The sequence below is a fragment of the Vreelandella sp. EE27 genome (assembly GCF_968206495.1).
In genome coordinates, this window is record NZ_OZ309109.1 from 2028100 (window position 1) to 2254697 (window position 226598).

The window sequence follows — 226598 nt, forward strand, 5'->3', positions numbered from 1 at the left end:
GGCGGCGGCTGGCCGGTGAAAGCCCGGCGCGAAACGGTCGCCAGTCCGGGCTGGAGCGCGGCGCGCCGGGCCCGACCCAAAAGGATGCGGGCTGCGGGTTTTCCAGAAACGCCTCGAAAGCGCGAAGCGCCTCACGATCCAGCTCATTCAAGCGCCTACCGATGCTGTCGAGCCAGAGCAGCAGCCGCTGTGCCTCGCGCCGGTACGCCTTGAAGGTTTGGGTGCTTTCGCGATATTCGGCAAGCCAAAGCCCCACCGCCTCGGCGTCGCTTGCGGCCTCGATGCGCGCGCCGCTAGCAACGCGCTCGACACCTCCTAAAACTTCTTCTAATTCAATATCTTGACTAACAAGCAGCCCGTCATCGCTCACGCCGCCCTCCTGTTTGTTTACCCCTCACCCCGAATTCTGCCGAGTAAGCTATAAAAACTCAAGATAATACGTGTAATCTTGAATTTCGTAGTCTATTCGTAAATAAAATTACATATTACGTTTTACGTAATTATTGTATTAACCAGCACACTAAGCCAAAATGGCCGCTTCACCGACCATCAGGATCGACACCATGGCGCGTAGCGGCATTCAGTACAGCGACGTTCAGCAGGCAATCGACACGCTGCTGAGCCAGGGCGACAACCCCAGTGTTCAGCGCATTCGCGAGGTGCTGGGTACGGGCAGCTTTACGACCATCAGCGAGCACTTTCGCCAGTGGCGCAGTGAGCGCGAACAAAACCGTGACGTACCGCCGCCCAAGGGCGTGCCGGAAGTCGTCGTGAATACGGCGAGTGAGCTGTGGCGCGAGGCCCAGGACGTCGCCAACCAGGCGCTGGTCCACTACCGCGAAGACGCAAGCCGGCAGGTAGACGAAGCCAAGGAAGCCGCGGAGCGCGCCGAGCAGAACGCCCTGGATGCCCAGCAGCGCGAGAAAGCGCTGGCCGAGCACCTGCGTCATACCGAGGCGCGCCTTGAAGCACTGAGCCGCGAACTCGCCACGCTCGAGTCGAGCCAGGCCCAGCTGATCGAGCAGGCAACGCGCGCCGAGAAGCAGACCGAGCGCGCCCAACACGCCAATGCAGAACTCGAACAGCGTTATCAGGCGTATCAGGAAAGCGCCCAGCAAGAGCGCCAGGCAATGCAAAAAAGTTGGGAGCAGCGCCTGGCTCAGGAAGAGGAGCGCAACGAGGCCTCTGAGGGCAAGCTGATGGCCCTACTGGATACGCTCAGACAAGAGCGCGCTCAGGAAGAGAAAGCGCACCAGAAGCGGCTCGGCCAGCAGGAACAAAAACGCACTACACTCGAAGAGGAGCTTGCGCGCAAGCAGGAAGCCCTTCAGCAACAGAGCCTGGAGGCGCGCAGCGCTAAAGAACACCTGGCGCAGCTTGAAAAGGATAAACGCGCCTTGAGCGAGGACAATGCCGAGCTCGAGCAACGCCTGCAGCAGAGCCAGCAACAGCTGGAGCAGAGCCGCGCCCAGGCAAGCGATGCCAACGCATGGCAGCGCTCGCTCAACGAACAGATCCAGGCGCTTCATCAGCAGCTAAGCACCCTGCCGCAAACGCTCACCGCGGCACAAAAGGAGAGTGATACAAAAAAGCCACCTCGCTAGGAGGTGGCTCTGCTTTCTTATCAGGTCAGCGCGGCGCAGGCCGACTTCTCCCGGCGCCCCGTTTGCTTAGGTCTGGGGCTTGGGGGCCTCGTCCTCCGACTCCTCGGGATGCTCCCAGGAGCCTTCTTCGGTCCAGGGGTCGTTCTCCGGAAACTCTTCGATATTGATCTCCGGGTCGTTGTAATCCGGCTGATAGCGCAAATCGTATTTGGCAGCGCGCACCATCGAGACCATCAACAGCACCGCGATCAATAAAAGCGGCACCCCGCTGACGATACTCGCCGTCTGCAGCGTCTCGAGACCGCCCAGAAACAGCAGCGACATGGGCAAAAACGACAGCGTAAATGCCCAGAACAGGCGATGAAAACGCCCCGGCTCTTCTTCGAGATTCTTCTCCGCCGCCGAGGAGAGAATGTAGGCGATGGAGTCGAAGGTGGTGGCCGTGAAGATCGAAAGCAGTATCACCACCGCCAGCGTCACCAGCCAGGTCAGCGGAAGCTCACCCAGCACCGCGTAGAACGCCGCGTTAGCGGAGCTGTCGTTCATGATCTGAATGACGTCCAGGGTACCGCTTAGCTGTAGGTAGAGGCCGTAATTGCCCAGGATGATGAAAAACAGCGCGCAGCCAAGTGAGCCGAAGAACATGGAACCTGCCACCATGGTCTTGATGCGCCGCCCCTTGGAGATTCGCGCGATGAACAAGCCTACCGTCGGCGCAAAAACGAGCCACCAGGCCCAATAGAACACCGTCCATGTCCGGGTGAAGCCGGTTTCCTCGAAGCCACCTAGTGAGCCAAAGGGCTCGGTCCAGGTCGCCATACGCACCAGGTTACTCAGCATCAAACCAATGGAGTTGAGCCCGGTATCCAGAATGAACACCGTGGGCCCCACGATCAGGATGAACGTCAAGACGCCCAGGCCCAGCCACATGTTGATGTCGGACAAGAGCTCGATTCCGCCCTTGAGCCCGCGCCAGGCACTGATGGCAAAAAGCGCCGTGGTACCGATCAGTACCAGCACCTGACTGGCCGCGTTGGGTGTAAAGTTGAAAAGATTACCCAGCCCTTCGTTGATCAACGGCACCAGAATACCCAGCGAGGTCGCGCCGCCGCCCAGCATGCCGAAGATGAACAGTATATTGATGATATTGCCAAGCCAGCTACGCGCGAGCTTTTCCCCCAGCACCGGGCGAATCGCCTCGCTGATGCGCAGTACCTTGTGCTTGCGCACGTGGAGGAAGTACGCCATGGGCAGCGCCGGCACCAGATAGATCGACCAGGCCACCGGCCCCCAGTGGAACATGCCGTAGGTGGCCGCCCAGGCGGTGGCCTCATCAGAAAATGGCTCGAGTCCGAAGGGCGGATCCTGCAGGTAGTACATCCATTCGACCATGCCCCAGAACACCACCGCCCCGCCGATACCCGCGGCGAACAGCATCGCACCCCAGGAAAGCAAGGAAAACTCTGGCTCGGTATCGATATCGCCGAGCTTGATCTGGCCGATATCGCTGAACACGATATAGAGCATGAACCCGAGCGAGGCGATCCCCATGGTCAAATAGAGCATGCCGAAGGTGCGTGAGACGAACTCCTGGGCCGCCATTACCCAGACCCGGCCCATCTCCGGGAAGATAATGAGCGGAAGCGTCACCAACAGCAAAAGCCCCAAAGAACCGAAAAAGATCGGCTTGTGAATATTGGATAACATCGATGGCGTGTTTATGAGCCTGCCCCCTTGTTTTGGTTTTTCATTACTTGCAGTTACTTATTGGATAATTCATTAACCGCTTTTTTACCAACATTTCGCATCATAAAACGTTGACCAAGTGTTAAAAACGGACGCTAACCGTTTTCTGCTCGATAGTGGAGCCAACCAAAGCGTCTGCGAAACTGGAAGTTTCTTGAGGGGCTTGCTTTATCGAGCATAAAAAATGCAGTACGAGATAGTCATGCTTGGCTAGTGTCAGGACAAATTGGGATGACCCGACCCGACCCGACTCGGCGTGCAGTCAAGTTTGGCTCGTAGCCTGCTGAGCGAAGATCCGTTGCAATGCGACCACAGGTTTAGATGTCACGAGTGTCGCTTTGCAAATCACACCGATATCGAGTGACCAAAGAGGATCGGAAAGGGGGAGTAACTGTAAACCATCCTGTTTTGCGCGTGACAAAATCATCGAACTTACGATGGCATAGTGATCAGTGCTCGCAAGGATCGCGAACATGACCGAAATCGAGGTGGTTTGTAAAACCGCCTCAATCTCATTTGGGTGTGTTGTCAGCGTTGTCTTGGCCCAATCACTGAACTCGAAATCATCGGTAAATCCCACTCGGCCATAGCGGGTCAACGTATTGAGAGAAATTCGCTCTTCATAAGAAAGAGGATGGCCGCACCTGGCTATTGCCACCATCGGTGAGTGAAGCAATGGCTTGAAACTGAGTGATTCGGGCAAGTCACCCTTGGGCCTGGCAGTAACCGCGACATCCAGGCGGTCTTGCTCGAGACGATCGATGAGATACTCTGAGATGCCAGTCTCGATATCAATACGAAGCTTGGTGAACTCCTCTCGAAATAATGCCAGCGCTTGCGGAAAACTGCTGACCGCCAACACCGGCCCCACTCCGATTCGCAGAGTCGAACCAAGGTTGTGATGCAAGTGTGCGAGATTCATCGATGCAAAGCGCGCTTCTTGGTCGATCACCAATGCATGACGATGCAAGGCCTTGCCCGCCAGTGTGGGTTCGATACCCCGATGAGTGCGAACGAAAAGCTCGGCTCCCGCTTCCGCCTCCAGCAACTTTAAACTCTTGGTTAAGGCTGGCTGGCTGATTCTTTTGCGTCGCGCGGCTTCGTGCATGCTTCCCGCATCGTAAAGCACCAGGAAGTTCTCCAGATGCCGCGAAATCAAAATTCGCATGGTGATCACCTTTAGTTATCAATGCTCCACTTTTTTATATTTCCTTTTATCTTTACCAGATGCAACAATGATTTCTACTGGTCATCAAAGCAAAAGCATGAGAGGGATGGATGCGGACAATTTTCATACTCTTCGATTCGCTTAACCGAGCAGCGCTCGGTGCATACGGTGGAACGGTGGTGCAAACGCCAAATTTCGATCGTTTTGCCAAGCGTAGTGTGACCTTCGACGCTCACTACGTCGGATCCATGCCCTGCATGCCGGCGCGACGCGACCTTCATACCGGCCGGTTAAATTTCATGCATCGCTCTTGGGGACCAATGGAGCCTTACGATAACTCGGTTGCCTCGATTTTGTCCCAGAACGGCATTTATACGCATCTGGTCTCGGATCACTTGCACTATTTCGAGGATGGCGGTCACGGTTTCCATACCAAATTCGATAGCTATGATTTCATTCGTGGTCAGGAATACGATCCTTGGGTAGCGCTGGTTGAGACACCAGTGAGTCGAATCAGCGAAAGCTTCGATTCGCGGCACTACGATACTCAAACACCCAACAAACGCCTTCAACACGCTAAAAATCGTCAGCAAATTGTGGCCGAGGAGAATTTTCCTGGTCCTAAATGTTTCCAATCTGCTTTCAGTTTTCTAGATGCCAACCGCGACGCCGATGACTGGTTTTTGATGCTGGAATGTTTTGATCCGCACGAGCCGTTTCACGCGCCGGAACGGTTTAAAGAGGCCTATCAAACAGGCTTTCAGGGAAAAATACTCGATTGGCCACACTATGAGCGTGTCGTCGAAAGCGACGAAGAAATCGCCGAGATTCGGGCCAATTACGCGGCACTGGTCGCCATGTGCGACGACTACTTTGGCCGGCTGCTGGATTACCTGGACGAGCACAACATGTGGGAAGACACCTGCATCGTCCTGTCCACCGATCATGGTTTTCTTCTCTCCGAGCACGGCTGGTGGGGCAAGGCTCGAATGCCCTATTACGAAGAAATTTCCCACATACCCTTGATGATCCATCATCCGGCTCACGCAGATAAGGCTGGCAGCCGGCGCAGCGCTTTGACCCAGACGACCGATCTGATGCCAACCTTCCTCGAGATGCATGGCTGCCCCGTCCCCGACGAAACTCGTAGTAACAGCTTGATCTCGCTTTTAGCATCGAACGAAGAGTATATACGGGATGCGGCGATCTTCGGGGTCTTCTCCGGTCCGATCGGAGCCACCGATGGCCGGTACGTGCTCTATCACTATCCGCCGGATATTTTCGCCGAGGGGCTCGTCGAGTACACACTTGCACCGAACCACATGACGGCGCCTTTCACCCCGCAAGAGCTTAAAACCGCCAAGCTGGTACCCAGTTTTGACTTCACCAAGGAAATTCCGCTGTTGGCGATCGACGCTCAGAGCGATGCCAAACGTCCTCCCAACAACGATGGTATTGGCTACGCTGATCTTGGCACGCGTCTTTACGATCTAACCAATGACCCTTGCCAAGAGCGCCCAATTACGAACACCGATGCGCAGGCCCGGCTTTACGAGAAAATGTATGCGGAGCTGTTGGCGCATGACACGCCAACAGAGTTTTATCAATGGTACGGTCTGGACGCCAATCTAAAACAAGAGGTAAAACGATGAAACATCTGATAAAAATAACATGTGCTGCATCAGCTATTTTCCTCGGTGGAAGCGCTATCGCACAGGATTTCCCCACACGCAATATCGAGAACATCTACCCTTGGGCGCCAGGCGCCACCATGGCCGCAAGTCAGGTTATTGCCGATGCCATGGGCGATGAGCTCGGGGTGAATATTTCGGTCGTCTCGACCCCCGGCGCCGCGGGCACTCGTGCCTTCGAGACCGCACTTTCACGCGCAGCAGACGGTTATACGATCTTCGATGGCTATGTCGCGCCGCTGGTGCTGCAACCGATGCTGGGCAACGTCGAGTGGTCTTACGAGGATTTCACGCCACTGTGGTCCGCCACCTCCAATAGCTTTGCGATCGCTACCCGCGCCGACGAAGAGCGCTTTACCGATCTCCCCTCATTGATTGAGTACGGTAAGGAGAATCCCGGCGATCTTCGCTACTCGCCAGGCGTCGCCAATGGGCTGCCGCATATGGTGATGGCACGCGTGCTACAAAGCCAGGACATGGTCGCGCAACTCGTTCCTTATCCCGAAATCGATGTCGCTATACGCGACCTGCGCGGCGGGATTCTCGACTTCGTGGTCATCAACCCCGGCGTTTTCGAGGTAAACCGCGACCAGGTGAACGTGCTGGCGGTACTCTCCGAGCTTGAAGAAGCCTCTGCAACCTACGACGGCGCGCCGCGGGTGGCCGACTTTGATATCGACCTGGGCATGACGGGGCTTGCGCCAATGGGCTGGAACTGGTGGCTGGTTCACCCGGACACCCCCGAGGAGCGCGTTGAAGTTCTGCGTGATGCCATGGGCGCGGCTCTGGCCCGCGAGGATGTCCAGCAGCGTCTACTCGACATGGGCTACGTCTCACTGATGCACGGCCCCGGCGAGTACGAAGAAGTCGTCGGCTCCGCCGCCGATGAACTTCAAGGTGGCATCGATGCGATCTCTTGGGAGTCTGAGCAACTCGAGGCGCTCGACAACTAGTTCAATTCTTGACCGCTTGACATGCTGCCGGCCATCAGTGGCAGCGTGTCTACAAGGAGGCGACCGATGCGCCCTATCCGAGACTTCGCGTTCGACTGGATCGCATGGGCACTGTTCGCCTGTGTTCCCATCGCGATCTTCTGGAACTCGGCAACCAGCCTGGCAGAACAGGGCGTTGCCAGCGGCGGCCCCATGCAGAATGCCGCCATGTTTCCACGTGGAGTGGCCGTTATAATGACTGTCTTGCTGGTTCTCAACGCGGCTCGCACTGGGCTTGGGCGCGTATCGCACCCTTCGGCGATGACCCGATCCGAAGGCACACTAAAAGCCGTTTCTTGTACTGCGCTGTTTATTGCTTACCTGATTTTTTTGCCCACCCTGGGGTTTCATCTAGCCACACCCGTTCTGACCGCCATTTTGTTCCGTTTATTCGGTATCGGTTTTGTGGGCGCAATAACGGGCGGCGTGGCGCTTTCACTGGCAACCGCTTTTATATTCGAGGGCGTGCTCAACGTGGTGTTACCGGTGGGCATTTTCGAAATTACGATCTTCACCTAGGAACGGGCCATGTTTGAACTGCTACGCGAGGGAGTACCCCTTTTCTTCTCGTTCGACGCACTGATCCTTACGGCGCTTGGTCTCGTGGCCGGTTTGTTCATCGGTGTTCTGCCGGGACTTGGTCCGCTCATGGGTATCATTTTGATGCTACCTGTCGCGTTTCACCTGCCCCCGGTGGCGGCGATGGGCATGCTGATTGCCATTTATGTAGGCGGCTCGGCTGGCGGCTCCATATCGGCTATTCTACTGCGCATACCGGGTACACCACTGGCAGCCGCCACGCTCTTTGACGGCTACCCCATGGCACAAAAGGGCCGGGCTCAGGACGCTGTCGGGTTAGCTGTCAGCTCCTCGGCCTTGGGCGGCCTGATTGGCGGCATCATCCTGCTCTTCTTCTCCCCGCTCATCGCCGACTTTGCACTGCAGTTTGCGCCACCGGAGTATACGGCTCTAGCGATTCTGGGGCTTCTTACCATCTCAATCGTATCCGGTGGTTCGCCCCTGAAAGGTTTGATTGCAGGCGGGCTAGGCTTGGCGCTGGCGATGATGGGAACTGACGAATTCACAAGCGCCTATAGATTCACATTTGGCAGCTTTCACCTTGCCAGCGGGCCGCATCTCGTTGCAGTCGTGGTAGGGCTGTTTGCTCTATCCGAGCTGTTTTTTCAGATCGAAAAGGGAGATTTTCTGGCCCGGACAAAAGTGCAAAAACTGGCGATTTCGTTCCGCGCTCTACATCTGGTCTTGTCCCACAAGATCAATCTGATCCGCTCGGCGCTCATCGGTGCATTCTTCGGTGCGATCCCAGGCGCCGGCGGCGATGTCAGCGCATTCATTTCCTACGCCACTGCCAAACGCATGGCGGCAAAAGAGGAAGGCTATGGGGAAGGAGCAGAAGGAGGAGTCGTCGCAACCGAAGCCGCCAATAATGGCACTTGTGGCGGCGCGCTGATTCCCAGCCTCTCATTGGGTATTCCTGGCGACGCTTCTACCGCAGTACTGCTGGGCGCTCTGTTTCTTCTTGGCTTCTTTCCGGGCCCGGACCTTTTTCAAAACACCCCCGAAATCGCAGGGGGGATCTTTCTGGCCTATATCTTCAGCAACGTCGTACTGGTGGTAATGGGCGTACTGCTGGCGCCCCTGTTTGGCACGGTATTACGTGTACCCAAAGCGTGGCTTTTGCCCACCGTACTCATTCTCTCCACCCTTGGGACCTATTCGCTGCAAAACTCGGTCTTCGATCTCTGGATCATGCTGGTCTTCGGCGTGATCGGCTATGTGCTGCGCCGGGCGAACTATCCTCTCGCCCCGATCATCATCGGCATGATTCTCGGGCCGGTGCTGGAGAACAATTTCCGCCGCGCGCTACTGATTTCACGAGACGGGTATATGATCTTCTTTGATCGCCCCATTAGCGCTACCATTTTCGCCATCAACGCATTGCTTTTGGTGATGATCGTCGTTTCGGTAGTACGTTCGTCACGGCGTTGATGAGTCAGCCTGTAAATGCGTTTTCGCACTTTAACGATCAACCAAAGTATGGAGCCGCTCGATGAGCGGCTCCAGCATAATGCGTTAGGAAAGCGACATTCGTTGCTGCTTCAAAAACCTAGTAATAAGCGTTGGTCGTATCCGTGTGATCGGTCACATCGCGGATGCCGGCAAGCTCGGGGATGCGCTCGACCAGGGTCTTTTCCACCCCGTCTTTCAGGGTCAGATCCACCGCCGCGCAGCCCTGGCAGCCGCCACCGAAGGCAAGTACCGCTACCTTTTGCTCGGTGAGCTCGATTAGCTTGATCTCGCCACCGTGAGCGGCAAGGCCCGGGTTGATCTCGCTGTAGAGCACGTAGTTGATACGGTCTTCCAGGGGGCTGTCCGCATTCACCTTGGGCATCTTGGCGTTGGGCGCCTTGATGGTGAGCTGGCCACCCATGCGGTCGGCGTTGAAATCGACCACCGCTTCTTCCAGAAACGCGAGGCTGTTCTTGTCGAGAAACACATTGATTTTCTCGAGTTCCAGCTTAACATCGCTGGGCTCTTCTTCGCCGGGACGGCAATAGGCCAGGCACGTTTCCGCGTAGGGTGTACCGGGCTGGGTAATGAAGATACGCACCGCAATGCCATCCACGTTTTGCTTTTCCAGCAGTTCCGCGAGATAGCCCTGGGCGCTATCGGTAATATCAATGCCGGGCGCTTCGATAGTCGTGGTCATGAGCGATCTGTTCCTCCTGTGGTAGCGGCGAGGCCGCTTCACATGTCATTTGTGTCCATGGTAAGCAAAACCGCCTGCCGACACAATCCCGACTATTTTAGTAAACTATTCCGTCGAACGCATTTCGTTTTGGCTTATAAGCCGATGAGCACTTCAAAAATGCGGCCAAGCGGCGAGGAAGATTACGCTCTTGACGTTCACGGTGCTGCCCCGCTCTTGACCGTTTGATATGATGAAGCCCCTTTTGCGCTGGTGCTTGCGCCAATCCCCTAGATTGCCCTGCTGGAGACTCCCCCTCGCCATGGCTTTACGTGATATGACTGCGTCGCTGACCCAACGCCTCTCCCAACACATCCTGCTGCTGGACGGGGGGATGGGCACCATGTTGCAAAACGCGGAGCTCAGCGAGGCGGAGTTTCGCGGCGAGCGCTTTCGCGACTGGCCATCGGACCTGAAAGGCAATAACGACCTGCTGGCGCTGACGCAAGCCGAGCTGGTCGCGCGCATTCACCGCGACTATCTCGAGGCCGGCGCAGACATTCTCGAGACCAACACCTTCAACAGCACCCGCCTCTCCCAGGCCGACTACGGCATGGAAGAGTTGGTCGTCGAGCTCAACCGCGAATCCGCGCGGCTTGCGCGTAAGGTCTGTGACGACGTCTTCGATGAGACCGGCGTGCCCCGTTTCGTGGCCGGCGTGCTTGGCCCGACCTCGCGCACCGCCTCGCTCTCGCCGGACGTCAACGACCCGGCCAAGCGTAACGTCACCTTCGATGCGCTGTATGAAAACTATTACGAGGCCGCGGCCGCGCTGATCGACGGCGGTAGTGATCTGATCATGATCGAGACGATCTTCGATACGCTCAACGCCAAGGCGGCGATCTACGCGTTAGAGGTGCTGTTCGAGGATTTGGGGCGGCGCCTGCCGGTGATGATCTCGGGCACGATCACCGATGCCTCGGGCCGCACACTTTCCGGCCAAACCACGGAAGCCTTTTGGAACTCGGTGCGCCACGCCAACCCGTTTTCCGTGGGCCTCAACTGCGCACTCGGCGCGGAAGAGCTCCGCCCCTACGTCGAGGAGCTCTCCAACAAGGCGGATACCTTCATCTCCGCCCACCCCAATGCGGGCCTGCCCAACGAGTTCGGCGAGTACGACCAAACCCCGGAAGAGATGGCCGCCATTGTCGGCGAATTCGCCAAAAGCGGGCTGGTCAATATCATCGGCGGTTGCTGCGGCTCGACGCCTGAGCACATCCGCGCCATTGCTGATGCGGTACGCCCCATGGCGCCGCGCCAGGTGCCCAGCCGCGACAGGGCGTGCCGGCTTTCCGGGCTCGAGCCGTTCAACATCCAGGCGGATTCGCTGTTCGTCAACGTCGGCGAGCGCACCAACGTGACAGGCTCCGCCCGCTTCAAGCGCTTGATCGTCGAGGAGGACTTCACCACCGCGCTGGAAGTAGCGCTGGAGCAGGTCGAAAACGGCGCTCAGGTGATCGACATCAACATGGACGAAGGGATGCTCGAATCCCAGGAGGCCATGGAGCGGTTTTTGAACCTGATCGCCGGCGAGCCGGACATCGCCCGGGTGCCGATCATGATCGACTCCTCCAAGTGGGAGATCATCGAAACCGGGCTCAAGTGCGTGCAGGGCAAGGCGGTGGTCAACTCGATCTCGCTAAAAGAAGGCGAAGCCATCTTTCGCGAGCAGGCCACCAAGTGCATGCGCTATGGCGCGGCGATCGTCGTCATGGCCTTCGATGAAGAGGGCCAGGCGGACACCTTCGCGCGCAAGACCGAAATCTGCGAGCGAGCTTACCGCTTGCTGGTCGACGATATCGGCTTTCCCGCCGAGGACATCATTTTCGACCCCAACATCTTCGCCATCGCCACGGGGATCGAGGAGCACAACAACTACGCGGTGGACTTCATCGAGGCGTGCCGCTTCATTCGCGACCACCTGCCCCACGCCATGATCTCCGGCGGTGTGTCGAACGTGTCGTTCTCGTTTCGCGGCAACAACGCGGTGCGCGAGGCAATCCACTCGGTATTTCTTTATCACGCGATCAAGAACGGTCTTTCGATGGGCATCGTCAACGCTGGCCAGCTCGCGGTCTACGACGACCTACCCGCGGAGCTTCGCGAAGCGGTCGAAGACGTGGTGCTCAACCGCCGCGAAGACGGCACAGAGCGCCTTCTGGATATCGCCGACAAGTACAAGGGCGACGGCAGCGGCGCGGCGAAAAAAGAAGACCTCGAGTGGCGCAGCCTCCCCGTCAATAAGCGTATCGAGCACGCCCTGGTCAAGGGCATCACCGCCCATATCGAGGACGACACCGAAGAGGCCCGCGCCCAGGCCGCGCGCCCCATCGAGGTGATCGAAGGCCCGTTGATGGACGGTATGAATGTGGTGGGTGATCTCTTCGGCGCGGGCAAGATGTTTCTGCCCCAGGTGGTGAAGTCCGCCCGGGTCATGAAACAGGCGGTGGCGTATCTCATTCCGTATATCGAGGCGGAAAAAAGCGGCGACACCCAGGCCAAGGGCAAGATCGTCATGGCCACGGTAAAAGGCGACGTTCACGATATCGGCAAGAACATCGTCGGCGTGGTGCTTCAGTGCAACAACTACGAGGTGATCGACCTAGGCGTGATGGTCCCTGCCGAGAAGATCCTCAAGGCCGCCGAAGAGCACAACGCGGACATCATTGGCCTTTCCGGGCTGATCACGCCGTCCCTCGACGAAATGGTACATGTGGCCAAAGAAATGCAGCGCCGCGGTATGGATCTGCCGCTTTTGATCGGCGGGGCCACTACGTCGAAAGCGCATACCGCGGTGAAGATCGAGCCGCAGTACGCGCACCCGGTGATCTACGTCACCGACGCCTCCCGGGCGGTGGGTGTAGCCGGGCGGCTTTTGACCCCGAGCCTCAAGGGCGACTACGTTCAGAGTATTCGCGATGAGTACGAGGTGGTGCGCGAGCGAAATGCCAAGCGCCGCCCCAAGGCGGCGGATCTCGACTACACTCAGGCGCGCAAGCGCCGCTTCAAGACCGACTGGAACGAGACCGCGCCAGTCGAGCCGTTAAAGCCCGGCATTACCGTGTTCGAGAACTACGACCTTTCGGAGCTGGTCGAGCGCATCGACTGGACGCCGTTTTTCATGAGCTGGCAGCTGGCGGGCAAGTACCCGAAAATTCTCAACGACGAGGTAGTCGGCGAGGCGGCGCGCAGCCTCTTCGAGGACGCCAGAGCGATGCTCGATAAGCTCCTCACCGAGGGACATATTCACGCCCGCGGCGTGATCGGCCTGTGGCCTGCCAACAGCGTCGACGACGACGTGATCGAAGTCTACGCTGATGAGAGCCGCGAGGAAGTGGTCGAGCGCCTTCACCATATTCGCCAGCAAACCACCAAGGGCCGCGACGGCCTCTGCTATAGCCTGGCGGACTTCATCGCCCCGAAGGAGAGCGGCAAGCACGACTGGATCGGCGGCTTTGCGGTGACCACCGGCCACGGCGTCGACGAACTCTCCAAGGCGTATGAGAAAGCCGGCGACGACTACAGCGCGATCATGGTGCAGGCGCTGACCGACCGGCTGGCCGAGGCGTTCGCCGAGCGCCTTCACGAGCGGGTGCGCAAGGAGTTCTGGGGCTACGACAAGGATGAGGCGCTCGACAACGACGCCTTGATTGCCGAGAAGTACCGTGGCATTCGCCCGGCTCCCGGCTACCCGGCCTGCCCGGACCACACCGAAAAGGCGACGCTGTTCAAGCTTTTGAACGCACCTGAAAATACCGGACTGACGCTGACCGAGAACTTCGCCATGTGGCCGGCGGCGGCGGTCTCGGGCTGGTACTTCGCTCATCCGCAGTCGAAGTACTTCTCGACCGGCAAAATCACCCGGGACCAGGTCGAGGCACTCGCCGCACGCAAAGCGATGACCCTCGGTGAGCTCGAGCGTTGGCTATCGCCGGTGCTCTCCTACGAGCCGGGCCAGGAAGAGCAAAAGGCGAGCTAAAAGTAATGCGCCGGTTTTGCATTCCGGCGCCCTTTTAAATAGCCTTTAACGATAAAAAGATAATTATATATTCTTTCATAGAATATACCGATCTGCGTTAAGGTGACGGCAACCTACCGTCCGTCTCGACGTGACCATTTCGCTATGCAGGACCGTGCACATGTACCGTTATGATATTCACGACCAAACGCTCGTCGACGAGCGGGTCGCTCAGTTCCGCGATCAGATGGAGCGTTACCAGGCAGGCCGCTTGGGTGAAGAAGAGTTTCGCCCGCTGCGTCTGCAAAACGGTCTCTATATCCAGCGTCATGCGCCGATGCTGCGCATCGCTATCCCCTACGGCATGCTGGCTGGCAATCAATTGCGGGCGCTTGCCGAGATCACCAGGCGTTATGACCGCGGCTACGGCCACTTCACAACGCGCCAGAACCTGCAGCTCAATTGGCCGGCAATGGAAGACGTGCCGGATATCCTGGGCGAGCTTGCCAAAGTGCAGATGCACGCCATTCAAACCAGCGGCAACTGTATCCGTAACACCACCAGCGACCAGTTCGCCGGTATCGCCAATGACGAAGTCGAAGACCCGCGCCCCTGGTGCGAGCTGATTCGCCAGTGGTCGACGCTACACCCGGAGTTCGCCTACCTTCCGCGCAAGTTCAAGATCGCGGTGAGCGGCGCAAGCCAGGACCGCGCAGCGATCCAGGTCCACGACATCGGCCTGCGCCTGTGGCGCAACGCCGCCGGTGAGCTGCGCGTCAAGGTGCTCGCCGGCGGCGGCCTTGGCCGCACGCCGATGATTGCCGAGGTGGTACGCGAGGACCTGCCTTGGCAGCACCTTTTGACGTATCTCGAGGCCTGCGTACGGGTGTACAACCAGTTCGGCCGCCGCGACAACAAGTTCAAGGCGCGCATCAAGATTCTGGTCAAGGCATTGGGAGTCGAGGAGTATCGCCGCCGCGTGGACGAAGAGTGGGCACACCTGAAAGACGGCCCGCAAACCTTGACTCAGCAAGCCGTGGATGAGGCCAAGCGCCACTTCCCCGAGCCCGAGCGCCGCGAAGTGGCCGAGGGGGCCACCGACGCGTACAACGCGCTGCGCGAAGAGAACCGCGCCTTTGCGCGCTTTGTGACCAACAACGTAAGCGATCACAAGGTGCCGGGCTACAAGGCGGTCACGCTTTCGCTCAAGCGCCGCGAGCACGCACCGGGCGATGTCACCGCCGACCAGATGGAAGCGGTGGCGGATCTCGCCGACCGCTATGGCTTCGGTGAAGTGCGGGTCACCCACGAACAGAACCTGGTGCTTTCGGACGTGCCGGTGGACGATATGCAGGCGCTTTGGGAAGAGCTCGAGGCGCTGGGCATGGCCAACCCCACCGTGGGCACGCTCAACGATATCATCTGCTGCCCTGGCGGCGATTACTGCAGCCTGGCCAACGCGGTCTCCATCCCTATCGCTCAGGCCTTGCAAGAGCGCTTCGAGGATCTCGACTTCCTCTACGACCTGGGGCCGCTGGACTTGAACATCTCGGGTTGCATGAACGCCTGCGGCCATCACCACGTGGGCCATATCGGCATTCTCGGCGTCGATAAAAAGGGCGAGGAGTACTATCAGGTTTCGATCGGCGGCAACTCCACCGACGATGCCTCGCTTGGCAAGATTCTGGGTCCGTCGTTTTTCCGCGAGGACGTGCCGAACGTGGTCGAAAAAGTGCTCGAGGTGTACGTCGCAGAGCGTCACGAAGACGAGCGCTTTCTGGACACCTATCGCCGCATTGGTATGAAACCCTTCAAGGAGCGCGTTTATGCCCACTGATGCACAAGAAACCGCCCCGGCCCTGGTTCACGTCGACCACCTGATCGTGGGGGGCGAGCTGGCATCGGAAAACGCCTGGTGCGTCTCATACGACGTCGAGGCACTGCCCGACCAATTGCCGGCGTTCGTGCCGCTGGCGCTATGGCGCGAGCACGCAGAAGACGCGGAACTCGCCCCGTTGCTATCAAGCGACACCGAGCTAACCCCGGCGCTGGGTGAAGAGCTTAAAAAGAGCGCGGCGGTCGCGATCGACTTCCCCGCCTTTACCGATGGCCGCGGCTATAGCCTGGCGCGGCTTTTGCGCGAACGCTACGGTTTTGAGGGGGAACTTCGCGCGGTGGGCGACGTGCTGATCGACCAGCTCAACTACATGGAGCGCTGCGGCTTCGACGCCATGGCGCTTCGCGAAGACCAGGAGCCGGACGTGGCCCTGCGCGCGCTAAAAGCGTTCAGCGTGCGCTACCAAAGCGATGTCGAGGTGCGCTCGGCGCTGTTCGAGCGCCGCCTGGCTGCCGCCGAGTAGCGGCCACTTTCGATCTCCCATGAAAAGGGCAGCCTAATGGCTGCCCTTTTTAGTTTCAGAAAACTTAGCTTTAGAAAGCTTATTTTCAGAAAAATGTTGCTCTCAGAAAAACCTGCGTGGCGTCCGTTAGCCGCGGCGCTTCTGCTGGCGCTCGCGATTGTTGGATTTGGCACGGTCGCTCTTGCGCAGCATCACCCAAGTGGCGCCCATCCCGCCCTCTGAAGGTTGGGCCGAGACGTAGGCCTGCACTTCCTCGAACTGGCAAAGCCACTTGGCAAGGTAGGAGCGCAGCACGTTGGCGGGGCTGTCGATCTCGCGCCCCCGCCCGTGGATGATCATCACCGAGCGCAGGTCATTGGCGTAGGCATCTTGAATGAACGGAAAGAGCATTCGGCGGCATTCGGCCAACGGGCGCCTTAACAAGTGAAGCTGGGCCTGCATGGCGTAACCGCCGTGGCGCAGCTTATCGACGACGCCCTGCTGAATGCCCTCGCGGCGATACTCGATCGGGTCGATGGGGGGCAGCAAGTCGACGAAGTCGTCGGAAAGAAAGTTAGTGTGCTCGATGGCCTCTTCGGCGCGCTCGCGCCGTGCCAATTGCGCCTCCGAGGGGCGCGAGCGTTTGTCCCCCGTTTCTGCCCGCTTCCCCTTCGCTAGAGGTTTCACATCGCCGACAAAAGAGCGAAAATCCATATCATTACGCGCATCTTCACGGACGTCATCAAGAAAGTCATCACGAAGCGACTGGCTCATGGCGGGCTCCTCCAATAGGGTGCAGTCGATATCCTGGCCGATACCGGGGCGTTTAGCGTCGCTTGCCCCTAACGCGTCAGGCGGCGTTCACTATAAGGATAGAACATGATCGGGATCAAACGAATAGCCGTCGGCGTACTGGTTATGATACTCGCCGCCGCGCTGTGGCTCTGGCTGACCATGCTAAGCCCGTGGTTTTACGAGCGCCCGGAGCAGCTGGGCCCCATCGAGCAGCGCAGCCATCAAGTGTTCGTCTACGGTACGCTGCGACACGCGCCGGTGCGCTGGGTGGTCATGCGCGCCGGCGGCGACCCGGTGCCCGATACGTTGGAGGGCTTCAGCCGCGAAGGCCTCGATATAGCGGCCGGCCCGCAAAGCGAGGTGCCTGGGCTGGTACTTACCGTCACCCCGGAGGAGCTTTCAAGACTCGACCGCTACGAGCGCCTGGGCGTTCGCTACCGCCGTGAAGAGCTGGCCCTGGCCAGCGGCGAACTCGCCTGGGTGTACCGCCGCCTGCCCCAGGCCGACGACGAGAACAATACGGCTCTGCTAAGATATAACCAGCCGGCGGCGAACGACGCTTTTTACACCACCGCCGAGACCCTGCCCTTCAAGGAAACGCTATGAGCGATGAAACCCCCTACATTCTGGTTCTTTACTACTCCCGCTCGGGCGCCACACTCGAAATGGCGCGCCAGGTCGCGGCAGGTATCGAGAGCGTGGCGGGTATAAAAGCGCGACTGCGCACGGTGGCGCCGGTGTCGCCTACCTGCGAGGCGGTGGATAGCGAAGTCCCCGAAGAGGGCGCGGTCTACGCCGATCTGGACGATTTACGCCACTGCTGCGGCTTGGCGCTGGGCAGCCCCACCCGGTTTGGCAATATCGCCGCCCCGCTCAAGTATTTTCTGGATACCACGAGCAATCTTTGGATGAACGGCGCGTTGATCAATAAACCCGCCACCTGCTTTACCGCGTCGTCGAGCATGCACGGTGGCCAGGAGAGTACGCTGCTGACCATGCTGATCCCCCTTTTACACCATGGCATGGTGTATGCGGGTATTCCCTACAATGAAACCGAGCTGATCAGTACTCAAACCGGCGGCACGCCTTACGGAGCCAGCCACGTGGCCGGCGCACGCAGCGAACGCAGGGTCGACGAGCACGAGCGCGCACTCTGTATCGCCCAGGGCAAGCGTTTGGCAAAGCTTTCGCTGGCGCTCAACACGATGCGCGCCGAGGCGACTTCATGAGACAGTGGCTCGACGATCTTGAAAACCAGCATGGCCTGACGGCGTTGACCGACAAAATGCGCCGGCTGGTGCTGATTAGCTTTGTCGTGCTGCTGGGACTGGTCATGCTGCGCGGCTTTCTCGTTCAGGGCGACGAATATAATTGGCGTCCAGTGCTGGCCTTCGTGCTGCCGCTGGTGCTTTTTTTACCCTCGATTATCGGCAAGCGCCCCCGCGGCCATGCCTGGCTCGCTTTCGTCAGCTTGCTTTATGTGGCCCAGGGCGTGATGTTCGCCGCCGCCACCGGGCAGATCCTACGCGGGGTTTTGGAAGTCGCCGCCGCCGTCGCGCTGTTCGTGGGCTCGCTGGGTTACGCCCGGTTCCGCGCCCGCCAGCAGCGCCAATAGTTCAGGGTTTGCACCTGGCTTGAGGTCAAGCACTTCAGGCCAAACGATACTCATAACCGCTTAAGGGAGCAGCCACCATGACCCGTAATATTGCCGATGTCCGGCGTGACTACGAAGGTAATCATCTGGAAGAGGCCAATACGCCGGATAACCCGTTCGAGCTTTTCAACCAGTGGCTGAACGAAGCCCTCGAAAGCGATGGCGAGGACGCCAATGCCATGACGCTGGCCACGGTAGATAGCCAGGGCCGTCCTCACGCCCGGGTCGTGCTGCTCAAGGGGGTCGATGAAGGGCTGGTGTTCTACACCAACTACCACAGCCACAAAGGCAGCGAGCTAAGCAATGTGCCGTTTGCGGCGGCGACCTTCTGGTGGCCTGGCCTTTCGCGTCAGGTGCGCGTAGAAGGGCCGGTCGAGCAGGTGTCGGCCGAGGAGTCCGATGCCTACTTTCAAAGCCGCCCCCGGGGCAGCCAGCTGGGCGCCTGGATTGCGACCCAAAGCGTGGTGATCCCCAACCGCAAGTGGATCGAGGAGCGCCAGGTGCGTTTTGAGCAGGCCTACGACGGCCAGCCGATTTCGCGCCCGGTTCACTGGGGCGGCTACCGCATCCAACCCGAGATGATCGAGTTCTGGCAGGGCCAGCCCAGCCGCCTGCACGACCGGGTCCGTTTCGAGCGCCAAAACGAGGGCCCCTGGAGTCGTTTCCGCCTCGCGCCCTGAGCTGTTTTTCCTGAGCCACTTTTCCGTGAGTCCCTATTCATAGGCAAACACGGCTCATAGGCAAACACGGCTTGAAATGCGACGGCTTTTTTTGGGGGGCTCGCCGTCGCATTCGTCTCCAGGGCACTACCCTTGCCAGCCAGGCGCAACGGCCCGGCGCTCAATCCGGCAGACTCTCCAGGCGGTGGCGCTGCCACTCGCTATCCGGCTCGTTGAGCCGCAGCACCGCATCCACGACCTGCTCCTCCATGTTGTAGCGGCTTTTGAAGCCCAGATGCTTGATCAACGCGCGCATGGGCTGGTTGTCCATCATGATCTTGCCGATCATCTCGATCGTGCCGATACTCTGGCAGTAAGCGATCATTTTCTGCATCAATAGCCGGCCGATTCCCAAACCCTGCAGGTCGTCGCGGATGATGATCGAGAACTCGGTGCGAATATTGTCGGCGTCGTTATAAACCCGCACTACCCCCAGCATTTCCTTGGACCCGTCGTCGTGCTGGTGCTCGGCGATGAACGCCATCTGCCGGTCGTAGTTGATGTGCGAAAGTATCGATAGGTCGCGCTGGGTCAGGTTCGACTTGTTGTGAAAATAGCGAAAGCGGATGCTCTCCTCGGAAAGCCGGGTATGGAAACTGGTGATCAGCGGCGCGTCTTCGGCGCGGATCGGGCGTACCTCGACCTGCCAGCCGTTTTTGAGCGTCACCCATTCGCGCAGCTCCTCCGGGTACGGCATGATCGCAAAGCGGGCTGGTGGGCCCAGATCCATGGCGAAATCCACCGCCAGGATACCATCGCGGTTGAGCAACAATGGGTTGAGCTCCAAACCGCGCAGCTCATTCAAATCCGACGCCATTTGCGAAAGCTTCACTAAAAACTGGCAAAGCCTTTCGATATCGCGCTCGGCTTCAGAGGAGTGCTCGCGGATCAGCGAAGCGACGTGGGTGCGCCCGACCATGTCGGCGGCCAAACTCATGTTAAGCGGCGGCAGCGCGACTTGGCGGTCGGCGAGTACGTTCACCTTGTAACCGCCAATTCCGAAAACGATCAGCGGGCCGAACACCGGGTCGCGGGTGATACCGGCGCAAACCTGCATGGAGTGCTTGCCGCGCTGCATGGGCTGCAGGCAGTACTCCTGAACGGTGTACTCGGGAAATTTTTCGCGCACCTTGTCGCCCAAGCGGCGAACGCCCTCCTCGACCTGCTCCGGCGTTTGCAGATCCTGCAACAGGCCAGCGGAAATTTTATGCGGGTGGCGCCGGTAGCGGTACGGATGACAGTTGCCATCGTGCACCACCTTGAGCGCCTTGGGGCCCTCGAAGTGGCCATCGGCTTCATACGCCTCGCTTGGGTGGCGCAAATAAACGCTCGGCGCGGTGGGAATGCCGTAAGCCTGGAGCACCTGCGCCGTTTCCGAGTGGGTCAATGTGTGGCGGCGCTGCTCTTTTGCCCGGCTGATCAATTCGCGACACGCAAGGCGGTCAGCGGGCCGGGTATTGAAGGTCAAACTGGGCGGAATTTCGTGCAAAAGCGCCTGCACGCGCTGATAGTCCACCATATGCATGAACGCCTTGACGGCTTTTTCCGGCGAAATATAGGTGGGTATGCCCGCCGCGCTGCACGCACTGCGCGCTTTCAAGGCCTCTTTCAATCCCATCCAGCTGGTCAACAGGTTGCGCCGAAAGCGCTTGCGGTTATCGATCAGCGCGCGGGCCGTTTCGACCGACGGCGCCAGGCGCGTCGGCGCGTGCACCACCAGCACCGCGTCGACCCCCGGGTCGGCGGTCACGATCTCGAGCGCCTCGACAAAGCGCGCGGGGGTGGCGTTGCCGCCCAGGTCTACCGGGTTCTCGCCGGGTTTGCTTCTATCCACCTTGCGCTCGGTAAGCTGGGTCTGCGTGGCCTCATTGAACACGGCAAGCTTGCCGCCGCCACTCACCAGCTTGTCGATCGCAAGCATCGCCGGGCCCAGCCCGTTGGAGACGACCGCCAGACGGTCGCCGCGCAGCGGACGCATGCGTGAAAGCGTCTCCAGCGCATCGAAAAGCTCGTCGGAGTCGTTTACCCGGACCACACCGGCCCGAGCGAAGGCAGCGTCGAAGACGACATCGCGATTGGCAATCCCCGGCGTGGGCGCCATACCGGAGATGTCCGATTCCGGCGTGCGCCCGCTTTTGATCGCCACCACCAGTCGGTTACGCGAGGCGTCGCGCACCGAGGTCATGAAGTGCTGAGCGTCCTTGATGCGCTCCAGGTGGAGCAAAATGGCCTGGGCCGGCGAAAACTGGTTTACGTAGTCGATCAAATCCGGCAGCAGCACATCCACGCTATCGCCCACGGTAATCAGGTGGGAAAACCCCACATCGCGCCCCGCTGCCCAGTCGATCATGGCGTTGGCAAGCATCCCGGATTGGCCCAGGTACGCGACCCGCCCGGGTTTGACCGGTTGGCTCGCGTAGGATGCATTGAGCTTTTTGCCCGGTACGATCACCCCCATGCATTCCGGGCCCAGCACACGGATCCCCGAGGCGCGGGCGGCGTGTAGCATCTGCTCGCGGATCGAGCCCTCGCTTCCTCGTTCGCGATCCAGGTACGCCCCACCGGATAGCACCAGCGCCGCCTTCACACCCTTTTGACCCAGCTTCTTGATCAGCTTGGGCGCGCCCTCGACTGGCGAGCAAATCACCGCCAGATCCGGCGCGGCGGGCAAACTGTTGACGTTTGCAAAACACGGCGCGCCGAAGACCTGCTTGTAGCCTTTTAAATTCACCGCCCAGAGCGTACCTTTGAACTCGCCCTGCTGAAGGTTGGCCAGCACTAGACCGCCCAGAGACTCCGGTTTTTCCGATGCGCCGAAGACGGCCAGGGTTTTTGGCTCGAAGAAATGGTGTAGAAAACGGGTACTCACAAGCGTATCTCCCTGACCTGTCACCTCGGTGTACGACTTATTATCACTGTCGTGCGGGCACGCCTACCGATTAAGGTAGCGTTACATAGAACGGAGCGCCTGCATGATCACCGCCTACCTTACCCATCCCGACTGCATCTTGCACTATATGGGGCCCGAACATCCGGAGAACCCCGCACGGCTAGAGGCAATAAGGGCACGCCTGGCGCTTAGCGGCCTATTGCAGCAAACCATGCAGGCCGAGGCCAAAGAGGCCACCCGGGAGGCGCTCGAGCGCGTGCATTCACCGCGCCACCTCGACGCGCTCGAAAAATGCGTGCCAAGCGAGGGCATTACCGCGCTGGATAGCGACACGCTGATGAACCCGGAATCCCTCAAGGCGGCGCGGGTGGCCGCAGGCGCGGTCATCAAAGGGGTCGACCAGGTTTTCAAGCGCCAGGCGGATAACGTCTTTTGCGCCGTACGCCCGCCGGGCCACCACGCCGAAGCGGCCGAAGCCATGGGCTTTTGCTTTTACAACAGTATCGCCGTGGGGGCGGCGCACGCCAGAGCCCGACACGGCGCCCAACGGGTCGCCATACTCGATTTCGACGTTCACCAGTGCAACGGCACGATCGATATCTTCAAGGGTGACCCTGGCGTGCTGATCTGCACAAGCTATCAGTACCCTTTCTACCCCTGGCGCTACCTACGAAGCGAATGGCACAACGTGGTGAATACCCCCCTCGAAGCGGGAATGCAAAGCGCAGCGTTTAGAGACGCCGTCGAGCGTAGCTGGCTACCCGCGCTACACGCCTTCAAGCCCGATATCATACTGGTATCCGCCGGCTTCGATGCCCACCAGGACGATCCCATGGGCGAGGTATGCTTGACCGACGAGGACTACTACTGGGTCACGCATCTGGCCATGGAAATCGCTGGCCTCTACGCCGAAAACCGGCTGGTCTCCGTACTCGAAGGCGGCTACAACCCCAAGTCGCTCGCCAGCGGCTGCGAAGCGCACATCAAAGCACTTCTCGGCCTGCCTTTTGAAAGCACACCGGCTACCGGGTAGCCTGCGGCGGGCTGTGATAGCATAGCGGGTCCTAAAATGCATTTACCGGGTATGACGATCCATGACGGCGACTCATGACGAGAACGCAGCGCTTCGTATTGCATCGGGGCGCAAACCCTTCGTAGAGCCGCTTCGCTTGGGCGCACGGCTCAAAGAGATCCGCTTGGCCAATCAATGGACCCTCGAGGATGTCAGCCAGCGCACCGGTCTTGCCCGCTCGACGCTCTCCAAGATAGAGAACGACCAGCTATCGCCCACGTTTACCGCGGTGCAAAAGCTCATGGCCGGGCTCAACATCGACCTTCCCCAGCTTTTCACCCCGCCCAAGCGCGAGCACTACACCCTGGGGCGGCGGGATTTGACCCGCAGCGGTCAAGGTCAGCACCACCCCACGCCCACCTACGAGCACGAACTTTTGGGCCACCACCTGGCGCAAAAGCGCATGATTCCGTTTAAAACCATGGTGCGGGCGCGCAGCTTCGACGAATTCCAACAGTGGGTGCGCCACGACGGTGAAGAGTTTTTGATGATTCTCGAGGGTGAAATACTGCTGTATAGCGAGTTTTACGCCCCGGTGGCGCTGGGCGAAGGCGACAGCATCTATTTCGATAGTGATATGGGCCACGCACTCGTATCCACTAGCCCACTGGATGCCATGGTGCTCTCGGTGTGCACCCGGGGCGATCTGGACTGAGTCGAAGCGTTTACAAGCAGTTGGTCGGTTTGGGGAGCCCGGCGATACGCGCCGTGCGCCGCGCCGGACTTTCCGGGAACAGCGACATCAGATAAATCGAGGTCCCCTTCTTTTCACCCAGCGTCTGTTTGGTTGCCTTGACGAGCGCACGCATCGCCGGCGCCATCTCAAAGCGCTGGTAAAAATCACGCACCACGTCGATGATTTCCCAATGAGCCTCACTCAGCGAAAGCCCCTCGTCACGGGCCAAAAGCTCGGCCACCTCGACGCTCCAATCACCTTGATCAACGAGATATCCTTCGGGATCCAATTTAATGGTTTCTCTTGAATCAAGATAACGGTATAAATCTTCATTTTTCATATCAATACCAACTTACACACTGTTCGTGACGCTCGGTCAGCGTTACAAAATCCGTCATTGAAATGATCGCCGCGCCAAGGTTCTCGGCGGATTCCAGTAGCCCCGCGGCTTCCAGATCGTCGCTCAACAGGTATAGCCGCCCTCTGCACTGCTCGAAACCGGCCCACTGAGGTAACAGGCTTGCCTGCACGGCCTGCTCGATGAGCAGCACCTCATCCTGGTCCCCCACCACCCGGAGCATATTGGCCGCGCTTAGGCTTTCGGGGCGTTTATTTAAAATGTGTAGCATGGGAAAGCCCCATTAGAAGTGAAGAGTCGTCGTGGAGTCTTGATAAAGCGCCGCGAGCGCCTCATCGGAGATCACCCGCGCCGCCAGCACCAGTTGGCTCGGCGCCAGCCCTAATTGCTCAAGGCTACTCTCCGGTACCAAAAGCTCTTCGATATCGTACATCTCGAGCATATCGATGGTCGGCAGCACCGCCTTTTGCCCCGGTGCGCCGGCCTTTTGGCTTTTCACCAGCGCCAGCGCCCCCTGCCCCAGGAAAACCAGCTTGACGCTTTGGCCAAAGGCCGCGGCGACCAGCGCTACATCAAGGCCTTCGCGCAAGGCATTGGATTGAAACGGCGCTTGGGTCAGCGCGATCAAACGTACGGCGTCTTCGGTCATCGCTTTTCCTCAGGCAAATGTGATGAAACGATCGCAGCGCTTTTGCAGCACCAACAACTGCCCCAACCCCGTGAGTTCGAACGGTGCCTCCAGGCTATGCTGGGTCAAGCCGTGGCGTTTGGCTTCGGCTTCGTCCAACACACCGCGGCGAAGCGCGGCCGCCACGCACACCTCGAGGGCCGTGCCGTGCTCGGTATTGAGCGCCAGCCAGGCATCCTTGAGGTTCAGTTCATCCTGAGGTGGGCTCATCAGCGTCGACGCGTTGAGCACCCCCTCCTGGTAGAAGAACACCCCGACCAGGGTATGCCCCTGGCTTATTAGCGCCTTGGCAAAACGCAGCGCCGAATGGGCCGCGGGGCTTGTGTAAGGGGCACCGGTAACCAGTAGACCGTACTCCATGGCGCTCTCACCTGAGTTATATAAAAGACGCTTACAAAAAAACAGACCCTACCGAAGTAGGGTCTGTTTGGGTAGAGCTTAACGATTAAATCAGTCGCTGCTCATGATGCCAAGAATAGAGAGAAGGCTTACGAACAGGTTGTAGATCGAGACGTAAAGCGTAACCGTCGCCAGAATATAGTTGGTCTCGCCAGCACGGTGCACGATTTCACTGGTTTGATAGAGAATCGCCGCGGATGAGAACAGCACGAAGCCCGCGGACACCATCAGAGAAAGTGCCGGAATCTGGAAGAAGAAACCTGCCACCATGGCAAGGATCAGCACGATAGCGCCCGCCATCAGGAAATTGCTCAGAAAGCTGAAATCCTTTTTGGTGGTAAGCGCAACGGCAGAAAGACCGATGAAGGTCAAACCGGTCATGGCCAGGGCGTTCATGATCAGCGCACCGCCGTTAGGCAGTGTCAAATAGGCGGAGATGATCGGCCCAAGCGTAAAGCCCATGAAACCGGTAAACGCAAACGTAGCCAAAAGGCCCGCAGCAGAATTGGCGGTTTTATGAACCAAAAACATCAGCCCATAAGCGCCGACGAAGAAAACCAGAATGTTGAGCTGCTGAACGCCAAGCGCGACGGAGGCGCCAGCGGTAACGGCTGAAAACAGCAGCGTCATGGCCAAAAGCGCGTAGGTATTACGCAATACCTTATTGGCTTTCGCGCTGCTGACCGCTTGTTCGTTATGTGGCCGTACGGTGTGCGAATCGTTGAACGCCATGGTTTTAAGCTCCCTAGTGGTCGTACTAACAACGGACAAGCATGCCGTTACGTAGTTCCCGACGCAAGCCCCTGTGGTTTAAAAAGATCAGCGCATTGGACGATGATTCAACGCGAAAGGCCTGTACTACCCTTTCAGGTATAACACTCGCCGTTCACAATGCGAGTTAAATCGTCCCTTTCGCTCTTCCTATTTTTACCGCCAACAAACCAACAGGACGCATTACCATGATGACAAGAGCACGTACCCCGCTAACGTTCACCGCTTTGGCCGCCGCTACGCTGATGAGCAGCCAAGCGTTTGGCTTCGAACCCCGCGGCGAAGACATCAGCTATCAGGTCAACGATGAAAACTTTGAAGGCTATTACGTCGAAGCCCAGGGCGAATCCAAAGGCAGCGTGCTGATCGTGCACGACTGGGATGGCGTGGATGATTACGAGCGTGAGCGCGCTGATATGCTCTCCGAGCAGGGCTATGATGCCTTCGCGGTGGATCTTTTCGGTGAAGGCAACCGCCCTCAGCAAACCGAAGCCAAACAGGCTGCCACCAATGCGCTGTACGAAGACCGCGAGCGGATGCGCGAACTGACCCTTGCAGGACTTACCCAGGCGCGGGAACAGGGCGCTGCCAGCACGACCGTCATCATGGGCTACTGCTTTGGCGGCACGGTCGCGCTCGAGATGGCCCGCGCCGGTGAGGCCGACGATATCGCCGCCTACACCAGCTTCCACGGCGGCCTGGAGACCCCGGAAGGCCAGTCCTACCAGGCAGAGACGCCGCCCATCTATATTGCCCACGGCGGCGCGGATGAGATGGTGAGTCTCGAAGATGTCGCTACCCTGGCCGGCGAACTCGAAGAGGCGGGTATAACTTACGAGGTCGGCATCTACTCAGGCGCCCCTCATGCCTTTAGCGTCTTTGGTAGCGAGCGCTACGATGAGCGCGCCGACGAGCGCTCCTGGTCGGCCTTCACGGCGTGGCTTGACGAAATGCTCTAATGCCTGGTCGCTTGCGTCGAGTGCAGGGCTAATCGACGCAAGATGTACTAAGTTGTTTAAACCTCCCGTCGCTTGACGGGGGTTCATCCATGGAGAGGATTAAACATGAGCATTTTTATCGTATACCGGGTGGTAAAAGAGGACGCTGCCATCGACGCCCAGCCGGAGTGGTGGATCGTCGATACGCGAGAAGAAGCCGAACGCGACGGCCCGCTGGTGCGCAAGCGCGTGGCAACCAAGCCTGAAGCCGATGAAGTGGTGAAAAAACTGAACGCCGAGCACGAAAAACCGTAACGTTTATCCAAGGCTCATCCAAAAGCCCGGCCTGCGCCATCGCGCAGACCGGGCTTTTTTAGCTCTCGACCTTACGCAAATCGTCGGTGGTGACACCGTCAGGCAACTCATCCGCATCCGCCGGTAGCCATACCGGATCAAAGTCGCTATCTACTCGGCCATCCTCAAGAGTTTGGCCGGGAATGCGGTACACTATGCACTCGCGTTTTACGTCCCAAGCGTAGATGGGATCCATATGACCTCCGAAGGGCTGCGATTACGGTATGTATGCCGTTTCAAGGCTGATATCATCGAGCTGCATTGTTTTGGTCGAATATTCAGGAGTCAGAGTATGAAATACATGGTTACTTTAGGATTGGTTGCGATGATGCTGGTGAGCGCAGGGTGTAGCTCCAACGGCGCCAGCTCATCGCGCTCTGCGGATTGCCGTAAACAGGCCGAAGCCATGGGCGATACCATGCACTATGGTGATTGCCTTCGCGGCACTCGCACGCAGCAAGGCTTTTAATCACGCCCGCCATAAAAAAACGGTTCAGCTTATGCTGAACCGTTTTTTTTGATTAATCGGTGTCGGCCTTATGAGACGCTTCTCTCAGTGTTTTTTCGAGGCCGTGTTCTCCGCCATCATCTGATTCGGCATCATCGACCAAAAATTCCGAATGGCGGTGCTTGTGTTTGTGTTGGAGCTCCGCTCCGCAATCATCGCAATTTTCAGGCTTGTCGGGCTCGCCTCTCGCTTCCGAGGGGTCATATTCCTGGCCGCACTGGGCGCATTTTTTAAGATGCTGCATTCTACTCTCCTTTCCTGACCACCTGTTCCTGTTGAACACACAAAGTGCCAATAGGTTCCTTTAAAACACGGTTCGAACACTTAGCCAATAGTCTAACATCACGCTTCATCGCCACGTGGAAATGGCGCTATCGCGATATCAACGCAAAACATTTACCACCAGCATAAGTACTGACGACGTTTTGTTAGAGTTTCACCTATCATGGCGAGTGAGTCTATTAAACTATCTTTCTAATTCAACCCTATAGGCAACGGATGTTACGGCGACACCCTGCAGTGCATCATCTTTGGCAAATACGATTGCCGCTGCACCGCTTCTCCAGCACCGGGCTCGTTCTGGGAACGCTATTATTCGCATTGTCACTCACACCGAGCCTGCTTCCCAGGCCCATGATCGCCCAAGGGGTCTTGTCCGGGCTCTGCTTTAGCGCAGGCTATGCGATCGGCGTACTGCTGCGAGGGCTTTGGCACTACCTGCGCCTGCCCGAGCCAGGCTCACGCACCGAGCACTGGGTCAAGACCCTGGCCGCACTTGCTTGTACGCTAACCGCCGCGCTTTTTCTCTGGCAAGCCTCGAGTTGGCAAAACGGCATACGCGAGCTCATGGGTATGCCACCGGCCAGTGGCACCCGAGGCCTTAGTATCGCCGCCATCGCGCTATTGCTGTTCGCTTTTTTCTATTTTATCGCAAAGGTATTCAAACGCACATATCGGCTTCTCTCGCGCAAGGTGTTCTTCTTCTTACCCAGACGCCTGGCGGTCGTGCTGGGGAGCGTGGCCTCGATCGCGCTTTTCTGGCTATTGATCGAGGGCGTGGTGCTCTCGTTTGCGCTGCGCGCGGCGGATCGTTTCTATGCTCAGATCGACGAGCTGGTTCAGGACGACCTGGCAGCCCCCACCGGCGCTCACCGTTCGGGGAGCGCGGCATCGCTGATCAGTTGGGAGGCGCTTGGCAGTCGCGGGCGCCGCTTTGTTACCCAAGGGCCCAGCGGTGATGACATCGGCGCGTTTTTAGGCGACGACGCCCAGGACCCGATCCGCGTCTATGTAGGCCTGAGTGCGCTGGATACCCCCCAAGCACGCGCCGAGCTCGCCCTGGCCGAGCTTATTCGCGCCGGGGCCTTCGAGCGCTCGACCCTGCTGCTGGCCACCCCCACCGGGCGCGGGTGGATAGACCCGGGGGCTCAAAATACCCTGGAGTACTTGATGCGCGGTGATATAGCGACGGTGGCCGCGCAATACTCTTACCTTCCTAGCCACCTGGCGCTGATTGCCGAGGGCGAATACGGCGTGGAAAGCGCCCGGGCGATGTTTGTCGAAGTCTACCGCTACTGGAGTGCACTGCCGGCCGACGAGCGCCCGGCGCTGTATCTGTTCGGTTTGAGCCTGGGCGCGCTCAACTCGGACCGCTCCTTCGATTTCTACGATATTATCGAAGACCCGTTCGATGGCGCGCTCTGGGCGGGGCCGCCCTTTCGAAGCGATACCTGGCGAATCACGACCGCTGACCGTGACCCGGGCTCTCCCGCTTGGCAGCCCACTTTTCGCGGCGGCAGCGTCGTACGCTTTATGAATCAGCAATCCGGCTTCGAAGGGTATTCCCGGAACTGGGGCGATTTTCGTATCGCTTATCTGCAGTACGCCAGTGACCCGATCGTCTTTTTCGACCCCGCGGCTTTCTGGCGCGAACCCGACTGGATGCGTCCGCCGCGCGGCCCGGACGTCTCCCCGGCGCTTCGCTGGTATCCGGTGGTCACCATGCTGCAGCTATTGGCTGATTTGGCCACCGGCGGTGCGCCGCCCGGCTACGGCCACGAAATTGCCGCCGAGCACTATATCAACGCCTGGGTGGCACTCACCGAACCAGCAGGGTGGAGCGACGAGGAGATTGCGCGACTCAAGCGATTTTTTAGCGATGGAAGTAGTTGAAATAGCCGCAGAGCCTGCCTGGCCGGCACTTCACTTTAATTACCGCCAGGAAGGCGTATAATGCGCGCCATTGTGGCGCTTGCGCCGAAACAGAGGGTTCCCTAACCCCTCGTGCTCCTAAAAAGGCCTCTCTCTGATGTTTGCATTGACCGACGCTCAACACCGCCGCTGCCTGACGCTCATGGTGCTTTTCCATATCGCCGTCATTGCGGCCAGCAACTACCTGGTTCAGCTTCCCTTCACCCTGTTCGGCTTTCATACCACCTGGGGCGCCTTCAGCTTTCCGTTCATCTTTCTGGCCACCGACCTGACCGTTCGCCTGTTCGGAAAGGGCCCGGCGCGCTCGATCATTTTGCGGGTCATGTTCCCGGCCCTGGCGATCTCCTACGTGGTATCGGTCATCTTCCCCCAGGGAAGCTTTGCCGGCATCGAAGCGCTGGGCGAGTGGAACGTGTTCGTTGCGCGGATCGCGCTGGCAAGCTTTATGGCTTACTTCCTCGGTCAACTGCTGGATGTGCAGGTGTTCGACCGACTGCGTAAGCTGGCCTGGTGGGTGGCGCCGGTTTTCTCGACGGTGCTTGGCAACCTGGCCGATACCTTCGCGTTTTTCTTCACCGCTTTCTACAATAGCCCGGATCCGTTCATGGCCGCCCACTGGGTCGAAATCGCCGCGGTGGACTATGCCATCAAACTCGCCATTAGCCTGCTGTTTTTCCTGCCGCTTTACGGCCTGCTGCTGGCAGCTCTCACGCGCAAGCTAATGGTCTGGACCGGGCAAACCGACACCGCCCCACGCACCACCTAACGTTGACTACGCCACTACCAAGGAGCCCTCATGAGCCGCGTCCCTACGGTTGACCTTCATTTTATCGATGCCATCGACGAAGGCGCCGATGCAACCAAAACGCCGCTGGTCGTGCTCCATGGCCTGCTGGGCAGCGCGGATAACTGGCGCTCCCACCTGAAGATGTGGCAAAAGACGCGCCGAGTGATCGCGGTGGACCTTCGCAATCACGGCCGCTCCCCCCACGCCGAAGGCATGGACTACGAAACGCTCAGCCGCGACGTGATCGCGCTGCTCGACAAGGAGAACATCGCGCGGGCCCATATACTGGGGCACTCCATGGGCGGCAAGGTGGCGATTAGCCTGGCGCGCCTGGCCCCCGAGCGTACGGCTTCGCTCACCGTGGGCGACATTGCCCCAGTACGCTACGCCCATGGCCACGATGACGTGTTCAGCGCCCTCGAGGCGGTACGCAAGGCCAAGCCAACGGACCGGCACAGCGCCGATGCGGTCATGGCGGAGCACGTCAGCGCCCGCCCTACCCGGCTATTTTTGGCGACCAACCTGGTGCGCAACGACGCGAAAGAGATGGCCCTGCGCGTCGGCCTCGATGAGCTCCGTAGCGGCTACGCTGCCATTATTGAAGCGCCCGCCGGCAGCGAGCCTTTCAATGGCCCCACACTCGTGCTGCGCGGTGGGAATTCGCACTACGTGGCCGATGAGATGCTCCCCGCGCTCAAGGCGATATTACCCAAGGCGCGCCTGGTCACGCTAAAAGAGGCCGGTCACTGGCTGCATGCAGACCAGCCCGAGGCGTTTCAGGAGGCAGTGAACGCCTTCATCAGCGCCCAGGACGAGGTTTAAAGCGGCGTAACGGCCAGGCCGTGCTCCTCGGGGCTGCGCAGAAAGCGGTTCAGAATACGGTAGGTATCCACGTCGAACTGAACCGCCTGATGCCCCAACCGCTTGGCCTTGGCCGGGGTCTCGGCGCTACCCAGGTAGCACCAGTGGTCCACCGCGTGGTAGGCGCAGCGCTTCGTTTGCGCGTTCTTCTCGGCAATCACGATTTTATCCGGCCAGGGCCAGGCACTCACCTTGAACCGCTCGAGCGCGTGCTGGGCGCGCCGGGTATGCGCTTCTAGCGTTTCCTTTTCGCAGCAGGCTCCCGCGCACTTGCCCAACTGGTGCCCAAAGCAGCGCCCCTTACCCTTTTCGAGCCCCAGCACCTGGGGGCAGAGCTTTTGCTCCTCCACCACGCCTCTCAACGCCTCTTTGGCCTCGCGGGCATTGCGAAAAAGCCCGAAACGTTGCCCGGGCTGTGCATTGATCAGTACCGCGCTACCGGCCAGTACCGGGGCGTGTTCGCCCTCGGGCCAGAACCAGGTTTTCAAGGCGCCCTGGCGGCGCAGCTGGCGGTTCATGATCGGCATCAGCTCCTTGATCAGTTGCGCTTCACGCAGCTGGGCGCCCAGGTCGCCGGCGGTTTCCTCCCACTCGACATGCTGAATCTGCTGGAGCATGCGCATCGCCTTGTCGTCCTGATGATCGCGCTGAAAGTGCCCTTTCACCCGGTTTTTAAGGTTGATGCTTTTCCCCACGTAGAGCGGCAGCCGGTTATGGCCATAAAAGAGATACACACCGGGGCTTGCGGGCAGCCCGGCCAACACCCCGCTATCCAGGTGAGCAGGCAGGTTCTTGTGCTGCTTTTCCAGACCGGTCGCGGCCTGCCAGTGATCCACTTCGAAGCGCTGCTGCCAGGTTTGCCACAGTTTCCAAAGCGCCTCGGCGTCGTCCTCGGCGCGGTGCGCCCGGCTCACCTGAATATCGAAACGCGCCAGCAGCGCTTTCAGGTTATGGTGGCGCTCATCGGGCTCGAGGCGGCGCGAGATGCGCAGAGTACACATGATATCGGGGCGATAATCGAGACCGGCGCGCTTGAAGGCGTTGCGTAGAAAGCTGTAATCGAAGCGGGCGTTGTGCGCCACCAGGCAGCTATCGCCCAGCCACTCCCGTAGCGCCTCGGCGACCGTCTCGAAATGCGGGGCATCCGCCACCATATTGTCGTGGATGCCGGTTAGCTGCGAAATAAAAGGGGGAATACCGGTACCCGGATTGATAAGGCTCACCCAGCGGTCGACCACCTGGCCATCGGCTACTTTCAAGGCGGCAATTTCGGTGATGCGGTCGCGGGTAGCGCGGGTGCCGGTGGTTTCGACGTCGATAAATGTAAGGGCGGGCTCGCTCATGACACTCCGTGGTTGGTTTGCCTTACTCCTGCAGCGTATGCGGGTCCACCGCCAGGCGGGAGACCGGTAGCGTCTCTTCGATAAGCCCACGCTGCTTTAAATACGCTTCAAAGGCCTGGTAGCGGCGCGTATTGACCGCCGAAGGACTTAACGAGAGACGGCGAAGAATCCCCTCCCAGCTTGCCTGGTTCACCGTATTATCCAGGATGGGGTGCCGCTCGGCCAAAAGCCCCCAGGCCGCCTCGGGGTTTTCGATCATCCAGTGGGCCGCCTGCTCCACGGCGGTCATAAAGCGCGCCCAGGTAGGGCCTTGCTTGGAAAGCGACTGACTATTGGCCACGATGATCACCCCTTCATGGCGGGGAATATCGAGTTCCTCGTAGCGAATGACCCGGCTTTCGATGCCCTCCGGGGCCAGCTGCTCCGGCAACGCGTAGTAGTAGCCGTCGGCGATCACCTCGGCATCGCCATTGACCACGGCAGCCGCGGCGTCGAAATGGACGTTTTCCGGGGCGGTAAAGCCATCGGTTTGACGAAGCGACTCGGGAATCAACCGCTCGGCCACCACGGCCTCGCCTTCCAGGGTCGAGAAACCATAGTCGAGCCCGGCAAGCGAAGCGATATCGTCGTTATCGGCCCAGGAGCGCGTCACGACCACCGCGTTAAGAGGCGTCTCGATCAACGTGCCCACGCGAATCAGCGGCTCACCGGCGTGCACCCGAAGATGCAAAATCGGCTCGCGGGTCAAGGCCAGGTCGACTTCTTCAGCGGCCAACAGCTTGAGCGGAATCGCCGGATCCGCCGGGCTTTGCAGCTCGACCGCCAGCCCCTGCTCCTTGAAATACTCGCGCGCGTCGGCGATCAACAGCGCGGCGTGCTGAGGGCTCAAGTACCAATCCAGAATGACCGACACCTCTTTGAGCGGCGGCGGGTCGAGCGGCGGCGGCAGCGAAAGCGCCGCCGAGGGCACCGGCTCTAGCGCGGCCGCCTCATGGGTCTCGTCCTTTGGCTCCGAGTCTTCGACCGCGGGCGCCTCGCTCTCTTCTCTTTCTTCGCCTGGGTCGACGACCCAAAGGGCGGGCGGTAGAAACACATCGCTCTCAAGGGTCAGCGCCGTTACTTCCGGCACGGCGTCGCGCGCCTGTTCGTTTGCGCAAACCGCTGAACTTAAAAATACTATACACATCGCACTCGCCAGCAAAAAACGCCTTCGCCGGCGGATAGTCAGGTGCGCCATCACTTCACACTCCCTAGTCGTGAAGGCGGAGTGTAGCGGTTGGCCATCCGCCATGACCAGCCCCTTGCTCGCCATAAGGCCCTTAAACGGCGCAGTAAAATAACGGGCGGCGTGCAATAATAGAGCGGCATTGATGTAGAGACGGAGAGACATGGACGCACTTTATACCTTTTTTTTGATTGGCGGCATTCTCATGACGCTGAGCATTTTGGCGAGCCGGCTTTCATCGATGTTTGGTGTACCGCTTCTGTTGATCTTTCTAGGCCTTGGCATGCTGGCCGGCGAAGAAGGCGTGCTTGGCGTCGTGTTCGACGACTACACCATGGCATTTACCATCGGCCATCTTGCGCTGGCGATGATTTTGCTCGATGGCGGGCTGCGCACCCGGCTCAAGACCTTCCGGGTCGGCTTCAAACCGGCGCTCTCGCTTGCCACCGCCGGGGTGTTCATCACCAGCGCCATCGTCGGCGTCATCGCCATGTGGGTGTTCGACCTTACCCTGATTCAGGGGTTATTGGTCGGAGCGATCGTCGGTTCGACCGACGCGGCGGCGGTTTTCTCGATGCTCAGTGGGCGTGGCGTCAACCTCAACGAGCGGGTCAGCGCTACCCTGGAAATCGAGTCCGGCACCAACGACCCGATGGCGATCTTTCTGACCCTAATGCTGGTCGAGCTTTTGGTCGGCGACATAGGCGGCATCACCGACACCCTCATCTTCTTCGTCTCGCAATTCGGTATCGGCTTGATCGTGGGCCTGGGGGGCGGCTGGCTGGCCGCCAAGCTGCTGCGCTGGCTCGACCTGGCCCCCGGGCTTTACGCCATGTTGGCACTGGCGCTCGGATTTAGCGTATTCGGGCTGACCAGCGTGCTGGGCGGCAGCGGCTTTTTGGCGATCTACCTGGCGGGGTTGATGATCGGCAATCAGCCCGGACGCCATCTTAATTTCATTCTTCCCGTCCACGACGGCTTGGCTTGGCTTAGCCAAATCGGGCTGTTTCTGGTGCTGGGTCTTTTGGTCACCCCCAGCCAACTGGTGGAGGTCATACTGCCCGCCGGCCTGGTGGCGCTGGCACTTATCTTCATCGCCCGGCCGCTGGCGGTGCTCATCACCATCAAGCCCTTTTTCCGCTTTCGCTGGCGCGAGGTCTTCTTTATTGCCTGGGTCGGCCTTCGCGGCGCCGTGCCTATCGTGCTGGCGATCTTCCCGGTGATCGGCGGGGTCGAGAACGCCTCGCTCTACTTCAACGTCGCCTTCGCGGTGGTTTTGATGTCGCTGCTGATTCAGGGCGGCTCGCTCACCCTGGTCGCCCGCTGGCTCAAAATCGAGGTCCCCGCCGGCACCACGCCCAACCGGCGCGGGCCGTTGGGTATTCTGCCGGAGAACGACTTCGAAATGTTCGTTTATGTGGTCGAGAACCAGGACCTCGAAGACGTCCAGATTCGCCTGCTGCGCTTTCCTTCCGGTGCGCTGATCTCGGCGTTGTTTCGTAATCACGTCATGCTTCATCCCAAGGGCAACACACGCCTGAAACTCAACGACGTGATCTGCGTCATCGGCCGCTCGGAAGATCTCGTCTCACTGAACCGGCTGTTCAACGGCGACGCCAAGCTCAAGCAGGAGCGCGCGTTCTTCGGTACCTTTATTTTGGAAGGTGGCGCCTACATGCAGGACATCGCCCAGGCCTACGGCCTCACCCTAAGCCCCGGCGAGCAGGAGATGAGCCTGGCCGAGTTCATCTCGCTGCGCGTAGGCGGCCACCCGGTGGTCGGCGACGATGTGGACTGGCACGGCATTCACTGGGTCGTCAGCGAAATGCAGGGCGGCAACATCACCCGCGTCGGTCTTCGTCTCTACTAATTTGACCAAAGGCGTTGACTTCCAAGGGAAAGGTGGTAATATACGCACCCATCGGAGGGATGGCAGAGCGGTTGAATGCACCGGTCTTGAAAACCGGCATAGGTTAATAGCCTATCCAGGGTTCGAATCCCTGTCCCTCCGCCAAAATATTAAGGGAATCAGCTATTTAGCTGGTTCCCTTTTTTGTTTCCAGCCCTCCAAAAATGGCGAAAGTATAACGAGGGGAACACCTGCCGTTATACAGCTCAGGCTAGACCAGTGCACTTTGGGCCCTCTTTAGACTAAAGCATTAGACTCTTTGCTGCTTTTTCTTCTCTTTGAATTAACTTGCTTCAACGGATAGGCTTCCCAAAAACGGGAGCGCCAATGGAAAGCGATCACGAGAAGTACATCGCCCTTCAATGGCGCAGTCGCTAGAGCGTCGCGGCTGGCACAAAATCCGCCGGACCGTTCCCAATCGGCCATTGATCGAATTTCATATCTTGTACCAAGGCCAACTATATAGCGGGCGCTGCGTAGTGGGTTCGCTAGATCGTGCTAACCTCAATCGTCCCGGCACCCTGACCTTTCTCTTCGCGAATCCTCACATGATCACGCAGGGCGTTTGGCGCTTGGCAAGCCCTGGTGCCGAGATCGGGTGGGTGGTTCGTCCGTTCAGCTTATGAAATAGCTGCTCGTAGGCTTGAGCGCCCTGCACGCCCATCATTGGTGGTTATGCAATTACCCTGCGCTCTGTGAGGCGTTCAATAGCTCGCTTGCCGCTATCATGGCGGGGCTTTCAGGCCAGCTATTTACAGACTGGTCATGTAAGTAAGATATAGATTGTAAAATAGTAGACTGATACTATTTCGCATAACACCTATCGTAGATGGCTGGGGGCATTGCGAAACCCTTGGCGTTTCAACGTTGTCACAACATACACCAATCCCCTTGCGGTTTTGGAAGGAGGTACCATGGCTATCTCCGCTATGCAGGCGGCAAAAGCGGCTTGCCAGCTATCAGGCTGGAGCCTTAGCAATTTAGAGCTTCACAAACTGCTTTACATAGCTCACATGCTTTACTTAGGTTCAAGCAATGGCGAGCCGCTCATATATGATGAAGACTTTCAGGCTTGGGATTATGGACCGGTACTGCCATCGGTTTACAGGCATTGCTCTGCTTTTGGGAGCTCTCAAATAAAAAATGTATTTCATCACATTCCCTTGAGTGATGACACAAATCGTGAGATTGGCTTTATAAGGAGCGTTTTAAACCAGTTTGGCGGATTAGGTCCGTATGCTTTAGTAGAGCTTACTCATGAGGATGACTCTGCATGGGCGCATACATATGTTCCCGGCTACAGGAATTTATCAATTAGTCAATCGGAGATCCTGAATGAGTACCAGAGACGATTCACATCAGCACGATGAAAAAGAGGGCTCCAGCTTCGATCCCAGTGGATCAGAGCTGGATCAGAATCTGCACACTCTGACAAAAAAATTCTCCGTGTCCTACTCGTCAAGCGTTTCTAAAGCTCAGGCCCGTCTTGAAGAGGAGTTAAGCGCTGAAAAAGATGCGCGCAAGGAAGAACGGTTTCTTTTCATTGTTGCTCTGTTTGTAATGTTCAACGTTTGGACACTGAAGGATTCTGGTACTTGGGCACTGCCAGTTATCATTGGCATAATGCAACTCATAGCTTTGCTGATTTTAGCGCGTCGCATGGGAGTCGAAGAAATACATTTGATTTTAAATCAGCTACTTCCTCATCTGCGCCTAAAGGCGAGCGCTCGAAACGAAACTCCATCTGAGCGTGAAAACCAAAAATCCGATTCCAAGTCCTCAGCATCAAACGCGTCGGATTTATCCCAGAAGGACGATAAGTAGCAGGTCCTCGCTCAACAGCCAAGCGCTTGATACCCTGTTTTTGTAACCCTCAAGGAACGGCGCCATGGATACCGAAGCCGTGCTGGGTTTAGCCTTCATCCTCCCCGTGCTGGGTCTGCTAGTCATGATCGGCATGCCGGCAGAATGGCAAAACGTGCAGGGCTGGCTGATGGTCAGCTATTTGGGCATCCCGGGTATTCTGATCGTGATCGCCTTACTGGTGAACGTCCCTGTTCTCCTGTTCGGCGCCCTCTTCCTCATTGACATCCTGGCGGTGAAGCGTTAGCCCGCCTTCATCACCTGCAGCCTCTCGCCCAGCGCGCGCTGGAGCTGATTCTTGACGGCGCTCAGCCGATCAATCCGCTGACGCTTCACCTCGGCATCCGGATTCGAGCGGCGCACCAGGTCGATTCGCTGATTAATCGTGCTCAAACGGCGCTGCGCCCGATTCAGCGGTTGGCGAAGAGCCAACAGCTCGCGCTTGCTGGTAGCAAGCTCGGACGCATCGGCCAGCCGGCCCATTTCTCTGAGCTCCTTGGCATCTGCATACGCCCGGTTGGCTTCACGCAGCCCATCATAGAAGATCGTGCCGTATTTGGTGTAGCGGTCCTCATCGCCCAGGTTGCGGTAGAAGCGGCGCACCGGCTGATACTCGTACCAGCGCCGTGCCGGGTTCTCTTCGCCGCTAGCTACTCGCCAAGCAATGTCGCCGCTCGACGCCGCCCAAGTGCCGACCTGCCCCAGATAGCCGCCAATCAGGTGATCAACTTGCACCGGGGACAACGCGAACGGGTTCTGGTCCGGATTGCCAATGGCGCCCAGCGTCTTGTTGAGGCCGGCCGAGATCCACTCGCCTGCTTTCGAGGTGCTCGACCGCCGGCGCAGCTCAGGTGATAGCCGGTCCATACCCATACCCCCGATAGGCCGTCCGGTGAACGCATCATAGTTCGCGTATATATCGAGCGCTGGCTGCATCATCTGCGGTACCGGCGAGAAGCTGAACGTGTCGGTCATCATGTGCATCAGCCGCTGACGGAACAGCGCGCCCGTGGCCTTATTGTCTGTGAACTGCTCGGTGATTCGCTCCGCCTGGGTGGCAATCGCCCCGACCTCGAACGGCTTCGGAATGAAGAAGGCCTGATTACCTACTCGGAAGAACCAGTAGGTGTCCTTTTGCCATTCCTCGAGCTTCTGGTATTCCTCGTCGTTCTGGTTGTGCAGGTAGAGTGCGATCGTCGCTGCGGTTACTGCGCCGGTAACCGTCCAAAAGCGAGCCGCCGCCTGCTTGTCGGTGACGCTCGCCTCACCCTTACCGAATGCCTTGGCCAGGACGCTGGCCCCGGGCTTCATGCCTGAGCGGTAGATCTTATCGAGGCCCTGAATACGAGCGTTCAGGAACGGTACGATATCGATAAGAATTCGGACTGCCGGCCAAGCGCCGTGCGCACTGAAGTCGATCAAATCCCGCGATTCGAACGCGGCACGTAGTCCGCCCTTATCTTGGTTCTGCTGGTAGATCGCCGCCCGGTTGAGGTTCTCAGTGACATTATTCAAATCGTTCCACTTTGCCCACCCCCCACGCATCAGGTTTGGCACCATGGCCGGCCCGGCCACGATCTTGGCGTCTCGCATGTTGCGAGTAAGCTGCGCGCGAAGTTCGTCCGGATTGTTGCCATAGAGGTGGCCGAAATGGAACGACGCACCGCTGGCCATCATCTGCATCCGCACCCGAGCGTCGCGACACACCATGCCCCCCGCCGATTACATTTTGAACGCGTTCTGGCTGACATCGCTGGCGGCCGAAACCTGCAGGCTGTCGCGAATCAGGTTGGCGACTATGAACTAAGGCGTAGTTGGTGGTTAGGTTGGTGAACACCGGCTTAAAGACCCGCATAGCCTTCATGGCCACGCTGTTCATGCACGGGTATGCCAGTGCGGTCGGCGCCGTGGAAACCAACGAATCGTCGATTTCGTAGAATGTATTCTGGCCATTCTCCCTCACGAACGTAGATCGTTTGGTATCGCGGTTGCTCTCTGGCACAAGCTGAACCGTGCCCATCTCGATCGCTTGGCTCCACGCTTAGTTTCTCAAGCTGCTTTAAGCTTTCTTTTTCCATCCAAGTCAGGCGCAAGTTTTCAGCTAAAGTCATCATTCCCAGACTCGAACGGTGCTAATCTCTGAAAGTCGGCAACGGGCTGACAAAGATGAGGAATCAATAGTGAAAAAAGCCTTGGCAGCACTAATGATGGCTGGGATGTTATTGAGTGTCGGCAGCGTATCTGCAGCAACCACCACAATCAATGGCGATATAATGGAGCATAGCGGGCGTACGGATAGCAAAGGGTGCCACCGCGACACCAAAGCAGGCACGCGACATTGCCATTAGGCACCTAACGCAACTCTGGCTTTTCATTAACAGGAGCTCATAGAGCTCCTGTTAATGCTTGTCTTTTTCACACGTCGATCAATCAACGCAAAACCTACTCCAGCGGCCCGGCCTGCTCAGCACTACCCACGCTTTTATCCAGCATGGCCGCATGAACATCCTCCAGACTCGTTGGATCATCGATGGTCGAGGGAACGGTGAAGGGTTTGCCGTCGGCCATGGTGCGCATGAGTTTGCGAAGGATCTTGCCCGAGCGCGTTTTGGGCAGCCGGTTGACGATGAGCACCTGCTTGAACGAGGCCACGGGACCGATGGCGTCACGCACTCGCTGAATGAGTTCGGCCTCCAGCGCTGCTTCATCGCCGTTGAAGCCATCCTTGGGAATGACCAGGCCGATCGGTAGCTGGCCTTTTAGCTCGTCGTGTATACCGATGACCGCGCACTCGGCGACCGCCGGGTGGCCGCCCAGCACGCCTTCCATTTCACCGGTCGAAAGCCGGTGGCCCGCTACGTTGATGACGTCGTCGGTGCGCCCCATGATGAAAAGATAACCGTCTTCATCCTGGTAACCGCCATCGCCGGTCAGGTAGTAGCCGGGAAACGCTGCCATATAGGCGCTATGAAAGCGCTGCGGGTCTTGCCAAATGCCGGTCAAACAGCCCGGTGGAAGCGGCTGTTTGATGACCACGCTGCCCTCCTGCATCGGCGCAGCAGAAGCGCCTTCACGGTCGATGATCTCGACATTGAAGCCGGGCACCGGGAACGTGGCGGACCCCGCCTTGCAAGGCGCCAGCTCGATTCCCGCCAGGTTCGCGGCTATGGGCCAGCCGGTTTCGGTTTGCCACCAGTGGTCGATGACCGGCACCTGGAGGATGTCGCTGAGCCAGTGAAAGGTGGGTGGGTCGAGGCGCTCGCCGGCAACGAACACGTACTCGAGGCTTTCGAGCGTATAACGGCTTAACGCGAGGGCCTCCGGGTCCTCTTTTTTGATGGCGCGAAAGGCGGTGGGCGCGGTGAAAAAGGTTTTAACGCGGTACTCGTCGATTATACGCCAAAAACTGCCTGCATCCGGTGTTTTCACCGGTTTGCCCTCGTAAAGCACGCTGGTACACCCGCGCAGAAGCGGTGCGTACACGATATAAGAGTGGCCCACTACCCAGCCCACGTCCGAGGCGGTAAAGCACACCTCCCCCGGGGCCAAGTCGTATATGGCGTCCATGGAATAGGCAAGCGCCACGGCGTAGCCGCCGGTGTCGCGTACCACGCCCTTGGGCTTACCGGTGGTGCCCGAGGTATACAGGATATAGAGCGGATGCGTCGCACTAACGGGCACGCACTGGGTAAAGCCGCCGCCCTCCTCGATCGCCTGCCAGTCGTACTCGCCCTGGCTCAACTCGGCGCGTAGCGCTTCGCGCTGAAACACGACCAGCGCATTGGGCTTGAAGCGGCTTTGGGCAAGGGCCCGGTCAACGATGGGCTTGTAGGGCAGTACGCTTTCGACCTCGATACCGCAGGAGGCGGCGATCACCACTTTGGGCTCAGCGTCCTCGATGCGAAGCGCCAGCTCGTGGGAAGCGAAGCCACCGAAAACGACCGAGTGAATGGCTCCCAGTCGCGCGCAGGCCAACATCGCAATCACCGCCTCGGGCACCATGGGCATATAGATCACCACCCGATCGCCCTTGGCCACTCCCAAACGTTCCAGCCCGCCGGCAAAGTGCGCAACGCGGTCACGAAGCGTGCGGTAGGTCAGCGTCTGTTTGCTGCCGGTCACCGGCGAATCCCAGTAAAGCGCAGGCTGCTCGCCGCGACCTTCATCCACATGATGATCGAGGGCAGCATGGCAGATATTGAGCGTGCCATCCTCGAACCAACGGGCGTGACGCTGCTCATCGAAAGAGAGAATGGTGTCCGGGAAGTGATGCCAGGGCACGCGCCTGGCCTGCTCGGCCCAGAACGTCTCGGGGGATTGTACGGAGGACGCGTAGATCGTGGGGTAACGGCGCATGATGGCTTCTCATTATTATGTCGACGAACGAGGCTATGCGGGCACTTTAACCAGAAAAACCGGCGGGAACCGTTACACTATGGGCTAATGCCCAACCGCTACGCATTTAACCAGCGTTATGGTCGGCGCCCGGCGCCGCCCTTACCATTGACTCATCGTTAAACGACCGCTTGGACAAGCTTCGCTAAATTAACCAATATTGATCAACAATATTTCAACGTTAGACCGTTTCAGCCATTAAAAAACCCAGACTGCCGCGATTGAATGATCGAAAAACTATAAAAATGTTACCTATCGTTTCGGCAAGGAGAAAACCATGTCTACTTCCCCAAGCGCCGCGTCTCGTTTACTCGAACATGAAGGTCAGGCATTGGAAGCAGGTACGCTGTTACTCAAAGCGCTCGCTAATGAGAAACGCCTGCAAATACTGTGTCTGCTAACCGAGAAAGAGCTATCGGTCACCCAGATCAATCACCAGCTGGCACTGAGCCAGTCCGCGCTTTCGCAACACCTGGCCATTCTGCGCCGGGATGGCCTGGTGCAAACCCGGCGGGCGTCGCAAACCATTTTTTACTCGCTCAAAAGCGAAAGCGCCAAGGCCGTCCTGTCCGCCCTGGCGCTTCATTACGCGGCCTGAGGCCGCCTCGCGGGTCGATCAGCGGCGGTGCCAGCCAGTCGCTTCGATAGCGCCCAGCGCTTTGGTCACCGCCTGCTCCACCCCGGACGATACCGCCACACCCACGCGCCGCCCGATGGTTTTGGGCGGTTCGAGTTTGACGCTAAATACGTCCCCCAGGGCCATACGCTCGACCAGATACGCTTCACTGGTGCCTACGCTGTCCACCAGTTGCTGCTCGAGCGCTTGGCTGCCGTACCAGATTTCGCCAGTGGCGAGACGCTCGATATCCATACCGGGGCGATGGCGACCCACATACTCCTTGAAGAGCTTATGCGTGCTTTCCAGGTCGTCGATGAACTTGGCCCGGCCCTCTTCGGTGTTTTCACCCAGCACGGTCAATGTACGCTTGTAACGCCCGGCGGTGAGCATCTCGACATCGATATCGTGACGCTTTAGAAGACGGTGAATATTGGGCACCTGGGCGACCACCCCGATCGAGCCGATGACCGCGAAAGGCGCGGCTTTGATGTGATTCGCGGTACACGCCATCATGTAACCACCGCTGGCGGCGACCTTGTCGATACACACCGTGGTCAAAAGGCCAGCCTCGCGCAGCCGGTCGAGCTGTGCCGAGGCCAACCCGTAGGCGTGCACCAGCCCGCCACCGGACTCCAGGCGTACCACCACCTCGTCGTTGGCGCTTGCCACCTCGATGACCGCGGAAACCTCTTGCGCGAACTGTTCCGTACGCGACGCCTTGATATCGCCATTGAAGTCGAGCACCCACACCCGCGCGGCCTGCCCCTCGGCCTTTTTAGCGGACTTCTGGCGCTCTTTCTCCTCACGGCGAAGATGTTTAACGAGTTTTTTACGCGCGCCCTGGGCGGTCGCACTAACCTTGAGACGCCGGTTGCGCGCGCGGCGCTGCTCGTTCAATGACTCCACGTGCAGCGTCATACGGTGCTCGCCGCCGCGTTTACTACGCAAAAGTATAAAGCCGGCCACCAGTAGCAGCAGGGTCAAAATAACGCTCTGCACGAGGAAAGTGCCTATTTCAGTCATCCAATCACTCAACTGCGCTCTCCTTCGATGTTGAATCCCCGAACCCGGCCACCGCCGAGTGAAGATCAGGGAATCGCTTGCTTGATAAAATCCAATGCTTTAAATAGGCTCTTCGCAAGCTTATCGTTGACTCGCATCTTATCGCGCTCACGTAGCGTTTGCCTTTAAATAAACTCGTCATAGGAAACACTCGATGTCCTCTACCACCTTTGAAAAGCTTGAGTCTCGCTTCGACCCGGAAGCGGCCCGAGGTATGGATGAAGTCTTTCAGTTCCATTTCTCCGACGAGCAGAGCCATTATCTGCACGTGCAAGACGGCACCCTGGGCGTTCACGAGGGTGAGCACGACGACCCTTCCGTCACGATTTCCACCAGCACCGATACGCTGCGCGGCATCATGAACGGCGAAGTCAACGGTATGACCGCCTTCATGACCGGCAAGCTCAAGGCCACCGGTAACGTCATGCTGGCCACCAAATTGACCAGCCTGTTCCCCGGTAAATAAGCGCAATGAGCCAGCGCGCTTTGGCCTCTAGCGGAATTTGGCCAGGTGCGTCTCGATCAGCTCCCGAGAGATAGAGTAGGCCGGCGGCAGCGCCGGCGGTTTGCGTGGTGAAAACCAGGCCGCATCGCTGATTTCGACGCCATCGATGTGAATCCGCCGAGTGGTCGCCTCGGCAAAGTAGCCAAGCATCAGCGAATGCGGAAACGGCCACGCCTGGCTCTTGTGGTAGCGAAGATTGTCGATATGCACGCCCACCTCTTCGAACACCTCACGGTGCACCGCCTCCTCGGCGGACTCACCCGGCTCGATAAACCCGGCCAGCGTCGAGTAGCGCCCGGGAGGAAAGCGCGGGCTACGCGCCAGCAGCATCGCCTCGCCCCGAGTGACCAGGGTAATGATGCAGGGCGAGATGCGCGGATAGTTGCGGTGCCCACAGGCATCGCAATGCATGGCGAACTCGGCGCCCAGTCGAGTAGCCTCGGCGCCGCAGCGCCCACAGAAGCGGTGATTCTCAAGCCAGGCACTGACCTGTAGCGCCGTCGAAAGCAGGCTGAACCAGCTCTCGGGCAAATGCTCGAGCCAGTGACGCCCCTCCACCCAGTGCGCCTCGGGCGCATCTTCGATCGAGAGCGCTACCGGCTCGTCCTGCCAATAGCAAAGCGGCTGCATGGCCGGTGTCCAGGGCTGAAAAGGCTGCAGCGGCGTTGGCGCGCCCTCGGGGGTGTTCACGCCCGGCGCCAGTTGCCCGCGGGCGATACGTACGACCCGCCCCGCGGCCTCGTTTTTGGGAATTTCCCGTTTAAGCATCTTGAGCGGTGCCCTCCGACCAGCGCAGATCATGCGCCTGGCACTTAGCGATGTGCGCCGCTTCTTCGTCGTCGCTTGGCTGGATCACCCGAAGCTGGCCCGGCGTCAGGGTCAGCCGCTGGACCGAAAGACCTTCGCTTGCCTCGCTTTTCTCCTCGCGCTCGCTGGAACTCTCCGCATCGAGGGTCAGCGCGGTCTGGCCGCCGGTCATCGCCAGGTAGACATCGGCCAGAATTTCGGCGTCCAGCAAGGCGCCGTGAAGCACCCGGTGGCCGTTGTCGATATCGTAGCGCTTGCAAAGCGCATCCAGGCTGTTGCGCTGGCCCGGGTGCATCTGGCGCGCCATGGTCAGCGTATCCAGCACACGGCAGTGCTCGCTCACCGGGCCCAGCGGTTTTTGACGGCGCTTATTGGCCAGGTTCAGCTCGTGGTCGATAAAGCCCACATCGAAAGGCGCGTTATGAATGACCAGCTCCGCGCCCACAATAAAGTCCCAGAACGCGTCGGCGATGTCGGCAAAGACCGGCTCGTTGGCGACTTTCGCGTTGTCGATGCCGTGAACGGCGACGACCTCGGCATCGATATGCCGTTCCGGGTTGATGTACTGGTGGTAGGTCCGCCCGGTAAAGCGCCGGTTGATCATCTCGACGGCACCGATTTCAACCATGCGGTGACCATCGCGGGTTTCGATGCCCGTCGTCTCCGTATCGAGAATTATTTGGCGCATGGCGTGCTCCTTTGGTGATCATCGATGGCTTCGTTGGCCAGGGCATCGGCTTTTTCGTTGCCGGGGTGGCCGCTGTGCCCTTTGACCCAGTGCCACTCGACCGTGTGGCGCCTGGTTTCCTCGTGCAAGGTTTTCCAAAGCTCGGCGTTTTTGACCGGCTGTTTGGCCGCGGTTTTCCAGCCCCGCTTGACCCAGTTATGGATCCACTGAGTAATGCCCTGGCGCACGTATTGGGAGTCGGTCCAGAGCTCGACCGCACAGGCGGTATTCAGCGCGCGCAGCGCCATGATGGCGGCCATCAGCTCCATACGGTTGTTGGTGGTTTGCGCTTCAAACCCTTTGAGGTTTTTTTCGTGCGGCCCGCTTGCGAGCACTGCCCCCCAGCCCCCGGGGCCTGGATTTCCTCGGCAGGCGCCGTCGGTGTAGACCACGACTCGGGGCTGACTGTCTTGCTCACTCACGCTGATTTTCCTTTGCAATACGAGATGACGATTTGGCCGGTTCTTCTAAATACGCCCGGTTGCGCGAAGCCCCCAGCGGCAGAGACGACGCCTTGGCAGGCAGCTTGAACTTGACCCGCTCGATGGGGGCGCCGCGCTCGCGCCGGCACGCCTGGATCATGTAGCTTTGCCCAAGTGGCAGGTTGTGGCGCCGCCCCCACGCCTCCCAGCGCTCGCCGCAGGGGGCGTTGATACGACCACGAAAACAGCAGTAGTCTACGCGCTTCACCTCGAAGTCGACAAACGCCAGCCAATCGCGCAGGCGGTTGACGCTATGCCAGTCACCACTGAAGGGAAACGCCGAGTGCCCGCCGTGGCGGCGCTTTAAAAGCCCGCTCAGGCTGAGCGGATTGAAGCCAAATAGCACCAGCACGCCATGGTCGTTGGTGACCCGGGCCGCCTCCTTGAGAGTAAAGTGGGGGTCCGGCAACTGTTCGAGCCAATGATGGATGACCACCGTGTCCAGGCAGCGGTCGGGCAGCGAAAGGCTGTCCGGCGGGCAGACCAGGGTCGCGGGGGACTCGGCAAGGGCCAAAGTAGGCGCCCAGCGGATACGATGGGGAATACGGGATAGCGACATCAGCGAGCGCCCCATGCTCATCTCCAGGCAGTGCTGGCCGTGGCGATTTTCTACCACGGGGCCCAGGCAGGCGCGCTGCACATCCCAAAGCGAACGCCCGGCCGGGGTTTCCCAATAGACTTGGCTTTGGGCCAGCCGTTTGGCAAGCTCGGGGGCCATCGAGGAATTTGACATGGAACGCGCTTGCCTCCACAGTAGCGACTTTTTTTCGCGGTGCGCGTATTCTTGCACACGCCGTCGCGTAATTTGAACGTTAAAGGATCTCGCCCATGATGAGCGTGACACCGATTCCTGCCCTTAGCGATAACTATATTTGGTTGCTGCGCCAGGATACTAGCCAAAACGTTTGCGTGGTGGACCCCGGTGAAGCAGCCCCGGTCATCGAGCTTTTGGAGCGCGAAGGCCTTAGCCTGGCCACCATTTTGATTACGCATCATCATCACGACCACACCGGCGGGGTGAAAGAGCTCAAAAGGCGCTACGGCTGCCACGTGATCGGCCCTTCAGGCTCGTCCATTGAAAGCCTCGATGAGACGGTAGGCCACGGCGACGAGCTGCGCGTGATGGGGCGGCTTTTCGAAGTCATCGCGACCCCCGGGCACACCCTGGACCATATCAGCTACTTCGCGGCGGGTATCCCGGCGCTGCTGTTTTGCGGTGATACGCTCTTTTGTGCCGGCTGCGGGCGGCTTTTCGAAGGCGAGCCGGAGCAGATGCTTGCCTCGCTCGAGGCACTGGCAAAGCTTCCCGAAGATACGCTGGTGTTTGCCGGTCACGAATACACCAGGGCCAACCTGATGTTTGCGCGGCAAGCCGACCCGGATAATGACGCGATCCCCCAGGCGCTGGAGGAGTGCGAGAAAGCACGTGCGATGGATCGCCCCACCCTTCCCAGCAACATCGGGCGCGAGTTGACCATCAACCCCTACTTACGCGTGGCCACCGACAGCGTGCGCCAAGCCGCGGGGGCCCAAGGCCCAAATGGTGACGACCTCGCAACGTTTACGACGTTGCGCGAGTGGAAAAACCGTTTCTAAAGCCTTTACCCAGAAAAGACGCTCTATGACTTATCGCACCATTCGCCAGCGCTTTTTACTAAGCGCTGGCAGCACCGTTATTATGGGCCTTTTAATGGCCACGGCGGCCAACTCCGAAGCCTCCGCCAATCGTTCTGGTGTCTTTACCTCTGCACCCGCGCCCAACACACTGCCAGCGTCCGGGGGCCAGCAAGCATCAGCGTCAAATCTCGACGCCTACCACGCCCACTTCTGGGATTCCCTGTCTCTCGAACCCCAAAGCGTATGGAAGACACTACGCGACGCCTTTCAGTGGCAGGACAAAGCGCTTACCCCCGATGCCCAGGCACGCGTCGATCAGTGGATCGAGTACTACCGCGCCCGGCCGGAAAACATCGTCGAAATCACGCGCCGCGCTACCCCCTGGCTTGCCTGGATTACCGAACAGGTCAGCGCACGTGATCTACCCGGCGAAATCGCGCTGATCCCTTTCGTGGAGAGCTCCTTCGACCCTAGCGCCAAAAGCCATATGGGCGCGGCGGGGCTTTGGCAATTCATGCCACGTACCGGCGACGCGCTGGGGCTTGTGCGCAACAGCCGCTACGATGGCCGGCTAGACGTTCTTACCTCCACCCAGGCCGCTCTCGACTACCTGGAATCCCAGGCAGAGCAGTGGTACGCAGGCGACATGATGCTTTCGCTGGCCGCCTATAACGCCGGCGCCGGCACGGTCAACAAGGCGGTACGCCGGGCCCACGGCCAGGGGCTCGAAGGCAGCTACTGGGATCTCAACTTGCCCTCGGAAACCCTGCAGTACGTGCCCAAGCTCAAGGCCATTTCGGCGATCATTCAGGATCCGGAATTTTACGGCGTCGAGCTACCCGAGATTCATGCCTCCCCCGCGTTTGCCAAGGTACAGCTCGCACAGCCGCTCAGTTTGGCCCAGGCTTCGACCCTTCTGGATGTCAGTCAGCAGCGCCTGGCCGAGCTCAACCCAGGGCTGCTCGCCGCCCAGGCAGGGCCGCAAAGCGCACAAACGCTGCTGGTGCCGGAATCGGCGGACAGCGAGCTCATCGCCGAGCTTTCCCAAAATGGCTCGAGCATGCTCGCCACGACCCAGACCCCAGCGGTTCATCGCGTTGAAAGGGGGGATAGCCTATCCGCTATCGCCGCGCGCTATAATGTCGATCAAAGCGACCTGATACGCTGGAATGCCCTCGAGCGGCCGAATGCTCTGGAGACCGGCCAGCTACTGGCGCTCTCTGCGCGGTAGAGGGCGTCGATTTTCGGTCACGGTTCAACGCGACAACAGGACGTCCTCGATGCGAAGCGGTGTGCGATGTGTCAAAGCTCTTTGCGCCCTATTGCTAACGGCGGCCAGCGCCGCCCCTTTGGCGGCGCTGGCCACTGACGAAAGCGCCGCAATGGCGCTTTCCGAGCCGCCTTCGAGTGCGCCGGTCGAAACCGTTCACGGGCTGTCGCTCTACGACACCCCGGCGCTCGATGAAGGCTTTGCTTACTTCCCCCATGTGAACCCTCAGGCGCCCAAGGGCGGCAGTATCATTCATACCGCCGTGGGCTCGAGCTTCGATTCGACCAACCCCTTCATCATTCGCGGCACCCCCGCCACCGGGGTGAGTACGAAGATTTACGACACCCTGATGGCGACCAACCCCAACGAGCCGTTCAGCCTGTACGGCTTATTGGCCGAAGGCGTACGCCTGGACCCGGACCGGGCGTGGATCGAGTTCGACCTTCGCCCGGAGGCGCGCTTTCAAGACGGCGAACCCGTGACCGCCTACGACGTGGTGTTTTCCTTCGACCTGCTACGCGAAGAGGGCAACCCGTTTTTCGCCAGCTACTACGCCGGTGTCTCCCAGGTCATCGCCCAAAGCGAGCACCAGGTGCGTTTCGAGTTCAGCGACACCACCTCGCGAGAACTGCCGTTGATCGTTGCGCAACTGCCGATTCTACCCCGCCACTACTGGGAGCCGCGGGATTTTACTGCGCCGACACTGACCGCCCACCCGGGCTCCGGGCCCTACCGCATCGGTGAGGTGGACCCGGGCCGGCGGATCGTCTTCGAGCGCGACGAAAACTACTGGGGCAAGGACTTGCCGGTTAATATCGGGCGCTACAACATCGACCGGATCGTTTACGACTACTACCGCGACCGGGATATCGCCTGGGAGGCATTCAAGGCGGGGCTCGTCGATTTTCGCGAAGACGCCCGCGCCGCTACCTGGGCGATCGGCTACGACTTCCCCGCCTACCGCGAGGGGTTGATCGAGCGCATCACCGTGCCCGACGTCAACCCGGCGCTCATGCAGGCGTTCGTATTCAACTTGAATAAAGAGAAGTTTCAGGACCCGCGAGTGCGCGAGGCGCTAAGCCTTACCTTCGACTTTGCCTGGCTCAATACCAACATTTTTTACGATAATTACCAGCGTACCGAAAGCTACTTCCAGAACTCGGAAATGGAAGCCGTAGGCCCGCCTTCCGAGGCTGAGCTTGCGCTTTTGGAGCCCCACCGTGAAGAGTTGCTCGCCTCGCATCGCTCCGACCGGCTGTTCACCGAGTCGCTGCCCATGGAACAGCCCGCGGCGCTGCGTGAGCGCCTGCGCCGCGCCCTTGGGCTCTTGCAAGACGCCGGTTACGAAATCGAAGACGGCGAGCTGATTCACAGCGAAACCGGCCAGCCGCTTCGTCTAGAAGTATTGATGTACGACGCGGCGCTCGAACGCATGGTACAGCCAATGCTTAGAAACATGGCGCGCCTGGGCGTCGACACGTCCATGCGTATCGTCGATATCAACCAGTACCTGAACCGGGTGCGTAACTTCGATTACGATATCGTGACCACCCACTACCCCCAGTCGAACAACCCCGGCAACGAGCAGCGCGACTTCTTCACCAGCGCCGCCGCCGAGGCGCCTCAAAGTCGTAACCGTATGGGGCTTGCCCACCCGGCAGTCGACGATCTGGTCGAGCACATCATTAGCGCCGAGAACCGTGAAGAGCTCGATGTGGCCACCCGGGCGCTGGACCGCGTGCTGCGCTGGGGCTTTTACGCCATACCCCACTACCACTCTGGCGAAACCCGCATCGCCGTGTGGGACAAGTTTGGCTACCCGGAGCCGTTCCCCGCTTACGCCATGGACCTCGACGCCTGGTGGGTGGACCCCGATCGGGAAGCCAGCCTTGAAAGGCGCCGTTAGGGCTTTTTCGATCATCCCAGGAGCGCACCTTGGCCCGCTACACTCTACGCCGACTACTTTTGATGATTCCTACCCTGCTGGGGATCATGCTACTCAACTTCATGATCGTTCAGGCCGCCCCCGGCGGGCCCATCGACCAGATGCTAGCGCGCTTCGAAGGCGCCGACGCCATGGCCAGCACGCGCCTGGACATGGGCGGCGCCGATGTCCAGGTCAATGACGACTCGCGAGGGGCGCGCGGTATCGACCCGCGCTTCATCGAGCAACTCGAACAGCAGTTCGGCTTCGACAAGCCGGCTCACGAGCGCTTTCTTACCATGATGACGGACTACCTTCGTCTTGATTTCGGCACCAGCTTCTTTCGCGACCGCCCGGTCATCGACCTGATGGTCGAGCGCCTGCCGGTCTCGATTTCACTGGGCCTTTGGGCGACGCTGCTGGTTTATCTGGTATCGATCCCGCTGGGCATTCGCAAAGCGTTGTATCACGGCTCGCGCTTCGATGTGTGGAGCTCGGGGCTGGTGATCGTCGGCTACGCGATCCCGGGCTTTCTGTTCGCTATCGTGCTGATCGTGATCTTTGCCGGCGGCAGCTACCTGGACTGGTTTCCGCTCAGGGGTCTCACCTCGCCCAACTTCGATGACCTCTCCCTCTGGGGCAAGGTGAAAGATTATTTCTGGCATATCACCCTGCCCGTCGCCGCCGCGGCCATCGGCAGCTTCGCTACGCTCACCATGTTGACCAAAAACAGTTTTTTGGACGAGATTCACAAGCAGTACGTACTCACCGCCCGCGCCAAGGGCGCGGACGAGCGCCGTATTCTCTATGGCCACGTGTTTCGCAACGCCATGCTGATCATCATTGCCGGGCTGCCGTCGGCGGTGATCGGTATCTTCTTTACCGGCGCGCTGCTGATCGAGGTGATTTTCTCCCTCGATGGGCTGGGCCTTTTGGGTTTCGAAGCGGTCATGCAGCGCGACTACCCGGTGATTTTCGGCACGCTTTTTCTGTACACCGTCATCGGGCTGATCCTCAAGCTGGTCTCTGATTTAACCTACATGTGGGTCGACCCCCGCATCGACTTCGCCACGCGGGAGGCGTAACGATGGCCACGCCCTCTTCCCCGCGCTCTTCCCGCCTGTCCCCCATTACCCGGCGTCGCATCGCGGCGTTCAAGGCCAACCGCCGCGCCCGGCTGTCGCTTTGGGTGTTCGGCGTGCTGTTCATTTTGAGCCTGGCCGCCGAGCTAGTCGCCAACGACAAGCCGCTGGTGCTGAAATATGAAGGCCAGTGGTATGCGCCGCTTTTGGTGGACTACCCGGAAACCGAATTCGGCGGCTTTCTGCCCACGCGCACGGACTACCTCGACCCGTTCATTCAAGGACAAATCCAGGCGAACGGCTGGGCGCTATGGCCCGTGATCCCGTTCTCTTACCAAACCCTGGATATGCAGATGACCCGGCCGTCTCCAGCGCCGCCGGATCGCCGCCATTGGCTGGGCACCGACGACCAGGGACGCGACGTACTGGCGCGGGTCATCTACGGCTTCCGCCTCTCTGTGGCCTTTGCGCTGGTACTGACCACCGGCTCAATCGTCATGGGGGTGCTGGCCGGCGGCGTACAGGGCTATTTCGGTGGCAAGATCGATTTGATTGGCCAGCGCCTTACCGAGATATGGTCCGGGCTTCCGGTGCTGTTCTTGCTGATCATTCTCGCCAGTTTCGTGCAGCCGGGTTTTTGGTGGCTGTTGGGCATCATGCTGCTTTTCTCCTGGTTGGGACTGGTCGATATCGTACGCGCCGAGTTTCTGCGCGCGCGAAATTTGGAGTACGTGCGCGCGGCAAAAGCCATGGGGCTGCCTTCCAGGTTGATCATGTGGCGCCACGTATTGCCCAACGCCATGGTCGCCACCCTCACCTTCATCCCGTTTCTGTTTACCGGCGCCATCGGCACGCTCACCGCGCTCGATTTTCTCGGCTTTGGCCTGCCCCCGGGCGCACCGTCGCTTGGCGAACTGGCCGCCCAGGGCAAGAACAATCTGCACGCTCCCTGGCTGGGCATCACCGCGTTCATGACGCTGGCGGTCATGCTCTCGCTGCTCGTGTTCATCGGCGAGGGGCTGCGTGACGCCTTCGACCCCCGCCACGTAAGCCATAGCGCCACGCCCGCATCGGGAGCCCAACATGTCTGACCGCCTTTTTTGCCTCGAAAACTTCACCGTGGCCTTCGATGGCCAGCCGGTGGTGGACGGCCTCTCGCTTAGCGTCGGCCGGGGTGAGACGCTGGCGGTCGTGGGTGAATCCGGCTCGGGTAAGTCGGTGTCGGCGCTGGGCGCGCTTGGCCTGCTGCCCGCAAACGCCAGGGTGAGCGGCGGGCGCTGGCTGGAAACGACGGATTTGGCAAAGCAAGGCTCGCGCCAGTGGAACGCCATCCGCGGCAACCGCATCGGCTTCGTGTTCCAGGAGCCCATGACCTCACTGAACCCGCTGCACCGCATCGGCAAACAGCTTGGCGAAACCCTGCGCCTGCATCAGGGCCTTCGGGGCCAGGCCGCCCGGCGCCGCGCGAAGGCGCTTCTCGAGCAGGTCAAACTGCCCCGGGCCGAAGAGCTTTTGGACGTATGGCCGCATCAGCTCTCCGGCGGGCAGCGCCAGCGGGTGATGATCGCCATGGCGATCGCCAACAACCCGGCGCTATTGATCGCCGACGAACCGACCACCGCGCTGGATGTCACCGTACAGCAGGAGATACTCGCCCTACTAAAGGCGCTGCGCGACGAATACGGTATGGGGATGCTGTTCATCAGCCACGACCTGAACCTGGTACGCCGCTTCGCCGACCGGGTTTGCGTGATGAAGGATGGCCGTATCCAGGAGACCGGCACGGTGGTCGACGTATTTGAGCGCCCGCAAAGCGATTACACCAGGGCACTGATCGACGCCGAACCCGCTGGCCGGCCGGCGGCCATCGCCAACACCACGCCGCTTTTAAGCGCGCGCCAGCTCAAGGTAAGCTTCGACCGCCCCGCTACCGGGCTTTTCCAGCGCAAACGGCCCGCTTTTGAAGCGGTAAAGGCGACAGATCTGAGCATCGCCCCCGGCGAGACGCTGGGCATCGTGGGCGAGTCGGGCTCGGGCAAGACGACGCTCGCCTCGGCCATCCTGCGCCTGGTGCCAAGCCAGGGCGAGATCGCACTGGGCGACACCCGGCTCGACACCCTGAGCGGCAACGCCTTGCGGCGCCAGCGCCGCCGGCTGCAAATGGTGTTTCAGGACCCTTACGGGGCGCTGTCACCGCGCATGCCGGTGTTCGATATCGTCAGCGAAGGGCTGCGCTTTCATCACCCCGAGCTTAGCCCGGCAGAGGTCACCGCGCGCGTTCACCAAACCCTCGAGGAGGTGGGCCTGCCAGAGAGCTGCGCCGCCCGCTACCCCCACGAGTTCTCCGGTGGTCAGCGCCAGCGTATCGCGGTGGCCCGAGCCATCATCCTCGAGCCCGAGCTTTTAGTACTCGACGAGCCCACCTCAGCGCTCGACCGTACGGTGCAAAAGCAGTTGATCACTCTTCTGCGCGAGCTACAGGCCAGGCGCCAGCTAAGCTATCTGTTCATCAGCCACGATCTGGCCGTGGTACGTGCCATGGCCCACCGCGTCATGGTGCTCAAGGAGGGCGAGGTGGTCGAACGAGGCCCCTGCCTCGAGGTGCTCGCCGCGCCACGCCACCCCTACACCCAAGCGCTGATCGAGGCCGCCAAACTCACCCATTTTACTGAATGACCCTTTCACCGTTTGCTTAACGAATAGCACCAAGCCCAAAAATTTGAGCGTTAAAACGAGATAACGGTATAAAATAGTTACCTCTGGAACAGTTTGAGGTGCGAGTACCCGCGTTCATGAAAACCGGCTATAAAAAAAGCGCCCGTCAAGGGCGCTTGCTGGGGCATTGTAACGGTTTAGAACCTGGCGGCTTCTTCGGCGGTGAGTTCGCGCCACTCACCGGGGGCCAGGTCCTCGGGAAGCTCGATAGGACCAATGGCGTGACGGTGAAGCGACACCACCCGGTTGCCAAGCGCGCCGAACATGCGCTTTACCTGATGGTAGCGCCCTTCGGTCATGGTCAGCTTCGCTTGAGTGGGGCTGAGTAGCTCGAGCGTGGCCGGCGCGGTGGGCGTTTCGTCATCGTCCAGCAGGACGCCCTCGGCGATTTTCTCTACGACCCGCTCGGCGGCGGCGCCCTCAAGCGGGTCGGCCAGTTCGGCGATGTACACCTTCGCGCAGCGGTGCTTGGGCGAGGTGACCCGGTGCGACCACTGGCCGTCATCGGTCAGCAGCAAAAGCCCGGTGGTGTCTACGTCCAGACGCCCGACCGGCTGCAGGCGCTCGGCCTTGGGCAGCTCGATCAAATCGACCGCGCGGGGGTAGAGACCACGCCGGGCGGTACACTCGACCTCGGTCGGCTTATGCAGCATTACGTAGCGAAGCCCCACCAAAGCGAGCTTTTCGCCGTTTAACAGCACCTCGTCTTCGCGGGTGTCGAGCTGGGTCGAGGCCTGCTTGACCGGCGAGCCGTTCAAGGTGACCTCGCCGTTTTTAAGCGCGCGTTTGGCCAGACTGCGGGTAAGCGAGCTGGTTTCGCTGAGAAAACGATCAAGGCGCATTACTGGCCTACTCCTGATAAAAGTTCGAAACGGTCGGCGTCCTGCCAGGCGGGAAATTTTTCACGAAACCCGTCGAGCTCCGCTTTGTCGAGGGTTCCGGTTTCGATGAAGGACGCATCCTTGGGCCAGTCGATAAGCGGCTCGCCCTTGTAATCGACCAGCATCGAGTCGCCGCTGTAGGCCATGCCCTTGGCGTCTTCGCCCACCCGGTTCACGCCAATTACGTAAGCCAGGTTCTCGACGGCTCGGGCCTGAAGCAGCGTGCGCCAAGGGTTCCGACGCGGGGCGGGCCAATTGGCCACGCATAAAAGCGCATCGTACTCGAAATGCTCGCCTTCGCCGGGCTGCTGGCGTGACCACACCGGAAAGCGCAAATCGTAACAAACGCTCAAAAGGATTTTGAAACCCTTGAGCTCGACGATCTTGCGAGACGGGCCCATGGCGTAGCGCTCGTGCTCACCGGCCATGCGAAAAAGATGCCGCTTATCGTAGTGGTGAACCACGCCCTCGGGGGTCGCCCAAATCATGCGGTTGTAATACTCACCCTGATCGACGACCGCCACGCTGCCCGTCACGACACAGCCCCGGGCGCTGGCCTGTGCTTTTAGCCAGGCCACACTTTGGCTCTGCTCCATGGGCTGGGCCATTTCGCGGGAGTTCATGGTGAAGCCGGTGGCGAACATTTCCGGCAGGACAATGAGGTCGGTGTCGCGGCTATCGAGCTCGCCCAGCAGCTCTGCCAGATGGGCATGGTTGGCCGCCGGGTCCTCCCAGCGCAGATCGCACTGAACCAGGCTCGTTCTTAGCTCGGTCATGGTGCTTCTCCTTATCGTCCGGTGTATGTGAAGATTGTGTGATAGATTAACATTTTTCAATAATGAGGCTGCTATGCTTTCCCCGCCTGCTCGCGATCCTGAAGCTGTCAAAGGCGTTACCTTCGGCCTCACCGCCTACGTGCTCTGGGGCTGCTTTCCGCTCTACTTTGCGCTGTTCGAGGGCGTGCCTGCCCCGGAAGTCTTGATTCACCGCATTCTGTGGTCCTGCATTTTTCTGGTCGGGGTGATTACGCTGCTCAAGCGCTGGGCGCCGGTGGTGAGTGCTCTGAAAGCGCCGCGACGGCTGGGGCGGGTATTGGTCTGTGCGGTGCTGATCGGAATCAACTGGGGGCTCTATATCTACGCGGTCGAAAGCCGCCAGGTGCTCCAGGCAAGCCTTGGCTATTTCTTGACGCCGCTTGTCAACGTGGCGCTTGGCGTCCTGGTGCTGCGTGAAGTGATGGCACGGCTTCAGGTGGTGGCGGTCGGGCTCGCCAGCATCGCCATTCTGATTCAGTTCTTTATGCTCGGCGAGTTGCCCTGGATCAGCCTGATGCTGGCACTAAGCTTTGGCAGCTACGGGCTTTTTCGCAAGCAGGTGCCGCTCGATGGCCTATCCGGGCTTTTCGTCGAGACATTGGTGCTCTTGCCCCTGGCGCTGTTGGCGCTGACCTGGCTTAGCCTGCAGGGGGAATCGCACTTTCTCGCCGATGCGCCGCTTAGCGTACTGCTCATGACCTGCGGTATAGCCACCACCCTGCCCCTGCTCGCCTTTGCCGGCGCCGCCCGGCGGCTGCGTCTGTCGACGCTGGGCTTTTTGATGTATATCAACCCAAGTATCCAGTTTTTGATCGCGCTCACCATCTTCAACGAGCCACTGGGTACGATTCAGCTCATTACCTTCGTCATCATTTGGCTGGGGCTGGCACTCTACTCATACTCCTCGTGGCAGTCACGCCCGCGTCATGAGGCAAGCTAGTCAGTTCTTCGCTACTCGGGGTGGCGGCGCTCTTTGTGCCGCTGGCCTCCGGGCGCTGTGGCGGGTAGCCCACCCGAAAGCCGCCCCAGTGCTTGCCGTTGATGAAAATAGGCACCGAAAGGTCGTGCATGATTTCGCCCGTGTCGCGCTTGTAGGTTTGCAGCAGCAGTGCCTGGGTATGCGCGCCGCAGCGTTTACCGGTCGGGTCGTCGAAGATGCGTTTGCTGCGACAGTACTTGAGATCGAAGGCGTAGTCGCCGGTCGGGGCGTGGCTCACTGCCGCGTTGTGGGTCGGCACATAGCCCTGGCGGTCGCAGGCAATCGCGTAGCTTACCCCGTGCAAGGCCAGTAACGGCTCTTGTAGCGCCGGTAAGTGTTGGTCGGTAAAGGTATCGAACCCGGTGCGGTAAAGCGCTGGATTGCTCCCCGCCACCTCCTCGTATCGGGTTTGAAAGAGCGCCTCGGCGGTGAGCTCATTTCGAGCGATAGCGCCTTCGAACAGCGCGCCGATTTGATCCGCCGTGTGGCGGGCCAGCGTGAAGACGTCCTGATGGCGCCCTTTCAAGCGCTGCTGGGCGAGTTCGCCGTCCACCTCCTCCGCCGCGGCCATCAAGGCGCGCGCCTGACCGGCCAAATCGTGCATATTGCGGTTACCTTCGTCCGCATCCGCTTCCAACTGGCGCAAACTCTCCGCGACCGTCTGGCTATGTCCTTTGGTACTCGCCATCGATTGGGCGACACCGGTGATTTCCTGCTGCACCTGGTCGAACTGCCGGGTAATCAACGCCATGCTCTCGCCAAGCCGGGTCATCCCTTCAGAGCGGTGGCGAACCCGGGCCATCAGGTGCTGCATCGTGCTTACCACCTGTTGGCCGCTTTGGTGCATATCCTTGACGAGCGTCTCGACGCTTTGGGTCGCTGTGGAGGTTTTGAGCGCCAGGCTGCGCACTTCCCCGGCCACGACGGCAAACCCGCGGCCGTGTTCTCCGGCCCGGGCAGCCTCGATCGAGGCGTTGAGGGAGAGCAAATGGGTCTGCTCGGCGATCTCTTCGATCATCGAGGTCACGCTACGCACCCGTTCTATCTTCGCGTTGAGCGCCGCTAGCATCTCGAGCGCCTCGTCCGAGCGCGCCGCCACATCGCTCATGTCGGTGACGATCTCGGTCAGCTCATCCCGGTTTTGGTGCCCCGCATCCCGCGCGCTTTCGGCTAGTGAAGCGACCTGAGCGGCGCTGGTACTGACCTGAACGATGGCGGCGTTGATCGCGCTGGTGCTGGTGGAGGCCTCCCGCGCCATGCGTTCTTGCTGGGCCAGGCGCTGATCCATCAGATCGGCGTAGTGGGAGACTTCCGCCGAGGCGATTGCCGTACTGCTCGCCCGGCCCATTAGCCGATGCGCCATCGCCTTGAGCGAGGCGTAATCCTTGAGCGGTTTGATTCCCCGGGTACGGGCAAGGCGCTGCTGGTCAGCCAGGTAGACCGTATAAAGCGCCCCGGCGGTCAGCCCCGCTCCGCCAAGCAGTGCGCAAACCAGCGCCAGATACGCCCAAGGCTCGCCTCGAATCACCAGTGGAATGGATAGCCCCAGTAGCAGCAAAGGCGCGAGAAGCCGGCATAGCCACATAAGCGGTACTCTTTTCTAGTGGATGTTATTTTTTTGTTTCTTTTAAGCAGGCTAACCTTGATGAGCGCCAAGTCGATGAGTTTACCCCCTTGCTAGCAGTAAAGGAGTAACACTTTGGGGGAACATATTGGTTATTTTTTTAGGCCATGCCGCCATGATCGCTATAACGCGTTAATATAACCATAGACCTGAACGCTCGACGGTTTAAAAGATACTTTGACGGCACGGAGCTTATGTTCAAGCGCTATTTCCCCATTTTGACGTGGCTACCCCATTATCATCGACGGCTTTTCAGCGCGGACCTGCTGGCCGGGTTGATCGTCACCATCATGGTGATTCCACAGTCGCTCGCCTACGCGCTGCTCGCCGGGCTCCCCGCCGTCGTGGGGCTCTATGCGAGCATCCTCCCCCAGCTTCTTTATGCCCTGATGGGCACCAGCCGCACCCTGGCGGTCGGGCCGGTGGCGATCATCGCCTTGATGACCGGCGCGGCGCTCTCGAGCGTCGCCGCGCCGGGGTCAGAGGCCTACCTGGAGGCGGCGCTAGTGCTCTCGCTGCTCTCTGGGCTGATACTGGTGGCCATGGGCGCGCTGCGCATGGGATTTTTCAGCAACTTCCTGAGCCACCCGGTCATCTCCGGCTTTTTGACCGCCTCGGGCATTTTGATCGCCGCCAGCCAGTTGGGTAGCCTTCTGGGAATCGAAAGCAGCGGGTTCACGCTGGTCGAGCGCATGAGAACGTTGTTCCCCCACCTCCCAACGATCAACCCGTATACCGCGGCCATCGGCGTCGGCACGCTGGTGTTTTTAGTGGCCATGCGCCGCTACGGTAAAAGCGCTTTCACGCGGCTTGGCCTGCCGCTGGGGCTTGCGGATTTGCTAACCAAGGCGGGGCCGGTATTCGCCGTCGTCATCACGACTCTTGCGTGCTGGCATTGGGAGCTGGCATCGAAAGGCGTGGCCGTGGTCGGCGCCATTCCTGGCGGGCTACCCGCGCTGAGCCTGCCGCTTGGCGACGGCGCGCTCTGGAAAGCGCTTTTGATACCGGCGCTGCTGATCAGCCTGGTGGGCTTCGTCGAATCGGTCTCCATGGGCCAGATGCTCGCCGCCAAGCGGCGCCAGCGGATTTCGCCGAATCAGGAATTGATCGGGCTGGGCGCGGCCAACCTGGCCGCAGGGGTCACCAGCGGCATGCCGGTCACCGGCGGGCTTTCGCGTACGGTGATCAATTTCGATGCCGGCGCGCAAACACCGGCCGCCGGGGCCTTTACCGCGCTGGGTATCGCTATCGTCACCCTGGCGTTTACCGGCTGGCTTTTCTATCTGCCCATTGCGACGCTTTCGGCCACCATCACGGTGTCGATTCTGACCCTGGTCGATATCCCGATGCTGCGCCAAACCTGGCGCTATTCGCGAAGCGATTTCGCGGCCATGGCGGTTACGATCTTGCTAACGCTGACCGAAGGTATCGAGGCCGGGATCATTGGCGGCGTGACGCTTTCCATTGCGCTGTTTCTATACCGCACCAGTCGTCCGCACAGCGCGCTGGTGGGCCGGGTACCCGACACCGAGCACTTTCGTAACATCGAGCGCCACGATGTCGAAGCCCCCCAGAATGCCGCCCTGCTACGTATCGATGAAAGCCTCTACTTCGCCAACGCGCGCTACCTCGAAGATACCGTCTACAATCTAGTGGCCAGCCGCCCGGAGATCGAACACGTGGTGCTGATCTGCTCGGCGGTCAACCTGATCGACGCCTCGGCGCTGGAGAGTCTGGACGCCATCAACGCGCGCCTGAAAGATTCCAACGTCAAACTTCATCTATCCGAGGTCAAGGGCCCGGTCATGGACCGGCTCAAACAGAGCGATTTTCTCGAGGCGCTCACCGGTCGCGTTTTTTTGAGTACCTATGCGGCGTGGCGTGAATTTTCCTGAACGTTTTGAATAAACAGACAAAGACACGCCCGGTAGCCTTTCACTAACGCCCGTTTGAATGCATCATAAACGGCAGGATATCGAAGGCGTACGGGAGCAGGAATGCCAACGGAGTGGATTACCCGCGAGGGAGGGACGCTGACGCTGCAGGGTGAATGGACCCTCGAGCACTATAGCGCGCTTAAAGCGCGTCTTGCCTCTTACTCGGTCGAAAGGGAGACCGAGGTAACGCTTGGCGGTTTCGAGCGCCTGGACACCGCCGGGGCGGCGCTTTTGATCAACCTGGTCGGGATCGAGCGCGCCCAATCCATCGATGAGTGGGCAAGCGGGCTTCCCGCCTCGCAGCAGTCACTCATCCAGCGTATCGCCGAGGCGATGGACGTATCGCTCGCCCCGGCTATCGATACCCCCAACCGCTTCACTCGCGCGCTTGAAAGCATTGGCGAGCAGGTCGAGGGCCTTTGGCAGCAGCAGCGCGCCCTGCTCGGGTTTGTCGGCCTGGTGCTGGCGACCCTGCTTCCCGTGCTCATCAACCCCAAACGCTGGCGGATGACCGCCACCGTGGCCCATATTCAACAAAGCGGCCTGAACGCCGTGCCCATCGTGATTCTGCTGACCTTCATGGTCGGCGCGGTGGTGGCTTTTTTGGGGGCGACGGTGCTGCAAGACTTTGGGGCCACCGTTTATACCATCGACCTGGTCGCTTTCTCCTTTCTACGCGAATTCGGCGTATTGCTGGCCGCCATTTTGCTGGCCGGGCGAACCGCGAGCGCCTTTACCGCCCAACTGGGGGCGATGAAGTCCAACGAGGAGATCGACGCGCTCAAGGCGCTGGGCCTCGACCCAGTCGAGCTCCTGGTGCTGCCACGGGTTATGGCGATGCTGGTCAGCATGCCGATTCTGGCGTTTATCGGCATGCTCAGCGGCTTGCTGGGCGGGGCAATGGTCGCCACCTTGTCGCTTGATATCCCGCTTTCGCAGTTCCTGACGACCTTGCAAAAGGATGTCTCGGTCAACCACTTCCTGGTGGGGCTTGCCAAGGCGCCGGTGTTCGCCTTCGTGATTGCGGTGATTGGCTGCCTGGAGGGTTTCAAGGTGGCCGGTAGCGCGCAGTCCGTGGGCGCGCATACGACCTCGAGCGTGGTGCAGTCGATCTTCATGGTGATTCTGATCGACGCCCTGGCGGCGCTCTTTTTCATGGAGATGGGCTGGTGAGCCAGTACGATCGAGCCGAAAACAGCGACGAGCCGGTCATCCATGTACGCGGGCTGGTGAACCGCTTTGGCGAGCACGCCGTCCATGAGGATCTCGACCTGACCCTGAACAAAGGCGAAATTCTGGGTGTGGTCGGCGGCTCGGGCACCGGAAAATCGGTGCTGCTACGTAGCATCGTGGGTCTCAAACACCCGGACGAAGGCACCATCGAAGTGCTGGGTACCGATCTGGACACGCTCAGCAGCGCCGAACGCAGCCAGGTCGAGCGCCGCTTCGGCGTGCTGTTTCAACAAGGGGCGCTGTTTAGCTCGCTCAACCTGCAGGAGAATATCGCCCTGCCGCTGATCGAGCACGTCGGGCTTGCCCGGGAAGACGCCGAGTATCTGGCGCGCATCAAGCTCTCGCTGGTGGGCCTTTCGCCGGAGGCGGCGATGCAGTCGCCGGAATCGCTTTCCGGCGGCATGATCAAACGCGCCGCCCTTGCCCGGGCGCTGGCGATGGACCCGGACATTCTGTTTCTGGACGAACCCACCGCCGGCCTGGACCCTATCGGCGCCGCCGCCTTCGATCAGTTGATCGTGACCCTTCGCGACGCGCTCGGCTTTAGCGTCTTTCTCGTCACCCACGACCTGGACACGCTCTACGCCGCCTGCGACCGGGTCGCAGTGCTGTCGCAAAAACGCGTGCTGGTGGCAGACACCCTGGAAAACGTCGCCAAAACCGACGACGACTGGGTGCAGGAGTACTTCAACGGCCCTCGTGGCCGCGCCGCCGCCGCTTCATTGGATCAAGAGTAACGCTCATGGAAACCCGCGCGCATCACGTTCTAATCGGTCTTTTTACGCTGCTTACCGGGGCCGGGGCGCTCATTTTCGCGCTCTGGATGAGCCAGGTGGCCGGCGAGCAGGATTATCGCCCCTATCGCATTTTGTTCGAGCGCAGCGTCAGCGGCCTGTCGGTAGGCAGTGTCGTGCAGTACAACGGCATCGAAGTGGGCGACGTCACGGAGCTCTCGCTTGACCCGACCGACCCGCGCCAGGTGATTGCCGACATTCGCGTGTATGAAGATACGCCGGTAAAAACCGACACCCGGGCCAAGCTTTCCTTTGCCAGCATTACCGGCAGCATGTCGGTTCAGCTACACGGCGGCGGGCCCAATAGCCCGCGCCTCGACGCCGAATCCGACGACGCCGCCCCGTTCATCCAGGCCGATCCTTCGCCCATCGCCACGCTCATGGAAGAAGGTGAAGAGATGATCGACAACGTCAACGCGATTCTCGAGAACGTGAACCGGCTGTTCAACGACGATAACCGCGAACAGGCGGGCAACATTCTGACCGATATTGCCGAAATTACTCAAATGATCGCCTCCCAGCGCGAGGCGCTGGACGAGAATATGGCGCTGTTCGGCGATGCGACGCGCCAGGCAACGGCCACCCTCGAGAACATCGAAGTGCTCAGCCAGGAAACCACCCAGCTTGTACGCCAGGATGGCCAGCGCGTCTTCGACAGGGCGGCCAGCGCAAGCGACGATGTCGCCCGGGCCGCCCAGCGCATCGAGCAATTGGTCGACGATAACGCCGCGGCACTCGAAAGCACGCTGCGTAGCACTCAGGACGTTGCCCCGGCGCTATCGGCGCTTCGCTCCACGCTCACCACGCTCGACCGTATCACCCGCGACCTGGAAGAGAACCCCACCGACTTCATTCTAGGCCGCGACCGCGTAGAGGAGTTTCGCCCATGAAGGCCCCGATTACCGCTTTGCTGACGCTTGCCCTGTTGACCGGCTGTTCAGTGTTGCCCGATGCCGACCCGGCCACGCTCTACCGCCTGCCCACCCCGGCAAGCCAGGCCCCGGCGAGCAACCCGACGCTTGCAAGCCTGCGCCTCGGCGTCGCCTCGCCGGAAGCCAATCATCTGTTTAGCAGCAACCGTATCGTGGTTTATCCGGACCACAATATCGTCAATGTTTACGAAGGCGCGCGCTGGCACGAAAACGCTCCGGAGCTCGTTCAGACCCGCCTGATCGGCGCGCTACAGCAGAGCACGCTCTTCGAAAGCGTCGGTATCGACCGGCTGCCCTCGGATCTGCTACTGCTAAGCGAGATTCGCCACTTTCAAAGCGAATACGATCAGACCCCGCCGACGGCGCGCATTCAGCTCGATGTGCAGCTCGCCGATCGCCAGCGCCGCCCGCTCGCCAATCAAAGTTTTACCGCCCAGGCGCGGGCGGCAAGCGTCGACATTCCCGACGTCGTGGACGCCTTCGGGTCGGCAAGTGATACGCTCACCGCTGAACTCGTCGAGTGGCTGGGCGGGCTTTCCGCCCGCACCCTGAATGCTGACGAGGACAACCGATAACAAGCGGCGAAGCGCTCGGCGGGCTCTAAAGCGCCCGAGGGTTTTTGGGATAGAAGCGCTCGGGCTGGCGCTCGAGGTGGGAGAAAAACCGCGTATCCTTGTAGGGCATCTTCATAAAACCCGAGACCCCCAGCCCCTCGATCAGGCTGACCGCGTCGAGAATCCGATCGAGCAGTGCGCCAAAGGCGCGCTCTTGGCTCGGGTCCAGCAGCCGGTAGTAGCTGTGAATCTTGAGATGGTGCGGGTGGGCTTCGAAGATGATCATCCCGGTGTGGTGGATCTCGTTGAGCTTTTTGAGTAGCGCCATGATGGTCGCGGGCAGGCTCAAAAGCTCTTCCGGGTCCGGGCCGTCCTCGAAGTAGCTGTGCTGGCGGGTGCGGGCCTCCTCCGGCATGGCACTTAGCTCGAACCGGATGCGGGTATCGGGCTGGCGCACGAACGCATCGCTTTCCCGGGCGCGTTCCAGGTGCAGCGTTTGGCGGGCATTGAACAGGCAGCTTTTGAAGACCCCCTGGCGGTGAATGGCCCGGGCCAGGTGCACCATGTTGTTGACCGCCTGGGTGAAGGCGGGTTTTTGTGCCGGGTCGTGTAAATTGAGCGAGGAGTCGATGTAGATGCCTTGGGCTTCCCAACGAATCGCCAAGCCCCCGACCACCGGGTACTTGCCCAATCGGCTGACCGAGGCCAGAAACGCCTTTTCCGTTTCCCCCATCCCCTGCATGAACTGCTTATAGTAGCGGTCGAGCTGCACGTCGTTGACATCATTGAGCGTTTCTTCAGCGTTCACTTCGCGCAAAAACGCCTTGCGCGAGCTGTACACCACGGTGTCGATCTCGGCGTTGGCCGGGCGCACCCAAATCGGCACCAGCGGCGCCGCGACGTCCTCGGGCAAATCGACCATCACCGCCCGGGCCATGGTGGGCATCGCCTTGAGAAAGTAATCTCCGGCCTGGCGTCGTGTTACCGGGTCCGGGTCCAGCATGGCGTCCAGGGTGCGGGCGAATTCCACGGGAAGCCCGAGCGAGCTTGCCGGAATGGCGCGGTGACCAAAACGACACGACTGCGCCGAGGCGAGCGCATAGAGCGTGCCCGCCACGCCCTGCTCGTCGAAGCACGGCGACGAAAGCGCCCCATTTAGCTGCTCCTCGCCGATGAAGTAGACATCGCCCAGTCTTGCGTTGGTATGCTGCAGATGATTGGACATCAGCTCCATGACGTTGCTGCCCACCGGCTGAAGGTCGGCGCCGAGCTGGGCGAACACCGACGAGCCCCAGTCGATCAGCGCCACGGTTTCACTGTCGCGATCGAACACCAGATTCGACGGCTTGATATCGCCGTGCACCAGCGGGCGGCCGTGAGGGCCGGTTTCCTTGCGAAGCGCGAGGAGTATATCGGCAAGCTGCGCGGCGAGTCGTACGATCAGCCGCGGCGAAAGACGCCCCTGGCCAAGCGATACCGCTTCGAGATTCAGCCCCGGCGCGCGCTCCATCACCAGAATCGACTGGCCGCGAATACGCTGGTAGGAGATCAGCCGAGGAATGCGCGGATGAGTGACCTGGTCGAGCATGAACGCCTCCTCCTCGAGGCGCTCCTGCAGGTGAGCGGGCAGCGTAATACGCGAGAACTTGAATACGTAGTGCGCCGGGCCGTCAGGGGTGTCGGTGCGCCCGGCGAAAACGAAACCGTAGGCGCCCTTGCCGATCAGCTCGATGGCCTCGAATCCCAGTTGGCCAAGCTGCGCCTGGCATAGCGCTACCCAATCCTTGAGCTTGCGCGCATCCTGATGGTTGAGCAGATAAACCGACTGCTCCTCAGGAATATAGAACTGCTGTAGCGCCTGGGGCATCGCGTTATCCGTATAACGACACGTTCAAGGGTTAGCGCAGATGCAAGAGCATCGTCTCCGGCGCCTCGAGAAAGCCCTTCCAGGCGTTGCAAAACCGCGCAATGGTGCCGCCGTCGATAAAGCGATGATCGCCGGCCCAGGTCACCGTCATGAGCGCCCGGCGCTCGAGCCCCCCTTGGGCGTCGAAGCGCGGCAGCCACTGGGTCTTGCCGATGGCCACGATCGCCGCTTCCGGGGCGTTGATGATCGGCGCAGCGTAGGTGCCGCCCAGCGCACCGATATTCGAGATCGTGATGGTGCCGCCCTTTAGATCGGCCTGGTCGACGCGCCCCTCCCGGGCCGCTTCGGTCAACCGGGCGACTTCCTCGGCAAGCGCTACGAGGGTCAAGCCTTCGACCCCCTTGACGTTGGGCACCATCAGCCCCGCCTTGCCGTCTACCGCCATGCCGATGTTGCACGCATCGAAATAGTGAAGCGTGTCGCCGGCCTCGTTCAACTGGGCGTTGACGATCGGCGTCTGCGTCAGGGCCAGCGCCATCGCTTTCATGAAAAACGGCATCAACGTCAGACGCCCGCCGCTCGCTTCTACAACGGGCTTCAAACGCTCGCGCAGCGCCAGCAGCGCGGTGACATCGATCTCCTCGCCGTAGTGAAAGTGCGGAATCGTACTGGCCGCGTGCACCATGCGTTTGGCCATCGCCGCGCGCATCCCGCGAAGCGGCTCGGTTCGGCTGGCGCCGGGCGTAGCAGGTGGGCTTGCCGGGGCCTCTGCGCTCCCCCCTTCAAGATGCGCCAGCACGTCCTCTTTCAACACCCGCCCCGCCTTGCCGCTACCCGTGATCGCCGCAAGTTGAAGATCGTGCTCGCGCACCAGCCGGCGCACCGCGGGGCTTGCCGGCGTTTTTGCCTGAGCGCTCGAGACGTTGCCCACTTGGGCGGCCGAGCGTGGAAGCGGCGTCTCGGTGCTGGCTTTAATATCGACTTCGCCCTCGGGCGCTTTGTCTTCCCGCACCGGCGTTTCGGACTCATCCTCGCCGGGTTGGGAAGCCGTCTCGTCGTCGGCCTGGTAGGCGTAAAGCGGCGCGTGAACCCGGGCGATTTCGCCTTTTTTTACATGAAGTCTGGTGACTACCCCCGCTTCCGCCGCGGTGATTTCGACCAGCGCCTTGTCGGTCATCACCTCGACGATCGGTTGGTCTTCCTCGATACGCTCGCCCTCTTCGACGCGCCACTCGACCACTTCGCACTCAACGATGCCTTCGCCGATATCCGGCAGTACAAAATCGCTCATTGTTATTCCCCCGGCGCTAGAAGTTGACGCTTTCGCGAATCGCTTCAAAAATTTTCAAATGATCCGGCAGGTACTCTTTTTCGAGCACCAGGGGGAACGGTGTATCAAGCCCGGTCACCCGACGGATAGGCGATTCGAGGTACAAAAAGCAGCGCTCGGCGATGGTGGCGGCAATCTCGCCGGCAAAGCCACCGGTCAGCGGCGCCTCGTGGCTAACCACCAGCCGCCCGGTCTTGAGCACCGACTCCACCACGGTGTCGATGTCCCAGGGGGAGAGCGTGCGCAGGTCGATGACCTCGCAAGCGATACCTTGTTCTTCGGCAAGCTCGGCAGCCTTGCTGATCACTTCCATTTGCGCGCCCCAGCCCACCAGGGTGATATCGTTGCCCTCGCGGATGATCTCGGCCTCGCCAATGGGAAGCTGGTAATCCTCCTCGGGCACCTCGCCGGTCGAGGCCCGGTAAAGGCGCTTGGGTTCCAAAAACAGCACCGGGTCCGGGTCGCGAATCGCGGCGAGCAAAAGCCCCTTGGCCTGGTAGGGATTACGCGGCACCACCACCTTGAGCCCAGGCGTGTGGGTGAAGTAGGCTTCCGGCGACTGGGAGTGGTAGAGCCCACCGCTGATGCCACCGCCGTAGGGGGTGCGAATGGTCAGCCCACCCACGTTGAAAAGATCGCCAGAGCGGTAGCGAAACTTGGCGGTTTCGTTGACGATTTGATCGAAGGCCGGAAAGATGTAGTCGGCGAATTGGATCTCGGCCACCGGCACCGAGCCCTGCGCGGCCAGGCCGTTGGCGAACCCGATGATGCCTTGTTCGACCAGCGGCGTATTGAAGCAGCGCGCCTTGCCGTACTTTTCCTGGAGATGGCTGGTGGCGCGGAATACGCCACCGAACACGCCGACGTCTTCCCCAAAGCAGAGAACCTTGTCGTCCTCGGCCATGGCGGTATCGAGGGCGTTATTGATCGCCTGTAGCAGGTTCATTTTAGCCATGTTTCTGCTCCTGCTCTTGAGCGTCCGCCGAGGGTTCGATTTCCAGATCCAGCGATTTGGCGCCTCTGGGGTAGGCCTCGGGGTAGCGGCGAATGTGGCGCTTGAGCTCGTCGAGCTGGCGTTGAAGTTCTGGGGTGACATCGGCGTAGACATCGGTAATCAGCGAATCGAGCGGCTGGGAGCCGCGCTTTTCGGCGCGCTTCATGGTCTCCAGGATCTCCCGGCGCAGGCGCTCCTCTTCACGGGACTGCTCCTCGTCGCTCCACCACTGGTTTTGAATCAACCACTTTTTAAGCCGCAGTACCGGGTCCTTGAGCCGCCAGGTCTCCTCCTCGTTTTTACCGCGATAACCCGACGGGTCGTCCGAGGAGGAGTGCGCCGCCAGGCGATAGGACATGGCTTCGATCAGTACTGGCTTGTTCTGCTCCACCGCAATGCAGCGCGCCTGGCGAGTAGCCTCGAAAACGGCCAGCGCGTCGTTGCCATCGACCCGAATGACGTGCATGCGATAGCCCATCGCCCGAGGCGCGATGCCGTCGGCGGCGAACTGCTCGACCGCCGGGGTAGAAATCGCGTAGCCGTTGTTACGACAAAAAAAGATGACCGGGACCTGATGCACCGAGGCCATGTTGAGCGCGGCGTGAAAGTCCCCTTCCGAGGCCGCGCCTTCGCCGAAAAATGTCAGCGTGCAAAGGCCCTCACCGGCGAGCTTTTGGCCGTAGGCGTAGCCCGTGGCCTGGGGAATTTGGGTCGCAAGCGGCGAGGAGATCGTCATGTAATGAAGCTTGCGCGAGCCGTAGTGCACCGGCATCTGGCGACCCTTGCCGTAATCCAGCTCGTTGCCAAAAAGCTGATTCATGAACTCGTCGATGGTGAAGCCGCGATACAAAAGCGCGCCCTGTTCGCGGTACTGCGCCATGATCATGTCGGTATCATCCAGCGCCGCGGTAGCGCCGACGATAGCGGCCTCCTCGCCGGTACTCTGCATGTAAAAGCTCAGCCGCCCCTGGCGCTGGGCGGCCATCATGCGCTCGTCCAGAAGCCTTGTGCCCAGCATGGCTTTATATAAGCGTCTGGCGTGCTCGCGGCCGAGCGCCGGAGCGCTCGCGCCCGGGTAGAGCTCGCCTTCCGGGCTTAGCAGGCTAAAGGTCGGGATGGAAAATTCGTCGCCGGTCATGAAGGTCGGCTGATGATCAAAGCGTGTCATGATTATTGTCCTTATTGACCCCTTTTGAGGGTAGTGTTGTCGGTACCGGACGTTTCTGCCAGTGGATTTATCTGGCAGCGCTCGACGCAACACAAGGACAGTAACTCAGCAAAGCGACTTTAGGGATACAACTTAAGGCGGGGGTCCGGCGCCCTGGCAGACGCTGAATCAAACGCAGACGCCTTAATGTGGCAAGCGGCGGCTCAGCGTCTGTTGGAAAAGATCGAAAAGGCTATCGACGGTCAGCGCCAGCAGCGCAATCAAAAGCGCGCCCTGCAGCACGTAGGCCATATTGTTATTGACGATACCGGAGATGATCGGGTCGCCCAGGTTGCTCGCGCCCACCGTGGCGCCCAGCGCCGCCGTGGCGATATTGATGGTGATGGAGGTGCGCACGCCGGCCAAAATCACCGGAGCGGCCAGCGGCAGCTCCACGCGCCAAAGGATCTGGCGCGGCGTCATGCCCATGGCGTACGCCGCCTCTTTGGTGTTGGCATCGACATTTTGGAGTCCTGCCAGGGTATTGCGCACAATCGGCAGCAGCCCGTAAAGCATCAGCGCGACGATGATCGCCGGTGTGCCAAAGCCCAGTACCGGTACGGCAAGCGCCAGCACAGCGACCGGCGGAAAGGTCTGGCCCAGGGAAGCCAGCTGCCCGGCCAGGGGAAGAAAATCGCGCCCGCGCGCACGGGTCACGCCGATACCGGCGAGAATACCGATGCACACGGTCACCACGCCCGCTACGCCGACCACCAACAGATGGCGACCGAGCAGGTCCACGAAGCTCGCCCGCGAGTAGATCACCTGACGGGCGCCGGGCTCGACCCAACGGAAAAGAGCCTCGAAATAGGCCATGCCAAACACGCCAAGCGCGAGCAGCAGTGCCCAGCCCAGCGGGATAAGCCAGCGTTTCGACAACGCCAAGCGATGAGCGTCAGACGCGGCGCTATTGACCTGCACGGTAGCCTCCCCCGTCGGCGCGGGCCTCTTTGATCAACCGGCGCAGCGAGAGTTCGCCGATGGGCATGTCATTTGCGTCCACCACGGTGAGCCGGTCACTGTGATCGCGCAGCATCATCGAAAGGCCCTGGCGCAGCGTAAAGTCCGCCGGAATGCGCGAGTGGGCGGGAATCGACGAGCCCAGCGAGGTCATGTGATCCCGTACCCGACTCAAAGCGGCCTGCTTGAGCCCGCGCTCGATGCCGCCTAAAAGTGACTCCACGAACGGGTCATTGGGGTGTTGTAAAAGCGCCAGCGGGCTTCCCTGCTGCACGATGTGGCCGTCGCGCATGACCACCAGGTGGTCGGCGAGCTTGAGCGCTTCGTCCATGTCGTGGGTGACGAACACGACGGTCTTGTGCAGCTTGGCTTGCAGTCTTGCCAGCTCGTCCTGGAGCTTTTCCCGAGTGAGTGGATCCAGCGCCCCGAAGGGCTCGTCCATCAGCAGAATATCCGGGTCGGCGGCAAGCGCCCGGGCAACGCCCACCCGCTGGGCCTGCCCGCCGGAGAGCTGATGGGGGTATTTGTCCGCGAACTCGTCCATGGGCAGGCTAAAAGTGCCCATTAATTCCTCGACCCGAGCGCTCACCTGGTCCGCCGGCCACTTGAGCAGCCGCGGTACCAGGCCGATATTGCGCGCCACGCTCCAGTGGGGAAAAAGCCCGGTGCTCTGAATCACGTAGCCGATACGCCGCCTCAGCTTGACCGCGTCGAAACTCTCGACGGCCTGGCCGTCCAGCAGAATCTCGCCGTCGCTGTGAGGGATCAACCGGTTGATCATACGAAGGGTGGTCGATTTACCGCAACCGGAGGTGCCTACCAGCGCGCACAACTTGCCCGTGGGAATGCTCAAGGAGATGGCGTCGACCGCGGTCGTATCGCCAAAGCGCTTGGAGACGTTTTTAAGCTCGATCATGGCTGTCCTCCGTGACGGGTTATGTCGGCGAGCGCGCCAAGCCCGGCGTCGGCGATCAATGCCATGACGACGATCGGCAGCGCCCCGAGCAGGACCATATCCATGGCCGCCTGCCCCAGGCCCTGAAAGATGAACGTACCAAGCCCCCCGGCGCCGATCAGCGCGGCCACCGCCGTTAGCCCCACCGCCTGCACGGTAGTGATGCGTACGCCTTCCAGCAGCACCGGCAGCGCCAGCGGAAAGCGCACCTGCCAAAACCGCTGGCTCGGGCGCATGCCCATGGCCGTAGCGGCCTCCAGCGTATCCGGGCGCACCGCCCCCAGGGCGATGTAGGTGTTGCGCACGATCGGCAGCAGGCTATAGGCGATCAGCGCGATCAGCGCCGGCGTGTTGCCAATCCCGCTCACCCCCAGGTTGCCCAAAAAGGCCACATTGGCCCCCAGCCAGGCAAGCGGGGCCAGCAGCAGACCAAAAAGCGCCAGACTCGGCACGGTTTGAAAAAAATTGAGCAGCGCGAAGCCGACTTTCTGCGCCCGGGCGAAGCGGCGCATCAATAGCGCAAGCGCCAACCCCAGCACGATACTCACGCCGACCGCGCTTGCCACCAGCACGACATGCTGGGTGAGCGCACTGAAAAACGCCCCCTGGCGCGAGCGAAACTCCTGCACCAGGGCAAGCTCGCCCAGCCAATACCGCGCGCAGAGCCACCAGACCACCGCCACGCCCACCAGCAGCGCAGTGGTGGCAAGGCGCTTGATACCCAGGCGCAGACGAAGCTCCACCAGGCAGAGCAACAAGACGAACAGAAGCGTCCAGTACGCCGCACCGATCCCCAGGCGGGCCTGGGCGATGTCCGGGTCGATCAGAAAATGGCCCGCGACCATCAACCCGAAGGGCAGCAGCAACAGCATCAAAACGACCAGCAGCAGCATCGCCTGATAATTGACGCGGTTAGGCTTGAGCGCCAGGGCCCCCAGCGCTACCAGCAGCAGGGTAATGAGTACTGCCCCGGTCCTGCCCAGCGCTTCAATCAGCCCAAACGAGGTGCCGGGCACGATACGGTTGGGAGCGACGCTGACCACGCCCAGTAGCCACACCGCGGCGAGCATGGCACCGACCAGGGCCACCAGAACGATGTTGGGCGCTAACTGGCTACCACGAATGTCGAGAAAAGCCGCCATCCTCCTCGGCATCGATTAATCGCCCAGGCTATCGAGGTAGTCACTGGCGACCTGGTCCGGCGACAAACCGTTGACCGCTACGTCGGCGTTGAGACGCTGTAACGTCTCGAGATCCAGCGTCTCGAACACCGCGTCCAGGTGCTCTTCCATGGCCGGGTACGTGGCCAGCACGCTTTCACGTACCACCGGCGCGGGCTGATAGATCGGCTGCACGCCCTTGGTGTCCTCGAGCACGACCAGCCCCAGGGCGTTGAGACCGCCGTCGGTGCCGTAGGTCATGGCCGCGTTAACGCCGCTGGTTTGCTGGGCGGCGGCGCGCATGGTCGCCGCGGTGTTACCGCCGGAAAGCACCAGCAGTTGATCGGCTCCCAGCTCGAAACCATACGCCTGCTGGAACGCGGGCAGCGCCTGCTCGGACTCGACGAACTCGGCGCTTCCGGCAAACTTGAAATCGCCGCCCTGCTCCAGGTACTCGGCCAGGTCGTCGAGGGTGACCAGCTCGTTTGCCTCGGCGACATCGCCGCGCACGCTGATCGCCCAGGTATTGTTGGCGCTGGCAGGACGTAGCCAGACAAGCCCCTGCTCGGCGTCGCGCTCCCGCACGGCCTCATAGGCCTTGTCGGCGTCGTTCCAAACGGGGCTATCGGTCATATCGAAAAAGAACGCACCGTTACCGGTATATTCCGGGTAGAGGTCGATCTCGCCGGCGAGAAGGGCGTTGCGCACCACGCTGGTAGCGCCCAACTGTAAACGGCTCTGGGTGGGGATGCCTTCGCGCTCCAGGGTCTGGATGATCAGCTCGCCCAGCACCGCGCCTTCGGTATCGATTTTAGACGACACGATAACGGGGTCGGCGGCGTGGCTATGGCTTGCAGCGAAGGTAAGGGCCAAGCCGGCCAGTGCGGGTTTTACCATGGAGCGCATTGTCATCATCCTTTATTCAAGTGGCTCATCAAAGCGTTAAGTATAGGTGGCGTGCCGTCAAGCGCCACACCCTGACACTTGCGGATCAAGGTGCCTCGACCATCCAGGTGGTGCCTTCACGGGAGTCCTTGAGCACGATACCGCTGGCGGCGAGCTCATCGCGAATAGCGTCGGCCTGGGCGAAGTCCTTGTTGGCCTTGGCCGCCTGGCGCGCAGCGATCTTCTCTTCGATCTCGGCTTCGCTGATCGCGGCCTGAGCGGTGCCCTTGAGAAAGGCCTGGGGCGGCTGTTGCAAAAGCCCCAGCACCCCGCCTAAACGCACGAGCTCAGAGGCCAAGCGCGGTGCCATCGCAGGCGTTTCGGCTTTCGCGCGGTTGAGCTCGCGGGCCAGATCGAACAGCACCGCCAGCGCCTCGGGCGTATTGAAGTCGTCGTCCATGACGCTTTTGAAGCGGGCGTCGAACTCGCTTGCATCCGCCTCTTCGCTTGCCCCCTTTTCGAGCTCGACGCCGTCGAGCGCGGTATAAAAACGGATCAGCGATTTGCGCGCCTCGACCAGGGAACTCACCGAGTAGTTGATTGCGCTGCGGTAGTGGCTGGCGACCAGCAGATAGCGCACCACCTCCGGGTCGTGCTCGGTCAGCACGTCACGAATGGTGAAGAAGTTGCCCAATGACTTGGACATCTTCTCCTGGTCGACCCGGACGGCACCCGCGTGCATCCAGGTGTTGACGTAGGTCTGGCCGGTGGCCGCCTCACTTTGGGCGATCTCGTTTTCGTGATGGGGAAAGGTCAAATCCGGCCCGCCACCGTGAATGTCGAAGGTATTGCCCAAACAGCACGTGGACATCGCCGAGCACTCGATGTGCCAGCCCGGGCGGCCGTTACCCCAGGGCGACGCCCAATGGGCCTCGCTGGGTTTGGCGGCTTTCCAGAGCACGAAATCGAGCGGGTCTTCCTTGTGGGTATCGACCTCGACCCGGCTGCCCGCGCGCATGTCGTCGAGCTGGCGGTTATTGAGCTTGCCGTAGCTTTCGAATTTGCGTACCCGGTAATAGACATCACCGTTATCCGCCCGGTAGGCAAAGCCCTTGTCGATCAGCGTCCCGATCATCGCGATGATGTCATCGATGTGGCCGGTAGCCCGCGGCTCGCGGCTCGGTGGGAGTACCCCCAGGCGCGCCTCGTCCTCGTGCATGGCGTCGATCATGCGCTCGGTGAGCGCGCTGATGGATTCGCCGTTTTCATCGGCGCGCTTTAAAATCTTATCGTCGATGTCGGTGACGTTGCGTACATAGTTGACGTCATACCCGCGCGCGCGCAGGTAGCGGCTGATGACATCGAACGCCACCATCACCCGGGCGTGGCCCAGGTGGCAGTAGTCGTAAACCGTCATACCACAGACGTACATGCTGACCCGCCCGGCCTCGAGGGGCGTGAACGCTTCCTTCTGGCGCGTCAGCGTATTGTAGATATGCATAAACGCCCCTTAGCCTTTCTTCTGAATTTTCGCCCAGGTATCTTTCAGACCCACGGTGCGGTTGAAGACGAGCTTGTCCGGCGTAGAGAGGTGACGGTCGGCGCAGAAATAACCTACCCGCTCGAACTGAAAGCGCGACTCCGGGGTGGCGTCCGCCAAGCTCGGCTCGCCGATCGCCTGGCAAACGATTAGCGACGCCGGGTTCAGGTGATCGAGGAAATCGGCGTCCTTGTCCCGGTCGGGCTGCTCGACCATGAAGAGGTTGTCGTACAAACGCACTTCCATGTTCACGCCGTGGACCGCGCTGACCCAGTGGATCACGCCCTTCACCTTGCGATCTTCCGGGTTCTTGCCCAGGGTGTCGAAATCCACCGAGCAGCGCAGCTCGATCACTTCACCAGCGTCGTCCTTGATCACCTCGTCACAGCGGATGACGTAGCTGTTGCGCAGGCGAACCTCTTTACCCGGCGCCAGGCGGAAGAACTTCTTGGGTGCATCCTCCATGAAGTCGTCCTGGTCGATATAAAGCTCGCGGGTCAGCGGCACTTTACGCACGGCCATGTCGTCGCGGGCGGGGTGGCCCGGCACGTCATAGGTCTCTTCGAAGCCTTCCTCGACGTTGGTCAGCACGACCTTCAGCGGTTTCAGTACGCACATGGCCCGCGGCGCGTTGTCTTCCAGGTCCGAGCGGATCGCATGGGTCAGCATGGCGATATCGACCAGGCCACCGTCGGCGCGGGTCACGCCGATCATTTCGCAGAACTTGCGGATCGATGCCGGCGTATAGCCGCGACGGCGCATACCCGAAATGGTCGGCATACGCGGGTCGTCCCAGCCATCGACGATTTGTTCGTCGACCAACAGCTTCAACTTACGCTTGGAGGTCAAGGTGTAGTTGAGATTGAGCCTGGCGAACTCGATCTGGCGCGGCTTGTTGGGCACCGGCAGGTTGTTCAAGAACCACTCGTAAAGCGGGCGGTGATCCTCGAACTCCAGCGTACAGATCGAGTGGGTCACGCCCTCCAGGGCATCCGACTGACCGTGGGTGAAATCATAGGACGGGTAGATCTTCCAGGCATCGCCGGTTTGGTGGTGGCTTGCATGGCGAATGCGGTAGAGAATCGGGTCGCGCAGGTTGATGTTCGGCGAGGCCATATCGATTTTGGCGCGCAGCACCTTCTCGCTTTCGCCGAACTCGCCCAGGCGCATGCGCTCGAGAAGATCCAGATTCTCTTCGGCGCTGCGTTCCCGGTAAGGGCTCGGCCTTCCCGGTTCGGTCAACGTGCCGCGGTACTCGCGAATCTCGTCCGGGTTCAGGTCATCCACGTAGGCCTTGCCTTCACGAATCAGGTGCTGCGCCCAGGCGTAGAGCTGGTCGAAATAGTCGGACGCATAGCGCACCTCGCCGGCCCACTCGAACCCGAGCCATTCGACGTCTTCCTTGATGGCGTCGATATAGGCCTGCTCTTCCTTGGCCGGGTTGGTGTCGTCGAAACGTAAATGGCAGTCGCCCCCCAGGTCCTGGGCCAGCCCGAAGTTCAGACAAATCGATTTTGCATGGCCAATGTGCAGGAAACCGTTGGGCTCCGGCGGGAAACGGGTCACGATCTTGCTGACCTGCCCGCTGTCGATCTCGTCGCTTACCTGGTTGCGAATGAAGTTCGGCGCTTTGGTGGTCTCGTTGCTCATGGCGGTGTTGATAACCTCACAGTGGATGGCGTGCCGGCCGGCTGACGCCTAAGCTTCTAAAACCCGGATGACTAGACCCTAAGCATCTAGAATCCAAGCTAAAAGCCTTAGCGCTTCGCGGCGCCGGGCAAAACCGCTATTATAACGCGACGCCGATGCACAGCGCCAAGGCGAACGCTTTTATTCAATGGGAATTTATTCATGATCGTATTACAGACGAACTTTGGTGACATCACCGTCACGCTCGATTTCGAGAAAGCGCCCAAAACCGCCGCCAACTTTGAGCAGTACGTGCGCGACGGCTTTTATGACGGCACGCTGTTTCACCGCGTGATCGACGGCTTCATGGTCCAGGGTGGTGGCTTCGATCAGGATTTCGAACAGAAACCGACTCGGGATACGATCGAGAACGAGGCCGATAACGGTCTGGAAAACAAAATCGGAACCCTGGCCATGGCGCGCACCCAGGACCCGCACTCGGCTACCGCACAGTTTTTCATCAACGTGGGTAACAACAGCTTCCTGAACCACAGCGGCAAGAACCTGCAAGGCTGGGGCTATGCGGTATTTGGCGAAGTGACCGATGGTATGGACGTGGTCAACACCATCAAGGGCGTCAGCACCACACGCCGCGGTATGCACGCCGACGTCCCCGCGGAAGACGTGATCATCGAGCGCGCCTACGTTAAAGAAGATTGAGCCCGGGAGTCTTATGCGCACTCTGCTGGTAGCCGACACGCACCTAAGCGGCGATACCCCCGAGATCAATCAGGGGTTTTACCGCTACCTCGAACACACTGCCAGGGGCGCGCAGGCGCTCTATATACTGGGCGATCTGTTCGATGCCTGGATTGGCGACGATGTGTTGGATACGCCCCACCCGACCGCCGAGGTCGCTATTGAGGTCATCAAGCGCCTGCGCGCGCTGAGCGATGCGGGTACCGAGGTCTATTTTCAGCACGGCAACCGCGACTTTCTGCTCGGCGAGCGTTTTGTCAACGCCTGCGGGGCCACGCTCCTGCCCGAGGCATTGGAGACCGAGCTGCAGGGCTTACCGCTGGTGTTGCTGCATGGCGATAGCCTTTGCACCCAGGACGAGAGCTATATGGCGTTTCGCGCCCAGTCGCGAAACCCGCAATGGCAGGCGCAAATTCTCGCCATGCCGTTGCAGGAGCGCCTGGCGCTTGCCAAAAAGCTGCGCCTCGAGTCGGGCAGTGCCAACGCCGGCAAGCATGAAGCCATCATGGATGTCACCCCGGCCGAGGTGACGGCACTGATGAGCCGTTACGGGGTATGCACCATGATTCATGGTCACACCCACCGCCCGATGGTGCACGAGCTCACCGTGGAAGAGGTACCCGCCAAGCGCTTCGTGCTGGGAGACTGGAGCACCGAGCACGGCTGGGACATCGTCATCGAACCCACCGAAGGCGCGCTCGCTGTTCCCGAACTTCGCCAGTTTCCGCTCGCATCACCCCCGCCTGGCGAGTGATCAAGGTATAAAAAAGGTATAAAAAAAGCCGGCCCCAAGGGGTCGGCTTTTGCTTAACGTGCTTTTAATCGGCGCTTAGCGATCGATATCGGCGTCGTCTCTGAGCGAGGCGATCAGACCTTCGACGGCGGCCTGGGCGCGCAGCTGCTCGGAGATACGCGCGACGAAATCACTGGCCTCATCCCGCTCTTCGCTGCCGGCGATGACATCGTCGAGCGCCACGACGCTGACGTTCGAGGGCATCGAAACGCTAGCGTAGCGGCTTTCGCCCTCTGCCGGGCGTGCCATGCGGAATACGCCATCCACCAGCGTTGCCGGTAATGCCGTGGGCCCCTGGCGGGAGACACCCTCTGCCTGCTGCCAGTCAATATCGACTTCTTCGCCGGCTTCGAGCGCGGCAATCAGGCGATCGGCCTCTTCCTGAAGCGCCTGCTGGCGCTGGGAGGCGGCCACGAACCCTTCGATGTCGTCGCGTACCTCTTCGACCGGCAGCAGCGTCGCCTCGCGGTGCTCAGCCACGCGCAGGACCATGCGGCGGTCGTCGTCGAGCTCGATGACCTGGCTGTTGTAGCCGTCTTGCAGCACATCGTCGGTGAACGCTTCGCTCATGACGCCGGGCTCGGAGAGCACGCCGGTGCCGCCGTCTCGGGTAATCCAGTCGGTCTGAAAGAGCGTCAGGCTTAGATCTTCTGCCACGCTTTGCAAATCATCCGCCGCAAAGCTTTCGTCGATCAGGCGCTGCACCTGGCGGTTGAAGTCATCGCTGACCTCGTTGATCGCCGCCGTGTGCATGAGGGTTTCGCGCTGCTCTTCGAAAGACGGCCCCTCGATCTCGGTCACCTGTAGAACGTGGAAAGCGTCGCTCATTTCGACCGGCTCGGAGGTTTCGCCTTCGGCCAGGTTGAACGCGGCGTCGTCGAAGGCTTCGCCCATGATGCCGGGGGCGATGACGCCAAGGTCGCCACCCTGTTCGGCGCTGGCGGTGTCGTCGGAGTATTCCAGCGCCACGTCCTCGAAGGAGTCGCCCGCCTCGATCGCCGCCAGCGCCTGCTCGGCGCGCGTTTGGGCTTCATCGCGGCTGCGCTCGTCGCCGTAGGTAATCATGATGTGCGACAAGCGACGGTCGCTGGACTGACTCTGCGCGCGATAGGCCTCGCGCAGCGCTTCGTCGTCCACCTCGACATCGTCGGCCATCTCCTGGCGGTCGATGAGTACGTACTCGACTTGCACCTGTTCCGGGCGCTCGAAACGCTCCGGGTTGGCGTCGTAGTACGCCTGGACATCGTCGTCGGTGACGTTGGGCGCGAAGTCGATATCGCTTTGGTCGAGCATCACGTAGCGGAAGCTGCGCTGCTGATTTTGCAGCGCCAAAAGGCGTTCGCGCTCGTTGGGCAGCACGAAGTCACTCTGGGCGAGGCCCTGCTGGAGGTAGCGGCGCTTGAGATCGCCCTTCAGCTCTTCGCGAAACGCCACCGGCGTGTAGCCGGCCCGGCCAAGCTGGTTACGGAAAATATCCGCATTGAAACGGCCCTGCCCGTCCTGAAACTCCGGCAGGGTGATAATGATCTGATCCAACTGGTCGTCGGAGAGGTAAAAGCCACCCTCATCGGCATACTGACCCAGCAGTTTTTGCGTGATCAACTGGTCGATCACGTCGTTTCTAAGGGCACGCTCCTGCTCTGGTGGCACCTGACCCGAGCGTAGCGCACGCTGCACTTCAAGCTCTACCTGCTGGCGCATGATGGGCTCGCCGTTAACGCTTGCCACCTGGTTTGGGTCGCGGCCGAAGGCGCTGAATAGCGACTCCACGCCAAAAAGCGCCATGGCGGCCACCATGAGCCCAATAATGATTTTAGCGCCCCAGCTACGGGAGCCATTGCGAATACTTTGCAGCATGCTTGCCTCAGATCGTTACGGCCATTGATCGCGCCCAAAAAAGGGGCCTTAAAATAACATGGGCGCATCGCCGTAGCGATGCGCCCATTACGTTACAGCAAACGCGAGCCAATCAGTTGACGGCGTCTTTCAACGCTTTACCCGCTTTGAAATTGGGTACTTTGGCAGCGCTAATCTGAATCGGCTGGCCCGTTTGCGGGTTACGGCCGGTGCGCGCGGCGCGCTCTTTAATGGCAAACGTACCAAAGCCTACCAGTGAAACGCTATCGCCTTTTTTGAGGCTATCGGTGACAGACTCGACCATGGCATCCAATGCGCGGGTTGCCGCTGCTTTCGGAATATCTGCAGACGCGGCAATAGCTTCAATCAGCTCGGACTTATTCACACTTCACCCCTTAAATGTTTCGAAAAAATGGCTCTGAACGGCGCGGTCACCGGCAGGTACAAGCTCAAAGCATAGCTGCGTTTTATAGCAATGCCTTGAAATACCTGTCAAGCGACCAACTTTCGAGCGCCGGGCCACCGGGCCCGGACGCCCCTTATCACTAAAAGCCTCTTCGGGCTTTGACGCTTAGTGTGTGCTGGCGACAGTACTGCCGTTAAACGACGGGTCGGCATTTTTGAGCGTTGCCGCCCCGCTGTCCGGCTCATCGGCTAGCGCCACTGCCAGCACATCATCTATCCACTGTACCGGACGAATATCAAGTGCGCCCTTGATGTTATCCGGTACTTCCTTGAGATCGCGGCGGTTTTCCTCAGGAATCAGGACGGTCTTTATACCACCCCGGCGCGCCGCCAGCAATTTCTCCTTCAATCCGCCAATGGGCATGACTTCCCCACGCAGATTGACCTCGCCGGTCATGGCGACATCGCAGCGCACCGGTCGATTGGTGTAGGCGGAGATCATGGCCGTCACCATGGCCACCCCGGCACTCGGGCCGTCCTTCGGGGTCGCGCCTTCCGGCACGTGAATGTGCAGGTCCTCGTTCTCGAACCGCTGCGGGTCGATACCGAACGACGCCGCCCGCGCTTTGACGACGGTATGGGCAGCGCTGACCGACTCTTTCATGACATCGCCAAGCGAACCCGTCTTGTTGACACGGCCTTTACCCGGCGTCACCACCGATTCGATGTTGAGAATCTCACCCCCGACGGAGGTCCAGGCAAGCCCGGTGACGCGCCCTACCTGGTCTTCCTTTTCGGCCAAACCGTAGCTGTAGCGGCGAACACCGGCGTAGGTCTCGATATGCTCGGCCTTGAGGGTTTGCGGCGGCTCCTTGGCGTCTTTTTTCTTGCTCACCTCGGCTTCGACCCGCTCGCGCAGCACCTTGCGGCACACCTTGGCGATCTGACGCTCGAGCTCGCGCACGCCCGCTTCGCGGGTGTAGTAGCGCACAAGCTCCAGAAGCGCTTCCTCTTCCAGCGCCAGCTCCTCCGGCTTCAAGCCGTTGGCTTTTAGCTGCTTGGGGAGCAGGTAGCGCTTGGCAATCGCCAGCTTCTCGTCCTCGGTGTAACCGGGTAGTCGAATGATCTCCATACGATCCAACAGCGGACCGGGGATATTCATCGAGTTCGCCGTACAAATGAACAGCGTCTCGGAGAGATCGTAGTCGAGCTCGAGGTAGTGGTCGCTGAAGCTGTTGTTCTGCTCCGGGTCGAGCACTTCCAGAAGCGCCGAGGATGGATCGCCCCGGTGATCCATACCGAGTTTGTCGACTTCGTCGAGCAAAAACAGCGGGTTTTTCACTTCCGCGCGGGTCATACGCTGCATCAGCTTACCCGGTAGCGAGCCGATATAGGTGCGCCGATGGCCACGAATTTCGGACTCGTCGCGCACGCCGCCAAGCGCCAGGCGCACGTACTTACGGTTGGTTGCCCGCGCGATGGACTGGCCAAGCGAGGTTTTACCCACCCCCGGTGGGCCTACCAGGCAAAGCACCGGCCCTTTCATTTTCTTGACGCGCTTTTGTACCGCCAGGTACTCGAGAATACGCGCCTTGACTTCTTCCAGGCCGTAATGGTCTTCGTCGAGCACCTCTTGCGCCTTGACCAGGTCGTGCTTGACCCGGGTGCGCTTTTTCCAGGGCACGGCGATCAGCCAGTCGAGGTAGGAGCGTACCACGGTGGCCTCGGCGGAGTTGGCCGCCATCATCTTAAGCTTGTTGAGCTCCTGAGTGGCTTTCTCAAAGGCCTCCTTGGGCATGCCCGAGTCCTTGATCGCCTGCTCGTACTTCTCGGTCTCGTTGGGCACATCATCGAGCTCACCCATCTCTTTCTGGATGGCCTTCATCTGCTCATTGAGGTAGTACTCGCGCTGGGTCTTCTCCATCTGCTCTTTGACCCGCGAGCGGATACGCTTTTCTACCTGCAGCAGGTCGATTTCGGACTCGATCAGCGCCATCAGGTGCTCGATACGATCGCGCACGCGATCCATCTCAAGAAGCTCCTGCTTGTCGCCGATCTTGAGCGACAAATGCGCGCAAATGGTATCCACGAGCCGGCTCGGGTCCTCGATGCCGGACAGCGAGTTCAAGACCTCGTTGGGCACCTTTTTGGAGAGCTTGACGTACTGCTCGAACTGATTCAGCAGCACGCGAACCAGCGCTTCCTGCTCACGACTGGTCAGCGGTTCGCTATCCCGCGCCACCAGGTGCGCCTGGGTATAGCCGGCCTCGTTCTCTTCGATGCTCACGACATCGGCACGGAAGTTACCTTCGATCAATACCTTGACCGTGCCATCGGGAAGCTTCAAAAGCTGCATGATGTCGGCAACGGTACCCATGGCGTAAAGGTCGTCGTTATCCGGCTCGTCCTGAGAGGCTTCACGCTGAGCCACCAACAGGACGCGCTTATCGGCTTCCATGGCCGCTTCGAGGGCATGGATGGATTTTTCCCGGCCCACAAACAGCGGAATCACCATTTGCGGGTAAACTACCACGTCGCGCAGTGGCAACATGGGTAAACACTGTGTCTGATCGGCGTTCTGCTGCATCGCAGACGTTCCTCAAAATCGGATAAGCGCTCGATAAAGCGTTACCACTTATAAGCGCTTAACAAGATGGAAGACGCGGCCTGGTAACGTCAGCCGCTGGATGGCAAGGACCCGGTCATCGGCCCACGGCGCGGCGCGGGCCAGCAGTGCCTGGACAACAACAAGGGGTCGCCTAGGCGACCCCTTGTATTGGCGCAAGCAGTACCTGGATCGAGCGCGGCCTTGTTAGCCGTCGGTCCCGTCAACGCGCGTCTCTTGCTGGTTGGAGTAGATCAACAGCGGCTGGCTTTCGCCTTCGATCACCGACTGATCGATCACCACCTTGCTGACATCCTCGAGCGAGGGAATCTCATACATGGTGTCCAGCAGTACCGATTCAAGAATCGAGCGAAGACCACGGGCACCGGTTTTACGCTCCATCGCCTTGGCGGCAACGGCGCGTAGTGCCTCCTCGCGGAATTCAAGCGTCACGCCTTCCATTTCGAAGAGTTTGGCGTACTGCTTGATCAGCGAGTTCTTGGGCTCGGTCAAAATCTGAATCAGCGCGTCTTCGGTAAGCTCAGTCAGCGTCGCGATTACCGGCAGGCGCCCTACGAACTCGGGGATTAGGCCAAATTTGACCAGATCTTCCGGCTCGACCTCGGAGAGAAGCTCACCCACGCCTTTAGCGCTTTCCTTGGTCTTCACGCTGGCGTTGAAGCCGATACCGCCCTTCTCGGAGCGGTCGCGAATGACCTTTTCAAGCCCTGCGAAAGCACCACCCACGATGAAGAGCATGTTGGCCGTGTTGACCTGCACGAACTCCTGCTGCGGATGCTTACGACCGCCCTGGGGCGGCACGGAGGCCGTGGTGCCTTCGATCAACTTCAAAAGCGCCTGCTGAACACCCTCGCCGGAAACATCGCGCGTGATCGACGGGTTGTCCGACTTACGCGAGATCTTGTCGATTTCGTCGATGTAGACGATACCGCGCTCGGCTTTCTCGACGTCGTAATCACACTTTTGCAGCAGCTTCTGGATGATGTTTTCGACATCTTCACCCACGTAGCCCGCTTCGGTGAGCGTGGTGGCGTCAGCGATAGTGAACGGTACGTTCAACAGCCGTGCCATGGTTTCGGCCAGCAGCGTCTTACCGCTACCGGTCGGACCAATCAGCAGGATATTGGATTTACCCAGCTCCACATCGCTTTCACGTACTTCGGTCTTGAGACGCTTGTAGTGGTTGTACACCGCGACAGATAGCACCATCTTGGCGCGGTCTTGCCCGATAACGTAGTCATCGAGGGTGTAGCGTATTTCGCGAGGCGTAGGCAGACGCTCCTCATCGCTCTCGGCATCGGCTTCGAGAACTTCCTCGCGAATGATGTCGTTACACAGATCGACACACTCATCGCAAATATATACGGACGGGCCGGCAATCAGCTTACGTACTTCGTTTTGGTTTTTGCCACAAAACGAGCAGTAAAGCAGTTTGCCACCTTCGTCCTTGCCTTTGCCGTCGGCCATTGGCGTACCTCTATCACTGCGGCGGCTCTCGCCGCCGGAAAAGCTCGTTGGAAAAGCGGGTATCCGTTTACGCTATCAGGATGTAGGCCGCTTATCCAGCACTGCGTCAATCAGCCCATACTCTTTGGCCTGATCGGCGCTCATGAAGTTGTCGCGGTCGGTATCGCGCGCCACTTTCTCTAAATCCTGCCCGGTGTGGTGAGCCAGAATCTGATTGAGTTTCTCGCGAATGCCCAGAATTTCACGCGTGTGGATTTCGATATCCGACGCCTGACCCTGGTAGCCACCCAGCGGCTGGTGAATCATGACCCGCGAATTGGGCAGACAAAACCGCTTCTCCGGCGCACCGGCCGTTAGAAGCAGAGCACCCATGCTGGCCGCCTGACCCACGCACACGGTGGAAACGTCGGGCTTGATGAACTGCATGGTGTCATAGATCGACATGCCTGCGGTTACCGACCCACCGGGTGAGTTGATGTAAAGATGGATATCTTTATCGGGATTTTCGGACTCCAGAAAGAGCATTTGCGCCACGATCAGGTTGGCCGAGTAATCCTCGACGGGCCCGACCAGAAAGATGACGCGCTCTTTTAGAAGACGCGAATAGATATCGTAGGATCTTTCCCCTTTGGCGCTTTGCTCAACCACCATGGGTACGAGACCACCGGCGTTTTGAATATCAAACTCACTCATTGGGTGATTCCTTGCGTCCGGTAAGGGAAAGGCGCGCGCAACACGCGCGCCCCAAACGGTTTAAGCGCTGGCGTTTTCCTCTTCTTCGCCACCCTCGCCCTGCTGCTGTGCCGCGGCCAGCGCCTGCTGGTAGGTCATTTCAACGTCGGTGACGTTGGCCTGCTCCAGAAGCTTATCGACCGCTTTCTCTTCAAGGATAGCGGATTTGACCTGGGTCTTGAGCTCGTCGTTACCCATGTAGTACTCGACCACTTCGGACGGGTCCTGGTACTGCTCGGCAAGCTCTTCCACTTTAGCCTTGATGGCCTCATCGTCGGCGTCCAGCTCGTGGGCCTTGATGACTTCGGCCAGCAGCAGACCCACCTGTACACGGCCCTTGGCCTGCTCTTCGAAGAGCTCGTTGGGCAGCTGGCTGACGTCGAAGTCTTCGCCAAGACCGAACTGCTGCGCGGCCTGGCGCTTCATGCCGTCGGTTTCCTGCTGAACCAGCGCGCTCGGCACGGAGATGTCGTTGGCGTTTTTCAAAGCGTCCAGCACCTGTTGCTTGACGCGGTTGTCGACCGCCTGGGCGGCTTCACGGGTCATGTTCTTTTTGATTTCGGCGCGGAACTTGCTCTCGTCGCCGTCTTCGACGCCGAAGCGCTCGAAGAATGCAGAATCGACCGGCGGCAGCTCCTGGCTGCTGACCTTGTGAACCTTGACCTTGAACGTGGCGTCTTTACCGGCCAGATGTTCGGCCTGGTAATCTTCCGGGAAGGTGACCGTCAGCGTCTTGTCGTCGCCGGCCTTGGCGCCGATCAACTGCTCTTCAAAACCCGGGATGAAGCTATTGGAGCCAATCACCAGCGTGTGGTTTTCGGCGCTGCCGCCTTCGAACGGCTCATCGCCCAGGTAGCCCTGGAAGTCGATGGTGACCTGGTCGCCATCTTCGGCGGCCTTGTCGGCTTCCTGGAATTCGGCGTTTTGCTTGCGCAGGGTTTCGATCATTTCATCGACGTCGGCTTCGCTGACGTCAACGACCGGGCGCTCGACCGCGGTGCCTTCGATCGAGTTCAGCTCGACCTGGGGGTAAACTTCCATGACCGCGACGAATTCGAAATCCTTGCCCGCTTCGTTGACCTTTGGCTCGATCTGCGGGTAGCCCGCCGGGTTCAGCCCTTCGTCGGTGATCGCGCGCACGTAACGCTCGCGCATGACTTCGCCAACGATTTCACTACGCACGCTGTCGCCGTAGCGCTGACGTACGACGTCCATGGGAACCCGGCCCTGGCGGAAACCGTTCAAGCGAACGTTTTTCGCGGTGTCTTTCAAGCGAGCGCTGACAGCCTCGTCGATGTCGGCCGCCGGCACCTGGATGGTAATGCGGCGTTCGATGGGGGAGGTCGTCTCGACAGAAACTTGCATGAATTGTCCTCTAGCGGCTGGGCATTATGTTGAGTGCGTATACATGTTCAAAGGGGCAATTCTAGAAACCCCGGCGCATAGTGGCAAGCACCATGCTCGCAAGATGGGGGCGCGCCGCGTAATTACAAGGGAGTTTCCGTTAAATTACCCGCGCCCTTCTCATTCGGTTGTCGTTCGTCGCCATCCAAGGCTTATCGCGTAAAGCAAAAGCCCGCAGGTCGCGGCGTGGGAGATAAACTCTTGCCAACTGAGCCAGTCGGTCATCAGCGCGTGCCAAACACCCATCACGACCGCGCCGGCCACCAACATGACGCCAAGGCGTTTGAGCAGCGCGGGCAGCTGCGCCCGGGCCTGCGCGCTCAGCAACCGCCAGTTGACCACCGCCGCCCCAGCGACCAGCGTCAGGGCGATAAGTAAAAGGGTCTGGCGCGTCTCGAAACCACCGGCCATATAGCGCGGAATGACCGAAAGCATGACGATACAAAGACCAACCGCCACGCTCACCCGCTCTGGAGATCCGCGCTCCATTCAGGCGACCTTTAGCGCTTGGTCATCGATCCACTCTTCCACCCAGGGTAGCGCAGCGTCGTCGGCCATGAAGGTTTCCATGGCGTCCACTTCGAGGCGCTCGCCCAACCGCGTGGCCCCCAGGTCTTCGAGCGTCGCGTCGAGCGCGCGCCCGGCGCCGCAAAAGGTGTCGCCATACGAGCTATCGCCCAAGGCGATGAGGCCATAGCGCAGCGAGGTGAGCGCCGGCGACTGATCTTTCAACGCCCGCACGAAAGGCACGAAGTTACCCGGGTAGTCACCGCTGCCGGTCGTTGAGACACAGAAAAGCGCCAGGCTCTCGCCATTGGCGACATCCTCGACCGAGGGTTCTTCCTTGATGGCAACCGTGTAGCCCGCCGCTTCGAACAGCGGCTTGACCTGCTCGGCCACGTCGAGGGCGCCACCGTACATGGTGCCCACTAAAATATTGAGCTGAGGCATCATCGAACTCCCGACCAATACTTGATGAATTTGCTCAGATATTAACACGACTTGCGCGCTTTGCGCATACGCCCTACCCCGCGCCCTGAACGCTAATGGCGTAGTGGCGCACCGCGCATAAAAAAGCGCCCCTGGGAAGGGGCGCTTTTACGCCTGGCCGGCTTTAACCCCGTTTGGGTGTTAGGCGCTTAAGAGCTGGTGAAGTGCTCGACCTGCTGCTTGAGTTTCTGGCCAGGCCGGAACGTCACCACCCGGCGAGCGGATATCGGGATCTCCTCGCCGGTCTTGGGATTTCGCCCCGGGCGCTCGCGCTTGTCGCGCAGGTCGAAATTGCCAAAGCCCGAGAGCTTTACCTGCTCGTTTTCACGCAGGCAGGCTCGAATCTCTTCGAAAAACGTCTCTACCATCGCTTTTGCTTCCCGCTTGGACAGCGCAAGCTCGGTATGTAGATGTTCCGCAAGCTCCGCTTTGGTCAACGCGCCCATAACGCTTCTCCTTGTCGCAAACCGATTGCCAACAATGTCGGTCGCGGCCGTTTTTACTTAGCCACGAAGCTGTGCATTCAGCATGGCCTTGGCCTGCGCCACGATCGAATCCACCCGCTGATTGATTTCATCATCATTCAGCGTGCGCGATGGATGCTGCCAGGTCAAGCCCAGGGCAATACTCTTCTGCCCCGGCTCCACGCCTTTACCCGTGTAGACGTCGAAAAGCTTGAGGTCTTCGAGGTAATCACCGGCCTCGTGGCTGACACAATCCAGCAGAGCCTGCACCGGGGTTTGCTCGTCCAGGCTAAAGGCCAGGTCGCGGCGCACCTCGGGAAAACGTGACAGGGGCGCGAACGCCGGAATCACACCCTCACTCAGCGCGTCCAGACGCACTTCAAAGAGCACCGCCTCGGCTTTCAGCCCGAGATTGGCGCGCACTTTTGGGTGGAGCGTACCGATCCAGCCGGCGGGCTGGTCGTTATGGAAAAGCTGTGCGCTCTGCCCCGGGTGTAGCGCCGGGTGCGCGGCGGGCTCGAAGCGCCAGGCGCCTTCATTGCCGCCCATGGCCAGCAGGCTCTCCAGATCGCCTTTCAAGTCGAAAAAGTCGATCGGCGTTTTAGCACTGCTCCACCCTTCCACTTCGCGCGGGCCGCTGGCCAACGCGCCAATCATCGGCGTTTGGGTCAACGAATCCAGCTCGCCGTTGAACACAAGCCCGGTCTCGAAGAGCCTCACCCGGCTTTGCTGACGGTTGAGGTTGTGCTCCAACGCGCGAATCAAGCCTGGAAAGAGGCTGACCCGCATGGCGGAAAGGTCCGCTGAAATGGGGTTGGCGAGCACCGGCGACACAGCCTCGGGGAAGATAGCCGCCTGAAGCTCGGGTGCAACGAAACTGTAAGTAATCGCTTCCTGGTAACCCCGGGCCACCAGCTGGTTACGAAGCCTCGCCTGAGTGATTTTGGCCTCGTTGGCCGGACGCAGGGCTAGCCGCGCCGACGGGCGGCGCACCGGTAGGTTGTTATAGCCGTGGATCCTTGCGATCTCCTCGATCAGATCCTCTTCGATGGCAACATCGAAGCGCCAGCCAGGCACCGCCACCTGCCAGCCGTTGCTCGACTGCGTCGTCGCAAGCCCCAACCGATCGAGAATGTCGGTGACGTCATCGTCGGGCAGTTCCTTGGAGAGCGCCTGAGCCAAGCGCGCGCGGCGAAGCTCAATGGTGCGCGGGGCAGGCAGATGTGCTTCGCTTTTCTCTTCGCACACGGGCCCGGGCTGGCCGCCGCAGATATCGATCAACAGTTTGGTGGCGCGCTCGACCGCCTCGATGGTGAGCTGCGGGTCGACACCGCGCTCGAAACGGTGAGAGGCATCGGTATGAAGCCCGTAGGAGCGCGCTTGACCGGCCACCGCCAACTGGGTGAAGTAGGCGCCTTCCAGAAAAATGGTGCGCGTGTTGGCGCTCACGCCGGAGGACTCGCCGCCCATGACGCCGGCCATGGCCAGCGGCCCAGAGGCATCGGCGATCACCAGCGTGTCCGGACGCAGCGCGATATCCTGCCCATCAAGCAAGGTGAGGCGCTCGCCTTCGGCGGCCAGGCGCACTTCGATCCCCTCTTTCAGATTCGCTTGGTCGAAGGCGTGAAGCGGCTGACCGAGTTCGAGCATCACGTAGTTGGTCACGTCGACGGCGGCGTCGATAGAGCGCACGCCGCTGCGGCGCAGCCGCTCGACCATCCAAAGCGGCGTCTCGACGGACAGGTCGACGCCTTCGATAACCCGGGACACGTAGCGCGGGCACTGTTCGCCAGCCTCTACGCGCACCGGGAAACGGGTCTCGATGCTTGGCGCGACCGGGGAGATCTCCGGCGCCTGAACCGGTAGCCGGTTGAGCACCCCGACCTCCCGCGCAAGCCCTTTAACGCTCAGGCAGTCGCCGCGATTTGGCGTCAAGTCTACTTCGATGGTGGCGTCGTCTAGCCCCAGGTACTCACGGATACTAACCCCGACCGGGGCGCTGGCCGGTAGCACGAAGATACCATCGGAGGTCTCTTCCTCCAGGCCAAGTTCCGAGGCGGAGCAGATCATGCCGAAGGACTCGACGCCGCGCAGCTTGGCCTTTTTGATTTTGAAGTCACCGGGTAACAGCCCGCCGACCTGGGCAAACGGCACCCGCTGGCCCACGTCGACATTGCGCGCACCACAGACCACTTGCACCGGCGCGCCGGTGCCATCAATGACCTGGCAAACGTTGAGCTTGTCAGCGTCCGGATGGGGCGACTTGGCCGTCACCTCGGCCACCACCACGCCTTCGAAAGCGGGCGCGACGGGTTCGACGGCGTCGACTTCGAGCCCTGCCATGGTGATCTGGTCGGCAAGCGCCTGGGTCGCAAGCTGCGGTGATACCCATTCACGCAGCCACTGTTCTGAAAATTTCATGCTCGTTCCTGTAGTCTGGCGGCGTGGTTAGGCAAACTGGCGCAAAAAGCGCAGATCGTTTTCGAAGAACAGCCGCAGGTCGTTGACGCCATAGCGCAGCATCGCCAGGCGCTCGGCGCCCATGCCGAAGGCAAAGCCGGTATAGCGCTCGGTGTCGATACCCGAATGGCGAAACACTTCCGGGTGCACCATGCCGCAGCCCATCACTTCGAGCCAGCCGCTTTGCGAGCACACCCTACAGCCGTTTCCGCTGCACATTACGCACTGGATGTCGACCTCGGCGGAGGGCTCGGTGAACGGAAAGTAGGAGGGGCGAAAGCGCACAGAGAGATCATCGCGCTCGAAAAACGCCTGCAGAAAATCCTCGATGGTGCCCTTCAGGTCGGCAAAGCTTACGCCTTCGTCGACCAGCAGGCCTTCGACCTGATGAAACATCGGCGTGTGGGTCAAATCCGAGTCGCTGCGATACACCCGCCCCGGGCAGACGATACGAATCGGCGGCGCACTCTCTTTCATGGTGCGCACCTGTACCGGCGAGGTATGGGTACGCAAAAGCCGTGTGGCGTCGAAGTAAAAGGTATCCGCCATGCCGCGTGCCGGATGGTGCGCCGGAATATTGAGCGCCTCGAAGTTGTGGTAGTCGTCTTCGATTTCCGGGCCCACGGCAACGTCATAGCCAATGCGGGTAAACAGCGCCTCGATACGCTCGAGCGTGCGCGTGACCGGATGCAAACCGCCGCTCTGTTGGCCACGCCCGGGCAGCGTCACGTCGATTTTTTCCGCGGCCAGGCGCGCGTTCAGCGCTTCGCTTTCGAGCGCCTCGCGCCGGGTGTCGATCTCACCGGCCAGGGTTTGTTTGGCCTGGTTGATACGCTCGCCCGCGGCCGGACGCTCCTCGGCGGCGAGCTTACCCAGCCCCTTCAGCAGAGCGGTGACCTCGCCCTTCTTGCCCAGATAGCGAACTCGTAGCTCATCCAGTTCAGACACGCTCTGCGCGGCCTGAATGGCGTCGCGAGCCTCTGATACCAGCGTAGGCAGGTGATCCATCCGTTGTACTCCGAATTAAGCGGTTTTCATCCAATAAGGCGTCGCCAGAACGGGGCCTTACAAGCCATACATTGTCGATGACAAAATGTCGATGGCAAAAAAACAGGGGAAGAGCGGCTGCTCTTCCCCTGTATGGGTCACGCTGTGACCTCGTGATTTCAAACCATATACTGGCTTAAAACCTTATTGGGCAGCCTTGGCTTTTTCCACGATGGCAGCAAATGCCGCTTTTTCGTGAACCGCCAGATCGGCCAATACTTTACGGTCGATTTCGATACCGGCTTTCTTGAGGCCACCTACGAAGCGGCTGTAAGACATACCGTTGATGCGGGCACCGGCGTTGATACGCTGGATCCACAGGGCACGGAACTGACGCTTACGGTTACGGCGGTCGCGGTACGCGTACTGACCGGCCTTGATAACGGCCTGCTTGGCAACACGGAAAACACGCGAACGCGCTCCGTAATAACCTTTCGCTTGCTTCAGTACTTTCTTATGGCGACGACGGGCCACTACGCCACGCTTAACTCGGGTCATAACACACTCCTGACTTTAAAAAATTCTAAAAACGACTTACAGATTCGGCAGCATACGCTGGATCAACGGCTTGTCAGCAGAGTGAATCTGCTTCATGCCGCGCAGCTGACGCTTACGCTTGGTCGATTTTTTGGTCAGAATGTGGCTACGGAAAGACTGCTTGTGCTTGAAGCCGTTAGCGGTCTTTTTAAAGCGCTTGGCAGCGCCGCTGTTGCTTTTGATTTTCGGCATGAGAAAAACTCCGCTCGATGTTTTTTAGAAAACCCAAGGCCGGTCGGCGCCAGGCGCCGACCCGTTAACAACGCCTATGGATCACTTCTTCTTGGGGGCAAGAATCATGATCATCTGGCGGCCTTCCATTTTCGGGAAAGACTCCACCGTTCCGATCTCTTCGAGGTCAGCTGCGACCCGTTCCATCAGCTTGCGACCGATGTCCTGGTGCGCCATTTCGCGACCCCGAAAACGCAAAGTGACCTTGCCTTTGTCACCACTTTCCAAAAAGCGCGTCAGGTTTTTAAGCTTGACCTGATAATCGCCTTCGTCGGTGCCGGGCCGGAATTTAACTTCCTTGACCTGGATTTGCTTTTGCTTTTTCTTCTGAACAGCTTTTTGCTTTTTCGTCTCGAAAACAAATTTGCCGTAATCCATAATCTTACAGACGATGGGGTCGGCATTCGAAATTTGCACGAGATCCAAACCGGCAGCTTCCGCCCGCTCCAATGCTTCGGTGGTGGGCACAACGCCCAACTGCTCACCTTCGGCATCGATCAAACGGACTTCTTCTTCGGTAATTCGCTCGTTCATTGGGGGGCGCTTGTCTGCTGGACGCCCGCGCTGGTTGCTTCGCTTGATTGCTCTGTCTCCTTAGGCAATTGACGATGTCGCCAGGGCTGCTCGCTCGGCTGTCACACGCTCGATGAACTCATCGACCGTCATCGTTCCGAGGTTTTCGCCGCTGCGAGTACGCACGGCCACTGAGTCAGCTTCGACTTCCTTATCTCCAACCACTAGAAGATAGGGAATTTTCTGTAACGTGTGTTCACGGATTTTAAAGCCGATCTTCTCGTTCCTCAAGTCCGCCTTGACGCGAAGACCGATTTTTTGCAGGCGTTTCTCCAATTCGAGCGAATAATCACGCTGTGAATCGGTGATATTCATCACAACTACCTGCTCGGGTGCCAGCCATAATGGCATAGCCCCGGCATAATGTTCAATCAGGATGCCGATGAAGCGCTCCATGGAGCCCACGATGGCCCGGTGCAACATGACCGGCGGCTTGCGCTCGCCCTCTTCGGTCACGTACTGCGCGCCCAGGCGCTCGGGCATCATGAAGTCGACCTGCATGGTACCAACCTGCCACTCGCGGCCCAGGCAATCCTTCATGTGGTATTCGATCTTGGGACCGTAGAAGGCGCCTTCGCCGGGGAGCTCCTGCCACTCGACATCGCAGGCCTTCAAGGCGCCACGCAGCGCGTCTTCCGCGCGATCCCAGACCTCGTCGCTGCCGATACGCTTTTCCGGACGCAGCGCGATCTTGATCGCGATATCCTCGAAACCGAAGTCCTGGTACACCTTGAGCGCCTGGCGGTGGAAGCTGGTCACCTCCGGCTCGACCTGGGCTTCGGTACAAAAGACGTGGCCGTCGTCCTGGGTAAAGGCGCGTACACGCATGATGCCATGCAGCGCACCGGAGGGCTCGTTCCGGTGACAGCCGCCGAACTCGCCAAAGCGTACCGGAAGCTCACGGTAGCTTCTAAGCCCGGAGTTGAATACCTGCACGTGGCCCGGGCAGTTCATCGGTTTCAAGGCGTATTCGCGCTTCTCGGACTCGGTGAAGAACATGCCGTCGGCGTAGTTGTCCCAATGCCCGGATTTTTTCCAGAGCGAGACGTCCATGATCTGGGGGCAGCGAATTTCCTGGTAGCCACCTTCTTGATAAACCCGGCGCATGTACTGCTCGACCTGCTGCCAAAGCGCCCAGCCGTTGGGGTGCCAGAACACCATACCGGGGGCCTCTTCCTGCATATGGAAGAGATCGAGACGGCGCGCAAGCTTACGGTGGTCGCGCTTCTCCGCTTCCTCGAGCCGCTTGAGATACGCCTTGAGCTGCTTCTTGTCACCCCAGGCCGTGCCGTAGATACGCGTCAGCATGGCGTTGGAGGCGTCCGCGCGCCAGTAGGCACCGGCCAGCTTGGTCAGCTTGAAGGCCTTTAGATGGCGCGTATTGGGCACGTGGGGCCCACGGCACATGTCCGTGTACTCTTCGTGATGGTAGAGCCTGATCTCGGCGCCTTCGGGAATATCGCGAATGATCTCCTGCTTGTAGGGCTCATCGCGGTGCAGGAAGGTGAGCATCGCCTTGTCGCGGTCCACGTACTCGCGCACCACGTCGTACTCCTGTTCGATCAGCGTCTGCATACGCTTTTCGATCGTTTCGAGATCTTCCGAGGAGACGGAGTGGCCAAAATCGATATCGTAATAGAAGCCGTTTTCGATTACCGGGCCAATCGCCATCTTGGCCTCGGGGTAGAGCTGCTTGACCGCATGCCCAATCAAATGCGCGGCGGAGTGGCGAATGATTTCGAGCCCCTCCTGATCCTTGGCAGTGATGATCGCCACCTCGGCATCGCGTTCGATCATATCGGCCGCGTCGACCAGTACACCGTCGATCTTTCCCGCGACGCACGCCTTGGCCAAACCAGGGCCTATCGACGCGGCGAGCTGCATAATGGAAAGCGGTTCATCAAAGGGTCGTTGGCTGCCGTCAGGCAGTGTCACAATGGGCATTCAAGTGTTCCTTGAGCGCAGTGGTGATCCATACCAGGGATCACGTTTCGCTATCAATGGCTTTGGGGGTGAAATCCTGCGCGCAGGCAAGGCCCCGGCCGTCTGGCCGAGCAGTCGCGTAGCCTAGCAGATTTTTCGATAGCGCAATACAAAACGGGAGCCAGGCTCCCGTTTTGCTTATCGAATTAAGCACTTCGACGTCGAAAGCGGCCTTGGCGGGCGTTTTCAACCACTCAAACGTGCGTCCGCCCAGGGGACGACGCAGTCGCGGGTGAGCGGCGCCAGCAAAAGCGTTTTCGCCTGCGCCGGGCTTACCCAGCGCGCCTCGGCGATTTCCGCCGCCGCCTCGACGTGGCCCTCGACGGTCAGGCTGTAAAGCTCGGCGTCGATCAACGTCTGCGCCTCATTGGCCGCGACCGCCCGAACGCGCTTGAAATGCGTAAGCCGTGACGGCTCGACGTAGAGCCCAAGCTCTTCCTTGAGCTCGCGGCAAAGCGCCACATCACAAGCCTCTTTCGGCTCGACCTTGCCACCGGGCTGCATGAAATAGCGGCTGCCCTGCTTACGCACCAACAACAGCCTGCCCGCCTCGTCGACCATCATGGCGGCGGCGATGCGCAGCACCTGGCACGCCTCGCCCACCGGCTCTACTTCGCCCTCAACGGTCGATTCCGTCATGACGGCCCTTAAAACGCCCAGTCGTCGTCTTCGGTGGCAACGGCCTTGCCGATCACATACGAAGAACCCGACCCGGAGAAGAAGTCGTGGTTCTCATCGGCGTTGGGCGAAAGCGCCGCCATGATGGTCGGGTCGACATCGGTCACGCTGCTCGGGAAGAGCGGCTCGTAACCCAGGTTCATCAGCGCCTTGTTGGCGTTGTAGTGAAGGAATTTCTTCACGTCTTCCGAGAGGCCGACCGCGTCGTAAAGCGATTCGGTATAGCGTACTTCATTATCGTAAAGCTCCAAAAGAAGCTCATAGGCGTAGTCTTTCACCGCCTGCTGACGCTCCGGGCTCGCCTCGGCGAGCGCCTGCTGGAACTTGTAGCCGATGTAGTAGCCGTGCACCGCTTCGTCACGAATGATCAGACGAATCAAATCCGCGGTATTGGTCAGCTTGGCGTGGCTGGACCAGTACATGGGCAGATAAAAGCCCGAGTAGAACAAAAACGACTCGAGGAAGACGCTGGCCACCTTGCGCATCAAAGGGTCGTCCGAGCGGTAGCGCTCGAGAATCAGCTCGGATTTTGCCTGCAGCGTCGCGTTCTCTTCGCTCCAACGAAAGGCGTCGTCGACATCACGCGTCGTACAAAGCGTCGAGAAGATCGAGCTGTAGGAGCGCGCGTGTACCGACTCCATGAAGGCGATATTGGTATAGACCGCCTCTTCGTGGGGCGTGCGCGCATCTTCCATCAATACCGGCGCGCCGATACTGCTCTGAATGGTATCCAGCAGCGTAAGGCCGGTGAATACGCGGATGGTCAGCTGTTTTTCCTGCTGGGTCAGCGTATTCCAGGACTGAATGTCGTTGGACAGCGGCACCTTCTCCGGCAGCCAGAAGTTGCTGGTTAGGCGGTTCCAGACCTCCAGGTCCTTGTCGTCCTGCAGACGGTTCCAGTTAACGGCATCGACCCGTGATAAGCGTTGCATGGTGGTCATCAAATGATCTCTTTCGTTACGTGGTTACAGCGTGCAGGAAACGCAGCCTTCGACTTCGGTACCTTCCAGCGCACTTTGGCGCAGGCGGATGTAGTAAAGCGTCTTGATGCCTTTACGCCAGGCGTGAATCTGCGCCTTGTTGATATCCCGGGTGGTTGCGGTATCCGGGAAGAAGAGCGTCAGCGAAAGCCCCTGATCCACGTGCTTGGACGCCTCGGCGTAGGTATCGATGATCTTCTCGGGGCCGATTTCGTAGGCGTCCTGGAAGTAGTCGAAATTCGCTTCGTTCAAAAACGGCGCCGGGTAGTAAACGCGGCCAAGCTTGCCCTCTTTACGGATCTCGATCTTCGCTGCCACCGGATGAATACTGGAGGTGGAGTGATTGATATAGGAGATCGAGCCGGTAGGCGGCACGGCCTGCAGGTTACGGTTATAAAGCCCGTGCGCCATGACCGAGGCCTTGAGCTCTTCCCAGTCGCTCTGGGTGGGCAGCGCAATGCCGCTGCGCTCGAAAAGTCCACGCACTTTTTCGGTTTTCGGCAGCCACGCTTCATTGACGTACTTGTCGAAGAACGTGCCCGAGGCGTAGGTCGAATCCGCAAAACCGGCAAAGGTATCGCCGTGCTCGATGGCCAATTGATTCGAGGCGCGAATGGCGTAAAACGCGACGCAGTAGAAGTACAGGTTGGTAAAGTCCAACCCCTCTTCGGAGCCGTAGTAGATGTGCTCGCGGGCCAAAAAGCCGTGCAGGTTCATCTGACCCAGGCCGATGGCGCGGGACTGGGCATTGCCTTCGGCGATAGAGGGAACGCTTTTGAGGTTGCTCATCTCGGAAACCGCGGTCAAACCGCGAATCGCGATATCCACGCTGGTACCGATATCGCCGGAATCCATCACCTTGGCGATGTTCATCGAACCCAGGTTGCAGGAGATATCCTGGCCGATTTTGCTGTAGTTGAGATCCTCGTCGTACTCGGTCGGTGTGTTGACCTGAAGAATCTCCGAGCAGAGGTTACTCATGTTGATACGCCCGGCGATCGGGTTGGCGCGATTCACCGTATCTTCGAACATGATGTAGGGGTAGCCGGACTCGAACTGCAGCTCGGCCAGCACCTGGAAAAACGCCCGGGCGTTGATCTTTTGCTTGCGAATACGCACGTCGGCGACCATGTCGTGGTAGTTCTCGGTCACGCTGACATCGCCAAACGGCTTGCCGTAGACCCGCTCCACGTCGTAGGGCGAGAACAGATACATGTCGTCGTTGCGCTTGGCGAGCTCGAACGTGATATCCGGAATCGTCACGCCAAGAGAGAGCGTCTTGATACGAATTTTTTCATCCGCGTTTTCGCGCTTGGTATCCAGAAAACGCAGGATATCCGGGTGGTGAGCGTTGAGATACACCGCACCGGCCCCCTGGCGCGCCCCCAGCTGGTTGGCGTAGGAGAAAGCGTCTTCTAAAAGCTTCATGATCGGGATGATGCCCGAGGACTGGTTCTCGATGCGCTTGATCGGCGCGCCGGCTTCGCGAATGTTGCTCAGCAAAAACGCCACGCCGCCGCCGCGCTTGGAGAGCTGCAGCGCCGAGTTGATCGAGCGGCCGATCGACTCCATGTTGTCTTCGATACGCAGCAAAAAGCACGACACCAGCTCGCCGCGCTGCTGCTTACCGCAGTTCAAAAAGGTCGGCGTGGCCGGCTGAAAACGGCCGCTGATGATCTCGTCCACCAGCGACTTGGCAAGAGCCTCTTCGCCGCGCGCAAGCGTGAGCGCCACCATGCATACGCGGTCTTCATAGCGTTCCAGGTAGCGCTTACCATCGAAGGTCTTCAGCGTGTAGCTGGTGTAGTACTTGAACGCGCCCAAAAAGCTCGGAAAACGAAACTTATAAGCGTAGGCCTGCTCGAAAAGCGCCTTGACGAAAGCCGGCGCGTACTGATCGAGTACGCTGGCTTCGTAGTACTGTTCTTCGACCAGATAGTCGAGCTTCTCTTCCAGCGAATGGAAGAACACCGTGTTCTGGTTGACATGCTGCAGAAAGTACTGGCGCGCCGCTTCGCGGTCCTTGTCGAGCTGAAGCTCGCCGTTGGCCCCGTAAAGGTTCAGCATGGCGTTCAACGCATGATAATCCAGCGTGCGCGCCTGGGCCGTCTCTGCGGCAGGTTTCTTCGTTTCAGACACGTTGGTAGTGGCTACGTTTGTCGTTTCCAAAACTCTTCTACTCCTTTGCGAACCCTGGCGACGTCATCGTCAGTGCCAAAAAGCTCAAATCGATAAAGCAGCGGCACTTGGCACTTGTGCGCGATGATGCGCCCCGCCAGCCCGTACGCCTCGCCAAAATTGGTATTGCCAGCAGCAATGACGCCTCGTATGAGGCGCCGGTTATGCTCATCGTTCAAAAAGCGGATCACCGGACCCGGCACCGCCCCTTCGCTCTCGCCACCGCCATAGGTGGGCGTGATGAGCACGTAGGGGGTTTCGATATGTAGCGCCGGGTCGTTGCGGTTGATCGGCAGCCGGTGCGCCGAAAGCCCCAGCTTCTCAATGAAACGATGGGTGTTGCCTGATTTGGTGGAAAAGTACACCAGCGTACCAGGCAACGGGGTGTGAGGCTTTGTTGACACAGCCGCAGATTAAGCGAGTGCCTGAATACGGTCCGGGCGGAAACCCGACCAGTGATCGTCGCCCGCTACAACCACGGGCAACTGACGATAGCCCAGCGCTTCGACTTCTTTTTGCGCGCCGTCTTCAGCGGTGATATCGATCACGGTGTACTCGATTCCCTGCTTGTCCATCGCGCGGTAGGTGGCGGTGCACTGAACGCAGGCAGGCTTGCTATAAATCTGGATCGCCATGGCTATTTTTCCCTTTTCATAGCGGCATTTTTGGGGTAGAGCACATGTAGTACCCGCCCCCTTCGAAAGACACTACGAATACTATATATAGATCACAGCAAAATCAATTCAAGCATATCTAGTATTTTTTAATCCACAGGTTATTGACAAACTATGCCCAGCATAGCGATGCGGCCCCCGCGCGAGGTGGCGTTAAAAAAGCGAATTATTAGCGCCGGATCGACCGAATAAAATACGTTTTATCGGCTAAAAAATGCCCCGTTCGCGCTTTGTCTCGAAACGCGGTCCGACTGATCGAGCGCTGGCCGATTGACCAAAAAACGTCTTGTCCACAGCAAAAAAAAGCCCGGCTATTAAGCCGGGCTTTTTTGGGTGACGCGTTATGCGTGCACTAAGACGAACGCTTTTTAGGCAATAGCGGCCTGGTAGCGGCGCTCGACTTCTTCCCAATTGACGACGTCGAAGAAGGCAGCGATGTAGTCAGGGCGCTTGTTCTGATACTTCAGGTAGTAAGCGTGCTCCCAAACATCGAGACCCAGCAGCGGCGTATTACCATCCATCAGCGGGCTGTTCTGGTTGAGCGTGTTCTCGACCACCAGCTTTTTCTGCGGCGTCACAGAGAGCCACGCCCAGCCGCTACCGAAACGGCCAACGGCGGCTTTCTTGAACTCTTCTTTAAAGGTGTCGAAACCACCCAGCTCGCTTTCGATCGCCTTGGCAACGTCGCCCTGGGGCTGACCGCCACCATTAGGCGACATCATTTGCCAAAACATGGAGTGGTTGACGTGACCGCCACCGTTGTTGATCACGGCCTGGCGCTTGGCTTCCGGAACACGGTCCAGGTTGGCCACCAGCTCTTCGATCGCGACGTCTTCAAGACCGGTGCCTTCAAGGGCGCTGTTCAGATTGGTCACGTAGGTGTTGTGGTGACGCGAATGGTGAATTTCCATTGTCATCGCATCGATGTGCGGCTCGAGCGCGTCGTAGGCATACGGGAGTTCGGGTAGTGTATGTGCCATGTCATCATCTCCTTGAGTGACTTTCGATCTTCACATCAGTAGGTGCGGTCACGCCCTACTCTTTTCAACCATTCAAGCGGATTCTTTACTCAAAATGCAAACGCCGTCCGCCGCTGCGTGCCCCTAGCACTTTAGCTAACAAACAGGGCTTTATCTAATAGTGACGCAATAAAAAGCCGACTGCAAAGCAGTCGGCTAAACCGGGCGGCAAGACGCAGGCCTAAAGCTTGCTTTCAAGCGCCGGCAAGAGTTCGAACAGATCGCCCACCAGGCCGTAATCGGCGACCTGGAAGATCGGCGCTTCTTCGTCCTTGTTGATCGCAACGATCACTTTTGAATCTTTCATACCGGCCAGGTGCTGAATCGCCCCGGAGATACCCACCGCGATGTACAGATCCGGGGCGACGATCTTGCCGGTCTGACCCACCTGCATGTCGTTGGGCACGAATCCCGCGTCCACCGCGGCGCGGGAGGCGCCGACCGCAGCACCCAACTTGTCGGCGATGCCGTCGAGCAGTTTGAAGTTTTCGCCGTTACCCATACCGCGCCCGCCGGAGATCACCACCTTGGCGCCGCCAAGCTCGGGGCGGTCGGACTGGGCCAGTTCTTCGCTGACGAACTGCGACTGGGTATTCTCGACGACAGTATCCACTGCCTCGATCGCGGCGCTGCCGCCCTCGCTCACCGCGTCGAACGCGGTGGTACGCACGGTCATGACTTTCAGCGCGTCGTCGCTTTTTACCGTGGCGATGGCGTTGCCGGCGTAGATCGGACGCTTGAACGTATCGGGGCTATCGACCGCCAGTATCTCGGAGAGCTGGCTGACGTCCTTGAGCGCGGCGACGCGCGGCAGCACGTTTTTACCCGTGGTCGAGGCGCTGGCCAGGATGTGGGTATAGTCGTCGGCGAGGGCGACTAAAAGCGCGCCCAGCGGCTCGGCGAGCTGGTGGGCATAAACGCTGTGGTCGGCCAAGCGCACGCGGCTGACGCCGTCGAGCTTGGCCGCGGCGTCGGCTGCGGCCTGTACGCTTTCACCAGCGACCAGTACGTCGATATCACCGCCGATCTCGCGGGCAGCGGCCACGACGTGGGCAGTTGCGCTGGCGAGCTGGCCTTCGTGCAGCTCGGCAAGTACCAGAATACTCATGGATGACTCCTTAAAAACGGATGAACGCGACGGTTAAAGGACCTTGGCTTCGTTTTTGAGCTTATCGATCAGCTCGTCCACCGAGGCCACTTTCACCCCGCCCTTGCGCTCTGCCGGTGTTTCGACCTTGACGAGGCTCACTTTCGATGCCATCTCGACGCCGTAGTCCGCCGGCGTTTTTACATCCAGCGGTTTCTTCTTGGCTTTCATGATGTCGGGGAGCTTGGCGTAGCGCGGCTCGTTCAGGCGCAGGTCCGTGGTCACGATTGCCGGAAGCTTGAGCGCAACGACCTGCAGGCCGCCGTCGATTTCCCGGGTCACGTTGACCTTGTCACCGTCCACGGCCACCTCGGAGGCGAAGGTGCCCTGGGCCATGTTGGTGAGCGCGGCCAGCATCTGGCCGGTCTGGTTGTTATCGGTGTCGATTGCCTGCTTGCCAAGAATCACAAGCCCGGGCTGTTCTTCCTCGACCACTTTGGCCAGCAGTTTGGCAACGGCTAGCGACTCGGCGCGCTCGTCGGTTTCGATCTGGATCGCGCGGTCGGCGCCCAGCGCCAGCGCCGTGCGCAGCTGCTCCTGAGCAGCCTTGGGGCCGATGGTAACGGCCACGACTTCGGTGGCCACGCCTTTCTCTTTCAAGCGCACCGCTTCTTCCACGGCGATTTCGCAAAAGGGATTCATGGCCATTTTGACGTTAGTGAGATCCACGTCAGAATGGTCCGCCTTCACGCGGATTTTCACGTTGTAATCGATGACGCGTTTCACCGCGACCAATACTTTCATAGTTTCCTCGCTTGGCTTGGGGTAAAAGCCTCGACCTGGACGGGCATGGCCCGGCGTTGGCATTGCGCGCTATCGGCACGCGTAGGCTAACAGCAGCACCGAGGCGCCATGATGCGGGCGTTCGGCGAAATTCATTCAAGCGTTTGATAGACCGGCTTCAGGTCAATGTGCCACAGCCAGTCAACGCGTCACAATACCCGTCGATCAGCATTTTTGAACAAAAACGGCCTGTCGTCTTCTATTCACCCGGGCGCCAGGCTTTGCGCCCAAAGCGCCCACAACACCGATAAATACGGGGCGGACCATCGTAGAGGTGACCCGAGGCGGGTATTATGCCTATCATTGGGTATAACCAGAAGCAAACGACCGTTTAGAATTAAGGCCGTGTTTTCATAAGATACGGGCCTTATGAGAATAAGGAGAGACCAGGTGGAAAACGCAGAGCGCGATGTCATGGAAATGGACATTGTCATCGTTGGTGCGGGGCCATCAGGGTTGGCAGCCGCCTGCCGACTGATGCAGCAAGCCAACGAGGCCGAACAAGAACTAAGCGTATGCGTGGTGGAAAAAGGCTCGGAAGTAGGCGCCCACATTTTATCCGGCGCCGTATTCGAACCCCGCGCGCTTAACGAGCTTTTCCCCGACTGGCAAGAACGCGGTGCGCCCCTCAACACCCCGGCGACCCGGGACGATGTCTACCTTTTGAAGGATAGCGAGAAAGGCTGGAAGCTGCCCCATGCGCTAGTGCCCAAAAGCATGCATAACACCGGCGGCGACCAGACCCGCTACGTGATCAGTGCAGGCAACCTGTGCCGTTGGCTGGCCGAACAGGCCGAGGCACTGGGCGTTGAGATATTCCCGGGCTTCGCCGCCCAGGAAGTGATCATCGAAGACGGCGCCGTGCGCGGCATCGTGGTCGGCGACATGGGGGTGGCCGCGGACGGCACGCCCAAGGATGGCCACATGCCGGGCATGGAGCTTCGCGCCAAATACACCCTCTTCGCCGAGGGCTCCCGCGGGCATTTGGGCAAACGCCTGATCGAGGAGTTCTCGCTGGACGAAGGGCGCGACCCGCAGCACTACGGTATCGGCTTGAAGGAGCTTTGGGACGTACCCGCCGAACAGCACGAGCCAGGCCTTGTCCTGCACGGTTCCGGCTGGCCGCTGGACAATTCGACCCAGGGCGGCTGGTTTCTTTACCACGCCGAAAACCAGCAGGTGGTCGTTGGGCTGATCATGGACCTGGCCTACCAGAACCCCTGGCTTTCGCCCTTCGATGAATTCCAGCGCATGAAGCACCACCCCACGCTTTCCCAGTACCTGAAAGACGGCAAGCGCGTGGCCTACGGCGCTCGGGCGATCACCAAGGGCGGCTTCAACTGCCTGCCCCGCATGACCTTCCCCGGCGGGCTTTTGATCGGCTGCGATGCGGGCACGCTCAACTTCGCCAAGATCAAGGGCATCCACACCGCCATGAAGTCAGGGCTGGTGGCCGCTGAAAGCGTTTTCGAGGCGATCAAGGCGGGCGACGAAGGCGCCAATGAGCTGACCGGCTTCAACGACCGGTGGGAAGCGAGCTGGGCGTATGAAGAGCTCAAGGCGAACGCAAGCTTTGGCCCGGCGATGCACAAATACGGTAACGTCGGTGGCGGCGCGTTCAACTTCGTCAACCAGCTGGTCGGCAACAAGCTGCCGACCCTGCGCGACACGGTGACCGACCACGGTGCGCTCAAGCCGGCGGCGGAGTTCGAAAAGATCGACTACCCCAAACCCGATGGCAAGCTCTCCTTCGATAAATCTTCGTCGGTGTTTTTATCCAACACCAACCACGAAGAGGATCAGCCCTGCCACCTGAAACTTACCGACCCTTCGATTCCCATCGAGCATAACCTGCCCAAATACGCCGAGCCCGCGCAGCGCTACTGCCCGGCAGGGGTATACGAAGTAGTGGAAGACGAGGCGGGCCAGCCGCGTTTTCAGATCAACTTCCAAAACTGCGTGCACTGCAAGACCTGCGATATCAAGGACCCGGCTCAGAACATTACCTGGGTGGCGCCGGAAGGCGGCGGTGGGCCCAACTACCCCAATATGTAAGCGTGATGCGGCCGGCCCAGTCAGGCCGGCCCAACGGGGTCGAGGGAGGTAATCGGCGCGCGCCGGGCAATCAAACGGCGCCGCCCGGCCTGAACGAAGCGCACATCGATCACCGGATCGCCTGGACTCCCCTCCACGGCGGCCACCTCCCCTTCACCGAACACCTCGTGGCGCAGCTTCTGTCCGGGGTAGAACTCGGCCAGGGCTTGATAAGCGCCTTTCGACTCGTTGACCTCGGCGCAGGCCAGCGTAATATCCTCACGCCCCAGGCGCTTCAAGTAGCGCTCAATGAGCGCTTTGGCGCTTACCTGAAGCGGCATTTCCGGGGCGTTTCCATGCTCGAGCGCCTGGGCGATGCGCACGCTGTCCGACCAGCTACTCTCCCCAATGAAGCGGCTCGGGCGGTGGGCGCCGCCATCATGAAGGATCAAAAGCTGCTGCTGAGCCCGGGTGATCGCCACGTAGAAAAGCCGCCGCTCCTCCTCGAGGCGCTCGTCGCTTAGCGGATTATCGCGGCTGTAGTGCGGAAAATCCTCTTCGTTGACCCCGGCCACGGCCACCAGCGGCCATTCGAGCCCCTTGGCGCCGTGTACGGTGCTGATCAAAACCCCGCCCGCCTGGTTCTCTACCGGGCGCTCGAGCAGCTCGATAAAAGCATCCGGATCGTTGACACTCTCCGCCTGTTCGATCAGCACGTCGAGCAGACGCACGTCCTCCTCGCCCTTGTCACGACGCGCGGCGGCCCGCTTGAGCGTCTTTTCCGCCTCGATGGTGGTCACCACGTGTTGCAAAAGCTTCGCCGGCGGCCAGGCACTGAGGCGCGGCAGCTCACAAAGAAGCTCCCAGCGCTTTTTGAGCGTGCGCCGCTGAATCGGCTTGAGCGATGCGATGATCGGGTCGCTGCGCTCGGGAAAGGTTTGGGTGGCCGCTAGCTGGTGCGCCAGCTGGCTTAGCCGCTCGCGGGCCACGAAAGGCGTAGGCTGGGCCAGCAGCAAGAGCAACTGGGCCGGGTCGTGCAAAAGCGCCGGACGGCGCGCGAGTTTCAGATAGCCCGCCAGCGCCTGCACCAGGGGCAGGCGAAACACGAAACGGTCCTCGCGCAGCAGCCGGAAAGGAATACCTGCCTGCAAAAGCGCCAGCTGAAACGGCACCGACAGCGCCCAACTGCGCACCAGCAGGCTCGCCTCGTCGAAACGCCGCCCTTTCGCCTGCCAGTCGCTCAGCGCGTCGAGTAAAAGCCGCGTGCCCTGGCCTGCGTGAATATGGGTCGCCGCACTTGCCGGAGCGGCCAGACAGAGCTGGTCGGGCCGGCGGACGTTGTTCATGATGGCGTGATTGGCGGCCAGCGCCAGCGCGTGGCCATGGCGAAAGGTGGTCGATAGTGGGTAGTCGGCGGCGCGGCCGAAGGTGGCGGTGAAGTTTTCGAGCATGGTGTCTGGCCGCGCCCCGCGCCACTCGTAGATACACTGGTTGGCATCGCCCACCGCCATCACGCTCGCCGACGGCCCGGCCAGCACCTTCAAAAGGCGCTGCTGAGCGGTATTGATATCCTGGTACTCGTCGATGATGACGTGATCGAGAAACCCTTCGACGCGGGCTCTAAGCGAGGGGTCCGCCTCCAGCGCGCGAAGCGGCCGGTAGAGCAGATCGGCGTAGGTCATCAGGGCGTGACTTTCCAAAAGCCGCTCTGCCTCGTGAAAGGCGTCGGGAAAGTAGTCGCTCTCGTCGTCGAGATTCAGCCGCTCGAAGAGCGCCTCCGGCGTGCACATATCGGCTTTGACCAGCCCGCAAAAGTGGGCCAACGTTTCCAGGCGGTCCGCGTCCAGGGCCGTATCGCGGCGCTCGGCCTGGTCGGCCAGTACGTTCAAGCTCGCCTGGCGCAGCAGCCGCTCTAGCTGCCAGTCCGCGGAGAGCAGCTGTCGCGAGGCAAGCGCCCCCCAGCGGCAAAGGCTTTGGGTCAGCCGGTGGCCCAGCGAGTGAAAGGTGCGCACATCGGGCAGCGGCTGCCCTTTAGGGGCCATACTCGCCAGACGGCGCTGAAAGTCCTCCCGGGCGGAGCGGTTGAACATCAGTACCAGTATCCGTTTGGGCGCCACCCCGTTTTCGAGTAGCTGCAGCACCCGCGCCGCCATGGTGGTGGTTTTACCCGCACCGGCCACGGCGGCGACGCGCGCGTGACCGTTTACGTGGCCTACGACCGCGTGCTGTTCCGGGGTTAACTTCACGGCGTCTCGCTATCGCTACTTGAAGCGCTGTCCAGCTCGCCCAGGGGGTAATACTGGCCGGCGCTCTCCAGGCAAAGCCGCTGCCCCGCTGCGCTCTCCTCGAGGAGGGCCTGGTCGATCAACCGGTAGAACACGTTGCGATGAAGCCGCGCGGCCAGGCCAAAGCGGATGGCGACTTCCGGCATCCAGTCGCCATCCGGCGCGGCACTCAAGGTCATGGGGTGCACGTCGTCCAGGCGAACGACGTCGTCGAACTGGGTGGTGAACCACCAGGCGCCCTCTTTGAAATCCGCCTCGACGATGACGAAGGGGCAGTCTTCAACGGTGACCCGCCAGCGCTCGACCGGGGTCACCAGGCAAACGCCGGCCTCGTCCCGGCGCAGCAGGCGCGCCAGCAGGTGTGGGATTTCCGGGCGGGCAAAGCCGGTGCCTTCGTGGCGCCAGCTGCCGTCGGCTTGAATGACGATATCGATATCGCCGGAAAGCGCGGGCTGCCACTGATCCACCGGCGGAATATTCGCAGAAGCGGGCTGATGTTTGAGCAGTCGATCGATATTCATGGCGTCCTCAACCGCATGGTGTAAGCGTGACTCGAGTATGGTTCAAACCAGGCCGGATTGCGCTAGCGCCTGTTGGACATGGGCCGGGGCGTCGGGCACGGCGCCGCGAAAGAGCCGGTAAAAGTTGGCCGTGGTTTGCATGGCGACCTCGTCGACGCTGATGCCGCGCTCTGCGGCGATGCACTCGGCGACTTCCACCACCCAGGCGGGCTCGTTGGCCTTACCGCGATGAGGCACGGGGGCCAAATAGGGGCTGTCGGTTTCGATCAACAGCCGGTCCAGCGGCAGCGCCCGGGCAAGCTCTTTGAGCGAGGCAGCGCTTGCAAAGGTAATGATGCCCGACAGCGAAATATAAAACCCGAGCCGTATCGCTTCACGCGCCATGTCGATATCTTCAGTAAAGCAGTGCAGCACGCCGGCCACACTTGGGTCGGTGTGAGCACGCAGCAGCGCCAGCGTGTCCTCTTTGGCCTCGCGGGTATGCACCACCACGGGAAGTTCGAGCTCGGTAGCGGCGATCAGGTGGCGCTTGAAGCGCTCGTGCTGAACCTCGACACCGACACTGTCGCGGTAGTGGTAATCGAGCCCGGTTTCGCCAATGGCCACGACGCCGTACTGCTCGGCGGCTTCCTTGATATCCTCGACGCTCGGCTCGGCCTCGACGCTTGCCAGCGGGTGAAGTCCCGCGGAGATCGCCACGTCCTGGTGTTTGCGCGAAAGCGCAGCCAGCCCGGGCATATCGTCGAGGGTCACCGCAATGGCCAAAAACTGATTGACGCGTGCCGCGCGCGCCGCCTCGAGCGCGGCATCGACGTCGCCGCCGTGGGTACTTTCCGAGAGACGGTCCAGGTGGCAGTGCGAATCAACAAACATTCGGGCCTCGATAAACAGTGGAGCAGATAAAAGCGATAGAAAGGCGTGACTAGAGGGTAAACGAAGCCGGCGCGCTATCCAGCTGGCCGGCCAATAACGTCTCGATCTTGTCGCGCACCGGGTAGTCCTGATGGCTAAAGTGGACCCCGATACCCGCCATGCGCCGCCCGCTGATGCCAGCAGGCGAAACCCATACGACGTTGCCAGTCACGCTGAGCCGTTCGCTTTCACCGGGCAGGGAAATCAGCAGATGCACCACCTGGCCAAGGCTATAGAACGTCTCGACGGGCACGAATATGCCGCCTCGCTCCAAATAAGGCATGTAGGCCGATAGCAGCGTGGGAATATCCGGCACCGTTAGCGAAAGCGCTTTTTGAGCGGTCATCGATACCTCCTGGACAGTGGGCGGCGGTAGAGACGGGTAGCGGCTCGGCTGCCGGTCAGGAGCGTAAAAGCGCCGACCAGCGTACCAGCCAGGCTTCGAGCACTAGCTGCGGATTGGGGTTGGCGCCGGCAAAAAGGAGCCGACGCTGTTCCCGCGCGTAGTCCAGAAGCCTAAACCAGTCCTGAACACGGGCGTTTTTCACCGCCTGACGATAAAGAGGCTCCAAATCCGGGTTATGGAGCGCCGTGGTTTGCCCGGTCAGCCCCAGCCGAATCAGGTCCTCAAGCCAGGCGATACCGTACCATAGAATGGCGTCGATCGCCTGACGATCGAGCCTGGCCGCCTCGGAAACCGGCTCGGCGCCGCGCACCAGCTGCTCGAAGCTGTCGTGGATTTGATGGCGCAGCGCGCGCTCTTGTGGAGCGGCAAGCTCTACGGCCAAAAGCGGCAGACCGCCGGAAACCTGCCACCAAAAAAGCGCCTCTTCGCTACCCAACTGCTCGGTCAGCCAGCCCTGGCAGCGCTCGAAGGCCACATTGGGTAGCGACCACTGCTGGCAGCGCGAACGGATCGTCGGCAGCATCCGTGACGGCACGTCCGACAGCAAAATGAACAGCGTTCTTTCGCCGGGCTCTTCGAGGCTTTTGAGCAGCGCGTTGGCGGCGGCGCTGTTCATCGCCTCCGCCGGGCTGATCACGATCACCCGATAGCCGCCCTGCTGAGCGGTCTGGTGGACGAAGCGGTTAACCTCGCGAATCGGGTCGATGCGGATCTGGCGCTTGCCTTCGTCGAGCGCAATACGCATCAAATCCGGATGATAGCCCGAGGCCAGCATACTGCAGCTGTGGCAGTGCCCACACGCCTGGCCGTTTTCGGGGTGCGCGCAGAGCGTGCGCGCGACCAGGGCCTCGGCCAGCTGCTGCTTGCCGACCCCGTGAGCACCGCTTAAAAGAAGCGCATGGGGCATGCGCCCCTCCTCGGCCAGGCGGGTGAACTGCTGCCATACTTCGCCATGCCAGGGAAGCAGATCCGCTAGCGCCATGGCAGCACCCGCTCAGTCAACGCGTTTTCAAGCGCGGCCTGGACCTTTTCGAGGGGCTGTTCCGCATCGATCACCGCAAAGCGTTCGGGGCTGGCATCGGCGCGAGCCCGGTAGGCACTTCGTACCGCGCTGAAAAAGTCCGCCTGCTCCTGTTCGAAGCGGTCGCGCTGGGTGTTTTCCGCGCGCAGCCGCCCCTCGAGGCGATCCCTGGCGGCCCGGGGGGACATGTCCAGCAGCAGGGTCAAATCCGGCGCCAGCCCCTTTTGGACGAACTGCTCGAGGATCTCGATACGCTGGACATCGATACCGCGCCCACCGCCCTGGTAGGCAAAGGTGGCATCGGTGAACCGGTCGCAGACCACCCAAGCCCCGCGCTCGAGCGCCGGGAGTATTTTTTCGGCCAGGTGCTGGGCCCGAGCGGCGAACATGAGCAGAAGCTCGGCGTCGGTATGCAGCGGCTCGTCGAACGTGGTGGCCAGCAGTAGCGCGCGGATCGATTCGGCAACCGGTGTACCACCGGGCTCACGCGTGCAGACCACTTCGAGCCCCTGCGCCTCGAGCCAGGCGGCCACAAACGCGACGTTGGTGGACTTGCCCACTCCCTCGCCCCCTTCCAGGGTAATAAAGCGCCCGCGCTCGGTCATTGAAACCTCATAAAATAGCTTTCCAGCGCCGGGGCTTGCCCGGCGCCCTCTCGTTACTGGTTGCGAATATAGCGGTTGACGGCGTTGTTGTGCTCTCTGAGCGTGCGCGAGAAATGGTGCGTGCCGTCACCTTTCGATACGAAATAGAGCGTTTCGCCAGGCAGCGGGTTCACCGCCGCCTCCAAGGAAGCCGCACCGGGCATGGCAATCGGTGTGGGGGGCATGCCGTCGATCACGTAAGTGTTGTAGGGCGTGGCTTCGCGCAAATCCGCCCGGGTAATGCGCCCTTCATAGCGCTCGCCCATGCCATAAATCACCGTCGGATCGGTTTGCAGGCGCATCCCCTGCTCCATGCGCCGCTTGAACACCCCAGCGATTTCGCGCCGCTCTTCCGGCGCGCCGGTTTCGCGCTCGATGAGCGAGGCCATGATCAAGGCCTCATAGGGCGTATCGATCGTCAGATCGTCGTCGCGGTTTTGCCAGGCCTCATCGAGCATTCGCTCCATACGCTCGATCGACTGGCGCAGAATGTCCACGTCGCTCATGCCCAGGTGGTAGCGGTAGGTATCCGGAAAAAACCAGCCCTCGGGGTAGGTGCCTTCCCGCTCCAAAACCGCCATGACCTCCGCATCGCTCAGCCCGCTGGTTTCGTGGGCGAGCTTTTCGGCACTATCGAGGCGCGCGCGCATCTGAGCAAACGTCCACCCCTCGGGAACGGTGAGCCGATAGGTGACCACGTTGCTGCTTCCCAAAAGCTCCATGACCTCCATCGCGCTCATCTCCGGCGTGATGCGATACTCGCCCACCCGCAGCCGGGGGATGCGCTCCGGCGCTACCCGGGCCAGTAGCCGGAATGCCCAGGTGTCATCGACGATGCCTTGCTCGTCGAGCTCGCGAAGGGCCTGGTTGAACCCTGCCCCCGGCGGTACGTAGTAGAGCGTAGGCTCATCGAGTGCCACCGGCGCATTGAGGCGGCTTTGCCAGTACACGTAGCCCCCGGCCAACACGGCAGCGGCCAGCACCACCAGAACCAAACCTGCGGTCAGTAACCGTTTCACCATGTTACTCAAAGCCTCGTATCAAAATGATTCAGGGTAACCCAGCAAGCGGTGCGCCTGGCGTTGAAGCGAAGCATCGCCTCCCCGCCAGGTATTGAGCACCTCGCCCCGGCTATCGAGCAGGGTGCGTACCGGCCAAACGCCCTGAACGGAGTTGCCCACCCAAAGCCCTTCGACGCTTGCAAACGCGCCGACATCGAGCTCGCCCTCGAGCACCGTGCCTTGTTCGACGAGCGCTTCACGCAGCGTACCGGCCACCCCGCACCGCTCGAGCCCGGGGGTGTAAATGCGCCCCTGGTCGGACCAAAAAACGTTCATGCTGATCGCCTCGATCACGCGCCCGCCCGTGTCGGCCAGAATACCCTCATGAATATCCGGGGACTCCCATTCCTGGCGTGCGAGCACGTTCTCGAGACGATTCAAGTGTTTGATCCCCGCCAGGCGGGGCTGATGCCCCAAACGGAGATCGCAAAGGCGCACGCATACGCCCTCGCGCCAGCGCTCTACCGGGGCCGTAAACGGTCGACGGCTTAGCAGGAGCCTCGGTTCGGGTGGAAGCGGCGCTTTGTATCCTTGGCCACCGCTGCCCCGGGTCAGCACGAGTTTGAGCACTTCAAGCTCGCTATCCGGGGCGCGGGTAAAGCTTGCCTCTAGATCCGAAAGCGCTGGCATGGGAATTTGCAGGCGCTCACAGCCGCGGGCCAGCCGCTTTACGTGGTAAGACCACAAAAGCGGCTGGCCCGCGCGCATTAGCACCGTCTCGAACAGCCCATCACCATAAGCGAGCCCACGGTCGTCAACGGGCACCTGGGTGGCGGACATGAACGCTTACACCCGCGTAAACAGCAGCGAGCCGTTGGTGCCGCCAAACCCGAAGGAGTTGGAGAGCGTAGTGTCGATGCGCATCTCGCGCGCCGTATGGGGCACGTAGTCGAGATTGCAGCCTGGCTGGGGGTTATCCAGGTTGATGGTGGGCGGTGCGACCTGGTCACGAATCGCCAAAATGCAGAATACCGCTTCTACCGCGCCGGCCGCCCCCAGCAGGTGGCCAATCATCGACTTGGTCGAACTGACCGCCACGTTTTTCGCACCGCTTCCGATCACGCGCTCGATGGCCCGGCTCTCGGCCAGGTCGCCGGCCGCGGTCGAGGTACCGTGGGCGTTGATATAGTCCACCTTCTCCGGGTCGATGGCGGCATCCTTGATGGCGTTGCTCATGGCAAGCGCCGCGCCACGGCCGTCTTCCGGCGGAGCGGTCATGTGATAGGCGTCATCGCTCATGCCAAAGCCCGAGAGTTCGGCGTAGATGTTCGCCCCGCGCGCCTTGGCGTGCTCGTACTCTTCGAGCACCAGCACACCGGCGCCGTCGGAGAGCACGAAACCGTCGCGATCCGCATCCCAGGGGCGGCTGGCCGCCTGAGGGTCGTCATTGCGCGTGGAAAGCGCCCGCGCCGCGGAGAAACCGCCAAGCCCCAGCGGCGTCGTGGCCATCTCGGCGCCACCACACACCATGACGTCGGCATCCCCGTAGGCGATGGTCCGCGCGCTGTAACCAATGTTGTGGGTACCGCTGGTACACGCCGTGGTGATCGCAATGTTCGGCCCCTTGAAGCCGTGCTGGATCGCCATGTTGCCCGAAATCATGTTGATGATGGAGCCCGGTACGAAAAACGGCGAAACACGCCGCGCCCCGCCCTTGTTGAGCGCATTGTGGTTCTGTTCGATCATTGGCAAGCCGCCGATACCCGAGCCGATCGCCACGCCGATGCGCTCGGCGTTCTCGTCGGTGCACTCGATACCGGCATCGGTGATGGCCTGACTACCCGCGGCCATGCCGTACTGGATGAACAGGTCCATCTTGCGGGCGTCCTTGGGATTGAGATACCCGCTGATATCGAAATCCTTGACCGACCCTCCAAAGCGCGTATTGAAGCTGCTGGCATCAAAATGCTCGATCGGCGCTATGCCGCTTTTACCCGCAACGATGTTGGCCCATGACTGTTCGACCGTATTGCCGACCGGTGTCACCAGGCCCAACCCGGTGACTACTACCCTTCTTCGCGCCATCAGCTCTCCTCCCGGCATCCTTGGTACAAGACCCTTAACGGCCATTGCTGAAAAATTTTGTCTAGTATAACGGAGATTGCGGGGTGAATTCACTCAACCTCCGATACAAAAAAAGCCGCCCTGAGCCAGGGCGGCTTTTTTCACGCCGGGTAGTCACCGACTACCCGAAGCTCCTGCGTCGACCAAACCCTTACTGATGGGCGTTGACGTAGTCGATGGCCTCTTGAACCGTCGTGATCTTTTCGGCTTCTTCGTCAGGGATTTCGGTGTCGAATTCCTCTTCCAGCGCCATTACCAGCTCAACGGTGTCAAGCGAGTCAGCACCCAGGTCTTCAGTAAAAGAAGAGCTGTTCTGGATGTCCTCTTCTTTCACGTTCAGGCGCTCAGCCACAACTTTTTTAACGCGCTCTTCAATAGTACTCATCAACGTACTCCAGTCATTCACAGTTAGCCGTATTGATAACCAGCTAGATAGGAAACCGCAAGCAAAAAGCTGCGGGGTAGTTTATAGACGCCCCGGGGCCGACGCAACCGCCAACCCCAGGCCATCAACGCATATTCATGCCGCCGTTAACATGCAGTGTCTCGCCGGTAATGTAGCCGGCGGCATCACTTGTCAAAAAGCCGACGGCGGCGGCAATTTCCTCGGGCCCGCCCAAACGTGCCAGGGGTATCTGCTTCAACAGCGCCTCGTGCTGCGCTTCGGGCAGCGACTCGGTCATATCGGTGGCGATAAAGCCCGGAGCAACGCTGTTCACGGTAATCGCCCGGGAGGCGACTTCGCGTGCCAGCGCCCGGCTAAAGCCTTCCATGCCTGCCTTGGCAGCAGCATAGTTGGTCTGGCCAAGATTGCCCATAGTGGCCACCACCGAGCTGATCGACACGATACGCCCAAAGCGTGCCTTTGTCATACCGCGAAGGCAAGCTTTACTTACACGATAAACGGATTTCAGGTTGGCATCCATGACCGCGTCCCACTCGTCCTCTTTCATACGCATCAAGAGGTTATCACGGGTGATACCGGCATTGTTGACCAAAATGGTAGGCGCCTCGAAGCGCTCGTTGATCGCTTTCAATACCTGGTCGATGCTGGCCTGATCGGTGACATCCAGACACAGGCCAGCGCCTTCGATACCCTGTTCTTTCAAATCGTCGTCGATTTTTTGGGCGCCAGCTTCGCTGGTGGCGGTGCCGATCACGATTCGACCCTGACGGCCGAGCTCGTGGGCGATGGCACGACCGATGCCCCGGCTGGCGCCGGTGACCAGCGCAACTTTACGTTCCTGACGTTCCTGGGTCATAACGCTTTGCCTTTAACCATTTAAGAGTTTGTGCAGTGTAGCGCTTAGGCGCTGCTGTCGGCCAATGCTTCGCGAGCAAGCTCGAGCGCCTGGTCCAGCGAGTCCGGGTCGTTTACTGCAAGCCCTTTGCTTGCGCGCACGATACGCTTATTGAGCCCGGTTAGCACCTTGCCTGGCCCGCACTCGATGAATACGTTCGCGCCCTGCTTGGCCATCGCCTCTACGCAGGTGGACCAACGCACCGGCTGATAGAGCTGCTCGATCAACCGGGTGCGCAGCGTTTCGACATCGGAGTGCGCCAGGCCGTCGACGTTTTGAACCACGGTGTAGCGCGGCGTGCGAAATTCGATGTCTTTCATGTAGTCACTCAGCCGCTCGGCGGCCGGGCGCATCAGCGCACAGTGCGAAGGCACCGACACGGGTAATGACATCGCCCGCTTGGCACCGGCTTCCTGACAGGCCACGATGGCGCGTTCAACGGCTCCCTTGTTGCCGGCGATCACCACCTGACCGGGCGAATTGTAGTTCACCGCGGAGACGACCTCGTTGTGAGCCACGCTCTCACACGCCGCCTCGACAGCGCTGTCATCGAGGCCCAAAATGGCCGCCATGCCGCCTTCCCCTTCGGGCACGGCGTCCTGCATGGCTTCGCCGCGCATGCGCACCAGGCGCACGCCTTCGGCAAATCCCATCACCCCGGCGCACACCATGGCGCTGTACTCGCCCAGGCTATGGCCGGCCATGATGCCAGGGCGCGGGCCTTCGAGCTCTTGCCACACGCGCCAGATCGCCACGCTCGAGGTCAAAAGCGCCGGCTGAGTGCATGCCGTTTTGTTGAGCGCCTCTTCCGGGCCATCCTGGACGATTTTCCATAGATCGAAACCCAAAGCGTCTGACGCTTCCTCAAATGTCGTTCCCACCACGCTATAGCGCTCGGCCAGTTCGCGTAGCATGCCAAGCTGCTGCGAACCCTGGCCGGGAAAAACGAGGGCAAGGGGTTGAGACATGTCGTTCACCTTTGCTCTAGTAGGCATTTGCTCATCCGAGCGTATGGGCAGCATTACCGGCGCCGACGCGACGCCTGGACCTGCCAATAAACTATTCAATAAACCATCAATGCGTTGTTGTGATACCCGAGACGCGTGCGCCCCGCTCGTTTAGCAGGCGCTCGATCCGCGCGGGCAAATTTTGCGCCACTTCGTGCAGCGCGCGCTCAATAGCGTAGTAGAAACCATCGGCTTGGGTACTACCATGGCTTTTGAGGACACTTTTTTTAAGCCCTAACAGACTCGCCCCGTTATAGCGCACTGGATTCAACTCCTGTTTGAGCTGGCGCAATAAAGGCCGAATCAACAGGCTCGCCAGGCGAGCGCGAAAGCGCGACTCGAACGCCACCCGGGTACGCTCGGCCAGCATCCGGGTCAAACCCTCGCTGGCCTTGAGGGCCACATTACCGACGAAGCCATCGCAGACGACAACGTCCAGGCTCCCCTGGTAGATGGCATCACCCTCAGCGTAGCCACGGTAGTCGAAACCCAGCGCTGCGCTATGCTTCTTTAACACCTGGTCGGCTTCGCGCACGCAGGCACTGCCTTTCATGGCTTCGCTTCCCACGTTCAAAAGCGCCACTTTGGGCCGCTCGACCCCGTCCAGGCACTGCGCCATCGCCGCACCCATGATGGCGAAATCGACGAGCCTGGCCGGCGGCGAATCCACGTTAGCCCCCAAATCGAGCAGATAGCAGCGCTTTTGCTGCCCGCTGGGTATGGACGCGCTGATTGCCGGACGCGAAAGGCCGTCGAACAACCCAACTTCGCGCCGGGCAAGGGCGACCAGGGCGGCGGTATTGCCCGCGCTTAGCCCCGCCACGGCATCGCCTGTTGCCACGCAGCGCAGCATGGCAGCCATACTGGTGGCCTGGCCATGGCGCAGCGCCCAGGCAGCCGTGGCATCCGGCAATACCTGTTCTGGCGCATTACTGACCGCCAAACGTGACGTTGCCGCAGCCAGGGGCCGCGGCAAACGTGCTAACTCAGCCGCCAGGTGCTGAGACGGACCAAACAGAACCAGCTCGAGGTCAGGGCGTTCAATCACCGCTCTGGCACAGCCTTCGATGATGACGCGGGGGCCCTGGTCGCCCCCCATGACATCAATCGCCAGGCGCACGAGATTCTGGCTCTGCTTTGCCGCTTGAAAGAGACTCGAGGCTTATACCTCGACCACCTTACGACCGCGGTAGAAACCATCCGGCGCGACGTGGTGGCGCAGGTGTGTCGTACCAGTTTCTTTGTCCTGAGACAGCGTCGGGCCTGTCAGGGCATCGTGGCTACGACGCATGCCGCGCTTGGAACGAGTTTTACGGTTCTTTTGAACTGCCATGAGTAGTTACTCCAAAAGTGGATGGGTAAGTGCTGCTTATTTCTTACCGTCGGATGAATCTTTATCCTTCAAGGCGCCAAGCACCGCAAAAGGATTCGATCGAGGCGCGGGCTCTTCGTCCGCGCCGTCGGTTTTACTGACCAGTTGCTCTGCCGAGACAAAGCACTCTTCCTCGGCGTGGTAGACCACCTGAGGTAAGCTAAGGATCAGCTCGTCTTCGATCACGGTGAGCAGGTCCAGCTGTTCGCGCTCCACCAGCACGGGCTCGTGACTGGCGGGCAGCTCGGACGCCAGCGCCTCGTCGGACACCATGCCCAGAAGAAAGTCGCTGGAGACATCCTGGCTCAGCGGCACCAGACAGCGCCGGCACGCAAGCGAAAGCGTTGCGCGCAACTGGCCACGAATTTCACGGCGACCCTGGGCATCGATACCAAACTCGAGCGATGCAAAGCACTCGCCGGTTTGTTCGCCTGCCTCTTCGGCAAGACGTGGCAACTTATCAAGCGCCACTTGGCCTTCGAGTCGTTCGTGGCGGGCTGCAAGCTTGTAAGGCTCAACCCGACTGGGGAGTTGTGAGGTCGACATAGGCGCGCAATGATAGGCACTCGCCGCGGCGCTGTCAAAGCCGTGCCGCCTTTTCTTCGCTGTTTTGTGCGCAAACCAGTAAAATACCGCCGCGCCGGCACTTTTTAATTAAAATATTTATACGCGCACGCGTTTAGCCACCACGTATCCCACCGCTTCCCAGGCGCGGGAGCGCATCATTTAAACGCACCACTTACCCAATGGAGAATGCAGTGCCCGAAACCGCTAACGCCCCCCTGGTACTCGCCTCGAGCTCACGCTTTCGCAAGGCACTTCTCGACCGTCTGGCGCTGCCTTACCAGTGCTTATCGCCGGATATCGACGAAACGCCCCAGGCCGATGAAGCACCCGAGGTACTGGTGCGCCGGCTGGCGCTGGGTAAAGCCAGCGCCGTTGCCCAGCACTTTCCCCACCATTTGATCATCGGTTCGGACCAGATCGCGCTGTTCGACGGCGAGATTCTCGGCAAGCCGCACACCGCCGAGCGCGCCTGCGCCAACCTGGCCCGTTTTTCCGGCAATAAAGTCACCTTTCTTACCGGCCTTGCGCTGCTGGATACGCGAACCGGTCAAAGCGAGGTGCATGTCGAGCCTTTCGAAGTACTCTTTCGCACGCTCGACGAAGCGGAAATCGCCCGCTACGTCGCGCTCGAGCAGCCGCTGGATAGCGCCGGCAGCTTTCGTATGGAAGGGCTTGGGGTCACGCTTTTCGAATCACTCAACGGGCGCGACCCCAACGCGCTGATCGGCCTGCCGCTGATCGCGCTTTGCGGGCTTCTTCGCCAAGCGGGCATGGACCCGCTCGGCGAGTGTTAGCGTTAGCGCGCCTGAAAGCGCAGCGGCGACTGAGTGCTTTCAATGCCCAGAATCTCGGCCGCGGCCCCGGTAAAGCGACGGGTAAGACGCTCGAACGGGTCGAGGCGAGGTGTGTAATCTTCCCACACCGCCTCGCCCACCTGATCCCGGGCGACCTGTTCCAGGCTTGCCAGCTCGTCGATCAGCCCAAGCTCCATGGCCTGCTCGCCGCTCCAAATAAGCCCCGAGAAAAGCTCGTCGCTTTCGACCAAGCGGCCGTCTCGGCCAGCAACGACGTCGTCGATGAACTGCTGGTGGGTTTGGGTCAACACGCCCTGCCAGAACGCGGCAATGTCTTCATCCACCGGCTGAAAGGGATCCAAAAACGCCTTGTTCTCACCGGCGGTCATCACGCGGCGCTCGACACCCAGCTGATCAATCGCTTCTTGAAAACCGAAACCTGCGTAGATCACGCCGATCGAGCCGACCAGACTCGCCGGTGAGGCGACGATGACATCGGCGGCGGAGGCAATGTAGTAGGCGCCACTGGCGCCGATATCCTCGATGACCGCAATGATCGGCTTATCGCCCTGCTCGCGAAGGCGCATGATTTCGGCGTAGACCCGCTGGGACTGCACCGGGCTTCCACCGGGGCTGTCGATATGCAGCACCACGGCGGTGGCACTGTCGGTCTCCCAGGCCCGGTTGAGCCCTTTGATGATGCGCTCGGCGTTCGCCGGTGAGTCGCCCGCTATAACGCCACGTACCTCGACAAGCGCCAGGTGCTCCTGAGCGAGGGCGGCGCTGCCGGATTCCGCAAAGAAGGCGCGATACACCGTAAAGGAGATGACCGACAGCACCACCAAGAGGATCAATAGGCGAAAGAAGAGCTTCCAGCGCCGACTGCGGCGCTGTTCGGTGAGCACACCGCCGATCCAGCGATCCATCATCTCGATCTGGGCCAGACGCTGACGCTCGCGAAGCGTTTCGCTGGTATCGTTTGCTGCCCCGGCCGTGCTCTCCTGGCCTTTGGCGGCGCTGACTTCCGGGCCTTGGGTCCAGCGATCCGCCGCGCCTTGCTCATCCAGGCGCCGCCGCGGCCGGCCGTCCTGCTGTTCTTTATCGGTTGCCATCGTCATGTTTCCTGTACGCAGTCGGTTACAAGGTTGCCGGCCTGGTGCCGTCAAGCCAGTTGAAGAGATCATCCACGCTGTGTGCCACCCACTTGGGCTCGCTCGCTTTCAAACGGGCCGGTGTATGCACACCGTAGGTCACCCCGACCCGATCCATACCGATCGCGCGGGCCATTTCCAGATCATACTCGGTATCCCCCACCATCACCGCCCGCGACACGTCGACATCGAGCTCTGTTAAAAGCTCGTTGAGCATTTGCGGGTGGGGCTTGGAGCGGGTTTCGTCGGCGGTGCGGCTTGCGTGAAAAAAACCGCCGCTATGCGTTTGCTCAAAAATACGGTCCAACCCGCGGCGGCTTTTACCCGTTGCCACCGCCAGCCGCTGACCGGGCGTTGAGCGCAGGCGCTCGAGCCCTTCCTCGACCCCGTCGAAAAACGGCATGGGCGTAGTATTCAGGTGTACGAAGTGGTGCGAGTAGCGCTGCCTGAGGGTCTCGGCCTGGGCGGGTCGAATGCCCGGGCAGAGAGTCGCAATCGCTTCGGGAAGGCCCAAACCGATGATGTTTTCGATATCACCCACCGCGAGCTCGCCCCACTCGGCTTCCAGAGCGGCGGCCTGCATACAGGCGACGATTTTCGGCACCGAGTTCATCAGCGTGCCGTCCCAGTCGAAAATGATGAGCTCAAAACGCATGGATCGCTCCTCAACGGCGCGCGCGAGCAAGCGCGGATTCCAGTGCCTCGGGCAGCGGCGCCTTTACCGTGACCGGGCGCCCGTTACCCGGCTCGGGAAAGGTCAACGCGCGGGCGTGAAGAAAAAGCCGTTCGACCTTGAGCTGGCGGGTCATGTAATTACTCTCTTTAGTGGCGTACTTGTCATCGCCCAAAAGCGCGTGGCCTGCGTGAGTGGCGTGCACGCGAATCTGGTGGGTGCGCCCGGTCACGGGCTCGGCCTCGATCAGCGTGGCCTTCTCGAAGGTTTCGAGCACCTGGAAGTGGGTGCGCGAGACCTTGCCGTTCGGGTCGACCCGCACACGACGCTCGCCGTTACCGGCATCATAACGATCCAGCCGGGCACTGACGTAGGTCTTGCGCGCCGGCCAGCGCCCGCTGACCAGGGCCACGTAGCGCTTGTCCATGCCGTGCTTTTTAAGCGACTCGTTCAAAGTGACCAGCGCCTCGCGGGATTTGGCCAGAAGAAGGCAGCCAGACGTGTCGCGGTCGAGCCGGTGGACAAGCTCCAAAAAGCTCAGGTCATCACGCACCTGCCTAAGCGCCTCGATCAGACCGATCTTCACCCCGCTACCGCCATGGACCGCCAACCCCGAAGGCTTGTTGAGCACCATCCAGTCCGGGCCTTCCATGATCACACTGCCGATCAGCAAGTCGCGCAGGTTGTCGCTCACCTCTTTTTGCGCCTCCCGGGGCGCCAAACGCAGCGGCGGCACCCGGACCAGATCGCCGGAGGTTAGCCGGTAGTCGACCTTGACGCGCTTTTTGTTAACGCGCACCTCACCTTTACGCACGATGCGATAGATCAAGGCGCGGGGCGCCCCTTTTAAACGGGTCATCAAAAAATTATCGATACGCTGACCCGCCTGTTCCGGGGCGATTTCCACCCACTGTACTTCACGCCCTTCGGCCATCGCCGCATGCTCCTGGTCGGTTTTTACAATATCAGGCTAAAGCGCCATTCTAACGTAGTGCTCGAGCCATTGCGTCAATTGCTGGCGGTTGGCTTTACTGTTATATTCGAGGCGGCTCATTGGTATGGCGTGACCCACCGTAAGGTCAGCCCGACGAACGCTGCGGTCATCGCGTTTTAAGCGCCCGCCTCTCGTCTTACGCCATACGCAAGCGCCTGCCCGACTAACACGCAGGCCCGAGCAAAGGTTTTATGGATTAGTGTACGCATTACCCATGACCGAAGGTTAGAAATGAAAGACCTCTACCGTTTTTCAAACGATAGAGTCCATGGCGCTACCTGATTGGCCGCCATGAGTGATTTGAATACACGTAACGTCCAAGGCCGAGCCGCTTTGCTGCACCTTCTCGACCTTGGGCGTCAGGATCAACGCTGTGCCGATACCGGCGTTGACGAATCGATGAATGCCAGGTGTTGGCGGTGTCAGCAGGGCCGGATGGACGCACAAGCCACCGAAACACGTCCTGCCTCCGCCACGTACTCAACGCCCACCAACCGGCGGGCCACCACGCCCCCGGTTCAATGCGTCAGCATAGCCATGCGCCGAGCACAAGCACGCAGCAAAAGCGATTCGTCGACGCTACCGCCTTGACGGCGGATCGGTGCACACGCTTTGCGAGACACCATGAAAAGAATGCTCATCAACGCAACCCAGCCAGAAGAGCTGCGGGTTGCGCTCGTCGACGGTCAACGCCTGTACGATCTGGATATCGAATCCGGCGCGCGCGAACAGAAAAAAGCCAACATCTACCGCGGCAAAATCACCCGCGTCGAGCCCTCGCTCGAAGCGGCGTTCGTCGATTTCGGCGCCGAGCGCCACGGCTTTTTGCCGCTAAAAGAGATTTCCCGGGAATATTTCCTCAAGGACGTTTCCGGCCGACCCAGCATCAAGGAAGTCCTGAAAGAGGGTCAGGAAGTCATCGTTCAGGTCGATAAAGAGGAGCGCGGCAACAAAGGGGCGGCGCTGACCACCTTTATCAGCCTGGCCGGACGCTTTTTGGTGCTGATGCCCAACAACCCCCGGGCCGGCGGCATTTCGCGGCGCATCGAGGGTGACGACCGCAGTCAGCTAAAAGACGCCATGTCGCAGATGACCGTGCCGGACAAGATGGGCCTGATCGTGCGCACCGCTGGTATCGGCCGAAGCGCCGAAGAACTTCAGTGGGACCTGGACTACCTCGCCCAGGTATGGGAATCGGTAACCGCGGAAGCCTCCAAACGCCCGGCGCCGTTTCTGGTTTACCGTGAATCCAATGTGATCATTCGCGCCATGCGCGACTACCTGCGCCAGGACATCGGCGAGGTATTGATCGACAGCCCCGAGATCCACGCCGAGGCGCTGAGCTTCATCCGTCAGGTGATGCCCTCCTACCAGCAGAAGATCAAGCTTTATACCGATGAAGTACCGCTGTTCTCGCGCTTTCAGATCGAATCGCAGATCGAAACCGCCTATCAGCGCGAAGTGAAGCTGCCCTCCGGCGGCTCGATCGTGATCGACCACACCGAAGCGCTGGTCTCCATCGATATCAACTCGGCGCGGGCCACCCGGGGCAGCGACATCGAAGAGACCGCCCTGCAGACCAACTCCGAGGCCGCCGACGAGATCGCCCGGCAGCTGCGCCTGCGCGATATCGGGGGCCTGGTGGTCATCGACTTCATCGACATGGGCCCGGCGCGCAATCAGCGCGAAGTGGAAAACCGCATGCGCGACGCGCTCAAGCTCGACCGCGCGCGGGTACAGGTCGGGCGAATTTCCCGCTTTGGCCTGATGGAAATGTCGCGCCAGCGCCTGCGCCCCTCGCTTGGCGAAACCAGCGGCGTGGTTTGCCCGCGCTGTAACGGCCAAGGCACCATTCGCGATGTGCGTTCGCTGTCGCTCTCGATCATGCGCTTGATCGAAGAAGAAGCCATGAAAGAGCGTAGCGCCCAGATCCGCGCCATTTTGCCGGTGCCGGTCGCCACCTACCTGCTGAACGAAAAGCGCAGCGTGCTCGCCGATATCGAAGCGCGGCAAGACGTTCGCGTGGTACTGCTGCCCAACCCGGACATGGACACGCCGCACTACGACGTGCAGCGCCTGCGTAACGACCACCTCGACGAAGACGAAAGCCATACGCTTTCAAGCTACGAGCTGTCCCTGGATACCGAGGTCGGTAAAGAGCCCGACGCAAGCTTCGCCCCGCCGGCCCAGCGCGCCGAAGCCGCGGTCAAGACCGTGACCCATAACGCCCCGGCGCCGGCGTCGCTGCAAAACGAAGAAACCCCGGCCAGTAGCGCCAGAGTCGAAAGCGCCGATAGCGCCGAGACCGGCGTACTGGGCCGCTTGATCCGCGGCTTTGCCAAGCTCCTCGGTAGCGACGACACCGCAAGCCCCGGGAGCAAGCCGGCTGCCGAGCCCGCTGCCCGCAAGACGCAAAGCAGCGAGCGCGGCGGCGAGCGCGCCAACAAGCCCGCCCGCGAGAGACGCCCGGAAAGCGCCACACCGCAAAGCGAGCCGAGCGCCTCCGATGCACGCAGCACCGCCCCCGCCAAGAGCCAGGACGACGCCAGCGACAAGCGTAGCGGCCCGAGCCGCTCGCGCAATCGTCGCCGTAACGCCCCGGGCAGCGAGCAGAAACAGGGCGAAAACGCCGCCAAACCGGCGCGCCAAAGCGAGCGCCAGGCCGAGCAGAGCGAAGCCAGCGCCCCAGCGCCGCAAAACAAGCGCTCGGATAGCCGCCGCGACAAGCCCCGGGACGCTGGCAAGGACAGCGCCAAAGAGACGCCCCAGGAAAATGGCCGAGCCAACAAGCCTAAAAGCGAATCGAACCGTGGCGCCAAGGAGTCCGAGCCCAAGCAGGAAGCCAAAGCCGAGACGAAACCCGAAGCCCAGCAGGACGCCCCCAAAGACGACGGCAAGCCCAAGCGTACGCGCAACAACCCGCGCAACCGCTCGCGCAAGCAGGCCGTCAACCCAAAAGCCGAAGCCGAGCAGCTAGCGCTTCAAGCCGAAGCCGCCAAGGCGCCAGCGCCGGAGGATACAGGTAGCGACGCCCCAGGCCCGGTTAGCGAGCCGGCCGCCGCCCAGGTAGCCGAGGAGAAAACGCCGGAAAGCGTCGCGCCGACGACCGAAGCAGCCGTTGAAGCGCCTGCCGAGAACGCCGCTGAGGATACCTCTGGCCAGGCGGCCCCGAGCGAAACGCTCGAGTCGCCCGCGGCCAAAGCGGCGCCGGTAGAATCCGAGGCGCCGATAGCCGAGGCCGACAAACCCGTCGACGACGCCAAGCCCGACGCGGTCGAGCAGGCCGAAGAGGTTAAGGCAACCACCGCCCCCGCCGTGGAAGCCGAAACCGAACACCGGCTCGAGCAAGACGGTGCGCCGACAAGCGCTCAGGATGAGGTAACCCGCGAAGTGCCCCAGCCTGAAGAAGCCACGCTAGCCGAACAAACCCCTCAGGCTGAAACCCTCGAGCAAAACGCCGCTCCACAAGCGCTCGAAACCGAGCCCGCCAGCTCCGTTGCGGCTGACGAGCAGCGTGAAAACGCCGCGCCCGTCGAGGAGCAGGCGCCTGTCGAGGAGACGCGTGAAGTGAACGTCGAAGCCGAGGCAGCGCCGCAAAAGCGCGAAGCCGACCAGGCGACGGATGCACCCCTGACCTCCCCGGAAAGCGACCTTTCGGCGGAAACCGAGCAAGCCAGGCCGTCTACGCTGGCCGAGGCTACACCGCTGGAGCAAGCGTCGGACGAGACAGAGCCCACCGCGGCCACTGACACGGACGAAGCACAAAAGCGCTCTGACGACATGGCCGACAAGGTCGAGGCTTCCGAGCAGGTAAGCCAGCCGCAGGAAGAGGACGCCAGCCCCAAAACGGCGCCAAAGCGCCGCCGGCGGGCGCATAACGACCCGCGTGAAAAGCGCAAGCAAGGCAGCACCGGCCAGGAGTAAACCGCGTGCGCAAAAAAACCCCGCCTGGCGCGGGGTTTTTTTATGCCTTACAAAAGCGCAGGGGTCACCAACGGCGCTAGATCACCCGCGGCTCCGGCTCCAGGGTAACGCCAAAGCGCTGACGCACCGTTTCCATGATGCGCCGGGCAAAGCTTAAAAGCTCCTCGCGGGTACCACCGCCAAAGTGAACCAGCACCAGCGCCTGACGCGCGTGTACGCCAAATGCGCCTTCGCGGCTACCCTTGAGCCCGCACTGATCGATCAACCAACCGGCCGCCAGCTTGCAGCGCCCGTCCAGCTGGGGGAAGCTCGGCATGTCCGGGTAGCGCTCGGCTAGCGCCTTCGCCGCCTCGGCCTCGACCACCGGATTTTTGAAAAAGCTGCCGGCATTGGCAAGCGTTGCCGGGTCCGGAAGCTTTTCCCGACGCACGCTGCCCACCGCTTGCGCCACCTCCAGCGGGCCGGCGTTGGCGGGTACGCGGCGGGCCAGATCGCCGTAGCCAAGCCGGGGGGCGCCATCGCGGGTAAGCTTCAGCGCCAAGCGAGTAATGGCCACTTTCCCACTCAGCGCGTTTTTGAATACGCTATCGCGATAGCCAAAGCCGCACGCCTGGGCCGTTAGCCAGTAAGCGCGCTGGCTGGCAAGCTCCATGACCTGGACGCCTTCGATCACGTCCTTGAGCTCGACCCCGTAAGCGCCGATATTTTGTACCGGTGCAGCGCCGCAGGTACCGGGGATCAGCGCCAGGTTCTCGATCCCCCACCAGCCCCGCGCGGCAAGCGCCATGACCAGCTCGTGCCAATTGACGCCGGCGCCGGCGAACACGGTGGCTTCGCGCCCCCGGGTCTCTATCCACCACTGGTCGAAGGCCAGCGTCACCGCCGCGCCCTCGAAACGTTCGGGCAGCAGCACGTTGCTACCCCCGCCCAGTAGCGTGATCGCCAGGTTGTTTGCACAGCACTCCTTGAGCACGCCGCGTAGTTCGTTGAGCGTGGCCGGACGAGCGCCAAAGGCCGCCTGGCAGGGAAGCTTCAGCGTATTGGCAAGGGTCAGGTCCACCCGGGGGGTTAGATAGGCCACCCTCACCCCTTCCTGATAGCGTCGAGAAGGCCCTGACAGGCCGACTCGATCAGATCCAGCACGTGTTCGAAGCCCTCCTCGCCACCGTAGTAAGGGTCCGGCACCTCGGCCTCGACGCTGTCGGCGTAGGACAGAAAAAGCGCCGTGCGGGCGCGGCTACCCCGGGGCGCCAGCGCGCGAATGGCGTCCATGTTGGCGTGGCCCATCCCCAATACGTAGTCGAAGTGGCTGAAGTCCTCGACGCTTAGCTTTCGAGCACGCAGATGGCTGATATCCACGCCACGGCGGCTGGCCGCTTGCCGGGCGCGCGCATCCGGGGCCTTACCCAGGTGCCAATCGCCCACGCCGCAAGAGTCCACTTCTATTTCACCTTGCAAACCCGCCTCGACCAGCGCCTTTTGAAAAAAGCCTTCGGCGCTGGGCGAGCGGCAAATGTTTCCTAAACAGACGAACAGTACCCGCGTCATTGAGACTCCGCTTGGTCGATGAGTAAGCGCACCTTGGCAAGATCCTCGAAGGTATCCACCCCGGCAGGGTTGGGCTCGCAGGCAAGCGCTACCTGGATGATGTGGCCATGCTGGAGCGCGCGTAGCTGCTCGAGCTGCTCGAGTTGTTCGAGCTGCGAAGGCGCCATGCTCTGGTAAGCGCTCAAAAAGCTTGCCCGGTAGGCGTAAATGCCGATGTGCCTGAGCCAAGCATCGGTATTCAAAAGGCTCGGCTTTTGCGCGAACTGCTCCCGGTCCCAGGGAATCGGCGCGCGGGAGAAGTAGAGCGCCCGCCCGGCGTGGGTGCGAACGAGCTTTACCGCGTTGGGATTGAAAAGCGTCTCGATATCGTGAATAGGCTCGGCCAGGGTGGCCATGGCGGCGTCGGCATCGCACGCCAAACGCTCGGCCACTTGATCGATCAGCGCCGGGGGAATCAGCGGCTCATCGCCCTGTACGTTGACCAGCAGCGTATCGCCTGCAAGCCCTAAAATATCCGCCACCTCGGCCAGCCGGTCCGTGCCGGAGAGATGATCGTCCCGGGTCATGACCACCTCGGCCCCATAGGGCAAAAGTGCCGCCTCGATGCGCGCATCGTCGGTCGCCACCACGACACGGCGGGCAAGGCTTAGACAGGCGCGCCGCCATACGTGGGCCACCATGGGCTCACCGGCGATCTCCATGAGCGGTTTACCGGGCAGCCGCGAGGAGTTAAACCGCGCGGGAATGACGACGATGAAGTCGGCCCTCGGATCGGTCGTTGGTACCGTCATCACGCCTGCCCTGTACGCCCCGGTGAGCGGTTGAGCTTCTCATCGGCGCTAAGCACCCGCGCCTCTTCCGGCAGCATCACCGGAATGTCTTGTTTAATCGGGTAGGCCAGACCGTCGTAGTGGCAGGTAAGCTCCTGCGCCTCGCGGACGTAGTCGAGTTTACCGGTGCAGAGTGGGCAAACCAGCATTGCCAAGAGTTCCTTATCCATGAGCGCCTTCCTCGTCTGTGTTCGTCGATAGTGATCTATTCGTAGACCGCGTTACCAGCTTTTCGAGCAGCCAGGCTTCGAATTCCCCGGGCAGCTCGGCGTCGACTTCCAGTGCCCAGCTGTCAAAAGGAACGAGCGACTGACACTTTACCGCGTCCTTGGCCGTCATCACGAGCGCACGCCTGGACGTAAAGTCAAAGGTACGCGCCGTAAACGTCTGGTGGTCTGCAAGCGGGTGCATCTCACCCGTTACGTTAAGTGTTTCGAGGGTTTTAAAAAAGCGCGCAGGGTTGCCGATACCCGCCACGGCGTGAACCGGCAACTTGAACGGCAGCGGTGTCAGTGCTGCGTGCTCACCGGTGCTTACCCGCCGCCACCGCGCCGGGGCAAGCGTCATCGCGACCGCCTCGACCGGCAGCGCCTTGGCCAAATCGCCGTTGACGATCACCGCATCCACGCTTGAAAGGCGCTGGGCCGGCTCGCGAAGCGGCCCGGCGGGCAGGCAGCGCTGGTTGCCAAGCCCCCGGGCGCCGTCGACGACTAATAGCTCGATATCCCGAGCCAGCGCCAGGTGCTGCAGGCCGTCGTCGCTGATCACGATATCGCAACCCAGCTCGATCAGCTTTTTAGCCCCGCGGGTTCGTCTGGGGTCCGCCACCACCGGCACACCGGTTTGTTTGAAAAGCATCAGGGGCTCGTCACCACTATGGGCGGGGCTGGTGGTATCACTCACCACCAGCGGGTAGCGCGGTGCGCGGCCACCGTAGCCACGGGTCACTACACCGGGTCGCCATCCGTGATGCTGGAGCAGATTGGCAAGCCAGGCCACCAGCGGCGATTTGCCGGTCCCGCCCAAGGTGATATTGCCCACCACGATGACCGGCACCGGTGCCCGCCAAACGGGCTTTTTACCCGACGCATAAGCGTGGAAACGCCGCGCCATCACCGCGCCATAGAGCGCGCCCAGCGGGTACAGCGGTACAAGCCACGGCGCCTGTCGGGCGGTTTTTTTATAAACGCCCTCCAGCCAGCGGCTTGCAAAGCTCACACGTGCTCCTGAAATTGCATTTGATGAAGGCCGGCGTAGGCCCCGCGTTTTTCCAGCAGCGCCTGATGGGTGCCCTCTTCGATCACGCGCCCCTGATCCATGACGAGTATTCGGTCCGCGCGTTCGATGGTCGACAGGCGGTGGGCGATCACCAGCGTCGTGCGGCCCTGGCAAACGTGCTCCAGCGCCTTTTGAATGTAGCGTTCGGACTCGGAGTCGAGCGCCGAGGTCGCCTCGTCGAAGACCAGAATCGGTGAATCCTTGAAGATCGCCCGCGCAATGGCCAGGCGCTGGCGCTGTCCGCCGGAGAGCATAAGGCCGTTCTCGCCCACCACGGTGTCATAGCCCTGGGGCAGTTTTTCTATGAACTCGCTGGCGTAGGCGGCCTCGGCGGCCTGTTTCACTTTTTCAAGATCCGGAGCGTCCACGCCGTAGGCGATGTTGGCCGCGATACTTGCGTTGAACAGCGTCACCTGTTGCGAAACGATGGCGATCTGCTGACGCAGCCCGCTTAGTGCGTACTCATCGGCGCTCACGCCATCGATTAAAATGCGTCCTTCGGTGGGCCGGTAAAAGCGCGGCAGAAGCCCCACCAGCGTCGATTTACCGCCACCGGAGCGGCCAACGATCGCGACCATTTCCCCCGGCGGTATATGCAGGTTGATATCGTGGAGCACGTCGGGCTGGTCGGTGTCGTAGCGAAAGCTCACCCCTTCGATGCGCACGTCGCCTTTCAAGCCCTTCGCTTCCCGCGTGCCGTTATCCGGCTCGACGCTTAGGTCCATCACCCCGAAAAGCTCGGCGGCGGCGGCCAGGCCCTTTTGAATGTCGCCGTTGATTTCGGTGAGCTGGCGCACCGGCTTGATCATCAGCGCGGCGGCGGTGATGAAGGCGACGAACTCGCCCGGCGTCATATTCGCCATGAAGGCGGGCGCCATGGCCAGCCACACCAATAGCGCCATGGAGACCGCCACCAGCATCAAAATCACCGGCGAACTGACCGCCCGGGTCATCGCCTGCTTCATGCTTTGGCGGCGATTCTCTTCACTGGCCTTCTCGAAGCGCTGCTTTTCGAAGGCTTCGGCACCATGGGTACGCACTACTCGGTAGCCGGACAGCGCCTCGGACGCCACGTGGGTCACGTCGCCCACGGAGTTCTGGATGCGTTTGGAAATCTTGCGAAAGCGCTTGCTCACGAAACTCACCACGACCGCGATCACCGGCGTCACGCCCAGAAACAGCAGCGTGAGCATCCAGTTGGTCCAGAGCAGATAAAGCACCAGCCCAATGACGAACAGCCCTTCGCGCAGAATCACGGTGACCGCATTGGTCGCCGCCCCCGCCACCTGCTCGACATGGTAGGTCACCCGCGACACCAGATGCCCGCTCGAGTGCTGGTCGAAAAAACGCCCGGGCAGATGCAGCATATGATCGAACACATCGCAGCGCAGGGTATGGATCACATAGCGCCCCACGTAGGCCATGTAATAGGTGCTCAAAAACGTGCCGATCCCGCGGGAGGCGAACATCAGCACGACGAACAGCGGCAAAAAGAAGCGAAACGCCGCGTCCGGATTTTGAATTCCGTCGATCAGGCGCTTCATCATCTCGGCCAGCGCCGTACTGGAGGCGGCGTAAATCAAAAAGCCGATGATCGCCAGCGCGAACATTTTCCAGTGCGGCTTTACGTAGCTCAGTAAGCGTTTATACAACACCCAACTCGAATCGGTCACACGGGCTCCTGGCGTGATGTGCAGTGCGCAGGATTCTACCTTAAGGCGCCGCGTATCAACACCGCTTACGCCCTCCATCGATACCGCGCTGCGGCGACACTTCGACCTCACGGCCCGCTTTTAGGTAAAACGTCAGCGCCCCGTGCTGGGCGGTGCTCCAAAGACAGCTGCCGTTTCGTCGAAAACGGCGCACGACGTCATCCGCCGGATGGCCGAAAGCGTTATCCCGCCCGGCGCTGAACACCACGTGCTGCGGGCGGCTGGCGCGGACGAACTGAACGCCGGAGCTTGTGCGGCTACCGTGGTGCCCGGCGACCAGCACGCTTATGGGGGATTCGATATCACCCACCAGGCGCCGCTCGGTGTCACGGCCCACGTCACCGGTGATCCAAAGCCGGTGCTCGCCAATGCTGACCTCCAACACACACGAGCGCTCGTTGGGGGTTAGCTGATTCTCCCCCGCCGGCGGCCAAAGCACGCGATAGCTGACGCCGTCGTGCTCTTCGTGCTGGCCTCTTACGCAGTGCTCGAACGAAACGGGCAAGGCCTCGCCCTGGGGCGCCCGCCACTGTGCGGCGCGGTGTTCGCGCAACAGGGCCGCCACTCCGCCGGCGTGGTCGATATCGCTGTGGCTGACCATCACTTGATCGAAGCGCTGGCCCGGCGCCCAAAGCGTCTCCAGCGGCATGAAGCCGCTTTGAAAGCGCGGACCGGTATCGTAAAGCATGCGCCAGGACGCGCTCTCGAGCTCGACCAGTTGTCCCTGGCCCACATCGAATACGGTGACGCGTAAAACGCCCGGCGCCAAAGCGCTCGGCTGATGCGCCAGGACAAGCGCGGCGGTCACCAGCAGCGCCGCCGCGCGCAGCCAACGCGGCACGAAGGCAAGCCCAAAGCAAAGCGCCACGAGCAACAGGGCCGCCGCCAGCGGCAGCTTGAGCGACGCCGAGGGCTCCCAAAGCGGCGCCGCGCCGAGGGTCAGGCTCAACAGACCATGAAAAACACCGAGCGCCTGCTCGAAGCCCCACCACACGAACACGCCGACGTAGGGAAGCGGCGCCAACAGCCAACCCAGTAGCGCCAGCGGCACCATGAGCGAGCTGACCCAGGGCACGGCCAGCAGATTCACCAGCGGCGCGCCCGGGGCTACCCGGCCAAAGGCGACCAGGACCGCTGCCGCCATGAGCGGCGCCAGCAGTAGCTGGGTGCGCACCAGCGCCCAACACCAGCCTTTCACCCCCGAGGGCCGGGCGCGGCCCTGCCAAATAACGATCAGCCACCCGACCGCGACAAAGGAGAGCCAAAGCCCGGGGCGCCACAGGGCCAGCGGGTCGAGCAGCACGATCAATAAAAGCGCCAACCACCAGGCCTGCCAGGGCCCGGGCGCGTGGCGCCCGCTCAGCACCCAGAGCCCGAGCAGCGTCATCACCATGGCGCGCATGGCAGGCGGCCCCATACCGGCCAGTAAGGCGTAGCCCACGCAGGCGGCCCCCGCCGCCCACCAGGGCCAGGCACGCAGCCGCCAGTCGAGCGGGGTGAGCAGGCGTGCCGCGAACCGGGCGATCAGTAAAACCAACGAGGCGATCAGCCCGACGTGCAGCCCGGAGATCACCACCAGGTGCGTCGTGCCGGTGGCGTTCAATAGCGCCCAGTCGTCCTGGGTCAGTTGAGAGTTCTCACCCAGCGTAAGTGCGGCCAGCCAGCGCCTGGTTCGATCGGCAAGGTCGGTGTCCGCGATTTTCGCAAGTGCGCGCTTTTTAAGCGTAGAGCATGCGTCTTTCAAGCGAAGCGGTGCAGGGCTTTCACGTACGTAGCCCGTCGCGTGGATGCCCTCGCGCCAAAGCCATTGGGCGTAGTCGAAGGTATGGGGGTTGGTAAAACCACGCGGTGGGCGCAGCCTGAGCGTCAGTCGCCACTGCTCGCCGGCTCGATACGATGTATCGCTGTAGGCCGTGACGCGCACGCGTTTGAGCGACTCGCAGCTCAAGCGATGGGGCCGGCTTTCGCACCGGTCAACGCGCAGCGTCAGCCGCGTCGCGCCCGCCAGAGGCTTAACGCTGTCGACGCGCGCCTCGACGAGGAGATCCTCGCCACCAAGCCCTGCGGGGAGCGCGCGCTGCCACTCAACTTGAATCCCAACGAACACCCAGGCACCGATCAAAAGCAGGGCAAACGTGCGCGGCGTGCGGTTGACCATCAAAAGCGCGGCCAGCAGGATCGCGCCGATGGCCACGCCCCAATGCCCGCCGGGGCCGCTTAGCCATGCCAAAAGCGCCCCGCCAAGCGCTGCCACCGCCGCCGGTATGACTCCCCCTGCCCGCATCGTCCCCTCCGTGGCCGGCGTTCAACGCTCGGCGTAGCCTAAACGCCGTGCGATGTGGATAATAGAGCGCACTATTTCAAAGAGTAACCGACATGCCGCGCCGTTTCCTGCAGCGCTACATGCCCAAGCCCGATACGTTAAGGCGCCAGCGCTCGCTTCGCTTCATGGCGCCCTTGATTGCCGACCCCGGATTGTGGCTCTTGACCCGCAGAAGTGTCGCCAACGCCTTTAGCGTCGGGCTTTTCTGCGCCATGCTGCCCATCCCGCTGCAGATGATGGTCGCGGCACTGGGTGCGCGCATCGGGCGCTGCAACCTGGCGCTTTCGGTGAGCTTGGTCTGGATTACCAATCCGCTGACCATGCCGGTGATCTTTTATTTCAACTATCGGGTGGGAACGTTTTTGATGGGCGCGCCGGTGCGCGAGGCACCGTCACGTATTTCGACCCGCTGGTTGGCCGAGCAGATGCACGACCTGCTTCCGCCTCTTTTTCTAGGCTCTATCGTGACGGCGTTGATTCTCGCCGTGGCGGCCAACGTGGTCATTCGGCTGATCTGGCGCTGGCACGTCTCGCAAAGCTGGAAGCGCCGCCGGCTCAAACGCCAGCAGCGCCGGGCGACCATGGAAGCCGAACTGGACGAGCAAGACGAAGCGCCCTAAACGGGCGCTGTCACTTCCTCTTGCAGCCTTCCCGCATTAAGACGCAGGACCCGGTCCTGGTGGGCCGCCAGGGCCACGTCGTGGGTCACGATCACGAACGCGCAGGCGCTCTCACGGGCAAGCTCGTCCATCAAACTCAAAATGGTGCTGGCGGTGGTTTGATCCAAATTGCCGGTGGGTTCGTCCATCAGCACCAGGCTTGGGTCGGTCACGAGTGCCCGAGCGATCGCCACGCGCTGGCGCTCGCCGCCGGAAAGCTCGCCGGGCTTGTGCTCCGCCCGTGACTTCATCCCGACCCGCTCCAGAATCGTCATCGCCCGCTCTTCGGCGTCTTTTTTACGCTGGCCCCGAATGATCAAGGGAAGCGCCGCGTTCTCGACGGCGCTGAACTCGGCCAGCAGATGGTGAAACTGGTATACAAAGCCGATATAGCGATTACGAAAGCGACCCAGCTGCGTTTCATTGAGCCCGGCCAGGGATTCGTCGGCGATCATCACGCTGCCCTCGCTTGGCCGGTCCAGCCCGCCCAGCATATTCAGCAACGTGGTTTTACCGGAACCGGAGCTACCCACCACGGCGACGCGCTCGCCGGCGCGCACCTCGAGATTGAGCTGATCCAGCACCGTCAACTCCTGGGGGCCGACGCTATATACGCGGGTCAGGTTCTGGCAGGAAAGCATGACCGGAGCCTGGGAAATCGTTGAGTTCATGGGCGCGTCCTTATTCATAGCGCAGTACGTCCGCCGGCTGTACGCGCGCGGCCCGCCAGGCGGGATAAAGCGTCGACAGGAAAGTAAGACCGAAAGCGGCCAGCACGATGTTACGAATATCGTCGAACAGCAGCCGCGACGGCAGGTGGCTGACGAAGTAGACGCCGGAGTCGAGGAACTGAATGCCCGTGATGCCTTCGAACCAGCCGATGACATCCGAGATCGTCAGCGCCAGCACCACCCCGGCCAACACCCCCAGGGCGATGCCGATGATGCCGATGGTCAACCCCTGAACGATAAAGATCCCCATGATAGAGCGCGGCGTCGCGCCTAGGGTGCGCAAAATGGCGATATCCGCGCGCTTATCGGTGACCACCATGACCAACGTCGAGACGATGTTGAACGCAGCGACCGCCACGATCACCGTCAGCAACAGCCCGATCATGCGCTTTTCCATCTGGATCGCCTGGAACAGGCTGCCTTGGGTAAAGGTCCAGTCGCGGCCCACATAGCCCGGGCCCAGGTCGTTGACGATCGCCTGGGTTTCGCTACCGGCCACGAACAGGTCGTTGAGCTCGAGGCGCAGGCCGCCGATGGCGTCGCCAAGGCGCGCCAGGGTCTGCATGTCTTCGATGTTGGCGTAGGCCAGGCTGCCGTCGAGATCAGCCCCGACGCTGAAGATACCGCTGACCGTAAAGCGCTTGAGGCGCGGAAAGACGCCCGCCGGAGTAATCGAGGCTTCGGGGACCAGCAGCGTCACCCGGTCGCCGACGCCGACGCCCAGGCGGCTGGCCAGTATCGAGCCCAGCACCACGTTCCACTCGTTCGGCGCTAGATCTTCAAGCTCGCCCCGGCGCATGTGATCGCCGATGATCGATACCTGATCCTCCCAGGCCGGGTCGATACCGGTCACCATGGCGCCTTCGTTGCGCCCGCTGGCCGAGAACATGCCCTGCTGCTCCACGTAGGGGGCCACGCCGATGACGCGGTCGCGCTCGATCAGCCGGTCGGCGAGCGCCTCCCACTCGACGAGCCCGGGCTGATACTCGATCTTGGTGTGCGGCACCATGCCCAGAATGCGCGTGCGCAGCTCGTAGTCGAAGCCGTTCATCACCGACAGCACGAGAATCAACACCGTGACGCCCAGCGTCAAACCCAGCATCGAAATCAACGAGATAAACGAAATAAAGTGGTTTCGGCGTTTAGCGCGCACGTAGCGCAGCCCCACCAAAAAAGGCAAACGATCAAGCATGGCATCATTCCTTGGTTATATGGCGCCCATGGTACGGTTTTTTTATACGCCCTGCATGGGTAAACACGCATGACAGAAGTAATCTTTTACCCGGCGCGGTGGCGCGGGGGATGACTTGCAACTTGGCGGGCGAGCCCCTACATTGCGCCCTTTGGCCGGTACCCAAGCCCGGTCTCTTCTTTGGCAACGAGAGCATGCAATCTTGGCACACCCTACTGACCGTTTACTGCCGGAATGGCACCCCCAGGATGGCCTGCAGCTCACCTGGCCGCGCCCGGACGGCGACTGGCAGCCCCTTTTAGAGCGTATCGAGGCAACGCTCGAGCGCATCGTGCTGGCCGCTGCGCGCTATCAGCGCGTTGTCGTCAGCGTACCGGATACCGCCACAAAGACGCGTCTTGGCGAACGTTTTGCCACCCTGGGCGTTTCCCGCGCGCGGCTGCTGCTCATCGAAGCCGCCACCGACGATACCTGGGCGCGGGATCACGGCCCGCTTGGGGTGATCCGCGCGGACGGCGAAATGGCACTTCTCGACTACACCTTTACCGGCTGGGGCGGCAAGTTCCCCGCCCGCCGCGACGATGCCTTGACGAAAGCCCTCGATAGCAAAGGAGTTTGGGCCTGCAAGGTGGTGAGCAAGTCGCTGGTGCTGGAAGGTGGCGGTATCGAAACCGATGGTCAGGGGACGCTTTTAACCACTAAAGCATGCCTTTTAAACCCGAACCGCAACCCGGACTACTCCCTCGAGGCGCTCGAGCGCGCGCTAAAAGCGGATCTGGGCGTCGACCGGGTACTGTGGCTCGAAAACGGCTACCTGGCCGGCGACGATACCGACAGCCACATCGACACCCTGGCCCGGTTTTGCAGCCCCACGACCATTGCTTACGTGCGCTGCGACGACGAGACAGACCCACACTATCCGGCGCTCAAAGCGATGGAGGCCGAACTACAGGGGTTTCGTCAATCAAACGGTGAGCCCTACCGTTTGATCGCCCTGCCCTGGCCCGCGGCGGCGTTCGACCCCGAGGATGGCCACCGCCTGCCGGCCACCTACGCCAACTTCACCATCATCAACGGCGCCGTACTGGTGCCTACCTACGCCGACGCCAACGACCTGGCGGCATTGAACGCTTTGGCCAGCGCGTTCCCCGAACACGCCATCATTCCCATCGAGTGTCAAAGCGTGATTCGCCAACACGGTAGCCTGCATTGTCTAACCATGCAGCTACCCAAGGGCACGCTTAACCAGGCCCTTTTCGAGGAGGCACCATGAGCAACACTTTGAGCGTGGCAGTGATCCAGCAAGCGGCTTGGCCGGACAAGGCCCAGAGCCTGGCCGAGAGTGAAAAAGGCGTGCGCGACGCCGCCGCCCAGGGGGCGAAACTGGTGCTTTTGCAGGAGCTTCATGCTACGCACTACTTCTGCCAGTACGAAGACCCGGCGCTTTTCGACCTGGCCGAGCCTTTGGATGGCCCCACGGGCCAGCGCCTGGCGGCCCTGGCCCGGGAGCTCGATATCGTGCTGGTCGGCTCGATTTTCGAAAAGCGCGCCGCCGGGCTCTACCACAATACCGCGGTGGTGTATGACGGCGCCAAGGGGCGAGTGGGCCAGTACCGCAAGATGCATATCCCCGACGACCCGGGCTTTTATGAAAAATTCTACTTCACCCCGGGCGATGTCGACGCCGCCCGGGGTGAAGGCTTTACCCCCATCGACACCTCGGTGGGAAGGCTTGGCGTTTTGGTGTGCTGGGATCAGTGGTACCCGGAAGCGGCACGCCTGATGGCGCTGGCCGGCGCAGAGCTACTGCTCTACCCCACCGCCATCGGCTGGGACCCGAATGACGATGATGCAGAGAAGGCGCGCCAGAAGGACGCCTGGACGTTGGTGCAGCGCGCCCACGGCGTCGCCAATGGCCTGCCGGTACTGGCCGCCAACCGGGTCGGTTTCGAGCCAGACCACTCCGGGGTCGGCGCCGGGGTCGACTTCTGGGGCGGCAGTTTCATCTGCGGCCCCCAGGGCGAGTTTCTGGCCCACGCCTCGACGCGCACCGAGCAGCTCGTGGCCACCCTCGATATGATTAAAAGCGAGGATACCCGGCGTATCTGGCCGTTTCTTCGCGACCGCCGGGTCGACGCCTACGCTGACTTGACCCGCCGCTACCGCGATTAAACAAAAGCACCGGCGCCCTCAAGGACGCCGGTGCTTTTCGATGCCTTACGCTAGCACTTTCGAGCAGCCCCTAACCGGGGCACTCGAAAGGCCAGGTAGCTACTTCCAGAAATCGCGAATCGACGCGATGCCCTGGGCGCCAACCGCGCGCGCGTGATTGGCGTCAAAGCGGGTCATGCCACCGAGGGCGAAAACCGGCATGCCGGCATGCTCGACCAGCTGCTGAAAGTCGTGCCAGCCCATGGGCGCGACATCCGGATGCGAAGGCGTCGTGCGAAGCGGCGAAAGGGTAACGAAGTCGCAGCCCAGGCCTCGCGCCTTGTCGAGCTGCTCCTCGTCGTGGGTCGATGCCGAAAGCCACTTGCCCTCGGCAATGGGACGGCGCTCCAGCTCCATCAGGCGCTGGCTGGTCAGATGAATACCATCGGCCTCCACCTGCTCCAAAATATCCGGCTCGCCGTTGAGCAACAGCCTGGCGCCGAATTCGCGGCAAAGCGCCAGTGCCTTCTCGGCGCGCTTGAGATAAGCATCGCGTTCGAGCCCCTTGGCCCGCAGTTGGACCAAACGCACGCCGTCTTCGTCGAGGGCGCGGCGCAACAGCGCCTCGAAGCGCTCATCGTCGGGCTCCTCCCCGGTGATCAGATACTCCTTGGGCAGCATGACCGCGCGCAAGATCGGCAGGTTAGCCGCCGGGAAGGGGTAGCCGGCCAGGTCTTCCATCGCGACCCAGCGCACCGCCTGGCCTTCACGCCCGAAAGGCTCGCCGGCAAACTCATGCACCAGCCAAACATCGAGCAGGATATGTTTGTCGCTGTACTCGTGATGAACGCGAATGAGCGGCTGGGCACGGCGGATCTCGACGCCAAGCTCCTCGTGAAGCTCGCGCTTGAGCCCTTCAAGACCGGTTTCGTAAGGTGCCAGCTTGCCCCCGGGAAACTCCCATAGACCGCCGTGATCCACGTTGGAAGGCCGGCGGGCGATCAACACATGCTTCTTGTCCGCGCTAACGATGGCGGCCGCGGCGACGTGAACCCGTCGTTTTACCATTACATTCATTACGTGTTTTCCACATTGGAGCGCTATGACATCGCGTAGCGCTTAACTGCACAGGACTAAACTTTACTATAAACGCTACTCGACCAGGCGCCGGCTAGCTTCGATAGTCGGCGTTGATCGATACGTAATCGTGGGAAAGATCCGAGGTCCACACCGTGGCGCGGGCATCGCCCCGCCCGAGCTGGATACGGATCGTGATCTCTTCTTCGGCCATCACGCGGCTACCCTCGGCTTCCGAGTAGCTCGCCGCTCGGCCGCCGTGTTCGACCAGCCGGACATCGCCCAGGTCGATCACCACCCGGCTGACATCGAAGGCCTCGACCGGCGCGCGGCCAACGGCGGCCAGAATACGCCCCCAGTTGGCGTCGCAGGCATACAGCGCGGTTTTCACTAGCGGCGAATGGGCCACGGTAAAGGCGACGTCTCGCGCCTCCTTGACGCTCTCAGCGCCGTCCACCTCGAGGGTGACGAACTTGGTGGCGCCTTCACCGTCGCGGATGATCGACTGCGCAAGCCGGGTCATTACCTGGCCAAGCGCTTGCTTGAATACCGCGATCTGCTCATCGGTTTCCACCCGTACGCCGGTGTTGGTGGCGGCCAGCATACAGGCATCGTTGGTCGAGGTGTCGCTATCCACGGTAATCGCGTTGAAGGATTCATCCACGGTTTCGCGCAGAAGCCGGGCCAGCAGGGGCTGCTCGATGCTCGCATCGGTGACCACGAAGCCCAGCATGGTCGCCATGTTGGGCTTGATCATGCCCGAGCCTTTGGTGATCCCATTGATGTTAAAGGCTTGGCCGTCGATCTCTGCGGTCACCGTGGCGCCTTTAGCGCGGGTGTCGGTGGTTAAAATCCCCTCCCCGGCCAATGCCCAGGCCTCGGGGCCATCGTCCAGCGCCTGGAAGGCGGCGGGAAGACCGGCCAACAGGCGCTCCATGGGCAGCGGCTCGCCAATCACGCCGGTCGAAAACGGCAGTACTTGGTGTTTAAAAACGCCGGCCTGATCCGCCAGCGCCTGGCAGGTCTGGTACGCGTCTTTGATACCCGCTTCACCGGTGCCCGCATTGGCGTTGCCGGTATTGATGACCCAGTAGCGTGGCACCACGCTTTCATCCTGCAAATGCGCCTTTGCCGCCATCACCGGCGCGGCGCAAAATGCATTTTGGGTAAACACCCCCGCCATGGTGGCGGTACCGGGCAGCTCGATGACGACGAGATCACGGCGCTGGGGCTTTTTTATCCCCGCCATGGCAGACCCAAGCCGCACCCCCTCGAGGGGCGGCATTTGTGGAAACGGATAGTGACCCACCGCCATGCTCTTCTCCTTTAACGTAAACCGATTCTCGCCTTAAACCGAGAGCGGGCTATTGAAGCTTGCCGCAGCACTGCTTGTATTTTTTACCCGACCCGCAGATACACGGATCGTTGCGCCCGACCTTCGGCCCTTCGCGGCGCTGGGGCTGGGCTTCGGCGCCGGCGGTAGCAGGTGCCACCGCTTCGCTGGCTTGCTCCGGTACTTGCTGGGCCTCGGAAGCGGCGGCCTTTTCCCGGGCGGCGTCTTCGCGGCGCTTCTGCTCGAGGGCATCCACCTCTTCGGGCTGGCGCACCTGAACGTGGCTCAAAATCCGCGTGACGTCCGCCTTGATGTTGGTCAGCAGATGCTGGAAAAGCTCGAACGCTTCGCGCTTGTACTCCTGCTTGGGGTTTTTCTGGGCGTAGCCGCGCAGGTGAATACCCCGGCGCAGGTGATCCATCGACTGAAGGTGCTCTTTCCAGCGGGTATCGAGCACCTGCAGCATGACCTGCTTCTCGAAGCGCTGAATGAGCGCCTGGCCGGCGGCGGCGATTTTGGCGTCATACGCTTCGCGGTGCATGGTTTGCAGGCGCTCTCTGAGCTTCTCTTCGCTGAAGCGCTCGTCCTCCTCTGCCCACTGGGTGACCGGCGCATCGAGGTTGAACTCGGTTTTCAGGTGCGCTTCGAGTCCGGCCAGGTCCCACTGCTCCGCCAGGCTCTGGGGCGGCACGAAGTCGCTGATGGTGCTTTCCATGACCTCTTCGCGAATACCGATCACGGCTTCGGAAACGTCGTTGGAACCCAATACGTCGTTACGCTGCTCGTAGATCACGCGGCGCTGGTCGTTGGCCACGTCGTCATACTCAAGAAGCTGCTTACGAATATCGAAGTTACGCCCTTCGACCTTCTTCTGGGCGCGCTCGACGGCGTTCGAGACCATCTTGTGCTCGATCGCCTCGCCGCGCTCGAGTCCCAACGCCTGCATCAAACGTTTGACCCGGTCCGAGCCGAACAGGCGCATCAGGCTGTCTTCCAAAGACAGGAAGAAGCGCGTGGAGCCCGGGTCGCCCTGACGACCGGCCCGGCCGCGCAGCTGGTTATCGATACGCCGGGACTCGTGGCGCTCGGAGCCGATCACGTGAAGGCCGCCGGCCTCGAGCACCGCGTCGTGGCGCTTTTGCCACTCGGCCTTGAGCTCGGCAATTTGGGCATCGCTTGGGTTGTCGAGCTTGGCGGCATCGGCTTCCCAGTTACCGCCGAGCACGATATCGGTACCGCGGCCCGCCATATTGGTGGCGATCGTGACCGCCCCCGGACGACCCGCTTGGGCGATGATTTCGGCTTCGCTCTGGTGCTGTTTCGCGTTGAGCACGCTGAACTCGACGCCCGCCTCGAGCATCAGCTTGGCAAGATACTCCGAGGTTTCGATCGAGGCGGTACCTACCAGCACCGGGCGTCCGGCTTCGGTCACGGCCTGAACGTCTTTGATGATCGCTTCGAACTTCTCTTCGCCGCTCAGGTAGACAAGGTCGTTGAGATCCTTACGCGCCAGCGGCCGGTTGGTGGGAATCACCACCACATCGAGGCCATAGATCTGACGGAATTCGAAGGCTTCGGTATCGGCGGTGCCGGTCATCCCCGCCAGCTTATCGTACAAACGGAAGTAGTTCTGGAAGGTCGTGGAGGCAAGCGTCTGGCTTTCGCGCTGGACCGTCACCCCCTCTTTGGCTTCCACCGCCTGGTGCAAGCCTTCCGACCAGCGCCGCCCGGGCATGCTGCGCCCGGTGTGTTCGTCGACGATCACCACCTGCCCTTCGACGACGATATAGTCCACATCGCGCTGGTACAGGTAGCGCGCGCGAAGCGCCGAGTGCACGTGCTGCAACAGGTTCAGGTTCTGCGCGGCGTAGAGCGAGTCGTTTTCGCCCAAAAGCTCCTGGGCGCGCATCATCTCTTCGACCTTGTTGTGACCCTGCTCGGTGAGCTCGACCTGCTTTTGCTTCTCGTCGAGCACGAAATCGCCGCTCACCGGCGTCTCGTCGTCTTCGCTCACCTCGCCACGCTCGAGCTGCTGGGCCAGACCATTGACCACATTATAAAGCTCGGTGTTTTCGTCCACCGCGCCGGAGATGATCAGCGGCGTGCGCGCCTCGTCGATCAAAATCGAGTCGACCTCGTCGACGATGGCGAAGTGCAGATCGCGCTGTACCTTCTCGTCGAGGGAGAACGCCATGTTGTCGCGCAGGTAATCAAAGCCGAACTCGTTGTTGGTACCGTAGGTGATATCGCAGCCGTAGGCGTGGCGCTTCTCGTCACCGGTTTGCCCGGAGAAAATGACGCCCACGGTGAGCCCCAGGAATTCATACAGTGGGCGCATCCACTCGGCGTCGCGGCGGGCCAGGTAGTCGTTGACCGTGACCACGTGCACGCCCTTGGCGGGTAGCGCGTTCAGGTAAACCGCCAGCGTCGCGACCAGGGTTTTACCCTCGCCGGTTTTCATTTCGGCGATGCGCCCGCTGTGCAGCGTCATACCCCCGACCATCTGTACATCGAAGTGGCGCATGCCCATGACGCGCTTGCTCGCCTCGCGCACGACGGAAAACGCCTGGGGTAGAAGCTTGTCCAGCGACTCGCCGGACTCGAGACGGGTGCGTAGCTCGCCGGTCTTTGCCTGAAGCCCGGCGTCGTCAAGCGCCTCGATTTCGGCTTCCAGCTTGTTGACGTCCAGGACGCTTTTTTTCATGCGCTTTACGTCGCGGTCGTTTTTCGAACCAATGGCCTTGCGCAGTAGTGTATTAATCATGAACCTTCCAAAATCATTTCAAGCGCACCCGCGGGGCACCCTGTTAAATAAAACGGCGAAAAAAAGAGTGACAGCTACTGGTGGGGCGGTCCGCGCTGGGTCAGGACGTCTTGAGCGGCGACCTTATAAAGCGTGATAAACGAGGTATCCCAAAGCCGTTTACAAAACCGTACGGCGGGGGCTTTGATGCGACAAACCAGGTGTCGGACGCGGCGCTTGATCGCGATACGCCGGGACTGGGCACGCAAGATGGCGGGCACCCAGAGGCATACCAAAACCGCGCGCTCACCACGGCTGGCACCGCTTGCGGGCGAAAGGCCCACCGGGAGCAGGCAGCTTACCAAAAGCCCGGCCAGCCACCAGCGCGCCAGCCCACAGCGGCGAGCGCGCCCTGGGGCGGTCAAAGTGGCTGGCGCGGCGTTAAGCGGCATGCTGGGTGTCGGCTCCTGAGCGTGGTAGGCTCTTTGTCTTACGCCGGGCTGAAGCCGCGGGCGTATCGAATCGGTTCTATGGAATTAAGCGTATGAGTATAAAGGTTAAGCGTTCTCGCGCACAGCCCATCAACCAGGTACTTGCAAGCTCGTCCGAGGTAAGCAACCTGCTGCGCCAATCGCGCATGATCGACCAGGCCCAGCGTCATCTTCGCGCCCATCTACCCGAGGAGATGCGCGAGCATATCTTTGTCGGCGGCTTCAGCAATGCGCGGCTCACGCTGATCAGCGGCCAGGCCAGCTGGCTTGCATGGCTTCGATTCGAGCAAAGTCGGCTACTCGAACTGCTCCACCAGTTGCCGGGCTTCGAGGCCGTTACCGGCTTTCATTTCAAGGTGCGCCCGGTACGCCCGATTACCGCACCGACCCGTAACACTCGCGCGCTTTCCCAAAGCGCCGGTGAAACGCTTGCCCAGTGCGCCGAGGACACTCGCGATGCACGCCTCAAAGGCGCGCTGGAGCGCCTGGCCTCCCACGCCAAAGGTAAAAATAACCCCAAATAAACGCATAAAGCACCGCAAGCGGTGCTTTATAAATGGGGTAAGGTAGGTTTTTTTCAACCGCCCACCCCGGATTACTTTGGGCCTGTGCTTCTGCCCGACACCTCAGGCCATGGCCGGTGCAGCGTAGGAGATCGGTGCGACGTCTTTCTCGTCTTCGAACGTCACGATCTCGAAAGACTCGGGCTGGGCCAGCAGCTCGCGACAAAGCTGATTGTTGAGCGCGTGACCGGATTTGATGCCACGGAACTCGCCAATCAAACTAAAGCCAAGCTGGTAAAGATCACCGATAGCGTCGAGCACCTTGTGCTTGACGAACTCATCTTCGTAGCGCAGCCCGCCCTCGTTCACGATGCGGTAATCATCGACCACGATAGCGTTGTCGAGGCTTCCGCCCAGCGCCAGATTATTGGAGCGCAAAAACTCCAGATCGCGCATGAAACCGAAGGTGCGCGCCCGCGAGACTTCCTTGACGAAGGAGGTCGTCGAGAAGTCGATCAAAGCGTGCTGGTTTTGCTGCTCGAACACCGGGTGATCGAAGTCGATCGAAAACGATACTTTAAAGCCCTGATAGGGCAGAAAAACCGCTTCCTTGTCGCCGTCACTCACCGCGATGCGCTGCTTGATGCGAATGAATTTCTTGGGCGCATCCTGCTCCAGAATCCCCGCCGACTGAATCAGAAAGACAAAGGGGCTGGCGCTGCCATCCATGATGGGTACTTCCGCGGCGCTGATATCCACGTAGGCGTTGTCGATTCCAAGGCCTGCAAACGCAGACATCAGATGCTCGACCGTCGCCACTTTGACACCCTCGAAGGAGAGCGCGGTGCAAAGCCGCGTGTCTTCCACGAGCTCGGCGCGAGCAGGAACGTGTACCACGGGGTCCAGATCGGTTCTGACAAACACTATCCCTGTGTTTGCGGGTGCCGGTCGCAAAGCCAAATGGACTTTTTTACCCGAGTGCAGACCCACTCCGGTAGCGCGAATGACATTTTGTAATGTGCGTTGTCTGATCATGGGCGTGGTAGAACTCTAAAAACGGCGCCGCGCGGCAAAAGACCGGCGCGCCGAGGGAAAGAAAGGTTATCGAACAGTGTTTACTTTAACAGTAAACGAGCGTTTTAACCAATAGGTCGTGGTTAAAACGCTCGCTCTGAGGGCACTGTCGTGAATCAATCCGCCTGGCGGCGTAGAAACGCGGGAATATCCAGGTAGTCGTCGGATTCGGCCGAACGGCGCTTTTCCGGGCGCGGCTTGGGCGACGATTCCTGAGCTTCAGCGCGCGCCGCCGACTGCTGACGCGTCACGGTGGGCTGCTGCATTTTACGATAGTCCGCCGGCTCCGCTGCGGCGCGGCGCGTGGCCGGCTCTCGAACGGCCTGCTTGGGCTTGTTGCCATCGAGCCCCGCAGCCACCACGGTCACGCGCAGCTCGTCGGACATCTCCATGTCGATCGAGGTGCCGACCACGATCGTCGCTTCCTGAGAAGCAAACTCTTGAACCGTGGCACCCACATCGTTGAACTCGCCGATGGAGAGATCCGGGCCGGCGGTGATGTTGACCAGAATGCCGCGAGCGCCGTGCAGGTCGATATCTTCCAGCAGCGGGCTGCGAATCGCTTTTTCCGCGGCTTCGCGAGCACGGTTTTCGCCGGTGGCGCCACCGGTGCCCATCATCGCCATGCCCATTTCGGACATCACGGTGCGCACGTCGGCAAAGTCGACGTTGATGATACCAGGGCTTGTGATCAGCTCCGCAATACCCTGAACCGCGCCGAGCAGCACGTCGTTGGCGGCGCTAAAGGCGGTCAACAGCGTAGCGTTTTTACCCAGTACGGATAAAAGCTTCTCGTTGGGAATGGTGATCAGAGAGTCGACGTGCTCGGAGAGCTCTTTCATGCCCTCTTCCGCCGCGCGCATGCGCTTGGGCCCTTCGAACGGGAACGGGCGCGTGACCACGGCCACCGTTAGAATACCCAGCTCCTTGGCGACCTGAGCCACTACCGGCGCACCGCCAGTACCGGTGCCACCGCCCATACCAGCGGTAATGAACACCATATCGGCGCCGTCCAGAAGCTCAGCGATACGCTCGCGATCTTCCATGGCCGCCTGGCGCCCCACCTCGGGGTTCGCACCGGCGCCCAGGCCTTTGGTGATCTCGCCACCCAGCTGTAACACCGTTTTAGCCGATACGCGCTTGAGCGCCTGAGCGTCGGTATTGGCACAGATGAATTCAACACCTTCGATGTTGCTTTCCACCATGTGGTTGACCGCGTTACCGCCGCCGCCGCCAACACCGACTACTTTAATGACCGCACTGCTCGAGGGTGCGTTATCTACCAATTCGAACATAAGCCCCGTCTCCTGAACCGCGCTTGCGGCCCTGTCAGAAATTTCCTTTGAACCAGCCTTTGATTTTCGCTAGCGCCGAATGACCATCCCTGCTATCACGCTGAACGAGCTCACCGCGCGCTTTGTGCGCCGTGCTGACTCGCCCATGGCTCTCCAGACCTTGTCCGTGACGTGCCTCTTGTAGTGCGTAATGCAAAAGGCCAACGCCTGTCGCATAGATGGGGTTGCGCACCACATCCGCCAGCCCGCGCACGTTTTGCGGACAGGCGATGCGTACCGGCATGTGGAAGATTTCTTCCGCCAGCTCGCTCACCCCTTCCATACGCGAAGTGCCGCCGGTGAGTACCACTCCGGCGGCCACCATGTCTTCATAGCCACTGCGGCGTAATTCATCGCGTACCAGCGTAAAGAGCTCTTCGTAGCGCGGCTCGACCACTTCCGCCAACGCCTGGCGGGATAGGTCGCGCGATGCGCGGTCCCCAACGCTTGGTACCTTGATCATTTCATCGCTTGCGGCCAGCTGGGTCAGCGCGCAAGCGTACTTCACCTTGATCTCTTCAGCATGCTGGGTCGGTGTACGCAGCGCCATCGCAATATCGTTGGTCACCTGGTCACCGGCGATGGGAATGACCGCCGTGTGGCGTATCGCGCCTTCGCTGAATATGGCCATATCGGTCGTGCCCCCACCGATATCGACCATGCACACCCCAAGTTCGCGCTCGTCTTCGGTGAGCACCGCCATACTGGATGCCAGCTGCTCCAGGATGATGGCATCCACGTCAAGCCCGCAGCGGCGGACACACTTTTCGATATTTTGTACCGCGTTCAAGGCCGCGGTGACCAGGTGCACCTGAGCCTCCAGACGCACGCCCGACATTCCCAGGGGTTCGCGAATGCCGCCCTGGGCGTCGATGGAGAATTCCTGAGGCAGCACGTGCAGCACGCGCTGGCCTTCGGAAACGGCCCGGGCGCGGGCGGAGTCGATAACACGATCAATATCAGACGGGGTGACTTCACGCTCTTTAATCGCCACCACACCGTCTGAATTCATCGAGCTAATGTGACTGCCGGCAACGCCTACGTACACCGAATGGATGTCGCAGCCGGCCATGAGTTCCGCCTCTTCGACCGCGCGTTGAATCGACTGGACCGTCGATTCGATATTGATCACAACGCCACGCTTCATCCCTCTTGAAGGATGAGAGCCTATACCCGCAATCTCGATTCCACCGTCATCGGTGGGTTGACCGACTATCGCGACGACCTTGGACGTTCCGATGTCCAGCCCGACAACCATATTGGATGCATTGGGTGAGCCTGCCATGAGTCGGGTGATCTCCTTATAGTGATCCTGTAAACGATAGGCGGTTGATGGTCGACAACCGCCTATCCACACATTTGACTGTCATTGATAGCCGTTAGCCGACTATTCTCGACGAACTATTTGCACGAACTATCCGCAACGAACTATCTGCGACGAACTATCTGCAACGTACTTTATTTCCCAGCACACTTTATTTCTCGGCGTACTTCATTCTCACAACGAATCATCTTCGAATCGGCGCTTTAAAGTGACATTATTGACTCAGCGCCTTTTGCCAAATCATGCCTGGTGACAGGTCTGTACATGGCGCTTAAAACCTGTATATTTATACACGAGCGTAGTAAAAGCCCGTTTAAAAATATCCAGATAAACAACGAGCACTCAAGCCGTGCTGGCCTCCATGAGGCACTGCCGATCCGTGAATGTTATGCGCTGATCAGATCATGTAACACTAAATCAACACAAATAAATATCAGCGAACAAACCTATCATATAGAAACGATGGCCATTATACGACCAGTCATGCACCACGATAATGGGCTTGGCGGATAATTTAAACCCCATTATCGGGTTTTCCTTGTTGGCAAACGCTCACTTTTACCTTTCAAGCGCCGCTTTATTCATTAAAGCGGCATTTTACTCCTCGCTATCGTCGAAATCGCTCTGCCCGTGCCAGGCGACCGACACCCCGTTGGGGTAGCGAAGATCGATATAGCGAATCTGGTCGCCCTGGCTTGCAAGCTCGCGCTGCCAGGAGGCCGTGAGCCTGGCCAGGCGAATATCGTGCTGGCGTCGACCCAGCATGACCCAGGCGCCGTTATCGAGCTGCAAGCGCCAGGCGCCGCGGGGTTCCAGGCGCAGTTGAGAAAGCGTTAGCGACAGCGTGGCAAAGTGAGGGGTCAGGCGCTGATAGTAGTCGAGCACCTCTTCGCTACTGCCCGCGGGCCCGGCCAGGTCGGGCAGGTCCGGCGGCACCTCGAGCGGTGCGAACGGAAACGGCTCCCCTTGCGGGTTGAGCAAGAAGTCGTCGTTCCAGCGCGCGACCGGGTCCTGCTCGACCAGCTCGAAGACCAGCGCATTGGGCCACTCCCGAGAGATACGCACCTCGAAAAGCCAGCCGATTCCAAGCGCCCGTTCGCGCAGCTCGCCCAGATCCGCCGAAAGCCAGGTCGCGTTTTGCACCAGTGGTGCAAGCTGGGTGCGCAGGTAGTCGGCGCTGACGTAGTCCCACTCGCCGCGAATCGACACCCGCTCGATGGGCCGGTCCAGCCAAAGCCACAGCGCCCGACCGCCCGCACCGAGCAGCAGCGCAAGCAAAATCACGCCCACCCATGCGTTACGCTTTTTCATAAAGCTGTCTTCATAGCACTATCTTCACAGTAGAAGCTCATGCGGGGCCGGCGGTCGCTAATATCTTCATGACCAGCTCGTCGAAGCCGACGCCAGCGTGCGCCGCGGCCTGGGGAACCAGGCTATGATCGGTCATACCGGGCACGGTATTCACTTCGATCAGCCAGAACGTGCCGTCGGCGTCGCGCATCACATCGATCCGCCCCCAGCCCTGCCCGCCCATGGCGCGAAACGCCTTTTGGCAAAGCGCGGCCAGCGCCTGCTCCTCACTCGCGTCCAGCCCACAGGGCAAATGGTAAAGCGTCGTATCGGAGAGGTACTTCGCTTCGTAGTCGTAGAAGCCGCCGGGCACTTCGACACGAATAGCGGGGAGTGCTTCATCCCCCAAAAGCGCCACGGTGTACTCTTCGCCTTCGATGAACCGCTCGGCCATGACCTGAGCGTCGAACCGAGCGGCCTCGGTATAAGCGGCCTTAAGCTGCGCTTCGCTTTTGACGATACTGATCCCAAGCGTCGAGCCTTCGTGCACGGGCTTGACGATCATGGGCAGGCCGAGTGAATCGATGACCGCGCTCCAATTCGCATCGTCGTCTAGCGTGATGCTTTCGGGGGTCGGCAGCCCCTGGGCGCGCCACACCTGCTTGGTGCGCTCTTTATCCATACCCAAAGCCGATGCGAGCACGCCGCTGCCGGTGTAGGGAATGTTCAAAAGCTCGAGCGCGCCCTGGAGCGTACCGTCTTCACCGCCGCGCCCGTGCAGGGCGATGAACACCTGTGAAGGTGCCAGCGCCTCGAGCCCGGCAAGGCCGCCATCGCGTGGGTCATAGCCCGTGGCGTTCACGCCCTGGCGCTTCAGCGCTTCGAGTATGGCTGCTCCGCTTTTCAACGACACCTCGCGCTCGCCGGAGACGCCCCCCAACACGACCACGACGTTATCCAGCGGCGTATTCATTGCTCGTGTACTCATAGCTCAACCTCGTCCAGCACAAGCCTTGCCTTTGCCAGGGCCAGCGAAATACCGCCGATATCGCCGGCGCCCTGGGTGATTAGAATGTCGTCCGGGCGCAGCACCTTTTCCAAAATCGTCGAAAGCTCCTGCTTCTCCTCGACGAACAGCGGGTCGACTTCGCCGCGCTGACGAATCGAGCCGGCAAGCGTTCGTCCTTCCGCGCCGGGAATCACCGCCTCGCCGGCGCTGTAAACGTCCAGCAGCACCAGAGTGTCGACCTGGGAGAGTACGCGCACGAAATCCTCGAACAGATCCCGGGTGCGGCTGTAGCGGTGAGGCTGGTAAAGCATTACCAGGCGCCGCTTGGGCCAACCGGCGCGGACCGCCTTGATCACCATATCGACTTCACGAGGGTGGTGGCCGTAGTCGTCGACCAGCATGACCTCGCCGTCTTGACCCGGCGCCGGGAAGTGGCCATGCACCTGAAAGCGCCGCCCGACGCCGGCAAACCCGGCGAGCCCGGCCAGAATCGCCTCGTCACTCACCCCGGCGTCGGTGGCCACTACGATCGCCGCCATGGCGTTTTGCGCGTTGTGACGGCCAGGCATCGCCAGACGCACCTCGAGCGGCGCGGCGCCGTCCGGGCGCAGCGCGGTAAACGTCACCTCGCCTTCGCGCTGGGTGAAATTCGTGATGCGGTAGTCGGCCTCTTCGTTGAAGCCGTAGGTGACGAACTGGCGCTTGACCTGCTCACAAAGCCCATTGACGTGCGGGTCGTCGGTGCACAGTACCGCCAAACCGTAAAACGGCAAATTGTGTAGAAACTCGATGAAGGTAGTCTTGAGCCGCTCGAAGTCGCCGCCGTAGGTCGCCATATGGTCGGCGTCGATGTTGGTGACGATCGACACCATGGGCTGAAGGTGCAGAAACGAGGCGTCGGACTCGTCGGCCTCGGCCACCAGGTAGTCGCCCTCGCCCAGCCGCGCATTGGCACCGGCGCTGGTCAGCTTACCGCCGATCACGAAGGTCGGGTCGAGCCCGCCTTCGGCCAGCAGCGTGGCGGTCAAACTGGTGGTGGTGGTTTTACCGTGGGTGCCGGCGACGGCGATACCGTGGCGAAAGCGCATCAGCTCGGCCAGCATCTCCGCGCGACGCACCACCGGCACGCGGTGCTCCTGCGCCCAGCGAATTTCCGGATTGGTTTCATCGATCGCGCTGGATACCACCACCACGTCGGCGCCCTCGACGTTTTCCGGCGCGTGGCCCATGAAGACCTTGACGCCGCAACCGCGCAGCCGCTCGGTGACCGTCGAAACTTTCATGTCGCTACCGCTAACCGCGTAGCCCTGGTTGGCCAGCACCTCGGCAATGCCGCACATGCCCGCCCCGCCGATACCCACGAAATGCAGGCGTTTGATTCGCCGCATGCCAGGCCCGGTGGGGGTCACGGATGGGCCTGGCTTGTCGGTCGTTAAATCGGTCACACCGAATCTCCTTGCTTCACTAACGAAAGGCATCCTGCCGCTAAACGCTCGGTGGCGTCCAGGTGCGCCGCCTGGCGCGCGCTCGAGGCCATGCTGGCCAAGGTGTCGTGGGTCAATAGCTCACCCAAAAGCGCCGTCAGCCGCTCTGGGGTCAGCTCCTTTTGCACTACGCAGCGCGCCGCCCCGGCCTGGACCAGCACATCGGCATTGACGCGCTGATGATCGTCCACGGCGAAAGGAAACGGCACCAAAAGGGCCGGTTTCGCCGCCGCGGCAAGTTCGGCCACGGTCAAAGCGCCCGCGCGGCAGACCACCAGATCCGCCCAGTCGTAGGCGGCGGCCATGTCATCGATGAACGCGCTCACCTGGGCCTCGATATCGAGGGAGTGATACGCCTGGCGTGTCGCTTCATCGCGATCCTTGCCCGCCTGGTGCCACACCTCGGGGCGGCTGGCTTCATCCAGCGCCGCTAGCGCCACCGGCAGGCGCTCGTTGAGCGCCACGGCACCCAGCGAGCCGCCGACCACCAGCAACCTGAGCCGGCGCGCGGTGAGCTCGGCGTCTGTGCGCGGCGTTTCACCCAGCACGGCGATCTCGCCGCGTACGGGGTTGCCGATCACCTCGGCGCGAGGACCAAAGGCGTTCTGGAAAGCGGCGTAGGTCTTGTTGGCCAGCCGTGAAAGCACCCGGTTGGTCAGCCCCGCCACGGCGTTTTGCTCGTGAATCACCAGCGGTATACCCGAAAGTTTGGCGGCGAGCCCGCCAGGGCCGCTGGCAAAGCCGCCAAGACCGACGACTACATCGGGCTGGAAGCGTTTGATGACGCGCCGGGCATCGCACACCGCCCGGCTCAAATTGAACGGCGCCTTGAGCCAGCCCGCCATCCCCTTGCCGCGCAGCCCGGCAATGGCCACGGTGTGAAGGGTAATACCGGCCTCGGGCACCAGGCGGTTTTCGATGCCGCGTGGGCTTCCCAGCCACTCTACCGCGACGTTCTGCGCCTGCAGCGCCCGGGCGAGCGACAGCGCAGGAATCACGTGACCGCCGGTACCGCCGGCCATGATCAAAATGCGTCGACGTGTATTCGTCGTCACAAATAACTCCTTACTCAAGATAAACGCGGCTCGAAGCGAGACTTATACGGGGTGGAGGCGCGCCGGGGGCGGTGACGGGTTTCGGCGTCTACTCGCAGCAGCAGGCCAATCATCATACCGGTCACCAAAAGACTCGAGCCGCCGTAGCTGATCAGGGGAAGTGTCAGCCCCTTGGTGGGCAGAAGCCCGGAGCTTACCGCCATATTGATAAACGCCTGGGCGGAGACGATGAACCCGATACCGTAGCTTACATAGGCGCCGAACAGATGCCCGGCAAGCTCCGCGCGCCGGCCAATCAGCATGGCGCGGGTAACGAACAGGGTAAAGAGTGCCACCACGCTGATCGCGCCGATCATGCCGAGCTCTTCGGCGATCACCGCGAAGATGAAGTCGGTATGCGCTTCGGGCAGGTAGTGGAGTTTTTGCACGCTATTGCCAAGCCCGGTGCCAGCGACATGGCCGCGCCCGAAAGCGATCAGCGCCTGGGTCAACTGATAGCCGGTCGCGAACTGATCCGCCCAGGGGTCCAGGAAACTGGTCCAGCGGGCCAGCCGGTAGGGCTCCATCACCACCATCATCACCGCGCCGAAGGCGAGAACGCTGCCGCTGCCGAGCAATAGCACGAGCGAAGCGCCGCTCATCATCAGCATGCCGATGACGCACACGGTATACACCACCATGCCGCCGAAATCCGGCGCCAAAAAGAGTAGCCCGGCGGGCACGGCGAGCACCGCAATTGGCCGCCACATGCTGAACGCCCGATTGCGCAGGTCATAGGTAAAGCGCGACATGAACGCCGCCATATAGAAAATCAGCCCCACCTTGCCAAGCTCGGAAATCTGCAGGCTGGGAAGCGGGCCAGGCAGCGAGATCCAGCGCTTACTGCCGTTTATTTCCTGACCGACCATCAACACCATGACCAGCATGAAAATACTGGCGAGCAGAATCAGCGAGGCGTTCTGGCGCCAGGCCTCCAGCGGCACACACAGCATGAAAAGGCACGCAATGCCGGCCACCAGCAAAAAGACCGCGTGCTGGCGAGAGTAGTAGTAGCTGTTTTCCAAAAGGCCGACCGAGGCCGAACTCACCATGATCCAGCCAAGCCCGGCAAGCGTTACCACCGCCACGATCAGCCAGACATCGCAGGGCAGATGCTTAGTGGTCACGGCATTCATAAAGCGTTGGCGTCGGCTCATGCACCCACCTCACTGCGTTGACGGTTGACCCACTCACGAAACGCCTCGCCACGCGCTTCGAAGTTGGCAAATTGATCGAGACTGGCGCAGGCCGGGGAAAGCAACACGCAGTCCCCCGGGCGCGCCGTCTCGAAGGCAAGCGCCATGGCCTGGGCGAGGGCGGCCACCTCGCGCACCGAGACCGCTTCACCCAGGGCGGCCTTCAGGCGCGGGGCATCCGCGCCAAACACCACGACTTCCCGGGCGTAACGGGCGAGCGGCGCCGCCAGCGGCGTAAAATCCGCGCCCTTACCGACACCCCCGGCCAGCAAAACGAGCCGCCCTTCGAGGGTGGCACCGATGCCGTCGATAGCGGCCAGGGTCGCCCCCACGTTGGTGCCCTTGGAGTCGTTGACCCAGCGCACCCCGTTAAGCGTGGCGATGACTTCGCTGCGGTGGGCCAGGCCCTTGAAATCCACCAGCGCCCGGCACATGCCGGATAGCGAGAACCCCAGGCGGTCGCCCAGGGCAAGGGCGGCCAGGGCGTTCATGTAGTTGTGCTGGCCGGCCATGCTCAGCGAATCCGTGCGTAGCAGCAGGGTTTCCCCCTGGGCGAGCCACATCTGGCCTTCCACGATTTTCACCCCCCACTCCCCTGCCTCGTGGGCGCGGCTGCCAAAGCGCGAAACCTGCGCGGCGCCGCGAGGCCAGGTCAGCGGGTCGTCGGCGTTGACCACCGCGTGTTCGGCGCCGATAAAAATACGCGCCTTCGCCTCGCGGTAGCGCGCAAGGTTTTCGTGTCGGTCGAGGTGGTCTTCGCTTAGATTCAAAAATGCCGCGGCCGTCGCGTCGAGGCGCGGGGTCGTTTCCAGCTGAAAACTCGATAGCTCGAGAATATAAAGCGCTGCCTCGGGGTGGGTCTCCAGAAGCTCTAGCGCCGCCGTGCCCAGATTCCCCCCGACCGCGGCGTCGACACCGCAGGCACGGGCCATCTCGCCCAGTAGCGTCGTCACGGTGGATTTGGCGTTGGAGCCGGTAATCGCCGCCACCGGCGCTTTCACCGCGCGCCGAAAAAGCGCGATTTCCCCCACGAGCCTCGGCTCGCCGGTGATATCGTCGACCTGTTCGAGTAGACCTTCAAGGCCTGGCGTACAAGGGTCGACGCCCGGGCTGATCACGACTTCCCGAGCGCGACTGAAATCGACCGCGGTCAGCGGGCCACAGTAGGTAGCGGCCTTGGGGTAAAGCGTCTGAAACGCTTCGAGGCCTGGCGGCGCGATACGCGTGTCCAAAAGCGCAAAGGGAGCGCCCAGGCGAGCCAGATGGCGGCAGATCGCCCGGCCGGAAACCCCCAGGCCGATAACGGCGGTCACGCCCTCAGGTATCTGCATTGCTTGGCTCCTTACGTACGGCCGGCGATCCGGCGGCCAGTGCTCTGGCAGCCAGCCGCTGGCCTTGCGAGAATCGCGTCGTCCTAGCGCACTTTCAGGGTGGCAAGCCCCAGTAGCACCAGCACCACGGTAATGATCCAAAAGCGCACGATTACCCGGGGTTCCGGCCAACCCTTGAGCTCGTAGTGGTGATGAAGCGGCGCCATGCGGAAGATACGCCGCCCGGTCAGTTTGAACGACCCCACCTGCAGGATCACCGACAACGTCTCGACCACGAAGATACCGCCCATGATAAACAGCACGATCTCCTGGCGAACGACCACCGCTACGACGCCAAGCGCCGCACCAAGGGCCAGTGCACCGACATCGCCCATGAAGACCTGCGCCGGGTAGGTGTTGAACCACAAAAAGCCCAGACCAGCGCCGGCGATCGTTGCGCAGAACACCGCGATTTCGCCGGTACCATGAATGAACGGAATATGCAGGTAGTTGGCGAACACCGCGTTACCGCTGGCGTAGGCGAACACCGCAAGCCCCATGGCCACCAAAACGGTGGGCATGATGGCAAGCCCGTCCAGGCCATCGGTCAGATTGACCGCGTTGGAGCTTCCGACGATCACGAAGTAGCTCAGCACGATGTAGAAAACGCCCAGCGGCAGCGCGAAATCCTTGAATAGCGGCAGCAAAAGGCTCGTTTCGGCGGGGGTGGTCGCGCTGAAATAGAGAATCAGCGCCGCGCCGAGACCGACCACGGATTGCCAGAAGTATTTCCACCTGGCCGGCAGGCCGCGGGGGTTTTTCTCGACCACCTTGCGGTAGTCGTCGACCCAGCCGATCGCGCCGAAGCCCAGGGTAACGGCCAGCACCACCCATACGTAGTGGTTGGCCAGGTCGCCCCAAACGAACGTACTGATGGCGATGGACATGAGAATCATGACGCCACCCATGGTGGGCGTGCCGGCCTTGGAGAGGTGAGACTGGGGCCCGTCATCGCGTACCGACTGACCGATCTGGCCGTCGACCAACCGCCGAATGACCCACGGGCCAAGCCACAGGCAAAGCATGAGTGCGGTGATGGCCGCCAGGATGATGCGAAGCGTGAGGTAGTTAAAAACCTGAAAAGCGCTTTGGTATTGAGCTAGCAAATTCGCCAGGTGAAGTAACATGAACGGCGTTTACCCTGTTTCAACCGAGCAGCGCGGCAAGGACGTTTTCCATGCCGGCGCTGCGTGACCCTTTCACCAATAGCGTGGCGTTAGGCGGCAACGTATTAATAATATGACGCGCAAGCGTCTCGTGGTCGTCAAAGTGGTACCCGCGACCGAAGGCATCGCTGACGGCGCGCGCGGCGTCGCCGCAGGTGAGCAGCGTATCCACACCGATTTCGCGTGCGTAACGCCCTACTTCGCCGTGCAGCGCCTCGGCGTTTTCGCCAAGCTCGCCCATGGCCCCCAGCGCACACCAGTGCGGCCCGGGGAAGCTTTTAAGCGTATCGAGCGCCACCTTCATCGCACCGGGATTGGCGTTATAGGTGTCGTCCAAAAGCGTACTGCCGTTGGGCCCTTCGATCACGCTAAGCCGACCAGCAAGCGGCGCAAGCGCCGACAACCCTGCCACCACGCGATCCGCTGACACTCCGGCGGCAAGCGCGGCGGTGGCGGCGGCCAGGGCGTTGCTCACATTGTGCTTGCCGGGCAGCGCCAGGCGCACCTCGCCAAGCGCGCACCCCTTTCGAACAAGCGTGAAAGCATACCGCCCTTGGCTGTCGCAGGAAAGTGCCTTTGCGCAGACATCCGCTTCGCTATCAACGGCGTAGCTCTGCACCTGGCCCGGGGCAAGCGCCGCCCAGGTGTCGAAATAGCGGTCTTCACGATTGAGTACCGCCACGCCGTCGGGCTTGAGTCCCAGCAGCAATTCGCTTTTGGCCTGGGCGATGTGGCCCATACCCCCGAATTCGCCGACGTGGGCCCCGGTCACGTTGGTGATGATGGCCACATCGGGGGCCGCCAGGCGGCTGGTCCAGGCGATCTCCCCCAGGTGATTGGCACCAAGCTCCACCACCGCCGCCCGGTGCTCGGGGGTCAGGCGCAAAAGCGTCAGCGGCGCGCCGAAGTCGTTATTGAGATTGGCCTCGGTGGCCAGCACCGGCCCCAGGGGCGCGAGCAGCGCCGCGGTCATCTCTTTGACGGTGGTCTTGCCGCTGTTGCCGGTAACCGCCACCAGCGGGGCGTCGAAGCGCGCGCGCCAGGCCCTGGCCAAAAGCCCCAGCGCCAGGCGGGTATCGGCGCACACCAGCTGGGGCAGCGCCGAATCGACCGGCGTTTGTACCAGCGCGGCCGCCGCCCCCAGGGTGCGTGCCTGCTCGATAAAGTCGTGGGCGTCGAAGCGCACCCCCTTGAGGGCAACGAACAAGCAGCCCGGCGTGATAAGCCGGGTATCGGTCACCACGTGTGTGAACGCAAGCACCGGGAAGCCGGCGGGCAGGGTCAGATTCAGGGACTCGGCAATGTCCGCTACGTGCCAACGCATTAGCCGCCGCTCCGCTGCTCGAACGCCTTTAGCACTTCGGCTGCGTCGCGGTAGTCATGACGCACGCCGTCGATCTCTTGATAAGCCTCGTGACCCTTGCCCGCGATCAACACGACGTCATCGACGCCGGCCTGGCCAATTACCTGCTCGATGGCCGCCCGCCGATCGCCGATTTCGCTAAACGCGCCGGCTTCGCTAAAGCCTTCGGCAATCATGCGGCGAATGGCGTCGGCGGGTTCGCCCCGGGGGTTGTCATCGGTGATCACGCTATGATCGGCCTGCTTTTCGGCCACTCGCGCCATTTCCGCACGCTTGCCAGTGTCGCGCTCGCCGCCACAGCCAAACACGCACCAAAGCTTGCCGGACTCACTTAGATGATCGCGCAGCGCGCCCAGGGCCGAATCGAGCGCATTCGGGGTATGGGCATAGTCGATTACCACGCTTGGCGAATGGGCCGCTTTATAAAGCGCCATGCGACCGGGGACCGGATTGAGCTTCGACGCGGCCTCGAAAAGCGCGTCGAGCGGCTCGCCAAGCCCGTAAAGCGTAGCGATGGCGAGCAGCACGTTATCCAGGTTGAAACGGCCCATCAGGTTCAGCTCGAGGGTCTTTTCACCCTCCGGGGTCGCGATGAGCGCGTGCTGGCCTAGCGCATGGGGGTGCCAGCCCACCACGCGCAGCGTGCAGGCCTGGTCATCGCCGATGGCCAAAACGCGCACGCCTTTTTCCAGGCCTGCCAGCATGAGCCTTGCCAGCGGGTCCTGGGCGTTGACCACGGCAAGCTCTAGCTCCCGGCGGCGAAAGAGCTTCGCCTTGGCCGCCGCGTAGGCGGCCATGCTGCCATGATAATCGAGGTGATCCCGGCTCAGGTTGGTAAACACGCCAGCGCGGATATTACAGGCGGTTAGCCGCTGCTGATCCAGCGCGTGGGAGGAGGCTTCGATAGCCACGCGCCGGGCACCACTTTGGGCAAGTTCGGCCAAAGAGCGCTGTAAAAAAAGCGGCCCTGGTGTGGTCAGCCCGCTATCGGCCAGCTTGCCCAGCCGCCCCGTGCCCAAAGTACCGACCACCCCGGCCGGGGTATTCAAAAGCTCGCTCAGCTCGGCGATATAGTGGGTGACCGAGCTTTTACCGTTGGTGCCGGTCACCCCAATCAGATCGAGGTCATCGGGCACGGCGAACAGCGCACGCCCCAGCTCACCCAGGCGAAGCGCCAGGTGGGGCAAATGAAGCACGCAGCCCTCCAGGGTAACCCGCGGCTCCTTCGAGTGCGCCAGCACCAGCGCGGCTCCCTGCTCGAGGGCGGCCTCGATGTAATCGCGGCCATCGCGTTGGCTACCAGGCACGGCAATGAACACGTCCCCCGGGGCAACCGCTCGGGAGTCGCTGGTCAAACGGAACGCATCGGGTAAGGCGGGTAGCTTTTCAGGCAGCTCATTGGCCGGCCACCCTTTCTTTAACGCATCCCACAAACGGCGGGGGCTGGACGTCATTTTGTCTCCTTCACGCTATTCCACTTCGTAGTCGGGCGGTACATCCAAAAGCCGTAACGCATTGCCCGTCACGCTGGAAAAAACCGGGGCGGCGACCGCGCCGCCGTAAAACTGGCCGGCCCGCGGGTGGTCGATCATCACCACCGTCACGATACGCGGATCCGAAATCGGTGCGATACCCGCAAACACGCTGCGGTAGGCGTCGACGGCGTAGCCCTGCTGGCCGGTTTTGCGCACCGTGCCGGTTTTGCCGCCCACCCGGTAACCCTCTACTCGGGCGCGGCGCCCGCCGGAGGTAGGCCCGACCGAGGTTTCGAGGATATCGAGCAGATCGTTGGCGACACTCGGGTCGATCGCCTGACTCCCCTGCGGGGTTTCGGAAAGGCGCAAAAGCGAGGGCGACATGCGCACGCCGTCATTGGCAAGCGCGGTATAGGCGCTGGCCAGTTGAACCGCCGAGACCGAGAGCCCGTAGCCGTAGGAGAGCGCGGCGCGCTCACTACGCGACCAGCGAACCGGTGCGGGCAGGCTACCGGTGGACTCGCCGGGGAAGCCGGTACCGGGGCTTTGCCCAAGACCCAGCTGGTTGTACTTCTCCCAGACCGTCGTATCGTCGAGTCGCAGGGTGAGCTTGGACATACCGATATTGGAGGATTTTTCCAGAATGCCGGGCAGGTCGAGCTCGCCGTAGTTGCGAATATCGCGAATGGTGAACTGGTCGATGCGCATCCAGCCAGGCGAGGTGTCCACGATCACGTCGCGGTCGACCACGCCGCTTTCGAGAATCGCCGCCATGGCCAGCGGTTTCATCACCGAGCCGGGCTCGAACACGTCGACCAGCGCCTGGTTACGCAACCCCCGGGGGTCGAGGCCGGCGCGGTTATTCGGGTTGTAGGACGGCAGGTTGGCCATGGCCAACACCTCACCGGTGCGCGCATCCATGGTGACCAGCACGCCACCATCGGCTTCGTTTTCGGCCACCGCCGCGCGCAGCTCACGGTAGGCCATGTACTGAATACGCTGATCGATGGATAGGGTCAGCTCGCCGCCGGGCTGGGCATCGCTGATGATCCCCAGTTCGCGCACCAACCGCCCGCGCCGGTCGTTGATCACCCGGCGCTGGCCCGGGTGGCCGGCCAAAAAGGGCTGATAGGCAAGCTCGAGGCCTTCCTGGCCAATATCGTCGACGTTGGTTACCCCGAGAATCTGGGCGGCGACTTCGCCCGCCGGGTAGTAGCGCTTGTACTCGCGCTGCTGATAAACCCCGGGGGTGCGCAAATCGAGAATGCGCTGGGCGGCCTCGGGGGTCATCTGACGGCGAAGATACATGAATTCGCGACTTGCGTAGCGTTCGATGCGCGCCTCGAAATCCCCCAGGCTCATGCCCAGCGCTTGGGCAAGCATGACGCGCTGGATCGCATCGGTAGGGAGTTCCTGGGGGTTGGCCCAAAGCGTCACCACCGGCGTCGAAATGGCCAGCGGCTCACCGTTGCGGTCGGTAATCATGCCGCGGTGGGAGGGAATCACTTCGTGGCGCAGGGTTCGCGCGTCGCCCTGACTTTGCAGAAACGGCCGGTCGATCACCTGCAAGAGTGTAATACGCCCGACCAGCACGCAGGCGGCCATGGCGACTAAAACGAGAATGAACAGAAAGCGCCCGCCACCCAAAGGCGGCGCAATGGGCGTCTGCCGGGAGGTGCCCCCGCGGCGGCGTTGGTTCATGGCCGAATAACCTCGACATCGTCTACATCGGGAATGCGCATTTCAAGGCGCTCGGTGGCGATCTGCTCGATACGTGCCGGCGTCGACCAGGCGCCCTCTTCGAGCAAAAGCTGGCCCCACTCGGTCTGCAGCTGGTTCTTTTCCTGCTCGAGGCGCTGAAGCTGAGCGTACTGGGTACGCGTCATGTGGGTCGTGGCCACCACGGCGAGTGCTGTCAGCATACAGCCGAGAAAAAGCGCCAGAATGATGAGGGGCCAGAGGCGTAAACGTAGCTTGAAGGGCCACTCGCTGCGCAACACGGACCACCAGTAGTCGATTCGCTCAAGCATGGTCAGCCTCGCTTTTTGGCCGCCCGCATGACCGCGCTTCGCGCGCGCGGGTTTTGATCGACCTCGAACGGCGTAGGCCGTACGCCCTTGTTGAGCGCCTCGAGGCGGCGATTGATCTGATCATCCCGCACCGGCACGCCCTTGGGCAGGTGGGTATCGCCGCGCACGTGGTGGCGAATGAAGCGCTTCACTCGGCGGTCTTCCAGCGAATGAAAGCTGATCACGACCAGATGCCCGCCCGGCGCCAGGGCTTCGAGGGCGGCCTCGAGGGCAGCGTCGAGCTGATCGAGCTCGCCGTTTAAGTAGATACGCAGCCCCTGAAACGCCTTGGTGGCCGGGTGGCGGCCCTTCTCCCAGGCGGGGTGCGCCTGTTTGAGCACCTCGGCCAGGTCCAGGGTGTGGGTGAACGGCTTCTCGGCGCGCCGAGTCACCACTGCGCGCGCCAGGCGTTTACCGAAACGCTCCTCGCCCAGGGTTTTGAAAACGTCGGCGATCTCCGCTTCCTTGGCGTGCGCCAAAAAGTCCGCCGCACTTTCGCCCTGGGTGGGGTCCATGCGCATATCCAGCGGGCCGTTACGCATGAAGCTAAAGCCGCGCTCCGGATCATCGAGCTGGGGGGACGACACGCCAACGTCGAGCAGTATTCCGGAGAGCTTGCCGAAAAGGCCCTGCTCTTTGGCGTATTCGCCAAGGCGGGCAAATTCGCGCCGGGTAATCGAGAAGCGCGAATCGTCGATGGCGCTGGAGGCCTCGATGGCCTGGGGGTCCCGGTCCATGGCCAACAGGCGGCCGTTTTCGTCAAGACGCGAAAGAATCAGGCGCGAATGTCCGCCGCGGCCAAAGGTGCCGTCAAGGTAGACGCCGTTTGCCGAATGCACGAGGGCGTCGACCGCTCCGTCTAGCAAAACGCTGGTATGGCGAAAGTCGGAAACGGTCTGGCTGGCAGAGGACATGATACGCACACTGTGTTGGAAAGCCCCGAGAGGGGCCTTGCATGGAAATGGGGAGTCGGCCGATAAGCCGGGTTCTGTCGTGGACAGTCATTCCTCTAGGCACTTTGTCGCCAAAGCGCTCAAGCAACCTACCCGGATCCAGCGCGGGCCACGCCAATGGATCCCTATTTGGTCTTGCTCCGAGTGGGGTTTACCTTGCCACGCACTGTTGCCAGGCGCGCGGTGCGCTCTTACCGCACCCTTTCACCCTTACCGGCCCCGAAGGTTTATTTCCGGGGCTTAGGCGGTCTACTCTCTGCTGCACTTTCCGTCGGCTTACGCCGCCCAGGCGTTACCTGGCACTCTGCCCTATGGAGCCCGGACTTTCCTCCCCTGCGCACGCGCAGCGGCGACTGTCTGGCCAACTCCGGCGGCAAGCATACCAGCGCCCCGCCCGCGCCTCAATGCTCTGTTTTCATTGCCTGCAATCTGGCGTACCACTCTTTCTTACGCCCGCCCAGCAGATTCGCGGCAATCGCCGCGCCTTGCTTCACACCGACCCCCTCGTCCAACAGCGTTTTCAAAAGCTTTTCATCGTTGATAGTCTGCGCGTCCTGCTCTTTAGCCGCCGGCGCCCCGGCCACCATCACCACGAACTCACCGCGGGCCTGATTGGGGTCGGCGGCTAGCCTATCGAGCAGCTCGCTTGCCACGCCCTGTAGAAAGGTTTCGAAGGTTTTGGTCAGCTCGCGGGCCAGCACGATGGCTCGGCCCGGCATCTGCTCGTTCAGCGCTTCCAGGGTCTGCACGATACGGTGGGGGGATTCGTAGAATACCAGCGTCTCCTCGCGCTCACTGCAGACCTCCAGCGCCTGACGGCGGGCGCCGGCCTTGGCGGGCAAAAAACCGCGAAAACTGAATCGATCCGTGGGGAGGCCCGCCCCGCTAAGCGCGGCGACCAGCGCACAGGCACCGGGGATGGGCACGATGTGGCGGTTGCGCGAACGAAGTTCTCTTACCAGAATGAAACCGGGATCGCTGATCAAGGGGGTACCCGCATCGCTGATCAGCGCGATGCTCTCGCCGGCTTCGAGGTAGCCGTCCAATGCCTCCACCCGGTGGCTTTCGTTGTGCTCGTGAAGCGATATGAGCGGCTTGTTGATGCCAAGATGGCTCAAAAGCCTGCCGCTATGCCGGGTATCCTCGGCGGCGATGCGCGAGACGCTTTCAAGAATCCGGGCGGCGCGTGGCGTTAAGTCCTCCAAATTCCCAATTGGCGTGGCGACCACGTACAATGTGCCCGGAGGCTGATGAGTCATAATGTCTCCCGATTTTAATAGCTGACGCTAGCTAATGGTGCGCTATGCTTTTGCAAGGATTGAGGGATCTATCCTCGGCTTTAAACAGCGCAAATGAAAAAACCAAGGAAGCATACATGAAACGTTCACTCCGTGGCCTGCTCGCCAGCGCCTTTACCGCCCTGGTGTTGACCGGGTGCGCCATTCAGCAGCCAGGCGTGGTGGATCGCGCCCCCGCCGAGGATGCCGGGCGCCTTTTGAACCAGGCCGAGCAGCAAGGGCCGGAGCAGGCCTCATTGAGCCGCCTGGAAGCCGCTAACATCCTGGCGCAGCAGGGCCAGCGCGAAGAGGCGTTCGACGCCGCCGCCGCCGTAGACGAAGCCGCACTTTCCGAGCAGGACCGGGTACGCTGGGCGCTGCTCTTCTCGGAGCTTGGCCGCGCCCTTGACGACCCCCGCGCGGTGCTGCGCGCCACCCAGGTACTGGATGACGAGCTCTCGATGCGCGACAACGAGCAGCAAACGCTGCGCGAACGCGCCCAGTGGGCCCGGGAAGCAATGGACGAGCCGGGCCGGGTTCAAGCCTCGCTTCCGGCGCTCGAAGGCGCCGACATTCGCCGCATCATGGTCGCCCTCCCCCAATCGGGCCCGCTGAGCAACATTGCCGATACGATCAGCAATGCCATGCGCGAACACAGCGAGATTCGCGGTCAGGGCGTCGAGCTGAGCTTCGTCGACGCGGCGCAGTATTCCATGGACGAACTCTATAGCCGCGCCGAGCAAATGAACGCCCAGCTGATCGTCGGCCCGCTGGACAAGGAGCAGGTCAGCCGCCTCGAACAGCAGTCCAGCGTTCCGCTACCGACGCTTGCGCTGAACTACGGCAGTGGCTCGCAAAACCAGGCCGCCGGGCTTTTCCAGTACGGCCTGTCTGCCGAAGATGAAGCCCGTCAGGCCGCGCGGCGTGCCTACCAGGACGGTCGCCGCCAAGTGTCGGTCATGGTGCCGGATAACGACTGGGGCCGCCGTGTGGGCGAAGCCTTCTGGAACGAGTTCCATGGCCAGGGGGGCGAAGTCACCAACGCCGTTCGCTACAACCCGAACAACGAGGTTTCCAGCGCCGTACAAACCGCGCTGAACGTGAGCGGCGATCGCGCTCAGCTTGGCAGTATCGACGCGCTCTTTTTGCTCGCCCTGCCGGACTACGCCCGCCAGGTACCGCCCATGCTGGACTTCTACTACGCCCAGGACCTGCCCATCTACGCCACCTCGCACCTCAACGAGGGCAGCCGTGAACGGCGCTTGAACCAGGACCTCGACGACGTGATGTTCGTCGATATCCCTTGGCAGATTCCCGATGCAGCCGTCGGCGGCGAAGAAGCGCTGCCGTTCAATGCAAGTTACCAGGCGCTGCACGGTGAAGGTGACGCGTCGCTCTTCCGCCTGCAGGCCATGGGCGTCGATGCGTACGAGTTGGCGACCCGGCTGTCGGATCTCTCCTCCATTCAGGGCTTTAACGGTAGCACCGGGACGCTGTCGCTTTCCGGCGATGGCCGCATTCACCGCGAGCTGCCCTGGGCGCGCTTCCAAAACGGCCGCCCGGCACCGATCCTTTCGCCGGGCCTGCTGGGTGACCAGTAAGCCGCAAACCGCGCGCAAGCGCGGCGCCGCCATTGAGCAGCTTGCTGCTCAATGGTTGCAGCGTCAGGGTTTAACGCTGGTCACCGCCAACCACCACGTCAAAGGAGGCGAGCTCGACCTTGTCATGATGGACCAGGACACCCTGGTCTTCGTGGAGGTCAAGCACCGCACCTCCCTACGTAACGGCCACCCGCTCGAGACCGTAACCCCCCTCAAGCAGCGCCGCCTAATTCGCGCCGCCTCGCTTTACCTGGCCCGTCACGCTGTCTCAACACCCTGCCGCTTTGATATTCTAGCGATGACCGGCCAACCCCCTGCTCTCGAGTATCATTGGGAGAAGGCGGCTTTCGACGCTTACTAACACGACACCAGGAAGCCCTAATGGACTTTCAATCCCGCATTCTTAGCCACTTCAATGCAAGCATTGATACCCAAACCTACGCCAGCGAAGTGCTGCCCCCGTTTATCGAGGTGGCCAGTCAAATGATGGTTCAGTGCCTGGTCAACGAAGGCAAGATCCTTGCCTGCGGCAATGGCGGCAGCGCCGGGGACAGCCAGCACTTCTCCGCCGAGCTTTTGAACCGCTTCGAGCGTGAACGGCCGAGCCTTCCGGCATTGGCGCTCACCACCGACACTTCCACACTGACGTCGATCGCCAACGACTACAGCTACAACGAGGTATTTTCAAAACAGATTAGAGCCCTGGGCCAGCCAGGCGATATACTGTTGGCCATCTCGACCAGCGGTAATTCGGCCAACATCGTCCAGGCGATTCAGGCCGCCCACGACCGGGATATGGTGGTGGTCGCACTCACCGGCCGCGACGGTGGTGACATGGCCTCGCTTTTGGGCCAGGATGACTGCGAGATTCGCGTCCCGGCCACGTCTACCGCGCGCATTCAGGAAGTGCATCTGCTGGCGATCCACTGCCTGTGCGATCTAATCGACGAGCAGCTCTTTGGCGGCGCCGCTTGAAGCGTCGCCGTTTGATTGACTATTTTCGTGTTTTAAGGAGTCGGCCATGGCCCTTCGCAACGCATTTCGTTCTTTTTGCCTCATCACCGCCTGTAGCGCGGTGCTGTTGGCGGGCTGCGCCAACAACTCGGCCTCCAATCCCTCCAACTACGCCCAGCGCAGCAATGATGTCGAGGCGGTAGACGCCACGGTCGAGCGTCAGGTCGAGCGCACCCTCGACCGCGCGGATGCGCGCCTGGCCGATGCGCGTATTCGCGCCCACAGCTACAACGGTACGGTGCTGCTGGTCGGCCAGGTGCCGAGCGAAGAGCTTCGCGACACGGCAAGCGAAGTCGCCTCCAGCGTGCGTGGCGTCAACCAGGTGCACAACGAGCTGGCCATTGCCGCGAACCTTCCGGCCACCCAGCGCCTAAGCGACACCTGGCTTACCACCAACGTGATCAGCCATTTGGCCACCAACGAGCATATCGACTCTTCCAAGCTCAAAATCACCACCGAAAACGCCAGCGTTTATCTGATGGGCATGGTGACCCGCGAGGAAGCCGAGCGCATCGTCAACGCGGCGTCCAGTGTCGGTGGCATCCAGCGTATCGTCAAGGTCTTCGACTACATCGACTAACCCCAAAGTCGGCGTAAAAAAAAGCCTCGCAGAATGTGCGAGGCTTTTTTATGGGGCAGCTTTACGCTTTGCTTTTGGCGCTATTTGACCACGCGAAGCGTCGGCTTCTTTTTCGGCTTGCCGGGCGCATCCGAGGGCGCGTCGGGCGTTTCGCCCGAGCCTTCCTCGGTGGGCTCGGTCACGCTCAGCATAGGCCCGCTCTTTTCACTTTCGTCACTTTGGGCGGTGCCATCGGCTTCACCGGCCTCGTCTTCACCCTCTTCGAGCTCGGGCTCGTGACCAAACACCATACCCACGCCGTTTTCCCGCGCGTAGATGGCGATCAATGCCTGAATGGGGATCATGACCTGCATCGGCTGGCCGCCAAAGCGGGCGCTAAAGCCGACCGCCTCGTTCTCCATGAATAGATCGCGCACCGCAGTCGGCGCGACGTTGAGAACGATCTGGCCGTTTTGGACGAACTGGCGCGGCACTTCGACGCCGGGCTGGGTGGCATCGACCACCAGATGCGGCGTTAGCTCGTTGTCCAAAAGCCACTGATAAAGCGCCCGGGCAATATAGGGACGGCTCGATTTCATAAGACTCCCTTGATGTTCATCAAGGCCCCGCCGGCTATCGCCGCGGGGCTTTAAGGGTTTTTTACGCGCGCATCTCTTTTTCACGCTCGTTCAAAGCAGCCTTGAAGGTCTCACGCTCGAACACCCGCGACATGTAGTTTAGAAGCGGTTTGACCTGCTTTTCAGGAAGCTCGATATTGAGCTCCGGCAGACGCCACAAGATCGGCGCCAGACAGCAGTCGACCAGAGTAAACTCGTCGCTCATGAAGTACGGCATGTCTTCGAAGATCGGCGAAATACCGATCAGGCTTTCGCGAAGCTCCTTGCGCGCCTTCTCGGCCTCTTTTTTACCGCCGGTACGAATCTGGTCGAGCATGGGGCACCACTCGCGCTCGATACGGTGCATCCAGAGCCGGCTTTGAGCACGCGCAACCGGGTAAACCGGCAGCAGCGGCGGATGCGGGAAGCGCTCGTCCAGATACTCCATCATCACCTTGGACTCGTAAAGCACCAGATCGCGGTCCAGCAGCGTAGGCACGCTGTTATAGGGGTTGAGATCGGCTAGCTCCTGCGGCGGCTGCTCGTCGTTTACGTCGACGATATCAACGGCGACCCCTTTTTCAGCCAGAACAATGCGTACTCGATGGCTAAAATGATCGTCATTACCTGAATAGAAGATCATAGAAGACCGCTTGGCCACAACACCCATGAAAGCATCCTCGCATTAAAACAATAGACAATAATAACATGCCAAGGCCTCCCTGGGGGAGGCAGACCCGCGCCATCTTCCTGCGCCCTGCCGCGCACCTTAACACCGCTTACGCTAACTCGAGATGCGCGCTCTCAACGCAGCCATCCGGCATAAAAAACGCCCAGGCCGATGGCCTGGGCGTTTTGTGCAGAACGCGCGTAAAAATTAACGCTTGGAGAACTGCGGACGACGGCGTGCTTTACGCAGACCGACTTTCTTACGCTCGACCTGACGCGCGTCGCGGGTAACGTAGCCAGCGGCACGTAGCGCAGGACGGAAGTCTTCGTTGTATTCCATCAGGGCACGAGTGATGCCGTGACGAATGGCGCCGGCCTGTGCCGAGCCGCCGCCGCCTTCAACGGTCACGTAGACGTCGAACTGGCTGAGCGTTTCGGTCAGCTCGAGCGGCTGGCGAACCACCATACGACCGGTTACGCGACCGAAGAAGTCGTCCAGCGCACGGTTGTTGACGGTGATGTTGCCGGAACCCGGCTTAAGGAACACGCGAGCGGTGGAAGTCTTGCGGCGCCCGGTACCGTAATATTGCTGTGACATGGCGAAGATTTCCTTAAATGTTCAGTTCAAGCGGCTGTTGGGCGGCGTGAGGATGCTCGGCGCCAGCGTAAACTTTCAGCTTGGCGTGCATGGCGCGACCCAGCGGACCCTTCGGCAGCATGCCTTTAACGGCAAACTCGATGATACGCTCAGGCGCATGGTCACGCAGCTGGTTGAACGTCATGGAGCGCAGACCGCCCGGGTAGCCGGTGTGACGGTAGTAGTTCTTGTCCGTGGCCTTTTTACCTGTGACCTGGACTTTCTCGGCGTTGATGACGACGATGTAGTCGCCGGTGTCAACGTGAGGTGTAAATTCGGGCTTATGCTTGCCACGCAGGCGGCGAGCGATTTCGGTAGCCAGACGACCGAGCGTTTTGTCCGTGGCATCGACAACATACCAGTCGCGCTGGACGGACTGCGGCTTAGCACTGAACGTCTTCATGGATGAAATTCACCAGATTAAATGTATTGGGTGACCTAGCCGCCAAGCGGATAAGCACCATCCCTATTTTTTTTGGTTACGGAGCAAAGAAAACGCCCGTAACGTACAGCGAGGCGGCATTCTACACGACAAAACGCGCCACGTTAAGCGCCCCGGGCATTTTTATTACCCTGCCGCCCCGGCTTTCTACCACGGCCTCACGGCTTGTGAGCCAGCGCCAGATACTCCCGGGACTGCATTTCCTGAAGCCTTGAGAGCGTGCGCTCGAACTCGAAGGAGAGTTTGCCGTCCGTATAGAGCGACTCGACCTCGACCTCCGCCGACATCAAAAGTTTGACGCCCCGATCATAGAACTCGTCGACCATATTGATGAAGCGCCGTGCCTGGTCTTCCTGCTTGGCACTCATCTGGATGACGTTGGAAACCAGCACGGTGTGAAACTCGCGGGCGATCTCGATATAGTCGTTTTGGCTGCGCGGGCCGTCGCAAAGCTCGCGAAATTCGAACCAGGCCACGTTTTCGTGCAGGCGGCGCGTTTTCAGCACGCGGTGATTGACCTCCAGCGGCGCATCCTGCTCGCCGGCCTGGCCGGCAATCTCCTTGAAGCTACGCGCTAGTTCGGCCTCGGCCTCGTCATCGCAGGGCGAGTGGAAAATTTCGGCACGCTCCAGCGCGCGCAGCCGGTAATCCACGCCGGAGTCCACATTGACCACCTCGCAGTGGCGGTTCAAAAGCGCGATCGCAGGCTCGAAGCGCGCCCGCTGAAGCCCATCCTTGTAGAGATCGTCGGGCACGATATTGGAGGTCGCCACCAGCACCACGCCGCGCTCGAAAAGCGCTTCCAAAAGATTGGCCAAAATCATCGCATCGGTGATGTCCTTGACGAAGAACTCATCAAAGCAAATGACGCGCGCTTCAGAGGCAAACTTACCCGCAATCAGCTCGAGCGGGTTTTTCTCGCCCTTGTAGTGGTTGAGCTCGTTATGCACCCGCTGCATGAAACGGTGGAAATGGGTGCGCATCTTATCGGGAAACGGCAGCGCCTCGAAAAAGGTATCTACCAGATAGGTTTTACCCCGCCCCACGCCGCCCCAAAAGTAAAGACCGTTCACCCGCGGCATGGCGGGCTCATCTTTTGACGTTTTCTTGCCCATGAGCCCGGCCATGCGCGCCTTGAACCCCTTGTTGGCTACTACGGTTTTCGGCGTCGTAGAAGGGGTTGCCAGCAACTCGTCGTAGAGACGCTGCAGGTGCTCGACGGCCTTTTGCTGGGCCTGGTCGAATTGAAAATCGTCGCGCTGAATATCGCTTTTATAACGCGCCAGAGGCGTTGGCGGGTGCGTGGAACTTGCCTTGGCCGAGGCGGTTTTCGATGACATTCAAACACTCTCCAAAGGGTGGCGCGGGAAGCGCAGTGGCCACCTGAGGCGGCGCAAAATACGGTCGCAAAGTAGCGGTTTTAAGCGCCTGCGCGAGGGGCAAAGCGCTGTAAAGCAGCCAAATTATACGCTGGATAAACCCTGAACGCATCGGCGCATTGACCCAACCCGCCAACTGACGCCTATAATGAGGCCAAACGTGCATTAGCGCTTGGCGATGCGCCTGAACTGATCCAACCTGGTTTTAGGGAGAAAACTGTGGAAGCAAACTCACCAATCATCTATGCGCTGATCGGCCTGGCCGTTGGATTCTTGATCGGCCTTTTGTGTTATCGGCTGGCGAGCAAGGGTGAGCGCCATCGGGCATCGCTTAAGCAAACGCTTTTGGAGCGCGAACATCAGATCGCCGAACTCAAAAAAGCGATGGGCAGCCACGTAAGCGACGTTCGCCAGTGCCTCGAGGCCATCCGCAGCCAGGCCGACGACATCGAGGACAAGCTGGACGCCGGCGCCGAGCAGTGGGAACTGGCCACCAGCCCGGATACCACTTTCACGCAGCCACGAAAAACACCGGCAACGGGCTCTTCGGTAACGCCCGCAGCCCCCGAGACCGAGACGCCCGCCACCCCCCGCGACTACGCCGACGGCAAGGGTGGCACCCTCTCCGAGGAGTACGGCTTGAAAGACACGAAGGCGAAAGAACCTGCCGTCGACCAGCCGCCGCGCTACTAAAGCCATCGCCGAAACACGGCACGCCAAACAAAAAAGCGAGGGTTCTCCCTCGCTTTTTTACGTTCAGGCCGGGTTGTCGATATCGACAAAGCGGTGGGTGACACCGTACTCGCTGGCCAACCACTCGCCCAGCGCCTGGACGCCGAAGCGTTCGGTCGCGTGGTGGCCGGCCGCGATGTAGTGAATCCCCATTTCCCGGGCCAAGTGGGTGGTGCGCTCAGAGATTTCACCGGAGACGAACACCTGGGCGCCCGCCTCATAAGCGGCGGTAATCATGTCCTGGGCGCCACCGGTACACCAGGCGACACGCTCGATACGGGCAAGGCCGGGCGCCTCGATCACCGTCGGTACACGCTCCAGCACCGCACTTACCTGCTCGGTCAGGCCCTGAAGAGACTGGGCCTGACCCAGCCGCCCCGACCATAAAAGGCCCTCACCGAGCTCGCCGTCGATGCAGCCTTCCACTTTCCAACCCAAACGCCTGGCAAGCTCGGCATTGTTGCCAAGCTCGGCGTGGGCATCCAGCGGCAGGTGGTAGGCGAGCAGGTTGATATCGTGATTCAAAAGCGTCTTGATACGTTTTTGCTTCATGCCGGTAATCGCTACCGGTTCGTTTTTCCAAAAATAGCCATGATGGACCAGCACCATGTCCGCCTGCCAGGCGACGGCCTCCTCGAGCAGCGCCTGATTGGCCGTCACGCCGGTCATCACCCGGGCGACGCTCTCCCGCCCTTCTACCTGTAGACCGTTGACGGTGTAATCCTTGAAACGAGATGCGCGAAGCTGGTGATCGCACGCTTTGACAAGCTGGTCGCGGTTAACCACGTCGTCTCCTTATGGGGTTTGGCTACTGAGGATCGCGTTCAAAAAGTGTTACCCTATTCACTATTGTAAAGCTCGCGTCTTGTTATCGCGAACAAGGCCTTGCGAACAAGACGTCGCGAACTCAATGCTTGTACGAAACGCCTACCACCGCGCCCCTTTCGTGCCCAAAAGACCGTCAACGGCTGAGGATGTCTCGCATGCACCGTTATGTGCTGCCCTATGTATGGCCAATCGTTACCGGAGTTCTTCTGGCTGCGCTGCTGCTATTTGCTTTTCCCGACCTGTTGCCCAACCCGTTTCGGGCCGCGCCACCGGCGCAAACCCCTGGCGCATTGGTTCCCGCCGGCGAAACGAACCCCCAGGACGTTAACCGCCCGCGCCCGGAAATCCGCCAGGCGGCGCCGCTGGATCGCAATCAGGGGCCGGCCAGCTACTCGGATGCGGTCAATCAGGCCGCCCCGGCGGTGGTGAATATTTATTCCTCGCGGATCGTCGAGCGCGACCAGCATCCACTGATGTCGGACCCGTTTTTTCAGCAGTTTTTCAGCGGCGACGACCCCACTGCCCACCAGCGTATGCTGTCGAGCCTGGGCTCCGGGGTAATCATCAGCCAGGACGGCTACGTGCTGACCAACCATCACGTCATCAATGACGCCGACCAGATTCAGGTAGCGCTTCGCGACGGCCGCGAAACCCTGGCGGAGGTGATCGGCACCGACCCGGAAAGCGATTTGGCCGTGCTGCGCATCGACCTGGAAGATTTGCCGGTGATCGAGCTCACCGACTCCCAGGAAGTCGCCGTGGGGGACGTGGCGCTGGCGATCGGCAACCCCTTTGGGGTCGGCCAGACCGTCACCATGGGCATCATCAGCGCCACCGGCCGAAGCCACCTGGGCCTCAACGCCTACGAGGATTTCATCCAGACCGACGCGGCGATCAACCCCGGCAACTCCGGCGGCGCGCTGGTCAACGCCGAAGGCGCGTTGGTGGGCATCAATACGGCGATCTTCTCGCGCTCCGGCGGCTCCCAGGGTATCGGCTTCGCCATCCCGGCCAATCTGGCCCACAGCATCCTCAACGAACTGGTCACACGCGGCCGGGTGATTCGTGGCTGGCTGGGGATCGAAGCTCAGGCGCTGTCTCGCGAGCTTGCGGCCTCTTTCGGGCTGCGTACGCCCCAGGGGGTAATCGTGGCGGGCGTGGTGAGCGACGGCCCGGCCGCCCAGGCGGGGCTTCAACCCGGCGACGTGCTGCTCTCCATCGACAATCAGGCGATTCTGGACGCTCGGGCGACCATGAGCGATATCGCGTCGATCCCACCAGGCACGTCGCTGCCGCTCACCGTGGTACGTAACGGCGAGCGTATCGAGACGACCGTGGAAGTCGGAGAGCGCCCTACGCCGGTCCGCGCCACTCTAGGGCCTGAGGGCGGCTCGTAGCCGCACGGAAAGCGCGCCAGCAAACGCTGGCGCGAAGCCACCTAGTCGCGAATGCGGTATTCGGCGGAGCGGGCGTGGGCGGTGAGTGACTCGCCCCGGGCAAGCACGGAGGCGGTTTTGCCAAGCGCCGAGGCGCCTTCGGCGGTGCAGTGGATGATCGACGAACGCTTTTGAAAATCGTAAACACCCAAGGGGGATGAAAAGCGCGCGGTACCCGAGGTGGGCAGCACGTGGTTGGGCCCGGCGCAGTAGTCGCCCAGTGCCTCGGCTGTGTAGCGCCCCATGAAGATCGCCCCGGCGTGGCGTACCTGCTCGGCCAACTGCTCCGGGTTGGCCACCGAAAGCTCCAGGTGCTCCGGCGCAACCCGATTGATCAGGTCAATGGCCTCGTGTTCGCTTGCGCAGTGAATCAGCGCGCCGCGCTTACTCAATGAGGCGCGCACGATCGCCTCACGCTCCAGGGTCGGCAGCAGCCGCTCGATGGCCGCCTCGACCGCCTCGAGGTGCTCGGCGTCCCAACTGATCAGAATCGCCTGGGCATCCTCGTCGTGCTCGGCCTGGGAGAACAGATCCATCGCCAGCCACTCCGGGTCGGTCTGGCCATCGGATACCACCAGAATTTCCGAAGGCCCGGCGATCATATCGATACCTACCTGGCCAAATACCGCCCGCTTGGCGGTCGCTACGTAGATATTGCCAGGCCCCACGATCTTGTCGACCCGCGGTACGCTTTCGGTACCAAACGCAAGCGCGGCCACCGCCTGGGCGCCGCCAATGGTGAAGACGTAGTCGACCCCGGCCAGGTGCGCGGCGGCCAGCACCAGCTCGTTCAACACGCCATCCGGCGCGGGCACCACCATGACGATTTCGCCAACCCCTGCCACGTGGGCGGGAATGGCGTTCATCAATACCGACGAGGGGTACGCGGCCTTGCCACCAGGCACGTAGATACCCGCGCGATCCAGCGGCGAGACCTTCTGGCCAAGTACCGTACCGTCCGGCTCTTCATACTGCCAGGACACGGGCTTTTGGTGCTCGTGGTAGCGCTTGATACGCTCGGCGGCAACGTTGAGCGCCTCGCGCTGGTCAACGGGCAGGGCGTCGAAAGCGGCCTTCAACCGCGCCGGTGTCAGGCAAAGCTCGCTCATTTGGCGCACATCGACCCGGTCGAAGCGGTTGGTTGCCTCGATGACGGCCTGGTCGCCGCGGGTTTTGACATCCTCTAACAGCTCATGAACCCGCGCCTGCACGTCGCTATTGGAGACACCTTCCCAGTCGAGCAGTGCGTCCAGGCGTTGCCCGAAGGCGCTCTCGGCGGTGGAGAGCCGGTTGATGGTGGCCGCTTTGTTACTCATCGAAAATCCCTTATGACTGGACAGCGTCTGCCCGGCGTTTTTCGACCGCGCTGGAAAGCCGCGCAAGCAGCGGCTTGATACGATCGTGCTTCATGGTCATGGCCGCTTTATTGACGACCAGCCGGGTGCTGATATCCGCGATCAGCTCTCGCGGCTCCATGCCGTTGGCGCGCAGCGTATTGCCGGTGTCCACGATATCGACGATTTCATCGGCCAGATTCATCAGCGGCGCCAGCTCCATCGCCCCGTAAAGCTTGATCACCTCGGCCTGGATGCCCTGCTCGGCGTAGTAGCGCCGCGCGATGTTGACGAACTTGGTCGCGACCCGGCGGCGTGCCTTGGAAGGCGCCTGACCGGTCACGCCCGCGGTCATCAGCCGGCAGCGCGCGATATCCAAATCGACGGGCTCGTAAAGCCCTTCGGCGCCGTGCTCGAGCAACACATCCTTACCCGCAATCCCCAAATCCGCCGCGCCCAGCTGCACGTAGGTGGGCACATCCGTTGCGCGAATGACCACGAACTTCACATCGGGCAGATTGGTATCGAACAAGAGCTTGCGGCTTTTGCTCAAATCCTCCGCCGGTGTGATACCGGCGTCGGCTAGAAGCGGCAGCGTTTCCTCTAATATGCGCCCCTTGGAGAGCGCTAAAATCAGTTGCTTACTCATGGTGTTGGCCAGTAGTTGGTCGCGTGGCTAGCCGGGAATGCGGCGAATCTTCGCCCCCAGCAACTGCATTTTCTCTTCGATACACTCGTAGCCGCGGTCGATATGGTAGATACGATCGACCAGGGTCTCGCCCTCGGCCATCATCGCCGCAATCACCAAAGAGGCGGAGGCGCGCAAGTCGGTCGCCATCACCGGTGCCCCGGAAAGCTTCTCGACACCGGTGATCAGCGCGGCGTTACCTTCGAGCGCAATGTCAGCGCCCATGCGATTGAGCTCTTGAACATGCATGAAGCGGTTCTCGAAGATGGTTTCCACCACCCGGGAGTGGCCTTCGGCCACGGCGTTCATGGCCACGAACTGCGCCTGCATGTCGGTGGGAAACGCCGGGTACGGCGCGGTGCGAATATTGACCGCTTTCGGGCGCTTGCCGTGCATATCGAGCTCGATCCAGTCATCCCCGCAGGTGATGTCCGCACCGGCTTCTTCGAGCTTGGCGAGTACCGCCTCGAGAATGTCCGCCCGGGTGCGCGTGACCTTCACCCGGCCGCCGGTCATCGCCGCGGCGACCAAAAACGTCCCGGTTTCGATGCGATCCGGCATGACGTCGTGCTCACAGCCGTGAAGCGACTCCACGCCTTCGATGACGATGGTGTCGGTGCCGTGGCCGCGAATGTTCGCGCCCATCTTGATCAAACACTCGGCCAGGTCGACCACTTCGGGCTCCCGGGCGGCGTTTTCCAGCACCGTCTTACCTTCGGCCAGCGTGGCCGCCATCAAAAGATTCTCGGTGCCGGTCACGGTGACGGTATCGAAATAGATGGTCGCGCCCTTCAAGCGCCCTTCCACACTGGCGCGAATGTAACCGGCCTCGACGCGAATGTGGGCACCCATCGCTTCCAGCCCGCGAATATGCAGATCCACCGGGCGCGAGCCAATCGCGCAGCCGCCGGGTAGCGAAACATCCGCCTTACCGAAGTGGGCCAGAAGCGGACCCAGCACCAGAATCGAGGCGCGCATCTTCTTGACCAGCTCGTAGGGGGCGTGGCAGTGCGTAACCTGGGAGCCATCGAGCTGGATACTCAGCCGCTCGCCCATCACGGGCTCGACCCCCATACGCCCTAGAAGCTCGAGGGTCGTGGTGATGTCCTGCAAATGCGGCAAATTGCCGATCACCACCGGGCCTTTCGAAAGCAGACTGGCGCAAAGAATCGGCAGGGCCGCGTTTTTGGCACCGCTCGCCCACACTTCGCCGTCGGCACGACCGTTGCCGGTAATCAGGAGTTTATCCATGAAGGCGCCTTATTGGGCGTTTTCCGGCGCGTTTTGCCACTGCGCCGGCGTATAGGTTTTGATGCTGATCGCGTGAAGGGCGCCGGAGGCAATCTCGTCACTTAGCGCCTGGTACACCAACTGCTGGCGTTTGACCGGCGAGAGCCCTTCGAAGGCCTCACCCACCGCGACGACCTGAAAATTACAACCTTCCCCCTGAATATGAAAGTCACATCCGTCGATGCGGGATTCAAGCAGCGCTTTTACCTCGTTGGGTTGCATGAGACAGAAAACTCCTCTGGGGACGATTAATTAAAAAAATAAGGCGACATGATAAAGAAAAGCATCGCGCTTGGCGATGCCGGTCTCAAGAGGTCAAGGCGAGGTGGGGCGCGTCGATCATATCGTCGAGTTCGGCGAGCGAAGCCAGACGCATCAAGGGGGGTGAAAGCGCGATGCGCTCCACGGCAATGGCGCGCTGACCACAGGTTCTCAGCCACTCGAAAAGCACGCTCAAAGCCACGCTGCTAGCGGTTTCGACGCCGGTGAAATCAAGCGTCACCGGCGAGGATGCACTTTGCTCGAGCCACAACGTGCCCGCAGCGGCCACTTGGGCCGCTGCGTTCATGGTCAAACCGCCCTGGAGAAACAGCGTCGCGCCCTGCTGATCGAGCGTTACGCCGTCCTGGGTTACCAGTTGGGTCACGCATCGCCCCCCTGTTCGAGCTCTTCCACGCCTACTTCCGGCGACCAGCTCTGGATGACCGCATCGTAGTCGCGATTTTGCTGACGCATGGCCTGGTCGAACTGGTTGCGGAAAGTAAGCCCTAGGTTGATGCCGTTAACGATCACGTTGACGACGCGCCATTCACCGTTGGTCTGGCGCAGGCTATAGCTGACCGGATAGACCTGGCCGCCACTGGCCACGACCTGCATGTCGACCGTTGCCTGGTCTTCGTAGCGCTGGCCGCGCTGGTTATCGAGCACGCGCAGGTCTTCGTAGTCGTAGGTTACAAGGCCACGAGCGTAGGTATCGATCAGAGTCTGGCGGAAGACGTTGGCAAAGCGGCTGCGTTGTTCCGGCGATGCGTTCTGGAAATAGCTTCCCATCACGCTTGCGCCGATATAACGAAAGTCCGCGACCTCATCCAGGGTTTCATCGACGATCGACTTGAGCTCGTTGATGTTGTTGGCGTAGTAGCTTTCGCGGCCGTCGATACGTGCCATGAAGCCGGCCACGTTTTCACGAATCATCGCCTCGGGCGACTGGCTCTGGGCGCTGGCGGTCGCCGGCAGGGCAAAAACCAGGGCCGCCAGTAGCACCGTCAACCAGTAGCTTAGCGGGTTATTGAAGGCTTTCATGACATCTACCTCTCGACTGAGTGTTTTATAACGAATCCGGTACAGGTTTAGCTGCTAACCATGTTGGATACAAATTGCTGAATTAGTTCTTCCAGTACCAGCGCCGACTGGGTATCGCGGATAACGCCACCGTCTTCGAGCGTGTCCGGCGCCCCGCCGACGGTCAGCCCCACGTACTGTTCGCCCAAAAGGCCCGCCGTGAGAATCGCCGCCGTCGTATCCTGGGAAAGCTGCCCCTCCAGGTCGTTGTCCAGGCGCAGCACGACGCGGGCATCGTACCAGTCGGTATCCAGGTCGATGGACTCGACCCGGCCCACGGTGACACCGGCCATCGTGACCCGCGCGCGGGGTTTGAGGCCACCAATGTTGGAAAAATTGGCTTCCAGCTGAAACGTTTGCGTTGGCGCCGAAAGCGAAAGCCCGCTAACCCGAAGGCCCAGGAAAACGAGCCCGACGATGCCCGCCAGCATAAACAGACCGACGCCGAACTCCATGGCTTTACTGCGTTTCATGAACGTGCTCCCGCTATCAAAGGCCGCCGAACATGACGGCGGTAAGTACAAAATCAAGGCCCAACACGGCCAGGGACGAGTAGACGACGGTACGCGTCGTCGCCCGGGAAATCCCTTCGGAAGTAGGTACCAAATCGTAACCCTGAAAAACTGCAATCCACGTGACGACCAGGGCGAACACCAGGCTTTTGATCATGCCGTTGCCCACGTCGCTCACGAAGGCAACGCTTGCCTGCATGTTGCTCCAGTAGGAGCCTTCGAACACGCCCAGCCACTCGACACCGACCAGGTAGCCCCCCCAGATACCGACGACGCTAAAACCAACGGTCAGAATGGGCAGCGCCACGAACCCGGCCCAGAGCCTGGGGGCCACCACGCGTTTGAGCGGGTCCACGCCAATCATTTCCATGCTGGTCAGCTGCTCGGTGGCTTTCATCAAGCCGATTTCGGCGGTCAGTGCCGACCCTGCACGGCCGGCAAACAGCAGCGCGGCGACCACCGGGGCAAGCTCGCGCAAAAGCGAAAGCGCCACCATCTGCCCAAGCGCCTGCTCGGCGCCGAAGTCGACCAGAATAGTATAGCCCTGTAGCGCCAGTACCATGCCGATAAATAGCCCCGACACCAGCACGATGGCGATCGACAGTACGCCGATAAAGTGCATTTGACGCAGCCAAAGCGAAAACCCCTCTTTGGAGGGAATGCCGACACTCGACTGGGCAAGAAATGCCCCGGCGCGGCCCAGCGCCTCTACCGTGTCGCATCCTTTACGACCAAGCCTTGCGACTTGCTTGAATAGTGCCTGCATTACTCTGTCCTTTTGGGCAGCGCCTGGCCCAGCATATCGCTATAGAAGCTTGCCGCCGGGTAGTGAAACGGCACCGGCCCGTCGGGCTCGCCGTGGACGAACTGGCTCACCCGAGGGTCGCAGTTGGTATCGAAGGTGTCCGGCGTGCCCTCGGCCACGACCTGACCATCGGCGATCAGATACAGGTAGTCGGCAATGCTCAGCGTCTCCTTGATATCGTGGGAGACCACCACCGAGGTTAGCCTGAGCGCCTCGTTCAGGCGCTTGATCAGTTGCACCAGCACGCCCATGGAGATCGGATCCTGACCGACGAACGGCTCATCGTAAAGCACCAGCTCTGGGTCCAGGGCGATGGCGCGCGCCAGCGCCACCCGCCGCGCCATGCCGCCGGAAAGCTCGGCGGGGGTGAGTTCGCGTGCGCCTCGAAGCCCCACCGCCTGAAGCTTCAAAAGCACCAGATCGCGAATCATCGCCTCGGGCAGGTCGGTATGCACTCTAAGCGGAAACGCCACGTTTTCGAAAACGTTTAGATCCGAGAAAAGCGCGCCGCTTTGAAACAGCATGCCCATACGTTTGCGCAGGGCAAAAAGCGCCTTGCGCGAAAGCTTATGAACGTCCTGCCCGTCGATCAGCACACGGCCGCGGTCCGGCTCCAGTTGGCCGCCGATCAGTTTCAACAGCGTGGTTTTACCCGTACCGCTGGGGCCCATGATGGCGGTGACCTGCCCCCGCGGGATACGCATGTTCACGCCGCGAAAGATTTCGTGCTCGCCTCGGGAAAAGTGAAGGTCTTCGATTTCAATGAAGGGTATTTGCGTCATGAGTGGATAAACCCTCCTCACAGGGCGGATAGCTGACTGACTTTGCGTATCGAGATTCAACGTCGATATCGTCGACGCCAGGGCCGGGACACCATTAACGCTAAAATATCGCGATCAACAAAGTCATAGCTAACGCTTGGGCACGGGCTCATCAAGACCGGCAATTTAAAAACAGTGTTTCCGAAATATTAGCGAACATTGTACCTCAACGCTACCCGTTAAGCGCGAAGCCACCCAAAAGGATGTTTTTAAAACGTTGCTCTACAAGGAATTGTCAAAACGGCGATACCTATCCATTGATCCAAAATGCTATTCTAAGGCCTTAATACCGCAAGCTTAGTGAGCCCATAATGTCAGCGCCTCTCGCCTCCCCCAGCGCGTTACGTGAAAGCGCCCTGCGCACGCTACAAATCGAGCAGGCCGCCATAGGCGAGCTTCAGGAAAAACTGGACGAACATTTCGATCACGCCTGCGCCTTGATTCTGGCCTGCCAGGGGCGAGTGGTCGTGACCGGCATGGGTAAATCCGGTCATATCGCCGGCAAGCTGGCGGCCACGCTTGCCAGCACCGGCACGCCGGCCTTTTTCGTCCACCCGGGTGAAGCGAGCCACGGCGACCTGGGGATGATCACCCGCTCGGACGTGGTCATCGCGCTCTCGAATTCCGGCGAAACCGCCGAGGTCACCGCCCTGTTGCCGCTTTTGAAGCGTTTGGGCGTGCCTTTGATCAGCATGACCGGCCGCCCCGAGTCCACGCTAGGCACCCACGCCGACGCCCATCTGAATAGCGGCGTGGCCCGGGAGGCGTGCCCGCTCGACCTGGCGCCGACCAGCTCGACCACCGCGGCCCTGGCGCTGGGGGACGCGCTGGCGGTCGCGCTTTTGGAGGCGCGGGGCTTTACCGCGGAGGACTTCGCGCTTTCCCACCCAGGCGGCAGCCTTGGCAAGCGTTTGCTGCTGCGCGTGAAGGATCTGATGCACAGCGGCGAGCGCCTGCCGACGGTGCCGCTAGGCAGCCCGCTTCGCGATGCGCTTTTGGAAATCACCCGCCAGGGGCTTGGCTTTACCTGCGTGGTCGACGCCCAGGGCCGGCTGGCCGGCGTTTACACCGACGGCGACCTGCGCCGTACCCTCGACGAACACCACGATCTACGTATCATCAGCGTCGATACGGTCATGACCCGTCCGGGCAAGCGCATCCGCCCGGACATGCTCGCCGCCGAGGCCGTCCGCCTTATGGAGGATAGCCGCATTACTGCGCTTGCGGTGGTCGATGAACACGAGCGCCCGATTGGTGCCTTACACATGCACGACCTGCTTTCGAGCGGCGTGATTTAACCCGTACTCAGTCCCAATACCGCTATAAAGGAGACTCCATGGCCGTACCCGATGCTTTAAACGACCGCATCCGCCACGTTCGCCTGCTCGCGATCGACGTGGACGGAGTACTCACCGACGGCCGCCTCTACTTTCAGGCCGACGGTGTCGAGATCAAGGCTTTTCACACCCAGGACGGCCACGGCCTCAAGCTTTTGAAGCGCGCCGGCTTTCACGTCGCGCTGATCACCGGCCGGGATTCGCCCATGGTCAGCCAACGCGCCAAGTCGCTAGGGATCACCCACGTTCATCAAGGCATCGAGCACAAGCTCGATACCCTCAAAGCGCTCTGTAAGCGTTTGGATATCACCCTCGAGCAGGTGGCCTATTGCGGCGACGACCTGCCCGATCTTGGCTGCATCAAACGGGCCGGGGTCGGCATTACCGTACCCAACGCGCCGGACTACATGCATACCCACGCCGACTGGATCACCGACTCCCTTGGCGGCCACGGCGCGGTGCGCGAAATTTGCGATACGCTGCTGATGACCCAGGGCCACTGGGACGCGGTGATGGACACCTACCTCTAGAGGCAACGCGATGGCGGGTTTGACGATAACGCGGATCAGAAAACGCCTGTGGGTACCGGCGCTGGTCATTGCCCTGGGGGCCTGGCTCGTCTGGCTCGACCCGCGCGGGCCAGAGGTCGTCGAGGTCGACCCGGACGTACAGCGCGAGGAGCCCGGCCACGTGCTTGAAAACGCCGAGCTTACGCTGTTTGGCGAAACCGGCAGCGTCACCCAACGCCTTCAAACGCCGCACCTGGTCCATACGCCTCAGCAAGCGCTGACCGAGGCCGACGCGCCGCGGGCGACGCTATTCGATTCCGACCAGCGCCAGTGGCTCGCCAGCGCCGACCACGGCATACTGCAAAACGAGCGCCAGTCGTTGATCATGGAGGGCTCGGCCAGGCTACTCGCCCCGGACGAGGGCTGGCAGCTCGATACCGAGCGGCTACACTACGATGGCATCGACCGCCACGCCTACACCGAGGCACCGGCCCTTTTACAGCAGCCCCCTCAGCAGATGAGCGCCAACCGCATGGATGTCTGGCTCGACACGAGCCAGGTCCGGCTCACCGATAACGTACGCGGTACTCACCCGCCCGCCCGCTCAACGCCTTAGGAGTCGTTATGCACCCGTTTTTACGTACCGCGCTACTGGTACTGGCCCTGCCTTTGAGCGCCGCCGCCCAGACAAGCCAGGCCCCCGTCGAAGTCGAAGCCGACCGGCTCGATCTTGATCAGCGCGCGGGTACTGCCGTCTACTCCGGTAATGTGGATATCCGCCAGGGGGAAATGCAGATTACCGGCGACCGGGTCGAAATCTCGCGCAACGACGCCGGCGAGCTTTCCCAGGCTGTGGCCACCGGCGAGCGCGCCTACCTTCGCAACCAGCTCGAAAACGACGAAGGCCCGATGGAGGGATGGGCGCGGCGCATCGTCTACCACGTCAGCGAACGGCGCATCGAGCTTATCGACCAGGCCGAACTCCACCAGCGGGCCGACCGCTTTCAGGGCGGGCGTCTCGAGTACTTCATCGACCGCGAAGTGGTTCAGGCGCGCTCAGACGTTAGCGGTAGCGACAACCAGCGCATCCGCATGACGCTACAGCCCGCGCAATAGGAGAATGACCGTGTCGAGCACGCAATCTGGGGCGGTCAAAACGCTTCACGCCCGCCACCTCGCCAAAAGCTACAAGCGCCGCCGGGTGGTAAAAGACATCAACCTGGAGATCACCCAAGGCAGCGTGGTGGGCCTACTCGGGCCCAACGGGGCGGGCAAGACCACCTCGTTTTACATGATCGTAGGCCTGGTCAAGGCCGATGCCGGTACGGTGGGGATCGACGAGCGCGACCTGACTCGGGCACCGATGCACGAACGCGCCACCGCCGGCATCGGTTACCTCCCCCAAGAGGCATCGATTTTTCGCAAGCTGTCGGTGGCCGATAACATCTTGGCGATTCTGGAAACGCGCAAGGAGCTGGACCGCCGCGGCCGGGAAGCGCGCCTGGAGCAATTGCTCGACGATTTCCACATTACCCATATCCGCGACAACTTAGGCATGAGCCTTTCCGGCGGCGAGCGCCGCCGCGTGGAGATTGCCCGCTCGCTTGCCACCGACCCCGCGTTCATTTTGCTCGACGAACCCTTCGCCGGGGTCGATCCGATCTCGGTCGGCGAGATCAAGTCGATCATCCTGGCTCTCAAGGCACGCCACATCGGAGTGCTGATCACCGACCATAACGTGCGCGAGACGCTGGATATTTGCGATATCGCCTATATCGTGGGTGACGGCCACATCATCGCAAGCGGCGACTCAACCGCCATTTTGAATAACCAGAAGGTTCGTGAGGTCTACCTGGGCGCCGATTTCCGCCTCTAAACCATCGCCAATCCTAAAGTTCCGTGTAGTGGCATATTTATTGCACTTGCGCCGGACCCCAACTCGCACTAGGGTGGAGCTTTACGAGTAACGAGTGGTTCTTCAATGGTCATGAAAGCCTCTTTACAGCTGCGGGTCGGCACGCAGCTGACCATGACGCCTCAACTGCAGCAGGCCATTGCCCTGCTGCAGCTCTCCACCCTCGATCTTCGCCAGGAAATTCAGCAGGCGCTCGACGCCAACCCGCTGCTGGAGCAAGAGGACGAGTTTGGCGAAGAGAGCGTGACCGAGACCGCCGAAGCCGAATGGGAAGAGAGCATCCCCAGCGAACTCTCCATCGATAGCGAGTGGTCCGACACCTATCAGGACATGGCGGCCAGCGCCGGCAGCGAGGGGCCGGATTTCGAGCGCCAGGCGGCGGGCCAAAGCCTGCATGGCCATCTGCTCTGGCAGTTGGCCATGACCGACGCCAGTGAGCGCGAGTACGCCATTGCCGAAAGCCTGATCGACGCGCTGGACCCCAACGGCTACCTCACCCAGCCTCTCAACGATATTCGCGAAGGGCTCAAGGCCCAGGGGCTCGAAGGTTTGAGTCAGCGCGAGGTGGAAAACACGCTGATGCGTATGCAGCAGTTCGAACCCACCGGCGTTTTCGCCCGCGACCTGCGCGAATGCCTGATGCTCCAGCTCGCCACCCTGGCCGACGACACGCCGCTTCTGGTGCCCGCCAAACGCCTGGTGCGCCAGTTTCTCGAAGCCCTCGGAAAGGACGACCTGCGCCTTTTGAAGCGCCGCCTGGGGCTCGACGACGAGCAGCTCGATGACGTCATCGGGCTGATCAGAAGCCTCGACCCGCGCCCGGGCAGCGCATATGGCGTCACCAACGAAAGCTACATCACCCCGGATCTGGTGGTGCGCCACGATAACGAAGGCTGGCACCTCGAGCTCAACCCCGAAGCGCTTCCACGGCTGCGCGTCCAGCCGGACTACGCAAGCCTGATCAAGCGAGCGGACAAGAGCCAGGACAACCAGTTTTTAAAAGAGCACCTGCAAGAGGCGCGCTGGCTGATCAAGAGCCTGTCGAGTCGCAACGATACCCTGTTGCGCGTCGGTCGCGAGATCATCGCTCGCCAGCTGGGCTTTTTGGAGCGCGGCGAAGAGGCCATGAAACCCTTGATACTCGCCGATATCGCCGAGGCCGTGGAGATGCACGAATCGACGATTTCACGGGTGACGACGCAAAAATACATTCACACCCCCCGCGGCGTATTCGAGCTCAAGTACTTCTTCTCGAGCCAGGTGAGCGGTCATGACGGCAACGACAGCCACTCGAGTACCGCGATCCGTGCCCGGTTGAAAAAACTGATTCAAGAAGAGACGCCGGGCAAGCCGCTCTCGGACAGCCGCCTTGTGTCGCTATTGGAAGATGGCGGCATTAGCGTAGCGCGGCGCACGGTGGCAAAATACCGCGAAGCCATGGGGATTCCCTCCTCCAGCGAACGGCGGCGTTTGCGTTAAAAAGTGAAACTGGCCGCCGGGGCTTTGCAATGGTAGAAAAAGGGTTACAATCAAAGGACAGTCCTGGATTAGGAGTACGTCGATGCAAGTCAACATTACGGGCCATCACCTGGAACTGACCGACGCTCTGCGCGATTACGTTAACGAAAAACTCGAACGTATCGAGCGTCACTACGACAACATCACTACCGTTCATGTCACGCTTTCCATCGAGAAAGAGCGTCAGCAGGCCGCCTGCACCCTCCACGCGGCCGGCGCCGATTTGCACGCCGAAGCCCAGGACAACGACATGTACGCCGCCATTGACGCGCTGGCCGACAAGGTCGATCGCCAACTCGTAAAACACAAGGAAAAAGCACAAGCTCGCGCCCAGGGCGCTGGCGTGCGTTAAATCGATGACCCTGGAAACCATACTCCCCCCGGAGCGCGTGCTGTTCGACGTCCCCGGGGGCAGCAAAAAGCGCGTGCTGGAGTTCTTCAGCACCTTCATCGCCCAAAATACGCCCAGCCTGGATAGCCAGGAAGTGTTCAGCCGTTTGATCGGCCGCGAGCGACTAGGCAGTACCGGCATTGGGAATGGGGTCGCGATTCCCCACGCCCGCAGCCCTCACTGCAGCGCTCCTATCGCCGGCTTTTTAAAGCTTGCCGAACCGGTGGATTTCGACGCTATCGACGGCGACCCGGTGGACCTGGTGTTTGTACTGCTGGTGCCGGAAGAGGCCGACGACACCCACCTTGCGCTGTTGGGTCAGGTCGCCACCATCATGAATGACGTCGCCACCCGCGCACAGTTTCGCAAATGCGAGAGCCAGCGCGAGCTTTTGGAGATCGTCACCGCCAAAATTCGCGAGCAAACGGGCAGCTAGAACCAGGCCCTACCCACCCAGCCCTACAGACCGAAGAGAAACACTATGCAACTGGTGATTATCAGCGGCCGCTCCGGGTCGGGAAAGTCCATTGCGCTTCAGGCGCTGGAGGACCTGGGCTACTACGCCATCGACAACCTGCCGGCCATGCTGCTGGGTTCACTGGTCGATGAGCTAAGACAGCAAGGCGAGCGCACGCACCTGGCGGTGAGTATCGATGCGCGCAACCTGCCCACGGCCCTGGAGCGCTTTCCGGCCCTGCTTCAGGACATCAAATCCGGCAGTACCCGGGTGCAGGTGATTTATCTGACCACCGACGCCCGGATTTTGCTCGAGCGCTATTCGGCCACGCGCCGGCGCCACCCGCTGACCCGGGACAGCGGGATGACCCTCGAAGAAGCGATCGCCAAGGAGGAAGAGACGCTTTTTGGCATCCGCGAGCTGGCGGATCTGATGATCGACACCTCGCGGCTGACGGTGCACGATTTGCGCGGACGGATCACCGAGCAGCTTTGCCATCAGCGCCAGAGCCAGCTCACCCTGACGCTCGAGTCGTTTGGCTACAAGCGGGGAGTACCGCTGGACGCGGATATCGTATTCGATATCCGCTGTCTGCCCAACCCTTACTGGGACCCGACGCTTAGACACTTCACCGGGCGCGACCCCGAGATCGCCGCTTTTTTACAGGCCTACCCGGTCGTCGATGAGATGGGCATGGATATTCTCAACTGGCTGGAGAAGTGGCTTCCGGCCTACCAGAGCAGCCAGCGCAGCTACATGACCATCGCTATCGGCTGTACCGGCGGCCAGCACCGCTCGGTGTACATGGTCGAACAGCTGGCCAAAAAGATGCTCGATAAGCGCTCCAGCGTACAGCTTCGCCACCGCGAGCTGGGCATTCATTACAGCGTTGACGACACTACCCCATCGTAATGCCTGGGCGGCGCGAGCTTGCCGTGTCCTCCCTTATGAACCACGCACACTCAACCAAGACACCGCTAGGCAAAAAGGAACCAGGGTGCCCGAAAGAATTCTTACATTGACCAACCAGCGCGGCCTTCACGCCCGCGCCGCTACCAAGCTTGTTACCTGCGCGCAGCGGTTCGAGTCTCGGGTATATGTCTATAAGCAGACCCAGAAGGCCGACGCCGCCAACATCATGTCGCTTTTAATGCTGGCCGCCCCCTGCGGTACGGCGCTGACCGTCGAGGCCGTGGGCCAGGACGCCGAACAGACCCTGGAGGCAATTCAAGCACTATTCGATGCCCGCTTCTACGAAGAGATCTGACGGCGGACCTTGAGAGGCGGCCTAATCATCCACCTGTCGAGCAAAATAATGCAGCTAATCCAAACCGGCAAATACTCCCTGGTCCACTTTGACCCCGAGCACGACCAGTTCATCAAGACCTTCCAACCCAAAACCTTTGACCGGCTGCGCTACCTACTGCGCATCCGCCCCTATCCCGGGCTCAACTTCGCGCTGATTGCCTCGCGCCTGAACGCGCTGGGCATTGCCACGCCAACGATCACCGAGGCCCGCCCCTACCGGGTGGCCACCCAAAATATCCACGGCGTGGCGCTAAAGGAGCTGATCCTGGACTCGCCAGACCTGCAGGCACAGTACTTGGATGCCCTGGTGGCGTTCGATCAAAACGGCATTCATTGCCGCGGCCTACACACCGGCAACTTTTTGGTACGCAACGGACGCCTGGTCGCCATCGACCTCGATGCCTACAAGGCGCCGCGTTGGTGGCGCTACTCGCGCCGCGAGTACCTGAACTGCCTGAGCCGTTCGCTCACCGGTGATGAAGCCTTCTTGTTCCACCGTCTGCTCGAGCGGCTGGGGCTGGACGCGAACTACCGCCGGATACGCTGAGCGCTCTGTTTAGCGCCTGCTTTTTAGCGTTTAAAAAAGCCTGCCCACTAAAAAGCCCGCCGTTTTGAACGGCGGGCTTTTTTGGCAAGTGGCGCGTGTCGGGATCAGCTGCCGGCCACGGTCATGGCATCCACCAGCCAACTGCCCGTATGGATACTGCCCCGGGTGTCCAGGTCTTCGCCCAACCCACTCAACCCGCTAAACATGGTCTTGAGGTTGCCCGCGATGGTGAACTCCTCGACCGGGTACTGGATCTCGCCGTTTTCTACCCAGAACCCCGCCGCGCCGCGGGAGTAGTCGCCGGTAACGCTATTTACGCCCTGGCCCATCAACTCGGTGACCAGTACGCCCCGGCCCATGCGTTTAAGAAGCGCGTCCAGGCTTTCCAACGGCGCTTCGAGGCGAATATTACGCGCCCCGCCCGCGTTACCCGTGGTGCTCATGCCAAGGCGCCGCGCGCTGTAGGAGGAGAGCATATAGCTTGCGATACGACCATCTTCGATGAACCGATTATGGCGGGTCTGCACGCCTTCGCCGTCGAAGGGCGAGCTCGCCATGGCGCCCACTTCCAGCGGGCGCTCCTCGAGGCTGAACCACTCGGGGAAAAGCGGCTCGCCAAGCTGGTCGCATAGAAACGAGGCTTCGCGATAAAGCGCGCCGCCGGCCAATGCCCCCATCAGGTGACCCACCAGCCCGCTTGCCTGGGAGGGATCGAAAAGGACCGGAAAGGTGCCGGTCGGCGGACGTTTGGCGCCGAGCCGGCGCAGCGTGCGCCTGGCCGCCTCGCGGCCCACGCTTTCCGGGTCTCGAAGCGCGCGCGGGTCCCGGGCGCTGGTGTAGTCGTAGTCGCGCTGCATGCCCTGCTCGTCCTGGGCGATCAGCATGCAGGAAAGCGAGTGGCTGCTGCCTTTTTGGGTCCCCATGAAGCCGTGGCTGTTGGCATAGACCCGCACGCCCTCGCCGCTTGAAAGCGACGCGCCTTCGGACTGATGAATACCCGCCACGTCGCGCCCGGCCTGTTCGCAGGCAAGCGCCAGTTCGGTGGCGCGCTCGGTGTCCAGCGCCCAAGGGTGGTGAACGTCGAGATCCGGAAACTCGGTGGCCATTAGCGAGGCGTCCGCGAGCCCTGCCGCCGGGTCTTCGCCGGTGTATTGGGCGATCGCCAGCGCCTTCTCGACCGCCGCTTTGATCGACGCCGAGCTTGCGTCGCTCGACGAGGCACTGCCCTTGCGTTTGCCTACGTAAAGCGTAACCGCAATTCCCTGGTCCCGGGAAAGCTCGACGGTTTCGACCTCGCCCAGGCGTACGCTCACGCCAAGCCCCTGGTCGACGCTTGCGCCTACCTCGGCTTCATCAGCGCCAAGCTCTTTGGCAAGCGCCAGGGCTTGCTGGGCGCGTGCGACCAGCTCCTTTTCCTGAGCGGCTGCATCGAATGCCTGTGCCATAACTCTCTCCTCATCGCCTATCGTGGCTGGCGGATCAAATGTCGTGGTCGCAGCTGGTATACTAGCCGGCGACAAATCTATTAAGTGAGTGCCTGTATGCCTAAAAAACGCCCCGCTAGCGGCCCTGACGATCAGTTCGACGAACCGCTCGAGCGGCCCAGCAAATCCCAGCTCAAGCGCGAAATGCACGAACTCCAGGCGCTGGGCGAGACGCTCATTGCCATGAAGCCCGCCGAACGCGCGCGCTTTCCGTTATCTGACGATCTGCTCGCCGCCATCGAGGAAATCACGCGCATTCGCTCCCATGAAGGGCGCCGCCGCCATATGCAGTACGTCGGTAAGCTGGTGCGCAAGGAGGACCTCGAGGCGATCCACGCCGTTTTCGACGCCATCGAAGCGGAGAAAAACCAGCGCGATCATGCGTTTCACCGCCTCGAAAAGTGGCGCGACCGCTTGATCGACGAAGGCGACCCCGCCGTGGACCGCTTTCTGGCGGAGCATCCGGACGCCGACCGCCAGGCCATTCGCCAACTGGTACGCAACGCCCGCAAAGAGCGCGAGCAGGAAAAGCCGCCGGTCAGCGCCCGCAAGCTTTTCAAGCATCTGCGCGAGACCCTCGTTCTTTAGAACCCTTCATTAGGGCCCCTATTTTAGGGGCACCTGAATCCATCAGGACTGCGTGCCGCCAACGGTCAGCTCATCAAGCTTCAGCGTGGGCTGGCCCACGCCCACCGGCACGCCTTGACCTTCTTTACCGCACACGCCGACACCGGTATCCATCTCCATGTCGTGGCCAATCATGGACACCCGGCCCATCGCCTCCGGCCCGTTGCCAATCAAAGTGGCCCCTTTGACCGGTGCGGTCAGCTTGCCATCCTCGATCAAGTACGCCTCGCTTGCGGAGAAAACGAACTTGCCCGAGGTGATATCCACCTGGCCACCGCCAAAGCTCACCGCGTAGATACCGCGCTTGACGCTTTTGATGATGTCCTCGGGGCTGTCCTGGCCGGCCAGCATGACGGTGTTGGTCATGCGCGGCATGGGCAAGTGCGCGAAGGACTCGCGCCGGGCGTTGCCGGTAGGCGCCATGTTCATTAGCCGCGCATTGAGCTTGTCCTGCATGTAGCCGGTCAGGATACCGTCCTCGATCAGCGGCGTGTTCTGGCCCGGCGTGCCTTCGTCATCGATACTCAGCGAGCCCCGGCCATCCATGATCGTCGCATCGTCCACGACGGTCACGCCCTTGGCGGCAACGCGCTGGCCCATACGTCCGGAAAACGCCGAGCTGCCCTTACGGTTGAAGTCGCCTTCCAGGCCATGGCCCACCGCTTCGTGGAGCAAAATACCCGGCCAGCCTGCCCCCAGCACCACCGGCATTTGCCCGGCCGGGGCGTCCACGGCGTCCAGGTTGACCAACGCCTGGCGCACCGCTTCTTTAGCGTAAATACTCGCCGCGCCCTGCTCCTTGAGCGTGGCCATGGAGTAGCGCCCGCCACCGCCGGCCCCACCGCGCTCGCGGCGGCCGTTTTTCGCGGCGATGACGCTGACGTTGAAACGCACCAGCGGGCGGATATCGGCGGCAAGCGTTCCATCGCTCCCCCGCACCAGCACGACTTCATACGTGCCGGAAAGCGAGGCGCTGACCTGGCTAACGCTTGGGTCGGCGGCGCGCGCCACTTTATCCGCCTCCATGAGCATGGCGACTTTCTCTTCGGCACTAAGCCCGGCCAACGGATCGATGCCGGCGTAATAATGCTCGGCGGTAACGATATTGACCGCCTGGCCCGGCAGGCGCTTGCCGCTACGCACGATGCCCGCGGCGGTGCGCCCGGTATCCATCAGGGCGTTGGCGTTGATCTGGTTGGAGTAGGCAAAGCCGGTTTTCTCACCCGCTAGCGAGCGCACGCCAACGCCACCGTCGATGTTGTAGCTGGCCTCCTTGACGCGACCATCTTCCAGCACCCAGCCCTCTTGCCAGGTGCGCTGAAAGTAAAGATCCGCGTAGTCGATACCGGCCCCCAGCGCGTAGTCGAGTCCGGTATCCAGCGCCTTCACATCCAGGCCGCTGGGCGCCAGTAAAATAGAGGCGGCAAAATCCAAATCGCTCGTGTGTGCACTCATTAAGGGCCTTCCAAAGTAACCCGCGGCGAGGTCCAGGGGCCTTGCACGCGAAAATGTAAAGTTGTTGCTCGATTCAGCGGCTCGCCAAACAATTGATCGGCGACGAACAGCGCGGCGCCGACGGCCGGCGCCCCCACCGCCACCGCGGCCAGGGGCAGCGTTTGGCTGACGGGGAGTGTGACGCCCAAGCGCTGATCGAGTTCACGCTGTAAAAGATTAACACGTCCTGTGAGCCTTAACGTGGCGGCCGGCGCCTCGATTTGCAAGGGCTCGCGAAGGGTGAGTTGCCCGCCGGCGGCGGTGGCGCTGCCGTAAACCCGGTCGAAGGCGGTGCCTTCGCCGGTGACATCGCTAAAGTCCAGGCGCAGGCGCCGAAGAATATTGTCGAAGTTCAAAAGCCCGACCAGCCGCGCCGACGTCGAGCTCATCGAGACGAAGCGCCCATCGCGGATATCCGTATCCAGTCGCCCGGTAGCGCGGGCCAGGTCGAGCTGCCAGGGGGCGCCGGGCCAGTCAAGGCTTGCGTTAGCCCGCGTGGTGCGGCTGCGAATCGGCACCGGTTGGCCAAGATGTTCGAGCGCCGAGCCGATATCGCCACCGCGTACGGCGATATCGGCGCGACTCTGTCGGCCCTGCCATAAAAGCTCGCCGGTCAGCGAAAGCTGGCCAAGCGTGAGCCCCACCGGTGACAGCGCAAAGCGCCGCGGCCCGGTCTGCCAGTAGGCGGTCAGCGGGCCGACCTGGTTCTCCTGGATATTGACCTCGGCAAGGCGCAAACGCCCGTTGGGCATCTTGTCGAGCCAGTCCGGCGCGCCCACCGGCTCGACGTGCGAGGTCTCGATCGCGTCCATCCAGGAGTCCGGGGCGGGCGCCTCGTCATCGCCAAAGGAGAGCTCCATCAGCTTGTCGGCGTCGAGGGTGGCGATCGTGATATCCAGCGGCCGCTCGCCCCCGGGCTGATACGCCACGCGTCCGGACACGATATCGCCGCCGACCTGGGCGTTCAACGCCTGGTCGACCAAACGCGCCGAGAGACTCAGCTCCCCCAGGCACGCGTCGTCAAAGCTCAGACACGGCGTATCGAACATCAGCGACACCGGCGCGTCGAAGCGCAAAAGCTCATCCGGAGACCCGCCGGAGGCGCCGCCGCTCAGCGGGGCCAGCGCGCGCTGCCAGTCGCCAATGTCGAGACGCTCGAGATCCGCCTCGATTCGCAGGCCCGGCGCCGGTGAAAGCTCGGTCAGCGGCGCGGCGCGGCCCACCGCCACCGCGCCTTCGATGGCATCATCGACAATAATCCGCGCGTGAAGCACGTCGGCCAGCCGGGCCTCCACGGCGCCGCTTTCGATATCGGCCTCGAAGGCGAAAGGCCACGCCACGCCGCGGCGTTTATCGAAGGGTGCCGGTAGCGTGCTCTCCACGCCGGTAAAATCGCTTTGAAAGCGCACGTAGAGGCTCGGCTCTAGGCGCACGAAGCTCGCCCAATCCGCGCGGCCGTTCAAAAGCGACCGGGCGTGTTCGGATTCGATACCGGCCAAGGTAAAGAGCGCCCCGGTATCGAGCTCGCCGCCTAGCGTGATCCCCTCGGCGGGTACGTCGAAATCCGCCGTGATGGGCCCGTTCAGTAGCCGCCCCTCGGCACTGCCCAGTAGCGCAAACCGTGATCCGCGCTGCTGCCAGGTAATGTCTCCGCCGACATCGGTCAGCGGTGCCTGGTCCAGGGGCGCGTAGCTTATTCGTGAAAACCAGGGCCTGGCGTTCACTTCGACTTCGAGCGCCTCGGGGTCGTCCAAATCCAGCCCAACGAGTAGCTCGCCCTCCACTTGGCCGCTGGCTTCCAGATCGTCCAGCAGCGCAGTATCGATATCGGGGATCGCCTGGATGAAATCGACCAGCGATGCGCCGCTGCTGGAAAGCCGCCCGCCGATGTTGAGGTACTCATCCTCCATGCGCACTTCGCCATCGAAGGCCTCGACGCCCAGACTTTGCGCCCGGTCGACCTGGGCCTCGAGCACTTGGTTTTGCCAGGTCAAACGCCCTGTTACGTCTTCGAGCATCGGCCAGTCGTCGGCAATCGGCAGGTAGCCACGTTCGATATCGAGCGCGAGCGTAGCGGTGAGCGGATTCTCCTCGCGATTACCGCCAATGGGCAGCCCCAGGCGCAGCGAGCCGTTGGGCACGAAGCCGCCGACGTCATCCAGCAAAAAATCGCGAATGCCCTCGCCGAAGGTTTTGACCGGCAGCCACTGGGAGAGCGGGTAGTTGATGGCGTCGACGTTGGCAAAATCGATATTCAGACCGAACTGGCCTCGACCCTCCCCGGTCATCAAACCAAAGCCGCCGCTTATTTCGGCGCCGTCCCAGTTAACGTCCAGATCGCGGCCACTAACCATGCTGCGTGGGCCGTCGTAAACCCACTCCACGCGCCCGCTTGCGTGGCGAAGCTGCATCGGCGCCTCGAACAGCCGGGGGAAGTAGAGCTCGCTTTCACCGGCGCTATTAAAGGTGACACGCCCGCGCAAATCCCGCGCCTGCACCCAGGCATCCAGCGGGCCACCGCCAGGCGCCTGCTGCCAGGGCTGAACGCTGAGATTAGTGACCGCTGCATCTATGCCCCAGCGCCCGTCCTGCTGGCCAAGGCGCAGCCCCTGCACCTGGCCGCTGGGTGAAAGCGTTTGCAGTACCCGCGTCACCGACTCGGGCAAAAAGGCATACTCGCGCCAGGCCGTGAGCGAGGCAAGCTCGAAAGGGCTGGTGCGCAGCTCCCATTGACCGGGCTGGTGCGCCAGATACCAGTGGCGCGGCAGCGCCGGCCCTTCGCTGACGTTATCCGGCTGCGCCCACTCGACGCTCTCGGCATTGGCGCTAAGCCACGCCTCGCCGCCCTCGTCGTCGCGGGCCCACTGTCCGTCGGCCTGAATATCACGCAACACCGCAAACTGTGCTTGCTGGCGCAGCGTCAGCTGGGGAATCCCCATTCCGACGCGTACTTCTTTAAGCTCGCCGCCAAACCAATCACCCCAAAGCCGCACCGACCCACCGGCCTGCTCGATATGCGGCATATGCTCGGCGCGAAATACATCGCCAAGCGCCACCAGGTGGTCCAACTGCAACTCGAGCTGCATCGCCGCAGAGAAATCGCTGGGTCCGTCGGGGCCTGGCTGCATTTCTGCCTGCACAATCAGCGCTGGCAGCGCATCGACCTCGTCGAGCGTACTCGCCTCCAGGATATTGACCGCGCCTTCGAAGCGCGCCAGCTCCTTGTTGCCCCCCAAAAGCAGCCGGGGGGCGCTGAGCGTCAGGGAATCATCGCGTCCATGCAGGGTGAGCAGGCTATCGCGCATCCATAGGCGCTGCTTCAAAATGATCCCGGTCCAGCGGTCGATCTTGTCGAGATCGACCTCGGGTTCCTCGGCAAAAAGCAAAGGGAGCGTGGCGGGCTCGGGCCAGCCCCACTGGGTGTCGCCGGTTTGATAGAGGTGAAAATCGAGATCGGAAAGCCGCGCGTCGCTGAAAATCGGCGCGAATGCTTTGATCGACGCCCAAGTGTCCAGGCGCAGGTAGGCGCTTTCCAGCGACACCAGCGGCGCGTCATCGGTCTCGGCATTGAGCCCCTCCAGGCGCAGCACGATATCGTTGCGCTCGAGGGACAGCGCCAGGTGTTCGATGGTGACCGGCGCGCCGATTCTGGATTCGAGCAGCGACTCGATCGAGGGGATCAGTTGCTCGGCCTGGCTGAACACCAGCCGGACCGACAAAAGCACGACCGCGACCAGCGCCAAAAGCCCGGCGAGGGTGGCCAGTACTTTGCCAGGAAGTGAAGCAGGTAGTGACATTACATCAGCACGATATCGTACTGTTCCTGGGAGTAGTGCTGCTCGACCTGGAACCGTATGGTTTTTTCGATAAACGCCTCGAGATCGGCCACCGCCGCCGACTCCTCATCGAGGAGACGATCCACCACGGGCTGCGAGGCCAGCACGCGGTAAGTGTCGGCGCTGTAGGCTCGCTCTTCGCGCAGTATTTCGCGAAAGATCTCATAGCACACGGTTTCCGGGGTTTTTAGCGTACCGCGTCCGCCGCAGGTGGTGCAGGCTTCACAAAGCGTCTGCTCCAGGCTCTCCCGGGTGCGCTTGCGGGTCAACTGTACCAGGCCAAGCTCGGTCACGCCGGTGCACTTGGTCTTGGCGTGGTCGCGCTCCAGCGCCTTTTCCAGCACGCGCAGCACCTGGCGCTGATGTTCGACATCGGTCATGTCGATGAAATCGATGATGATGATACCGCCCAGGTTACGCAGCCTGAGCTGGCGGGCAATGGCGGTGGCCGCTTCCAGATTGGTCTTGAAAATGGTTTCTTCGAGGTTACGGTGGCCAACGTAGCCGCCGGTGTTGACGTCGATGGTGGTCATCGCCTCGGTGGGGTCGATCACCAGGTACCCGCCGGATTTGAGCTGCACCTTGCGCGCCAACGCTTTTTGAATCTCGTCTTCGACGCTATAGAGATCGAAAATCGGCCGCTCGCCGGGGTAGTACTCGATGCGATCCACCGCGTAGGGCATGAACTCTTCGGCAAACTCCTTGAGCTTGACGAAGTTCTCCCGGGAGTCGATACGCACCTTCTCGATATCGTCGCGCATCACATCGCGCAGGGTGCGCATGAAAAGCGGCAGATCGTCGTAGATCACGCTCGGAGGGGCGGCACTGATCTTGCGCTCGCTCACCTTGCGCCAGATGCGTAGCAGAAAGTACATATCGCTTTCGAGCTCTTCATCGCCCACGCCTTCGGCGGCGGTGCGTACGATAAAGCCGCCGGTGATTTCCAGTGTTTGGGCATTCACGCTTTTATCGAGCAGCGCTTTCAAGCGTTCGCGCTCGGCTTCGTCCTCGATGCGCTGAGAAACGCCGTGGTTGGACGAATCCGGCATATAGACGAGATACCGTGAAGGGATCGAGAGATGCGTGGTCAGCCGGGCGCCCTTGGTGCCGATCGGGTCCTTGGTGACCTGAACCACCAGCGCTTGGCCTTCGTGAAGCAGGTGATTGATCGTCGGCGGCGTGTCCGTGAGCGCCCCCGAGGCCATCACCTCGTGGGCATGAATGAAGGCGGCGCGTTCCAGGCCAATATCGACAAAGGCAGCCTGCATACCAGGCAAAACCCTGACCACCTTGCCTTTGTAGATATTGCCCACGATGCCGCGCCTGCGGGAACGCTCGATCAACGCCTCTTGCAACACCCCGTTTTCGACCAGCGCCACGCGGGTTTCCATGGGGGTTAAATTGATAAGGACTTCACCGCTCATGCACTCTTCCTTATGGGGCTCGGCTGCTTCAAGGTATCCGTTTGAAGCTACTTTACAGGCGGGCCGACCAAACGGACACACCCTGGTTTGAAAGTAGTCGTGAAGTCTCGAAAAGCGGAAGCCCCACCACGGCCGAATGGCTGCCGCGTATCTCCTCGACGAAGACCGCGGCCAGGCCCTGAATGGCGTAGCCACCCGCCTTGTCCTGGGGTTCACCGGTTTGCCAGTAGCGCTCGATTTCAGCGTCATCGATTCTGCGCAACCGCACCGTGGTCGTGACACAGCACGACTGGGTACCCGCGGGGCCGATCACGGCCACGCCGGTCATCACCTGGTGGGTCCGGTTGGAGAGCGCGGCGAGCATTGCTCGGGCGTCTCGCGCGTCGCGCGGCTTGCCCAGAATGCGCCCGTCGAGCACCACGGCGGTATCCGAGCCCAGCACCGGAAGATGGGTACGCGCTTTACTCGCTTCGGCCTTGGCGATCGCCAGCCGCTCGACGTAGGCCGGCGCTTGCTCGCCGGGGTTAGGGGTCTCGTCGATATCGCTTGGACACACCTCGACCGCGACGCCGATGGATTCCAAAAGCGCCCGGCGCCGAGGGGATGCGGAGGCCAGGCAGAGCACGGCCGCGCGCTTTTGGGCGCTGGACGCACACGACGGGGCATTACCCGACGACATACGCTAGCCCCCTGCCGCTCGGCGCTCGAGCGCCTTGAGCATGGTGGCAAGCCAGGGCCATAAAAGCCCACTGATCAGCGACGAAATCAAAAACGACAGGTGGATGGTGAACTCGCCGGTCAGCACGCGTACCCACTGCTCGACCAATTGGGCAAGGCCCAAAAGCACCAGCACCAGTACCGCCTGCTGAACCAGCGAGTAGGCGCGAAAGCGCGGATAGACCAGCGCCGCCAGAAACGCCAGCGACGAAAACACCAGCGCATGCTGGCCCAACACGCTGCCCTCGATCAGATCCACCATCAAACCGATCACGAAGCCGTGGAATACGCCTACCCGGTCCGGCACCCGCATACACCAGTAGACCAGCATCAGGCCGATCCAGTCGGGCCGGTAGACCTGCCAGCCGTCGGCCAGCGGCATCACCTGCAGGCAAAGCGCCAGCACCAGGCTTAGCCATACCACGACGAGGGGAATCACCGGAACTCTAGCCATTGGGCACCTCCGGCAGCGGCGCCGGGCCTACTTCACCAAGGCGCTCGGAGGCGTGAATCGCCTGAGCGGAAAGCGACATGTCGCTATTCCAAAGCGTGGTGTCTTCCTCTTCGAGCGGCGGCGGAAAGAGCAGCAGGAAGTGACGCGAGCGGGTGAGCTGTGCCGAAGGCGTCGCGCTCACCTGGGCGAACGGCTGGCCCGGGTCGTGATACACCTCGCTCACCCGGGCGACCGGATAACCCGGCGGGAAGCGCCCGGCAAGCCCGGAGGTCGTCAACAAGTCGCCTTCGCGAATATCGGCGGTATCCGGTACGTGCAATACGTTAACACTTTGGTAGCGCCCGGTACCCTGAACGATAAAGCGCAGGCCGTTGCGGTTGACCTGCACCGGCAAGGCATGGCTTGCATCCGCCAGCAGCAGCACCCGGCTCGAGTAGGCGGAGACCGCCGTAACCTGGCCGACCAGTCCAAAGGCATCGATCACCGGCTGGCCCACGTAGGCACCGTTACGATGCCCGCGGTCCACCACCATCTGATGGCTGAACGGGTCGTTATCCAAAGAGAGGAGTTCCGCCGACATATAGGGGAATTCGGTACGTTCGGCGGCGTCGAGCAGCTCGCGCAGCTGAGCGTTCTCGGCGGTGAGATTGGCCAGTCGCTGGCCACGGTGCGAAAGGGTCAGAATCTGCTCGCGCAGACGGCGGTTTTCATCCACCAGCGCCTGCTGATCGGAAAGCACCAGCGACCCCCAGTTAAGGAGATCGCTTGGCAGACTAACGACCCACTGAATCGGCGCGACCACCATGGTCATGTGGGCACGCACGTCTTCCATACGCGTAAAGCGCTGGTCGACAAACATCAAAGCGCTTGCCGCCAGCACGCAAAAGAAGAACCGGTAGCCCGGTATGGGGCCGTGCGAAAATAGCGGTTTAATAGGCAACCCTCCGCAGTAAACCGCTAAAATCAGTCGCTTGAGAGTAGCTCAAAAGTGTGTTGATCGATCATTTCCAGCGCCTTGCCACCGCCACGCGCAACGCAGGTCAGCGGATCTTCGGCCACGATCACGGGAAGCCCCGTCTCTTCGGCAATCAGCTTGTCCAGATCACGCAAAAGCGCTCCACCGCCGGTCAACACCAGGCCACGCTCGGCGATGTCCGAGGCAAGCTCCGGGGGTGACTGCTCCAGCGCACTTTTCACCGCGGCCACGATCGAACCCAGGGTTTCCTGAAGCGCCTCGAGGATCTCGTGGGAATTGAGCGTGAAGCTTCGCGGAATACCCTCGGCCAGGTTGCGTCCGCGCACGTCGATCTCTCGAAGCTCGCCGCCGGGGTAAGCGCAGCCGATCTCTTCCTTGATACGCTCGGCGGTAGCCTCGCCGATCAGGCTGCCGTAGTGGCGGCGCACGTACGCGGTGATCGCCTCGTCGAAACGGTCACCGCCTACGCGGATGGATTCGGAGTACACCACGCCGTTGAGCGAAATGATCGCGATTTCGGTGGTACCGCCGCCGATATCCACGACCATCGAGCCCTGGGCTTCTTCGACCGGAAGCCCAGCGCCAATCGCGGCGGCCATGGGCTCTTCGATCAAAAAGACTTCCCGCGCCCCTGCGCCCTCGGCGGATTCACGAATCGCGCGGCGCTCGACCTGGGTCGACATGCACGGTACACAAACCAGTACCCTGGGGCTTGGCGTCAAAAAGGTGCTTTGATGCACTTTGCGAATGAAGTGCTGGAGCATTTGCTCGGTCACGGTAAAGTCGGCAATGACCCCGTCTTTCATGGGCCGAATCGCCGTAATATTGCCGGGGGTGCGACCAAGCATGCGCTTGGCATCGGCGCCGACCGAGGCGACGCTTCGCATATTGCCCGACTGGCGAATGGCGACAACGGACGGCTCATCAAGGACGATACCGCGACCGCGTACATAAATCAGTGTGTTGGCCGTACCCAGATCGATCGATAGATCGCTGGAAAACAGCCCCCTCAAGCGTTTGAACATGGATGTTGTTACCTAGTGCAGACCGGGAACCCTGTGCGGATGCAAACGGTATCACCGCAACCCCTTGGCAGCAAGCACGAGTCGCTCCCCTGCCCGTTGCATTGATTATGTGGTACCTTTTGCGGCTATTTTCCATGTCTTAAATTCGTGTCTTCAAGCAAGACGAATTCAAGACGACCGTATGTATACCGCTCGATGCGGAATATGTTCCATTACGTTTGCGAGGAAACCCCGATCATGGCGCTTGAAGAATCTCACGTGCGCCGGGCCGCACACCTGGCCCGACTCGCCATCAGTGACGACCAGGCCAGCCGCTTTGTAGACGATCTCAGCCAGATTTTAGACATGGTCGACCAGCTACAGCGCGTCGATACCGAAGGCGTCGCACCGCTCGCCCACCCGCTGGACGCGACCCAGCGCCTGCGCGCCGACGAAGTCACCGACGCCAACATGCGCGACGAGTATCAGCGCTGCGCGCCGGCGGTGGAAAACGGCCTGTACCTGGTACCGCGCGTGGTGGAGTGAGTGCGCCTGGCGCCCCGCTTTTTGACTTCCTTCTATTCGCCCCGAACGGAGCTTTTGGGTCATGCATAATCAAACCGTAACCCAGCTGGCCGCTGCCTTGAAAAGTGGCGAGCTCTCGAGTCGTGAACTCACCGCCCACTATCTACAGCGGATCGAGAAAATCGACGGCAAGCTCAATAGCTTTATCAGCGTGACCGGTGAGCAGGCACTCAATAACGCCGAAGCCGCCGACAAGACCCGCGCCGACGGCGGCGGCCACGCGCTGACCGGCGTACCGCTGGCCCTAAAAGATATTTTCTGCACCAAGGGCGTGAAGACCAGCTGCGGCTCCAAAATGCTGGACAACTTCGTCGCCCCTTATGATGCCACCGTGGTAGAGAAGCTCAACGCCGCGGGCAGCGTAAGCCTTGGCAAGACCAATATGGACGAGTTCGCCATGGGCTCCTCCAATGAAAACAGCCACTATGGCCCGGTCAAAAACCCCTGGGATTTGAACGCGGTACCCGGCGGTAGCTCCGGTGGAAGTGCCGCCGCAGTCGCCGCGGGCCTGGTGCCCGCCGCGCTAGGTACCGACACCGGCGGCTCGATCCGCCAGCCCGCCGCGTTTTGCGGCATTACGGGCTTGAAGCCGACCTACGGGCGGGTTTCGCGCTACGGGATGATCGCCTACGCCTCGAGCCTCGACCAGGCGGGCCCCATGGCCCGCTCGGCTTCTGATTGCGCGCATCTAATGAACGTGATCGCCGGCCACGACGTACGCGACTCCACCAGCGCCACCCGCGGCGTGCCCGACTACCTCGAGCAGCTGGACGCCCCGCTCTCCGGGCTCAAGATCGGCCTACCGAAGGAGTACTTCGGCGACGGCCTGGACAGCGACGTCGAACAGGCGGTACGCGAGGCGGTCAAGGTATACGAGTCGCTGGGTGCGACCGTGCGCGAAGTGAGCCTGCCGCATACCCACTACGCCATTCCGGCCTACTACGTCATCGCCCCGGCGGAAGCCTCGTCAAACCTTTCCCGCTTCGACGGCGTGCGCTTTGGCCACCGCTGTAAAGACCCCAAAGATTTGATCGATCTCTACACGCGTACCCGCGAGGAAGGTTTCGGCGAAGAGGTGAAGCGGCGTATTTTGATCGGCACGCACACCCTGTCTGAGGGCTTTTTCGACGCCTACTACATCAAGGCACAGAAAGTGCGCCGCCTGATCCGCCAGGACTTTTTGGACGCCTTCGAGGACGTCGACGTGCTGATGGGCCCGGCCGCGCCCACCACCGCCTTCGACATCGGCGCCAAGAAGGACCCGGTGTCGATGTATCTGCAGGATATCTACACCATCGCTGTGAATCTTGCCGGCATTCCGGGCATGAGCGTGCCCGCGGGCTTCGCGAACGGCCGCCCGGTGGGCCTGCAGATTCTGGGCACCCACTTTGCCGAGGCGCAGCTTCTCAACGTGGCGCACAAGTTCCAGCAGGCCACCGACTGGCATCTTCACCTTCCCGCACTCGCCGAGGAGAACGCCTAATGCAATGGGAAACGGTAATTGGGCTCGAGGTTCACGTTCAGCTCGCCACGCGCTCCAAGATCTTTTCGGGTGCTTCAACCTCGTTTGGTAGTGAACCCAACACCCAGGCAAGCGCGGTGGATCTTGGCCTACCAGGAAGCCTTCCGGTGCTCAACGAACAGGCCGTGGCCATGGCGGTTCAGTTTGGCCTGGCGGTCCACGCCGAGATCCCCGAAGTCTCGGTGTTCGATCGCAAGAACTACTTCTACCCGGATCTGCCCAAGGGTTACCAGACCAGCCAGATGTATCACCCTATCGTGGGCCCGGGCGAGGTCGAAGTCACCCTGGACGAGGATCTAACCAAACGCATCCGCATCCACCACGCGCACCTGGAAGAGGACGCGGGTAAGTCGCTGCACGAAGACTTCCAGGGGATGACCGGCATCGATCTCAACCGCGCGGGCACGCCGCTTCTGGAGATCGTCTCCGAGCCGGACATGCGCAGCGCCAAAGAGGCCGCCGCTTACCTGAAGGCGATCCACTCGATCGTCACGTACCTGGGGATTTCCGACGGCAACATGGCGGAAGGCTCGATGCGCTGCGACGTCAACGTCTCCGTGCGCCCCAAGGGCCAGGAGGCGTTTGGCACCCGCGCCGAGATCAAGAACGTCAACTCCTTTCGCTTCGTCGAGCGTGCGATCGCCTTCGAGGTCGAGCGCCAGATCGAGCTGATCGAAGACGGCGGCACGGTGGTGCAGGAAACCCGCCTGTTCGACCCGGAGCGCGACGAGACGCGCAGCATGCGCACCAAGGAAGAGGCCAACGACTACCGCTACTTCCCCTGCCCGGATTTGTTGCCGGTGGTGCTCGACCAGGCCTACCTGGACCACCTGAAAAGCCAGCTGCCGGAGCTTCCCGCGGACAAGCGCGCGCGTTTTCAAACCGAGCTGGGGCTTTCGGCTTATGATGCCCACGTGCTCTCGGCAAGCCGCGAAATGGCGGAGTTCTTCGAGGAAGTCCATCGCGTTTGTGGGGACGCCAAGCAGGCCGCCAACTGGGTACAGGGCGAGCTCTCCGGCGCCTTGAACCGCGAGAACCTGAGCGTTCACCAAAGCCCGGTCTCCGCCCAGCAGCTCGGTCAGCTGATCGGCCGCGTGGTCGATGGCACGATCAACGGCAAGGCCGCCAAGGAGGTCTTCCAGGCGCTTTGGAACGGCCAGGGCCGCGATGCCGACGAGGTGATCGAGGCCAAGGGCTTGAAGCAGGTCACCGACACCGGCGCCATCGAGGCGATGATCGACCAGGTGATCGCAGAAAACCCGGCCCAGGTCGCCCAGTACCGTGACGCCGAACCGGAAAAGCGCGGCAAGATGATCGGCTACTTCGTGGGTCAGGTGATGAAAGCCTCCCGCGGCACTGCCAATCCGCAGCAGGTCAACGGCTTGCTCAAGGAAAAGCTCGACGCGCTGCTTTAAACCTGGCGCTCGCGCATTCAGAAACGGCGGCCCCTGGCCGCCGTTTCTTTTTATGGTGCCTGAAAAAAGCTAGAGCTGGCGGGGTTCGGTAAAGCGAACGAGCCTTGCGCAGCCCGCCGCCCAGACATCGGCCTCGAGCTCGGCAATGGCCGCGGTAGGAAAGCCAAGCACCTGACTTTGCGGGCCTTCGACGAGCCGCCCGCACAGCGCGCCGACCAGCGGCATGTGGCTAACCAACATGAGCGTCTCGCCCTCCGGCCGGGCCAGCAACCAATCGTTGACCTTCGCCGGCGAGTCGTCCGGGGTAATGCCTTCAAGCGTCGTCACCGACACACCGAGTGCCTCACCCACTGCGCGGGCGGTTTGCTGGGCGCGAACGAAGGGGCTTGCGTAAAGCACGACCGGCCCGAGCTTACGGGTTTCGAGAAAACGCGCCATGCGCGCGGCCTCGGCTTCGCCGTTTTGGGTCAGCCTGCGCTCGCAGTCGACCCGCCCGGGGCCCGCCTCGCCGTGGCGCATGATCAAAAGTCGGCTACTCGCGGTCATTCAAATCCCCTGTCTCATTGTGCGCTTGCTGGACGGTCTCCCTGGGGAGCACGAACTCTACGTCGCTACTGTGTTCGCCCATCATCAGCGTGCTCGCCATTTCCTTGGCGGCCACGCCTTCGAACAGCACCCGATAGAGCCCCTCGGCCAGCGGCATGTAGACCCCCATCTCCCGCGCCCGGTCACACACGATGGGAACGGTGTTGACGCCTTCCGCCACCTGGCCCAACGCATCGACGGCCTCGTCGAGGGTGCGCCCCTCGCCCATGGCAAACCCCACGCGGTAGTTGCGCGAAAGCTTCGATGAGCAGGTGACGATCAGATCCCCCACCCCGGCCAGGCCCAGAAAGGTCATCGGGTTGGCGCCCTGGGCCACGGCGAAGCGGCCCATTTCCGCCAGCGCCCGGGTCATCAGCATACTGCGGGTGTTTTCGCCCATGCCCAGCGCCGCCGCCATTCCGGCGATGATGGCGTAGATGTTTTTAAGCACCCCGCCAAGCTCCACGCCGTGGCGGTCGTTGCTGGCATAGACGCGAAAATAGCCACACCCCAACGCCTGCTGCACCCGGGTGCGGGTCAGCGGGTCCGCGCTTGCGATCACCGTGGCGGTGAGCTGCTTATCGGCGATTTCCGAGGCCAGATTGGGCCCAGCAATCACGCCGATATGCTCAAAGCCGGTCTCCTGCTCGAGCACCTGGCTCATCAGCAAAAAGCCCTCTTGCTCGATGCCCTTGGTGGTGCTGACGAGTATCTGCTCCGCGGTGAGCCAGGGCTTGGCCTGACGCACCACCTGGCGAAACGCCTTGGAGGGAATGGCGACCAGCACCAGCGCCGCACCTTCGACCACCGCGCGAATATCCGTGGAGGCCTCGACTGCTGCGTTAATCGCGTAATCGGGCAGGTAGCGCCCGTTGCGGTGCTCCTGATTGATTTGCGCAACCAGCGCCTCGTCGCGCATCCATTGGCACACCTGGGCGCCGTTGTCGGCGGCGATACTGGCAAGGGCCGTGCCGAAGCTTCCGCCGCCCAGCACCGCCACCTTGATCTGCTCCAAAGCCATGACGTTGTCCTACTCCCTAAACGATACGCCTACTTTATCACTAATAGCGCGGCGCTTGAGCGCCCTCGATGCCTGTTCAAACCACAAACAAATCGGCCCGCCAAAAGGCGGGCCGAAGGTCTACGCGTCTGATTTACGCGGTCAGTACGCTGTTCAAACGCTTGACGTAGGCCGCCGGGTCATCGAGATGGCCGCCTTCGGCGATGATCGCCTGATCCAGCAGGATGTGCGCCAATTGGCTGAACTGCTCGCCGTCGGCGCCTTCAAGGCGCGCCACCAGGGCGTGGTCCGGGTTGAGCTCGAGAATCGGTTTGACCTCGGGCATCGGCTGGCCCGCGGCTTCCATGATGCGGCGCATCTGGTAGCCCATTTCGTGCTCGGGCAGCACCACGCAGGCCGGCGAATCGGTCAGGCGGTGCGTGATCTTCACCTCCTGCACGCCTTCGCTCAGCGCCTCTTTCACGCGCTTGACCAGCTCTTCCTTGGACTTGGCCGTCTCTTCCTGAGCTTTCTTTTCCTCTTCGTCTTCGACCTCGCCCAGGTCAAGCTCCCCCTTGGCCACGTCGGCGAAGGAGTAGCCTCCGAACTCGGTCAGATGGCTCATCAGCCACTCGTCGATACGATCAGAAAGCAGCAGTACTTCGATGCCTTTCTTACGGAAGATCTCCAGATGCGGGCTGTTTTTCGCCGCGTTGAAGCTATCCGCTACCACGTAGTAAATCTTCTTCTGACCCTCTTTCATCCGCTCGATGTAGCCGGCCAGCGCGTTTTCCTGAGCGGCGGTATCGGTGTGGGTCGAGGCGAAGCGCAGAAGTTCGGCAATCTTTTCGCGGTTGGCGGCGTCCTCGCCCGGGCCTTCTTTCAACACGCTGCCGAAGGTGTTCCAGAACGTCTGATACTGTTCGTCGTCCTTGGCGAGCTTTTTGAGCATGTCCAGCGCACGCTTGGTCAGCGCCCCCTTGATCTTCTCGACCTTGGGGTCCTGCTGAAGAATTTCCCGCGACACGTTGAGCGACAAGTCGCGGGTATCCAGCACGCCCTTGATGAAGCGCAGGTAAAGCGGCAAGAACTGCTCGGCGTCGTCCATGATGAACACGCGCTGAACGTAAAGCTTCACGCCGCGGGCGCCGTCGCGCTCGAACATATCAAACGGCGCACGGCCGGGCACGTATAGAAGGCTGGTGTACTCGAGCTTGCCTTCGACCTTGTTGTGGCTCCAGGTCAAGGGGTCGCTGAAGTCGTGGGCGACGTGCTTGTAGAACGCCTTGTACTCGTCGTCACTCACCTCGCTTTTCGGGCGCACCCAAAGCGCGGTGGCTTCGTTGATGGTTTCCCAGGTAGTGACTTCGCTGCCTTCGATCTCGTTGCCTTCGTCATCCTTGGCGGTCTCGGTCTTCGGCATGCGCACCGGCACTTCGATGTGATCCGAGTATTTGCGCACCAGGCCCTGCAAGCGATGGTCGTCGGCGTACTCCTTGGCATCGTCTTTCAGATGCAGGGTGATTTCGGTGCCGTGCTTGTCGAGCTCGATATCGGCGACGCTGAACTCGCCCTCGCCTTTCGAGCGCCACTCGACGCCTTCACCGGCGTCCGCGCCCGCCTTGCGGGTGCGCACGACGACTTCGTCGGCCACGATAAAGCCAGAGTAAAAGCCGACACCGAACTGACCGATCAGCTTGGCGTCTTTTTGCTGCTCGCCGGAGAGCTGCTGCAAAAACTCGGAGGTGCCGGAGCGGGCGATGGTGCCCAGGTTCGAAATCACGTCTTCGCGATTCATGCCGATACCGTTGTCGCGCAGCGTCACGGTGTTGGCCGCGGCGTCGTGCTCGATCTCGATACGCAGGTCGCTGTCGTTTTCATACAGCGCGTCGTTGTCGAGTGCGGCGTAGCGCAGCTTGTCACAGGCATCCGCGGCGTTGGAAATCAGCTCGCGGAGAAAAATCTCCCGGTTCGAATACAGGGAGTTGATCATCAGGTTAAGAAGCTGTTTGACTTCCGTTTGAAAACCAAGTGTTTCTTCGTGGGTTGCCGTACTCATGCGTAGCCCTCAATTGCCTATCACTGCATTACCAATGCGCGTTAGTTCGCGCGAAGCGTCGTGTGAAGGTCAATATGGGGCTAGTGCGAGTAATTTCAAGAAGCTGAAGACGGCGAATCCGGTGTTTCGAGCTCACCGTACTTCCAAACCCGGTAGCCGGCCAGGCGCCGGTCGATACGGTCCAGCAGCCAACCGATGATCAGCGCATCATCGACGAGGCCGAGAATGAAGATAAAATCGGGGATCAGATCGAAGGGCATGATCAGATAGCCAAGGGCCAGCGCCATCATGCCAAAGGCCGACCAGGGCACCGGACGAAACCGCCCGCTGATCACATCCCGGGTCATCGGAAAAAAGAGTTTCAACGCGCGCAGGATCCGTTTGAACGCCCACACTCGGCCTTTCAAACGTGACAGCCACCACCATTTCTTCCATCGCGCCATTAGGACCAACCCTGGTTGAGATTCTCGTTCAATGCATCGGGCAAAGGATTGAATGAGCACCGTTTGCCGTTATAGTCCACTATAGACGGTCAACCCCCTAGCAGTCAGCGTCATACGTTAAAGAGAGGAAGCCATGCCGGTTACGCGATCTCGTTTTCGCCTCAAAGCGCTATGCGCCGCGGCGCTCATCGGCCTAGCCACGAGCGCCACGGCGGCCACGGACACCCAAATGCGCGAGGCGCTGGAAGCTGCCCGCGACCAGCAGTGGCAGCGCATCGACGAACGCGCCCTTGCCGGTCATGTCTTGAGCGGTTACGTCGAGTATCACCGCCTACGCGGTAGGCTACCCAACGTACCCGCCCATGAGGTGCAGGCGTTCATTCAGCGCAACGCCGATTCGCCGCTTTCGGAGTGGATGCGTGGCCAGGCGATTGCCAACTACGGCTACGCCGGGCGCTACGCGGATCTATTGAGCGTCGCCGACGGCGAACCTACCGGCGCCGCCCGCCAGTGCTATTACTATAGCGCCCTGATGGAGCGCGCGCCGGGCGAGGCGCGCGCTGCGGGGTTGGATCTATGGCTGACCGGAAGCTCCCAGCCCAACGCCTGCGATAACCTGTTTAACCGGCTGCGCGCCGATAACACCATCGACGACCGCGCCGTATGGCAGCGCAAGATGCTTGCCTGGCAGGCCGGCGAAACCGGCCTCGATAGCTACCTCGATGGGCTTTTGAGCGGCCAATGGCAGACCGCCATGGACACTGTCGACTCGGTCGACCGCAATCCGCAGATGATCACCCAGGCCCCCGCCTGCCTGGGGCCCGAGTGCGCGGCGAGCGCGCCCTTTTATCAAGCGGCGATGCAGCGCTATACCCGAGACAACACCGCGGCAGCGTTGAACGCCTGGCAAGGCCTTGCCCCCAGGCTTTCGCTGACGGCAGATGAGCGCCGCGTCATCGAAGAGGAGCTCGCCTTTTACGCGCTGGTGCGCAGCGTGCCGGGTTCGCTTGCCTGGGTGGATAGCGTACTACCGGGACTTGAAAGCGAGCGGGTGCTGGAGCTACGCGTACGCCGGGGTTTGGAAGAGCGCCAGTGGCAGGACGTGATGCACTGGATCGCCCAGATGCCGCCGAGCCAGCAGGAAAACAGCCGCTGGCAGTACTGGTTGGCCCGCGCCAACGAGCAACTCGGCAATCACGACGCCGCCGAGGCGCGCTATCGTGAGGCGGCAATGGATCGCAGTTTCTACGGCTTCGCCGCCGCGGAGAAACTGGGCGTGCCCTACCGGTTGAACAACGAGCGGAGCCATTTCGACGATATCTCCCGCGAGCGTACCGCGAGCCTGCCGGTGGTGCAGCGCACCGAGGCGCTGATGCGCATTGGTGAAGACGGCCTGGCCAACAGCGAGTGGCTGCACGCGGCCCGTAACGCCCCACCCGAACAGGCCCGCGCCCTGGCCGATTATGCCGCCCAGCATCAGTGGCACGCGCTGTTGGTACAAACCACCATTGCCGCCGAAATGTGGGACGCGCTGGACTGGCGCTTTCCGCCCGCCTTCCGGGAAAGTTTCATGCGCTGGGGCAATCAAACCGGGGTCGACCCGTATCTGTTGATGGCGATTACCCGCCGCGAAAGCGCCTATAACCCGGTCGCACTTTCGCCCGCCGGTGCGCGGGGACTGATGCAGCTAATGCCGGGTACCGCCGCCCTGGTTAGTCGCCAGCTCGGTCTGAGCGACCCCGGCCCGTATGGCGTGCTGGACCCGGAAACCAACATCCGCTTGGGCAGCACATATCTTCGCGACAAGCTCAACCGTTACCAGGGCAACCGGCTGGCGGCCACCGCGGCCTACAACGCGGGCCCCGGCCGGGTCGATCAGTGGCTAGGTAACGGCAGCGGCGTAGAGTCCTTCGATCTATTCGTGGAGAGCATTCCGTTTCGCGAAACCCGCGACTACGTGCAGGCGGTGCTTAGCTACCGGGTCATTTTCGAAAGCCTGGACCAGGGCGGTGACAGCCAGGGCGTGACGCTGCTGACCGACAACGAACAGCAGGTACGCTACGACCGCGCGCTGCTGGCGCTTCGTTAAACGTTGGCGCTTAGTTAAACATGGCAGCGCCCGGTCAGACCAGGCGCTGCTCGAGGGCCAAACGCACGCCAAACACCACCAGTACTGCCCCGGTGGTGGCGTTCAACACCCGCGCAAAACGCGCGCTTGCCAAAAACCGGCTCGCTCCCCCCACCATCAAAACCACGCCTATTTGCCATACGTTGGCGATCGCAAAATGCACCGCGGCAAGCCACAGCGACTTCAAAAGCGCCGGGTCCGTGGGCGCGATGAACTGCGGTAAAAACGCCATATAAAACACTACCGTTTTGGGGTTCAACACGTTGGATAAAAGCCCCTCCTTGGCCGGCTGATAAAGACCGACCGGCGAGCGGGCCTGGTCGAGCCCGCCCACCGGTAGCGCCGCACCGCGTTTGGCGGCCAGCAGACTGCTGATGCCGAGCCACACCAGGTACCCCGCACCGGCAAACTTTAAAAGCGTGAAGGCGAAGGCGGACTGCAGAAGAATCAAGGAGATGCCCAGCGCCGAGACCGTCGCATGCACGAACAGCCCGCAGCAGATCGCGATACTGGTGACGACGCCATCGCGCACCCCGCCCCGGGCGGTGTTGCGAATGACCAGCAGGGTGTCCACGCCTGGGCTTACGGTCAGCAGCGTAATCGCGACCACGAAGGGAATGAACTGGGCGTCAAACAGAGTGAGTTGGCTCATGGGGCAGCGCTCGTCGCATTGAAAAGAAACCTGAAACCGCCACTGGACGATCACTTTTTTTACTTCTACAGTGAATTTTGTGGGTCCGCAAGGCGGCACCCACGTATAACTTAAGAACGCTAAGGAAACGAAAGATGGCAACTGGTACCGTTAAGTGGTTCAACGACACAAAAGGTTTTGGCTTCATCTCACCGGATGACGGCGGCGATGACCTTTTTGCGCATTTCTCCGAAATTCAGGCTGAAGGCTTCAAGTCCCTGCAGGATGGACAGAAAGTGACCTTCGATGTCACCCAAGGTAAAAAAGGCCTTCAGGCTTCAAATATTCGCGCCTCCTAAGTACTGACAAAGTACTGCTCTTAACACCGAGCACCGCGCGAAACAAAAGGCCCGCTTCTGCGGGCCTTTTTATTTTTCAACGTTACTGCGTCGCGTTGAGGCTATCCAGATCGCGCTCCTCTTCGTCCTGCTCGGCGCCTTCCTGCTCGGCGCCTTCCTGCTCATTGCCGATCTGATCATCGCCGGGGGCGCGTTCATCGTCGCCGCTCGCCTCATCGCGGTTTGAACCGTTGGTGAAGGCGGCGTTTTCCGACGCATCGGCGCTGTCGCTATCCGTCGGCTGCTCGCCGTCGGTTTGCCGAGCGCCGGTATCTTCACCGCTAGCACCCTGCTCGTCGCGCCGAGTAAAATTACTTTCAGTGGCCGTTGCGCTACGCTCGCGCTCGATCTCTTCGAACTGCTCGTTCAAGCGCTGCTGCGCCTCTTCGAAACGCCGCTCGGTATCCTCGATCAGCGCATCGACATCCGTCGCTTCCAGGTCGTCTTCGAGACGCTCCCGCTCCGGAATGCTGCTCTCGACTTCCCACTCCTCGGAGAAGCTTTCGCTCTCCATGGGCTCGAGTTCAGGAGATTGGTTCTCCACTTCCTGGAACTGCTGCTCGAGCTGGCGCTGGGCCTCCTCGAAGCGGCGCTCGGTTTCGGCAATGACATCGTCGACGTCGGAGCGCGTCGTCTCGCCGGGCATGGCGCTCTCTTCATCGAGGGCGTCATCCGGGTCGGCGGCCAGTGTCTCTTCGCCGGCCTGAACCTCTTCGCCCACCGTGGCCGTCGACTCTTCGCCCTGGGCGTCCAGCGCCTCGGCGCGCTCGAGCTCTTCAGCGGCCTGGCGCGACTCGACTTCATCCTCCATCTCTTCCGGGTCCGGCATATTGGCGGCATTTTCCGCCGCCTGGGGCGCCTCTTCGTTTTGTACCACCTCATCGTCGGACACCGAGCTTGCGGAGTCATCCGGCTCGACAGTGGGCTCTTCCTGAGACTCGCCGCAGGCGCTCAATAAAAGCGCCAGGCTTGCCAGTAGCGGTATCCATAAACGATTTCCCATCGGGTTACTCTCCTTTGGTGGCCATTCGCCATGGCACTATGTTGACCATGGCGTTATTCATTGATGACGGCAGTATAAATCAGTGTGGGTCGTTGGCGGACAGCAGCGTACAACCTTCCGGCAGCAGTACACTCAGCGCAAGCGGGACGACTTCGGCGGTAAAGCGCTCGTGTCGGCGCGCCTCCCCGTCCAGAGTCAACGGCCAGGGCTCGTCCTCCCCCCGGGTGGTCACCATGAATCGGGTCGCGGTAAAGTAGCGCACGAAACGGCCCTCGGCGGGAAAGTTCTGCAGCTCGCTGATCAAAGTGGGTAGCTCCCACACCGAGGAGAAATCCTTGACCAGCAGTACGTCGAGCCGGCCATCGTCGAGCTTGGCCCGGGGGGCGAGCACCTGGCCGCCGCCGGACTGGCGCCCATTACCCAGCGCCAGCAACAATAGCGCTTCGCTGCGCTCTTGCTCCTGCCAATGCAGCGTTCCTTTGTAGCTTTGATGCCGCCACGCCTTCAAGGCACCCATCAACGAGTATGCGCCGCCCCCCAGCATGCGTTTGAGCATCTTGGGCGTGGTCGAGGTGATCTCGGCACCGAAACCGCCGGTGGTCATGTTGACGTAGTAGCTGATCGACTCCTCGCCTTCGGTGTCGGCACTCATGCGCACCACGTCGATCGGGTAGGCGCTGTAGCCAAGCGCCGCCTCCAGGGCGGGCTGGGGCTCCAGCGGAAGCCCCACGGAGACCGCGAAGTCGTTGGCACTGCCCATGGGCACGATACCCAACGCCGGTCGCTGGTCGTGGGCGGCGCGCATCAGGCCGTTGACCACTTCGTTGACCGTGCCGTCGCCGCCGCAGGCAATCACGTGGGTAATCCCGTTGCCGGCGGCTTCAAAGGCGAACGTGGCGGCATCGCCCCCTTCCCAGGTGGCGCGAACCTCGATCTGCTTCCCTGCTTCACGCGCGGCCATGACCGCCTCGCGCAACACCGGATCTCCAGCAGATTTACCGTTAATAATCAGTAAGTAACGCTTATCCGAATCTGTCACCGGCGTTTTCCTTTCCATGGTTGTTCCGCACCCTCAAGCCAGCGCTTTGTCGACGACCTCGAACACGTTGGAAGAGAGCGGCTCTTTGCTGATTCTTGTTAGCTCGTCACGCATCAGCGCTTGGCGGGTTTCGTCGAAACGCTGCCAGCGCGTTAGCGGCGTGACCAGTCGTGCGGCAATTTCCGGGTTCAAGCGGTTGAGCTCGATCACCGCATCGGCCAGAAGCCTATAGCCCTGGCCATCCAGGCGGTGGAAGTTGACCCGGTTTTGGGTAAACGCGCCGATCAGCGCGCGCACCTTGTTGGGATTTTTCATCGAAAACGCCGGGTGGCCCATCAAATACCGCACCCGCTCGAGCACATCGGGCTGCGGGCGCGTGACCTGCACCGTGAACCACTGATCCATGACCAGCGCGTCATGGGCCCACTTTTCACCAAAGGCCTTGAGCGCCGGCGCCGCCAAATCGTCGCGGTCGCTGTGTACCAGAAGCGTCAGCGCCTGGCGCACGTCGGTCATGTTGAGGTCCGCCTCGAACTGCGCCTGGCAAAGCGCGATGCCCTGCTCGTCTTCGATCGACATCAGATACGCAAGCGCGACGTTTTTGAGGCTGCGCGTGGCGATCTGATCGGGGCTTGGCGCGTAGGGCTCATCGAGCACGTTCGCTTCATAAGTGGCGATGAACTCATCGCGCAGCGCCACCGCCAGCGACTGGCGCATGAACTCGCGGGCCGAATGAATGGCATCGACATCGACGATGCGCTGCTGCTCGGCGATATAGGCCTCGGTCGGCAGCGTCAGCATCTCGGCGAGCACCGCCTTGTCGTCCATTTCACCGGCCACCAGCGCTCTAAAGGCCTCGATGACTCGGCTGTCCATGACCTTTTCGACCCCGTTGCGGTGCGCGGCGATCAAATCGTCCAGCGCCAGCATCGACAGGCGCTGGCCTGCATCCCAGCGGTTGAAGCCATCGCTGTCGTGGGTCAACAAGAAAGCGAGATCCTCGCGGGAGTACGGGTAGTGAAGCGTGACCGGGGCCGAGAAGTTGCGCAAAAGCGACGGCACCGGGGCCTCGGCCACGTTGCTGAAAACAAACGTCTGCTCGTCCTCGGTCAGGTGGACGACCCCTTCCTTGCCGAGCGACTCGCCGTCGAGGGTCAGGGTCAAATCCTGGCCGGATTTGGTGCCCACCAGCCCCATCAACACCGGAATGTGCAGCGGCTGCTTGTCGGTTTGGCCCGGCGTTGCCGGGGTACGTTGGCGAAGGGTCAGACGGTACTCGCCGTGAACGTAGTCGTACTCGCCAAACGCATCGATCTCCGGGGTACCCGCCTGGCCGTACCAGCGCATGAACTGGTCGAGATTCGCCCCGGACACCTCGGCCATGCAGCCAACGAAGTCCTCGATGGTGACCGCCTGGCCGTCGAAGCGCTCGAAGTACAGGTCCGCCCCCTGGCGAAAGGCCTCCTCGCCGATCAGGTTATAAAGCATCCGCACGACTTCCGCGCCCTTCTCGTAAATGGTCAGGGTGTAGAAGTTGGTGATCTCGATGTAATGATCCGGGCGAACCGGGTGCGCGGTGGGTCCGGCGTCCTCGGCAAACTGCGCGGTACGGAAAAACGACACGTCCTGGATACGCTTGACCGGCGCCGAGTTGGTGTCCGCCGAGAAGCACTGGTCGCGAAAGACGGTGAAGCCCTCTTTCAGCGAGAGCTGAAACCAGTCGCGACAAGTGACGCGGTTGCCCGACCAGTTATGGAAGTACTCGTGGGCGACGATACCCTCGACGTTTTGAAAGGTAGCGTCCGTCGCGGTATCCGGGTGGGTCAGCACCGCAGCGGCGTTAAAGATGTTGAGCCCCTTGTTCTCCATGGCGCCCATGTTGAAATCGCTCACCGCCACGATCATGAAAAGATCCAGATCGTACTCGCGCCCGTAGGTGGCTTCGTCCCAGGCCATCGACCGCTTGAGCGAGGCCATGGCGTGGTCGGTCTTGTCCAGATTCGCCTGCTCTACCCAAATTTCGAGCGTTACCTCACGCCCGCTTAGGGTCGTAAAGTGATCCGTCACCTTTTGCAGGTCCCCCGCTACCAGCGCGAACAGGTAGCAGGGTTTGGGGTGCGGGTCTTCCCAGGTAGCGAAGTGGCGCCCGTCGATGTCGCCCTTGTCGACCGGGTTGCCGTTGGCGAGCAGCACCGGCTCGCTGGTTTTATCGCCAATGACGGTGACCTTGAAGGTGGCCATGACGTCCGGGCGGTCCGGGTAGAAGGTAATACGGCGAAAGCCCTCGGCCTCGCACTGGGTGCAGTACATACCGCTGGACTGGTAAAGCCCTTCCAGGGCGGTATTGCTCTGCGGGGCGATTTCGACCTCGCTTTCCAGACAAAAACGCGCCGGCACGTTAGCGATCGAAAGCGTCTTATCAGTCAGCACGTAGTCGCTCTCGGCCAGGGCGTTGGCGTCGATGGAAAGCGCGATGAGCTTTAGCTGTTCGCCGTCGAGCACCAGCGGCGCATCGCTTGAGGCATTTTCGTTGCGCTCGATAAAAAGGCGGGCTTTGACACGGGTGGCAGCGGGGTCAAGATCAAACGTCAGCTCGGTATGGGTAACGTTGTAATCGGGCGGCTGGTAGTCGCTTAAATAAACCGGCTGCGGGTCGGACATTGTGCGGGGCTCCTTTTTATCAAACACTTGCTTATCAAATATCGGGTTTATCGACACTCAGTATAGACGAGGGGCGCTTGTCGGGGCACCGCAAAGCGCCCCCACGAAACGCTATCCATCAGTCGCGAAAGTTATCGAACTGCAGAGGCAGATCCGGCCCCTCTTCGCTTCGCAAAAGCGCCATGACGCCCTGCAAATCGTCGCGTTTTTTACCGGTCACGCGCACTTTTTCCCCCTGGATCTGCGCCTGCACCTTCAGCTTGCTTGCCTTGATGCGCTTGACGATATCCTTGGTTTGGGCCGCGTCGAGGCCCTGCTTCAGCGCGACTTCCTGGCGCGCTTTCACGCCGGAAAGCACCGGGTCCTTGATCTCCATGCAGCGCGCGTCGATGCCACGGGCGATCAAGCGGGCGCGCAGCACGTCGAGCATCTGATTGAGCTGAAAATCCACGTCCGCTTCGAGGGCGACGGCCTCGCCTTCGAGGGTGAAGCTTGCATCGACGCCCTTGAAGTCAAAGCGCGAGATGATTTCCCGATTGGCTTGATCCACCGCGTTGGTCGCTTCGTGGCGGTCGAATTCGGAGACGATATCAAATGAGGGCATGACGCTTTCCTTAACGAGACATAGCCTGCCATTCTAGAGCAGCCAGGCCCGGGTTGCGACATACAACCCCGATACACAACCCCGAGGCAATCCATTACCCTGATGCAGCGCCTCCCCCAACGTAAGGAAAAAGCATGAGCGATCGCGAGACGCGCCACAAGGCGTCGATGGAGAAACTCAAAAGCCGCGTGGATGAGAAAGTAGCCAACGCCGACGAAGAGCGCGGCTTGATTCTAATCAATACCGGCAACGGTAAAGGCAAGACGACCGCGGCCTGGGGCACGGTGACCCGCGCGCTGGGCTACGGCTACAAGGTGGGCGTGGTGCAGTTCATCAAGGGACTTTGGGAGTGCGGCGAGCGCAACCGGCTCGAAGATGACACGAACCTCGAGGTCGCCATCATGGCCACCGGTTTCACTTGGGACACCCAAAACCGCGAAAGCGACACCCAGGCGTGTCTGGCCGTGTGGGAAGACGCCGAGCGCATGCTCGCCGACCCCGAGACGTATCTGGTCGTGCTCGACGAGATCACCTACATGCTGAAATTCGGCTACCTGGAGATCGAGCGGGTAAAAACGGCGCTCGAGAATCGCCCGCAGGAGCAGACGGTAATCATTACCGGGCGCAATGCCCACCGCGAGCTGGTCGAGATGGCCGATACCGTCACTGAAATGCAGGAGACGCGCCACGCCTTCAATAACGGCCTGAAAGCCCGCCGCGGCATCGATTTTTGAACGTAAAACGCCGCCGGTAATCCGGCGGCGTTTTAAGCGCCAGGCGCCTGGTATTGCCCAACGGCTTATTCGTCGAAGGGGTTACGCAGTACGATGGTCTCGTTGCGGTCCGGGCCGGTCGAGATGATATCGATGCTGGTGCCGACCTGCTCTTCCAGATAGCTGATGTAGGCGCGGGCGTTGGTGGGAAGATCCTCGACCCTCTTGGCGCCCAGGGTCGACTCTTTCCAGCCCGGCAGATCGAAGTAGACCGGCTCGACAGCTTCGTAGCCTTCCGAGTCGACCGGGTTATCGAGCATTTCGCCATCCTTGCTACGATAGCCCACGCAGACACGAATGTTCTCGAGCCCATCGAGCACGTCGAGCTTGGTCAGGCAGATGCCGGTCACCGAGTTGATTTGCACCGCGTGACGCAGCGCGACGGCGTCGAACCAACCACAGCGGCGCGCCCGGCCCGTGGTTGCGCCGAACTCGTGACCTTTCTCCGCCAGGTGGCGGCCGTGATCATCGAAAAGCTCGGTGGGAAACGGCCCGGAGCCCACGCGAGTGGTGTAGGCCTTGGTGATACCCAGCACATAGTCCAGGTACAGCGGGCCAACGCCGGAACCGGTGGCCGTGCCGCCGGCGGTGGTGTTGGAGCTGGTCACATAAGGATAGGTGCCGTGGTCGATATCCAGAAGCGAGCCTTGAGCACCTTCGAACAGAATGTTCTCGTTGGCCTTACGCAGATCGTGCACCTGGCTTACGGTGTCGCCGACCATGGGCCGCAGCTCTTCCGCCATCTGCATGGCGCTATCCAGCACTTCCTGGAAATCTACCGCGGGCTCGCCGTGGTAGTTGACCAGCACGAAGTTATGATAGTCGAGCACTTCACCCAGTTTGGAGGCGAAACGCTCGCGATGGAGCATGTCGCCCAGACGCAGGCCCCGACGCGCGACCTTGTCTTCGTAAGCCGGACCGATGCCACGGCCGGTGGTGCCGATCTTGGCGACACCGCGGGCTTTTTCCCGCGCCTGGTCCAGACGCACGTGGTAGGGCAGAATCAGCGGGCAAGCCGGCGACAGGCGCAGACGCTCGCGCACCGGCACGCCCTTGTCTTCGAGCTCGCGGATCTCCTTGATCAGCGCTTCCGGAGAAAGCACCACGCCGTTACCGATAATGCAGGTCTTGCCCGGGCGCAAAACGCCGGAGGGAATCAGGTGGAGAACGGTTTTTTCGCCGTCGATCACCAGGGTGTGGCCCGCGTTATGGCCGCCTTGAAAGCGCACGACCGCCGCCGCCGACTCGGTGAGCAAGTCAACGATCTTACCCTTGCCTTCGTCACCCCATTGGGTACCCAGGACTACGACATTCTTACCCATTATGCACTCGTCTCTTGTGTCAGGGCCGTTGTCTGCCAACGGCCGTCGATAAACTCGAGGCGGCGATCACAATCGTGCTCCGCCGGTTCAGTACGCTGGCCGGGCAGCGCTTGAATCACGCGCTCGCCATTTTGGCGTAGCGCGTCGATGGCCGCATCCAGGGTGGCGCTTTCCTGGGCCGGCGCCCAAATAGCACCCGCGGCGGGGGTCGCCGCAGCAAGCGAGGCCAACTGCTTTAAATCCATGGAGAAGCCGGTGGCCGGGCGCGCCCGGCCAAAAGCGCGGCCGGTATCGTCGTAACGCCCGCCCTTGGCCAGAGCGTGGCCGTAGCCGGGCACGTAGGCGGCAAACATGACACCGGTATGGTACTGATAGCCGCGAAGCTCCGCCAAATCGAAATAGAGCGAGACATCGAACTGCGCCAATACCGTTTTGTTCAGCGCCTCTAATTGGTCGAGCGCGGCGATCACCGAGGCGGGAGCACCGGCAAAGCGCTCGCGGGCCTGGCGCAAAATGTCCGCGCCGCCGTGCAGCTCGCCAAGTGCCAATAGCATATCGCCAAGCACCGGGTCGCTGACGCACTCGCTCACCCGGGCCTGGAGCTCGCCGGGCGATTTGAGCGCAAGCGCGTCGAACACCGCCGCTTCCTGGTCGGCGCTTAGCTCGGCCGCTTCGACCAGGCTACGAAAGATCCCGATATGACCGAGCGCCAGGTGAAGCTCCTGGGCACCAGCGGCGCTGAGACTGGCCAGCGCAAGGCGGATGATTTCGCTGTCGGCCTCGAGGCCGGCGTGTCCGAAGAGCTCGACGCCGACCTGAACCGGGCTTCGCCCGCCCTGGTGCTGGTCGGCCTTGGCGCGCAAAACGTTGGTGCAGTAACAAAGGCGAACCGGCCCCTGGCGTTTGAGCGAGTGGGCGTCCATGCGCGCCACCTGAGGGGTAACGTCGGCGGAGGCTCCCATCATGCGGCCCGTTAGCTGATCGGTCAGCTTGAAGGTCTGCAGATCGAGCTCGGTACCGGTACCGGTTAAAAGCGAGTCCAGAAACTCGACGGGGGGCGGCATGACTTGGTCGTAGCCCCAGACGTAATAGAGATCCAGCAGCGCACGGCGCAGCTCTTCCATACGGCTTGCCTGAGGCGGGAGCACCTCATCCATGCCGTCGGGCAGCAGCCAGCGGTCAGCGATGGTCATGTGAACAATCCTGCAAGACGATGAAGGCCCAGGCCGCGATGACGCCGTTGTTGACAACCTTCGCCCACAACGCACCCGGGCCAAATGAGGGCCACAAAAAAACCGGGCGAACGCCCGGTTCAATTAAGTCTACCACGTTTAACCGCCGGCGAAACCCCGCCGCTTTAGCAAACGGCGAAGCTCGAAATCCGGCGCTTATTCGCCGTCGTCTTCCTCGCCGCCGCTGCCGGAGTCCGGGTTGGGGCTGCGCATATAGCGGAAGAAATCGCTGTCCGGCTCCAGCACCAGCATGTTGCCGTCATCGGCAAAGCTTGTGCGGTAGGCGTTCAGGCTGCGCCAGAAGGAGAAGAACTCCTGGTCCTGGCCGTAGGCGTTAGAGAAGATCGCTGCGGCTTCCGCATCGCCTTCACCGCGCAGCGTTTCCGAGCGCTCGTTGGCCTGGGCCAGCAGTACCTGACGGCGGCGGTCGGCGTTGGCGCGAATCCGCTCGGCCTCTTCCTGCCCCTGGGCGCGCCACTCGCGGGCTTCGCGTTCACGCTCGGAGCGCATCCGCTGGAAGACCGCTGCCGAGACGTCCTCGGGCAGGTCGATACGCTTGATACGAATATCGCGCACCGCCACTCCGAGTTCGTCGCGCATGAGGCTATCGAGCTCTTCGGTCGGGCCGATCATCAGGTCGTCACGCCGCTCGGCGATGATTTCCTGCAGGTTCAAGCGACCGAACTCGTTACGCAGGCTTTCGTCTACCCGCGGCTGGATCAGGCGAATCGCCATCATCTCGTCGCCAGCGGTCGCCTCGTAGTAGCGCGTCGGGTTGACCACCTGCCACTTGACGTAGGAGTCGACGATCACCGCTTTCTGCTCGAGGGTCAGGTAGCGGCTGGTATCGGTATCCAGCGTCAAAAGGCGGGTATCGAACTTGCGAATCGTCTGGGCGATCGGCATTTTCGCGTGCAGGCCTGGCTGGATGTTTTCCTCGACCACTTCACCAAAGCGCAGCTTGACCGCGCGCTCGGTTTCGTCCACCACGTAAAGGGTGTTGCTGGCAAGCCAGGCGATGGCGGCCAGGCCGCCAACGATCAGCAGGGATCGGTTGTTAATCATTTAGCGGCCCTCCCTGCGAATAGCGCCATTGTTCGACGACGATGACGTGTTGTCACCTTGCGTATTGCGCAGCGTTTCAACCACGGAGGGGTCGAGCTGCTCGTCGTTACTGCTCGAGCGACCGGCGGAGCGATTGGTACCGCTTCCACCACGCAGCTGATCCAGCGGCAGATACATCAAAGGTGCGTTTTCGCTAACATCCAACAAGACCTTGGGCGTATTGCCGAAGACCTCTTCGATTGCATCCAGATACATACGCTCACGCATAATCTCGGGAGAGTTTTGGTACTCGCCGACCAGCGCACTGAAGCGGTTGGCCTGACCCTGGGCTTCGGCCACGACGGACTCGCGATACCCTTGGCCCTGTTCGACGATACGTTGAGCCTGACCTTGGGCTGCCGGAATGATCGCGTTGGCGTAGGCCATACCTTCGTTGATCGTACGCTGACGATCCTCGCGGGCACGAATCACGTCGTCAAACGCGTCGATGACGGGCGCCGGCGCAGTGGTGGATTCGATGTTGATGGTCTGCAGGCGAATACCGGCGCCGTAGGCGTCGAGGTAGCTCTGCAAACGGCTGGCCACGGAGCTGCCGAGAATCTCACGACCCGAGGTCAGAATATCGATCATGTCGGTACCGCCGACTACGTGACGCAGCGACGAATCCAACGCGTTTTCGATCGAAAGTGACGGGTTACGCACGTTGAGCACGAAATCCCGCGGGTTGGAGACCTGGTACTGTGCGGAAATTTCGACCTCGACGATGTTTTCATCCCGGGTCAGCATCGACTGGGTCTGCGAGACCGAACGAACGCGGGTTACGTTGACCATGCGCACGTCGTCGATCAGCGGCGGATTCCATTGAAGGCCCGGGTCGACGATGCCCTGGTACTCGCCAAAGCGCAGTACGACGCCGCGTTCGGACTGATCCACCAGGTAAAACCCCATGGCCGCCCAAATCGCCAGCGCCAAAACGATCAGCAAGCCGGGCAGCGCAAAGGAGTTACGCGGCTTACCGCTGCCGCTTCCACCGCCGTTGCCGCCGCTCTTTTTGCCGCTTCCGCCCAACATGTTGTTAAGCTTGTTTTGAAACTTCTTGAGTGCTTCGTCGAGATCCGGTGGGCCCTGATTGTTGCCACCGTTATTGCCCCCGTTGTTTCCCCCGCCCCCGTTATTACCACGATCACCGTTGCCGCGATCGCCGCCGCTATTGTTGCCGCGCCGGCCACCACTGCTCCAGGGGTCATGCTGGTTGCCACCACCAGGCTCATTCCAGGCCATACTTCGTCTCCACTAAGGGGTTAACCTGCACGCGGCCCCGCGTAAGAGCGAGGCCGCCGTGCTTATAATATTATTGCTGTGTAGTCCTTGTGCCGTTTGCGTGGCGTTGGTTTCAATACACTACCACTCGTCGCCCTCTTGTAGCGACTCCGGTAAATAGGTGTTGGCGCGCTCACCAAGCTGCGCCATCAACTGATTGAAATCCCGCCGGGGCAAACGAACATCTAACACCGAGTGGCCGTTTTCATCAAACGCTTCTTCTTGCACGGCATTCAACTCGTGAAGCCCGGCTCTCAACTTGCCCTGCTCTGGCGCAAGGGTCAGCGAAAAGCCGATGACGTCTTTGGCAAGACGCTCGGAGAGTGCTTCGTGCAGCAAATCAAGCCCTTGGCCCTGCTGAGCGGAGAGCCAGACCACCTCTGGGCGGCCCTGGCCGTCACGCTCGATGCGCGGGGCGCTGTCGAGCCGGTCGATTTTATTCATCACCTTGAGCACCGGGACATCGTCGGCGCCGATTTCCTTGAGCACCCGGTCCACCTGCTCGACATTGAGCTCGCGGTCCGGGTCGGCGGCATCGATTACGTGGATCAGAAGCGATGCCTCGGCGGCTTCCTGAAGCGTTGCCCTAAAAGCCTCGACGAGTTTGTGCGGCAGGTGACGAATGAAGCCCACGGTATCGGCCATCACGATCGGCCCGACATCGTTTACCTCGACGCGGCGAAGCGTGGGGTCGAGCGTTGCGAAAAGCTGATCTGCGGCGTACACCTTAGCATCGGTCAACACGTTGAAGAGCGTTGACTTACCGGCGTTGGTGTAGCCGACCAGCGAGACACTGTGGATCTCGGCGCGGGAGCGGGCCCGGCGATTCTGGTCCCGCTGGCTACGCACTTTATCCAGGCGTTTATGAATCGACTTGATGCGCCCGCGCAGCAAGCGGCGGTCGGTTTCCAGCTGGGTTTCACCCGGGCCGCGAAGACCGATACCGCCTTTTTGACGTTCGAGGTGGGTCCACCCGCGTACAAGGCGCGTGGACATGTATTCGAGCTGGGCAAGCTCTACCTGCAGCTTACCCTCATGGGTTCTGGCCCGCTGAGCGAAAATATCGAGAATCAGACCGGTACGGTCGAGTACGCGGCACTTGAGTTCTTTCTCGAGATTACGCTCCTGGGAAGGGCCAAGACCATGGTTGAAGATCACGAGTTCGGCCTGGTGCGCGGCGAGCATTGCTCTTAGCTCTTCCAACTTGCCTGAACCGATAAAGGTGCGCGGGTCAGGGCGTTGTCGGCTGGCCGTGAGCAATGTCGCAGGCTCTGCACCTGCAGAGCGCACGAGCTCCAGGAACTCACCCGGGTCTTCACGTGCCTGCTCATCGAAGAAATCTACGTGAACAAGGACGGCCGTTTCACCGGCATCTGGGCGTTCAAAAAACAATCAATACCTCTTGCTTTCCAGGCTAACCACCGATGTTAGAGGTCCGCTTCGGGGGCGGCCGGGTCTTGGGCCGGCAGGCGCACGTTGCGCGAGGGCACCACGGTGGAGATAGCGTGTTTATAGACCATTTGGCTTACGGTATTGCGCAGCAGGATGACAAACTGGTCGAAAGACTCGATTTGTCCCTGGAGCTTGATGCCGTTGACCAGGAAAATAGAAACCGGAATGCGCTCCTTGCGCAAAATGTTCAAGTACGGATCTTGAAGGGACTGCCCTTTGGACATGCTGCTTCTCCCTAAACTGTCTGAGGGGTGGTTTTTTAATGGTGCGCGCTTGGCGCTACCGCAATCTTATTGCCCGAAAGGCCTGGTGTTATAAAACGTCTGGGCCACTCGAAAAACATGCTTACTAAAACACTATCTTACGCTAAGCCCCGCTTTCGCGCACGAATTTCAGCACCTTATCGTCGAGGGCTGGCGTGGTCGAATCGATCCAGTTCAGCGACGGCCAACTACGTAACCACGTTAGCTGGCGTTTGGCGAGCTGGCGAGTCGCAATGATACCGCGCTCGCAAAGTGCTGCTTCATCCAGCTCGCCGTCCAGATACTCCCACACTTGCCGATAGCCAACGCTCTTCATTGACGGGAGATCCTTGTGCAAGTCACCCCGCTTTCTGAGGGCGGCGACCTCATCTATCAAGCCCTCGGCCAACATTGTTTTGAAACGCTGGGCGATTCGCTCGTGCAATACGTGCCGCTCGGCAGGGGCAAGTCCTATCGACAACGTGCGGTAAGGAAAGTTTTCCGGGCGCTGCTCTGCCCAAAGCTCGCTCATCGGCCGCCCGCTGACCCGGTACACCTCCAGGGCGCGTAAAAGCCTTTGTGGGTCGTTGGGATGAATACGCGCCGCGGACACCGGGTCGACTTCGCCAAGCATGGCGTGCAACCCGGCAAGGCCTACCTGCTCGCGCTTTTCGGCAAGCTCCTGGCGCACCGTTTCATCCGCGGCGGGTAGATCCGCCACGCCTTCGAGCAGGCGCTTGTAATAGAGCATGGTGCCGCCGACCAGCAGCGGCACCTTGCCCGCCGCGCTGATTTGCCGCATCTGTAGGAGCGCGTCTTCGCGGAAATCGCCCGCCGAATAAGGGTCCGCCGGATCCCGGATATCGATCAAGCGGTGTGGCGCTCGGGCGAGTTCCTGCGGGGAAGGCTTGGCGCTGCCGATATCCATGCCGCGGTACACCATGGCGGAGTCGACGCTGATCAGCTCGCAGCCCAGGCGCTCGTGCAGCGCGATCGCCGTATCGGTTTTGCCGGCCGCCGTCGGGCCCATCAAAAAAATCGCCAAAGGGCGTGTGTCGGCCATGGCCGCAAAGCTCCGTCGTGAGGGGCGGCTATTGACCGCGCAGGAAAAGCTTATCGAGGGCCTTCATGCTCATCTGTGTCCAGGTGGGCCGGCCGTGATTGCACTGATCGCTTCGCTCGGTACGCTCCATGTCGCGCAAGAGCGCGTTCATTTCGTCCAGGGTCAGCTTACGGTTGGCGCGCACGCTGCCATGGCAGGCCATGGTCGATAAAAGCGCGTGAAGCCGCGCCTCGACCTGGTAGCTCTGGCCAAAATTGGCAAGCTCTTCGAGCACTTCGCGAATCAGGCCTTCCGGGTCGGCGCCGGCTAAAAGCGCCGGCAGCCGGCGCACCAAAAGCGTCTCCGGGCCTGCCACGTCGAGCTCCAGGCCCAGCGCGGCAATCGCCTCCTGCTCGCTTTCCGCGGTGGCGACCTCCTGGCGGCTGGCCGCCAGCGACACCGGCACCAAAAGCGGCTGGGTATCCACGCCCTGCACGGCCAGCTGATTTTTCATTCGCTCGTAGACGATACGCTCGTGGGCGGCGTGCATATCGACCAGCACCAGCCCCTGGGCGTTTTGCGCCAGAATATAGATACCGTGCAGCTGGCCCAGCGCAAAACCGAGCGGCGGCGCGCTGGTCGGGTCCGCTTCGGGCATGGCCACCGGCGCTTCGCGCACTTCTCGGCTCGGCCCGGCCCGGCCGGAGGCGGTTTGCGGGGTCAAAAGGCTCTCTTCATGGTCCGGGTGAAGCGCCTGGTAGCCCTGCATGAAGCGGCGCACCCGCTCGGCGCCCGGATGACGCGCCGGCCCTTCCCCCAGCGCCATGCCCTGCTGCTGCCAGCGCGGTGCCGACGATGGGTCGTCTGTCTCAGCCGCGTGCTGGCGCTCGGCGTTGGCGGCCGGCGCCTCGGAAGGCGCCGCTTCGTCACCCGCCGGCGCTTCGGCTTCTTCGGTAGGCCTGGAGGTCGCCAGGCAGTGGTGCAGGCTCGAGTAGAGAAAGTCGTGGACCATGCGCCCGTCGCGAAAGCGCACTTCG

The 226598-nt window shown here is 61.1% G+C and carries 218 protein-coding genes, 1 tRNA gene and 1 other RNA gene (2 of these 220 only partly in view); 73 read left to right on the forward strand and 147 right to left on the reverse strand.

The annotated features are described in order from the left end of the window. Positions 1–337, reverse strand: the 5' portion of a protein-coding gene (locus ACWHVV_RS09740) for a tyrosine-type recombinase/integrase (RefSeq protein WP_447929135.1). 797 nt of this gene lie to the left of the window's left edge; 337 of the gene's 1134 nt are visible here — the first part of the coding sequence; it begins with the start codon at positions 335–337; its stop codon lies off the left edge, out of view. 226 nt (positions 338–563) lie between these two features. On the opposite strand from ACWHVV_RS09740, the gene ACWHVV_RS09745 reads away from it, so the two are divergent. Next, positions 564–1604: a DNA-binding protein gene (locus ACWHVV_RS09745; protein WP_447926076.1), complete on the forward strand. Its 1041-nt coding sequence runs from the start codon at positions 564–566 to the stop codon at positions 1602–1604. A gap of 66 nt (positions 1605–1670) precedes the next feature. Here the strand turns inward: ACWHVV_RS09745 and ACWHVV_RS09750 are convergent, their stop codons facing one another. Further along, positions 1671–3311, reverse strand: a complete 1641-nt coding sequence (locus tag ACWHVV_RS09750) for a BCCT family transporter (protein ID WP_447926077.1) — start codon at positions 3309–3311, stop codon at positions 1671–1673. Between the two features lie 301 nt (positions 3312–3612). Further along, the gene (locus ACWHVV_RS09755) at positions 3613–4518 is read right to left on the reverse strand and encodes a LysR family transcriptional regulator (RefSeq protein WP_447926078.1); all 906 of its coding nucleotides are present in this window, start codon (positions 4516–4518) and stop codon (positions 3613–3615) included. 110 nt (positions 4519–4628) lie between these two features. On the opposite strand from ACWHVV_RS09755, the gene ACWHVV_RS09760 reads away from it, so the two are divergent. The 4 genes from ACWHVV_RS09760 (at position 4629) to ACWHVV_RS09775 (ending at position 9211) form a co-directional block, all read left to right on the forward strand. Further along, entirely contained in the window at positions 4629–6170 is a 1542-nt protein-coding gene (locus tag ACWHVV_RS09760; protein ID WP_447926079.1) for a sulfatase, read from the forward strand. Positions 6171–6289: 119 nt separating this feature from the next. Further along, positions 6290–7162: a Bug family tripartite tricarboxylate transporter substrate binding protein gene (locus ACWHVV_RS09765; protein WP_447926080.1), complete on the forward strand. Its 873-nt coding sequence runs from the start codon at positions 6290–6292 to the stop codon at positions 7160–7162. Between the two features lie 21 nt (positions 7163–7183). Further along, positions 7184–7720: a tripartite tricarboxylate transporter TctB family protein gene (locus ACWHVV_RS09770; protein ID WP_447926081.1), complete on the forward strand. Its 537-nt coding sequence runs from the start codon at positions 7184–7186 to the stop codon at positions 7718–7720. A gap of 9 nt (positions 7721–7729) precedes the next feature. Continuing rightward, entirely contained in the window at positions 7730–9211 is a 1482-nt protein-coding gene (locus ACWHVV_RS09775; protein ID WP_447926082.1) for a tripartite tricarboxylate transporter permease, read from the forward strand. A gap of 118 nt (positions 9212–9329) precedes the next feature. Here ACWHVV_RS09775 and nfuA read toward each other — a convergent pair whose 3' ends face one another. Further along, entirely contained in the window at positions 9330–9932 is a 603-nt protein-coding gene (gene nfuA / locus ACWHVV_RS09780; RefSeq protein ID WP_447926083.1) for a Fe-S biogenesis protein NfuA, read from the reverse strand. 301 nt (positions 9933–10233) lie between these two features. On the opposite strand from nfuA, the gene metH reads away from it, so the two are divergent. The 3 genes from metH to ACWHVV_RS09795 all read left to right on the forward strand — a co-directional run bounded on the left by metH (position 10234) and on the right by ACWHVV_RS09795 (position 16289). Continuing rightward, a complete protein-coding gene (gene metH, locus ACWHVV_RS09785; RefSeq protein WP_447926084.1) occupies positions 10234–13950 on the forward strand; it encodes a methionine synthase in 3717 nt (1238 codons plus the stop codon). Between the two features lie 160 nt (positions 13951–14110). After that, positions 14111–15766, forward strand: a complete 1656-nt coding sequence (locus ACWHVV_RS09790; RefSeq protein ID WP_447926085.1) for a nitrite/sulfite reductase — start codon at positions 14111–14113, stop codon at positions 15764–15766. Beyond that, on the forward strand, positions 15756–16289 hold the full coding sequence (locus ACWHVV_RS09795; RefSeq protein ID WP_447893448.1) for a DUF934 domain-containing protein: 534 nt from the start codon (positions 15756–15758) through the stop codon (positions 16287–16289). Before ACWHVV_RS09790 ends, ACWHVV_RS09795 begins: the two co-directional genes overlap by 11 nt. 126 nt (positions 16290–16415) lie before the next feature. Here ACWHVV_RS09795 and smrA read toward each other — a convergent pair whose 3' ends face one another. Next, the gene (smrA, locus tag ACWHVV_RS09800) at positions 16416–17042 is read right to left on the reverse strand and encodes a DNA endonuclease SmrA (protein ID WP_447528878.1); all 627 of its coding nucleotides are present in this window, start codon (positions 17040–17042) and stop codon (positions 16416–16418) included. Between the two features lie 105 nt (positions 17043–17147). Here smrA and ACWHVV_RS09805 point away from each other — a divergent pair, with 105 nt between their 5' ends. The 4 genes from ACWHVV_RS09805 (at position 17148) to pdxH (ending at position 19397) form a co-directional block, all read left to right on the forward strand. Next, on the forward strand, positions 17148–17669 hold the full coding sequence (locus ACWHVV_RS09805) for a gamma-glutamylcyclotransferase family protein (protein WP_447926086.1): 522 nt from the start codon (positions 17148–17150) through the stop codon (positions 17667–17669). Then, entirely contained in the window at positions 17666–18292 is a 627-nt protein-coding gene (gene wrbA / locus ACWHVV_RS09810) for an NAD(P)H:quinone oxidoreductase (protein WP_447926087.1), read from the forward strand. Before ACWHVV_RS09805 ends, wrbA begins: the two co-directional genes overlap by 4 nt. Next, on the forward strand, positions 18289–18678 hold the full coding sequence (locus ACWHVV_RS09815; protein ID WP_447926088.1) for a DUF2069 domain-containing protein: 390 nt from the start codon (positions 18289–18291) through the stop codon (positions 18676–18678). The genes wrbA and ACWHVV_RS09815 overlap by 4 nt, the downstream gene beginning before the upstream one ends. Before the next feature lie 77 nt (positions 18679–18755). Next, entirely contained in the window at positions 18756–19397 is a 642-nt protein-coding gene (gene pdxH, locus ACWHVV_RS09820; RefSeq protein ID WP_447926089.1) for a pyridoxamine 5'-phosphate oxidase, read from the forward strand. 160 nt (positions 19398–19557) lie between these two features. Here pdxH and ACWHVV_RS09825 read toward each other — a convergent pair whose 3' ends face one another. Next, positions 19558–22305, reverse strand: coding sequence for a bifunctional acetate--CoA ligase family protein/GNAT family N-acetyltransferase (locus ACWHVV_RS09825; RefSeq protein WP_447926090.1), 2748 nt, complete (start codon positions 22303–22305; stop codon positions 19558–19560). Positions 22306–22408: 103 nt separating this feature from the next. Between ACWHVV_RS09825 and ACWHVV_RS09830 the strand changes: the two genes are divergently transcribed. Beyond that, the gene (locus tag ACWHVV_RS09830) at positions 22409–23359 is read left to right on the forward strand and encodes a histone deacetylase family protein (protein ID WP_447926091.1); all 951 of its coding nucleotides are present in this window, start codon (positions 22409–22411) and stop codon (positions 23357–23359) included. Positions 23360–23420: 61 nt separating this feature from the next. Beyond that, a complete protein-coding gene (locus ACWHVV_RS09835; RefSeq protein ID WP_447926092.1) occupies positions 23421–24053 on the forward strand; it encodes a helix-turn-helix domain-containing protein in 633 nt (210 codons plus the stop codon). Between the two features lie 10 nt (positions 24054–24063). Here ACWHVV_RS09835 and ACWHVV_RS09840 read toward each other — a convergent pair whose 3' ends face one another. From ACWHVV_RS09840 to ACWHVV_RS09860, 5 genes are all read right to left on the reverse strand, one after another. Continuing rightward, positions 24064–24414, reverse strand: a complete 351-nt coding sequence (locus ACWHVV_RS09840) for a TusE/DsrC/DsvC family sulfur relay protein (protein WP_447926093.1) — start codon at positions 24412–24414, stop codon at positions 24064–24066. Between the two features lies 1 nt (position 24415). Next, entirely contained in the window at positions 24416–24703 is a 288-nt protein-coding gene (tusB, locus tag ACWHVV_RS09845) for a sulfurtransferase complex subunit TusB (protein WP_447926094.1), read from the reverse strand. A 12-nt stretch (positions 24704–24715) separates the two neighbouring features. Beyond that, complete coding sequence (locus ACWHVV_RS09850) at positions 24716–25081, reverse strand: DsrE family protein (protein ID WP_447926095.1); 366 nt, start codon at positions 25079–25081, stop codon at positions 24716–24718. Positions 25082–25090: 9 nt separating this feature from the next. Next, a complete protein-coding gene (tusD, locus tag ACWHVV_RS09855; protein ID WP_447926096.1) occupies positions 25091–25480 on the reverse strand; it encodes a sulfurtransferase complex subunit TusD in 390 nt (129 codons plus the stop codon). Positions 25481–25570: 90 nt separating this feature from the next. After that, complete coding sequence (locus ACWHVV_RS09860) at positions 25571–26251, reverse strand: Bax inhibitor-1/YccA family protein (protein WP_447926097.1); 681 nt, start codon at positions 26249–26251, stop codon at positions 25571–25573. 227 nt (positions 26252–26478) lie between these two features. On the opposite strand from ACWHVV_RS09860, the gene ACWHVV_RS09865 reads away from it, so the two are divergent. After that, positions 26479–27249 (forward strand): dienelactone hydrolase family protein, encoded by a 771-nt coding sequence (locus ACWHVV_RS09865; protein WP_447926098.1) that lies wholly within the window; start codon positions 26479–26481, stop codon positions 27247–27249. A 105-nt stretch (positions 27250–27354) separates the two neighbouring features. Next, positions 27355–27543: a hypothetical protein gene (locus ACWHVV_RS09870; RefSeq protein WP_447926099.1), complete on the forward strand. Its 189-nt coding sequence runs from the start codon at positions 27355–27357 to the stop codon at positions 27541–27543. A gap of 58 nt (positions 27544–27601) precedes the next feature. Here ACWHVV_RS09870 and ACWHVV_RS09875 read toward each other — a convergent pair whose 3' ends face one another. Further along, positions 27602–27778, reverse strand: coding sequence for a hypothetical protein (locus tag ACWHVV_RS09875; protein WP_447926100.1), 177 nt, complete (start codon positions 27776–27778; stop codon positions 27602–27604). Between the two features lie 96 nt (positions 27779–27874). Between ACWHVV_RS09875 and ACWHVV_RS09880 the strand changes: the two genes are divergently transcribed. After that, positions 27875–28051: a hypothetical protein gene (locus ACWHVV_RS09880; protein ID WP_447926101.1), complete on the forward strand. Its 177-nt coding sequence runs from the start codon at positions 27875–27877 to the stop codon at positions 28049–28051. A 52-nt stretch (positions 28052–28103) separates the two neighbouring features. On the opposite strand, the gene ACWHVV_RS09885 is transcribed toward ACWHVV_RS09880, so the two are convergent. After that, positions 28104–28334 carry a hypothetical protein gene (locus ACWHVV_RS09885; RefSeq protein WP_447528895.1) on the reverse strand — a complete coding sequence of 77 codons (231 nt, stop codon included), beginning with the start codon at positions 28332–28334 and terminating at the stop codon, positions 28104–28106. 299 nt (positions 28335–28633) lie between these two features. Between ACWHVV_RS09885 and ACWHVV_RS09890 the strand changes: the two genes are divergently transcribed. From ACWHVV_RS09890 to ACWHVV_RS09900, 3 genes are all read left to right on the forward strand, one after another. After that, positions 28634–30262, forward strand: coding sequence for an alpha/beta hydrolase (locus ACWHVV_RS09890; RefSeq protein ID WP_447926102.1), 1629 nt, complete (start codon positions 28634–28636; stop codon positions 30260–30262). Positions 30263–30398: 136 nt separating this feature from the next. Continuing rightward, entirely contained in the window at positions 30399–31067 is a 669-nt protein-coding gene (locus ACWHVV_RS09895) for a 7-cyano-7-deazaguanine/7-aminomethyl-7-deazaguanine transporter (protein ID WP_447893463.1), read from the forward strand. Between the two features lie 30 nt (positions 31068–31097). Next, entirely contained in the window at positions 31098–31910 is an 813-nt protein-coding gene (locus ACWHVV_RS09900) for an alpha/beta fold hydrolase (RefSeq protein ID WP_447926103.1), read from the forward strand. Here ACWHVV_RS09900 and ACWHVV_RS09905 read toward each other — a convergent pair. Together ACWHVV_RS09905 and ACWHVV_RS09910 are read right to left on the reverse strand one after the other, a co-directional pair. Then, entirely contained in the window at positions 31907–33292 is a 1386-nt protein-coding gene (locus tag ACWHVV_RS09905; RefSeq protein WP_447926104.1) for an exonuclease domain-containing protein, read from the reverse strand. The genes ACWHVV_RS09900 and ACWHVV_RS09905 overlap by 4 nt on opposite strands. Positions 33293–33314: 22 nt before the next feature. Continuing rightward, complete coding sequence (locus tag ACWHVV_RS09910) at positions 33315–34421, reverse strand: ABC transporter substrate-binding protein (RefSeq protein WP_447926105.1); 1107 nt, start codon at positions 34419–34421, stop codon at positions 33315–33317. A 259-nt stretch (positions 34422–34680) separates the two neighbouring features. Between ACWHVV_RS09910 and ACWHVV_RS09915 the strand changes: the two genes are divergently transcribed. From ACWHVV_RS09915 to ACWHVV_RS09935, 5 genes are all read left to right on the forward strand, one after another. Next, a complete protein-coding gene (locus ACWHVV_RS09915; RefSeq protein ID WP_447926106.1) occupies positions 34681–36387 on the forward strand; it encodes a potassium/proton antiporter in 1707 nt (568 codons plus the stop codon). 53 nt (positions 36388–36440) lie between these two features. Next, a tRNA-Ser gene (locus ACWHVV_RS09920) sits at positions 36441–36531 on the forward strand. Positions 36532–37340: 809 nt separating this feature from the next. Beyond that, a complete protein-coding gene (locus ACWHVV_RS09925; RefSeq protein WP_447926107.1) occupies positions 37341–37796 on the forward strand; it encodes a Panacea domain-containing protein in 456 nt (151 codons plus the stop codon). After that, entirely contained in the window at positions 37762–38250 is a 489-nt protein-coding gene (locus ACWHVV_RS09930; protein ID WP_447926108.1) for a hypothetical protein, read from the forward strand. Before ACWHVV_RS09925 ends, ACWHVV_RS09930 begins: the two co-directional genes overlap by 35 nt. A gap of 64 nt (positions 38251–38314) precedes the next feature. Continuing rightward, positions 38315–38536 (forward strand): hypothetical protein, encoded by a 222-nt coding sequence (locus ACWHVV_RS09935; protein ID WP_447926109.1) that lies wholly within the window; start codon positions 38315–38317, stop codon positions 38534–38536. Here the strand turns inward: ACWHVV_RS09935 and ACWHVV_RS09940 are convergent. Beyond that, positions 38533–39972, reverse strand: coding sequence for an LPD38 domain-containing protein (locus ACWHVV_RS09940; RefSeq protein WP_447926110.1), 1440 nt, complete (start codon positions 39970–39972; stop codon positions 38533–38535). The genes ACWHVV_RS09935 and ACWHVV_RS09940 overlap by 4 nt on opposite strands. 590 nt (positions 39973–40562) lie before the next feature. On the opposite strand from ACWHVV_RS09940, the gene ACWHVV_RS09945 reads away from it, so the two are divergent. Continuing rightward, the gene (locus tag ACWHVV_RS09945) at positions 40563–40637 is read left to right on the forward strand and encodes a YHYH domain-containing protein (protein ID WP_447530518.1); all 75 of its coding nucleotides are present in this window, start codon (positions 40563–40565) and stop codon (positions 40635–40637) included. Between the two features lie 94 nt (positions 40638–40731). Here ACWHVV_RS09945 and ACWHVV_RS09950 read toward each other — a convergent pair whose 3' ends face one another. After that, on the reverse strand, positions 40732–42645 hold the full coding sequence (locus ACWHVV_RS09950; RefSeq protein WP_447926111.1) for an AMP-binding protein: 1914 nt from the start codon (positions 42643–42645) through the stop codon (positions 40732–40734). 316 nt (positions 42646–42961) lie between these two features. Between ACWHVV_RS09950 and ACWHVV_RS09955 the strand changes: the two genes are divergently transcribed. Next, the gene (locus ACWHVV_RS09955) at positions 42962–43282 is read left to right on the forward strand and encodes an ArsR/SmtB family transcription factor (protein ID WP_447926112.1); all 321 of its coding nucleotides are present in this window, start codon (positions 42962–42964) and stop codon (positions 43280–43282) included. Positions 43283–43300: 18 nt separating this feature from the next. Here ACWHVV_RS09955 and sohB read toward each other — a convergent pair whose 3' ends face one another. Further along, on the reverse strand, positions 43301–44338 hold the full coding sequence (gene sohB, locus ACWHVV_RS09960; RefSeq protein ID WP_447926113.1) for a protease SohB: 1038 nt from the start codon (positions 44336–44338) through the stop codon (positions 43301–43303). 181 nt (positions 44339–44519) lie between these two features. On the opposite strand from sohB, the gene ACWHVV_RS09965 reads away from it, so the two are divergent. Further along, positions 44520–44831: an SCP2 sterol-binding domain-containing protein gene (locus tag ACWHVV_RS09965; protein ID WP_447528905.1), complete on the forward strand. Its 312-nt coding sequence runs from the start codon at positions 44520–44522 to the stop codon at positions 44829–44831. 27 nt (positions 44832–44858) lie between these two features. On the opposite strand, the gene nudC is transcribed toward ACWHVV_RS09965, so the two are convergent. The 4 genes from nudC to ACWHVV_RS09985 are packed head-to-tail and all read right to left on the reverse strand — an operon-like array spanning position 44859 to position 47619. After that, on the reverse strand, positions 44859–45638 hold the full coding sequence (nudC, locus tag ACWHVV_RS09970; RefSeq protein ID WP_447926114.1) for an NAD(+) diphosphatase: 780 nt from the start codon (positions 45636–45638) through the stop codon (positions 44859–44861). Beyond that, entirely contained in the window at positions 45631–46365 is a 735-nt protein-coding gene (gene dnaQ, locus ACWHVV_RS09975) for a DNA polymerase III subunit epsilon (RefSeq protein WP_447926115.1), read from the reverse strand. Before dnaQ ends, nudC begins: the two co-directional genes overlap by 8 nt. Further along, positions 46353–46832, reverse strand: a complete 480-nt coding sequence (gene rnhA / locus ACWHVV_RS09980) for a ribonuclease HI (protein ID WP_447929136.1) — start codon at positions 46830–46832, stop codon at positions 46353–46355. Before rnhA ends, dnaQ begins: the two co-directional genes overlap by 13 nt. Beyond that, on the reverse strand, positions 46819–47619 hold the full coding sequence (locus tag ACWHVV_RS09985; RefSeq protein WP_447926116.1) for a class I SAM-dependent methyltransferase: 801 nt from the start codon (positions 47617–47619) through the stop codon (positions 46819–46821). Before ACWHVV_RS09985 ends, rnhA begins: the two co-directional genes overlap by 14 nt. Before the next feature lie 95 nt (positions 47620–47714). On the opposite strand from ACWHVV_RS09985, the gene gloB reads away from it, so the two are divergent. From gloB to ACWHVV_RS10015, 6 genes are all read left to right on the forward strand, one after another. Beyond that, the gene (gene gloB / locus ACWHVV_RS09990) at positions 47715–48482 is read left to right on the forward strand and encodes a hydroxyacylglutathione hydrolase (RefSeq protein ID WP_447926117.1); all 768 of its coding nucleotides are present in this window, start codon (positions 47715–47717) and stop codon (positions 48480–48482) included. A gap of 25 nt (positions 48483–48507) precedes the next feature. Beyond that, positions 48508–49734, forward strand: coding sequence for a transglycosylase SLT domain-containing protein (locus ACWHVV_RS09995; RefSeq protein WP_447926118.1), 1227 nt, complete (start codon positions 48508–48510; stop codon positions 49732–49734). Positions 49735–49885: 151 nt separating this feature from the next. Beyond that, positions 49886–51679 (forward strand): extracellular solute-binding protein, encoded by a 1794-nt coding sequence (locus tag ACWHVV_RS10000; RefSeq protein WP_447929137.1) that lies wholly within the window; start codon positions 49886–49888, stop codon positions 51677–51679. A 29-nt stretch (positions 51680–51708) separates the two neighbouring features. After that, on the forward strand, positions 51709–52782 hold the full coding sequence (locus tag ACWHVV_RS10005; protein ID WP_447926119.1) for a microcin C ABC transporter permease YejB: 1074 nt from the start codon (positions 51709–51711) through the stop codon (positions 52780–52782). Between the two features lie 2 nt (positions 52783–52784). Further along, a complete protein-coding gene (locus ACWHVV_RS10010; protein ID WP_447926120.1) occupies positions 52785–53870 on the forward strand; it encodes an ABC transporter permease in 1086 nt (361 codons plus the stop codon). Further along, positions 53863–55455, forward strand: coding sequence for an ABC transporter ATP-binding protein (locus tag ACWHVV_RS10015; RefSeq protein ID WP_447926121.1), 1593 nt, complete (start codon positions 53863–53865; stop codon positions 55453–55455). The genes ACWHVV_RS10010 and ACWHVV_RS10015 overlap by 8 nt, the downstream gene beginning before the upstream one ends. Before the next feature lie 176 nt (positions 55456–55631). On the opposite strand, the gene ACWHVV_RS10020 is transcribed toward ACWHVV_RS10015, so the two are convergent. Both ACWHVV_RS10020 and ACWHVV_RS10025 read right to left on the reverse strand, forming a co-directional pair. Then, the gene (locus ACWHVV_RS10020) at positions 55632–56336 is read right to left on the reverse strand and encodes a pseudouridine synthase (RefSeq protein WP_447926122.1); all 705 of its coding nucleotides are present in this window, start codon (positions 56334–56336) and stop codon (positions 55632–55634) included. Beyond that, positions 56336–57151, reverse strand: coding sequence for an amidohydrolase (locus ACWHVV_RS10025; protein WP_447926123.1), 816 nt, complete (start codon positions 57149–57151; stop codon positions 56336–56338). Before ACWHVV_RS10025 ends, ACWHVV_RS10020 begins: the two co-directional genes overlap by 1 nt. A 73-nt stretch (positions 57152–57224) precedes the next feature. Between ACWHVV_RS10025 and rarD the strand changes: the two genes are divergently transcribed. Continuing rightward, positions 57225–58130, forward strand: coding sequence for an EamA family transporter RarD (gene rarD / locus ACWHVV_RS10030; protein ID WP_447926124.1), 906 nt, complete (start codon positions 57225–57227; stop codon positions 58128–58130). On the opposite strand, the gene ACWHVV_RS10035 is transcribed toward rarD, so the two are convergent. Then, positions 58060–59754: a methyl-accepting chemotaxis protein gene (locus ACWHVV_RS10035; RefSeq protein WP_447926125.1), complete on the reverse strand. Its 1695-nt coding sequence runs from the start codon at positions 59752–59754 to the stop codon at positions 58060–58062. The genes rarD and ACWHVV_RS10035 overlap by 71 nt on opposite strands. Positions 59755–59987: 233 nt before the next feature. Between ACWHVV_RS10035 and ACWHVV_RS10040 the strand changes: the two genes are divergently transcribed. From ACWHVV_RS10040 to ACWHVV_RS10060, 5 genes are all read left to right on the forward strand, one after another. Then, a complete protein-coding gene (locus tag ACWHVV_RS10040; protein WP_447926126.1) occupies positions 59988–61688 on the forward strand; it encodes a SulP family inorganic anion transporter in 1701 nt (566 codons plus the stop codon). Between the two features lie 102 nt (positions 61689–61790). Then, positions 61791–62903, forward strand: coding sequence for an MlaE family lipid ABC transporter permease subunit (locus ACWHVV_RS10045; protein ID WP_447926127.1), 1113 nt, complete (start codon positions 61791–61793; stop codon positions 62901–62903). Continuing rightward, positions 62900–63700: an ABC transporter ATP-binding protein gene (locus tag ACWHVV_RS10050; protein ID WP_447926128.1), complete on the forward strand. Its 801-nt coding sequence runs from the start codon at positions 62900–62902 to the stop codon at positions 63698–63700. The genes ACWHVV_RS10045 and ACWHVV_RS10050 overlap by 4 nt, the downstream gene beginning before the upstream one ends. Before the next feature lie 5 nt (positions 63701–63705). Further along, complete coding sequence (locus tag ACWHVV_RS10055; RefSeq protein ID WP_447926129.1) at positions 63706–64647, forward strand: MlaD family protein; 942 nt, start codon at positions 63706–63708, stop codon at positions 64645–64647. Next, a complete protein-coding gene (locus tag ACWHVV_RS10060) occupies positions 64644–65264 on the forward strand; it encodes an ABC-type transport auxiliary lipoprotein family protein (protein WP_447926130.1) in 621 nt (206 codons plus the stop codon). The genes ACWHVV_RS10055 and ACWHVV_RS10060 overlap by 4 nt, the downstream gene beginning before the upstream one ends. Before the next feature lie 25 nt (positions 65265–65289). Here the strand turns inward: ACWHVV_RS10060 and ACWHVV_RS10065 are convergent, their stop codons facing one another. The 10 genes from ACWHVV_RS10065 to ACWHVV_RS10110 all read right to left on the reverse strand — a co-directional run bounded on the left by ACWHVV_RS10065 (position 65290) and on the right by ACWHVV_RS10110 (position 77791). Next, positions 65290–67110 (reverse strand): protein kinase domain-containing protein, encoded by a 1821-nt coding sequence (locus ACWHVV_RS10065; RefSeq protein WP_447926131.1) that lies wholly within the window; start codon positions 67108–67110, stop codon positions 65290–65292. Between the two features lie 31 nt (positions 67111–67141). Continuing rightward, a complete protein-coding gene (locus ACWHVV_RS10070) occupies positions 67142–68401 on the reverse strand; it encodes a 2-oxo acid dehydrogenase subunit E2 (RefSeq protein ID WP_447926132.1) in 1260 nt (419 codons plus the stop codon). Between the two features lie 16 nt (positions 68402–68417). Then, entirely contained in the window at positions 68418–69395 is a 978-nt protein-coding gene (locus tag ACWHVV_RS10075) for an alpha-ketoacid dehydrogenase subunit beta (RefSeq protein WP_447926133.1), read from the reverse strand. Further along, the gene (locus ACWHVV_RS10080; protein WP_447926134.1) at positions 69388–70602 is read right to left on the reverse strand and encodes a thiamine pyrophosphate-dependent dehydrogenase E1 component subunit alpha; all 1215 of its coding nucleotides are present in this window, start codon (positions 70600–70602) and stop codon (positions 69388–69390) included. The genes ACWHVV_RS10075 and ACWHVV_RS10080 overlap by 8 nt, the downstream gene beginning before the upstream one ends. A 183-nt stretch (positions 70603–70785) precedes the next feature. Then, positions 70786–71562 (reverse strand): ABC transporter permease, encoded by a 777-nt coding sequence (locus ACWHVV_RS10085; protein WP_447926135.1) that lies wholly within the window; start codon positions 71560–71562, stop codon positions 70786–70788. Continuing rightward, on the reverse strand, positions 71549–72517 hold the full coding sequence (locus ACWHVV_RS10090; protein WP_447926136.1) for an ABC transporter ATP-binding protein: 969 nt from the start codon (positions 72515–72517) through the stop codon (positions 71549–71551). Before ACWHVV_RS10090 ends, ACWHVV_RS10085 begins: the two co-directional genes overlap by 14 nt. Then, positions 72514–73698, reverse strand: coding sequence for an ABC transporter permease (locus ACWHVV_RS10095; RefSeq protein WP_447926137.1), 1185 nt, complete (start codon positions 73696–73698; stop codon positions 72514–72516). Before ACWHVV_RS10095 ends, ACWHVV_RS10090 begins: the two co-directional genes overlap by 4 nt. 15 nt (positions 73699–73713) lie before the next feature. Then, positions 73714–74622, reverse strand: coding sequence for a glycine betaine ABC transporter substrate-binding protein OsmF (gene osmF, locus ACWHVV_RS10100; RefSeq protein WP_447926138.1), 909 nt, complete (start codon positions 74620–74622; stop codon positions 73714–73716). An 85-nt stretch (positions 74623–74707) separates the two neighbouring features. Continuing rightward, positions 74708–76102: a cysteine--tRNA ligase gene (gene cysS, locus ACWHVV_RS10105; protein ID WP_447926139.1), complete on the reverse strand. Its 1395-nt coding sequence runs from the start codon at positions 76100–76102 to the stop codon at positions 74708–74710. Positions 76103–76111: 9 nt separating this feature from the next. After that, positions 76112–77791 carry a glutamine--tRNA ligase/YqeY domain fusion protein gene (locus tag ACWHVV_RS10110; RefSeq protein ID WP_447926140.1) on the reverse strand — a complete coding sequence of 560 codons (1680 nt, stop codon included), beginning with the start codon at positions 77789–77791 and terminating at the stop codon, positions 76112–76114. Between the two features lie 201 nt (positions 77792–77992). Here ACWHVV_RS10110 and ACWHVV_RS10115 point away from each other — a divergent pair, with 201 nt between their 5' ends. Both ACWHVV_RS10115 and ACWHVV_RS10120 read left to right on the forward strand, forming a co-directional pair. Beyond that, positions 77993–78490: a peptidylprolyl isomerase gene (locus ACWHVV_RS10115; RefSeq protein ID WP_447926141.1), complete on the forward strand. Its 498-nt coding sequence runs from the start codon at positions 77993–77995 to the stop codon at positions 78488–78490. A 13-nt stretch (positions 78491–78503) separates the two neighbouring features. Beyond that, positions 78504–79283: a UDP-2,3-diacylglucosamine diphosphatase gene (locus ACWHVV_RS10120; RefSeq protein ID WP_447926142.1), complete on the forward strand. Its 780-nt coding sequence runs from the start codon at positions 78504–78506 to the stop codon at positions 79281–79283. Positions 79284–79358: 75 nt separating this feature from the next. On the opposite strand, the gene ACWHVV_RS10125 is transcribed toward ACWHVV_RS10120, so the two are convergent. The 23 genes from ACWHVV_RS10125 to ACWHVV_RS10235 all read right to left on the reverse strand — a co-directional run bounded on the left by ACWHVV_RS10125 (position 79359) and on the right by ACWHVV_RS10235 (position 103518). Then, positions 79359–81179 (reverse strand): SurA N-terminal domain-containing protein, encoded by a 1821-nt coding sequence (locus ACWHVV_RS10125; RefSeq protein ID WP_447926143.1) that lies wholly within the window; start codon positions 81177–81179, stop codon positions 79359–79361. Between the two features lie 112 nt (positions 81180–81291). Beyond that, positions 81292–81564: an HU family DNA-binding protein gene (locus ACWHVV_RS10130; protein ID WP_447528952.1), complete on the reverse strand. Its 273-nt coding sequence runs from the start codon at positions 81562–81564 to the stop codon at positions 81292–81294. A 186-nt stretch (positions 81565–81750) separates the two neighbouring features. Beyond that, entirely contained in the window at positions 81751–84171 is a 2421-nt protein-coding gene (gene lon, locus ACWHVV_RS10135; protein WP_447528953.1) for an endopeptidase La, read from the reverse strand. 225 nt (positions 84172–84396) lie between these two features. Next, positions 84397–85677: an ATP-dependent Clp protease ATP-binding subunit ClpX gene (gene clpX / locus ACWHVV_RS10140; protein ID WP_447926144.1), complete on the reverse strand. Its 1281-nt coding sequence runs from the start codon at positions 85675–85677 to the stop codon at positions 84397–84399. Positions 85678–85752: 75 nt separating this feature from the next. Beyond that, on the reverse strand, positions 85753–86370 hold the full coding sequence (gene clpP / locus ACWHVV_RS10145; RefSeq protein WP_447893495.1) for an ATP-dependent Clp endopeptidase proteolytic subunit ClpP: 618 nt from the start codon (positions 86368–86370) through the stop codon (positions 85753–85755). Positions 86371–86430: 60 nt separating this feature from the next. Next, a complete protein-coding gene (tig, locus tag ACWHVV_RS10150; protein ID WP_447926145.1) occupies positions 86431–87774 on the reverse strand; it encodes a trigger factor in 1344 nt (447 codons plus the stop codon). Between the two features lie 159 nt (positions 87775–87933). Further along, positions 87934–88302, reverse strand: a complete 369-nt coding sequence (locus tag ACWHVV_RS10155; RefSeq protein ID WP_447926146.1) for a hypothetical protein — start codon at positions 88300–88302, stop codon at positions 87934–87936. After that, the gene (locus tag ACWHVV_RS10160) at positions 88303–88764 is read right to left on the reverse strand and encodes a flavodoxin domain-containing protein (RefSeq protein ID WP_447926147.1); all 462 of its coding nucleotides are present in this window, start codon (positions 88762–88764) and stop codon (positions 88303–88305) included. Positions 88765–88952: 188 nt separating this feature from the next. Beyond that, positions 88953–89249 carry an integration host factor subunit alpha gene (ihfA, locus tag ACWHVV_RS10165; protein ID WP_447528959.1) on the reverse strand — a complete coding sequence of 99 codons (297 nt, stop codon included), beginning with the start codon at positions 89247–89249 and terminating at the stop codon, positions 88953–88955. Positions 89250–89306: 57 nt separating this feature from the next. Next, positions 89307–91688 (reverse strand): phenylalanine--tRNA ligase subunit beta, encoded by a 2382-nt coding sequence (gene pheT / locus ACWHVV_RS10170; protein ID WP_447926148.1) that lies wholly within the window; start codon positions 91686–91688, stop codon positions 89307–89309. 27 nt (positions 91689–91715) lie between these two features. Next, the gene (gene pheS, locus ACWHVV_RS10175) at positions 91716–92735 is read right to left on the reverse strand and encodes a phenylalanine--tRNA ligase subunit alpha (protein WP_447893499.1); all 1020 of its coding nucleotides are present in this window, start codon (positions 92733–92735) and stop codon (positions 91716–91718) included. A 183-nt stretch (positions 92736–92918) separates the two neighbouring features. After that, the gene (gene rplT / locus ACWHVV_RS10180; RefSeq protein ID WP_009097607.1) at positions 92919–93272 is read right to left on the reverse strand and encodes a 50S ribosomal protein L20; all 354 of its coding nucleotides are present in this window, start codon (positions 93270–93272) and stop codon (positions 92919–92921) included. 36 nt (positions 93273–93308) lie between these two features. After that, on the reverse strand, positions 93309–93503 hold the full coding sequence (gene rpmI / locus ACWHVV_RS10185; RefSeq protein WP_252109805.1) for a 50S ribosomal protein L35: 195 nt from the start codon (positions 93501–93503) through the stop codon (positions 93309–93311). Between the two features lie 81 nt (positions 93504–93584). Further along, positions 93585–94076, reverse strand: coding sequence for a translation initiation factor IF-3 (gene infC / locus ACWHVV_RS10190; RefSeq protein ID WP_447926149.1), 492 nt, complete (start codon positions 94074–94076; stop codon positions 93585–93587). 60 nt (positions 94077–94136) lie between these two features. Beyond that, positions 94137–96059, reverse strand: coding sequence for a threonine--tRNA ligase (gene thrS / locus ACWHVV_RS10195; RefSeq protein ID WP_447926150.1), 1923 nt, complete (start codon positions 96057–96059; stop codon positions 94137–94139). A gap of 225 nt (positions 96060–96284) precedes the next feature. Beyond that, positions 96285–96737 carry an NUDIX hydrolase gene (locus ACWHVV_RS10200; protein WP_447926151.1) on the reverse strand — a complete coding sequence of 151 codons (453 nt, stop codon included), beginning with the start codon at positions 96735–96737 and terminating at the stop codon, positions 96285–96287. A gap of 8 nt (positions 96738–96745) precedes the next feature. After that, positions 96746–97717: a class 1b ribonucleoside-diphosphate reductase subunit beta gene (gene nrdF, locus ACWHVV_RS10205; RefSeq protein WP_447893501.1), complete on the reverse strand. Its 972-nt coding sequence runs from the start codon at positions 97715–97717 to the stop codon at positions 96746–96748. Between the two features lie 24 nt (positions 97718–97741). Next, complete coding sequence (gene nrdE / locus ACWHVV_RS10210; protein WP_447926152.1) at positions 97742–99925, reverse strand: class 1b ribonucleoside-diphosphate reductase subunit alpha; 2184 nt, start codon at positions 99923–99925, stop codon at positions 97742–97744. Further along, positions 99907–100299 carry a class Ib ribonucleoside-diphosphate reductase assembly flavoprotein NrdI gene (gene nrdI, locus ACWHVV_RS10215; protein WP_447528967.1) on the reverse strand — a complete coding sequence of 131 codons (393 nt, stop codon included), beginning with the start codon at positions 100297–100299 and terminating at the stop codon, positions 99907–99909. The genes nrdE and nrdI overlap by 19 nt, the downstream gene beginning before the upstream one ends. A 48-nt stretch (positions 100300–100347) precedes the next feature. Further along, positions 100348–100569: a glutaredoxin-like protein NrdH gene (nrdH, locus tag ACWHVV_RS10220; RefSeq protein WP_447528968.1), complete on the reverse strand. Its 222-nt coding sequence runs from the start codon at positions 100567–100569 to the stop codon at positions 100348–100350. Positions 100570–100976: 407 nt separating this feature from the next. Continuing rightward, entirely contained in the window at positions 100977–101588 is a 612-nt protein-coding gene (locus tag ACWHVV_RS10225) for a superoxide dismutase (protein ID WP_447926153.1), read from the reverse strand. Between the two features lie 220 nt (positions 101589–101808). Further along, positions 101809–102735, reverse strand: coding sequence for an electron transfer flavoprotein subunit alpha/FixB family protein (locus tag ACWHVV_RS10230; protein ID WP_447926154.1), 927 nt, complete (start codon positions 102733–102735; stop codon positions 101809–101811). Between the two features lie 33 nt (positions 102736–102768). Beyond that, a complete protein-coding gene (locus tag ACWHVV_RS10235) occupies positions 102769–103518 on the reverse strand; it encodes an electron transfer flavoprotein subunit beta/FixA family protein (RefSeq protein ID WP_447528971.1) in 750 nt (249 codons plus the stop codon). A gap of 429 nt (positions 103519–103947) precedes the next feature. On the opposite strand from ACWHVV_RS10235, the gene ACWHVV_RS10240 reads away from it, so the two are divergent. Beyond that, the gene (locus tag ACWHVV_RS10240; protein ID WP_447926155.1) at positions 103948–105612 is read left to right on the forward strand and encodes an electron transfer flavoprotein-ubiquinone oxidoreductase; all 1665 of its coding nucleotides are present in this window, start codon (positions 103948–103950) and stop codon (positions 105610–105612) included. A gap of 20 nt (positions 105613–105632) precedes the next feature. On the opposite strand, the gene ACWHVV_RS10245 is transcribed toward ACWHVV_RS10240, so the two are convergent. The 15 genes from ACWHVV_RS10245 to ACWHVV_RS10315 form a co-directional block, all read right to left on the reverse strand. Beyond that, on the reverse strand, positions 105633–107837 hold the full coding sequence (locus ACWHVV_RS10245; protein WP_447926156.1) for an ATP-dependent helicase: 2205 nt from the start codon (positions 107835–107837) through the stop codon (positions 105633–105635). After that, entirely contained in the window at positions 107834–108397 is a 564-nt protein-coding gene (locus ACWHVV_RS10250) for a DUF1285 domain-containing protein (protein ID WP_447926157.1), read from the reverse strand. The genes ACWHVV_RS10245 and ACWHVV_RS10250 overlap by 4 nt, the downstream gene beginning before the upstream one ends. A 42-nt stretch (positions 108398–108439) precedes the next feature. Continuing rightward, positions 108440–109270 (reverse strand): TatD family hydrolase, encoded by an 831-nt coding sequence (locus ACWHVV_RS10255; RefSeq protein ID WP_447926158.1) that lies wholly within the window; start codon positions 109268–109270, stop codon positions 108440–108442. Positions 109271–109319: 49 nt separating this feature from the next. Beyond that, positions 109320–109655 carry a PilZ domain-containing protein gene (locus ACWHVV_RS10260; protein WP_447926159.1) on the reverse strand — a complete coding sequence of 112 codons (336 nt, stop codon included), beginning with the start codon at positions 109653–109655 and terminating at the stop codon, positions 109320–109322. 55 nt (positions 109656–109710) lie between these two features. Then, positions 109711–110697 (reverse strand): DNA polymerase III subunit delta', encoded by a 987-nt coding sequence (locus tag ACWHVV_RS10265; protein ID WP_447926160.1) that lies wholly within the window; start codon positions 110695–110697, stop codon positions 109711–109713. Next, on the reverse strand, positions 110688–111341 hold the full coding sequence (gene tmk, locus ACWHVV_RS10270; RefSeq protein ID WP_447926161.1) for a dTMP kinase: 654 nt from the start codon (positions 111339–111341) through the stop codon (positions 110688–110690). The genes ACWHVV_RS10265 and tmk overlap by 10 nt, the downstream gene beginning before the upstream one ends. 53 nt (positions 111342–111394) lie before the next feature. Next, positions 111395–112402, reverse strand: a complete 1008-nt coding sequence (mltG, locus tag ACWHVV_RS10275) for an endolytic transglycosylase MltG (RefSeq protein WP_447926162.1) — start codon at positions 112400–112402, stop codon at positions 111395–111397. A gap of 18 nt (positions 112403–112420) precedes the next feature. After that, positions 112421–113221 (reverse strand): aminodeoxychorismate lyase, encoded by an 801-nt coding sequence (gene pabC / locus ACWHVV_RS10280; protein ID WP_447926163.1) that lies wholly within the window; start codon positions 113219–113221, stop codon positions 112421–112423. A gap of 6 nt (positions 113222–113227) precedes the next feature. After that, on the reverse strand, positions 113228–114466 hold the full coding sequence (gene fabF, locus ACWHVV_RS10285; RefSeq protein ID WP_447926164.1) for a beta-ketoacyl-ACP synthase II: 1239 nt from the start codon (positions 114464–114466) through the stop codon (positions 113228–113230). A 190-nt stretch (positions 114467–114656) separates the two neighbouring features. After that, positions 114657–114890 (reverse strand): acyl carrier protein, encoded by a 234-nt coding sequence (gene acpP, locus ACWHVV_RS10290; protein ID WP_008956801.1) that lies wholly within the window; start codon positions 114888–114890, stop codon positions 114657–114659. Positions 114891–115014: 124 nt separating this feature from the next. Continuing rightward, positions 115015–115767, reverse strand: a complete 753-nt coding sequence (gene fabG / locus ACWHVV_RS10295; RefSeq protein ID WP_447926165.1) for a 3-oxoacyl-ACP reductase FabG — start codon at positions 115765–115767, stop codon at positions 115015–115017. A 44-nt stretch (positions 115768–115811) separates the two neighbouring features. Then, positions 115812–116774 carry an ACP S-malonyltransferase gene (gene fabD / locus ACWHVV_RS10300; protein ID WP_447926166.1) on the reverse strand — a complete coding sequence of 321 codons (963 nt, stop codon included), beginning with the start codon at positions 116772–116774 and terminating at the stop codon, positions 115812–115814. A gap of 106 nt (positions 116775–116880) precedes the next feature. Beyond that, complete coding sequence (gene plsX / locus ACWHVV_RS10305; RefSeq protein WP_447926167.1) at positions 116881–117933, reverse strand: phosphate acyltransferase PlsX; 1053 nt, start codon at positions 117931–117933, stop codon at positions 116881–116883. Positions 117934–117975: 42 nt separating this feature from the next. Then, positions 117976–118146 (reverse strand): 50S ribosomal protein L32, encoded by a 171-nt coding sequence (gene rpmF, locus ACWHVV_RS10310; RefSeq protein WP_447528985.1) that lies wholly within the window; start codon positions 118144–118146, stop codon positions 117976–117978. Positions 118147–118182: 36 nt separating this feature from the next. Continuing rightward, positions 118183–118731, reverse strand: coding sequence for a YceD family protein (locus tag ACWHVV_RS10315; protein ID WP_447926168.1), 549 nt, complete (start codon positions 118729–118731; stop codon positions 118183–118185). Positions 118732–118943: 212 nt separating this feature from the next. On the opposite strand from ACWHVV_RS10315, the gene ACWHVV_RS10320 reads away from it, so the two are divergent. After that, on the forward strand, positions 118944–119546 hold the full coding sequence (locus tag ACWHVV_RS10320; protein WP_447926169.1) for a Maf family protein: 603 nt from the start codon (positions 118944–118946) through the stop codon (positions 119544–119546). A gap of 2 nt (positions 119547–119548) precedes the next feature. On the opposite strand, the gene sppA is transcribed toward ACWHVV_RS10320, so the two are convergent. The 4 genes from sppA to ACWHVV_RS10340 all read right to left on the reverse strand — a co-directional run bounded on the left by sppA (position 119549) and on the right by ACWHVV_RS10340 (position 122811). Beyond that, positions 119549–120658, reverse strand: coding sequence for a signal peptide peptidase SppA (sppA, locus tag ACWHVV_RS10325; protein ID WP_447926170.1), 1110 nt, complete (start codon positions 120656–120658; stop codon positions 119549–119551). A 25-nt stretch (positions 120659–120683) separates the two neighbouring features. After that, positions 120684–121352, reverse strand: a complete 669-nt coding sequence (locus ACWHVV_RS10330; protein ID WP_447926171.1) for an HAD-IA family hydrolase — start codon at positions 121350–121352, stop codon at positions 120684–120686. 10 nt (positions 121353–121362) lie between these two features. Then, entirely contained in the window at positions 121363–122304 is a 942-nt protein-coding gene (locus ACWHVV_RS10335) for an RluA family pseudouridine synthase (RefSeq protein WP_447528990.1), read from the reverse strand. 312 nt (positions 122305–122616) lie between these two features. Beyond that, positions 122617–122811 (reverse strand): hypothetical protein, encoded by a 195-nt coding sequence (locus ACWHVV_RS10340; RefSeq protein ID WP_447926172.1) that lies wholly within the window; start codon positions 122809–122811, stop codon positions 122617–122619. Between the two features lie 177 nt (positions 122812–122988). On the opposite strand from ACWHVV_RS10340, the gene rne reads away from it, so the two are divergent. After that, a complete protein-coding gene (gene rne / locus ACWHVV_RS10345; RefSeq protein WP_447926173.1) occupies positions 122989–126288 on the forward strand; it encodes a ribonuclease E in 3300 nt (1099 codons plus the stop codon). A 76-nt stretch (positions 126289–126364) separates the two neighbouring features. Here the strand turns inward: rne and murB are convergent, their stop codons facing one another. The 7 genes from murB to ACWHVV_RS10380 are packed head-to-tail and all read right to left on the reverse strand — an operon-like array spanning position 126365 to position 133940. Beyond that, the gene (gene murB / locus ACWHVV_RS10350) at positions 126365–127369 is read right to left on the reverse strand and encodes a UDP-N-acetylmuramate dehydrogenase (protein WP_447926174.1); all 1005 of its coding nucleotides are present in this window, start codon (positions 127367–127369) and stop codon (positions 126365–126367) included. A gap of 2 nt (positions 127370–127371) precedes the next feature. Then, positions 127372–127836, reverse strand: a complete 465-nt coding sequence (locus tag ACWHVV_RS10355; protein ID WP_447926175.1) for a low molecular weight protein-tyrosine-phosphatase — start codon at positions 127834–127836, stop codon at positions 127372–127374. Further along, positions 127833–128627, reverse strand: a complete 795-nt coding sequence (gene kdsB, locus ACWHVV_RS10360) for a 3-deoxy-manno-octulosonate cytidylyltransferase (protein ID WP_447926176.1) — start codon at positions 128625–128627, stop codon at positions 127833–127835. The genes ACWHVV_RS10355 and kdsB overlap by 4 nt, the downstream gene beginning before the upstream one ends. Beyond that, positions 128627–128836 carry a Trm112 family protein gene (locus ACWHVV_RS10365; protein WP_447926177.1) on the reverse strand — a complete coding sequence of 70 codons (210 nt, stop codon included), beginning with the start codon at positions 128834–128836 and terminating at the stop codon, positions 128627–128629. The genes kdsB and ACWHVV_RS10365 overlap by 1 nt, the downstream gene beginning before the upstream one ends. Next, positions 128829–129884: a tetraacyldisaccharide 4'-kinase gene (lpxK, locus tag ACWHVV_RS10370; RefSeq protein ID WP_447926178.1), complete on the reverse strand. Its 1056-nt coding sequence runs from the start codon at positions 129882–129884 to the stop codon at positions 128829–128831. Before lpxK ends, ACWHVV_RS10365 begins: the two co-directional genes overlap by 8 nt. Next, complete coding sequence (msbA, locus tag ACWHVV_RS10375; RefSeq protein ID WP_447926179.1) at positions 129881–131617, reverse strand: lipid A export permease/ATP-binding protein MsbA; 1737 nt, start codon at positions 131615–131617, stop codon at positions 129881–129883. The genes lpxK and msbA overlap by 4 nt, the downstream gene beginning before the upstream one ends. A gap of 55 nt (positions 131618–131672) precedes the next feature. Then, positions 131673–133940, reverse strand: a complete 2268-nt coding sequence (locus ACWHVV_RS10380; protein WP_447926180.1) for a DNA internalization-related competence protein ComEC/Rec2 — start codon at positions 133938–133940, stop codon at positions 131673–131675. A 92-nt stretch (positions 133941–134032) separates the two neighbouring features. Here ACWHVV_RS10380 and ACWHVV_RS10385 point away from each other — a divergent pair, with 92 nt between their 5' ends. Continuing rightward, a complete protein-coding gene (locus ACWHVV_RS10385; RefSeq protein ID WP_447926181.1) occupies positions 134033–134599 on the forward strand; it encodes a DUF2062 domain-containing protein in 567 nt (188 codons plus the stop codon). On the opposite strand, the gene ACWHVV_RS10390 is transcribed toward ACWHVV_RS10385, so the two are convergent. Then, positions 134596–135309: an ABC transporter ATP-binding protein gene (locus tag ACWHVV_RS10390; protein ID WP_447926182.1), complete on the reverse strand. Its 714-nt coding sequence runs from the start codon at positions 135307–135309 to the stop codon at positions 134596–134598. The two genes, ACWHVV_RS10385 and ACWHVV_RS10390, sit on opposite strands and share 4 nt — an antisense overlap. A 10-nt stretch (positions 135310–135319) precedes the next feature. Then, positions 135320–136561 (reverse strand): lipoprotein-releasing ABC transporter permease subunit, encoded by a 1242-nt coding sequence (locus ACWHVV_RS10395; RefSeq protein ID WP_447926183.1) that lies wholly within the window; start codon positions 136559–136561, stop codon positions 135320–135322. 202 nt (positions 136562–136763) lie between these two features. On the opposite strand from ACWHVV_RS10395, the gene ACWHVV_RS10400 reads away from it, so the two are divergent. Further along, positions 136764–137834, forward strand: coding sequence for an agmatine deiminase family protein (locus tag ACWHVV_RS10400; RefSeq protein WP_447926184.1), 1071 nt, complete (start codon positions 136764–136766; stop codon positions 137832–137834). Then, a complete protein-coding gene (locus tag ACWHVV_RS10405) occupies positions 137831–138733 on the forward strand; it encodes a carbon-nitrogen hydrolase (RefSeq protein ID WP_447926185.1) in 903 nt (300 codons plus the stop codon). The genes ACWHVV_RS10400 and ACWHVV_RS10405 overlap by 4 nt, the downstream gene beginning before the upstream one ends. 99 nt (positions 138734–138832) lie before the next feature. Here ACWHVV_RS10405 and ACWHVV_RS10410 read toward each other — a convergent pair whose 3' ends face one another. From ACWHVV_RS10410 to ACWHVV_RS10425, 4 genes are all read right to left on the reverse strand, one after another. Next, the gene (locus ACWHVV_RS10410; RefSeq protein ID WP_447929138.1) at positions 138833–139780 is read right to left on the reverse strand and encodes a Nudix family hydrolase; all 948 of its coding nucleotides are present in this window, start codon (positions 139778–139780) and stop codon (positions 138833–138835) included. A 103-nt stretch (positions 139781–139883) separates the two neighbouring features. After that, positions 139884–141104: a bifunctional glutamate N-acetyltransferase/amino-acid acetyltransferase ArgJ gene (gene argJ / locus ACWHVV_RS10415; protein ID WP_447926186.1), complete on the reverse strand. Its 1221-nt coding sequence runs from the start codon at positions 141102–141104 to the stop codon at positions 139884–139886. A gap of 49 nt (positions 141105–141153) precedes the next feature. Continuing rightward, complete coding sequence (gene secA, locus ACWHVV_RS10420; RefSeq protein ID WP_447926187.1) at positions 141154–143886, reverse strand: preprotein translocase subunit SecA; 2733 nt, start codon at positions 143884–143886, stop codon at positions 141154–141156. Between the two features lie 74 nt (positions 143887–143960). Then, positions 143961–144317: a hypothetical protein gene (locus tag ACWHVV_RS10425; RefSeq protein WP_447926188.1), complete on the reverse strand. Its 357-nt coding sequence runs from the start codon at positions 144315–144317 to the stop codon at positions 143961–143963. A 92-nt stretch (positions 144318–144409) separates the two neighbouring features. Between ACWHVV_RS10425 and ACWHVV_RS10430 the strand changes: the two genes are divergently transcribed. Next, the gene (locus ACWHVV_RS10430) at positions 144410–144880 is read left to right on the forward strand and encodes a DUF721 domain-containing protein (RefSeq protein ID WP_447926189.1); all 471 of its coding nucleotides are present in this window, start codon (positions 144410–144412) and stop codon (positions 144878–144880) included. A 102-nt stretch (positions 144881–144982) separates the two neighbouring features. Here the strand turns inward: ACWHVV_RS10430 and lpxC are convergent, their stop codons facing one another. From lpxC to rsmI, 17 genes are all read right to left on the reverse strand, one after another. Beyond that, positions 144983–145894 carry a UDP-3-O-acyl-N-acetylglucosamine deacetylase gene (lpxC, locus tag ACWHVV_RS10435; protein WP_447529009.1) on the reverse strand — a complete coding sequence of 304 codons (912 nt, stop codon included), beginning with the start codon at positions 145892–145894 and terminating at the stop codon, positions 144983–144985. Between the two features lie 155 nt (positions 145895–146049). Continuing rightward, complete coding sequence (gene ftsZ, locus ACWHVV_RS10440) at positions 146050–147228, reverse strand: cell division protein FtsZ (RefSeq protein ID WP_447529010.1); 1179 nt, start codon at positions 147226–147228, stop codon at positions 146050–146052. A gap of 34 nt (positions 147229–147262) precedes the next feature. Next, positions 147263–148552 (reverse strand): cell division protein FtsA, encoded by a 1290-nt coding sequence (gene ftsA / locus ACWHVV_RS10445; protein WP_447529011.1) that lies wholly within the window; start codon positions 148550–148552, stop codon positions 147263–147265. A 636-nt stretch (positions 148553–149188) separates the two neighbouring features. After that, entirely contained in the window at positions 149189–149902 is a 714-nt protein-coding gene (locus ACWHVV_RS10450; RefSeq protein ID WP_447926190.1) for a cell division protein FtsQ/DivIB, read from the reverse strand. 37 nt (positions 149903–149939) lie between these two features. Beyond that, on the reverse strand, positions 149940–150869 hold the full coding sequence (locus ACWHVV_RS10455) for a D-alanine--D-alanine ligase (protein ID WP_447926191.1): 930 nt from the start codon (positions 150867–150869) through the stop codon (positions 149940–149942). Next, positions 150866–152278: a UDP-N-acetylmuramate--L-alanine ligase gene (murC, locus tag ACWHVV_RS10460; protein WP_447896163.1), complete on the reverse strand. Its 1413-nt coding sequence runs from the start codon at positions 152276–152278 to the stop codon at positions 150866–150868. Before murC ends, ACWHVV_RS10455 begins: the two co-directional genes overlap by 4 nt. A 53-nt stretch (positions 152279–152331) precedes the next feature. Beyond that, the gene (gene murG / locus ACWHVV_RS10465) at positions 152332–153429 is read right to left on the reverse strand and encodes an undecaprenyldiphospho-muramoylpentapeptide beta-N-acetylglucosaminyltransferase (protein ID WP_447926192.1); all 1098 of its coding nucleotides are present in this window, start codon (positions 153427–153429) and stop codon (positions 152332–152334) included. A 14-nt stretch (positions 153430–153443) separates the two neighbouring features. Continuing rightward, positions 153444–154625, reverse strand: a complete 1182-nt coding sequence (gene ftsW / locus ACWHVV_RS10470; protein WP_447529015.1) for a putative lipid II flippase FtsW — start codon at positions 154623–154625, stop codon at positions 153444–153446. Continuing rightward, a complete protein-coding gene (gene murD / locus ACWHVV_RS10475) occupies positions 154622–155995 on the reverse strand; it encodes a UDP-N-acetylmuramoyl-L-alanine--D-glutamate ligase (RefSeq protein WP_447926193.1) in 1374 nt (457 codons plus the stop codon). The genes ftsW and murD overlap by 4 nt, the downstream gene beginning before the upstream one ends. Before the next feature lie 83 nt (positions 155996–156078). After that, positions 156079–157161: a phospho-N-acetylmuramoyl-pentapeptide-transferase gene (gene mraY, locus ACWHVV_RS10480; RefSeq protein WP_447529017.1), complete on the reverse strand. Its 1083-nt coding sequence runs from the start codon at positions 157159–157161 to the stop codon at positions 156079–156081. Between the two features lie 19 nt (positions 157162–157180). Further along, positions 157181–158524 (reverse strand): UDP-N-acetylmuramoyl-tripeptide--D-alanyl-D-alanine ligase, encoded by a 1344-nt coding sequence (locus tag ACWHVV_RS10485; protein WP_447926194.1) that lies wholly within the window; start codon positions 158522–158524, stop codon positions 157181–157183. Further along, positions 158524–160017 carry a UDP-N-acetylmuramoyl-L-alanyl-D-glutamate--2,6-diaminopimelate ligase gene (locus ACWHVV_RS10490; RefSeq protein ID WP_447926195.1) on the reverse strand — a complete coding sequence of 498 codons (1494 nt, stop codon included), beginning with the start codon at positions 160015–160017 and terminating at the stop codon, positions 158524–158526. Before ACWHVV_RS10490 ends, ACWHVV_RS10485 begins: the two co-directional genes overlap by 1 nt. A 15-nt stretch (positions 160018–160032) precedes the next feature. After that, positions 160033–161739, reverse strand: a complete 1707-nt coding sequence (locus ACWHVV_RS10495; protein WP_447926196.1) for a peptidoglycan D,D-transpeptidase FtsI family protein — start codon at positions 161737–161739, stop codon at positions 160033–160035. Continuing rightward, positions 161736–162068, reverse strand: coding sequence for a cell division protein FtsL (gene ftsL / locus ACWHVV_RS10500; protein WP_447529021.1), 333 nt, complete (start codon positions 162066–162068; stop codon positions 161736–161738). The genes ACWHVV_RS10495 and ftsL overlap by 4 nt, the downstream gene beginning before the upstream one ends. A 2-nt stretch (positions 162069–162070) precedes the next feature. After that, a complete protein-coding gene (rsmH, locus tag ACWHVV_RS10505; RefSeq protein ID WP_447926197.1) occupies positions 162071–163021 on the reverse strand; it encodes a 16S rRNA (cytosine(1402)-N(4))-methyltransferase RsmH in 951 nt (316 codons plus the stop codon). Positions 163022–163068: 47 nt separating this feature from the next. Next, positions 163069–163429, reverse strand: an RNA gene (gene rnpB, locus ACWHVV_RS10510) — RNase P RNA component class A. A 32-nt stretch (positions 163430–163461) separates the two neighbouring features. Continuing rightward, positions 163462–164319: a 16S rRNA (cytidine(1402)-2'-O)-methyltransferase gene (gene rsmI / locus ACWHVV_RS10515; RefSeq protein ID WP_447926198.1), complete on the reverse strand. Its 858-nt coding sequence runs from the start codon at positions 164317–164319 to the stop codon at positions 163462–163464. Between the two features lie 116 nt (positions 164320–164435). Between rsmI and ACWHVV_RS10520 the strand changes: the two genes are divergently transcribed. From ACWHVV_RS10520 to ACWHVV_RS10535, 4 genes are read left to right on the forward strand one after another with little or no spacing between them, the layout of a single operon-like run. Then, positions 164436–165938: a penicillin-binding protein activator gene (locus ACWHVV_RS10520; protein WP_447926199.1), complete on the forward strand. Its 1503-nt coding sequence runs from the start codon at positions 164436–164438 to the stop codon at positions 165936–165938. Further along, positions 165928–166299, forward strand: a complete 372-nt coding sequence (locus ACWHVV_RS10525) for a YraN family protein (protein ID WP_447926200.1) — start codon at positions 165928–165930, stop codon at positions 166297–166299. The genes ACWHVV_RS10520 and ACWHVV_RS10525 overlap by 11 nt, the downstream gene beginning before the upstream one ends. A gap of 20 nt (positions 166300–166319) precedes the next feature. After that, a complete protein-coding gene (locus tag ACWHVV_RS10530; protein WP_447926201.1) occupies positions 166320–166913 on the forward strand; it encodes a phosphoheptose isomerase in 594 nt (197 codons plus the stop codon). 46 nt (positions 166914–166959) lie between these two features. Then, on the forward strand, positions 166960–167532 hold the full coding sequence (locus ACWHVV_RS10535; RefSeq protein WP_447926202.1) for a BON domain-containing protein: 573 nt from the start codon (positions 166960–166962) through the stop codon (positions 167530–167532). Positions 167533–167612: 80 nt separating this feature from the next. Here ACWHVV_RS10535 and ACWHVV_RS10540 read toward each other — a convergent pair whose 3' ends face one another. The 5 genes from ACWHVV_RS10540 to zapE form a co-directional block, all read right to left on the reverse strand. Next, positions 167613–168110 (reverse strand): ClpXP protease specificity-enhancing factor, encoded by a 498-nt coding sequence (locus ACWHVV_RS10540; protein ID WP_447926203.1) that lies wholly within the window; start codon positions 168108–168110, stop codon positions 167613–167615. A gap of 61 nt (positions 168111–168171) precedes the next feature. Further along, positions 168172–168798 carry a stringent starvation protein SspA gene (gene sspA, locus ACWHVV_RS10545; protein WP_447529029.1) on the reverse strand — a complete coding sequence of 209 codons (627 nt, stop codon included), beginning with the start codon at positions 168796–168798 and terminating at the stop codon, positions 168172–168174. Positions 168799–169005: 207 nt separating this feature from the next. Next, entirely contained in the window at positions 169006–169395 is a 390-nt protein-coding gene (gene rpsI / locus ACWHVV_RS10550; protein ID WP_447529030.1) for a 30S ribosomal protein S9, read from the reverse strand. A 13-nt stretch (positions 169396–169408) separates the two neighbouring features. Next, complete coding sequence (rplM, locus tag ACWHVV_RS10555; protein ID WP_447529031.1) at positions 169409–169837, reverse strand: 50S ribosomal protein L13; 429 nt, start codon at positions 169835–169837, stop codon at positions 169409–169411. A gap of 197 nt (positions 169838–170034) precedes the next feature. Beyond that, entirely contained in the window at positions 170035–171216 is a 1182-nt protein-coding gene (gene zapE, locus ACWHVV_RS10560) for a cell division protein ZapE (RefSeq protein ID WP_447926204.1), read from the reverse strand. A gap of 258 nt (positions 171217–171474) precedes the next feature. Here zapE and ACWHVV_RS10565 point away from each other — a divergent pair, with 258 nt between their 5' ends. Beyond that, entirely contained in the window at positions 171475–171948 is a 474-nt protein-coding gene (locus tag ACWHVV_RS10565) for a YhcB family protein (protein WP_447926205.1), read from the forward strand. 63 nt (positions 171949–172011) lie between these two features. Here the strand turns inward: ACWHVV_RS10565 and ACWHVV_RS10570 are convergent, their stop codons facing one another. Further along, positions 172012–172773 carry a Nif3-like dinuclear metal center hexameric protein gene (locus ACWHVV_RS10570; protein ID WP_447926206.1) on the reverse strand — a complete coding sequence of 254 codons (762 nt, stop codon included), beginning with the start codon at positions 172771–172773 and terminating at the stop codon, positions 172012–172014. 197 nt (positions 172774–172970) lie between these two features. Between ACWHVV_RS10570 and ACWHVV_RS10575 the strand changes: the two genes are divergently transcribed. Further along, positions 172971–174212: a S1C family serine protease gene (locus tag ACWHVV_RS10575; protein ID WP_447926207.1), complete on the forward strand. Its 1242-nt coding sequence runs from the start codon at positions 172971–172973 to the stop codon at positions 174210–174212. Positions 174213–174253: 41 nt separating this feature from the next. Here ACWHVV_RS10575 and hisD read toward each other — a convergent pair whose 3' ends face one another. From hisD to ACWHVV_RS10620, 9 genes are all read right to left on the reverse strand, one after another. Then, positions 174254–175567 carry a histidinol dehydrogenase gene (gene hisD, locus ACWHVV_RS10580; protein WP_447926208.1) on the reverse strand — a complete coding sequence of 438 codons (1314 nt, stop codon included), beginning with the start codon at positions 175565–175567 and terminating at the stop codon, positions 174254–174256. A 10-nt stretch (positions 175568–175577) separates the two neighbouring features. Then, entirely contained in the window at positions 175578–176234 is a 657-nt protein-coding gene (gene hisG, locus ACWHVV_RS10585) for an ATP phosphoribosyltransferase (RefSeq protein WP_447529037.1), read from the reverse strand. Positions 176235–176261: 27 nt separating this feature from the next. Beyond that, entirely contained in the window at positions 176262–177524 is a 1263-nt protein-coding gene (gene murA / locus ACWHVV_RS10590; RefSeq protein WP_447926209.1) for a UDP-N-acetylglucosamine 1-carboxyvinyltransferase, read from the reverse strand. Positions 177525–177533: 9 nt separating this feature from the next. After that, entirely contained in the window at positions 177534–177785 is a 252-nt protein-coding gene (locus tag ACWHVV_RS10595) for a BolA family protein (protein WP_447529039.1), read from the reverse strand. 85 nt (positions 177786–177870) lie between these two features. Then, positions 177871–178209, reverse strand: coding sequence for an STAS domain-containing protein (locus tag ACWHVV_RS10600; protein WP_447926210.1), 339 nt, complete (start codon positions 178207–178209; stop codon positions 177871–177873). Beyond that, a complete protein-coding gene (locus ACWHVV_RS10605; protein WP_447926211.1) occupies positions 178206–178865 on the reverse strand; it encodes an MlaC/ttg2D family ABC transporter substrate-binding protein in 660 nt (219 codons plus the stop codon). The genes ACWHVV_RS10600 and ACWHVV_RS10605 overlap by 4 nt, the downstream gene beginning before the upstream one ends. Before the next feature lie 47 nt (positions 178866–178912). Continuing rightward, positions 178913–179377, reverse strand: a complete 465-nt coding sequence (gene mlaD / locus ACWHVV_RS10610) for an outer membrane lipid asymmetry maintenance protein MlaD (protein ID WP_447893551.1) — start codon at positions 179375–179377, stop codon at positions 178913–178915. 16 nt (positions 179378–179393) lie between these two features. After that, complete coding sequence (mlaE, locus tag ACWHVV_RS10615; RefSeq protein WP_447926212.1) at positions 179394–180182, reverse strand: lipid asymmetry maintenance ABC transporter permease subunit MlaE; 789 nt, start codon at positions 180180–180182, stop codon at positions 179394–179396. Then, a complete protein-coding gene (locus ACWHVV_RS10620) occupies positions 180182–181003 on the reverse strand; it encodes an ABC transporter ATP-binding protein (protein ID WP_447926213.1) in 822 nt (273 codons plus the stop codon). Before ACWHVV_RS10620 ends, mlaE begins: the two co-directional genes overlap by 1 nt. Before the next feature lie 350 nt (positions 181004–181353). Here ACWHVV_RS10620 and ACWHVV_RS10625 point away from each other — a divergent pair, with 350 nt between their 5' ends. From ACWHVV_RS10625 to ACWHVV_RS10675, 11 genes are all read left to right on the forward strand, one after another. After that, a complete protein-coding gene (locus tag ACWHVV_RS10625) occupies positions 181354–182340 on the forward strand; it encodes a KpsF/GutQ family sugar-phosphate isomerase (protein ID WP_447926214.1) in 987 nt (328 codons plus the stop codon). A 38-nt stretch (positions 182341–182378) separates the two neighbouring features. Further along, the gene (locus ACWHVV_RS10630; RefSeq protein ID WP_447926215.1) at positions 182379–182909 is read left to right on the forward strand and encodes a KdsC family phosphatase; all 531 of its coding nucleotides are present in this window, start codon (positions 182379–182381) and stop codon (positions 182907–182909) included. A gap of 10 nt (positions 182910–182919) precedes the next feature. Then, the gene (gene lptC, locus ACWHVV_RS10635) at positions 182920–183504 is read left to right on the forward strand and encodes an LPS export ABC transporter periplasmic protein LptC (protein WP_447926216.1); all 585 of its coding nucleotides are present in this window, start codon (positions 182920–182922) and stop codon (positions 183502–183504) included. 8 nt (positions 183505–183512) lie between these two features. After that, complete coding sequence (lptA, locus tag ACWHVV_RS10640) at positions 183513–184004, forward strand: lipopolysaccharide transport periplasmic protein LptA (protein WP_447926217.1); 492 nt, start codon at positions 183513–183515, stop codon at positions 184002–184004. A gap of 10 nt (positions 184005–184014) precedes the next feature. Beyond that, entirely contained in the window at positions 184015–184764 is a 750-nt protein-coding gene (gene lptB, locus ACWHVV_RS10645) for an LPS export ABC transporter ATP-binding protein (protein ID WP_447926218.1), read from the forward strand. A 105-nt stretch (positions 184765–184869) separates the two neighbouring features. After that, complete coding sequence (locus ACWHVV_RS10650; RefSeq protein ID WP_447926219.1) at positions 184870–186282, forward strand: RNA polymerase factor sigma-54; 1413 nt, start codon at positions 184870–184872, stop codon at positions 186280–186282. 82 nt (positions 186283–186364) lie between these two features. Then, positions 186365–186673 carry a ribosome hibernation-promoting factor, HPF/YfiA family gene (gene hpf / locus ACWHVV_RS10655; protein ID WP_447926220.1) on the forward strand — a complete coding sequence of 103 codons (309 nt, stop codon included), beginning with the start codon at positions 186365–186367 and terminating at the stop codon, positions 186671–186673. Positions 186674–186677: 4 nt separating this feature from the next. Then, complete coding sequence (locus tag ACWHVV_RS10660; RefSeq protein ID WP_447926221.1) at positions 186678–187148, forward strand: PTS sugar transporter subunit IIA; 471 nt, start codon at positions 186678–186680, stop codon at positions 187146–187148. 45 nt (positions 187149–187193) lie between these two features. Then, on the forward strand, positions 187194–188081 hold the full coding sequence (gene rapZ / locus ACWHVV_RS10665) for an RNase adapter RapZ (RefSeq protein ID WP_447926222.1): 888 nt from the start codon (positions 187194–187196) through the stop codon (positions 188079–188081). 85 nt (positions 188082–188166) lie between these two features. Beyond that, on the forward strand, positions 188167–188436 hold the full coding sequence (locus ACWHVV_RS10670) for an HPr family phosphocarrier protein (RefSeq protein ID WP_447926223.1): 270 nt from the start codon (positions 188167–188169) through the stop codon (positions 188434–188436). A gap of 48 nt (positions 188437–188484) precedes the next feature. After that, positions 188485–189024, forward strand: coding sequence for a hypothetical protein (locus ACWHVV_RS10675; protein ID WP_447926224.1), 540 nt, complete (start codon positions 188485–188487; stop codon positions 189022–189024). A 104-nt stretch (positions 189025–189128) separates the two neighbouring features. Here ACWHVV_RS10675 and pmbA read toward each other — a convergent pair whose 3' ends face one another. Then, positions 189129–190469 (reverse strand): metalloprotease PmbA, encoded by a 1341-nt coding sequence (gene pmbA / locus ACWHVV_RS10680; RefSeq protein WP_447926225.1) that lies wholly within the window; start codon positions 190467–190469, stop codon positions 189129–189131. 96 nt (positions 190470–190565) lie between these two features. On the opposite strand from pmbA, the gene yjgA reads away from it, so the two are divergent. Next, entirely contained in the window at positions 190566–191096 is a 531-nt protein-coding gene (gene yjgA, locus ACWHVV_RS10685; protein WP_447926226.1) for a ribosome biogenesis factor YjgA, read from the forward strand. A gap of 42 nt (positions 191097–191138) precedes the next feature. On the opposite strand, the gene tldD is transcribed toward yjgA, so the two are convergent. The 7 genes from tldD to ACWHVV_RS10720 are packed head-to-tail and all read right to left on the reverse strand — an operon-like array spanning position 191139 to position 201061. Continuing rightward, a complete protein-coding gene (tldD, locus tag ACWHVV_RS10690) occupies positions 191139–192590 on the reverse strand; it encodes a metalloprotease TldD (RefSeq protein WP_447926227.1) in 1452 nt (483 codons plus the stop codon). Beyond that, positions 192590–196426: a YhdP family phospholipid transporter gene (locus ACWHVV_RS10695; protein WP_447926228.1), complete on the reverse strand. Its 3837-nt coding sequence runs from the start codon at positions 196424–196426 to the stop codon at positions 192590–192592. The genes tldD and ACWHVV_RS10695 overlap by 1 nt, the downstream gene beginning before the upstream one ends. Then, positions 196426–197889, reverse strand: coding sequence for a ribonuclease G (gene rng / locus ACWHVV_RS10700; protein WP_447926229.1), 1464 nt, complete (start codon positions 197887–197889; stop codon positions 196426–196428). Before rng ends, ACWHVV_RS10695 begins: the two co-directional genes overlap by 1 nt. Positions 197890–197941: 52 nt before the next feature. Continuing rightward, positions 197942–198568 (reverse strand): Maf family protein, encoded by a 627-nt coding sequence (locus tag ACWHVV_RS10705; RefSeq protein ID WP_447926230.1) that lies wholly within the window; start codon positions 198566–198568, stop codon positions 197942–197944. A gap of 3 nt (positions 198569–198571) precedes the next feature. Beyond that, on the reverse strand, positions 198572–199060 hold the full coding sequence (gene mreD / locus ACWHVV_RS10710) for a rod shape-determining protein MreD (protein ID WP_447926231.1): 489 nt from the start codon (positions 199058–199060) through the stop codon (positions 198572–198574). Continuing rightward, positions 199053–200000, reverse strand: coding sequence for a rod shape-determining protein MreC (mreC, locus tag ACWHVV_RS10715; protein ID WP_447926232.1), 948 nt, complete (start codon positions 199998–200000; stop codon positions 199053–199055). Before mreC ends, mreD begins: the two co-directional genes overlap by 8 nt. Before the next feature lie 23 nt (positions 200001–200023). Continuing rightward, complete coding sequence (locus ACWHVV_RS10720) at positions 200024–201061, reverse strand: rod shape-determining protein (protein ID WP_018915723.1); 1038 nt, start codon at positions 201059–201061, stop codon at positions 200024–200026. Positions 201062–201298: 237 nt separating this feature from the next. Here ACWHVV_RS10720 and gatC point away from each other — a divergent pair, with 237 nt between their 5' ends. From gatC to gatB, 3 genes are all read left to right on the forward strand, one after another. After that, positions 201299–201586, forward strand: coding sequence for an Asp-tRNA(Asn)/Glu-tRNA(Gln) amidotransferase subunit GatC (gene gatC / locus ACWHVV_RS10725; protein ID WP_447893559.1), 288 nt, complete (start codon positions 201299–201301; stop codon positions 201584–201586). Between the two features lie 61 nt (positions 201587–201647). Beyond that, a complete protein-coding gene (gene gatA, locus ACWHVV_RS10730; RefSeq protein WP_447926233.1) occupies positions 201648–203108 on the forward strand; it encodes an Asp-tRNA(Asn)/Glu-tRNA(Gln) amidotransferase subunit GatA in 1461 nt (486 codons plus the stop codon). Next, entirely contained in the window at positions 203108–204562 is a 1455-nt protein-coding gene (gene gatB / locus ACWHVV_RS10735; protein ID WP_447529066.1) for an Asp-tRNA(Asn)/Glu-tRNA(Gln) amidotransferase subunit GatB, read from the forward strand. The genes gatA and gatB overlap by 1 nt, the downstream gene beginning before the upstream one ends. Before the next feature lie 69 nt (positions 204563–204631). On the opposite strand, the gene sixA is transcribed toward gatB, so the two are convergent. The 4 genes from sixA to ACWHVV_RS10755 form a co-directional block, all read right to left on the reverse strand. Next, positions 204632–205108 (reverse strand): phosphohistidine phosphatase SixA, encoded by a 477-nt coding sequence (gene sixA / locus ACWHVV_RS10740; RefSeq protein ID WP_447926234.1) that lies wholly within the window; start codon positions 205106–205108, stop codon positions 204632–204634. Further along, the gene (locus tag ACWHVV_RS10745; RefSeq protein WP_447926235.1) at positions 205095–206168 is read right to left on the reverse strand and encodes an NAD(P)H-dependent glycerol-3-phosphate dehydrogenase; all 1074 of its coding nucleotides are present in this window, start codon (positions 206166–206168) and stop codon (positions 205095–205097) included. The genes sixA and ACWHVV_RS10745 overlap by 14 nt, the downstream gene beginning before the upstream one ends. Before the next feature lie 133 nt (positions 206169–206301). Then, complete coding sequence (gene htpG / locus ACWHVV_RS10750; RefSeq protein WP_447926236.1) at positions 206302–208206, reverse strand: molecular chaperone HtpG; 1905 nt, start codon at positions 208204–208206, stop codon at positions 206302–206304. Between the two features lie 95 nt (positions 208207–208301). Beyond that, the gene (locus tag ACWHVV_RS10755; RefSeq protein WP_447926237.1) at positions 208302–208649 is read right to left on the reverse strand and encodes a YkvA family protein; all 348 of its coding nucleotides are present in this window, start codon (positions 208647–208649) and stop codon (positions 208302–208304) included. Positions 208650–208782: 133 nt separating this feature from the next. Here ACWHVV_RS10755 and ACWHVV_RS10760 point away from each other — a divergent pair, with 133 nt between their 5' ends. Continuing rightward, a complete protein-coding gene (locus ACWHVV_RS10760) occupies positions 208783–210738 on the forward strand; it encodes a transglycosylase SLT domain-containing protein (RefSeq protein WP_447926238.1) in 1956 nt (651 codons plus the stop codon). Positions 210739–210772: 34 nt separating this feature from the next. Here ACWHVV_RS10760 and ACWHVV_RS10765 read toward each other — a convergent pair whose 3' ends face one another. Continuing rightward, positions 210773–211429, reverse strand: coding sequence for a LysE family translocator (locus ACWHVV_RS10765; RefSeq protein WP_447926239.1), 657 nt, complete (start codon positions 211427–211429; stop codon positions 210773–210775). Between the two features lie 134 nt (positions 211430–211563). On the opposite strand from ACWHVV_RS10765, the gene ACWHVV_RS10770 reads away from it, so the two are divergent. Further along, positions 211564–211767 (forward strand): cold-shock protein, encoded by a 204-nt coding sequence (locus tag ACWHVV_RS10770; protein ID WP_447926240.1) that lies wholly within the window; start codon positions 211564–211566, stop codon positions 211765–211767. Positions 211768–211849: 82 nt separating this feature from the next. On the opposite strand, the gene ACWHVV_RS10775 is transcribed toward ACWHVV_RS10770, so the two are convergent. From ACWHVV_RS10775 to ACWHVV_RS10790, 4 genes are all read right to left on the reverse strand, one after another. After that, the gene (locus ACWHVV_RS10775) at positions 211850–212809 is read right to left on the reverse strand and encodes a hypothetical protein (RefSeq protein ID WP_447926241.1); all 960 of its coding nucleotides are present in this window, start codon (positions 212807–212809) and stop codon (positions 211850–211852) included. A 79-nt stretch (positions 212810–212888) separates the two neighbouring features. Next, complete coding sequence (yegS, locus tag ACWHVV_RS10780) at positions 212889–213848, reverse strand: lipid kinase YegS (RefSeq protein WP_447926242.1); 960 nt, start codon at positions 213846–213848, stop codon at positions 212889–212891. Positions 213849–213881: 33 nt separating this feature from the next. Continuing rightward, positions 213882–216509, reverse strand: coding sequence for an aminopeptidase N (gene pepN, locus ACWHVV_RS10785; protein WP_447926243.1), 2628 nt, complete (start codon positions 216507–216509; stop codon positions 213882–213884). Between the two features lie 118 nt (positions 216510–216627). Beyond that, the gene (locus tag ACWHVV_RS10790; protein ID WP_447926244.1) at positions 216628–217113 is read right to left on the reverse strand and encodes a YajQ family cyclic di-GMP-binding protein; all 486 of its coding nucleotides are present in this window, start codon (positions 217111–217113) and stop codon (positions 216628–216630) included. A gap of 134 nt (positions 217114–217247) precedes the next feature. On the opposite strand from ACWHVV_RS10790, the gene cobO reads away from it, so the two are divergent. After that, on the forward strand, positions 217248–217847 hold the full coding sequence (cobO, locus tag ACWHVV_RS10795; RefSeq protein ID WP_447926245.1) for a cob(I)yrinic acid a,c-diamide adenosyltransferase: 600 nt from the start codon (positions 217248–217250) through the stop codon (positions 217845–217847). Between the two features lie 65 nt (positions 217848–217912). Here cobO and ACWHVV_RS10800 read toward each other — a convergent pair whose 3' ends face one another. The 8 genes from ACWHVV_RS10800 to mutL all read right to left on the reverse strand — a co-directional run. Continuing rightward, positions 217913–219208 carry an adenylosuccinate synthase gene (locus tag ACWHVV_RS10800; RefSeq protein WP_447529079.1) on the reverse strand — a complete coding sequence of 432 codons (1296 nt, stop codon included), beginning with the start codon at positions 219206–219208 and terminating at the stop codon, positions 217913–217915. Beyond that, on the reverse strand, positions 219208–220401 hold the full coding sequence (locus ACWHVV_RS10805; protein ID WP_447926246.1) for an ATP phosphoribosyltransferase regulatory subunit: 1194 nt from the start codon (positions 220399–220401) through the stop codon (positions 219208–219210). Before ACWHVV_RS10805 ends, ACWHVV_RS10800 begins: the two co-directional genes overlap by 1 nt. A 195-nt stretch (positions 220402–220596) precedes the next feature. Beyond that, positions 220597–221505: a protease modulator HflC gene (hflC, locus tag ACWHVV_RS10810; protein WP_447926247.1), complete on the reverse strand. Its 909-nt coding sequence runs from the start codon at positions 221503–221505 to the stop codon at positions 220597–220599. Further along, complete coding sequence (hflK, locus tag ACWHVV_RS10815) at positions 221506–222786, reverse strand: FtsH protease activity modulator HflK (RefSeq protein WP_447926248.1); 1281 nt, start codon at positions 222784–222786, stop codon at positions 221506–221508. A gap of 120 nt (positions 222787–222906) precedes the next feature. Further along, positions 222907–224217, reverse strand: a complete 1311-nt coding sequence (gene hflX, locus ACWHVV_RS10820) for a ribosome rescue GTPase HflX (RefSeq protein WP_447926249.1) — start codon at positions 224215–224217, stop codon at positions 222907–222909. Between the two features lie 35 nt (positions 224218–224252). Then, positions 224253–224501, reverse strand: coding sequence for an RNA chaperone Hfq (gene hfq / locus ACWHVV_RS10825; RefSeq protein ID WP_263584347.1), 249 nt, complete (start codon positions 224499–224501; stop codon positions 224253–224255). A gap of 142 nt (positions 224502–224643) precedes the next feature. Further along, a complete protein-coding gene (miaA, locus tag ACWHVV_RS10830; RefSeq protein WP_447926250.1) occupies positions 224644–225582 on the reverse strand; it encodes a tRNA (adenosine(37)-N6)-dimethylallyltransferase MiaA in 939 nt (312 codons plus the stop codon). Between the two features lie 28 nt (positions 225583–225610). Continuing rightward, on the reverse strand, positions 225611–226598 hold the 3' portion of the coding sequence (gene mutL / locus ACWHVV_RS10835; protein WP_447926251.1) for a DNA mismatch repair endonuclease MutL. 935 nt of this gene lie beyond the right edge of the window; the window shows 988 of its 1923 coding nt (coding positions 936–1923); its start codon lies off the right edge, out of view; the stop codon is at positions 225611–225613.

Bases quoted from the DNA above. Each gene is read 5' to 3' on its own strand.
- hfq (WP_263584347.1), bottom strand. From the start codon at position 224,501: ATGTCCAAAGGGCAGTCCCTTCAAGATCCGTACTTGAACATTTTGCGC.
- ACWHVV_RS10035 (WP_447926125.1), bottom strand. From the start codon at position 59,754: ATGTGGCTATGCCGGCTTCTCGCGCCTTTGCTGCTACTGGGGCTATCC.
- ACWHVV_RS10800 (WP_447529079.1), bottom strand. From the start codon at position 219,208: ATGGGTAAGAATGTCGTAGTCCTGGGTACCCAATGGGGTGACGAAGGC.
- ACWHVV_RS09830 (WP_447926091.1), top strand. From the start codon at position 22,409: ATGATCACCGCCTACCTTACCCATCCCGACTGCATCTTGCACTATATG.
- ACWHVV_RS10120 (WP_447926142.1), top strand. From the start codon at position 78,504: ATGCGCACTCTGCTGGTAGCCGACACGCACCTAAGCGGCGATACCCCC.
- ACWHVV_RS09995 (WP_447926118.1), top strand. From the start codon at position 48,508: ATGACTTATCGCACCATTCGCCAGCGCTTTTTACTAAGCGCTGGCAGC.
- lptA (WP_447926217.1), top strand. From the start codon at position 183,513: ATGCACCCGTTTTTACGTACCGCGCTACTGGTACTGGCCCTGCCTTTG.
- ACWHVV_RS10330 (WP_447926171.1), bottom strand. From the start codon at position 121,352: ATGCGTTTTGAGCTCATCATTTTCGACTGGGACGGCACGCTGATGAAC.
- ACWHVV_RS10595 (WP_447529039.1), bottom strand. From the start codon at position 177,785: ATGCAACCCAACGAGGTAAAAGCGCTGCTTGAATCCCGCATCGACGGA.
- tusD (WP_447926096.1), bottom strand. From the start codon at position 25,480: ATGGAGTACGGTCTACTGGTTACCGGTGCCCCTTACACAAGCCCCGCG.
- ACWHVV_RS10000 (WP_447929137.1), top strand. From the start codon at position 49,886: ATGGCGCTTTCCGAGCCGCCTTCGAGTGCGCCGGTCGAAACCGTTCAC.
- acpP (WP_008956801.1), bottom strand. From the start codon at position 114,890: ATGAGTACTATTGAAGAGCGCGTTAAAAAAGTTGTGGCTGAGCGCCTG.
- tmk (WP_447926161.1), bottom strand. From the start codon at position 111,341: ATGACCGAGCGCGGGCGCTTTATTACCCTGGAAGGGGGCGAGGGAGTG.
- ACWHVV_RS10230 (WP_447926154.1), bottom strand. From the start codon at position 102,735: ATGAGTATTCTGGTACTTGCCGAGCTGCACGAAGGCCAGCTCGCCAGC.
- ihfA (WP_447528959.1), bottom strand. From the start codon at position 89,249: ATGGGCGCGTTGACCAAAGCGGAGCTTGCGGAACATCTACATACCGAG.
- ACWHVV_RS09750 (WP_447926077.1), bottom strand. From the start codon at position 3,311: ATGTTATCCAATATTCACAAGCCGATCTTTTTCGGTTCTTTGGGGCTT.
- pabC (WP_447926163.1), bottom strand. From the start codon at position 113,221: ATGTCCGCCACCCAGGTGCCCGTTGACGACCGTGGGCTCGCTTATGGT.
- ACWHVV_RS10355 (WP_447926175.1), bottom strand. From the start codon at position 127,836: ATGACGCGGGTACTGTTCGTCTGTTTAGGAAACATTTGCCGCTCGCCC.
- murA (WP_447926209.1), bottom strand. From the start codon at position 177,524: ATGGATAAACTCCTGATTACCGGCAACGGTCGTGCCGACGGCGAAGTG.
- ACWHVV_RS10575 (WP_447926207.1), top strand. From the start codon at position 172,971: ATGCACCGTTATGTGCTGCCCTATGTATGGCCAATCGTTACCGGAGTT.
- metH (WP_447926084.1), top strand. From the start codon at position 10,234: ATGGCTTTACGTGATATGACTGCGTCGCTGACCCAACGCCTCTCCCAA.
- tldD (WP_447926227.1), bottom strand. From the start codon at position 192,590: ATGAGTGCACACACGAGCGATTTGGATTTTGCCGCCTCTATTTTACTG.
- ACWHVV_RS09985 (WP_447926116.1), bottom strand. From the start codon at position 47,619: ATGTCAAATTCCTCGATGGCCCCCGAGCTTGCCAAACGGCTGGCCCAA.
- ACWHVV_RS10095 (WP_447926137.1), bottom strand. From the start codon at position 73,698: ATGGCGGCTTTTCTCGACATTCGTGGTAGCCAGTTAGCGCCCAACATC.
- ACWHVV_RS10155 (WP_447926146.1), bottom strand. From the start codon at position 88,302: ATGGAGCGCGGATCTCCAGAGCGGGTGAGCGTGGCGGTTGGTCTTTGT.
- ACWHVV_RS09885 (WP_447528895.1), bottom strand. From the start codon at position 28,334: ATGCAGCATCTTAAAAAATGCGCCCAGTGCGGCCAGGAATATGACCCC.
- hflK (WP_447926248.1), bottom strand. From the start codon at position 222,786: ATGGCCTGGAATGAGCCTGGTGGTGGCAACCAGCATGACCCCTGGAGC.
- ACWHVV_RS10540 (WP_447926203.1), bottom strand. From the start codon at position 168,110: ATGAAATCGAGCCGTCCCTATATTGCCCGGGCGCTTTATCAGTGGCTT.
- ACWHVV_RS10520 (WP_447926199.1), top strand. From the start codon at position 164,436: ATGAAACGTTCACTCCGTGGCCTGCTCGCCAGCGCCTTTACCGCCCTG.
- ACWHVV_RS10485 (WP_447926194.1), bottom strand. From the start codon at position 158,524: ATGCGTTGGCACGTAGCGGACATTGCCGAGTCCCTGAATCTGACCCTG.
- ACWHVV_RS10770 (WP_447926240.1), top strand. From the start codon at position 211,564: ATGGCAACTGGTACCGTTAAGTGGTTCAACGACACAAAAGGTTTTGGC.
- ACWHVV_RS09870 (WP_447926099.1), top strand. From the start codon at position 27,355: ATGAGCATTTTTATCGTATACCGGGTGGTAAAAGAGGACGCTGCCATC.
- ACWHVV_RS09745 (WP_447926076.1), top strand. From the start codon at position 564: ATGGCGCGTAGCGGCATTCAGTACAGCGACGTTCAGCAGGCAATCGAC.
- ACWHVV_RS09805 (WP_447926086.1), top strand. From the start codon at position 17,148: ATGATCGGGATCAAACGAATAGCCGTCGGCGTACTGGTTATGATACTC.
- ftsW (WP_447529015.1), bottom strand. From the start codon at position 154,625: ATGAGCCGACGCCAACGCTTTATGAATGCCGTGACCACTAAGCATCTG.
- ACWHVV_RS09930 (WP_447926108.1), top strand. From the start codon at position 37,762: ATGAGTACCAGAGACGATTCACATCAGCACGATGAAAAAGAGGGCTCC.
- gatC (WP_447893559.1), top strand. From the start codon at position 201,299: ATGGCGCTTGAAGAATCTCACGTGCGCCGGGCCGCACACCTGGCCCGA.
- ACWHVV_RS10495 (WP_447926196.1), bottom strand. From the start codon at position 161,739: ATGAACCAACGCCGCCGCGGGGGCACCTCCCGGCAGACGCCCATTGCG.
- tusB (WP_447926094.1), bottom strand. From the start codon at position 24,703: ATGCTACACATTTTAAATAAACGCCCCGAAAGCCTAAGCGCGGCCAAT.
- pheS (WP_447893499.1), bottom strand. From the start codon at position 92,735: ATGGATCACCTGCCTACGCTGGTATCAGAGGCTCGCGACGCCATTCAG.
- ACWHVV_RS09895 (WP_447893463.1), top strand. From the start codon at position 30,399: ATGTTTGCATTGACCGACGCTCAACACCGCCGCTGCCTGACGCTCATG.
- ACWHVV_RS10695 (WP_447926228.1), bottom strand. From the start codon at position 196,426: ATGTCACTACCTGCTTCACTTCCTGGCAAAGTACTGGCCACCCTCGCC.
- rpsI (WP_447529030.1), bottom strand. From the start codon at position 169,395: ATGTCACAGCAATATTACGGTACCGGGCGCCGCAAGACTTCCACCGCT.
- htpG (WP_447926236.1), bottom strand. From the start codon at position 208,206: ATGAGTACGGCAACCCACGAAGAAACACTTGGTTTTCAAACGGAAGTC.
- ACWHVV_RS10255 (WP_447926158.1), bottom strand. From the start codon at position 109,270: ATGTTTGTTGATTCGCACTGCCACCTGGACCGTCTCTCGGAAAGTACC.
- pmbA (WP_447926225.1), bottom strand. From the start codon at position 190,469: ATGGCACAGGCATTCGATGCAGCCGCTCAGGAAAAGGAGCTGGTCGCA.
- fabF (WP_447926164.1), bottom strand. From the start codon at position 114,466: ATGGCGCGAAGAAGGGTAGTAGTCACCGGGTTGGGCCTGGTGACACCG.
- ACWHVV_RS09935 (WP_447926109.1), top strand. From the start codon at position 38,315: ATGGATACCGAAGCCGTGCTGGGTTTAGCCTTCATCCTCCCCGTGCTG.
- fabD (WP_447926166.1), bottom strand. From the start codon at position 116,774: ATGTCTCAACCCCTTGCCCTCGTTTTTCCCGGCCAGGGTTCGCAGCAG.
- ACWHVV_RS10125 (WP_447926143.1), bottom strand. From the start codon at position 81,179: ATGCTGCAAAGTATTCGCAATGGCTCCCGTAGCTGGGGCGCTAAAATC.
- ACWHVV_RS10040 (WP_447926126.1), top strand. From the start codon at position 59,988: ATGTTCAAGCGCTATTTCCCCATTTTGACGTGGCTACCCCATTATCAT.
- ACWHVV_RS10025 (WP_447926123.1), bottom strand. From the start codon at position 57,151: ATGACCGAGCTAAGAACGAGCCTGGTTCAGTGCGATCTGCGCTGGGAG.
- ftsA (WP_447529011.1), bottom strand. From the start codon at position 148,552: ATGGCAGGCTCACCCAATGCATCCAATATGGTTGTCGGGCTGGACATC.
- clpX (WP_447926144.1), bottom strand. From the start codon at position 85,677: ATGGCCGACGGCAAAGGCAAGGACGAAGGTGGCAAACTGCTTTACTGC.
- ACWHVV_RS10115 (WP_447926141.1), top strand. From the start codon at position 77,993: ATGATCGTATTACAGACGAACTTTGGTGACATCACCGTCACGCTCGAT.
- ACWHVV_RS10020 (WP_447926122.1), bottom strand. From the start codon at position 56,336: ATGCGCCTTGATCGTTTTCTCAGCGAAACCAGCTCGCTTACCCGCAGT.
- murC (WP_447896163.1), bottom strand. From the start codon at position 152,278: ATGCGGCGAATCAAACGCCTGCATTTCGTGGGTATCGGCGGGGCGGGC.
- ACWHVV_RS10650 (WP_447926219.1), top strand. From the start codon at position 184,870: ATGGTCATGAAAGCCTCTTTACAGCTGCGGGTCGGCACGCAGCTGACC.
- ACWHVV_RS10315 (WP_447926168.1), bottom strand. From the start codon at position 118,731: ATGTCGACCTCACAACTCCCCAGTCGGGTTGAGCCTTACAAGCTTGCA.
- rpmI (WP_252109805.1), bottom strand. From the start codon at position 93,503: ATGCCGAAAATCAAAAGCAACAGCGGCGCTGCCAAGCGCTTTAAAAAG.
- ACWHVV_RS10055 (WP_447926129.1), top strand. From the start codon at position 63,706: ATGGAAACCCGCGCGCATCACGTTCTAATCGGTCTTTTTACGCTGCTT.
- miaA (WP_447926250.1), bottom strand. From the start codon at position 225,582: ATGGCCGACACACGCCCTTTGGCGATTTTTTTGATGGGCCCGACGGCG.
- ACWHVV_RS09880 (WP_447926101.1), top strand. From the start codon at position 27,875: ATGAAATACATGGTTACTTTAGGATTGGTTGCGATGATGCTGGTGAGC.
- pheT (WP_447926148.1), bottom strand. From the start codon at position 91,688: ATGAAATTTTCAGAACAGTGGCTGCGTGAATGGGTATCACCGCAGCTT.
- ACWHVV_RS10630 (WP_447926215.1), top strand. From the start codon at position 182,379: ATGGCCGTACCCGATGCTTTAAACGACCGCATCCGCCACGTTCGCCTG.
- ACWHVV_RS10110 (WP_447926140.1), bottom strand. From the start codon at position 77,791: ATGAGCAACGAGACCACCAAAGCGCCGAACTTCATTCGCAACCAGGTA.
- ACWHVV_RS10805 (WP_447926246.1), bottom strand. From the start codon at position 220,401: ATGACCATCGCTGACCGCTGGCTGCTGCCCGACGGCATGGATGAGGTG.
- ACWHVV_RS10720 (WP_018915723.1), bottom strand. From the start codon at position 201,061: ATGTTCAAACGCTTGAGGGGGCTGTTTTCCAGCGATCTATCGATCGAT.
- ACWHVV_RS10530 (WP_447926201.1), top strand. From the start codon at position 166,320: ATGGACTTTCAATCCCGCATTCTTAGCCACTTCAATGCAAGCATTGAT.
- fabG (WP_447926165.1), bottom strand. From the start codon at position 115,767: ATGACCCAGGAACGTCAGGAACGTAAAGTTGCGCTGGTCACCGGCGCC.
- sspA (WP_447529029.1), bottom strand. From the start codon at position 168,798: ATGGGTGTTGTGGCCAAGCGGTCTTCTATGATCTTCTATTCAGGTAAT.
- ACWHVV_RS10250 (WP_447926157.1), bottom strand. From the start codon at position 108,397: ATGAATATCGATCGACTGCTCAAACATCAGCCCGCTTCTGCGAATATT.
- ACWHVV_RS10365 (WP_447926177.1), bottom strand. From the start codon at position 128,836: ATGGATAAGGAACTCTTGGCAATGCTGGTTTGCCCACTCTGCACCGGT.
- ACWHVV_RS10075 (WP_447926133.1), bottom strand. From the start codon at position 69,395: ATGGCTAAAATGAACCTGCTACAGGCGATCAATAACGCCCTCGATACC.
- mlaD (WP_447893551.1), bottom strand. From the start codon at position 179,377: ATGAAACGCAGTAAAGCCATGGAGTTCGGCGTCGGTCTGTTTATGCTG.
- osmF (WP_447926138.1), bottom strand. From the start codon at position 74,622: ATGCGCTCCATGGTAAAACCCGCACTGGCCGGCTTGGCCCTTACCTTC.
- ACWHVV_RS10070 (WP_447926132.1), bottom strand. From the start codon at position 68,401: ATGAGCGATTTTGTACTGCCGGATATCGGCGAAGGCATCGTTGAGTGC.
- ACWHVV_RS10790 (WP_447926244.1), bottom strand. From the start codon at position 217,113: ATGCCCTCATTTGATATCGTCTCCGAATTCGACCGCCACGAAGCGACC.
- ACWHVV_RS10265 (WP_447926160.1), bottom strand. From the start codon at position 110,697: ATGGCGCTAGCGGATCTGCTTCCCTGGCATGGCGAAGTATGGCAGCAG.
- gatA (WP_447926233.1), top strand. From the start codon at position 201,648: ATGCATAATCAAACCGTAACCCAGCTGGCCGCTGCCTTGAAAAGTGGC.
- ACWHVV_RS10430 (WP_447926189.1), top strand. From the start codon at position 144,410: ATGAGTATAAAGGTTAAGCGTTCTCGCGCACAGCCCATCAACCAGGTA.
- smrA (WP_447528878.1), bottom strand. From the start codon at position 17,042: ATGAGCCAGTCGCTTCGTGATGACTTTCTTGATGACGTCCGTGAAGAT.
- rng (WP_447926229.1), bottom strand. From the start codon at position 197,889: ATGAGCGGTGAAGTCCTTATCAATTTAACCCCCATGGAAACCCGCGTG.
- lpxC (WP_447529009.1), bottom strand. From the start codon at position 145,894: ATGATCAGACAACGCACATTACAAAATGTCATTCGCGCTACCGGAGTG.
- ACWHVV_RS10675 (WP_447926224.1), top strand. From the start codon at position 188,485: ATGCAGCTAATCCAAACCGGCAAATACTCCCTGGTCCACTTTGACCCC.
- ACWHVV_RS10335 (WP_447528990.1), bottom strand. From the start codon at position 122,304: ATGGCCGAAGGGCGTGAAGTACAGTGGGTGGAAATCGCCCCGGAACAG.
- rplM (WP_447529031.1), bottom strand. From the start codon at position 169,837: ATGAAGACGTTCAGTGCTAAGCCGCAGTCCGTCCAGCGCGACTGGTAT.
- ACWHVV_RS10745 (WP_447926235.1), bottom strand. From the start codon at position 206,168: ATGGCTTTGGAGCAGATCAAGGTGGCGGTGCTGGGCGGCGGAAGCTTC.
- sixA (WP_447926234.1), bottom strand. From the start codon at position 205,108: ATGACCGCGAGTAGCCGACTTTTGATCATGCGCCACGGCGAGGCGGGC.
- ACWHVV_RS10755 (WP_447926237.1), bottom strand. From the start codon at position 208,649: ATGGCGCGATGGAAGAAATGGTGGTGGCTGTCACGTTTGAAAGGCCGA.
- pdxH (WP_447926089.1), top strand. From the start codon at position 18,756: ATGACCCGTAATATTGCCGATGTCCGGCGTGACTACGAAGGTAATCAT.
- ACWHVV_RS09955 (WP_447926112.1), top strand. From the start codon at position 42,962: ATGTCTACTTCCCCAAGCGCCGCGTCTCGTTTACTCGAACATGAAGGT.
- ACWHVV_RS09965 (WP_447528905.1), top strand. From the start codon at position 44,520: ATGTCCTCTACCACCTTTGAAAAGCTTGAGTCTCGCTTCGACCCGGAA.
- ACWHVV_RS10625 (WP_447926214.1), top strand. From the start codon at position 181,354: ATGTCAGCGCCTCTCGCCTCCCCCAGCGCGTTACGTGAAAGCGCCCTG.
- lptC (WP_447926216.1), top strand. From the start codon at position 182,920: ATGGCGGGTTTGACGATAACGCGGATCAGAAAACGCCTGTGGGTACCG.
- ftsZ (WP_447529010.1), bottom strand. From the start codon at position 147,228: ATGTTCGAATTGGTAGATAACGCACCCTCGAGCAGTGCGGTCATTAAA.
- ACWHVV_RS10410 (WP_447929138.1), bottom strand. From the start codon at position 139,780: ATGGTAAAACGACGGGTTCACGTCGCCGCGGCCGCCATCGTTAGCGCG.
- ACWHVV_RS10015 (WP_447926121.1), top strand. From the start codon at position 53,863: ATGTCTGACCGCCTTTTTTGCCTCGAAAACTTCACCGTGGCCTTCGAT.
- ACWHVV_RS10455 (WP_447926191.1), bottom strand. From the start codon at position 150,869: ATGAGTACACGAGCAATGAATACGCCGCTGGATAACGTCGTGGTCGTG.
- ACWHVV_RS09795 (WP_447893448.1), top strand. From the start codon at position 15,756: ATGCCCACTGATGCACAAGAAACCGCCCCGGCCCTGGTTCACGTCGAC.
- ACWHVV_RS10450 (WP_447926190.1), bottom strand. From the start codon at position 149,902: ATGAAAAAGCGTAACGCATGGGTGGGCGTGATTTTGCTTGCGCTGCTG.
- ACWHVV_RS09790 (WP_447926085.1), top strand. From the start codon at position 14,111: ATGTACCGTTATGATATTCACGACCAAACGCTCGTCGACGAGCGGGTC.
- ACWHVV_RS10045 (WP_447926127.1), top strand. From the start codon at position 61,791: ATGCCAACGGAGTGGATTACCCGCGAGGGAGGGACGCTGACGCTGCAG.
- ACWHVV_RS09940 (WP_447926110.1), bottom strand. From the start codon at position 39,972: ATGCAGATGATGGCCAGCGGTGCGTCGTTCCATTTCGGCCACCTCTAT.
- ACWHVV_RS09770 (WP_447926081.1), top strand. From the start codon at position 7,184: ATGCTGCCGGCCATCAGTGGCAGCGTGTCTACAAGGAGGCGACCGATG.
- clpP (WP_447893495.1), bottom strand. From the start codon at position 86,370: ATGAGTGAGTTTGATATTCAAAACGCCGGTGGTCTCGTACCCATGGTG.
- ACWHVV_RS10490 (WP_447926195.1), bottom strand. From the start codon at position 160,017: ATGACGTCCAGCCCCCGCCGTTTGTGGGATGCGTTAAAGAAAGGGTGG.
- ACWHVV_RS09925 (WP_447926107.1), top strand. From the start codon at position 37,341: ATGGCTATCTCCGCTATGCAGGCGGCAAAAGCGGCTTGCCAGCTATCA.
- ACWHVV_RS10775 (WP_447926241.1), bottom strand. From the start codon at position 212,809: ATGGGAAATCGTTTATGGATACCGCTACTGGCAAGCCTGGCGCTTTTA.
- sppA (WP_447926170.1), bottom strand. From the start codon at position 120,658: ATGGCAACCGATAAAGAACAGCAGGACGGCCGGCCGCGGCGGCGCCTG.
- ACWHVV_RS10390 (WP_447926182.1), bottom strand. From the start codon at position 135,309: ATGAACTCAACGATTTCCCAGGCTCCGGTCATGCTTTCCTGCCAGAAC.
- cobO (WP_447926245.1), top strand. From the start codon at position 217,248: ATGAGCGATCGCGAGACGCGCCACAAGGCGTCGATGGAGAAACTCAAA.
- ftsL (WP_447529021.1), bottom strand. From the start codon at position 162,068: ATGCTTGAGCGAATCGACTACTGGTGGTCCGTGTTGCGCAGCGAGTGG.
- rarD (WP_447926124.1), top strand. From the start codon at position 57,225: ATGCTTTCCCCGCCTGCTCGCGATCCTGAAGCTGTCAAAGGCGTTACC.
- murD (WP_447926193.1), bottom strand. From the start codon at position 155,995: ATGCAGATACCTGAGGGCGTGACCGCCGTTATCGGCCTGGGGGTTTCC.
- rpmF (WP_447528985.1), bottom strand. From the start codon at position 118,146: ATGGCAGTTCAAAAGAACCGTAAAACTCGTTCCAAGCGCGGCATGCGT.
- infC (WP_447926149.1), bottom strand. From the start codon at position 94,076: ATGAACGAGCGAATTACCGAAGAAGAAGTCCGTTTGATCGATGCCGAA.
- ACWHVV_RS10225 (WP_447926153.1), bottom strand. From the start codon at position 101,588: ATGGCACATACACTACCCGAACTCCCGTATGCCTACGACGCGCTCGAG.
- wrbA (WP_447926087.1), top strand. From the start codon at position 17,666: ATGAGCGATGAAACCCCCTACATTCTGGTTCTTTACTACTCCCGCTCG.
- ACWHVV_RS10605 (WP_447926211.1), bottom strand. From the start codon at position 178,865: ATGAAAGCCTTCAATAACCCGCTAAGCTACTGGTTGACGGTGCTACTG.
- ACWHVV_RS09755 (WP_447926078.1), bottom strand. From the start codon at position 4,518: ATGCGAATTTTGATTTCGCGGCATCTGGAGAACTTCCTGGTGCTTTAC.
- ACWHVV_RS09915 (WP_447926106.1), top strand. From the start codon at position 34,681: ATGGACGCACTTTATACCTTTTTTTTGATTGGCGGCATTCTCATGACG.
- rplT (WP_009097607.1), bottom strand. From the start codon at position 93,272: ATGACCCGAGTTAAGCGTGGCGTAGTGGCCCGTCGTCGCCATAAGAAA.
- ACWHVV_RS10385 (WP_447926181.1), top strand. From the start codon at position 134,033: ATGCCGCGCCGTTTCCTGCAGCGCTACATGCCCAAGCCCGATACGTTA.
- ACWHVV_RS10080 (WP_447926134.1), bottom strand. From the start codon at position 70,602: ATGACACGCTTTGATCATCAGCCGACCTTCATGACCGGCGACGAATTT.
- mltG (WP_447926162.1), bottom strand. From the start codon at position 112,402: ATGGTGAAACGGTTACTGACCGCAGGTTTGGTTCTGGTGGTGCTGGCC.
- nrdH (WP_447528968.1), bottom strand. From the start codon at position 100,569: ATGGCGATCCAGATTTATAGCAAGCCTGCCTGCGTTCAGTGCACCGCC.
- rapZ (WP_447926222.1), top strand. From the start codon at position 187,194: ATGCAACTGGTGATTATCAGCGGCCGCTCCGGGTCGGGAAAGTCCATT.
- ACWHVV_RS09875 (WP_447926100.1), bottom strand. From the start codon at position 27,778: ATGGATCCCATCTACGCTTGGGACGTAAAACGCGAGTGCATAGTGTAC.
- ACWHVV_RS10405 (WP_447926185.1), top strand. From the start codon at position 137,831: ATGAGCAACACTTTGAGCGTGGCAGTGATCCAGCAAGCGGCTTGGCCG.
- ACWHVV_RS09905 (WP_447926104.1), bottom strand. From the start codon at position 33,292: ATGAGCGAGCCCGCCCTTACATTTATCGACGTCGAAACCACCGGCACC.
- ACWHVV_RS10425 (WP_447926188.1), bottom strand. From the start codon at position 144,317: ATGCCGCTTAACGCCGCGCCAGCCACTTTGACCGCCCCAGGGCGCGCT.
- secA (WP_447926187.1), bottom strand. From the start codon at position 143,886: ATGATTAATACACTACTGCGCAAGGCCATTGGTTCGAAAAACGACCGC.
- ACWHVV_RS10065 (WP_447926131.1), bottom strand. From the start codon at position 67,110: ATGCCCCAGGCGCTACAGCAGTTCTATATTCCTGAGGAGCAGTCGGTT.
- argJ (WP_447926186.1), bottom strand. From the start codon at position 141,104: ATGGCGGTGGGTCACTATCCGTTTCCACAAATGCCGCCCCTCGAGGGG.
- ACWHVV_RS10380 (WP_447926180.1), bottom strand. From the start codon at position 133,940: ATGCGGGCAGGGGGAGTCATACCGGCGGCGGTGGCAGCGCTTGGCGGG.
- ACWHVV_RS10260 (WP_447926159.1), bottom strand. From the start codon at position 109,655: ATGACCGCTCAAAAAGCGCTTTCGCTAACGGTGCCGGATATTCCCACG.
- ACWHVV_RS10705 (WP_447926230.1), bottom strand. From the start codon at position 198,568: ATGTCGTCGGGTAATGCCCCGTCGTGTGCGTCCAGCGCCCAAAAGCGC.
- nrdF (WP_447893501.1), bottom strand. From the start codon at position 97,717: ATGACCACCATGCAACGCTTATCACGGGTCGATGCCGTTAACTGGAAC.
- hisG (WP_447529037.1), bottom strand. From the start codon at position 176,234: ATGAGTAAGCAACTGATTTTAGCGCTCTCCAAGGGGCGCATATTAGAG.
- mraY (WP_447529017.1), bottom strand. From the start codon at position 157,161: ATGTTACTTCACCTGGCGAATTTGCTAGCTCAATACCAAAGCGCTTTT.
- gloB (WP_447926117.1), top strand. From the start codon at position 47,715: ATGATGAGCGTGACACCGATTCCTGCCCTTAGCGATAACTATATTTGG.
- ACWHVV_RS09765 (WP_447926080.1), top strand. From the start codon at position 6,290: ATGGCCGCAAGTCAGGTTATTGCCGATGCCATGGGCGATGAGCTCGGG.
- rne (WP_447926173.1), top strand. From the start codon at position 122,989: ATGAAAAGAATGCTCATCAACGCAACCCAGCCAGAAGAGCTGCGGGTT.
- pepN (WP_447926243.1), bottom strand. From the start codon at position 216,509: ATGTCCGACCCGCAGCCGGTTTATTTAAGCGACTACCAGCCGCCCGAT.
- lon (WP_447528953.1), bottom strand. From the start codon at position 84,171: ATGCAGCAGAACGCCGATCAGACACAGTGTTTACCCATGTTGCCACTG.
- mlaE (WP_447926212.1), bottom strand. From the start codon at position 180,182: ATGCAGGCACTATTCAAGCAAGTCGCAAGGCTTGGTCGTAAAGGATGC.
- ACWHVV_RS10535 (WP_447926202.1), top strand. From the start codon at position 166,960: ATGGCCCTTCGCAACGCATTTCGTTCTTTTTGCCTCATCACCGCCTGT.
- hisD (WP_447926208.1), bottom strand. From the start codon at position 175,567: ATGAGTAACAAAGCGGCCACCATCAACCGGCTCTCCACCGCCGAGAGC.
- ACWHVV_RS10090 (WP_447926136.1), bottom strand. From the start codon at position 72,517: ATGATCGAGCTTAAAAACGTCTCCAAGCGCTTTGGCGATACGACCGCG.
- kdsB (WP_447926176.1), bottom strand. From the start codon at position 128,627: ATGACGGTACCAACGACCGATCCGAGGGCCGACTTCATCGTCGTCATT.
- ACWHVV_RS09900 (WP_447926103.1), top strand. From the start codon at position 31,098: ATGAGCCGCGTCCCTACGGTTGACCTTCATTTTATCGATGCCATCGAC.
- gatB (WP_447529066.1), top strand. From the start codon at position 203,108: ATGCAATGGGAAACGGTAATTGGGCTCGAGGTTCACGTTCAGCTCGCC.
- nfuA (WP_447926083.1), bottom strand. From the start codon at position 9,932: ATGACCACGACTATCGAAGCGCCCGGCATTGATATTACCGATAGCGCC.
- hflC (WP_447926247.1), bottom strand. From the start codon at position 221,505: ATGATTAACAACCGATCCCTGCTGATCGTTGGCGGCCTGGCCGCCATC.
- ACWHVV_RS10760 (WP_447926238.1), top strand. From the start codon at position 208,783: ATGCCGGTTACGCGATCTCGTTTTCGCCTCAAAGCGCTATGCGCCGCG.
- ACWHVV_RS10620 (WP_447926213.1), bottom strand. From the start codon at position 181,003: ATGACGCAAATACCCTTCATTGAAATCGAAGACCTTCACTTTTCCCGA.
- ACWHVV_RS10395 (WP_447926183.1), bottom strand. From the start codon at position 136,561: ATGCTTGATCGTTTGCCTTTTTTGGTGGGGCTGCGCTACGTGCGCGCT.
- rsmI (WP_447926198.1), bottom strand. From the start codon at position 164,319: ATGACTCATCAGCCTCCGGGCACATTGTACGTGGTCGCCACGCCAATT.
- tig (WP_447926145.1), bottom strand. From the start codon at position 87,774: ATGCAAGTTTCTGTCGAGACGACCTCCCCCATCGAACGCCGCATTACC.
- hpf (WP_447926220.1), top strand. From the start codon at position 186,365: ATGCAAGTCAACATTACGGGCCATCACCTGGAACTGACCGACGCTCTG.
- ACWHVV_RS09760 (WP_447926079.1), top strand. From the start codon at position 4,629: ATGCGGACAATTTTCATACTCTTCGATTCGCTTAACCGAGCAGCGCTC.
- ACWHVV_RS09835 (WP_447926092.1), top strand. From the start codon at position 23,421: ATGACGGCGACTCATGACGAGAACGCAGCGCTTCGTATTGCATCGGGG.
- ACWHVV_RS10060 (WP_447926130.1), top strand. From the start codon at position 64,644: ATGAAGGCCCCGATTACCGCTTTGCTGACGCTTGCCCTGTTGACCGGC.
- ACWHVV_RS09865 (WP_447926098.1), top strand. From the start codon at position 26,479: ATGATGACAAGAGCACGTACCCCGCTAACGTTCACCGCTTTGGCCGCC.
- ACWHVV_RS10200 (WP_447926151.1), bottom strand. From the start codon at position 96,737: ATGACGGAATCGACCGTTGAGGGCGAAGTAGAGCCGGTGGGCGAGGCG.
- ACWHVV_RS10235 (WP_447528971.1), bottom strand. From the start codon at position 103,518: ATGAAAGTATTGGTCGCGGTGAAACGCGTCATCGATTACAACGTGAAA.
- nudC (WP_447926114.1), bottom strand. From the start codon at position 45,638: ATGCTTAAACGGGAAATTCCCAAAAACGAGGCCGCGGGGCGGGTCGTA.
- mreD (WP_447926231.1), bottom strand. From the start codon at position 199,060: ATGGCTAGAGTTCCGGTGATTCCCCTCGTCGTGGTATGGCTAAGCCTG.
- rsmH (WP_447926197.1), bottom strand. From the start codon at position 163,021: ATGTCCTCTGCCAGCCAGACCGTTTCCGACTTTCGCCATACCAGCGTT.
- ACWHVV_RS09775 (WP_447926082.1), top strand. From the start codon at position 7,730: ATGTTTGAACTGCTACGCGAGGGAGTACCCCTTTTCTTCTCGTTCGAC.
- ACWHVV_RS10660 (WP_447926221.1), top strand. From the start codon at position 186,678: ATGACCCTGGAAACCATACTCCCCCCGGAGCGCGTGCTGTTCGACGTC.
- ACWHVV_RS10010 (WP_447926120.1), top strand. From the start codon at position 52,785: ATGGCCACGCCCTCTTCCCCGCGCTCTTCCCGCCTGTCCCCCATTACC.
- thrS (WP_447926150.1), bottom strand. From the start codon at position 96,059: ATGCCCATTGTGACACTGCCTGACGGCAGCCAACGACCCTTTGATGAA.
- ACWHVV_RS09815 (WP_447926088.1), top strand. From the start codon at position 18,289: ATGAGACAGTGGCTCGACGATCTTGAAAACCAGCATGGCCTGACGGCG.
- ACWHVV_RS10160 (WP_447926147.1), bottom strand. From the start codon at position 88,764: ATGCCTCAGCTCAATATTTTAGTGGGCACCATGTACGGTGGCGCCCTC.
- ACWHVV_RS09860 (WP_447926097.1), bottom strand. From the start codon at position 26,251: ATGGCGTTCAACGATTCGCACACCGTACGGCCACATAACGAACAAGCG.
- ACWHVV_RS09850 (WP_447926095.1), bottom strand. From the start codon at position 25,081: ATGACCGAAGACGCCGTACGTTTGATCGCGCTGACCCAAGCGCCGTTT.
- ACWHVV_RS09840 (WP_447926093.1), bottom strand. From the start codon at position 24,414: ATGAAAAATGAAGATTTATACCGTTATCTTGATTCAAGAGAAACCATT.
- cysS (WP_447926139.1), bottom strand. From the start codon at position 76,102: ATGCATATCTACAATACGCTGACGCGCCAGAAGGAAGCGTTCACGCCC.
- ACWHVV_RS10765 (WP_447926239.1), bottom strand. From the start codon at position 211,429: ATGAGCCAACTCACTCTGTTTGACGCCCAGTTCATTCCCTTCGTGGTC.
- yjgA (WP_447926226.1), top strand. From the start codon at position 190,566: ATGCCTAAAAAACGCCCCGCTAGCGGCCCTGACGATCAGTTCGACGAA.
- ACWHVV_RS09950 (WP_447926111.1), bottom strand. From the start codon at position 42,645: ATGCGCCGTTACCCCACGATCTACGCGTCCTCCGTACAATCCCCCGAG.
- zapE (WP_447926204.1), bottom strand. From the start codon at position 171,216: ATGTCATCGAAAACCGCCTCGGCCAAGGCAAGTTCCACGCACCCGCCA.
- dnaQ (WP_447926115.1), bottom strand. From the start codon at position 46,365: ATGCGCCAAATAATTCTCGATACGGAGACGACGGGCATCGAAACCCGC.